The organism is Bradyrhizobium sp. CCBAU 11357, assembly GCF_028128865.1.
Taxonomy (GTDB): domain Bacteria; phylum Pseudomonadota; class Alphaproteobacteria; order Rhizobiales; family Xanthobacteraceae; genus Bradyrhizobium.
Genome location: NZ_LBJW01000016.1, coordinates 113,332 through 335,836 on the forward strand (window position 1 = coordinate 113,332; position 222,505 = coordinate 335,836).

Genomic DNA, 222,505 nt, shown 5'->3' on the forward strand with positions numbered 1-222,505 from the left:
GCCTCGCCGACGCCGTCGGGAAAGGCGGTCGGCACATAGATCGTGAAGGGCACGGCGTGACGCGCCAGCACCGGATAGGCGTAGGTGATGAGATCCTTGCTGGCGCCATCGAAGGTCAGCGCCACGAAGCGCCGCTTGTCCGGCAGCGTCACCGCGCGCCGGCAGACCTCGTCCATGCCGAGGAAATCGTACTTCCACCGCTTCAGCGCGCGGATGGCGCGATCGAGGAATTGCGGCGTGATCTCGTGCTCGCGCAGCGGCTGAAATCCGCGCCGCTGCGGCCGCACGTGCTGGAAGCGCAGGATGGCGCCGGCACCGCGACTGCGCAGCATGGCCTGGCCGGTGAACCAGGCCAGCTCGAGGCGCAGCCGTTCCAGCCATCTGTCGTCGGAAGCCAAAATCCCACCTTTCGCGCGCGCCGGCGGTCCGTTCCCTCTGCCATCGTCATTACCCTTTGTTGACCTTTGTTTGCAAAGGTCGGCCACAGGCCGAAATACGTATTTTCGATTTCTCGACAGGTTTCGCGAATGACCATGGCTGCGGCGATGCAAAGCCGGACGGCAGAAGCGCCAGCGCGGTCGAAAGCGAGCCGTATTGCGCAGGTCGATATCGTCACCGATCTCGCCGAGGCCGAGGCGGTCTGGCGTGCCTTCGAGGAACACGGCCATCTCTTCACGCCCTACCAGCGCTTCGACCTGCTCGGCCCGTGGCAGCGACTGGTCGGCGAGCATGAAGGTGCGCGGCCGTTCATCGTGATCGCCCGCGACGCCGAGCGCCGGCCGCTCCTGCTGCTGCCGCTCTCGCTGCGCGAGCGCCACGGCATGCGCACCGCCTGCTTCATCGGCGGCAAGCACACGACCTTCAATATGGGCCTGTGGAACGCCGAGTTCGCGGCAGAGGCCGTCAGCGCCGATCTCGATGCACTGCTTGCGCCGCTCGGTGAGCACGTCGACGTGCTCGCGCTGACGCAGCAGCCCGAGCGCTGGCACGACCAACAGAACCCGTTTGCAGCCCTGCCGCGGCAGCGCGCGATCAACGCCTGTCCGCGGCTGCTGATGGAGCCGGGCGGCCCGCCGGCATCGCGGATCAGCAATTCCCTCCGCCGCCGTCTCAAGAGCAAGGAAAAGAAGCTTCAGTCCCTCGCCGGCTATCGCTATCACCTGGCCACGTCAGACGCAGACATCACCCGCCTGCTCGACTGGTTCTTCCGCGTCAAGCCGGCGCGGATGGCGGAGCAGAAGCTCCCGAACGTCTTCGCCGAACCCGGCGTCGAGCAATTCGTCCGCAGCGCCTGCCTTGCGCCGCGCGGTGAAGGTCATGTCATCGACATCCATGCGCTGGAATGCGACGAGGAGGTGATCGCGATCTTCGCCGGCGTCGCCGACGGCCAGCGCTTCTCGATGATGTTCAACACCTACACGATGACCGAGCACGCCCGCTACAGCCCCGGCCTGATCCTGATGCGCTACATCATCGACCGCTATGGCGAGCGCGGCTACCGCTCGCTCGACCTCGGCATCGGTTCGGACGATTACAAGCGGATGTTCTGCAAGGACGACGATGCGATCTTCGACAGCTTCGTCCCGCTGACCTCGCGCGGCAAGCTCGCGGCGATGGCGATGTCCTCGCTCAGCCACGGCAAGCGGCTGGTGAAGCAGAACCAGATGCTGTTCGACATGGCTCGCCGGCTGCGGCAGGCGTTCGGGTAAGATCTCTCCACAAACGCCAATATCGTAGGGTGGGCAAAGCGACTTGTCCGCCGTAGCGCGAAGGCGGAAGCGTGCCCACGTCTTCCGTTACTGCATTGGACAGGCGGTGGGCACGGCGCAAGGGCGCCTTTGCCCACCCTACGAATTCGAGCGCGCGGCAAGAAGGCCTACGCCGCTACCACGCGCGGCGTCTCGGCGGCATCGGACGGCTGCACCGGCTTGCTCAGCATCGTCACCGCGCTGAAGCCGACGGCTCGCAGCTGCTCGCACATCTGCGTGCGCGCATCCGGGGCCATCGCGGCATCAGGCACCACGACGGCGCGGGCATGCGCTGTCAACAGCTCGGCTGGAAGGTCGGAGGCGCTGCCGGCGTCGATCAACACGTGATCGTAGGCCCGCAGCAGCGCGTCGATCGCGAGCGCCACGCGCGGCGATTGCAGCAGGCTGCGGTCGAAGCCGGGACGGCCGGCCATGACCAGATGCAGCCGCGACAGCTTGTCCCGGGTGATGACTTGCGCGAACGAGGCCTCGCCCTGCATCAGCTCGGCAAGGCCCGGCGACTGCGCATCGACGGAGACTGCGGCAATCGTCGGCGAGGATGCGGCGAGATCGACTACGACGACGCGGGCATCGCGCGCCAGGTTCCGCGCCAGCGTCAGCGTCGACAGCGTGATGGCTTCGCCAGTCGCGGTGCCGAGCACCGTCACCTTCTTGGCCGCGGCGCCCGCGGCACGCAGATCGTCGGCCAGACGTTCGATCTCGGTGAATTCGCCGGTGTCCAAATCGGCCGTCATCTCCGGCTGCAGCGGCGCGGGCTCCGCCAACACCGGATCCAATATTGGTTCGCCGGCCCTGTCGACCGCGGGCTCGATGGCCCGTTGAACGACCCGCCGCTCCTCATGCACCGGCGCCCGCACCGGGCCCATCGCCGCGCGCGGCGCTGTCTGGCGCAGCAGCTCGCCGGTGACGACGACACCGGACGAGAGCAGCAGCGTCGCGATCGTCGCGATCAGCACGATCGGCAGCTTCTTCGGATAGGCCGGCGTGTTCGAGACGATGGCGCGCGAGATGATGCGGCCATCGGTCGGCGCAGTGTCGATAGTCTCGCGGGTGTTGGCCTCGCGGTACTTGGCAAGATAAGTCTCGAGCAGATCGCGCTGCGCCTTGGCTTCGCGCTCGAGCGCGCGGAGCTGGACGTCCTGGCCGTTGGTGGAGGCCGCCTGCTTCTTGAGCTGCTCGAGGCTCACCGTCAGGCCATCGACCCGGCCGCTGGCGATCCGGGCGTCGCTATCGAGCGAGCGCGAGATCTTGGCCGCTTCGTCGCGAATCTGATTGTCGAGGTCGCCGAGCTGCGCCTTCAGCTCCTTGATCCGGGGATGATTGCCGAGCAGCGTCGACGATTGTTCGGCGAGCTGCGCCCGCAGCGTCACCCTCTGCTCCGACAGCCGGCGCATCAATTCGGAATTCACAACCTCGGATGCCTCGATCGGCTTGCCGCTTTGGAGCATCTCCTTGATCAGCCGTGCCTTGGATTCCGCATCCGCCTTCATCGAGCGCGCATTGTTGAGCTGGGTGTTGACCTCGCCCATCTGCTGGTTCGACAGTGTGGTGTTGTTGGTGCCGACGAACAGGCTGGACTTGGAACGGAAGTCCTCGACCCTGGCCTCGGCCTCCGAGACCTTCTTGCGCAAATTCTCGATCTCGCCGGCAAGCCATTGGCTGGCGTTCTTGGCCTGCTCCTGTCGCGCCGCCTGCTGCAGCACGAGATAGCCGTCGGCGATCGAGTTGGCGACGCGCGCGGCAAGCTCGGGATCGGCGGACTGGAATTCGACCACGATCACGCGCGACTTGTCGACGGCGTAGGCCTGAAGGCGCTCGTAATAGGAATCGAGCACGCGCTCTTCCGGCGTCATCGCGAACGGATCGCGGCCGATGCCGATGAGCGCGGCAAGCGACTTCAACGGCGAGATGCCCTGCAGGACGGGATCGAATTCGGGGCGCTCGGCGAGCTTGTTCTTCTTGATGATCTCGCGCGCGAGATCGCGCGACAGCACCAGCTGCACCTGGCTGGTAACGGCCTCGGCATCGAGCGCCTGCCGCTCCTCGGTGCGGTCGCTGTTCGGGCGCAGGAACACGTTCTCGCGGCCGTCGATCAGGATGCGGGTTTCGGACTTGTAGCGCGGCGTGACGAGGTTGACGATGGCGAGCGACGCAACGAGCGCCAGCACCGTCGGCACGATGACCCAACCGCGCTTGCGCGCCAGGGCGGCACCGAGCGCGTGCAGGTCGATATCGCCGGATTCGACTTGCTCCGGCTTCGCGCTGACGGACGCAGGCTTCGATTCGATCTTGGCGTCGATCTTTTCGATGGTGGCTTCGATCTTGGGCGCAGCCTCGCTCTTGGACTTCGCGACAGCCCGCTCGATCACAGCCCTGTCCTTGCCGGCACGCCAGAACGCTAAACGCATCGAACACTCCCGCAGGGCAACGCTGCGACTCTACCTCAACCGGGGCGATTACACTCCATTAAGGTTGCCGCTGGGTTAATCGCGACAGCACGCGCCCGACGCGCGCGCGTCCGTCACCGTTTGTTAACCACGAGACCCCTTAATCCATCGCGATTATTTCGCGACAATTGTTCGGCATTCGCCGTCGAGCTGGTTTTGATCATGCCCCCCTCTCCCGACCGGCCGCTTCGCATCCTTCACGCCGTGCGCGCTCCGGTCGGCGGCATCTTCCGCCATATCCTGGACGTCGCCAACGGCCAGGTCGACCGCGGCCATCATGTCGGCATCCTCGCCGACAGCCTCACCGGCGGCGAGCGCGCCGACAAGGCGCTGACCGAGCTCGCGCCGCGCTTGAAGCTCGGCGTGCACCGTATGGCGATCCGCCGCGAACCGTCGCCGGACGACGTCCTGGTATGGCTCCGCATGCGGCGGCTCATCGCCGCACTCAAGCCCGACGTGATGCACGGCCACGGTGCCAAGGCAGGCGCCTTCATCCGCATGCGGCGACGCTCGGACAAGACGATTCGCATCTACACCCCGCACGGCGGCTCGCTGCACTACCCGCTCAACACCTTCAAGGGCGAGTTCTACGCGCGGCTCGAGCGCGCGTTGATGGATTCGACGGACCTGTTCCTGTTCGAGAGTGCCTTTGCGCGCGACACCTATCAGCGCATCGTCGGTACGCCCAAGGGCGTGGTGCATTGCGTCTTCAACGGCGTGACGCCGGAGGAATTCGAGCCGGTCATCACCGCCGAGGATGCGACCGACCTCTGCTATGTCGGCGAGTTCAGGCACATCAAAGGCGCCGACCTGCTGGTCGACGCCGTGGCGCGCCTGCACGAGGGCGGCAAGAAGGTCACGCTCACGCTCGGCGGCGACGGCGAGGAAACGGCCGCGCTGAAGGCACAGGTCGAGCGGCTCGGCCTCGCGAGCGCCATCCGCTTCATCGGTCACGTCAAGGCGCGCTACGGCTTCTCCAAGGGGCGGCTGCTGGTCGTCCCCTCGCGCGGCGATTCCATGCCTTACGTGGTGATCGAGGCCGGCGCCGCGGGCATTCCGATGATCGCATCCAAGATCGGCGGCATCCCCGAGATCCTGGGCGCCGACAGCCCGGCGCTGTTCGCGCCCAGCGATCCCGAAGCCATGGCGGAGGCGATCGCCGCAGCACTCGATGATCCGCACACCACGGCGCAACGCGCGGTCTCCTTGCGCGAGCGCATCTCGGCGCATTTCTCGCAGGCCGCGATGGTCGAGGGCGTGCTCGCCGGCTATCGCGACGCATTTGCCAATCATTAACCATCCTTAAGTCCAGCTTTAGAGAATCTTCCGATTTGTCCGATAATCGAAGCGCCAGGGGATGCTTGCCCGGGCGCGCAAGGCCGTGCCGCGGGTTTTGGAATGGACGTGGACGCCCGTGGAACCGCTCAACGCACGCTCGATGTTCGATGCCGCGGCCAGCGCTGCGGCAAAGCCTGCTGACCAGCCCTTCGTGGAGCGCCGCCGCCGGCTCTCGCCTGCGGCGCTCGACGTCGTCAACCAGAAGGTCGCGCGTGCCTATTCGCCGATCGTAATTGCCGGTTTCGTGCGCCTTGCCGATTTCACGCTGCTGAGCCTCGTCGGCATCGCAGTCTATCTTGGCTATGTCATGCCGCTCGCGGGGGCGTTCAGCTGGATCTATCCAGCCGAGGTCATCGCCGTCGCTCTCGCCGCCGTGGTCTGCTTCCAGGCCGCCGACATCTACCAGGTGCAGCTGTTCCGTGGTCAGCTCCGGCAGATGACGCGGATGATCTCGTCCTGGTCGTTCGTCTTCCTGCTCTTCATCGGCATCTCCTTCTTCGCCAAGTTCGGCAGCGAAATGTCGCGGCTGTGGCTCGCCGCCTTCTACTTCCTCGGGCTCGCAGCCCTGATGGCCGAGCGCCTGGTGCTGCGCGCACTGGTCCGCGCCTGGGCACGACAGGGCCGGCTCGACCGCCGCACCATCATCGTCGGCTCCGACAGCAACGGCGAGCAGCTGGTCGAGGCGCTGAATGCGCAGGAGGATTCCGACATCCACGTGCTCGGCGTGTTCGACGACCGCAACGACAGCCGCGCGCTCGACACCTGCGCCGGCGCGCGCAAGCTCGGCAAGGTCGACGACATCGTCGAGTTTGCCCGCCGCACCCGCGTCGACCTCGTGCTGTTCGCGCTGCCGATCTCGGCGGAGACGCGCATCCTGGAGATGCTGAAGAAGCTCTGGGTGCTGCCGGTCGACATCCGCCTCTCCGCCCACACCAACAAGCTGCGCTTCCGGCCCCGCTCCTATTCCTATCTCGGCGAGGTGCCGACGCTCGACGTGTTCGAGGCGCCGATCACCGACTGGGACCTGGTGATGAAATGGCTGTTCGACCGTATCGTCGGCAGCCTCGCGCTGCTTGCAGCCCTGCCGGTGATGGGATTGGTCGCGCTGGCCATCAAGCTCGACAGCCCCGGCCCGGTGCTGTTCCGACAGAAGCGCTTCGGCTTCAACAACGAGCGCATCGACGTCTACAAGTTCCGTTCGATGTACCACCACCAGGCCGACCCGACCGCCTCGAAGGTCGTGACCAAGAACGATCCGCGCGTCACCCGCGTCGGCCGCTTCATCCGCAAGACCAGCCTGGACGAGCTGCCGCAGCTCTTCAACGTGGTGTTTTCAGGCAATCTCTCGCTGGTCGGCCCGCGCCCGCATGCGGTGCAGGGCAAGCTCCAGAGCCGCCTGTTCGACGAAGCCGTGGACGGCTATTTCGCCCGCCACCGCGTCAAGCCGGGCATCACCGGCTGGGCCCAGATCAACGGCTGGCGCGGCGAGATCGACAACGAAGAGAAGATCCAGAAGCGCGTCGAGTTCGACCTCTATTACATCGAGAACTGGTCGGTGCTGTTCGACCTCGTCATTCTCCTGAAGACGCCGGTCTCGCTGCTGACCAAGAACGAGAACGCGTATTGAGTTTCCGTCATGCCCCGGCTCGACCGGGCATGACAGCGGTGTTTGTGGCGTACCGGTTGCGTAAGCGTATGAGCGTGTGATGGCGTATGCGGCGACAGCCGGTGGAGTGAACGTAGCCGCGCCCGGCGTGCTTGCGCTCCAGCGCGCGCTGGTGTGGCTGGTCGGCGCCTGTGGCGCCATCGTCTTCATCGAGCCGAGCCCCTACGAGATCGCGACGCTGCTCGCGACCGTCACCTTTTTCGCCACCGGCCTGCGCCTGCGGCTCGTGCTGATGCCGCTGCTGTTGATGCTGATCCTGCTCAACGTCGGCTACACCATCAGCGCGATCCCGCTGTTCGAGCAGACGGAGGTGGTGAGCTGGATCGCGACCTCCTGGTATATGGCTGTGACCGTATTGTTCTTCGCCATGGTCACCTCGGAAGACACGGCGGCCCGGCTCGACATGCTCCGCCGCGGCCTCGTGGTCGGCGCGATGATTGCCTCGCTGCTGGCGATAGCCGGCTACTTCCACCTGATTCCCGGCGGCAACGACCTCTTGACGCTCTACGGCCGCGCGCGCGGCACGTTCAAGGACCCGAACGTGCTCGGCGCCTTCCTGATCCTGCCGGCGCTGTTCGCGCTCCAGAGCGTGGTCTCCGACAAATTGGCCAAGGCCTTCCGCAACGTCATCGCCTTCGGCATCATGTCGCTGGCGATCCTGCTCGCCTTCTCGCGCGCCGCCTGGGGCGGCCTGGTGCTGACCTCCGCCTTCATGCTGGCGCTGATGGTGCTGACCAGCCGCACCAATGCGCAACGCTCGCGCATCGTCATCATGGCGATCGTCGCCGCGGTGCTCGGCCTCGCGCTGATTGCCGTGCTGCTGTCGCTTGATGCCACCGCGGAGATGTTCAAGCAGCGCGCGAGCTTCGACCAGAGCTATGACGAAGGCCGCTTCGGACGCTTCGGCCGCCACATCCTCGGCGCAGAAATGGCGCTCGACCTGCCGTTCGGCATCGGCCCATTGCAATTCCACCGCTACTTCCCCGAAGACACCCACAACTCCTACCTCAACGCCTTCATGTCCGGCGGCTGGCTGTCCGGCGTGTGCTATCCCGCGCTGGTCTTCACCACCGTCATCATGGGCTTCCGCCACGTCTTCATCCGCGTGCCGTGGCAGCGCGCCTACCTCGCGGTGTTTTCCGCCTTCCTCGGCACCGTCGGCGAAAGCTTCGTGATCGACACCGACCACTGGCGGCACTTCTGGATGATGCTGGGCGCGGTGTGGGGCATGATCGCGGCCGCGCAGGCCTACAAGACTAGGACCGGCGAGGACGCTTCTTCAGCTTGAGCTCGGGCCGCTTCTCCGGCGGCGTGTCGAGCAGCCCCTTCAGCGCCTCGGTTGCCGCCAGCACACCCTTGTAAGCCTCATTGGCAAAGCGCAGCAACAAGCGCAGCTCCTCCTCGGAATAGGCGCCAAAGACCTTCTCCATCGCCTGCTGCATCGGCACGTAGAATTGGCCGAGCTTCGCGATCGCCTCGGGCACGACCGCGATGAAAACCTTGCGGCGGTCCTTCTCGTCGCGCTCGCGGCGCACGAGGCCAGCCTTCTCGAGCCGGTCGACCACCCCGGTGATCGCACCGGTCGTCAGACCCGTGACCTCGGCGAGCCGGCCCGCGGTGACGCGGCCCTCGAGATAGAGGATGTCCATGCATTCGAGGTCGGAATTGGCAATTCCGGCAACGTTGGCGACGGTCTGGCCGTAGAGCACGCCTTGCGCCGACGACCTGCGCATCGCCTCTTCGAGCTCCAGCAACAGCGCCGCGCGCACCTTCGTCCTTGACAAGACCGGCCTCTTATCTTAGTTGATATATATCTTAGTCGCTAAGATATTTAGCGACCGTATTTTCTCCTAGCACCACGCAAACGTCGGGAGCAAGCCATGGCCCACCGTCCCCGCAAGGCGCTGATCATCGGCGCCGGCATCGCTGGACCCGTCGCCGCGATCCTGCTGCGCCGCGCCGGCATCGAATCCGCGATCTACGAGGCGTGGCCCTATTCGAAAGGTATCGGCGGCGGCCTGCAGATCGCACCGAACGGCATGCATGTCCTGGACGAGATCGGGCTTGCGAAGGAGCTGATCAGTCGCGGCTCGGTCGCGGAAGCCTTCGACTTCTACTCGCAGCGCGGCGAGAAGCTCGGCTCGATCAACCGCGACATGGCGCGGCGCTTCGGCCAGCCGGCCGTCAACATCGCCCGCGCCGCGTTGAACGAGATCCTGATCGACAAGGCCTGGTGCGCCTGCGTCTCGCTCTATTTCGAGAAGCGCCTGATCAAGATCGAGGACCGCGGCGACCAGCCGATCATCGCCTACTTCGCCGACGGCACCACCGCCGAAGGCGACTTCCTGATCGGCGCCGACGGCGTTCACTCGGTCGTGCGCCGCCAGGTCGTACCGGATGGCCCGCAGCCGTTCGACACCGGCCTGATCGGCTTCGGCGGCTTCGTGCCGCACGCCGTGCTCGACGGCAGATCCATTGGCCATCACGTCGAAACGACGTTCGGCCAGAGCGGCTTCTTCGGCTACGGCTATTGCGGCCCCGATCCGATGGACGGCGTGATGTGGTGGAGCACGCAGCCGGCACACGGCATGGACGCGGCGATGTTCCGCGCGCTTGACCCTGCGACGCTGAAGCAGCATCTGCGCGGCTTTCATCACGGCTGGCATGATCCGATTCCCGCCATCATCGAAGCGGCCGAGACCATCGTCGTCACCGACACGCTCGATGTCGCGACCCTGCCGACCTGGTCGCGCAAGCGTTCGCTCTTGATCGGCGATGCCGCGCACGCAACCAGCCCCCATGCCGGCCAAGGCGCCTCGCTCGCGCTGGAGGACGCGATGCGCTTCGCGCGGCTGATGCAGGAGGGCCAGGAGCTCGGCGCCACCTTTAGGGCATTCGAGGCCGAGCGCCGCCCGCGCACCGAGAAGATCGTTGCCATGGCCCGGCGCAACGGCAACAGCAAGCGCGAGTTCAGCGCCACCGGCGCCTGGGTCCGCAATCAGATGCTGAAATGGCTGCTGCCGCTGGGCGCCAAAGGCATGGACTTCATGTACGCCTATGACGCGCGGGCGGCGTAGGACTCCGCTGCTGTAGGGTGGGCAAAGGCGCACTTGCGCCGTGCCCACCATCTCTCCGCAATCGCAATAGAAGCGGTGGGCACGCTCCGCTTTGCCCACCCTACGATACCGAACTAGCTCTCCACCCTGAACGTCAGCCCCGCGTTGTCCTGCAGCCGCTTGATCAGCTTGTGCTGCATCGCCGCGCCCGGCGTCCAGAAGCCGGCGGGAACGTCGCTCGCATCACGCAGCAGGCAGATCGCGCATTCGGAGATCATCTTGGAGGTCGAGCCGTAGCCGGGATCGCGATCACCGGTGACGCCGGCGCGGACCATGCGGCCGTCTGGGGCGATCGCGACATAGAGCAGGTTGAACAGGCCGTTCTCCCGCTCCTCCTTCGACGGCCCCTCGCCCGGCTTCGGCGCGTTCGGCCCGGTCTTCTCGGCATTGGCCGCCATGACGCGCTTGGCGTTGGCTTCGCCCTTCTCGCCGGCGCCGGTCAGGACCATCTCGTCGTAGACGAAGTCCTGGCCGTAGGGAAAGCCCATCAGCATGTTGGAGCGGTGGACGTTGCGCGTGTTGATCAGCGCCATCATGAACGGCGCGGCCCAGGATTGCAGGTCCTCCTCGAAGACGGCCCTGTTGCCCTTGGGCTGCTTCGGACCGGTGAAACCCGGCGTCAGCGCGAAATGATCGTTGAGGATGGCGACGAGGCTGAGGTCCTTGGCGACGGCATCGAAGGTCGCCTTCGCGCTCGCCGCGGTGCCGCCTGACAGCGTGCCGCGCATGTCGCGCACGCGGCCCTTCACGCGCGGCGCCGGCGCGCCGAGCACGCGCTTTGCCTCTTCCTGCACGAAGAAGGTACCGAGCTCGAACGGCACGGAATCATAGCCGCAGGAGAACACGATGCGCGCGCCGCTCGCCTTGGCGGCCGCGTCGTACTTGTCGATCATCTGCCGCATCCACACCGGCTCGCCGCAGAGATCGAAATAATCCGCACCCGCAGCGACGCAGGCAGCTAGCAGATCCTCGCCATAGAATTGATACGGACCGACCGTCGTGATCACCGACTTGGTCTGCGCCACCATCGCCTTCAGCGACGCCGCATCCGACGCATCCGCGACGATCAGCGGCGTGTCGGCCGGTGCGCCGATCGCATCACGGACCGATTTCAGCTTGTCGAGGCTGCGGCCCGCCATCGCCCATTTGAGCGCCTTGTCGTCTTGGTAATGCGCCGCCAGATATTCGGCGACGAGTTGGCCGGTGAAACCGGTCGCGCCGTAGACGACGATGTCGAATTTCGCAGAGCTCATGATCGGCCTTTACTTCTTCGCGTAGCTCACGCCCATGCCGGCACGGACGTCGCTTTGAATGCCATAGGGCGGGATCGGATAGCGCAGGCCGTTCTTCGCCAGCGCCTTCATGCCAACAATTGCCTTGGCGAGATGCGAGGGCTTCAACGCCATCAGCATCTCCTCGTCCGGCACGCCGCCATAGCGCCGTTCGGCATAGCATGGCAAGGACAGGCTGGGCTCCCCGGTCTTGAGCGCCCGCCCCCAGGAATCCGCACAGGCGGTCTCGCCGACCACGCCCCATTCGAATTTCTTGTAGCCGGTATATTGCAGCCCGTTGATCAGGATAATCATCTGGCCGGGCGTTGCATAGACGAGGCAGATGTCGGGCGGATCGAGCCGGCCGCTCGCCAGCGGACTGACGACGAGCGCCTGATAGTGTCCGAACGGAACCACGTCCAGCGCCTCCTGGCGCTTGCGCGCGTCTTCCGCGGTGCCGTGCCAGACCCCGACATAGTTTTCGCCGGCGAGCCATTTCTCGTCCTGCGGGCTGAGACCGATCACGGCGCGGCATTGCGCGCCTACGAGATCGTCGGCGGTGATACCGACGGTCCAGCCCAGGCGCGCGGCCATGCTGACGATCTGGTCGGTGGTGTGAATTGCGTTCGGGCGGCGGATCTTCGGGATCGCCTCCATCTCCGCGACGCTCGCGAACAGCTTCATGCCGATCACATTCGTCTTCAGCCGCAAAAGGCTGTTGAGATCGGCGACGAGGCCGGCGAGATCGATCCTGTCCGCACTCTGCTGTTGCATGGCTTCCTCCGCGGCGGCGATCGCGCGCCGTGTTCTTGTCTTGTGGCCTCGTTCTAGTCCTTGCCTGGCCCCGGAAGCAACTCGCCGGTCCTGCCCATCAGGCGGTAGGCCACGAGACCAATCCACTCGCGGATGGCGACTTCCGTTCGGCCGAGCCCGTCCGCGCCCATATTGGTGAAGGAGAACAGATCGTCGCGTCCTCCCATCCGCCAGTCCACCGGATAGGCCTCGACGTCAAATCCGGCCTTGCGGAAGATTCCCATCGAGCGCGGCATGTGGAAGGCCGACGTCACCAGGAGCCAGCGCTCGCCCGGCTTTGGCGAGACCAATTGCTTGGTGAAAATCGCATTCTCCCAGGTGTTGCGGGAGTGACGTTCGAGGATCAGGCGGTCCTTCGCGATGCCGAGATTCTCCAGGATCGGCGCGGAATAGTCGGCTTCCCTGGCCTCGGTCGACATCAGGTTCGCGGTGCCTCCGGTGAAGACGATGCGCGCATGGGGATAACGGCGCGCAAGCTCGGCGGGCGCAAACAGGCGATCGGCCGCGCGCGCGACGACCGGCGTGCGATGCGCCGCCGATAGATCGGTGTCGACCGAGCCGCCGAGCACGATGATGCCGTCGGGCGCGCCGCGCGCGGCGTCCCAGGGCGGGAAGCGCGACTCCAGCGGATAGAGCAGGAGATTGCCGAGCGGCGAGAACGCCGCGAGCGCCAGCAGCACCAGCGTCGTTATCGCAAGCCTGCGGCCAAATGCGGCAAAGCGTGTCCCCATCAACACCACAGCCACAATTCCGAGCTCGACCAGGAGATTGATCGGCAGCAGCGCGGTGCCCAAGGTCTTGGAAAGAACGAAAAACAGGGGAGCCTCGCTGAAAATCACCTGGCCTGAATTACCGGCCTGAACGACCTGGACGGTCTGTGCGGGGCTTGACCGGCCCCGCCATCTTCAGAAATCTTCTTGAAAGAGGATCGATCGCCGGGTCAAGCCCGCGCTGATGAAACGAAAGCGGACGCGGCACATGACCCATCATCACCTGCATTCCAGCCCCCAAACCTGCCATTGGGGCTTCTTCGAAGCCGCACTCAAGCCCGTCCTCACCGTGGCCAGCGGCGACGAGGTGACGGTCGACACCATCAGCGGCGGGCCTGATGTGCTGCCTGATCGGAACAAATTTCACATTCCGCCCGAAATGCACGACGTTCATGCCACAAGCGAGCGCATGCTGCCGGGCCACATCCTCACCGGTCCGATCGCGGTCGAAGGGGCCGAGCCCGGCGACGTGCTTGCGGTCGAGATCCTCGACGTGCAGCTCCGGCAGGATTGGGGCTGGAACTTGATCAAGCCGCTGTCCGGCACCCTGCCCGACGATTTTCACGAGACGCGAATCCTGAACATCCCGCTCGACCGGACGCGGATGGTCGGCCGCATGCCGTGGGGCCTCGACCTGCCGCTCAAGCCGTTCTTCGGCGTGATGGGCGTGTCGCCGCCGCCGGCCTGGGGCCGCATCTCATCGCTGATCCCGCGCGCGATGGGCGGCAATCTCGACAACAAGGAGCTGGGCGCCGGTGCGACGCTGTACCTGCCGGTATTCGTGCCGGGGGCGATGTTCTCCTGCGGCGACGGCCATGGCGTTCAGGGCGACGGCGAGGTCTGCGTCACCGCGATCGAAACCGCGCTCAAGGGCCGCTTCCGCCTGACGCTGCGCAAGGACCTGAAGCTCGACTACCCGCGCGCCGAGACACCGACGCACTACATGACCATGGCGATGGACCCCGATCTCGACCAATGCGTGGTGCGCGCGCTGCGCGACATGATCGCGCTGCTCGGCGAGACGCGAAATCTGTCCCGCGAGGACGCCTACACGCTGTGCAGCCTCGCCGCCGATCTCCGGGTGACCCAGACCGTCAACGGCGCCAAAGGCATCCATTGCATGATCGAAAAGGCGATCGTGCACGGCTGAGCCGGGCCACCCCTCCCCGGCCGATTGACGCCCCCCGCCGCCGGTCTGCCGCGCGGTGCGCTGAGCCGTGGGTCATTTCCCGTGCGATTCCAACATGCTGAGCGTCACGCACAGCCCGCATTTGACTTCCACCCCCGAACCTAAATAGAGTCTTAATCGATACTTTTATGTACCTGAGTAAGAGGCTAGCGTTCGGGCCATGGCCACCGAAAAAGCCGAGACTGACCGCATTCCCGTAACCTTGGCGCTCTCGACCATCACCTACCTGGAGAAGCTGGTGAGACAGGGCACCCACGGCACCAGCGTTCCCGGCGTCGCACGGACATTGATCGAGGAAGGCATCCGTCTCGCCATCAAGGACGGTCTGCTGTCGATCCGCGACAATGGCAGGACGTGAGCGCGCTTGGGGCGTGAGGCGGACGGATCTCGAGAAGCGGATGGCCGACATCTGCAACCTGGGATCGTCGACAAATGCCTGTTCTCTCACCCACCTGGACCGACGAACGAATTGAACTCCTGAAGCAGCACTTCGAGGCCGGCCTCTCCTGCCGCGAGATCGCCGCCGACATCGGCGTCAGCCGCAACGCGGTGATCGGCAAATTGTCGCGGCTGAATCTGACGCGCGGCCGGACGGTCGACGACCGCAAGGTGCAGGACAGAGGCCAGGCGCCGGCGCGGCTGCGCAAGGCCGTGCCGCGGCTCCAATACGAGATGCTCGCCACGATCTATGGCGAGACCGATGCGCCGGTACTTGCAGGCCCGATCGACGAGGCCAACCGCTGCTCGCTGCTGGAGCTGTCCGAGAATCGCTGCCGCTGGCCGATCTCGACGCCGGGCGCGGACGATTTCTGCTTCTGCGGCAATGCGGCGCCGGACGGCCAGCCCTATTGCGCCGGCCACAGCCGCCTCGCCTACCGCCCGCCTGTGCGCGGGCGCGCGATACGCGGCTGACGTTGCGCGCATCTCGGCAACAAAAAACCTCCGGCGGGGCATCGCCGGAGGTTTCTGGAGGCTTAGCATGAAGCTAAGAGCCGCAACTTTCGTATCTGGCTGAGAGCTATATAGCTTAGTAGCTCAAGTAAGTAAATAAATTTGAGGCGATCGAATCGCATGGCTCGCCTTCGTGTTCCGCAACGCCATTCGATTTTTCAGAAGACGAAATGCCCATAAAAAACCCCGGCGGTTTCCCGCCGGGGTTGTCCGATCGATTTGCGCGGTCGATGATCAGAAGTTGCGCTGAGCGCGCAGCATCATGCTGACCGAGTTCTGGTCCTTCAGCTCGTACACGGCCGCCGGCTTCGCAGCCGAGGCAATGCCCGGGCTCGCGATGGACCCAGAGTACTTCTGGTCCAGACGCGACCAGCTCAAGTCGGCCGTGAACGCCAGGTTCTTGACGGGGGTCCACACGGTGTTGACACCGACCACCGCGAAGTTGAAGTCCGGATTACAGGTCGCACCGGCCACGGCGATCGCAGCGAAGTTGGTGCAGATCAGGCCTTTGCCCGTCGTGCCGTACCTCAGCTGGGCATAACCACCGTACACTGCGCTCGCCCAGTTCGGGCTCCAGTTGTGGGTGTAGCCACCACGGACGCCCCAGGTCTTGACGGTATCGATGCCGGTAGCCGTTCCGAACACGCCGTCAGCCAGACCGGCGAACCCGGTGCTCTGATACGCGCCATTGCTGCTGCCGCTGAACATGAAGAAGCTCTGCGGGAACAGGCTCTGGAAGTTGTAGCGCGTCGCACCGTCCGTGTAGACCGCCTGCAGGTTGATCACGTCACCCGCGCCGGTCGGGATGTTCTTGATCGACAAAGCGCCCTGCACGGCCCAGCCCCACTTGTCGGAGGGATGACCGGAGACTTCAGTCGCGCCGTAATAGGCTGCATGGAGCTCATGCGCGACAACCGACAGCTGAGCCAAACCCCAGGCCTGGTCGACACGAACCTGACCGATGATGTCGGGCGAACGCGTGCCGCCCCAGGCGCTGGCGCCGTAAACGCCGGTCACGAACTGGGCCGCCGTGCCCGACGACACGTTCCAGAGGTTCGACTGACCATTGTTCGCCGAAGTCTCGTCCTGCAGCGCAAACGAAGCAGTGATGCCCTGGCCGAAGTCAGCCGTGTAGGCAACCTGGTTCACGCCGTTGGTGTGGTTGGAGCCGCCCGGAATGGTATCGGGGCCGCCAGCCGGATAGCTCTGCCAAGGAGCGTCGAAGATCGAGACCGTGCGGCCGAAGGTGAAACCAGCGAACTGAATGAACGCATGGTAGAGGCCGAGCGAGGCCGAACCGGTCGAGAACGCCGACGGGTTGCTGCCGGTGACGTTGGTAGAGTCATAGCTGAAGACCGCGTCGGCGTAGGTGCGAACGACGCCGTATTCGGTCGCCGTGCGCGTGTCGACGTTGAAGTCGAAACGAGCGCGGCTGAAATAGTAGTTGGTCAGACGGTTGTTGGACCCGCCGTTCACAGTGCTCGAGCTGTTCCTGAAGCCATAGTCGCCGCCGCCGCCGAGAAGCATGTCAGCGCGGACGTAACCACCCAGCTTGATGCAGGTGTCGGTGCCCGGGATGTAGTAGAAACCTGCGCCGTACAGCGAGCAGATCTTCACGTATTCGACCGCCTTGGCCTTGACCGGAAGATCAGCCGCCTGAGCTCCACCGACGGCGATCAGGGTCGCCGCAGTGCCGAGCAAAAGGCTCTTCACCACTTTCATTTAAAACCTCCAAGTTGCTCATTTGACGGAGACCGGACCGTGCGGCCCCCCAGATCCCCGTCTCTTCATCAAATCCGCTCGGCCGCTTCGCGTTTTCGGACGTACCCGCATTCGCGAGGGACGTGAGCGAACCACCTGCAACGGGACGATCGAGAACCCCCTACCGTCACGGATCAATATGCCCGCACAGTTCCGTTAATCAAAATAGTTTATTAGATCAGCTTTGTGGTTTCACTAACCCTGTGTCTGTGGCGCAACACCGGTGCTGAGCGAAAAAGGCTGACTGGGTCATATTTGTAGTTTTCGTGACACGATTACCCTGCTCTGCACTTGCATCAGAGCAGAGTTGCGTGGACTATGCCCACCCCATATGAGCCGTGGGAAAGAGAATCAGCTTGCGGGAGTGACGCTGTGTCCGCGACGAGGAAGGAAGGCGCGCGCCTGCGCACCATCGGCAACCTGGATATCATCAGGCGCTTCACCTGGGAGATATCGTCGATCAACATGTATCTTGAGGAGCTGCGTCAGTTCTGGGCGAGGACGCTCGGCATCAGCGGGCCGCAATGGCTGATCCTGATGGCCATCTCCGACCTCGACAAGGACGACGGCATTCCGGTCAACGTCGTGTCCAAGCTCCTCCACGTCGATCCGTCCTTCGTCACCACCCAGTCCAAGCTGCTGGAAAAGAAGGGCCTGTTGCGCCGCCGCCCCTCGCCGACCGACGCGCGCGTGGTCCGGCTGTCCCTGACCGAGAAGACGCAGAAGCACCTGGCGAGCCTCAACGAGCAGTACAAGACCATCAAGGAATTCGTCTTCCAGGAGTTCGACGAGGCCGAGCTCACCGAATTCACCACCAAGCTCGCGACGTTGAAGACCCGCCTGGAAAAGGCCTGCGTCCGCCTCACCCTGGACTTCTGACGGTCGCGCCGCCGCTAGATTCGCAGGCCGCCGCCGAGCCGCGATTCCAGCCAGTCGAAGATGTATTCGTTGGCAAGACTCGGATTGTCAGCATGGGCCTGCGCCGCGCCGGTCTCCGCCGCGGTGAACACTTTCAGCATCACATCCGAGGTGCCGAGCCGGGAGTCCCGGACGAGCTGACGCGCCCGGTCCGCCTTGAGCCAGCCGTCCTCGCCGAGCGTGATCAGCACCGGACAGTCGGCGCTGGAGGCCATCAGCGGGGCATGCGGCACCGGGACGATGCTGACGTCGCTCATCGCGAATCGGCTGGCGAAGAAGGCCCGCTCGTGCAGGTCCCACAGGCCGCCGTCGCAGACGGCGGCGGCAAGCCGCGGCTCCTGCAGCACCGCACGTGCGACGAAGGACGAGCCCCAGCCATCGGCGATGATCCCGACGCGGGCGAAGTCGACGTCCTGCCGCGTCTCCAGATAGTCCATGACGCCGGGAATCGCGCTCTCGAGATCCTGGCGCCGCAGCAGCGCATCGAGAAAATCGTCGCGCTGGTCGCCGAACAGGTCGAGCGCCAGCATCGAGAAGCCGCGCTCGCGCGCATGCGGCACGAGCTTGAACAGAAATTCTTCCTTGCGGTGGCCGGGCTCACCGATGCAGATCACGGTCGGGGCCGACTCCTTCCCCGATGACGCAGGAAGGAAATAACCCTGCAGCGAATGCCCGTCGAGCCAGGGTATCGTCACCACCTCTCCGGCGGGGCTGCGCGCGGCGAGATAGCGGCGCGCGCATTCCTGCATCGCCAGCACCGCGACCCAGCGGCGCTCATCGGAGGGGTCGAGCGGCATCGCCGCGGCACCGTAATAATTCATCGCGCGCAGCCAATTGCGCTGCGCGCTGGCCAGGTGTCCTTCCGCGAACGCGGTCTCCGCGCGCTGCCGATTGGTCTGCGCCAGCTTCTTCCACTCGCGATACCAGGAAAGGTCGTCGGCGCCTTTCAGCCGCCGCGCGATCATCAGGCATTCCGCGATCGTGGCGCCGCCTTCCTGGGCTGCGGTGAGGAGCCGCGTGAACTCAGCCGAGATGTCCTCTCGTTCCGGGCAAAGGGTCCAGTCGTCGGAGAGGCATGCGGGGATCATCGGGAGCTACGTTCTATGTCGCCTTACACAAGACTGACTAAACCATTTCAGATCGCCGACCAAGCCGCCGCGCGCGCCATTACAGGCATTTGAGATCAACATCGCTTGAACATCGTCATGATGCATGCGTGACCTCCCCCACAGCTCATGGAGTGGGGCGAACGTTGGCAGGAGCTGGCACACAAAATTGTTCGAGCCTCTCTTGCCATGACGATCATCATACCCATATTCGCGCGCCCCCCAAGGGCGGCCTCAACCAAGCCGCCAGCCGACCTCCTGCGTCAAACTTTCGTAGAAGGCACGGTCGTAAGCCTGCTCCGGCGTGGCGCGCACGCGCTCGTCGAGGCGCTTGGCATCCTCGCCGACGAGGATGCGCCACCGCTCCGCCTTGACGCCGTCGAGAATGATCTTCGCCGCCTGCGCCGCCGTGGTCGGCGCGTCCTCCAGGAAGCTGCGGGCGCGCTCGGCGAACGCCGCCTGGATGTCCTCGTCCGACATCTTATCGGCATCCGGCACACCGGCCGCGGCCATGCGCTTGCGGGTCAGCGCCACCTCGTCGGCATTGAGCTTCTCCGAACCGTCGCCGCTCTGCACCTTGCGCGAATTGGAGACGATCGACGTGCCGATGTGGCCGGGCATCACCACCGAGCATTTGACGTGCGGGGCATGCAGGCGAAGATCGTTGATCAGCGCTTCGGTAAATCCCTTCACCGCGAACTTGGCGGCGCTGTAGGCGGTGTGCGCCTGGTTCATGCCGATCGAGGCCCAGAAGCCATTGACGCTCGCGGTGTTGACGATGTGGGCCTCGTCCGCGGCGACCAGCATCGGCAGGAACGTGCGCACCCCGAGATAGACGCCGCCCCAGCAGATGTTGAAGGTGCGCTCCCATTGCTCGCGGGTGTTGGTGAACAGGCTGCCGCCCCCGCCGATGCCGGCATTGTTGAACAACAGATGGATCCTGTCCGTCTTCTGCTGCTCGGCGAGCTCGTCGCGAAAGCGCTTCAGGTGATCCTCGATCGCGACATCGGCGACGTGCGTCGTGACGCGCAGGCCCTGCGGCAGCTTCTCGACTTCGCAGAGCCGCTTGGTCTCGGCCATGGCCGCTTCCGAGACGTCGCACATCGCGACGTTGCAGCCTTCGGCGACGAGCTGCCGCGCGAGCTCGCGCCCCATTCCCGTGCCGCCGCCGGTGATGACTGCGATCTTTCCAGCAAAATCCTTCATGGGACTTCGGTCCCTCCCCTTGTCGGTGTGTTTCTTGGTCACGGCGCCACTGACCGCGGCCCGCGCAAAACTGTAGCAGCGCGACATCCACGGGTAAAAGCGTGCGCTGCCATCCTCGCCTTCGGTTATTTCGGCAGGCGGACTACGGGCGACGCTGTGCGGGCCTTGTGAAGTGGCTCATAGGCAACGCGGCCCGGACAATCGATCATTCCCGGGTATTTTCCTGCAGGTTCCCCGTATTTGTCCGGCTTCGGGTTAATGGCATTTTTTTACAATCCGAATCGTCCAATGGGGGTGGACGCTGGGTTGAGTCGACTGGGCCAGCGTGTTGTTTGCGTGTCACAGGCTCTGGCACTCCGCTTGCATCCTCTTCGTGGTCAGAAACAACCGACGAGGTGATAGGAATGTTCGTGACCGTCGTTGCCGTGCTTTGCCGGCTTGGCGCAGCCAGCTCAGGCAGTTGCGTCGAGGAAATCGTGACCGACAGCAACATGACGCCCGAGATTTCGCTGATGCAGTGCGCGATCGGCGCACAAGCGCCGCTTGCGAAGTGGATGGGCGAGCATCCGATCTATCACGCGAACTGGCGCCTCGAGCGCTACAAATGCGTGCCGGGTCACTATGAGATCAAGGGCCACGCCTAAGGCCCCGCAAAACTACTGGTACCAAGACCACGGATACCAGGACGACCGAGCCAAGAGGAAACGCCCCGGGGGCCGCTTATCCCTCCGTGCGGACAGTGACAGCGCCAGACCGATCGTGGCAAGCGCTCTGTGACAATGATCACGCCCTCCTTCTAAGCCACCTCACGCAAGATGATCGCACGCGCCCGCCGTCCTTCCGGCGTCGGCATCAGCGCGAAGTTGTGCGGTTGCTCGCGCAGGAGATGCAGTTCGACCGGCACGCCCACCGCCCTCGCCCTTGCGGCAAGATCGACGCTGTCGGGATACAGAAGATCGCGCGTGCCCGAAAAGATCGTCATCGGCGCGAGCGCGCGGAAGCCGCCGTTGAGCGGGCTGACGAAGGGATGGCCGACATCGAGCTCGCCGGCATAAAGACGTGCCGCCTCGACGATGCCCGGAATGTCCTGGATCGGATCGAGCGCCGCGATCGCAACCTGCTCCGGACGGCTGATAGAGGCATCGGCCGCAGGCGAGATCAGCAGCATCCGGCTCGGCTGCCGATGACCGCGATCGCGCAGCCATTGGCAGGCGGCGAGCGCAAGGCCAGCGCCCGCCGAATTGCCTACGACTGTCACCTTCGCCTCGCCCGCGTCTTCCAGCAGCATGCGCAGCAGCTCGGCCGTCGCCGGCACGACGTCCTTGGCGGTCGCCCGCGGCGCCAGCGGATAGATCGGCACGACGCAGCAGACGCGCGCCTTGCGCGTCATCTCACCGACGAAGCGCCAATGCGCCGGCACGATCTCGTTGATGTAGCCGCCGCCATGCAGGAACATGACGTAGTTGCAGCCCTCGTGGCCCGACGACGGCGCGGTGTAATAGACCGGCCAGCCGCCCATCTTGGTCAGGGTCACCTCGACGCCACCGCCAAGTCCCGTCGGCTCGAACGAGGCCGGATCCAATGCGAGCTTCTGCACGTGTGCCTGCACGACCTCGGCTGATGCCAGCTGCTTCTTGAATGGAAGCAGCCGCAGCAGCAGGTTGAAGGCCCGGCTTTGCAGGCTTGGTGCTGGATCGCGCGGCGCCCGCGCGCCGAATACGCAGCCGCCCGGACAGAATTGAAGGGCCGATACAAGTCTCGCAACGCTCATCGCCACATCCCCATCCGGCTGTTTCGACCCGGCGACGAAGAGGGTTGCCGACCCGCCGCCACTTGCCGATATAATGCGAGCATTCACTCGCTTTTCCTACTCGCATTCAGATCACAAGGCCGTGGCCCGCAAACCGCCCACAAAACCCCGGAAAAACGCCTCGCAGGAGCGATCCCGCGCCACCGTCGACGCGCTGGTCGAGGCAACTGCTCGCATTCTGATCAAGGAAGGCTTTGAGAAGGCCAGCACCAACCGCATCGCCGAGATCGCCGGCGTCAGCGTCGGCTCGCTCTACCAGTATTTTCCAAGCAAGGAAGCCCTCGTCGCCGCCGTGATCGACCGCCACAACGATGCGATCATGACGGTCGTCCGCGCCGCCTTCGCGGAGGTCGCCGACCTGCCGATCGAGAAAGCCGTGCGCCGCCTCGTCACGGTCGCGATCGAGGCCCATCACATCGATCCGAACCTGCACCGCGTCCTCGCCGAGCAGATCCCCCGCTCCGGCCACCTCGCGGAGGTCGAAGCCTACAGCCACGAGATCCACGCCCTCGTGCGCGCCTATCTCGAACGCCACCGCAAGGAGATACGCAAGATCGACCCCGCGCTCGCAGCGTTCATGTGCGTGAGCACGATCGAAGCCATCGCGCACAACACGGTGCTGAACGGCGCCGAGATGCTGTCGGAAAAGATGGTGAAGGTGCTGGTGGACGAGACGACGCGGATGGTGGTGGGGTATTTGAGGTAGGTGGGCGCCAAGCCAGGGCACTTGCGATCTAGCTACGCACGACGCTTCTAGCTTCGCACCTAGCCTGATGAAGATCGCTCTCCCTGCGTCCGAAGCTGATCGTATCGCGCGACCCACCTCCGCCCGGCCGCGACCACCTCTATCGTAGGCCGGCAGCTCACCTCGCTGATTTAAATATTTAAATTTATTTAATTCCGGAAAATAAATACCATATTATTTGAGGTCTGGAGAGCGGGACCGCGGTCAATCTCAGTCAGGTGCTCCGCGGTGTCGGTATGCCATCACCGTTCTGCGCTTGTTAGGAACGCGACCTCGGGAGCTTGCATTGTCGGCTTGATCTTCAATCGTTCATGAGGTCGACAATGCATCTTCTCATCAGAATGGCGGCGATTGCGACATTCCCTGTTTGGATCGGATTGAACGCGAACGGCGCTCAGGCACAGGATTTCAAGGACCGATGGTCCATCATTCCGAGCGCACAGGCAGAGCCGGCGCCTGCTGGAGTCGAACAGACGAAGAAGGATCTGATTGAGGCGCCACCTCCAACCGCACAAGAGCCATCGGCTGATCGCTCGGGCATGCGATCTTTCAATCGAGTCTTTTCGGGAAAGGCCTCCTACTATTCGTATTCCAAAGGCAAGACAGCGAGCGGTTCGTCATTCAATCGGAATCACCTCACGGCAGCGCATCGCAGCCTGCCGTTCGGCACCAAGGTCCGCGTGACCCATGGCGAAAGCAGCGTCATCGTCACCATCAATGACAGAGGCCCGTTCATTCGTGGCCGCGTCCTCGATCTCTCGCTCGCTGCCGCGCGCAGCTTGGGGATTACGAATCGCGGCGTCGCTCAGGTTCGTGCCGAGGTGTTGTAGCGGATGACTTTTGAAGCGCCCTGACATTAAATAACCCGACGCGCTTGTGGATATGCCCCCTCGAGTACTCGCCGCCTTCACGGCGTCAGCGCGATAAAGGCGGTCGCGCACACTACCGTGCTGGCGTGATGGCCACGGAGATGGTCCGGACGCTGGTGGACGAGACGACGCGGGTATTTGAGGTAGGTGGCGCTTACAGATAGAACGATGTGGTGACTGGAAAACATTCCGGCGAGGCTTGCGCGACCGATTGCCGGGGGTCCCTATCATTCCGAGGGCAAGATCTGATGAGGCTCAAAAGTGATAGTTCACGCCCACTCGCGCCACGTGGAAATCCGCGCGGCCGAAATTCGCAGTGTATCTGGACAGGTTCGGACCAATACCCGTTGCGAGTGCGTTGGCCGTCACTGACGATTTGCCGAGGTCAACGTAAAGATACTCGGCCTTGAAGCTCCAACGAGGCGCGAAGCGCCATTCGCCGCCTCCACCCAACGTCCAGCCGGTCTGAATGCGGGAATTGCTCCCCGTAAAGCACGTCAATCCCGTTGTACAAGCAAATGAAGTGCCGCTGACGGAGATACTGAAGCCTGCCGGCGGTCCGTTGACGATGTAGTCGTCAAATGTCGCCACCCGACCAAAAGCGAAGCCGCCGGTCCCATACAGAAGCACGCTAGGCGAAACCAGCGCCCCAAAGCGCCCACGAATACTCCCCCACCAATCAATCTTTTGCTCGGCCGAGATGGTCTGTGTGAAAGCTGGGGCCAGGAGCGGTACCGTTTCGCGACCGCTTCCGCGCAAGCTGGATGCGCTCAAGTCACCTTCAACGCCGACGAGCCATTGGCCGCCCAGCTGCCAATTGTAGCCCGCTTGCAAACCTCCCGTTACACCACTCATCGAAAAATCGTGAGGGCTGGGAGCAACCTGCCCCGCAAACGGAGGTTGAAGCGGAACTCCGGGATTGAAAATGAAAGCTGAAGCGGCGTCACTCGTAAAACCCACGGACCGGTCTGCCCATGCGCCGCCAACGTTGCCGCCAGCATAAAATCCCGTCCAGCTTGGGTTGGAGTCAGCCGGGCGCGCCTTCGTGAAAAGTGCAGGGCTTTGGTCAGCAGCTTCCGCCCCGGCGACACTCGCCAAGACTGCTATAGCAGCCAGTCCTCTTCTCACGGGACGCCCCCTTCGCGATTCCAAAGTGCCCGAAATTCTTAAATCATGTTGACGCTGGACGCTGTGACGTGGGGGCAACACCTGCGGGACGTTGCAAAATCAACCGCAAACGGCCGGCCCGCGGTAGACCGACGGCCGGAAAGGAATTCGATTCTTGAAGAATTTGGTCGGAGCGAGAGGATTTGAACCTCCGACCCCTAGTCTCCCAGACTAGTGCGCTAACCGGGCTGCGCCACGCTCCGAATGTCGTTCCATTAGCTAGGATCGCCGCTTTGCGCAAGGCGACGTCACACCATTTTGGTGTATCCGCCCAAAGCGGGCCGGAACTGCCCGCCGAGCCGGCCGAAAGCTGCCCCTACTACCCGTCCTTCAGCGCCTGATCCAGCATCTCCTTAGCTGCAACGAGGTCGGCGAGCGCCCGGCTGAGCCGCTCCCGGTCGAGCGCGCTGGGGCCGGCGGGCGCGGCGGCCCCGCCTTTGCGGAAGGTGGTGAGGATCTCTTCGTCGTCGATCTCGGTGAAGCGGAAGTCGATGCCTTCCTCCTCATCGCCCTGATAGTCGTCATCGTCGGTGTCGGTGACGCCCTTGATGGGCGCTTCCTCGTCCTCGGGCTCCATCAGGCTCGCGCCGATGGCGTCCTCGATGGCGCCGAACGAGACCGCGGCCGCGCTGTCGGCGAGGCCCTGCACCGATTTGACGCCGTGCTCTTTGAGGATCCGCTGCACCCCGCGGATGGTGTAGCCCTCGCCGTAGAGCAGCCGGCGGATGCCCTTGAGCAGGTCGACGTCGTCGGGGCGATAATAGCGGCGGCCGCCGCTGCGCTTCATCGGCTTGATCTGGGAGAAGCGGGTCTCCCAGAACCGCAGCACGTGCTGCGGAATGTCGAGTTCCTGCGCTACTTCGCTGATGGTTCGGAACGCATCCGGCGCCTTGTCCAAATGCCAGTCCTTTCCGAAAGGCGGTTACGCCTCTTCCTGAGCCTGGGTGGCGTCGCCGTTGGTGCGGTGCTGGGCGTTGATCCGCTGCTTCAGGATCGCCGAGGGCTTGAACACCATGACGCGGCGCGGCGAGATCGGCACCTCGGTGCCGGTCTTCGGGTTGCGGCCGATGCGCTGGCCCTTCTTGCGCACCATAAAGGAGCCGAACGAGGACAATTTCACCGTCTCGCCCTTCTCCAGGCAGTCGGTGATCTCCTTCAGCACGAGTTCCACGAAGGCGGACGATTCCGTGCGCGACAGGCCCACCTTCTGGTAGACGGCTTCGCACAGATCGACACGCGTTACGGTTTTGCTGGTCTCGCTCATCGCCCTGCCCCACCTCACGGCGAACAATTCTTGTCTGAAATTATGAGCTTACGATACGGCGGTCAACACCGCACATCAATGCAGACCTAGCGATAATCGGCGCGGATTCCGGCAAAATTTTATCGGTGTGGCCTACCAGCGCACCAGCGCGGAGCCCCAGGTGAAGCCGCCGCCCATGGCCTCCAGAAGGACCATGTCGCCCTTCTTGATGCGGCCGTCCCTGCGCGCCACGGAGAGCGCCAGCGGGATCGAGGCCGCGGAGGTGTTGCCGTGGCGGTCCACCGTCAGCACCACCTTCTCGGGCGCGATGTGCAGCTTGTGCGCGGAAGCGTCGATGATTCGCTTGTTGGCCTGGTGCGGCACGAACCAGTCGATGCCGTCGGCATTGAGCCCGGTCGCCTTGAAGGCATCGACGATCACGTCGGTGATCATGCCGACCGCATGCTTGAAGACCTCGCGGCCCTCCATGCGCAGATGACCGACGGTCTGGGTCGAGGACGGCCCGCCGTCGACGAACAGCTTTGCCTTGTGGCGGCCATCGGAGCGCAGATGCGTGGTCACGATGCCGCGGTCGGTCGCGGCATTGCCGGGCTGCTCCTGCGCCTCCAGCACCACGGCGCCGGCGCCGTCGCCGAACAGCACGCAGGTGCCGCGATCATTCCAATCGAGGATGCGCGAGAAGGTCTCCGCGCCGATCACCAGCGCGCGCTTGTAGGCGCCGGTGCGCAGGAAATTGTCGGCGGTGGCCAGCGCAAACACGAAGCCCGAGCACACCGCCTGGAGATCGAAGGCCGCGCCATGATTGATGCCGAGCCCGTGCTGCACGGCAACCGCGGTTGCAGGGAAGGTGTTGTCGGGCGTCGAAGTCGCCAGCACGATCAGCTCGATCGACTGCGCGTCCACGCCGGCGTCGCGGAGCGCCGCCTGTGCCGCCTTAATGGCGAGGTGCGAGGTGAACTCGCCCTCGGCCGCGATGTGCCGCTCGCGAATGCCGGTGCGCTGCACGATCCACTCGTCGGAGGTGTCGATGCGCGCCGCCAATTGGGCGTTGGTCACCACCTGCTCCGGCAGATAAGAGCCGCAGCCGAGCACGACCGAACGAATCTGAGTCACGAAACATCCTCCGGCGCGGGCTGCACGGATTTGAGTGCACCACCCTCGCGGTTGAGCATCTGATTGATCTTGTTCAGGAGATCGTAGTGAGCCATCTCATAGCCAACATCGATCGCATAGGCAAAGCCTTCGGCGTTGGTTCCGCCGTGGCTCTTGACCACCACCCCGTTCAGTCCCAGCAGCACGCCACCATTGGACTTGTTGGGGTCCATCTTGTTGCGCAGGGCCTGAAAGGCGCTGCGGGCGAAGAGATAGCCGAGCTTGGACGTCCAGCTCCGCTGCATCTCGTTACGGAGCAATTCCGCCATCTGCCGTGCGGTTCCCTCGGCCGCCTTCAGCGCGATGTTGCCGCTGAAGCCTTCGGTGACGATCACGTCGGCCAGGCCCTTGCCGATGCCGTCGCCCTCGACGAAGCCGATATAGTCGAGCTCCGGCAGGTTCCGCGCCCGCAGGATCTCGCTGGCCTCGCGGATCTCCTCGTGGCCCTTGATCTCCTCGGCGCCGATATTGAGCAGCCCGACGGTGGGCCGGGTCTTGTTGAACAGCACGCTCGCCTTGGCCGCGCCCATCACCGCCATCGAGACCAGGTGGTGGGCATCGCCGCCAAGGGTGGCGCCGAGGTCGAGCACGACGGACTCCCCGCGCAGGGTCGGCCAGATCGCCGAGATCGCGGGGCGGTCGATGCCCGGCAGGGTGCGCAGGTGGAAGCGGGCCATCGCCATCAGCGCACCGGTATTGCCGGCGGAGATCGCGACATCCGCCTCGCCCTTCTTGACCGCATCGATCGCTAGCCACATCGAGGAGGTCTTGCGGCCGCGCCGCAGGGCCTGGCTCGGCTTGTCCTCCATGCTGACGGCGACGTCGGTATGGACGATTCTGGAGGTGGCTTTCAGCTTCGGGTGCTTGTCGAGCTCGGGCCCGATCCGGGCGCGGTCGCCGACCAGCAGGAACTCGGTGTCGCGATGCCGGCCAAGCGAGATGGCGGCGCCCGGAATGACCACGGCGGGGCCGACATCGCCCCCCATGGCGTCCAGCGCGATGCGAACCTTGCTTGGCATGAAAGTCCTGGAAACCTGGTCTGGTGCGGTCTGAGCTAGCGGGGCCGCAAAATTGGGTTTGCCACCGAGATGGCGGCCGGCCAAGCGCCACGCCGCACCCGAACCGGGGCGCGACAATAGCGTTTTGTGCCCCCGAAACAACCTCTTGCCCCCAGCCTTTTGCATCCGGGGCGATCCGGCTGCCGGCCGCGGGTTTCGCAGGAAACACATTGAAATCAGACGGATAAACGGCTGTCTCAAACCACCGAGGCAAATGGCTCGCGTGCCCTGGCAAGGCGGCCGCGAGCGGAAAATGCCCCTCACTGTTCCTTCTTCTTGTCCTGCAATGCCTTCAGCACGGCGAAGGGATGGTCCTCGGGGTCGGGAGCGGTGACCTCCGCCTCGAACACGGCCCCCTCCTTGCGCGGATAGGGATCGATCGCCAGGAACAGAACGTCGGTGGCGAGCCGGCCGAGATCGATGATGCCGCCCGTGATCGGCTCGGGCGGGTCGTCGACCTCGGGCGGCGCCTCATCATCCTGCCCCTCCTCGATCAGATCGGCCAGGCGGCGCGCCTCGGCCTCGGGGGCGAACATCAGGTCCACCTCTTCCTCAATCTCGGTCTCGATCGGGTCGAGCGTGACGACGCAGGTCTGGCCGATGCGGCCGCGAACGAGGCCCGTGACCTGGACCCGCCCGCCGCTTTTCGGCACGACATCGAAGCTGGCATGAGCGGACAGGATCTCGCGCAGGCCCGCGACCTCCGCCATCGCCTGCCGCTCGGCCACTGATGCTTCGAGCTCGCGATGCAGCCCGGCGTCCGGGATCTGGGCAACGATGACGGGCGCCCGCCACGGATCGGGTGCGGTATCTGGTCGGCTCATGGCGTGACACCCTCTGGCAACGCCGGGGGAAACGTGAAGGACGCGCGCAGCAGCGCGGCCTCTTCGGCCCGGCCGAGATCGGCCTCGCTGGCCCGCGCATAGGCCTCGAGCCGCTTGGCCTGGTCGAAACCGGTCCCATTCAAGATATTCTTGCAGATCGCCGATGCCAGAGCCTCGCCGCCGGCTTCCATCGCCTGGTCATAGGCCTGGACGCGGCCGTAGAAGGCCTCGCCGAAGGCCCGCATCCGCTTCGGCACGGTCTGGTCGCCCACCCCCATCTCGCGCAGATTGTCGTCCATGTCCTCGCAGAAGCGATCGAACAGCGCCTGGGACAGCTCCGTGGCGCCCCGAACCGCGCGCAGGCGACGCAGCAGCAGCCACAGATGCAGCAGCAACAGGTCGAAACGCCCGTTAACCGTGTCGGGTACGCCCAAGTCCCGGTAAAATATGGGTTCTCGCGCCTGCGTCACGATCATGCCATAGATGGCCTCAATGGTGCCTGGCGGGGTTCGCCGGGGTTTCCTGAAGTGATTGAACGGCCAAAGCATTGTGGTTTCCGCAAGCGGGCGCGCGCGAGTTGCATTCAGACGCCCAGCCCGGTACTTCAGCGCCTCGCGCGACGCAAGGGGACGGAATCAGTTCCGCTATGACGACAACGAACCAGATCAGCCCGCGCGCGGACGTGCGGCGCGGCCTTCATGCCTGCTGGCGCGGCTTGCGCATGCTCGCGGCGACCGCAATGGTCGGCGTGGCCCTTGCGGCCTGCACCGGCGAGCAGTTCCAGAAGGGCTACATCCTGCCGCCCGGCGCGCTCGAGCAGATTCCGATCGGCGCGAGCCAGGACCAGGTGCTGATCGTGATGGGTACGCCCTCGACGGTCGCGACCCTCGACGGTGAAGTGTTCTACTACATCTCGCAGCGCTCGGAGCGCCCGGTCGCCTTCATGAACCAGAAGGTGGTCGATCAGCGCGTCATCGCGGTCTATTTCGACAAGAACCGGCGCGTGCGCCGGCTGGCGAATTACGGTCTCCAGGATGGCAAGATCTTCGACTTCATCAGCCGCACCACGCCGACGTCGGGTCAGGAGATGAGCTACCTCACACCGCTGTTCAAGCTGCTGAGCTTCAACTGAAGCCGCCGAAGGTTTCGATCGAAGCGCCTGTTGCTTCGCGTCGAACCAGCTTTCAGAGCCGGCTAATTCCATCGGAAGGTAAATGGCTTCGCGCCTGCGTCGTCGTGCCGCCCTCTGCGTGGCACTTGTCGTCGCGCGCGACTTGCGGCCGCACGTAGCGTTCCCTACGCTTCCTGCAAAGCAAGAAGCAGGAGTGGATTCGTGCCCAAGAAATTTCAGAACACTTTATTGTCGCGCCGTCGCGTGCTCGCCGGTGCTGCCGGCCTTTCGGCCGCAGCTTTTCTGCCGCGATCGAGCCTTGCCGACTGGAAGCCCACAGAAAACGTTCGGCTCATCGTGCCGGCCGCGGCCGGCGGTTCGACCGACGTGATGGGCCGGCTCCTGGCTGCGCATCTGCAAACCGCTTGGGGCCAGTCGGCCGTGGTGGAGAACCGCTCCGGCGGCGGCGGCACCATCGGCACCGCCGAGGCCGTGCGCGCCAAGCCCGATGGTCACACCATCCTGGTCGGCAATCCGGGCCCGAACGCGATCGCCTACAGCATCTTCAAGAACCTCAGCTACAAGCCGGAGCAGCTTCAGCCGGTCTCGAACATGATCCGGATTCCGAACATCGTCTCGGCGCATCCGAAGACCGGCATCAAGTCGATTCCCGAGCTGATCGCGTTCCTGAAGGCCAATCCGGACAAGCTCAGCTACGCCTCTTCAGGCGTCGGCCAGAGCCCTCACCTCACCGGCGCCTGGTTCCTCCAGCTCACCGGCCTGAAGATGACGCACATCCCGTTCCGTGGGGCCGGACCCGCGTTGCAGGCGGCGCTAGCCGGCGACATCCAGATCCTGTTCGACAACCTCTATCCGAGCCTGCCGCAGGTGCAGAACGGCACGCTCAACGGCCTGTGCGTCACCACGCCCGAGCGCAGCGAGCTCGCGAAAGACCTGCCGACCATGCGCGAGAGCGCACCGGAGCTCGCGAACTTCGACATTTCCTCCTGGTTCTCCGTGTTCCTGCCGAAGGGCGTCTCGCCCGAGGTACTCAATGCGCTCAATCTCCAGGTCAAGGCGATGCTGGAGCGCGACGACGTCAAGAAGCAGATCGCCGCCATGGGCGCCCGCGCCGACTACGGCACGCCGGAGCAGTTCGCCGCCTTCGTGGACGCCGAGACGAAGAAGTTCGCCGGCATCATTCAGAAGGAAGGCCTGCAGATGGACGTGCAGTAGGTCTCTCCCTCGTCATTGCGAGCGAAGCGAAGCAATCCAGAATCTCTCCGCGGAGAGACCCTGGATTGCTTCGTCGCAAAGAGCTCTTCGCAATGACGTGGTGAGTGTGGCGGATCAATAAAACAAAAACCCCGCGGTTTGCACCGCGGGGTTTTGTCTTTCACCAGCGCCGCTCAGTGCGCCAGGATCGCCAGCAGCAGCAGGGCCACGATGTTGGTGATCTTGATCATCGGGTTCACCGCAGGTCCCGCCGTGTCCTTGTAGGGATCGCCGACGGTGTCGCCGGTCACCGCGGATTTGTGGGCATCAGAGCCCTTGCCGCCGAAATGACCGTCCTCGATGTACTTCTTGGCGTTGTCCCAGGCGCCGCCTCCCGAGGTCATCGAGATCGCGACGAACAGACCCGTCACGATCACTCCGAGCAGCATCGCGCCGACGGCCGAGAACGCCGCCGACTTGCCGGCCGCGCCACCGCCCGCGATCGCATAGATCAGGAAGTAGACGACGATCGGCGAGAGCACCGGCAGCAGCGAGGGGATGATCATCTCCTTGATTGCCGCGCGGGTCAGCAGGTCGACCGCCTTGCCATAGTCAGGCTTGTCGGTGCCCTGCATGATGCCCGGCTTCTCGCGGAACTGGCGACGCACCTCCTCGACGATCGCGCCGGCCGCACGGCCGACCGCGGTCATGCCCATCGCGCCGAACAGATACGGCAGGAGGCCGCCGAACAGCAGGCCCACCACCACGTAGGGATTGTTCAGTGAGAAGTCCGGATTGACGCCGGCAAAGTAGGGATGCTGCGCGGAGCGGGCCACGAAGAACTTGAGGTCCTCGTTGTAGGCCGCGAATAGCACCAGTGCACCCAGACCGGCCGAGCCGATCGCGTAGCCTTTGGTGACCGCCTTGGTGGTGTTGCCGACCGCATCGAGCGCGTCGGTCGACTTGCGCACCTCCTTCGGCAGCCCCGCCATTTCGGCAATGCCGCCGGCATTGTCAGTGACGGGGCCGAAGGCGTCGAGGGCGACGATCATGCCGGCCAGCGCCAGCATGGTGGCGGTCGCGATCGCGATGCCGAACAGCCCGGCGAGGCTGTAGGTGACCAGGATGCCGGCGATGATCACGATCGCAGGCAACGCGGTCGCTTCCATCGAGATGGCGAGCCCCTGGATCACGTTGGTGCCGTGGCCGGTGACCGAGGACTGGGCGATCGACTTCACCGGACGATAGTCGGTGCCGGTGTAGTATTCGGTGATCCAGATGATCAGCGCGGTGACGACGAGACCAACCACGCCGCACTCGAACAGCGCCATGCCGGTGTAATTGACGCCGTCGAGCTTGCCGAAGCCGATCAGGTAGTAGATCACCAGGGCGATGCCGATCAGCGACAGGATGCCGGTCGCGATCAGGCCCTTGTAGAGCGCGCCCATGATCGACTGGCTCGGCCCGAGCTTGACGAAGAAGGTGCCGATGATCGAGGTGATGATGCAGATGCCGCCGATCGCGAGCGGCAGCGTCATCATGTTGGCGAGGATCGGCGTCTTGGCGAAGAAGATCGCCGCCAGGACCATGGTGGCGACCGCGGTCACCGCATAGGTCTCGAACAGGTCGGCGGCCATGCCGGCGCAGTCGCCCACGTTGTCACCAACGTTGTCGGCGATGGTCGCGGGGTTGCGCGGATCGTCCTCGGGAATGCCGGCCTCGACCTTGCCGACGAGGTCGCCGCCGACGTCCGCACCCTTGGTGAAGATGCCGCCGCCGAGACGGGCGAAGATCGAGATCAGCGAGGCGCCAAAGCCGAGCGCCACCAGGGCGTCGACGACGACACGGCTATCGGGCGCGAGCTTCAGCGAGTGGACCAGGAAGCCGAAATAGAGGGTCACACCCAGCAGCGCGAGACCGGCCACCAGAAGTCCGGTGATGGCGCCCGCCTTGAAGGCGAGCTCCAGGCCGCCGGCGAGCGACGTCGTCGCAGCCTGGGCGGTGCGCACATTGGCGCGCACCGAGACGTTCATACCGATGAAGCCCGCAGCGCCGGACAGGATCGCGCCGATGGCGAAACCAATCGCGACATATAGCCCGAGGAAATAGGCAAGCAGCACGAAGATGACGATGCCGACGATACCGATCGTGGTGTACTGGCGCCGGAGATACGCCTGTGCGCCTTCGCGCACGGCCCCTGCGATCTCCTGCATGCGCGGCGACCCCGCATCCGCGCCCAACACCGAAGACGTCGCCCAAATTGCGTAGGCGACGGAAAGCGCTCCGCAGAGCACTATCAACCATAATGCTGTCATGTGATTTTTGCCTCAGATTCCTTGATGTACCCCCGGCGCCTTTTGTGTTCCGTCGTGCGGTGCGGCGCCTTGATTTTGAACAAAGCCGCCCCCTTGCCCTCAAGGGGCGGCTCCAGTCGGCCGCGAGCTTGCCAAAATCAAATTGAGGGTGCAACGCCGGATAGGGCCGAAAAGGCCGATCTCGGCAGGTATTTAGGACCAAGTGCTGAGAACTAAGATGCCGGGTTGGAGCAATTCCTAGAAGTGGCTGTAGGACAGCCGCGTCAAAAGCAGGTCCTGGCCCTGACCATCCAGGAAGCGCGGCGGCTTCTGCCCTTCCGTGATCGTACCGATCTCGGTCACGGCAACGCCCAGAGCCCGCCCCGCGGCAATCAGCGCGTCGCATTGTGCCGGCGGAGTGGTGCACAGCACCTCGTAGTCATCGCCTCCGGCAAGCAGCGTCTCGACAGACCCGACCTTGTGGGCGCGCAGGCCGGCCGCCGCGGCCGAGAGTGGCACGCTCGTCACGTCGACCGAGGCCGAGACCCCGGACGCGGCGCAGAGCTTGGTCAGATCGCCGGCGAGGCCATCCGAGACGTCCATCGCTGCGGTGGCATGGTCGCGCACCGCCCGCGCCAGCACGTTGCGCGGCTGCGGCACCCGATAGCGCGAGACCAGAAAATCCCGTGCCGCGGGATCGGATGCCAGCGCGGCGGCCGCGGCGCCGCCTTTGAGCACGTCGAGGCCGAGCGCGGCATCGCCGATCGTCCCCGTCACCAGGATGCGGTCGCCCGGCGTTGCGCCGGTCCGGCCGACCATCCGCCCCCGAGGCACACGGCCAAAGGCGGTGATCGAGATCATCTGCGGGCCCGGCGTCGACACCGTGTCGCCGCCGAGCAGAGGACAAGCGAAGGTCTTGGCGTCCTCGCCCAGCGCGTCCGCAAAGGGACGCAGCCAGGCATCCTCCTTGCTGCGCAACGCCAGCGTCAGCACGAAGCCTGCTGGCGTCGCTCCCTTTGCCGCGAGATCGGACAGGTTCACCCGCAGCGCCTTGCGCGCGATGGTGTCAGGCGGATCACCGGCAAGATAATGCACGCCCTCGACGATAGCGTCGGTGGTGACGACGACGTCCTCGCCGGACGAGGACAGGACCGCAGCGTCGTCGACCAGCCCGAACGCGCCGGGATCGGTCGCAAGCGGCTTGAAATAGCGCGCGATGAGGGAGTCTTCGCCGGAGGGATCGTGTGAGGTAGCCATGGATGTCAGCCTCACCCCTCGCTGTCATCGCCCGGCTTGACCGGGCGATCCAGTATTCCAGAGACGGTTACGTAGAATCGACCGGCCGCGGCGTACTGGATCACCCGCCTTCGCGGGTGATGACAGCGGAATATGGGGCAGCCGTCTCGCATCACTTCACCGCCCTCGTGGGAAACTACCCCCGCCCGAACTCGTCGCCGCGAAACTGCCGGCCGATCTGGTCGAGCACGGCGTTCACCATGCCGGTCTCCTCGCGATCGACGAAGGCGTTGGCGACGTCGACATATTCGGAGACCACCACCCGGCCGGGCACGTCCTTGCGGTGCTGGAGCTCATAGGCCCCGGCCCGCAGCACCGCCCGCAGGATCGCCTCGATCCGCTTGAGCGGCCAGCCCTTCGACAGCGCCTCGTCGATCAGGGGATCGAGCTTCTTCTGGTCGCGTACGACGCCGGAGACGACGTCGCGGAAAAAGGCGGCTTCCGCCGGCAGATACGTGTCGCCCTCGACCTCGTTGCCGAGCCAATGGCTTTCGAACTCGGCAAAGATATCGTTAATGCCCGCACCGGCGATGTCCATCTGGTAGAGCGCCTGGACGGCCGCGAGCCGCGCCGCACCGCGCCGGTTCGCCTTCTTCTCCGGAACGCCCGCCGGTTTCTTGATCTCAGCCATGGCTTCAGGCCTGCGCCAGGCGGCGTTTGATGCGCAGCATCGCAAGCGCGGCGCGCGCGGCATCGCCGCCCTTGTTGAGCTCGCTGGCGCGCGCCCGCGCCCAGGCCTGCGCCTCGGTGTTGACGGTGAGGATGCCGTTGCCGAGCGGCAGCTTCCGCGCCACGGCGAGGTCCATCAGCGCGCGCGAGGATTCCTGCGAGACGATCTCGAAATGGATGGTGTCGCCGCGGATCACGCAACCGAGCGCGATCACCGCGTCATACGGCTTGCCGTTCGCCGCCGCGGCATCGACCGCGATGGCCACTGCCGCTGGGATCTCCAGCGCACCGGGAACCGTGATGACGTCATGCGTCAGGCCGGCTGCCTTCAACTCGGCGACTGCGCCGTCCAGCAGCGCGTCCTGGAGATCGTCATAGAACCTTGCCTCGACGACAAGCGCGCGCGCGCCGGAAATGTCGGTCTGGTCCTTCAGGGGTGCGCGCCGCGCGTCTGCCATCGTTCAATCCGTTTCGAAAGGGGTCGGCGCTATGTAGGCGCCGGAAGCATGTAAGCCAAGTTCTAAGAGACCGTCATTTCCGTCAGCCGCGCCGCATAACGGGCCATCAGATCGACCTCGATATTGACCTCGGAGCCCGCCTTCCAGCTGCCGATCGTCGTGACATCAAGCGTGTGCGGAATGATGAGCACCGAAAAGGTCACGTCTGCAACCGTATTGATCGTCAGCGAGACGCCGTCGAGCGTGATCGAGCCCTTGGTGGCGATGAATCGTGCCAGCTCCCGCGTCGTCGAGAGCACGAACCGCGCCATATCCGGCAAGTCCTCGCGGCTGACGATGGTTGCAATGCCGTCGGCGTGGCCGGCGACGATATGGCCGCCGAGCTCATCGCCGATCTTCAGCGCGCGCTCGAGGTTGAGCTTCGTCCCGACCTTCCAGTGCTTGGCCGTCGTCAGCGCCAGCGTCTCGGCCGCGGTATCGACCTCGAACCAGGTCCTTTGCTTAGAGTCCCTGCCGTCCGCAACGCCCGAGGCGACCACGGTCAGGCAGACGCCGTTGCAGGCGATCGAGGCGCCGTCCGCAATGGTGCTCTGATCGTAGCCGCAGGCGATGCGTAGCCGGTGCAGCTGGCCCTGCGCCGTTGGCGTGAAGCTGACGATCTCGCCGATATCGGTGACAATGCCGGTGAACATTACGCGCGCTCGTAGATGGTGAGAGTATCCTTGCCGTAGGCCTCGCTAGCATGAACCTTGTAGGCCGGCGACTGCGTGATTTTCGACAGGGGCAATGCATCGAGCGCATCGACGCCGCCGTCGCCGACCGCTTCCGCGCCGCGGAACAGCCAAATCTCGTCGACGAGATCGGCCGCGACGAACGAAGCCGCAATGCGGCTGCCGCCCTCGACCATCAGCCGCGTGATGCCCTTCTCCCCCAGCACATGCAGCACGGCAGAAAGATCGAGCCCGGATGCACTCCCCGCAGGCATGCGCATGATTTGCGCACCGGCCGCGCCAAGGCGTGTCGCGGCGGCCGCTTCCGCAAGCTCGGAAGCGATCACCCAAAGCGGCGTCTCGCGCGCGGATCGAACCAGCTGGCTCGATGCGGGTATGCGCAGGCTGCGGTCGAGCACCACACGCACCGGCGAGCGCTCCGCCATGCCCGGCAGGCGGCAGTTGAGCTGCGGATCATCCGCCAGCACCGTGCCGATCCCGACCAGGATGGCGTCGCTCTGCGCGCGCAGAAGATGCACGCGATTGCGCACCGCCTCGCCGGTGATCGCGAGCGGTTTACCGCCGGCCGCGCCGATCTTGCCGTCGGGCGAGACCGCGAGCTTCAGGATCACATGCGGACGCTTGTCCCGGATGCGGCGGAAATGGCCGGCATGGTCGAACGCGGCCTCCGCCGCGCAAAGACCGACATCCACCGTGATGCCGGCAGCGCGCAGGCGCGCATGGCCCTGCCCCGCCACTTCCGGATTGGGGTCCTCGATCGCGGCCACCACCCGATTGATGCCGGCGGCGATCACCGCATCGGCGCAAGGCGGCGACTTGCCGAAATGCGAGCACGGCTCCAGCGTGACATAGAGCGTGGCGCCCCGCGCAGCCTCGCCGGCGCGCCGCAACGCTTCGGGCTCGCCATGCGGCCGTCCGCCCGGCTGCGTCCAGCCGCGGCCGACGATGACGCCATCCTTGGCGATGACGGCGCCCACGGCCGGATTGGGCCAGGTCCGCCCCTGCCCGCGCCTGCCCAGCACGAGCGCCAGCTCCATGAAACGGCGATCAGCATCCTTGGCCTCGCGGGCCTTCTGCGCGAACTGGTCTTCCAGGATGCGGAAGATCATTTGCGGATCGCGGCGAGCCGCGCTTCCTCCTCACCGGAGAGCTCGCCGAGTACGTCGGCGAAATCCTTGGCCTCGCGGAAATTGCGGTAGACCGAGGCAAAGCGCACATAGGCGACGTCGTCGAGCGTGCGCAGATGCTCCATCACGGTCTCGCCGATCACCTCCGAGGAGATCTCGGCCTCACCTCCGGTCTCGAGCTCGCGCACGATGGTGGAGACCATCTTCTCGACCCGCTCCGGCTCGACCTGCCGCTTGCGAAGCGAGATCTGGACCGAGCGCATCAGCTTGTCGCGGTCGAACGGCACGCGGCGGCCGTTGCGCTTGATCACCGTGAGCTCGCGCAGCTGCACGCGCTCGAAGGTGGTGAAGCGAAAATTGCAGGCGACGCACACGCGCCGCCTGCGGATCACGGACGAGTCCTCGGTCGGACGCGAGTCCTTTACCTGCGTATCGAGACTGTTGCAGTTCGGGCAGCGCATCCGTGTACCTTGAAAGGTTTTCTTGGACCTTACTGATAGATCGGAAACCGGTCGGTGAGCGCCTTGACCCGTTCCTTGATCGCAGCCTCCACCAGCGGCGCCTTGCCGTCGGAGGATTGCGCGATCGCGTTGAGGACCTCGGCGATCATGCCGCCGACCTGCTGGAATTCGGCGACGCCGAAGCCGCGGCTGGTCGCAGCCGGCGTGCCGAGCCGAATGCCCGAGGTGACGAAGGGCGATTCCGGATCGAACGGAATGCCGTTCTTGTTGCAGGTGATGGCGGCGCGGACCAGCGCCTTCTCCGAGACGTTGCCCTTCAGGCCCTTCGGCCTGAGATCGACCAGCATCAGATGATTGTCGGTGCCGCCGGAGACGATGTCGAGACCATGACCCTTCAGGGTCTCGGCCAAGGCCTTGGCGTTCTCGACGATGTTCTTGGCGTAGACCTTGAAGTCCGGACGCAGCGCCTCGCCGAAGGCGACCGCCTTCGCCGCAATCACGTGCATCAGGGGACCGCCCTGCAGTCCCGGGAAGATCGCCGAGTTGAGCTTCTTGGTCAGCGTCTCGTCATTCCACAGCATGAGGCCGCCGCGCGGACCGCGCAGCGACTTGTGCGTCGTGGTGGTGGTGACGTGCGCGTACGGCACGGGCGAAGCATGCACGCCGCCGGCGACGAGCCCGGCGAAATGCGCCATGTCGACCAGGAGATAGGCGCCGACGCTGTCGGCGATCTCGCGGAAGCGCTTGAAATCCCAGGCGCGCGAATAGGCGGAGCCGCCGGCGATGATCAGCTTCGGCTTGACCTGCTCGGCCTGCTTGGCGACCGCATCCATGTCGATGATCTGGTCCTCGCGGCGCACCGTGTAGTGCGCGGCCTTGAACCACTTGCCGCTCATGTTGACGGGCGAGCCATGGGTGAGATGGCCGCCGGCGGCGAGATCGAGACCCATGAAGGTGTCGCCGGGCTGCAGCAGCGCCAGGAACACCGCCTGGTTCATCTGGCTGCCGGAGTTCGGCTGCACGTTGGCGAAATTGGCGCCGAACAGCTTCTTGGCGCGATCGATCGCAAGGTTCTCGGCGACGTCGACCCACTCACAACCGCCATAGTAGCGCGCGCCCGGATAACCTTCCGCGTATTTGTTGGTCATGACCGAACCCTGCGCTTCCAGCACGGCCCGGCTGACGATGTTCTCGGAGGCGATCAACTCGACCTCGTGGCGCTGCCGGCCGAGCTCGCCCTTGATGGCGGCGGCGATTTCCGGATCGGCCTGCTCGAGCGAGGCGGTGAAAAACGAATCGGGCGCGGAGGCGGTTTTTGCGAGGGTCATCTTGCGAATATCTCCACCGCCGCAGCCTTTTGGCGGGCTACGGGCGGGTCTGGTGTGGCGGTCGGAAGCACGCGCGATCTACCACATCGGCCGCAACAGGCCAAGCATTTGCGGGTCGGGCCTGATATTTATGCAAGATATGGTGGGATTGAGGGTTTCAGCCTGGGAGCGGTTTTGCAAGACCCTGCCCATCAATATCCGGGTGGGGCCGCTTTGGGCCTCATCTTTTGCCAGCTGCCATCGGGCGCAGCCGGCGCCCCTCCTCACAGCCCCGTATACCCCGCTTTCACCGGGTCGACGCTGCCGTCGAGCTGGCGCAGATAGGTCAGGCCGCAGACGGTCAACCTGTGGGTGTCGGTCTCGCCGGCTTCCATCAGGATATTGAGGTAGTTCGTGACCTTTTCACGCGCCTCGGCGCTGGCCGCCGCGGTGCGGTTGGCGAGCAGGTCATAGGTCTGCATGATGCGGTCGATGGCGGCTTCCATGGCATCCTCTGGTTCGTCGGGATCTTGGGGGTTTTGATCAGGCAACCGCTCCGGCCTCGGTCTGCGCCTGGAACCGGGCGATGGCCTTGTTGGCCAGCCTGATCTTGTTGAATTCGCCCTGTTGAAGCAGCTTGACGATCAGGCCGAGCAGGCGTTCATCGGTGACGAGAGTGTCCGGGATCGCCCCGGAGCGGCGAAGGTAGTTTGCGGCGATGGCATAGGCCTCGCTGACGAGTTCCACGTTCATCACCTGAAGCCCGCGCTCGACCAGCATCGACGTTTCTCCGATCCGAAGGAGATAAGTGCCGAGCCGGGAACTGGTTCCTGGCAGCCAGGGATTTTTTCGCAGGTGCAAAAACATCAACGCACCGGTCCGGGGGCAACTCCGGACCGGCGCGCTTGGGGAAGTCAGGCACGTTCGGGAGGGCTGCCGGTCTTGTTGCGGGCCGGCTTCGCCCTGATCCCATTAAAACTCAGAGGCGATAGAGGATCTGGTCGGTCCAGAACCGCTCGAGACGGTGCAGCGACTTGTTGAGGGTCGCGAACTCGTCGCCGGAGATGCCGCCGACCTGCTCCACCGTCTTGACGTGCTTCTGGTAGAGCGTGTCGACGATGCGACGGACTTCCTGGCCCTGCGGGGTCAGGCGGATGCGCACCGAGCGGCGATCGACGCGCGAGCGCTGATGATCGAGGAAGCCGAGCTCGACGAGCTTCTTCAGATTGTAGGAGACGTTGGAGCCGAGATAGTAACCGCGCGTGCGCAATTCGCCCGCGGTCAGCTCCTTGTCGCCGATGTTGTAGAGCAAGAGCGCCTGGACCGAGTTGATGTCCGCACGGCCGCGGCGATCGAATTCATCCTTGATCACGTCGAGGAGACGGCGATGCAGCCGCTCCACCAGAGTCAAAGCTTCCAGATAGAGCGACTGCACCGAACCCTGCTGGCCGGAGACGCGCTCTGCGGTATCTGCCGCAGTTGCGACGGCTTTCATCATGACACTTCCCCTGTTGTCGTTTTTATCGACACTTATTCGACGAAACTTGTGTCCCGTCTGATAGCTGCAACTTAAGGGGCGCGTTTGAAGATCGGCTTAAATAAGAGAATAAAGAGATCATGAATTTAAGACAGTGAATTGCGCATTAAGCCTGTGCCACAAGCACTTTTCGAAAGCCTCTGTTGACCTTCGCAAGGTCCTGTTCACCCTCCGTCCGCCCCTGTTGTCGCATTCCAGAACAGCCCCGCCCTGTTTCGAAACGCATGCGTAAGAGCTGTGGCGGAACCGGCTGGTCAATGAAAACTTACCGCGAATTTTAGGCAACCAGCGGTCAACCAAACGCGCACAACTCCGCTCGTGTCCCGGAAGAGCGAAGCGAAGATCCGGGAAGCCCCAAACGAGATGTCGAAGAGATGGGCCCCGGCTCTGCAACGCGTCACGTCGCAAGCGCGGCGCGCTGCCCTGCGCCGGGGCACGAGAGCATCTATCTAAGCCGTTGCTGCGCTACGGCGGCCGCTCGCGCGCGGCCATCCAGGCGAGCGCGAGATATGCGGCGAGCATGAAGACCTCGACGCCGACCACGACGAGGCTGCCGCCGTAGATCCCCGGGAACATCAGCTCGATGACGGCCATCGACACCACGGTCGTCAGCCACACCACCGCGCCCCATGGCGTCGCGAGCCAGAGGCCGACGGCGGCGACGAGTTCGATCACGGCGAAGTAGACGGTCGCGGCCTGCCAGGCCATCGACTGGTTCTCGAACGCCTCGTCCTCGCCGCCGACGAAGCCCGTGACCTGCGCCCAGTGATAGAGACCTTTCAGGATCGAGAGCAGCGCCATCACCCGCAGGAAAAGCACCAGCCGGCGGGTCCAGACATTATCGTCGGACTCCGAGCGCTCCGAGGAGATCGCCGCCACCGAGAGCGCGCTCTCTCGGGCAGTGTCTCGGGCGGCGTCCCTGGCACTGGCGCCGCCCTGGGCCGCATCGCGGGTGGAGATCTCGGACATGGCCCCTTCTGGCTGCTTCGGCCCGCAAAATCAATCGGCTCCCATCCCTTGCGGCAGGTCAAGCCGCGGTGACGGGAACCGTGCGAGCTGGTATAAGAATAATTCCAGCCGGAGGAAGAGTAATGGCGATCAAATACGGACGTCCGATCGAATTGCGCGACGTTTCGCGCCGGGACAGCACGGCAGTGCCGCATGCCCTCGATCTGACCGTCCGCCCGCGCCGCAACCGCAAGGCCGAGTGGGCCCGGCGCATGGTGCGCGAGAACGTCCTCACCACCGACGATCTGATCTGGCCGCTGTTCCTGATCGACGGCACCAACCAGCGCGAGCAGGTCGCCTCGATGCCCGGCGTCGACCGCCTCAGCGTCGACCAGGCCGTGCGCGAGGCCGAGCGCGCCATGAAGCTGACCATCCCCTGCATCGCGCTGTTTCCCTACACCGATCCCGCCTTGCGCGATGAGGAAGGCTCCGAAGCCACCAACCCGAACAACCTGGTCTGCCAGGCCGTGCGCGCGATCAAGAAGGAGTTTCCGGAGATCGGAATCCTCTGCGACGTCGCGCTCGATCCCTTCACCAGCCACGGCCATGACGGCCTGATCTCCGACGGCAAGATTTTGAACGACGAGACGGTCGCCGTGCTGGTGCGCCAGGCCTTGGTGCAGGCCGAAGCCGGCTGCGACATCATCGCGCCCTCCGACATGATGGACGGCCGCGTCGCCGCGATCCGCGAGGGGATGGATCGCGCCGGCCTGCTCGACGTGCAGATCATGGCCTATGCGGCCAAATACGCCTCCGCCTTTTATGGCCCGTTCCGTGACGCCATCGGCTCGGCCAAGACGCTCACCGGCGACAAGCGCACCTATCAGATGGACAGCGCCAACACCGATGAAGCGCTGCGCGAGGTCGAGCTCGACATCGCCGAGGGCGCCGACATGGTGATGGTGAAGCCCGGCATGCCCTATCTCGACGTGGTCCGCCGCGTGAAGGACACCTTTGCGATGCCGACCTTCGCCTATCAAGTCTCCGGCGAATACGCGATGATCGCCGCGGCCGCGAACAACGGCTGGCTCGACGGCGACCGCGCCATGATGGAAAGCCTGCTCGCCTTCAAGCGCGCCGGCGCCGACGGCGTGCTGAGCTATTTTGCGCCGAAGGCGGCGGAGAAGCTGCGCAGCCAAGGGTAAGGTCTCGTAGGGTGGGCAAAGCGAAAGCGTGCCTACCAATTCATCCATCGCGTACCACGGCGGACAATCGTGGGCACGGCGCTGCGCGCCTTTGCCCACCCTACAGCATCCGCGCTTGTGACCTCCCCCGCCCCCGAATCGCCGGAATATTTCGGCTTGCTGCCGCCCGCGCGCCCTTGGCACGGGCATGGCCTGTTCCCATGTCCTGCGACGGGGGCTTCGCTGGGAGAACGGACTATGTCGTACGACTCGGGCAATTCAGGCGCCTGGCGCAGTGACGGCGCCATGCAACCGCACGCCTACGACCCCGACCTGCATCCGGAGCTGTTCCGGGGTGTTGCGACGCGGCGGGTGTTCGCCTTCCTGATCGACCTCGTCATCGTCTCGGTGCCGGTGATCCTCGGCTATATCTTCATCTTCGTGTTCGGCGTGGTCACGCTCGGCTTCGGTTTCCTCCTTTATGGGATCGCCTGGCCGGCCTCCGTGATCTGGGCCATCGTCTATTACGGCGCCAGCATCGGCGGTGCGTCCTCCGCCACGGTCGGCATGCGCCTGATGGATCTGGAGCTGCGCACCTGGTACGGCGCGCCCGGCTATTTCGTGCTCGGCGCCACCCATGCCGTGCTGTTCTGGGTAACGGTCTCGTTCCTGTCGCCGTTCGTGGTTCTGGTCGGCCTGTTCAACGGCCGCCGTCGCCTGCTGCACGACTTCGTGCTGGGAACGGTGGTGATCAACAATTCGGTTCGCATCCCCGCACCCCAGGCGGCGCGAACGTGGTGAGCTAATCGATTGACCGGGGGCTTCTGGAGCGCGATGCTGATGCCTGTTTTGGAGGCCCACGACGTCCCTTGACCCAGCACTCGCGCGACACCCCACAATTTTACCTCACGGCGCCCTCCCCCTGCCCGTATTTGCCGGGTCGGCATGAGCGCAAGGTGTTCACGCATCTGGTTGGGGACCGCGCCGGTGACCTCAACGATCTCTTGACCCATGGCGGCTTCCGCCGCAGCCAGTCGATCGCCTACCGGCCGGCCTGCGACCAGTGCCGTGCCTGCGTCTCGGTCCGGGTCATCGCCAACGAGTTCCGCCCCTCGCGCAACTTCCGCAAGGTGATGGCCCGCAACGCCGACATCATCGGCGAGCAGCGCAGTGCGGTGCCGACCTCCGAGCAGTATTCGGTGTTCCGCGCCTATCTCGACGCCCGCCACCGCCACGGCGGCATGGCCGACATGACCGTGCTCGACTACGCCATGATGGTCGAGGACAGCCATGTCGAGACCCGCATCATCGAATACCGCAAGCGCGGCCCCGACAGCGGCCTCACCGGTCGCGGCGAGGAACTGATCGCGGTGGCGCTCACGGACGTCCTCAGCGACGGCCTGTCGATGGTCTATTCGTTCTTCGATCCTGGCCAGGTCAGCCGCTCGATGGGCACCTTCATGATCCTCGACCACATCGCCCGCGCGCGACGTCAGGGGCTGCCTTACGTCTATCTCGGCTACTGGATCGAGGGCTCCAAGAAGATGGACTACAAAGCCCGCTTCCTGCCGCAGCAGCGCCTTGCCCCGTCAGGCTGGCTGCGCATCGACGCGCAGGGCGACACGGCATCCGAGCCACAGGATTAGCTCAGCTAACGCGCACTCGCTCTCTGTCATGCCCCGCGAAGGCGGGGCATCCAGTACGCCGCAGCTTCTCGGTCCTATCGCAGGCCTCACCGAGTACTGGATCGCCCGCCTTCGCGGGCGATGACAGCAACGTGGCGGCGCCACTCACCCGAACAGCGTATCGGCCAGCAGCTTCACGTTCAAAATCACGATAACGCCGGCGACGATCCAGGCGACCGCGGCGACCGATGTCGGTATCGCAAACTGGCCCATCTTGCGGCGGTCGGAGACGAAGCGGACCAGCGGGATCACCGCGAAAGGCAGCTGCATTGACAGCACGACCTGGCTGAACACCAGCAAATCCGCCGTGCCGCGCTCGCCATAGATCGCCGTGACGATGATCACGGGGACAATGGCAATGCCGCGCGTGAGCAGGCGGCGCGCCCAGCTGGGCAGGCGCAGGTTGAGAAAGCCCTCCATCACGATCTGGCCGGCGAGCGTCGCGGTGACCGTCGAATTGAGGCCCGAGGCGAGCAGCGCCACCGCGAACAGCGTCGAGGCGATGCCGAGACCGAGCAACGGCGACAACAGCTCGAAGGCCTGTCCGATCTCGGCGACGTCGGAATGACCGCTCTTGTGGAAGGTCGCAGCGGCCACGACGAGGATCGCTGCGTTGATGAACAGCGCCAGCATCAGCGCGATGGTCGAGTCCGTCGTCGCCCATTTGATCGCTTCGCGGCGGCCGGTGTCGTTACGCTCATAGGCGCGCGTCTGCACGATCGAGGAGTGCAGGTAGAGGTTATGCGGCATCACGGTGGCGCCGATGATGCCGATCGCGATGTAGAGCATGTCGGAATTGGTGAAGATCTCGCTCTTCGGCACGAAGCCGCGCAAGACCTCCGCCACCGGCGGAGCCGCCGCCGCGATCTGAACCACGAAGCAGACCGCGATCACCGCCAGCAGCGCGATGACGAAAGCCTCCAGGAAGCGGAAACCACGGTTCATCAGGATCAGAAGCAGGAACGCATCGAGCGCGGCGAGCAATGCGCCGCCGATCAGGGGAATGCCGAACAGAAGTTTCAATGCGATCGCCGTGCCGATCACCTCGGCGAGATCGCAGGCGATGATCGCCGCCTCACAGGCGAGCCAGAGCAGGAAGTTCACCGCCGGCGAATAGGTGGCGCGGCAGGCCTGGGCGAGATCGCGGTCGGTGACAATGCCGAGCCGCGCGGCCAGCGACTGGAGCAGAATCGCCATCAAATTCGAGAGCAGGATGACGGAGAGCAGCGTGTAGCCGAACTTCGACCCGCCGGCGAGGTCGGTCGCCCAATTGCCGGGGTCCATGTAGCCGACCGAGACGAGGTAGCCCGGCCCGACGAAGGCCAGCAGCCGCCGCCACCACCGCCCCGCGGCGGGAATGGCAACCGTGGAATTGACCTCAGCGAGGCTCTTGGTGGTGGGCGCATCAGTGCGCCAGCCGGCGACGTCAGGCGTCATGTGGGGTGATCGGGCATCCATATCGGCAGAATACCCAACTTCGTTCTTATTGCAACTCATTTGCAACTGCATCTAGCGGCAAACGTTACCGCCTCGGACTCGTGGGAAATCGCCTCTTGTCGGGAAGCGGGTGGGTTTGGTGGTCGTCGGGGGCCAACATTGGCGCAAATTCGCCCTAGCAGGATATGCGCCATGTCAACGCCCCCTCGCCTCCCTGGCACTTTCAACCGCCTCGCCTGGTCGAATCTCGCCGCGCAGTCGGCCGAGCAGATTGCGCTCGCGGCAGCGCCCATCGTCGCCGTGCTGACGCTGGGCGTTGCCGAAGGGCAGACCGGCCTGCTGCAGACCGCGCTCACCCTGCCTTTCGTCCTGTTCGCCATCCCCGCCGGCGTGCTCGCCGACCGCATCTCCCGCCGCAGGCTGATGGCGAGCGCCGAGGCGCTGCGGGCGGTGGCGCTGGCGGCCATCGTGCTCCTGCTCGCGCTGGAAGGCCTCAACTTGCCGCTGCTGGCCCTGCTCGGCTTCGCCGCGGTGTGCGGCACCGTGGTCTACAGCGTGGCGGCGCCGGCGCTGGTGCCCTCGCTGGTGAGCTCCGACCTGCTGCCGGCGGCGAATGCGCGCATCGAGCTGGCGCGCACCATCGCCTTCGCCAGCGGCCCTGCACTCGGCGGTGCGCTGGTGGGATGGTGGGGAGCGAGCCCGGCGTTCGGCTTTGCCGCGGCGCTATCGGCAATTGCCGTCGTGCTGCTGTCCGGCATCTACGAGCCCGCGCGCGCGCCTGCGCCGCGACGGCATCCGCTCCAGGACGTCCGCGAGGGCGCGGCCTTCGTGTTCCACCATCCGCTGCTGCGGCCGGTGTTCATCACCCAGTTCATCTTCAACACCGGCTGGTTCCTGCAGATCGCGGTGTTCGTGCCCTACGCCGTGCGCCATCTCGGCCTCAGCGCCGCCGGTATCGGCACGGTGCTGACGATGTACGGCGTCGGCATGGTGATCGGCGCGCTCCTCGCCACCCGCGTGATGCAGCGCATCGCCTTTGGCACCGTGGTGGGGCTCGGCCCCGTCACCGGCTTCGTCGCCGCCCTGATGATGGCATCGACGGTGCTGGTCCCCTCGCCCTGGCTTGCCGGCTTGAGCTTCTTCCTGCTCGGCGTCGGCCCGATCCTGTGGGTGATCTCGACCACGACGCTGCGCCAGTCCGTGACGCCGCCGCGCCTGCTCGGCCGCGTCTCCGCCATCAACATCATGAGCTACGGCGCCCGCCCGCTCGGCTCGGCGCTGGGCGCGATCGTCGGCGGCTTCTGGAGCGCGGAAGCGTGCCTCTATCTCGCCGCCGCCGTGTTCGGCGTGCAGGCGCTGGTGATCCTGCTGTCACCGGCGGTGGGACTGGACCGGCAGCCGGACATGGTGGGAGATGAAGCGGCGGCGCGGTGTTAGCCACAGCCGTCATTGCGAGCGCAGCGAAGCAATCCAGAATCCTTCCGCAGAGACAGACTGGATTGCTTCGTCGCAAGGGCTCCTCGCAATGACGTATGTTGAGACCGCGGAGACTAACCCGCCAGGTAACGCTCGTAACTTCCCCTCACCGGCTCGCTCGCATCGACTTCCGGATCGAGCGTATAGAGATCCTGCGCGCGGCCGATTCCCCGCAGCGCATAGCGGCCAGTGGAGACGAGGTAGCGGCGGCCGGCGGCGTCGAGGCCCTTGTAAAACTCGGACGAGGCCAGCAGCTCGCGATCGACCGAGCGGCTCATCGAAGCGATGCGGCTGACCTCGTTGACGGTCGGGCCGACCACGGTGAAATCAAGCCGGTCCTCGCTGCCGATATTGCCGTAGAAGACCTCGCCGACATGCAGGCCGATATAGGCCGACGTGGTCGGACGGCCCTCCGCCGCGCGCCGCTCGTTCAGCGCGGCGACGTTCTTGCGGAACAGGTGCTCGGCGCGGAGCGCCGCACGCCGCGCATCCGCCATGTCCTCGCCCCAGAACATCGCGAGCACGCCGTCGCCGATCAGCTTCAGCACGTCGCCGCCGGCTTCGTGGATCGGATCGATCACGGCCTGCGCGTAGTCGTTGAGGAATGGAATGATCTCGTCGGGACCGATGCTCTCGCTGATCCCCGTCGAGCCGCGCAAATCCGAATACCACAGCACGGCGTTGATGCGCTCGGTGACGCCGCGCGAGATGCGCCCGCGCAGCACCTGCTCGGAGGCGTCACGGCCGAGATAGACCCGGCCGAGCGTGCGCGCGATGTCGACCTGCTGCGCCGACTTGATCGCAAGCCCCAGCACCGGAACCAGATCGCGCAGCGCTTCCAGCTCCAGTCCTGAGAAACCGCTCTCGCGGCGGGTGGTCCAGCAGGAATAGAGGCAATCCATCAGGCCGAGCGCGCCGTTCTCGCCGAAGCGGTGGACGAAGGCGAGATAGTGCTTGTGGCCCTTCTCGGCGAGCTCGCCGATCTGCGAGAAATCCATCGACGGCGCATCGGCGAGATCGATCACCATCTCGTCGTCGCCATTCTCGAGCATGTGGAAGAACACCGAGCGGCGCCAGCTCTTGGCGGCGTCGCCGTCTGCGGTCGAGCCGTATTCGAAGGCATCGCTCTCGTTGCTGGGACGATCGCTCCAGCGGAAGCCGCGGCCCTCATAGATCGGATGCAGCGTGTCGATGACGACGAGGCCACGCGACAGTTCCAGCCCCTCGGCGCAACAGCGCTCGCAGAAGCCGCGGAGCAGTTCATTTTCAGGCAGGCCCGTGAGCCCCTGGCCGGTCAGCCAGTTCATCAGCGAAAGGCGCGAGGTGACTTGCATACTCCATTATGGCGTGCATTCGTGACGAGCGGAAGGCGGATGTCCGTATACAACCAAAAGGCTCCCCGTCGGCAGCAGGTCGAATATGCCGCAGACGCTGTTGACGCGCTCTCGCCGCGAGTTGCAAATGCGCCGATGACACGGCCGATCAGAAATACGAGGACATGACCCAGCGCCAGCTTCCGATCATCCTGGCGCTCGGCACCACGCAGACCCTGGCCTGGGCCTCCAGCTATTATCTGCCGGCGCTGCTCGCCGACCCCATGGGGCGCGATCTCGGTGTCTCCTCCAACTGGATCTTCGGCGCGTTCTCGGCCGCGCTGGTGATCTCCGCGATGCTCGGCCCGCGCATCGGACGGCAGATCGATCTCGTCGGCGGCCGTCAGGTGCTGTCGGCCTCCAACCTGACCATTGCCGCCGGGCTCGTGCTGCTCGGCCTCTCGCAGTCCGTGACGGTGATGGCGATCGCCTGGCTGGTGCTCGGCATCGGCATGGCGATGGGACTCTACGATGCCGCCTTCGCCGCTTTGGGGCGCATCTACGGCACCGAGGCGCGCCGGTCGATCACCGGCATCACGCTGATGGCGGGCTTCGCCTCCACCGTCGGCTGGCCGCTCACCGCATGGGGCCTCGCCCATATCGGCTGGCGCGAGACCTGTTTTGCCTGGGCCGCTGCCAACATCCTGATCGGCCTGCCGCTCAACTTCTTCATGCTGCCGGCGATCAAGGGCGCCAAGCAGGCGGCGGCCACGGCCGAGAAGCCGCATGTGCCGCTCGACCGCACCATGATCTTGCTTGCCTTCATCTTCGCGGCGGTCTGGACCGTCACCGGCGCGATGGCCGCGCATTTCCCGCGCATCCTGGAGACGACGGGGGCTACGCCCACCGAAGCGATCGCGGCCGGCGCATTGATCGGCCCGGCGCAAGTCGGTGCCCGCATGCTGGAGGCCGGCTTCCTCAGCCGCTTCCATCCGCTGTGGTCGACACGGCTCGCCTGCCTCACCCACCCGGTCGGCGCCGTGATCGTCGCGATCTTCGGCGGCGCTGCGGCGAGCGCGTTCGCGTTGTTCCACGGCTCCGGCAACGGCATTCTGACCATCGCGCGCGGCACGCTGCCGCTGTCGATCTTCGGTCCGAAGGATTTCGGCTATCGCCTCGGCATCATCGGCGCACCGGCACGGATGGCGCAGGCGGTGGCGCCGCTCGCCTTCGGCCTGCTCATCGACCTCATGGGCGCCAAGGTGCTGATCGTCTCATCCGCACTCAGCCTCTCGGCACTGGCAGCGCTGTTCCTGATCCGCGCCGGCCGGCGGCCGGATTGACCGCACCAATGGTTTCGCGCACAAGCGTTCCATGAGCAACGACAACAGCCCGCCACGCACCTTCAAGGGCCTCTTGCGCTGGGCGACCACGCCGCCACAGGCCTGGGGCGTCTATCTGCTCGCCGTCCTGCTGGTCTGGCTGCTCTCGTTCTACGCCGGCACGCTGAAGCCGAAGAAGACGCCGGAGACGAGCCCGCCGACGACGACCGCGCCGAAGAGTTAAGCCGCCTTCGCCTCGCTGGTCGCAATCCCGATGCCGGCGAATACTGCGACGAGCCCGGCCAGAAGATTGGCCGTGATCGGCTCGTCGATCAGCAGCGCCGCCAACAGAGCGGCGGCGATCGGATTGACCGTCATCGTATTGGCGACCCGGGTCGGCGTCGCCCGCGCCAGCGCCATGACCCAGAGGATGAAGGCGAGCGCGCCGCCGCCGATGCCGAGATAAACGCCGGCAATCCATTGTGCCGCCGTGAAGTGCTCGAGCGCTGCAAAGCTGCCCTTCGCCAAACCCGCCAGCACCAGCACGACGGCGCCCGCGCCCATGCCGACGGTGAGAAAACCGAGCGCGCTCGAGCGCTGCATCAACGGTCGCGACAGCACGTTGTAAAACGCCATGCAGAACACCGCGCCGGTCATGATCAGCTCGCCGCGCCACGCGCCCGGCGGGCTTTGCGCGAGGCCCGCCGCCAGCGCCGCCGACACGCCGAGCACGGCGATACCCACACCCATCATCTTGCGTGCCGTCAATTGTTCCACGCCGAGAATTGCGCCGACCATCATGGTGTGCAGCGGCAGCGTCGCCAGCGCGAGACTGGCGCGCGCCGCCGTCGTGTAGGAGACCGCGATGTTGTAGCGAATGAAGAACAAGCCGAAGAAGCAGATGCCGAGCAGCATCACTGCTGGCCAGTCTGGCCGCTGCGGCCAGCGCGCGCCGAGCAGAAGCGCGCAAGGCAACAGGCAGAGAAAACCGATCCCCCAACGCAGGGCCGCGAGCAGGATGGGATCGGCGCCGCCGACGAGGTAGCGGGTGATGGCCGCGGCAGTCCCGCCGAAGCTGCTCGACGCCAGCGCTATCGCAACCCCGCCCCATTCGCCCACTGCCATCTCCTGTCACGGAGTTCCTTTGGGCTTAGCACGTTCATGCTGCCAGCACTGTGGCAGCAGCATTTCTTGAAAAGCGCGTCCGTTCGTGCGGATGCCTCAATGCGGACAGGTCTCGACCTCGACCGTGACGTGGCTGAGGCCCTTCAGCCCCGCGAGCCGCCGCTTGTAGATGGCCGGCTGCTTCGGCTTGTCCGACACGACCGAGAGCAGCACGGCGCAGTGGCCGGGTCCGACCTGCCAGAGATGCAGGTCGGTGACGCGATCCTCGCCGACCTCCATGCGGGCGCGGATCACCCGCTCCAGCTTCTCGTCGGCGCGCACGTCGAGCAGCACCGCACCGGATGACTTGATCAGGCCGAATGCCCAGCTTCCGATCACAACGCTGCCGATCAGGCCCACCGCCGGATCGGCCCAGACCCAGCCGGAATACATGGCGACGGCAAGGGCCGCGATCGCCAGCACGGACGTTGCGGCATCGGTCATGACATGGACATAGGCCGCGCAAAGGTTGTTGTCGCGGTGATGGTGATGATGGCCGTGATGATCGTGGTCGTGGCCATGATCGTCGTGGTCATCATGCGCATGGCCATGACCGTGATGGTGATGATCATGGCTGTCGCGCAGCAGCCAAACGCTGGCGAGGTTGACGCACAGCCCGAGAGCGGCCACCGCGATCGCCTCGCCATAGACGATCGGCACCGGGTTGATCAGCCGCAGCACGCTCTCATAGGCGATCTCGACCGCGATCAGGCCGAGGATGATCGCGCTGGCGAAGGCGGCAAGATCGCCGAACTTGCCGGTGCCGAAGGTGAAATGCGCGTTGCCCAGATGCCGCCGCGCGAAGCGATAGGCGAAGGCGGCAATGCCGAGCGCCGCCGCATGCGTGCCCATGTGCCAGCCGTCGGCGAGCAGCGCCATCGAACCGAACAGCGAGCCGGCGACGATCTCGCCGACCATCATGACCAACGTCAGCACCACCACGAACCAGGTGCGCCGCTCGTTCTCGTCGTGCTTCTCGCCCAGGAAGGCGTGGTCATGGGTCCATTGTTCGATGGAATGGGAATGCATCGAATTCTCCAGAAAATTCAGGTCCGTTGGCCTGCAATATAGACGGCAGGCAGCAATTTTCTAAGGTCCAATCGTCCCGCGGATTGACAGTGCTTCTTAGTTTCGCTGTAATCTGCGCCATGGGGATTTGAGCGATCTCCCCACGAGGCGACAGGCCCAAGCATCGCGTCCCGTTTAGTTCTTGCGAGGACGCATCATGTCTACATTCACGACCATATCATCCGACAAAATGGCACGCCTGATCGGCACGGCGAACGCGCCTGTTCTGATCGATGTGCGCACCGAGCAGGATTTTGCCGCCGACCGGCGGCTGATTCCCGGCTCGCTCAAGCTCAGCCACGACAACGTGACGGACTGGGCCGGCGCCTTCGCCGGCCGCCGCGCCGTCGTCTCCTGCCTTCGCGGCGAGAAGCTCGCGCAAGGCACCGCGGCCTGGTTGCGCCAGCTCGGCGCGCAGGCCGAGACGCTGGAGGGCGGCTTCGAGGGCTGGAAGGCAGCCAAGCTGCCGCTGGTCGACGCCCGCAAGCTGCCGCCGCGCGATGCCAAGGGACGCACCGTCTGGGTGACGCGGGCACGGCCGAAGGTCGACCGCATCGCCTGCCCGTGGCTGATCCGCCGCTTCGTCGATCCCAATGCGGTGTTCCTCTATGTCGCGCCGTCCGAGGTGGTCGCCGTCGGCGAGCGCTTTGGCGCAGCGCCCTTCGACATCGAGAACGTGTTCTGGAGCCACCGCGGCGAGCTCTGCACCTTCGACGTGATGATCGAGGAGTTCGGCATCGCGACGGCGCCCCTGCTGCGCCTCGCGACGCTGGTGCGCGGCGCCGACACCGCGCGACCCGACCTGGCGCCGGAGGCGCCCGGCCTGCTCGCAGCCTCGCTCGGGCTGTCGCGCATGTATGACGACGACCTCGAGCAGCTCGAGGCCGGCATGCTGCTCTACGATGCCTTCTACCGCTGGTGCCGCGACGCCACCACCGAGACGCACAACTGGCCGACCAACAAGGTGAAGGCGTGATGGACGTTCGCGCCGATCAAACGGGAGCTGATGCCGGTCACGGCATCAGCTTCAACGAAGCGTTTCGCGTCTGGCTCCGTGTCGCCTGCTTGAGCTTTGGCGGGCCCGCGGGCCAGATCGCGGTGATGCACCGCATCCTGGTCGAGGAGAAGAAATGGATCTCCGAGGGCAGGTTCCTGCACGCGCTGAACTACTGCATGCTGCTGCCGGGACCTGAGGCGCAGCAGCTCGCGACCTATGTCGGCTGGCTGATGCATCGTACCGCCGGCGGGCTGATGGCGGGCGGGCTGTTCATCCTGCCCGGCATCATCGCCATCATGGGCCTCAGCTACATCTATGCCGCCTTCGGCAATGTCAGCTTCGTCGAGGCGCTGTTCTTCGGCCTCAAGGCCGCGGTGCTCGCCATCGTTGTCGAGGCCGTGGTGCGCGTCGGCAAGCGCGCGCTGAAGAACCGAATCATGATCGCGCTCGCCGCAATCGCCTTCGTTGCGATCTTCTTCTTCGCGGTGCCCTTCCCGATCATCATTATCGCCGCCGGCCTCATCGGCTATGCCGGCGCCCGAAGCGGCCGTCCGGAATTCGCTCCGGCCGGCCACGGTCATGGCGGCAGCGGCGCCGTGATCGACAGCATGCTCGGCGAGGCGATGCCGGATCACCTCCGCCCCAATGTGGCGCGCGCGATCCGCGTTGGTGCAGTATGGCTGGCGCTTTGGCTGGTGCCGGTGATCGCGCTGCTGATGGCCTTCGGCCAGGCCAATGTCTTCAGCCAGATCGCGCTGTTCTTCTCGAAAATGGCGCTGGTGACGTTCGGCGGCGCCTACGCGGTGCTGGCCTATGTCGCCCAGCAGGCGGTCGAGCATTATCATTGGCTGAAGCCGCACGAGATGCTCGACGGTCTCGGCATGGCCGAGACCACCCCTGGGCCGCTGATCATGGTGCTGCAGTTCGTGGGCTTCATGGCGGCCTATCGCGACCCGGGCGGACTGTCGCCGATGCTGGCGGCAACCTACGGCGGCCTGCTCGCGACCTGGGTCACCTTCACGCCCTGCTTCCTCTGGATCTTCGTCGGCGCGCCCTATATCGAGCGCCTGCGTGGCAACACCGGCCTTGCCGGCGCGCTCAGCGCGATCACCGCTGCCGTGGTCGGCGTGATCCTCAACCTCTCGATCTGGTTCGCGCTGCACACCCTGTTCCGGGTGACCGTGCCGGTGCATGCGTTTCCGCTGAACTTCGACATGCCGGTGCTGAGAAGCGTCGATGTGCCGGCGCTGGTGCTGGCGATTGCGGCGGCCACCGCGATCTTCCGGTTCAAGCTCGGCATGCTGACGGTGCTCGCGGGTAGCTGCGCGGCGGGCGTGGCACTGCGGCTGGCGGGGGTCATCTGATGCCAGGGATGTGACCAATCGTGAGGCCAGGATGTGTTGGAACGCCGCGGCCGAACGCCAACTAAGCAGCCGGGGCGTTTGGAGACACAGCGATGCGTTTCATTCTGGCTTTGAGTTTTCTGATCACCTTTGTCGGCGTTGCCGAGGCGGCACAGGTGCGTCATGCGCACCGGCGGCACGCGATTATTCAATCCAATCAGGGCATGATCTCGTCAGGTTCCGCTTCAGGTTTCGCCTACGCGCCGCCTCCGTCGGCGCCCCACGGCGCCACTGAGCCGTATTTTGGCGCCTCTCAAGGTTACGCGCCCGGCGAAAAGGAGCGGTTTCTCCACAGCGTGTTCAGTCCATAGAGAGGCCGTACCACCTTGGGCGGGCCCGTTGTGCGGCGGACGCCGTGGGAAAGCTGCTGAGTTGAACCCGCAGCTTCCCGTTCTTGAAGTCACACGGCGAGGATGTTGTTACCGTCGGGTTGGATCGTTGGAGCCGCCGGGACGGATGGTCTGAGGGCCGCCCTGGCCGGTACCCGCGCCATTGCCACTGCTGGTACCTGCGCCGGATCCCGTCCCAGTGCCGGCGCCAACACTGCCCGCCCCTGTTCCACCCGCCGCGCCGCTCGTGCCGCTCCCCGAGCCGCCGCTGGTTCCTCCAGCTCCAGCGCTGGCGCCCGCACCTGCGCCGCCCGCTCCACCTGCGCCTCCCGCGCCTCCTCCTGCCTGCGCATGAGCGAACCCGATCGATGCGCCAGCAAGCAGCGCACACATGGCCACTGAGAAGATTGTCTTTCGCATTGTTCAAACTCCGATTGACGATGACATGCCAATCAAAGCGGCGCGCAAACGTTCCTGATGACCTTCGTCGCAAGCTTTCGACATTCGTAGGAACGATGTTGCGCAACGTTGAATTAATTCCAGTCCCGCGGCCACTCCACGCACCCTTCCGCGAAGCGCGCGTGACTCATCCCAATGCGGCTTGAATTCTGACCGCCGACTACCGCATCATCATCCGCGAGATCGCTTCCCCGATCACCACCGTGGTGAAGTGCGTGTTGGCGCGGCAATCGGACGGCATGATCGAGGCATCGGCGACGCGCAGGCCGCTGATGCCTTTCACGTTGCCGTCGGGGTTGACCACGCCATCCGCGTCGCCCACGCCGCTCATGCGGCAGCTGCCGGCAGCATGCTGGATGTCGCCGGTCTCACGGCGTAGCACGGCGTCGAGCTCGTGATCGGGCAGGCTGGCGGCCTGCGGCAGCGTCAAATCCGTGTCGGCGAGCCTGATCCAGTCGGCAATCCCTGACAGCGCCGGCTGCGAGGTGATGACGGCGAGGCGTTTCACCGCATCCATCATGCGCAGCATGTCGCGGGGATCGGCCAGCATGTTCTCCTCGACGACGGGATCGATTGCAGGATCGGTCGAGGCCAGCTTGAGCGTTCCACGCGAACAGGCGTTGAACAGCCCGGCGCCGATCGCGCCGGGCACGCCGATGCCGCGATGGTTGAACGCAATCAGAATCATGTCGCGCTTGCCGCCATTGGCGAGGCCCGAGGAATAGGTCACGCAGCAATTGGTGTGGCGCGTATCGGGATCGACGGGACGAATCTCCTCCCGCAGTTGGATCGTGGCACGAAACAGCGGATGGTCGAAGAAATGGCGGCCGACCGGCAGATCGCGTTCGACCTTAATCCCCATCGCCTTCAATTCCTCGGCCGGGCCGATGCCCGAGCGCAGCAGGATCGCCGGACTGTGGATGGCGCCGGCGCACAGCACGATCTGGCGTGCGCTGATCTCGTGGGTGCCCTGCCCCTCGATATGAACGCGGACGCCGGTCGCCCGTCCGTCGCTGATCAGCACGCGATCGACCAGCGCATGCCCGCGGATCTCCAGATTGGCGCGCCCGCGCGCGGGCTCGAGATAGCCCTCGTTGGTGGTGATGCGGCGCAAGTTGCGGCTGTTGATGGGGTAGCAGGCAACGCCCTCGCCGTCCGGACCATTGACGTCGGCGCACCAGGGATAGCCGCTCGCCAGCGCCGCATCGCGCAAGCCCCGGTCGATCGGGCCCCATGTCTCCGGCGGCGCGCGATAGACCGGCAGCGGCCCGCCGCGTCCGTGTCCCTCGGCGCCACCGAACTGCAGATCGTCCTCGATCACCGAGAACAGCGGCATCACCTCTTTCGCCGACCAGCCGGTGCAGCCATTGGCCGCCCATTCGTCGAAGGCATCGGCAACACCGCGGATCGCGATCTGGCCGTTCATCATCGACGAGCCGCCGAGCCCCTTGCCGCGCCAGTAGAAGCGCGGCTCCTGCCCCGCGACGCGGCGCGTCAGCAGATCGGGCCACTGCCATTTCTCCTGGTACTCGCGCTTGTGGATGATCGGGATCGGATTCGGCGTCCTCACCTCCCAGGGCGCCTCGTCAGCGCGCCAGTCGCGCCCCGCCTCTAGCAGCAGCACGCGCCGTGCCGGATCCTCGGAGAGCCGCGCGGCAACGGCGGCGCCAGCGGAGCCGCCGCCGACAACAATGACATCGTACATCGCGTTACTTCTCAACGTTCCAGAACACCGGGATGGCGGACGGTATCAGACCCCGCAAAGTCGCGCGATAGGCGGCCGGCTGGGCGAACTGCCCCCACGGGATTCCGGGCGCCTGGTCGTACATGACGGCCTGGATCTCGCCCGCGATCTTCTTCCGGTCCTCCTCGGCCGGCGCCTTGGCGAAGGCTTCCATCAGCGGGGTGATGCGTGCATCGCATTGCCAGCCGGTGAAGTCGGCGCAGTTGAAGGCGACCATGACATTGGTCAGCGGCGAGCCCAGATCGAAGCCGCCGGCGTGGACGCCATAGACGCTCCAGCCCTCCTTCTTGGCGCGGCGCGCCAGTACGCTCGCCCAGTCCATCACCTGCAGATCGACGTTGAAGCCGGCAGCCTTCAGCCGCTCGGCGAGCACCTGCGCCGAGACGCGCGGGGCTTCGAGGTCGTTGGCCTGCATCACGACGACGGGCTCGCCGGCATATTTGGTCGCCTTCAGCGCAGCCTTCGCCGCTTCGATCGAGGGCTTGGCCGCCGCTTCCGTGCCGGCCTTGCTCTCGTAGGTGGTGCCGCAGGTGAAGTAGGTCGCGCAAGGCGTGGCGTACTTGGCGTCGAGCCCGAGCGCATCCAGCACTTCCCGCTGGTCGACCAGCTTCCACAGCACGCGGCGGATTTCCGGATCATCGAACGGCTTCGAGGCGGCGTTGAGACGATAGGCACCGGCGAACATGTTGCCGCCGGTGAAGTTGACGAGCTTGACGCGCGTGTTCTTCTCCAGCTGCGGCAACAGATCGAACGGCGCGTACTGCATGAAATCGACTTCGCCGGCCTGCAGCGCAGAGGCGGCGGTCGCACCATCGGGAATGACGCGGATCTCGAGCGTGTCGACATTGACGCGCTTGCCGCCGGCGAGGAAGTCCGCGGGCTCGGCACGCGGCACATAATCGGCGAACTTCTTCAGGATCATGCGGTCGCCGGTGCGGTGGTCGGCCTTGCTGTAGACGAACGGTCCGGAGCCGACGATCTCGGCGATGCGCTGGTCGCCCGGCGTCTTCGCGATGCGCTCGGGCATCATGAAAGCGACCGGACTGACGGGATTGGCGAGCGCGTCGATGACGAGCCCGGACGGCTCCTTCAGCGTCAGCACGAAGGTTTTCGCATCGGCCGGCTCGAGCGAAGCCGTGATCGCAAAAATGCGGCGGCCGAGCGCGCTGCGCGTGCCCCAGCGGCGCAGCGAGGCCACGCAATCGGCTGATGTGACCGGCAGGCCGTCATGCCATTTCAAGCCGTCGCGCAGCGTGAACGTATAGGTCAACCCGTCAGGCGAGACCTTCCAGTCCTGCACCATTTGCGGCTTGATATCGCCCTTGGAATCCTTCGCGAACAGCGTGTCGAATACCATGTAGCCGAACGTGCGCGTAATATAGGCCGTGGAGAAATGCGGATCGAGCGTGACGATCTCCGCCTCGAGCACCGCGACGAGATTGCCCGCCGCATGCGCAGGCGCCGCCACCAGCGCGAGGCCGAACAGCGCCGGAATGAAAGCCTTCAGTTTGAGCATTGGGATGTTTTTGCCTTTCGACCAGCCGTTTGCAGTCGCCAGGAAAAAGCAATGTTCGTGCCCGCACGTATGCGCTCGCGGCTAGCTGCCACGCGTTTGCGGGGTACTCAATGTCAGTTGGAGAGCAGCGCTATCGCCTCTCGTCATTGCGAGCGCAGCGAAGCAATCCAGAGTCTTTCCGCGGTGGGATTCTGGATTGCTTCGCTGCGCTCGCAATGACGATGTGGGGACAGATGCGCGCCACACCCTGGTGCCCCGGACGCAGCGCAGCGTCACTTCGACGGTGCGCTGCTGAGCCGGGCCCATGTCTCCCAGCAATCCGTGCAGCATGGGTCCCGGCTCTGCGCAGCAACGCAAGATGCGTTGCTGCGCGTCCGGGACACCAGATCGTCCTATCCGATCACCCGGCCGAACTTGTTCGACTTCGGAAAACCCTTGGGCGGCAGGCGGCCGGCGTCGGCGCGGGTGCCTTGCCACTCCGCGAGCTCCTTCATGGTCGCGGAGAATTCGCGTCCTGCGGAGTCCTTCCAGGTCAGGCCCGCCTTGGCGTCGAATACCGCAACGTCGGACAGACCGCCGTCCTTGTACTTCTGCAGCCGCACGCCGCGGCCGCGCGCCATTTCCGGCACCTGGTCGAGCGGGAAGACCAGCATCTTGCGGTTCTCGCCGATGACGGCGACGGTGTCGCCCGTCACCTCGGTGATCGCGCGCGCCTCGTTCGGCATGTCGACGTTGAGGACCTGCTTGCCCTTCTTGGTGGTGCCGACGCAATCGTCCTCGTTGACCACAAAGCCCTGGCCCTCGTGGCTCGCGAGCAGGAATTTGCGGCCACCCTTGTTGACGAACAGCGCGACGGGCGCGGCCTCCTGCTCCAGATCGATGAACAGTCGGATCGGCTCGCCATGGCCGCGGCCGCCCGGCAGCTTCGCAACGTCGAGCGAGTAGAACTTGCCGTTGGTGGCGAACAGCAGCAGCTTCGAGGTCGTCTCGGCGAAGAAGGCGAAGCCGAGCTTGTCATCCTGCTTGAAGGCGAGGCCCGAGAGATCCTCGACATGGCCCTTCATGGTGCGGATCCAGCCCTTGTCGGAGACGACGACGGTGACCGGCTCGCGCTCGACGAAGGCCTCCTCGATCGCGGCGAGGTCGTGCTCGGGCGCATCCGCAAAGGTGGTGCGGCGCTTGCCGAGCGGCGTCTTCGGCCCGAACATGTCGCGGACCTTGCCGACCTGCTCGCCGACCTTCTTCCACTGCTCGGTCTCGGAGGCCAGCAGGGCCTGGATGCCCTTCAGCTCCTTCCGCAGATCCTTGTCCTCGGTGCGGATCTCCATTTCCTCGAGCTTGCGCAAATTGCGCAGCCGCATGTTGAGAATGGAGTCGGCCTGCAGCTCGGTGAGCTTGAACGCCTTCATCAAGGCCGGCTTCGGCTCGTCCTCGTTGCGGATGATCCGGATCACCTCGTCGATGTTGAGATAGGCGATCAGCAGACCGCCGAGGATTTCGAGCCGGTGCTCGATCTCGCCCTTGCGGTAATTGGTGCGACGGATCAGGACGTCGCGCAGGTGGTCGAGCCATTCGCGCAAGCACTCCGCGAGCCCCACGACCTTGGGGATGCGGCCCTTGATCAGCACGTTGAGGTTCAGCGGAATCTTGTTTTCGAGCTCGGTGAGCCGGAACAGCGATTCCATCATCAGCGCCGGATCGACGTTCTTCGACTTCGGCTCAATCACGATGCGGACGTCTTCGGCCGATTCGTCCCTGATGTCGCCGACCAGCGGCAGCTTCTTCTGGTCCAGCAGCTCGGCGACCTTCTCGATCAGGCGCGACTTCTGCACCAGGAACGGAATCTCGGTGACGACGACGACCCAGGTCCCGCGCGCACCCTCCTCCTGCGTCCACCGCGCACGGACGCGGAACGAGCCGCGGCCGGTGGTGTAGGCTTCGGCGATGGCCTGCTTGGAATCGACAATGATGCCGCCGGTCGGAAAATCCGGGCCCTTCACCCACTTCAAGAGCGCCTTCGACTTCGCGTCGGGCTTCTCGATCAGATGCAGCGCGGCATCGCACAGCTCGGCGGCATTGTGCGGCGGGATCGAGGTCGCCATGCCGACGGCGATGCCTTGTGCGCCGTTGGCGAGCAGGTTCGGGAAACCGCCCGGCAGCACGACGGGTTCTTTCGACTGGCCGTCGTAATTGGCACGGAACTCGACGCCGTCCTCGTCGATGCCCTCGAGGAGAAGCCGCGCGACGTCGGTCATGCGCGCTTCGGTGTAGCGGTAGGCGGCGGGGTTATCGCCGTCGATATTGCCGAAATTACCCTGGCCGTCGACCAGCGGATAGCGCGAGGAGAAATCCTGCGCGAGACGGACCATGGCGTCGTAGATCGCCTGGTCGCCATGCGGATGGAACGAGCCCATCACGTCGCCGACGATCTTGGCGGACTTCTTGAAGGCCGTGCCGGGGTCGAGCCGAAGCAGGCGCATGCCGTAGAGGATGCGCCGGTGCACCGGCTTCAGGCCGTCGCGCGCGTCCGGCAGCGCACGGTGCATGATGGTGGAGAGGGCATAAGCGAGATAGCGCTCTTCCAGCGCCTCACGCAGCGGCACCTCGTGGATTTCAGCCGGTTCTTCCGGCGGAACGATTCGTTTTCCCATGCCGCCCGGTTAAACCGTGGAAGCGAATCGGGCAAGGATCGAATGGTTCCCTGTGGGCGGCCTACTGGCCCGCCCAGCCGGCGGTGACCGTCTGGGTTTTGGCCGCACCCGGCGCTTGAGCGGGCGCCGGCACATTGGCCAGGCAACGGCGGGCGGCCTCGATCTCGGCCTCGGTGGCGCCATGGGACCGCGCCCATGTCTCTGCCGCGGCAGCGGAATATTTTGCGACGTAGTATCGCACCACCGTGCACGAGGCCCGGCGAAATACCCCGGGCTGCGGCTCGCCGGCCATGGCGTCGGGCGCGAAGGCAAGCAGCGTCGCGGACAAGGCGAATCCCTTGATCAACATTTGGGCTGTCCCCCGATGTGGAACCTCAGGCCAATTCAGCTCGGGCCGATTTGGTTCCCGGGAACTTCATGCCCCAGCGCAAAGCTGGGCATCCGTTAGGTCATGGCGCCGGGATCGCTGCCCTTGCCTGCTGCCGCATCAAGGCGTTGATGAAGCCGGCCCGCGCGTCGGAATGGCCTTGGCCGCGCGGCTCCAGCACGTGGCGGAGCAGAAACAGGCCCGTGAGCCGAAAGCCGTCCTGGAGATCCTGCTCGGTAAGATCGCTCGCGGTTTCGCCCTGGCGCAGGAACGGCGGCAACCGCAACAGCCGGTCGCGCCACGGCTCGCCCGCGCCGCGCGATACCGCGCCGCCGGATTTCGGCGAGACATAGATCAGGTCCGTGGTCTCGCCGGTCACCGTACAATTGTCCAGCGCCAGACCGAAACCCAGCTCGGCGAGCATCGCCAGCTCGAAATGGATCAGGTGCACGGCCGCGCTGCCGATGTCGTCGAAATCGTCGAGCGAATGTTCGAGCAGCGCAAAGATGTCTTCATGCGGATCGCGCTCCGGCAAGAGCCGCGCGATCGAGGCGAGATGGGTGACGCCATAGACACCGTGGGATGACCCCAGCAGCGTCGCCGCCCGCAGCTTCAATCCCTCGATGGTATAAGTGCCCAGATGCTCGTCGAGCCGCGCCCGCCACACCGCACTGACGCTATTCCCCGGCTGCAGCAGCGGCCGCATCCGCGAGCCGGCGCCGCCGCGGACCAGCCCCAGATGCCGACCATGCGCGCGCGTCAAGAGCTCGACGATGGCGCTGGACTCGCCATGCCGCCGCACGCCCAGCACGATGCCTTCATCCGACCATTCCATGGGGGAATCTTATCGCATTTCGAGCTGTCGTAGGGTGGGCAAAGCGAAGCGTGCCCACGCATTTTTTGCGACCAGGGTGAGATGGTGGGCACGGCGCGCAAGGGCGCGCCTTTGCCCACCCTACGGCAGCGTGCCAAACCTCACGCGTTGAACCAGCCCTGCGCGTCGCCGCTGAAAGAGAAATAGAGGCCGATCGCCGTCAGCGCGCAGGAGACGATCTCGATGGCGCTGTCGAGCTCCAGGCCCTTCGCGCCGATGATCTGGCCGAGCGAGATCACCGACAGCACGAGGGCCGCCGCCAGCACCCAGCGCGGCCAGTTCTTGCGATGATGCGCAGCCAGCCGGACGAAATAGAGCAGCAGGAGGATCATGCCCCCGGCGAGCAACGTCCCGGTCATGATCATCTGCTCGGTCACCTCGGCACTAGGCGTGCGGTCCTGCACGGCCACCGAGACGGCATCCAGCATCAACGATGCATAGAGCAGCGCTTCGAAGCGCTGGACGTTGGCGGGTAGGCTCATCGAATGCCGATCTTTTCTTGGTTATTCTTTTGGGAAGTCCAGACCCATCTCGCGGTAGCGATCGGGATCGTCGCCCCAGTTCTCGCGCACCTTGACGAACAGGAACAGGTGCACCGGCACGTCCAGGATCTGCATCAGCTCCTTGCGCGAGTCGGCGCCGATCGACTTGATGGTGGCGCCGCCCTTGCCGAGCACGATCTTGCGCTGGCTTTCGCGCTCGACATAGATCGTCTGCTCGATCCGCACCGATTTGTCCTTGCGCTCCTCCCACTTGTCGGTCTCGACCGTGGACTGGTACGGCAATTCCTGGTGCAGCTTCTGATAGATCTTCTCGCGGGTGATCTCGGCCGCCAGCTGCCGCATCGGCGCGTCCGACATCTGGTCCTCAGGGTAGAGGAACGGGCCCGGCGGCACCATGTCCGCGAGCGTCTTGCGGATGTCGTCGACGCCGTCGCCCGAGATCGCCGAGATCATGAACGTCCGCACGAAGGTCATGCGCTCGTTGGCGGCCTGCGCCAGGGCCAACAGCTTCTCGCGCTGGACCAGATCGACCTTGTTGATGACGAGGATCTTGTCGTGATTGACGCTGGCCGCCTTGGCGAGGATCGCCTCCGCCTCCTCGTCGATCCCGGTCTTGGCATCGAGCAGCACGCAGACGAGATCGGCATCGTGGGCCCCGCTCCAGGCGGTCGAGACCATGGCGCGGTCGAGCCGGCGCTTGGGCGAGAAGATGCCGGGCGTGTCGACCAGGATGATTTGCGCGTTGTTCTCGATGACGATGCCGCGGATCAGCGCGCGCGTGGTCTGCACCTTGCGCGAGACGATCGTGACCTTGGCGCCGACCAGCGCGTTGACGAGCGTGGACTTGCCGACATTCGGCGCGCCGATCAGCGCGACGAAACCGCAGCGCGTCGCGCTGGGTGCCTCGCCGCTTGCTTCAACCATCATTGCCGCCGCCGACGCCTTCGCGTTCGATCATCACTGAGGCTGCCACCTTCTCTGCCGCGCGCTTGCTGCCGCCGATGCCCTCGGCCGGCGCCAGACCCGGCAGATCGACGGCGACGCGGAACTGCGGATCGTGATGCGGGCCGGTACGCTCGACTTCGCGATAAACCGGCGTCGGCAGCCCCTTGCCTTGCGCCCATTCCTGCAGCACGGTCTTGGGATCGCGCAACGGACGGCGCGGCTTGTGCATACGCTCGGTCCAGTTGCGCTTGACGAATTCGGCCGCCGCCGCATGGCCGCCGTCGAGATAGACGGCGCCGATCACGGCCTCGCAGATGTCGCCGAGAATGGATTTGCGCAGGCGGGCATCGGCACTGGAGCCGACCGAACCCAGCTTGATGTCGTCGACGAGACCGAGCGACTTGGCGACGTCCGCGCAGCTCTCCTTGCGCACGAGCTCGGCAAGACGCTTCGACAATTCGCCTTCGTCGGCGTTGGGGAAGGCGTGATAGAGCATGTCGGAGACAACGAGGCCGAGCACGTGGTCGCCGAGGAATTCCAGCCGCTGATAACTGTCGCCGCGCTTGCGCCCGGACTTCAGGGCCGAGACATGCGTGATCGCCTGCATCAAGAGGTTCGGGTCAGTGAAGCTGTGGCCGATGCGCGCTTCGACCGCCGCATTCGCATCCGTGCCCTTGGCCTTGCTGCTCCGCGCCCGCTTCTTCTTTGCAGGCGCCTTGTCTGCAGATGCCTTGTCGGCCGATGTTTTGTTTGCGGGCGACTTGGTCGCGGCTTCCCCTTCGGGGCCCGCCTGCGCCTCGATTGGTTGGGTCGCGATGTCCTTTGCTTCGTCTTTCATCGGACGATTTTGAAGAAGCGATTCCAGCGCACCGCCCACGGCCAGCGCCAGAACATCCAGGCATGCTCGCCTTCAGCGATCGAGAAGAAGATCATCTGGGCTCGGCCGATCAAGTTCTCCTGCGGAACATAGCCGACCTGGCCGAGAAAGCGGCTATCGGTGGAATTGTCGCGGTTGTCACCCATCATGAAGAAGCGGCCGGCCGGCACGGTGTAGACGTTGGTGTTGTCCATGTAGCCGTTGTCGGCGCAGTCCAGCGTCTCATAGGACACGCCGTTCGGCAGCGTCTCCTTCCAGCGCTTCACCCGGGAGATGCCGCCGCCCTCCGAGCCGCAAGGGTCCTCGCCGACATATTCGCTCATGCGCTGCCGCTCGACAGGCACATCGTTGATGTAGAGCAGCCCGTCCCGCATCTGGATGCGATCGCCGGGAAGCCCGATCACGCGCTTGATGTAGTCGGTGGAATCGTCCTTCGGCAGGCGGAACACGACGATGTCGCCGCGGGCCGGGTCCGAGCCCCAGATCCGTCCCGAGAACAGCGGCGGCGAGAACGGAATCGAAAAATGGCTGTAGCCGTAGGAATATTTCGAGACGAACAGATAGTCGCCGACCAGCAACGTCGCCTTCATCGAGCCGGACGGGATGTTGAAGGGCTGAAACAGGAAGGTGCGGATCACGAGCGCGATCAGGAGAGCATGAATGACGACCCGGATCGTTTCGCCGACGCCGCTCTCAGTTTTCGTTCCTGAAGTCACGCTCATTGCTCTCTCAATTCCGGCCGGCGGTCACAGAGCGCCCTCCTGGCGCGAACAGCCCATCGCTTCGCGGCCCATGGAGATTGTCCTGATTCTGATAGTGGGGGCCAATTCCGGCGTAAAGCCGAATTCGCCCAAGCTGGTTTGCGTCGGCGGACTTTTAGACGGTTGTCGGAGGCCACGCAATCAAGGATCGCATCAAAACTGAATAAGACATTGATTCCAAATACGAATTATAAAATCGACCGGATCGCGTCAGGGCCTCGCCTGCGGCACGGCCGAAATGATGACGAAGGCCTGCGCCAGCGGCCAGTCGTCGGTGATCGAAAGGTCGATCCGCGCCTCGAATCCCTCCGGCGTCAGGGCCTGGAGCCGGGCCAGGGCGCCGCCGGTCAGCTGCATGGTCGGCCGCCCGCTGGGCAGGTTGACCACCCCCATGTCGCGCCACCAGACGCCGCGCCTGATCCCGGTGCCGAGCGCCTTGGAGCAGGCCTCCTTGGCGGCGAAGCGCTTGGCGTAGGTCGCCACCACCATCTTCTCGTTCTTGGCCCGCCGCTCCGCCTTGGCCCGCTCGGCAGCGGTGAAAATGCGGTCGAGGAACCGCTCGCCATGGCGCTCGATCACCTTGGCCACGCGGGTGATGTCGATCAGGTCGGAGCCGATGCCGATGATCATGCCCGGCTCCGGCCACGGTCCATCGCCGCGCGCATGCTGCGCACGGTCTCGGCCAGCCCCACGAACAGCGCCTCGCCGATCATGTAGTAGCCGATGTTCAGCTCCATGATTTCCGGCAAGCCCGCGATCTTCTCCGCCGTCGCATAGTCCAGCCCGTGACCGGCGTGAACCTCCAGCCCCGCGTCCTTGGCCAGCTTCGCTCCCGCTACGATCCGCCGCCATTCGGCCTCGGCCTTGTCGCTGTGACCGTCGGTGACGGCATCGCACCAGGCGCCGGTGTGGATCTCGATCACGGGCGCGCGCAGCCGTGCCGCCATCTCGATCTGGGCGGGGTCGGCCGCAATGAACAGCGACACGCGGATGCCGGCATCGCTCAGCCGTGCAATATAGGGCGCGAGCGCGTCGCGCTGGCCGACCACATCCAATCCGCCTTCGGTCGTCACCTCCTGGCGCCGCTCCGGCACGAGGCACACCGCGTGCGGCTTGGTGGCGAGCGAGATCCGCATCATGTCGTCCGTTGCGGCCATCTCGAAATTGAGCGGCTTGGAGATCTCCGCCTTCAGGCGCGCCATGTCCTCGTCGCGGATGTGCCGGCGGTCCTCGCGCAAATGTGCGGTGATGCCGTCGGCTCCGGCCTCGATCGCGAGCAGCGCCGCGCGCACCGGATCGGGATGGCGGCCGCCGCGCGCGTTGCGCACGGTTGCAACGTGATCGATGTTGACGCCGAGGCGGAGCTTCGAAGCGGGCATTTCAGGACTCGCGAAATCAGAGGGAACGGCGCATGCGAGATGCGCCTATCCATTAACACGTTCGACTTTGGCGACCACCGCCTTCGCGCGCAGCTGGGCCAGGATAGCGCTCAGATGCTTCAAATCGTAGACTTCGAGATCGATCGTCGTCTCCGTGAAATCGGGCGAGCGGCGCTGCATGCTGATGTTGTCGATGTTGCCGTCGTGCTCGGCGATCACGGTCGCGATCTGCGCCAGCGCGCCGGGCTCGTTGACGTTCTCGACCTTGATGCGGGCGGGGAAGCGCTGCGGCGCGGAGTCCTCGATGTCCCAGCGGACGTCGAGCCAGCGCTCCGGCTCCTCCTCGAAATCCTTCAGGGCCGGTGCCTGGATCGGATAGATCGTGATGCCCTCGCCCGGCGTGACGATGCCGACGATGCGATCGCCGGGGACCGCGCCGCCGTTCGGCGCGAACTTCACCGGAAGGTCGGAATTGATGCCGCGGATGGGGATCGCAACCGGGCTGCGCGCCGGTTCGGAGACCCCCTTCTCCTTGAGCTTGGCGGCAAGCCCCTTCTTGACGCCGTAGCGCGCGATGCGCTCCTCCTTGTAATCGGGGTACATCGCGCGTGCGACATGGGAGGCCTTGATCTCCCCTCGCCCCACCGCCGCCATGACGTCCTCGATCGAAGTGCGCGCGAGCCGCGGCAGCGCGCCCTTGAGCTTGTCGTCGGCGTATTCGATCTTGGCGCGCTCGAACAGGCGCTCGACGATGCGCCGGCCGAGCCCGACATATTGATCGCGCACCGCGGTGCGCGTGGCGCGGCGGATCGCGGCGCGCGCCTTGCCGGTGACGGCCAGCGTCTCCCAGGCCGAGGGCGGCGCCGACTGCGCTTCCGAAGTCAGCACCTCGACCTCGTCGCCGTTCTGAAGCTCCGAGGACAGCGGCGCGAACTTGCCGTTGATCTTGCAGCCGACCGCGCTGTTGCCGACGTCGGTATGCACGGCATAGGCAAAGTCGATCACGTTGGCATGGCGCGGCAGCGCGATCAGCTTGCCCTTGGGGGTGAAGCAGAACACCTGGTCGTGGAACAGCTCGAGCTTGGTGTGCTCGAGGAATTCCTCCGGGTTCGCGCTTTCCGAGAGGATGCCGATGGTGTGGCGCAGCCAGGCGAAGGCGTTGGACTCGCGCTTGAGGAATTCGGTCGGCGAACCCACGCCCTCCTTGTAGAAGACGTGCGCGGCGATGCCGCGCTCGGCGATCTGGTCCATCGCCTCGGTGCGGATCTGGAGCTCGACGCGCTGATTGCCGGGGCCGATCACGGTGGTGTGGATCGAGCGGTAGTCGTTCTGCTTCGGCGTCGAGATGTAGTCCTTGAAGCGCCCCGGCACGACCGGCCAGGTGGTGTGGACGATCCCGAGCGCGCGATAGCAAGCCTCGATGTCGCTGACGACGAGACGGAAGCCGAAGATGTCGGACAATTGCTCGAAGCCGACGGACTTGCGCTCCATCTTGGTCCAGATCGAGAACGGCTTCTTGCGCCGGCCATAGACCCGCGCCCCCAGACCCCGATGGCGCAGATTGTTGGAGAGCTGGTCCTCGATCTCGCCGATCAGGTTGCGGTTGCGCTCGGCGAGCGCATCGAGCCGCTGCATCACCACCGAATAGGCTTCGGGATCGAGGGTGCGGAAGGACAGGTCCTCCAGCTCCTCGCGCATCTCCTGCATGCCCATGCGGCCCGCCAGCGGCGCGTAGATGTCGAGCGTCTCCTCGGCGATGCGCCGGCGCGATTCCGTGGGCACGAAATCCAGCGTGCGCATGTTGTGCAGGCGGTCGGCGAGCTTGACCAGAAGCACGCGGACATCGTCGGCAATGGCCAGCAACAATTTGCGCAGGTTCTCGGCCTGCTTGGCTTCGCGCGAGACCAGTTCGAGCCGCTTCAGCTTGGTCAGCCCCTCGACCAGCGCCCCGATTTCGGACCCGAAGATCTGGTCGATCTCGGCCCGCGTCGCCTCGGTGTCCTCGATCGTGTCGTGCAGCAGCGCGGCCACGATGGTGGCGTCGTCGAGCTTGAGGTCGGTGAGAATCGCCGCCACTTCGAGCGGGTGCGAGAAATACGGATCGCCCGAGGCGCGGGTCTGCGAGCCGTGCGCCTTCATGGCGTAGACGTAGGCCCGGTTCAGCAGGTCTTCGTTGGTGTTGGGATTGTAGGACCTGACGCGCTCGACGAGGTCATATTGACGCATCATGCGGGCGCGGGGCCTGGCCGGGCGCGCGACCGGCGCAGTCGGGGCCACGGCAACCGATTCGGTTGCGGCCTGCATCTGCGTGGATCTGCGGCGCCGATATACCATGCCGTCCTGCCTTCAAACGGGCTCGCACCGGCCCGCTGCATACATCCTAACTCCGATCGCGCTCGTGTCCGATCAATTCAGTGACAGGGCAAAGCGCCAACCGCAGCGCTATGGTAACCACGAAAAGGTCAACAAAAGCAAAGGCCCGAACAGCGGTTCGGGCCTTTGATATGATCACAAGAAGAAGATGATCGCGATGGAGGAATTACTCGTCTTCCTCGGGCTGCTCCTCGGGGGGCGCGAGGCCTTCCAGGCCCTTCAGCAGCTCCTCTTCGGTCATGCGCTCCACCGCGACCTCGGTGTCGTCGGCATCGACGCTTGCGCCCGCGGAACCGATCAGCGGCACCGTATCCGGCTCGGGCTCATCCACCTCGACGAACTTCTGGAGCGAGTGGACCAGCTCCTCGCGGAGGTCCTCCGGCGAGATCGTCGTCTCGGCAATTTCACGTAAAGACACAACAGGGTTCTTGTCGTTATCGCGGTCAACCGTTAGTTGTGAACCGGACGAGATCATGCGGGCACGGTGGGCAGCCAGCAGGACCAAGTCAAACCGGTTGTCGACCTTGTCGATACAATCTTCTACGGTGACGCGAGCCATGGACTGTCGCTCCGTTGTGGGTGGGACGAAATATGTGGATGATTGGGGCTAGTTATAGGGGCCGGGACGGTTTCGCAAGGCCAATTTGTGATTTGGCCTCGCCAAACGGCTCTGCTACCCCCACATTGGGGCTGGGATGGGTGGTTTTCCGGGCTGCCGTTGGGGGCGGCGCCGGGTGTATGCAAGTCCGCCATAACTATACCTTGATTGCCCCGACTTCTCCGGATTTGCGGTTTCGACGGATTTCTGCGGCACTCTAGAACTGCGCGGCCCACTGTCGCCGCGCCAACAAAAAACGATCAATCACGAACACTACGCGAGCAAACTGAATGTCACCTTCTCCTACCAACAAGATCGCGCTCTTCATCGACGGGGCCAATCTCTACGCGACGGCGAAAACCCTCGGCTTCGACATCGACTACAAGCGCCTGCTGAAGGAGTTTCAGAGCCGCGGTACGTTGTTGCGGGCGTTCTATTACACCGCCATCATCGAAGACCAGGAATACTCCTCGATCCGCCCGCTGATCGACTGGCTGGACTATAACGGCTACACCGTCGTCACCAAGGCGACCAAGGAATTCATCGACGCCTCTGGCCGCCGCAAGGTGAAGGGCAACATGGACATCGAGCTCGCCGTGGACGCCATGGAGCTCGCCGAGCACATCGACCAGATGGTGCTGTTCTCGGGTGACGGCGACTTCCGCTCGCTGGTCGAGGCCGTCCAGCGCCGCGGCGTGCGGGTCACGGTGGTTTCCACCATTGCCAGCCAGCCGCCGATGATCGCCGACGAGCTGCGCCGCCAAGCCGACGTCTTCACCGATCTCGTCGAGCTGCAATCCAAGCTCGGCCGCGATCCGTCCGAGCGCCCCGCCCCGCGTGACCGCGGCGAGCGTGGCGAACGTCATCACGCCCCGCAATTCCTCCAGCGCGCGACCACGATGGCGCCGAGGGGCGATGACGACTTCGAGGAGTGAGGCGGCACGGTCCAGCCGCCAGCCTCTCACCGTCGTTCCCGACCGTGACTGCCCGCTCTGTCCGCGCCTGGTCGCCTTTCGCGAGGCGAACCGCGCACGCGAGCCATCGTGGCACAATGCGCCCGTTGCGCCCTTCGGCGACATCAAGGCCCGCCTCCTGATCGTGGGCCTCGCGCCGGGAATGCAGGGCGCCAACCGCACGGGGCGGCCGTTCACCGGCGACTATGCCGGCGACCTGCTCTACGCCACGCTGATCGAATACGGCTTTGCCAGGGGCACCTATCAGGCGCGCCCGGACGACGGCCTGAAACTCATCGATTGCCGGATCGCCAATGCCGTGCATTGCGTGCCGCCGCAGAACAAGCCGCTGCCGGTCGAGATCAACACCTGCCGCCAGTTCCTCGTGGCCAATCTGGCGACGATGCCGAACCTGCGCGCGATCGTCGCGCTCGGGCGGATTGCGCACGACAGCGTGCTCAAGCCGCTGAACCTGAAGGCCTCACAAGCCCCCTTCGGCCACGGCGCGGTGCATCAGGCCGGTGCGTTCAGGCTCTACGACAGCTATCACTGCTCCCGCTACAACACGAACACCGGCGTGCTGACCCCGGACATGTTCAGATCGGTGTTCGCGAAGGTGAAGGCGGATCTCGACTAGCTATTGACGGGATTCGCCTTGAGCCAGGCCAGCACGTCGCCGGCGTTCCGATCGGGCGGAAACACGGGATAGAACACGTGTGTGATCCTGGCGTCGTCGATAACAAGCGCGAGGCGCTTGATCAGCGTCAGGCCCGCGACCTCCATGGTCGGCAAGTTCAAGGCGCGCGTCAGCGCCAGCTTCTCGTCCGAGAGCACCGGGAACGGCAGATGCAGGCGCGAAGCCATCTCGATCTGATAGTCGTTGCTCTGGGTCGAGAGGCCGAACACGTGCGAGGCGCCGGCGGCTTTCAGCTCGGCGTAGAGATCGCGGAATGCGCAAGTCTGGGGCGTGCAGCCGCGCGCTCCCGGGATCATGTCCCAATCGTCGACCAGCGCGATCTTGCCGGGCTCTCCGGTTCGGGGATAGGCGAACACCACGGTGCGGCCGCGTAGCGCCCTCAGCGTGACCGATGTATCGTCGGTCGCGAGCAGGCCGATCGGCGGCAACGTCATGCCTTCGAGATGCGCAGCGGCGCCGTCGTCGGAAGGCGCGGGAATCTGGCTCCAGTCGACCTCGAGCAGGTTCCGTTGATTCATCTCGTCATCCCCTCGCGCGCAGCAGCCGGCCCTTCTCCCGGCTCCAGTCGCGCTTCTTCTCGGATTCGCGCTTGTCGTGCAGCTTCTTGCCCTTCGCAACCGCCAGCTGCAGCTTGGCCCGGCCGCGCTCGTTGAAGTAAAGCTTGAGCGGGATCAGCGTCATGCCCTCGCGGTCGACCGCCCCGATCAGCTTGTTGATCTGGCGGCGGTGGAGCAGCAGCTTTCGCGGCCGCTTCGGCTCGTGGTTGAAACGGTTGCCTTGCAGATATTCGGGAATGGTGGCGTTGATCAGCCAGATCTCGCCGTTCTTGGAATCGGCATAGGATTCCGCGATCGTGCTCTTGCCGTTGCGGATCGACTTCACCTCCGTGCCGGTCAGCGCAATGCCTGCCTCGATCGTGTCCTCGATGGCGTAGTTGAAACGCGCCTTGCGATTTTCCGCCATCACCTTGATCGGACGTTCGTTCTTATCGGCCATGACGGGCAAACCTGATCGAGATGCGCTCGGATTCTAACAGTTCGGATGAAGTGGGCGCGTCACTTCTTGAGGAGATCGCGGATCTCGGTCAGCAGTTCGACCTCGGCCGTCGGCTTCGGCGGAGCGGTGGGCGCCGCCTCCTCCTTGCGCTTCAAGGTGTTCATGGCGCGGATCACCAGGAACAGCACGAAGGCGACGATGATGAAGTTGATCGTCAGCGTCAGGAAGCTGCCGTAAGCAAGGACGGCGCCTTGCTTTTTCGCATCCGCTAAGTTGGTGGCGGTGACCGCCTTCGACAAGGGGATGAAGTAGTTCGAGAAGTCGAGGCCGCCTGTCGCAGCGCCGACGATCGGCATGATGACGTCACCGACCAGCGACGTGACGATGGCGCCGAAGGCCGCGCCGATGATGACGCCGACCGCGAGGTCGACGACGTTGCCCTTCATGGCGAACTCACGGAACTCCTTGAGCATCCGCATGCCCTTTTCATCGACCCCCATGAAAAGCTCCCCGGGTTCGGTTAGCGCCTCAGTTGATCAGGCCGGCGTGAACCATTGCGCTGCGCACGGCAACGCGGGTCGGCTCGGACACCGGAACCATCGGCAGCCGCAACGTCTCGTCCAGCTTGCCGAGCAGCGACATCGCGTACTTGATCGGCGCCGGGTTGCTCTCGATGAAGAGGTTGTTGTGCAGCGGCATCAGCTTGTCGTGGATCGCCAGCGCCGCCTTGGTGTCGCCCTTCTGCCAGGCGGCGTGGAACTCCGAGCACAGGCGCGGCGCGACGTTCGAGGTCACCGAGATGCAGCCATGGCCGCCATGGGCCATGTAGCCGAGGATGGTGGCGTCCTCGCCCGAGAGCTGGTTGAAATCCTCGCCCATCGCGGCGCGCTGCTGCGACACACGGACCATGCTGGCGGTGGCATCCTTGACGCCGGCGATGTTCTTCAGCTCCCACAGCCGCTTCATGGTGTCGACCGACATGTCGATCACCGAGCGCGGCGGGATGTTGTAGATGATGATCGGAATCCCGATCGCATCGTTGATCGCCTTGAAGTGCTGGTACATCCCTTCCTGGGTCGGCTTGTTGTAATAGGGCGTGACGATCAGCACGGCGTCCGCGCCCGCCTTTTCGGCGTGCTGCGAGAGCTCGATCGCCTCCTTAGTCGAGTTGGAGCCGGCCCCCGCGATGACGGGCACGCGGCCCTTGGCTTCAGCGATGCACCATTCCACAACCTTCTTGTGCTCGTCGTGGCTGAGCGTCGGGCTCTCGCCGGTGGTCCCGACCGGAACGAGGCCATTGGTGCCCTCGGAGATCTGCCAGTTGACCAGCGACCGAAAAGCCGCCTCGTCCAGCGAGCCGTTCTTGAACGGGGTGACCAAGGCGGTGAACGACCCTCGGAATTTCGTCTTGGCTGCCATGGACTTCCTCCGTACGCGGCTTTCTTGAGCAAGCCCCCTTCATATCGGGTCTATCCGGCCGGTAAAAGGCCCGCGGTCTGTGCGAGGCTGGGTTTAGGCCGCGATTTTGCCGCGGTGCTGGTGCAAATCGGCCCGAGGTAAGCGGCTGTTGGTATTTTCTCCGCATATTCAAGCAAATTCAGCTAGGTCTTGAGCCACTTCACTGATTCGGGGCGACGAAACGCCGTGACCTCCTTTGCTCCTGCCGCATGGCGATCCCTGGGTATGGCCGTGTGCCTGATGGCAGGGCTATCGATGGGCTGCGCCGCCCTCGCCAAGTCCAACGAGACGGCCGCGGAGACCAAGGATCCCGCCAAGCCGGCCGCCAAGGACGCGGCGAAGGGCGCGACCAAGGGATCGACCAAGGAAACAGCGAAGGACACAGCCAAGGGAACCGGCAAGGACGCCGCGAAAGCCGCGAGCAAGGGTGCGCCTGGCACCCCCGCCAAGGACGCCGCGAAGAAGCCCGACGCTGGCAAGAACGCCAGCAAGGAACCGGCGAAGGACAAGCCCAACGACAAACCCAAGCCTGCGGCCGCAGCCCCTGCAGCCGCGCCAAAAGCAGCGCCGACTGTGAGTGGCGCGCCGCCCAAGGCAGCCCCCGCCCCGGCCGTGACGGCCACGATCAAACCGACTGCGCCAGCCCCCGCCAGACCGGCCGCAGCTCCCATGCTGGCGCCTGCAACCCGCCAGCATGCAACGCCGCGCAAGCCGGTCATCCCGGCTGCCGTCGCGGCAACATCGTCGACGTCGCAGGCCGACAAGGACACGCTGGAGAGCGTCATCGAGCTCGTGCGCAAGCGCAAGGCCGGCGACGCCACCAATGCCGCGGCCGGCATCTCCGATCCGGTCGCGCGAAAGCTCGCCGAATGGATCATCCTGCGCAGCGACGACAATGGCGCGACGGTGGAACGCTATCGCGCCTTCCTCTCCGCCAATCCGAGCTGGCCGTCGCAGACCTTCCTGCGCCGGCGCCTCGAGGCCGCGATGTGGGACGACAGGCGCGACGAGACGGTCGCGTGGTCGTGGTTCGAGAACGAATCGCCGATTTCCGCCAAGGGCCGCTTCACGCTCGCCAAAGCGATGCTCGCCCGCGGCGACCGCGCCAATGCCGAGCGGCTGGTGCGCGAGGCCTGGCGCGGCGATCCGATGTCGGAGGATACCGAGAACAACGCGCTGGACCAGTTCGGCGCCCTGCTCACGCCGGGCGACCAGAAGGCGCGGATGGACAACCTGCTCTACGGCAGCGAGAACGAGGCGGCGCTGCGCGCCGCCAAGCGCCTCGGCGCCGGCTATGTCGCGCTCGCCAAGGCCCGCATCGCCGCGGTCAAGAAGGCGCCGAACGCGCGGGCACTGCTCGATGCGGTGCCGCGCGAGCTGCACAGCGATCCCGGCTTCGTCTTCAGCAAGATCCAGCTCCTGCGTCGCGAGGAGAAGTTCACTGAAGCCGCCCAGCTGATGCTGTCCGCGCCGAAGGATCCGGGTCGCCTCCACAATCTCGACGAATGGTGGATCGAGCGGCGCCTCTTGGCGCGCAAGATGATCGACACCGAGGAATTCCGCAGCGCCTATCTGATCGCGCGCGACGCCGCCCTGCCCTCGCGCGACATCTACAAGACCGAGCAGGAGTTCACCGCGGGGTGGATCGCGCTGCGCTTCCTCAACGACCCCACGACCGCCGCCCAGCACTTCGCCCGCATCGGCGTCGGCAGCGTCAATCCGACCACGCTGGCGCGTGCCGGCTATTGGCAGGGCCGCGCTGCCGAGGCGATGGGCCGCCAGCAGGAGGCGCGCAACGCCTATGCGCGGGCGGCCGAGCAATCGACCAGCTATTACGGCCAGCTCGCGCGCGCAAAGCTCGGCCTGCCGCAGATCGAGCTCAACAACCAGCCGCGCGGGCGCGGCGCCGAGCGGCTCGAGATCGTGCGCGCTGCGCAACTGCTCTACGAGCTCGACGAACGCGAGATGGCGATTCCGCTGCTCGCCGACATGGGCGAGAACGGCGATCCCGAGGCGCTTGCCGGCCTCGGCGAGCTGACGCAGCGCTATAGCGATGCGCGCGGCATGCTGCTGCTCGGCAAGGCCGCGCTCAACCGCGGCCTGCCGTTCGATTTCTACGCCTACCCCGTCAACGGCATTCCGCAGTTCACGCCGATCGGCCCCGAGGTCGAGCGCAGCATCGTCTATGCGATCGCGCGGCAGGAAAGCGCATTCAACCCGTCGGTGGTGTCGCCGGCGCAGGCCTACGGACTGATGCAGGTGACGCCGGATGCTGCCCGCTACGTCTGCAAGCGCCATGGCGCAACCTACGACCTCGGGCGGCTGAAGAACGATTCGGTCTACAACGCCACACTCGGCTCGGCCGAGCTCGGCGGCCTGCTCGAGGATTATCGCGGCTCCTACATCATGACCTTCGCCGCCTACAATGCCGGCCGCGGCAGCGTGAAGAAATGGGTCGAACGTTACGGCGATCCGCGCGACCCCAAGGTCGACGCCGTCGACTGGGTCGAGCTGATTCCGTTCTCCGAGACGCGCAACTACGTGCAGCGAATCATGGAGAACCTTCAGGTCTACCGCGCCCGCTTCGGCGGCGGCACCCGCCTGCAGATCGAAGCCGATCTGCGCCGCGGCGCCGGAAGCGTGGAATAGCCGCGCTTCCTGCGGCTTGAACCCAACCTACACCTTCCAGGAGTGGAAGGGTCCGAGATGGTAGTCTCGCCCGTTCTCGTGCGGTTATCTCTGCTGCCGGAAGATCCGAAGCCGGCCCCGGGCACACGCTGGCAACGCTTTTCACCACGTCCTGGTCATCGGGGCGGAGCGGCCGTGCGGGGCGCCGGAGGGACCGGATTGGCCCGGCTGCGACCAATATGGATTAGCCAGGCACATCGCAGATAGTCCCATAGCCGCGGCCCTGCAGTCCTCCCAAGACAGGAAGCTACAGTAAGTCCTGCTGCTGCCACCCCACTCCCATTTCTGGAGGCAGACCGGGTAACGGGGATCGAGGGGTTCGGCAGCTGCAGGCGCAACAAGTGCGATGACCGTCGCAATCATCGATGGCGCTGTCATGGCCAACACGCGTCCGGTCAAAACCTTCACCGCTGAAGCTCCAATACGATGCACCCCACCCGCACCTTCTAGATCACGCTAGTCTAGAACCCACGCAAAGAAAAACCCCGGCAGTTTCCTGCCGGGGTTCGCTGATCAATTCGAAGATCGATCTTAGAAGGTGCGCTGAGCGCGAAGCAGAAGCTGCAGGTTGCCCTGATCCTTCAGCTCGTAGGTGGCTGCCGGCTTCGCAACCGCGGCGTTCGCCGTGGCAGCGCCCGCGATCGTGCCCGAGTACTTCTGGTCGAGCCAGACATAGCTCAGGTCCGCCGTGAAGGCGAGGTTCTTGACCGGGGTCCAGACCACGTTGCCGCCGATAACCGCGAGGTTGAAGTCGGGGTTACACGTGGCAGTGGCGGCGCCGTAGGCTGCGACGAAGTTCGCGCAGATCAGAGCCTTGCCCGTGTTGCCGTAGCGAAGCGACGCATAGGCACCGTAGATGGCCGACACCCAGTTCGGCGACCAGTTGTGGGTGTAACCACCGCGGAAGCCCCAGGTCTTGACCGTGTCGATCCCGGTACCGGTGCCGAACACGCCATCAGCAATACCAGCGAAGCCGAGGCTCTGGTAGGCACCGATGCCACTGCCGCCGTAGATGTAGATGTTCTGCGGGAACAGGCTCTGGAAGTTGTAGCGCGATGCACCATCGGTGTAGACCGCCTGCAAGTTGATCGAGTCACCCGCACCGGTCGGGATGTTCTTGATCGACAAGGCGCCCTGCACGGCCCAGCCCCACTTGTCGTCGGGATGGCCAGTGGGCTCCGTCGTGCCGTAGTAGGCCGTGTGGAGTTCGTGCGCCGCTACCGAGAACTGGGCGAGACCCCAAGCCTGGTCGACACGAACCGCACCGACGATGTCGGGCATACGCGTGCCACCCCAATCGTTGGTGCCGTAGATGCCCTGGATGAAGGCAGCGCCGGCGGCCGAAGCCGAGGTGAAGCCACTGAGACCACCAGCAGTGATGCTGGCGTTATAGAGGTTGGTCTGGCCACCCGCGGCGGTCGTCAGGTCCTGCAACGCCACCGAAGCGGTGATGCCCTGGCCGAAATCAGCCGTGTAAGCGATCTGGTTCACACCCGTGACGTTGTTGGAGCCGCCGGGAAGGAAGTCGGGACCGCCAGCCGGATAGCTCTGCCACGGCGTGTCGAAGATCGAGACCGTGCGGCCGAAGGTGAAACCAGCGAACTGAATGAACGCATGGTAGAGGCCGAGCGAAGCCGAACCGGTCGAGAACGCCGACGGGTTGCTGCCGGTGACCGCGGTCGAATCCCAGGAGAAAATCGTATCGGCGTAGGTGCGGACCACGCCATACTCGGTCGCCGTGCGGGTATCGACGTTGAAGTCGAAACGAGCGCGGGTCTGATAGTAGTTGTCCAGACGGTTGTTAGCGCCGCCGGGAGCACCCTGACCGATGCCGTAGTCGCTGTTCGTGTTGGCCAGCACGTCGGCGCGCACATAGCCGCCGAGCTTGATGCAGGTGTCGGTACCCGGAATATAGTAGAATCCGGCACCATACAGGGAGCAGATCTTCACGTATTCGACCGCTTTGGCCTTCACGGGAAGATCGGCTGCCTGAGCTCCGCCAACGGCGAGCAGACCCGCCGCCGAACCGAGCAAAAGGCTCTTAAACTTCATGTTAAACCTCCAAGTTTGCTCTATAGGGAAGGTTCCGGATCCGCTGGGTGACGACACCCTAAGGTTGGTTCCCTTGTCCCTTGTAACCACCGCTTAGCCGCTTCGCGTTTTCGGACACACCCGCTTAAACGCGAGGGACTTAAGCGAACCACCTAGAACGGGACGACCTCGGGATGCCCCCCTCCGTCGCTCAGTCACAATTACTGAAGGTCCTTGCACACACAACAAAAGAACGCTTCGGACCGGGCCTCAAACGCGTGTTTTCCGATGGGTGTTGCACAAATAACACGCAGTTGTGATCAAAGCGACCGAGTAAACAATTGAAAACTCAGGAGAATTTTTTGGGGTTCCGTTTGCCTTGAAAAATCCCCGGTTCGAACAACGAAGTCCCTCGGCGTCCCGGAAAGCCTCGACTCGCTCCGAACCGGGCGCGCGAATCTTTCGAATCTGGTGCGCCCTCAGGGGAATGGGGCAATCGGCTGGTCAGTCCGGCCGCTGACTTATTCGCTGATAAAGAGCGCGGAACCTGCCGCGGGAACTTCTATGTGACCCGGCGCCAAACCGGCGCGGTACCGCCGGACCATGGCTTCGAAAGCTTCTTCGAGGCTTCGGGCAAGCAAAGGCGTATTGAAGAGCGGCGACGTGAGACGACGCTCTTCCAGAGTTTCTCGAATGCCGCGGAGCCGCTCATGATCGCGAGCCAGTTCGATCGCGCGCTCCTCATATTCATCAGGAGAATGCGTGATCAGCTCGGGAAGGTCGAGGGCATGCAGCAAGCTGGCCGCGACCCGTCCCGCGAAGGCGTCTCCGGCCAGCGTCAGCAGCGGCAGTCCGGCCCAGAGCGCGTCGCTTGCGGTGGTATGGGCGTTATAGGGCAGCGTGTCCAAAAACAGATCCGCCAGGCGGTGTCTCGCCAGATGGTCCGCCGTGGAGGCGACGCGCGTTGCAAAGACCAGGCGCTGGGGATCGACACCGCTCGCCTCGGCCTCTCTTCGCAAATTGGATTTTGCGACATCCTGGAGATCGGAAAGCCAGACCACAGAGCCATCCACCTCCTTCAGGATTCGCATCCAGCTCTGAAACGTCGGCGGATTCAATTTGTAGGCGTTGTTGAAGCCGCAGAAGACGAAGCCCTCGGCCGGCAATCCCTGCTCTCGCCTGTCGAGCCCGACGCGCGAGATTTCACGCCCCTTGGCATCGTGGGGCATGAAGCAATGCGGCAGCCAGACGACCTTCTCCGAAAAGTGCTTGCGATGCTCGGCAGGGATGCTGCTCTCGTCGGCGATCACATAGTCCAGTAACGCCCCGCCGACGGTGCCGGCGAAGCCGAGATAGCCCGCAAGAACGGGGGCGGGCCGCTGCGCGAGAACACCGAGCCGCGCTCCGAGCGTATGCCCCATCAGATCCACGAGGATGTCGATGTTGGCCGCCTTGATGCAGCCGACAATGTCATCATCGTTCCGCCCGTGGAGATCGACGAATTGATCGAAACTTCGCTCCAATCTTGCGCGCAGATCGCTGTCCTCGGCCGGGCCGATCGAGAAAGCGTGCGTTTCAAACCTGGTGCGATCGTGGGCCTCGAAAAGACCTGCGGCCAGATAGCTCACCGGGTGGGTCCGAAAATCCGCTGACAAGTAACCGACGCGGATCTTGTCAGCCTGCGCCGGGACGCTGTCGATGGCCTTGCGCCCGGCAAGGTTAAGCAGCCTTTCGACCCAGAAATCGGCGCTTCGTCGCTGGTCCTCGGCCAATGCCGCAATCGACAGCAGCGCGAACGGCTGGCAGCCCCCCTTTCCCGCACGAATGGATTCGATAAGGCGCCTTGTCTCAGCCCCTATTTCTGTCCAGTCGCAGCAATTCAGCTTGGAATAGAGCCTCGCGCCCTCTACTCCGGGCAGGTCGCGATCGAGCGTGAGCGCTCTGTCGAACGCCGCGAACGCCTCGTCATGGCGCCGAAGGTCGGCGAAGATATTCCCTCGCCCGAACCAGGCCTCCGCCAGGTCGGACCTGATGGATAGCGCCGTGTCGTAGGCCTCGAGCGCTTCCGCGTGGCGCTTGACGTCTCCGAACACATTCCCCCGACCGAGCCAAGCTTCGGCGAGGTCCGGCGCGATGGAGAGCGCCTTGTCGAAGGCGGCGAGCGCCTCGTCGCGACGCCGCAGATCCAGAAAGACACTGCCGCGGCCGAGCCAGGCTTCGGCCGAATTGGGCTTGATCGAAAGCGCCGCGTCATAAAGCGCCAGCGCATCATCGCGGCGCTTGAGGCCGGCGAAGACGTTGCCGCGACCAATCATGGCTTCAATCGAATCCGGCTTGATCGTGAGTGCCTTGTCATAGGCTGCAAGCGCTTCGTCATAGCGCTCGAGATCAGCGTACGCATTGCCCCTGCCAAGCCAGGCGGCCGCGGCTTGCGGCGCGATATCGAGCGCGCGGTCGTAGGATGCGAAGGCATCCGCGTGACGCCTCAGTCCGTACAGGACATTGCCCCGGCCTATCCAGGCCTCCGCCTGATCTGCCCTGATGGAGAGCGCCTTGTCATAGGCATCAAGAGCCTCAACGCGGCGGCTGGATCGAGCCAGTGCCGTGCCGCGGCCGAGCCAGGCTTCCGCCAGGTCGGGCCTGACCGACAGTGCCCGGTCGTAGGAGGTCAACGCCTCGGCGTGCCGTCCGATCTCGAGCAGCGACTTGCCCTTGTTCGCATGGGCGTCGGCGTAGTTCGGGTCCAGGGCAATCGCTCTGTCGAAGTCGGATATCGCCGCCTCGTATTGCTCGAGCACGTTGCAAACCGCGCCGCGGTTGTTCCAGCTCTCTCTCACATTGGGATTGAGGCGCAGGGCTCTGGTGAATTGCTCGTGCGCCAGCGCTGGCTTGCCGAGCTGCTTGGCGATCAGCCCGTAATTATAGAAGGAGACATCTGATCCTTGATTGAGCTTGACGGCGCGCGCGATGAACGGCTCGGCCTCGGCAAACCGGTTTGTGTTCATGAGAACGATGGTCAGCAAGTTGAGCGCCGGAACATGCGACGGCTCAAACTTGATGACGCGTCTGAAGCCCTCTTCGGCCTTCCTGAGATCGCGCCCATTCAGGGCCGCGAGAGCCTCATTGAAGATTGCTGCGATGTTCCTCATCGACGGAATAGACCCTTTCGCGACGCCCCTCACATCGATGGACCGGCGCCGCGTTCAGCATCGAACCGTGCACATTGCCAATCCTGCGGAAGGACGGTGTGACGTACTCCACGCCGGCCGGGTTGAACATATGCTCGGCAGCATGATTTCAGCGGGAGGACTCGGATAGGCCCCTCTTCCGGGGTTTGCCACAATCGAGAACAGCGGATTCGAGCGTCTGAGGAGGCTTCCTTGTGTCGATTCGCCAGGCTGCGGACCGGTTGCCATGGGCCATTGTGTAGCGGCGCGATGATCGGCCTGCTTTCGGCGACCCTCCGACCCCGAAGCGAGCGCCTCACACTGGAAAATACCTGCTATTTCAATGGGATATACCTGGCGGAGACGGAGGGATTCGAACCCTCGATAGGCCTTTACAAGCCTATAACGGTTTAGCAAACCGCCGCCTTCAGCCACTCGGCCACGTCTCCAATACGCCGGGTATGCCCGACACGGAGGCGGGCCGCAAGCGGCAGAATTGGGGCGAGCGGGTTTCTTTGCACATGAAACGCTTTGTGAGCGACAGATGTAAGGGACGGATCGGGAATGCGACGTCCGAGGCGCGTCACGCCATCGTCCCGCCTGCGCTGTATTTCCACCAGCTGGCCTGCATCGTCGCACGCCAATCTGGCAACAAGCTGATCGTCACCTGCCCTGAAACAGCGAGCCGTTGTTCTCTCCGACAAAGGCGATTAGTGTTTTTTGCACCTCTTCGCCAGAGCACGGACCCGACATCGGGGTCGAGATACCCAATCACATGTCACAACAAGGCCGCAACAAGGGAGCTTCGGCCCCCTCCTCGCTCCATCCGTCCACTATTCTGGACCAGGCAATTGCAGCGCACCGCTCCGGCAATCTGGCGGATGCAGAACGGGCCTACACGACTATCCTGAAGGCGAGCAGAACGCATGTCGTCGCGCTCCACATGCTGGGGCTGTTGCACGCCCAGCGCGGCCATTTTGCGGACGCCGAGCCTTTGCTGAAGAAGGCTGCACGCGTCGACCCCGGCAATCCCGACGTTCTTTTCAACTATGCCAACGTGCTGCGTGCGCTGAACAAGCCGGATGATGCGCTCGCCTGGTTTGCGAAAGTGATCGCCCTGTCCCCTAACTTCGCGGAGGCGCATCTCAATCGCGGAGCGATTCTCATTGCACGGCAGCAGCTTCGCGACGCCATAGCCGAGTTTGATCGCGCCATTGTGATCGCACCGTCGAGCGCCGCGTTCGCCAACCGAGGCAGCGCGTTGCAGCAGCTTGGTCGACTCGAGGAAGCGCGTGACAGCTACGGCCGCGCCGTCGAGCTTGCACCGGCCGACCCACAGAACCATTTCGCGTTGTCCGAGGTTCTTGGCCAGCTGGGGCAAGACGACGAAGCGATCGCGGCGCTGGAACGAACGGTCGCACTTGATAAGACGTTCCCGTTTGCGCTGAGCAACCTCGTTGCTTGCAGGCGCAAGCGCGCTGATTGGAGCAGTTCCGGACGTGAACAGGCCGCCATGGACGAGGCTGTCGAGGCGGGCGTGCCGATCGACCCCTTCACCTTCTTTCATGTCTCCTCATCGCCTGCACGCCAATTGACCTGCGCGAAGACCTATGTCGCCAAGGTGGCCCCCGACGGAGGTGCCGCCAGGCCCGGAACGCCGAGCCCGGCGTCCCGGCTCCGGGTCGCATACATGTCGGCCGATTTTCGCAATCATGCCACCGCGTATTTGATGGCCGGAGTCTTCGAGGCGCACGACCGCGAGCGCTTCGACATCACCGCCATCTCCTACGGGCCCGACGACGATAGCCAGATGCGCAACCGCCTGAGGGCCGCATTCGAACGCTTTGAAGATGTCAGCCATCTCGCCGACGAGGACGTCGTCAAGCTGATCCGCCAGCTCGAGATCGAGGTTCTCGTCGATCTCGGCGGCTTCACCGCCGGTGCGCGTCCGAACATCATTGCGCGCCGGCCGGCTCCTATCCAGGTCAGCTATCTCGGCTTTCCCGGCACGATGGGTGCCCCCTATGTCGACTACCTCATGGCCGACCGGATCGTCATCCCCGAAACAGAGCAGCTTTATTACGCCGAGAAGGTGATCTATCTTCCGAATAGCTACCAGGCGACCGACGCGAAGCGAGCGCTCCCGTCAAATCCACCAAGCCGCACCGAGCTCGGATTGGCGGACGATGCGTTGGTCTACTGCGCGTTCAACAGAAACCCCAAGATCACGCCGCCGCTGTTCGGCGTCTGGATGCGGCTGCTCGACAGGACCCCCGGAAGCGTCCTTTGGCTGCTGGATGGAGACCCGGTCGCCACGGAGAATCTGAAGCGCGAAGCCGTTGCGCGGGGGATTGCCGCCGAGAGAATCGTGTTCGCTCCGCGCGTCCCTGCTGACGAGCATCTGGCGCGCCACCAGGTCGCCGATCTGTTCCTGGACACATTGCCTTACAACGCCCACACCGGGGCCAGCGACGCCCTCTGGGCTGGCTTGCCGGTCCTGACGTGCCTTGGGACCACCTTTGCCGGACGCGTTGCAGCCAGTCTCCTGAATGCCGTCGGCCTTCCCGAGCTGGTGACGCGATCGCTGGACGAATACGAGGCCTTGGCACTGCGGATCGCCCACGATCCCGAGCTTCGGGTCGCGCTCAGGAGCAAGCTGGCGACGCGCCGGACCACTTGGCCGCTTTTCGATACCGTCCGCATGACGCGACATATCGAAGAGGCGTTGAGCGAAATCTGGCGCAGGCATTGCGCCGGCGAAGCGCCGGCCTCGTTTGCCGTGCAAACCTTACCATGAGGCCCGCCTCGGCGCGATGATGCCGGCCGGTCGAGGTCGGTTCCCAAGCGAAGTGAACCGCTCAGTGCGCACAGACCCAGGCCCTCGCCTCGCGCTGCGCGACGGAGATCTCGGCGTCCGACATCTGCCCGGCGACTTCCTGGCGCAGCGCCACGGCGTCCTTGCGGCCCTTCAGTGCGGCGAGATTGAACCATTTGTGCGCGGCGACGAGATCGACGATCCCGGAGCGGCCGCTCGCCCAATAGATCCCGCGCTCGAACAGCACGTCCGACAGCGCGCTCGCGTCGACCGGCGTTGCCGTCTCCAGATCGAATGTACCCTGAAACATCACGCATCCCCTTTGTTCTTATGCCGCCTCGTCCCCCGAGCGCGGCTCCCGTCCAACTTTGCGCATGACCCTTCCCGGGATCGTGCACTGTTCAACTCTTCCCCATTGCCGTTTGCCGGCTTGTTGGAGGCGATGATGGCGGGCAAATTTGAATGGCAGTTTAAGTATCGCGATGAAGCAGACGTAAACGGGCGCGCGCGGCGCGTGCGCGGAGGATTCAAGAAGTCCCTGATTTGCAGGCACTTCTGCCAATCGTCAGATTTGGTTTACCCTGGGATTTCAGGACATCGATAACCATCGCGCGCGGTGGCGCGGGTCGTGTGGTTGGAATGTGAAGGGCGGATCACTGTCGTGGCCGCACACCGTGCCGTCATTCCCCGCGCAGGCGGGGAATCCAATACGCCGCGGCTTATCGATTCAATCGCTGCCGTCTCGGAGTACTGGATCGCCCGGTCCCGGCTCCGCCAAGGCTACGCCGAGGCTTACACGGGTGCTCGGCGCGCCGAAGCTTCAGCGAAGGCGGCAAGCCGGGCGATGACACCGCGAACGGAGAAGCGGCGTGCGAACAGCGTGCATCAGGCCGGAGCCCGGGCGTGCCCCAAGGCAGTTCGAGCAAGGGCGCGATGACGTCGCGCGTTTCAGATCAGCAATGTCGGGGGAAAGGATGCCGGCAATGCCCCGGCTTCAAGGGAACGAGGGCGTCGGCGAACACGTCAGGACCAGATTCCACTTTGGCCCGAAGGCCTGTCGTGAAATTGCGGAGCCCGTTTGAGGAGAACCGCACCGAACGAAGAAAACTCGTTTCTTCTGCCGGACCGCGAAAGAGAACGGTCCGACCGTTGACCTGATGTCTCGCCGACACCCTCTATCGTCGACCAGAACCTCTAGGAGGCGCTGATGACGTGCCGGCTATCTGGAGCCGGCAACTTCAGAAGCGAAGTTACTTCTTCTTCTTCGCGACCTTGCGGGTCTTCTTCGCAGTCTTCTTCACTGCGCTCTTCGCCTTCTTCGCCTTCTTCGCTTTCTTGGCCATGTTGCCCTCCGATGTGTGAGATGGCTTTAATCGCTGCGTGCACTCGGGGATCGAATGCACTCACCCCGAATACACCAACACGAAGAAAAAAACAGCTTCTCGCTTAAAGAAGTGTTGACGCAGCAAGGCGCGTGCGCTTGGCGGGCGCGACGCAGGCGCTTCGTTCGACGTGCACTTGCGATCATGCAGAGCGCTCGCATCATCGACGTTCGCGAACGATGCGATTGCACGAAAACACTATGCAGCAAGTATTTTTTCGCACGCGTGCATCGCGCGCGATCAACGCCACGATGCGCATCGGCAATCGCGCGATCGCCTCGCGAAGGCGTTTCGCGGACTCTGAGTCGCGATTTTTGGCAACGAAAATATTTTCATGCTTAACGGCGCGGGCGCTCGCCGGAGCGCGTTCAAGCCGCCGTTTCGGGCGAATCGCGCGGCGGCGATTCGGCCGCCGCATCGCCGTCGATCGGGATGGAGTTTGCCGTTCGCGGATGCGCGCGAGCGTCGCAGCGAGAACCGAAAGCGAGGTGACGACGCGTCTCCGTCACCTCGTTCGAACGTGAGGCTCAGACGCCGAGCTTGGACTTGAGCAGGTCGTTGACGCTCTGCGGGTTGGCCTTGCCGCCGGACGCCTTCATCACTTGGCCGACGAACCAGCCGAGCGATTGCGGCTTGTCCTTCACCTGCGCCGCCTTGTCGGGATTGGCCGCGATGATGTCGTCGACCACCTTTTCGATCGCGGAAAGATCCGTGACCTGCTTCATGCCGCGGCTTTCGACCAGCGCGCGGGGATCGCCGCCCTCCTGCCAGACGATCTCGAACAGATCCTTGGCGATCTTGCCCGAGATCGTGCCGTCGCCGATCAGGTCGATGATCGCAGCCAGCTGCGCGGCATTGACGGGCGAGGCCGTAATATCCCGGCCTTCCTTGTTGAGACGGCCGAACAGCTCGTTGATCACCCAGTTCGCCGCCATCTTGCCGTCGCGGGCACGGCTGGCGAGCTTGTCGAGCACCGTCTCGTAGAACACCGCGCTCTCGCGCTCGGCGACCAGCACGCTCGCATCATAGGCCGACAGGCCGAAATCGGCGACGAAGCGCGCCTTCTTCTGGTCCGGCAGCTCCGGCAGCTTCGCCTTCAGCTCATCGACGAATTCCTGGCTGAACTCCAGAGGCAACAGGTCGGGGTCGGGGAAGTAGCGATAGTCGTGCGCCTCTTCCTTCGACCGCATCGAGCGCGTCTCGCCCCTGTTGGGGTCGAACCGGCGCGTCTCCTGCTCGATCTCGCCCCCGTCCTCGAGGATCTCGATCTGGCGCCGCGCTTCATACTCGATCGCCTGGCCGATGAAGGCGATGGAGTTCATGTTCTTGATCTCGCAGCGGGTGCCGAGCGGCGCGCCGGGCCTGCGCACGGAGACGTTGACGTCGGCGCGCAAGGATCCCTTCTCCATGTCGCCGTCACAGGTGCCGAGATAGCGCATGATCGAGCGCAGCTTGGTCACATAGGCCTTGGCCTGCTCGGCGTCGCGGATATCCGGCTTCGAGACGATCTCCATCAGCGCCACGCCAGAACGATTGAAATCGATGTAGGAGAGCGACGGCGACCGGTCGTGCAGCATCTTGCCGGGATCCTGCTCCAGATGCAGCCGCTCGATACCGATGGTGGCCGTCTGGCCGCCGTCGAGATCGATGATCACCTCGCCCTCGCCGACGACGGGCGATTTGTACTGGCTGATCTGGTAGCCCTGCGCCAGGTCCGGATAGAAATAGTTCTTGCGGTCGAACACCGAGCGCAGGTTGATCTGCGCATTGAGGCCGAGCCCGGTCCGGACAGCCTGCCTGACGCATTCCTCGTTGATCACGGGCAGCATGCCCGGCATGGCGACATCGACCAGCGAGACGTGGCTGTTCGGCTCGCCACCGAACGCGGTGGACGCGCCCGAGAATAATTTCGCGTTTGAGGTCACCTGGGCATGGATCTCCATGCCGATGACCATCTCCCAGTCGCCGGTTGAACCCTTGAGAAGCTTGTGAGGTGTCGCGTCAGCGTTCATGGAGAAGATGTCGTTCTGCGTTGGAGGACAAGCTCCGATCAGGCTGCGATCGTGCGAGGGAGCTACTGCGATCGACTAATTAAGCCGATGCAGGAGGCGATGCAACCTCGCCACCCTCTCTTGCTCCGGCGGAATTGGGCGTGAAATCGCACCCGAACCGTGTCATGACAAGGCGCAAGGGATCAAATGCCAGAGGGAAGATGGGCGAGCTCACGCTTCGGATGGTCGATGGGACGCAGATCGTCGTGACGGCCTCCCTCGGGGCCATCACCACCTACGTCATCCTCGAGCAGGAGACGTGGTTCGAGAAGGAGACGGCGTTCCTCGCAAGCTGGCTGAAGCCGGGCATGTCCGCGCTCGACATCGGGGCCAATCTCGGCGTCTACAGCCTGCCAATGGCGCGGCGGCTCGCCCCTCATGGGCAGGTGTTCGCCTATGAACCGGCCAGCGAGCCACGACGGCTGCTCGCGCTCGGCAAGGCGAAGAACGAGGCCGCCAACCTGCACATCATCGCCGCGGCGCTGTCGGATGGCGAGCGCGAGGGCCGTCTGGTGCTGGGCGCCTCGAGCGAGCTCAACTCGCTGCAAGGCAGCGGTCCCACCGAAAGCATTCAGATCACCTCGCTCGATGCCGAACAGAGATCCAGGCATTGGGGGCCGATCGACTTCGTCAAGATGGACGCGGAAGGCGAGGAGGAGCGAATCCTGGCCGGTGCGAAGGGCTTTCTCTCCGAACGCTCCCCACTGGTCATGTTCGAGATAAAAGCCGGTGACAAACAGAACGATCGTCTGCCGGCCGCTTTCGCCAGCATGGGCTTCGACATCTATCGGCTGATCGGCGGAGCGCCGGTTCTGGTGCCGGTGAAGCTCGGCGAGCCGCTCGATCCCTACGAGCTGAACCTGTTCGCAGCCAAGCGCGATCGCGCCAGAGCGCTCGCCCAAGAGGGCTTCTTGATCGAGACCATCCCGTCATGGGAGCCTGACGACACGGTGCGGGACTGGGCACTCACCCAGTTCGAAGCCCAACCCTTCGCGCACATTTTTGCGGCCATGTCGGGCGGCGCCGCGGCGCAGGACCCGGTTTACCGCGACGCCCTCGCCGCCTATGCGACCTGGCGCTCCGAGGAATTCGCCTTGCCGAGGCGTTATGCGGCGCTGAAATTCGCCTGCGATACACTCGGCTCGCTGTGTCAGAACCAGGCCTCGCTGTCGCGCCTTTCAACGCTCGCCCGCATCGCCGCGGATATCGGCAGCCGCGCCATCGCCGTCAACGCATTGCGGTACGTGGCGGATGTACTCAAGGGCGGCAAAGGCCGAATCCTGGAGCCATTCTGGCCCGCAAGCCCGAGATTCGACCATCTCGAGCCCGGGGCCAATCCCGTCGGCTGGTTCGTGGTCGCAGCACTCGAGCGGCTAGAGCAGATGGCATCGTTCTCCTCCTGCTTTGCTCCCTCCCTCGTCGATCTCGACTGGCTTGCCGGCCAGCCGCTGGTTGGCGCCGAGATCGAACGCCGGCGCATTCTTCAGCGGGCGCGCGCGGGCCAACGGGTCGAGGTCCCACCGCGCCTGCGCGTGACGGCACCCGACCACGTTAATGACGCGATTTGGCGTGCCGGCGCAGTTCCCAACACGCGCGTGTGAGCGGGCCGGCCCCGTCAAGCCCCGAGCAGCGTGGCAGCGATCCGCTCCCACTCCGCTTCCAATGAATCCTTTGCCGCCGGCTGGCCGGCCTGGCGATACCAATAGCCGGCATTGCCGAGATCGCCCTCAACGCGGTGCAAATAGGCATGCACCCAGGCCGCTTCACGGCTGCTCTCGTCCTGAACGATCGTGTGCGCGCGGTCCCAGTCGCCCTTCGCCGCCCACCAGAGGCCGGCGAGCGGCGCGTTCAAGTCCGGCGCGGGCGCCGCGCCGCCGAGGCTCGCGATGAAATCGGCGACATTCACCACCACCTCGCGGGCGTGAAGCGGCCGGCGGTCTGCTCGATCACCTCGCCGAGCGAGAACAGCGTCTCCTCATCGAACGGACGGCCGATCAGTTGCAGGCCGAGCGGCAGCCCCTGCGCATCCTTGCCGGCTGGCACCGCGATTCCGGGCAGGCCCGCCATGTTCACGGTCACCGTGAAGATGTCGTTGAGATACATCTCGACCGGGTCGGCGCCGCCCTTCTCGCCGATGCCGAAGGCCGCCGACGGCGTCGCAGGCGTCAGGATCGCGTCGACGCCCCTCGCGAAGCAATCCTCGAAGTCCTTCTTGATCAGCGTGCGCACCTTCTGCGCGCGCAAATAATAAGCGTCGTAATAGCCGGCCGAGAGCACGTAGGTGCCGATCATGACGCGGCGGCGCACCTCCGCGCCAAATCCTGCCGCGCGGGTGTTCTCGTAGAGCTCGATGATGTTCTTGCCCTGCTCGCGCAGGCCGTAGCGCACGCCGTCATAGCGCGCGAGGTTGGACGAGGCCTCCGCTGGCGCCACGATGTAATAGGCCGGTAGCGCGTATTTGGTGTGCGGCAGCGACACCTCGACGAGCTCGGCGCCGGCGCTCCTGAGCCACGCCGCGCCCTCGCTCCAGAGCTTCTCGATCTCGGCCGGCATGCCGTCGAGACGATACTCCTTGGGGACGCCGATCTTCATGCCCTTCACGGACTTGCCGATCGCCGCCTCGTAATCCGGCACAGGAAGATCGACCGACGTCGTGTCCTTGGGATCGTGTCCGGCCATCGAGCGCAGCAGCATCGCGGCGTCGCGTACGCTGCGCGCGATCGGACCTGCCTGGTCGAGCGAGGAGGCAAAGGCGACGATGCCCCAGCGCGAGCAGCGGCCATAGGTCGGCTTGATGCCGACGGTCGCGGTGAACGCGGCCGGCTGGCGGATCGAGCCGCCGGTGTCGGTCGCGGTCGCGCCCATGCAGAGCAGCGCCGCCACCGCCGAGGCCGAGCCGCCGGACGAGCCGCCCGGCACCAGCGTCGTGTTGCTGCCCTCGCGCCGCCAGGGATTGCCGACGGGGCCAAAGCACGAGGTCTCGTTGGCCGAGCCCATCGCGAACTCGTCATTGTTGAGCTTGCCGAGCATCACCGCGCCGTCGCGCCAGAGCTGCGAGGTCACGGTGGACTCGTACGTCGGCACGAAATTGCCGAGGATCTTCGAGCACGCCGTGGTGCGCACGCCCTTGGTCGCGAACAGGTCCTTGATGCCGAGCGGGATGCCCGCGAGCGGGCCGCCTTCACCCTTGGCGATCTTCGCGTCCACGGCCTTCGCCATGTCGCGCGCGCGATCGGGCGTCTCCATCACGAAGGCGTTGAGCACGCGCGCGGCTTCGATCGCATTCAGATGTGCGTCGGTCAGCTCGAGCGACGTGAAAGTCTTGTCGGCGAGACCCTTCCGGGCCTCGGCGAGCGTCAGCGATGTCAAATCGGTCATTTATTGATCGGGCTGCAGAAGAACGGAGACAGGGTCTTGTCGTTGGCCGGGTCGTCTTTTCTGGCCGCGGCTTTCGCGGCCGCCTCGATCTCGTCGAGCACGGCGTTGACGGCGACGTTGGGATCGGCAGCCTTGCCCTGCCGCTCCATCTTGTCGAGGTAATTCATGTAGGCCTGATAGGCCTTCTCATCGTCGCAAAGCAGGCACATCGGACCTAACCTGTTTATTCAACGACCTTCGGCACCAGGAAGAAGTGACCTTCAGTCGCGGGCGCGTTGGCAACGATATCGTCGGCGATCTCGCCGTCATCGACCACGTCCTGCCGCTTCTTCATCTGCATCGGGGTGACCGAGGTCATCGGCTCCACGCCCTCGACATTGACCTCCGAGAGCTGCTCGACGAAGGCGAGCATGGCGTTGAGCTCGCCCTGCAGATGCGGAACCTCGTCCTCGGAAACCGCAATGCGCGCCAGATGCGCGATGCGGCGGACGGTAGCAGCGTCGACGGACATTATATAAGGCCTCTCACGGCAAAACCTATGTGCCGTATAGCAGAGGCCGCTTTTGCGCCGCAACCGGCGCTTCCCTCTATCCGGCGAGGGCCTTCATGCGCCCGAGCGCCGATTTGGCGAGATCCCGGGTCAATTCGGCGGCGGGGACCTCGCGGCCCAGCGCAACGGCCTGCCCCGCCCAGAGATTGGTGAAATCGACCCTGCCCTGCTTTTCGGCAGCCGCCTTCAGCGGCCCCAGCGCGGTCGCGGCGTGGGGAAACGGCGGCGCATCCGGCGAGATCGGGCCGGCCTCGCGCATCAGCCGGTTCTGCACCCCGCGCGCCGGCCGGCCGGTCATGACGTTGGTGATGACGGTGGACTCGTCCCGCGCCTCGGAAAGCGCCTTGCGGCCGCCCGCGCTGAGCTTGGATTCCGGGCAGCGCAGATAGGCGCTGCCGATCTGCACGCCCGAGGCGCCGAGCGCGAAGGCTGCGGCAATGCCGCGTCCGTCCGCGATGCCGCCCGCCGCGATCACCGGCACCTTCACGGCGTCGACGACCTGCGGCACCAGCGCGAAGGTCCCGGGCTGCTCGGCGACCTTGTCGGTCAGGAACATGCCGCGATGGCCGCCCGCCTCGGCACCTTGCGCGATCACGGCATCGACGCCGCGTTCTTCCAGCCAGACCGCCTCCTTCACCGTCGTCGCGGACGAGATGACGAGGCAGCCCGCCGCCTTGACGCGCTTCAGCAGCGCTTGCTCCGGCAGGCCGAAATGGAAGCTGACGACCTCCGGCTTCAGCTCCTCGACCACCTCGCAGAACGCCGCATCGAACGGCGCGCGGTTCGCAGCCGCGATCGGCGCGGCCGGATCGAGACCATGCTCGGTGTAATAGCCCGTCAGCCGCTGCTTCCAGCGCGCATCGGCCTCGCTCGTGAGCTCAACCGGGGTATGGCAGAAGAAGTTTATGTTGACCGGCGCCTTCACGCGTTGGCGGATCAGGCCGACCTGCTCGCGCGCCTTCTCCGGCGAGATCATCGCGCAGGGCAGCGACCCCAGCGCCCCGGCCTGCGCGGCCGCGATCACCAGCTCCGCATCCATCACACCCGCCATCGGCGCCAGCACGATCGGGAATTCGGTCTTGAACAGGTCGATCAGTCGACGGTCAGGCCACATGGCTGCTCTCTCTCGTTCTTTCTTACGCTCCCCTGGAGGGTCCCTGGAGGGGGAGGGTCGGTTCGCATGTAGCGAAGCGAAATGCGAAGCGGGGTGGGGTGATCTCTCAACACGGGCACCGCCTCAATGGAGAGACTGTCACCCCACCCCGCTCGCGCTTCGCGCGATCGACCCTCCCCCTCCAGGGGAGGGTAAGACCTCTACGCCGCTGTCACCGAATTTCCGCGCCCGGCGATCAGCTGCTCCGCTTCGATCGCAATCCGCTCGACGATCTCGGCCGCCGGTGGGATATCATGAATCAACCCGACCGCCTCTCCCGCAATCACGGCCGCGACATCGAAATTGCCCGCCGCCCTTGCTGCCGCATACTCGGCCGCGACTGCGGCGACATTCTGCATCAGTTCGACCTCGCGGCCGATCCAGCGCTTGGCATGTTCGTTGACCAGGCACCGCCCGGTAAACGGCGCCGGCCAGACATTGTTGCGGGAGAGATCGAAGATGATGCCGCGCACGGTCGAACCGGAGCTCGCCGCGCAGATGCGGCGCTTGGCCTCCTCCGCACCGTCGGCCTCCTGGCTGGCATAGAAGCGCGTGCCGAGCAGCACGCCGCTCGCGCCGAGCATCACCATGGCAGCGAGGCCGCGCCCATCCGCGATGCCGCCGGCCGCCACCACGGGAACGCGCCCCGCGGCGAGATCGACGACAGCAGGCACGAGATCGACGGTGCTGCGCGACGCGCCATGACCGCCCGCCTCCGTTCCCTGCGCAATCAGGATGTCGGCACCGGCATCGAGCGCCTGCTGTGCCATCGCTTCATCCTGCACCTGGCAGATCAGGCGCGCGTCGGTGGATTTGATCTTGGACGCGAACGGCGCGGGATCGCCGAACGACAACATGATCGCAGCTGGTCTTGCAGCAAGCGCGACATCGAGAAGCTCGGGCCGCTTGGCAAGGCTCCAGGTGATGAAGCCGATCCCGAACGGTGCACTGAGGTCGGCGAGCTTCGCCGTCTCCTGCTCCAGCCACACCCGCTCGCCATAGCCGCCGCCGAGAATGCCAAAGCCCCCGGCGCGGCTCACAGCCGTCACCAGCCGGCTGCCGGCGATTAAATCCATCGGCGCCAGCAGGATGGGATGCTTGATCCTAAGCAGCGTGGTCAGCGGCGTCGTCATCGGCATGGCTCCTCCCCCGGTCTGGACAGCGAGACTAGGCGCGACTAGCATTCTCGAAAAATGAATTGTTGCGAACGCTGCAATCTCAAAAGCGAAACGACACCATGGAACTCAGCGATATCAAGACCTTCGCCGCGGTTGCCCGCACCGGCGGCATCACCCGGGCCGCCGAAGAGCTCAACACCGTGCAGTCGAACGTCACCCAGCGCGTGAAGGCGCTGGAGGCGGAGATCGGCACGCCGCTGTTCGAGCGGCACTCGCGCGGCATGACGCTGACAGGTGCCGGCAAGCGCCTTCTCCCCTACGCGCAAAAGATGGCGGCGCTCTCGCGCGAAGCCTTGCTCGCCGCGCGCGACGATGGCGAGCCGAAGGGTCCGCTCGCGATCGGCTCGATGGAAACCACGGCCGCGGTGCGGCTGCCGCCGCTGCTCGCCGATTTCCACCGCCGCTTCCCGGCTGTGCGCCTTTCCTTGCGCACCGCGCCGACCGCCGACCTCGTCGCCAGCGTGCTCGACGGCACGCTCGACGGCGCCTTCGTCGCAGGGCCCATCACCCATGACGATCTCGCCGCGACGAGCGCGTTCCGCGAAGAGCTGGTGCTGGTCAGCGCGCGGCGCTGGGCTTCGCTCGCCGAGCTGCGCGCCGGTACGGCGGAGTCGGGCCCGACCGCGCTGGTGTTCCGCACCGGCTGCACCTATCGCCAGCGGCTCGAACAGATCTTCGTCGAATTCGGCTGGCCGTCGGCGGCGCGCTTCGAGCTCGGCACGCTCGACGGCATGATCGGCTGCGTTGCCGCCGACATGGGTGTGACGCTGCTGCCACGCGCCGTCGTGGAACGCAGCGCGATGAATGGCGCGGTCGCCATCCACACGCTGAGCCCGTCACACGCACGTGTCGAGACACTCTTCATCCAGCGCCGCGCAGGACATCAGTACAGCGCGCTGCAAGGTTTCATCGCCTGCCTGACCAAGAATGACGACGTCATCGCGGCCTGATCGACCACCGTCGCAGCGCTACGACGGCCCAGATGGCTTCGACGAGACCGAACGGCCAGGCGCCCTGAAGGAAGCCGTAGGCCGAGCCGAGCGCGCAGGACACCGCAAACAGCAGCACGAACCAATGGCTGCGGGCTTCCAAGGCGTAAGTGACCAGCATCGCCGTGACGGCGAACAGGCCGAATAATGTCAGTGCATCCACGTTCCGGGTTCACTCTGCAGCGCGACGCATGATATGCGCTAAATCCATGCCGGCTCTTATCCTCACCTTGGTCGATGCTGCAACCCACTGGCCCGAACGCGGCGCGCTGGTCGGGCTCGACTTGGGCACCAAGACCATTGGCGTTGCCGTGTCCGACCCCGACCGCCGCTTGGCCACTGGCGTCGAAACGATCCAGCGCAAGCAGTTCAAGCCGGACGCCGCCAGGCTGCTTGCCATCGCCGCCGAGCGCAGGGCGGTCGGCTTCGTGCTCGGCCTGCCCATCAACATGGACGGCAGCGAGGGACCGCGCGCGCAATCGACCCGCGCCTTCGCGCGCAATCTGGCCGGACTGACCGCCCTGCCTATCGGTCTCTGGGACGAGCGCCTCTCGACCGCGGCAGTCGAACGCGAGCTGATCGGGATGGACGTGAGCCGCGCCAAGCGCGCCGAGGTCATCGACGAGCACGCCGCGATCTTCATCCTGCAAGGCGCGCTCGATCGCCTGGCAAACCTGCGCAAGGGACCCGGCTGATCCCATGGCGGTCGTCGTCGTGGCGCTGCTGCCGGTCTTCATCCTCATCGTGCTCGGCGTCGTGCTGAAGTGCAGCCTGATGCGGCTGGACACGCAATGGCACGGGCTGGAGCGGCTGACCTATTTCGTGTTGTTTCCGATGCTGCTGATCCAGACGCTGGTGAAGGCGGACCTCACGAAGGTTCCGGTCGCCGGCGTCGGCGGCGCGCTGCTGCTGTCGGCGCTGGCGATGTCGCTGCTCTGCCTCGCATTGCGCCCGGCCCTGTCCCGGCTCGACATCGACGGCCCCGCCTTCACGTCGATCTTCCAGGGCGCGACGCGCTGGCAGACCTATGTCGCCCTCTCCGTCTCCGCCAACATGTTCGGCGATGTCGGGCTGGCGCTGGCGTCCGTGGCGATGGTCGCGATCATTCCGCTGGTCAACGTGTTCAGCGTCGCGGTGCTCGCGCACTATGCTTCGCCCGAAAGGCAGTCGCTGCGCGCCATCGTCACGACGGTGGTCCGCAATCCACTGATCTGGGCCTGCGCCATCGGCCTCGTCATAAATGTCCTCCATTTGCCGCTGCCAAAAATCTGGCACGAGGTGGCGGACGCGCTCGGCCGCTCCTCGCTCGCCATCGGCCTGCTCGTGACCGGCGCGGGATTGCAGCTCGAGGGCCTGCTGCGCCCGAGCCTGGGCGCCGGCCTCGGCGTGGCGTTCAAGCTCGTCCTGATGCCCGTGCTCGCGCTGATGCTGGCCGCCTGGTTCGGGCTGTCCGGCAACAGCCTTGCGATCGTCGCGATCTGCGCGGCGGTGCCGACCTCGCCCAGCGCCTATGTGCTGGCCCGCCAGATGGGCGGCGACGCACCGCTGCTCGCACAGATCATCACGCTGCAGACGATCCTGGCCGCAATCACGATGCCGATCGCGATCGCGCTGGTGGCTTAGCATGCGTCATTAAGAGCGCAACTCTCTCCGCCGTCATTGCGAGCGCAGCGAAGCAATCCAGAATCCCTCCGCGGAGACACTCTGGATTGCTTCGTCGCAAGGGCTCCTCGCAATGACGGAGTATGAAGCCTCAGCTCCCCAGCCACATCGTCAGCACCACCGCCGTCAGATTGTTGAGCGCGTGCAGCGCGATGGTGAGCCACAGCGAGTCGGAGCGGTAGCGCATGTAGCCGAACCACAGGCCGATGCAGAAAACCTCGGCGAGGAAATAGAAATCGTATTGCAGGTGGACCACGGTCCAGACCAGCGACGACAGCAGGATCGCACCGGGGACACGCAAAAAGCTCGCCGACCAGCCGCGGTAGAGGAAGCCGCGCGCCAGAACCTCTTCCGACATCGGCGCCGCCACCGCGAATGCGGCCAGCAGCAGCAGCGCCGCGCCCTTGTCGCGGCCCGATTTCAACAGATCGGTCATGAAGCCAGGCGTCGCCTCGCGGCCGAGCGCGCGCGACATCGTCTCCCAGAGCAGCACGATCAGGATGAGGCCAACCGCGCCGAACAGCAGCTGCTTCCATGACGGCCAATGCAGCGCCAGATAGTCGACGAAGGAGGCCTTCTTGATGCGAATGGCGAGCCAGACCGCAAGCAGCGTCGCCGGCAGCCCCATGATCACCGAGAGCGCGAGAGTCTGGGGCTCATGGCCGACAAGCTGAAGCGAAGAAAGGTCCATGGGAAGACCACGCAGCGCCGCCAGCACAACGACGGCACCGATCTGCCCGACGAACATCGCGACGAAGATGAAGAGGCCCCACAGCGCCGTGCCCCAGAACTTCCAGACACGCGGCGTCGCCGGCGTCTCGGTCAGCGGCGGATGATCGGGATTGAGGGAGTCCATCAGGAGGCTTTCGTTAGAGAGCGCAAACAAACTATCGAGCGATCGTCATGCCCGGGCCTTGTCCCGGGCATCCACGTTCTTCTTGCCGCGCAGCAGACGTGGATGGCCTGGTCAGGCCTGGTCGGGCCCGGCCATGACGCCGTGGAGAGACCGTGCCCACTCACGGCAGCGCCCGCTCCAGCAGCGCGCGCACGTCGGTGCTGTCGAGTTCGACCGCGCCATACATGCCGGCATGGTTCGTCGCGAGGCGCGTCGCGGCGAACAATTCGGCCTGGCGCGGTGATACGCCATTGAGCGCCGCGGCCGCAGCCAGCAGCGCCAGCTTCTCGACCGCAAGCCGCGCGACGCGCTCGCCGTCGGCGCGCCGAAACGTCTTGCCGATGAAGGTGACGGCCTCGCCTGCCCCAGGCAGGCCCTTGGTCTCGGCCGCCAGCGCTTGCAGCACCGCCGTCGCCGCCTCGCCCTCGCGCGAGAGCGCGCGGAGCACGTCGAGGCACATCACGTTGCCCGAACCTTCCCAGATCGCGTTGACCGGCGACTCGCGATAATGGCGCGCCAAAATGCCGTCCTCGACATAGCCGTTGCCGCCGAGGCACTCCATCGCCTCAAAGAGGAACGGCGGCGCGCTCTTGCAGGTCCAGTATTTGATCGCCGGCGTGAGCAGCCGCATATAGGCCGCCTCCGCCGCATCGTGCGGCGTGCGGTCGAAGGCGCGGCAGAGCCGCATCACCAGCGCCGTGCTCGCTTCCACATGCAGCGCCATGTCCGACAGCACGGCCTGCATCAAGGGCTGATCGGCCAGATGCTTCTGGAACACGCTGCGGTGACGGGCGTGATGCAGCGCATGCGCAAGCCCCGAGCGCATCAGGCCGACGGAGGCAATCGCGCAATCCTGTCGCGTCAGCTGCACCATCTGGATGATGGTGCGGATGCCCTTGCCCTCCTCGCCGACCCTTTCGGCGTAGGCGCCGACGAACTCGACCTCGGACGAGGCATTGGAGCGGTTGCCAAGCTTGTCCTTCAGCCGCTGGAACTGGATGGCGTTGACCGAACCATCCGGCGCGAAGCGCGGCATGAAGAAACAGGTCAGCCCGCCCTCGGCCTGCGCCAGCACGAGGAACGCATCGCACATCGGCGCCGACATGAACCATTTGTGTCCGGTAATGCGATAGCCGTCCCCATCGCGCACCGCGCGCGTCATGTTGGCGCGTACGTCCGTGCCGCCCTGCTTCTCGGTCATGCCCATGCCGAGCGTCATGCCGCGCTTCTGCCACCACGGTGCAAAGCCCGGGTCGTAGCTCTTCGTCGACAGCACGGGCATTACCCCCGCGAGCAAGTCGGGCTGCATCGCCAGGGCACCGACGGAAGCGCGCGTCATCGTGATCGGGCAGAGGTGGCCGGTCTCGACCTGGGCTGCCATGTAGAACTTTGCGGCGCGAATGACCTCGGCGCCAGCGCCCGCCGGCTTGCCATCCGCGGTCCAGGTGGAATTGTGCACGCCGGCATGCGCACTTTGCGCCATCAGCTCGTGATAGGCGGGATGAAACTCGACCTGGTCGCGGCGATTGCCCTTGGCATCGAAGCTGCGCAGCTTCGGCGTGTTCTCGTTCGCAAGCCGCCCGCGCTCGGCCATCGCTGCCGAGCCCCAATGCCGGCCGAACTCCGAGAGCTCGCGCTCCGCCGCCGCGCCGCCATTGGCCCCGACCGCCTCGACCAGCGGCCGGTCCACGGCGAAAAGATCAACGTCCTCGAATGGCGGCGACTGGTTGAAGACCTCATGGGTCGCAAATGCGGGCTGGGTCATCTTGGGTCCTCGGCGCGGAATCAGTTCCGCCGCGGCTGGATCGGGAAATCATAGGCCGCCCCGCCCGCCCCAGGCAGGGAAAAATGCCACCACTCCTTCGAATAGTTCACAAAGCCTTGCCTGGCCATCGCAGCCACCAGCCGCTTGCGCCAGGCACGCTGCTCGGGATTGATCGAGGTCGCGGCGGTATGGCCCTTCGCGTCGGTACAGTCGTAGCCTGTGCCCATGTCGACGCTGCCCTCCGGCGCCCGCGCCTCGACCGGCGCGGTGCAATCGGCATAGGCCTTTGCTGGATCATATTTGGCGGAATTGTCCGCCTTGAGATCGACCAGCGTGAGATCGAGCGCCGCACCGGTCGAATGCTGCGAACGGCTCGCAATGTAGCCGAGGCGGAACAGCTCGGTCTTCGCAATCTTCGGGTTGTAGCGCCGCTCCGCGGCGGTCTCGTGGCCGTTCTGCGACCACTTGACCATGTCGAGCGAGGCCCGCGCCGGCCGATAGCAGTCGAACATCTTGAGCGAGAGATTTTGCGCCGCCAGCTCTTGCTGCACCGCCTTCAGCCGCATCCCCACCTCGCGCTTCACCACGCATTCGCCGGCATTGTAGCCGGCAAGCGGACGCCCGACGAAATTGTTCGACGTGGCGTAGCGGATGTCCTGGATGATGCTGGGGTCGATGTCGCGCAGATAAGCGAAATCGCCGGGCAAGGTCTGCGCCCGCACGGGGGCGAGAAACAATGCAAGCAGCGCGACAAGCACGGCGCGCGCCACGGTTCCGGTCCTTGCGATCATTGCACCGGATCCGAGTTGACCAGAAGCTTCGTGATCGCCGTGTCCGTATATTTGTTGCCGGCCCAGACGTCGTCGATGATGAATTGCATCCAATAGGCTGTAATCGGCGTCCGCAATGTCAGCAATTGCGCCGACAGCTCATCGTTGAGGATGAATATCCGCGACTCGCCGCCCGAGAACAGCACGCGGAGCTGGCGGACCTTGTTGTTCTTGGCGAAGATGTCGGGGCTTTTCTGGTAGCCGTTCTGCACGTGGATCGACTTGACCCGCCGCACGGTTTCGAACTCGATGGTGATCCATTCGCCGATGCCGTTGCCCGAGGCGCCCTCGACCCAGGCCGTCCCTGTCGAGGCGTCGAACAAATTCGCTGCGCCGTATGAATTGCCGAATTGCGGCTTCAGCATCGAGCTGACGCAATAGGTCTCGAAGCCGCTGCGGGCGCAGCTTTCGCCTGCCGCGGAGGGACGCGGCGGACGCATGGTGGCGCGCTCCGCGACCGCAGGCTTTGCCGGCGGCTTCACCAGCATGCCCGCCACTTTCGGCGTCCCGTTCGACGCTCCCCCATTCCAGAGAAAGATGCGCCCGCCGAGCGTCTGGTCGTAATAGGCAGGCGTCTGCTCGTGCGGTGCCGGCTGTCCTCCGGCATCCGTCGCGGTCAGGGCCAGCGCCGCCACGCGCTCGCGCACCTCGACCGCGAGATCGCCGAGATGCAGCTCCGGCCGCTTGAGCTGCTCGACGAAGATCCGCGTGAACACCGAGTTGTGCGCGGTATCGTTTCTGCTGAGCTGGTCGAGCGCGGTCTGGCCGATGCCTGCGGAATAGAGCGTGAAGATCCCGCGCGCGGGCCGGGCGTCGGCGAGCCCGCGCGTGTTCCCGATCGAACGCCCTGCGGCGCGCGGAAACGGATTGTCGCGGCAGGCATCGATGACGACGAAGGCGACCCGCACCGCCCTCGCCTGAAGCTCCGCAATCACGTCGGGCTCGGCGATCGAGGCCCCGCGCACCCGCGCTTCGGCGCCCTCATTGACGGTGGGAACGTCGCTCGGCACGAGGTAGTTCACCCCCGCGATCGCAACGCCATGTCCGGCATAGAACACGGCGGCGGTATCGCCCGGCTCGAGACGCGCCGTGAAGTCCGCGAGCCGGTCGATCATGCCCTGGCGGCCGAGATTGGTCCCGAGCACGATGTCGAACCCCAGCGACCTCAGCGCGTCGGCCACGGTCGTCGCGTCATTGCCGGCCTTCTTCAATTGCCGGTCGGCCGGCAGGTTCGGATAGAGATCGTTGCCGATCACGAGTGCGACGCGTTTTTCGGCCCAAGCCGGTGTCGCGAGGCCTGCCATGCACGCGGTCGCGAGCGCAGCAACATTGCGCGCCAGTCGATTAAAATACCGCATGCTCGTCATGATCCAGCCCGTGACGCAACGAACGGCACGAGTCTAGCGCAAAGCGGCTGCCCCGAACACAGGCGGGGCGGCGCCCGTCCCGGCGGCAAAGCGCCGTGGATAAGTCCGGCGGCGGGATTTGAAGCTTGCTCCCCCCGCCGTCCGCCCCTATAGCTCTGCTTTTAATGACATCGAAATCGACCTTCGTCCTCGGCCACCGGCATTTGCTGGGCATCGAGGGCCTTTCCGCGGCCGACATCAGCGGCCTCCTCGACCTGTCCGAAGAATATGTCGAGCTCAACCGCCAGGTTGACAAGAAGCGCACCGTCCTGCGCGGACGGACGCAGGTGAACCTCTTCTTCGAGGCCTCCACCCGCACCCAATCCTCGTTCGAGCTCGCCGGCAAGCGGCTGGGCGCCGACGTCATGAACATGTCGGTTGCCTCCTCGTCCATCAAGAAGGGCGAGACGCTGATCGACACCGCGATGACGCTCAACGCGATGCACCCGGATATCCTCGTGATGCGCCATCACGCCTCCGGCGCGGTGGAACTGCTGGCCCGCAAGGTCGACGGTTCCGTGATCAATGCCGGCGACGGCGCGCATGAGCATCCGACCCAGGCGCTGCTCGACGCGCTCACCATCCGTCGTAACAAGGGCCGTATCGAGGGCCTCGTCGTCGCGATCTGCGGCGATGTGCTGCATTCGCGCGTCGCCCGGTCCAACATCATCCTGCTCAACACGATGGGCGCGCGCGTTCGCGTCGTCGGTCCGTCCACGCTCTTGCCGCCCGGCATCGAACGGATGGGCGTCGAGGTCGCGCGCGACATGCGCGAGGGTCTCAACGGCGCCGACATCGTCATGATGCTGCGGCTGCAGCGCGAGCGCATGAATGGCTCCTTCGTGCCCTCGTCGAGCGAATACTTCCACTATTTCGGGCTCGACCAGAAGAAGCTCGCCTACGCCAAGCCGGACGCGCTCGTGATGCATCCCGGCCCCATGAACCGCGGCGTCGAAATCGACACCGCGGTCGCCGACGGTGCGCAATCCCTGATCCGCGAGCAGGTGGAGATGGGCGTCGCCGTGCGCATGGCGGTGCTGGAAGCGCTCGCCCGTAACCTGCCGAACGCGTGATGCCGATGCTGACCGATCGCCGCCCCATCCTGCTGGCCAATGCTCGTGTCGTCGATCCCTCCAGGGATTTCGACGGGGTCGGCGACGTCCTGATTGCCGACGGCACCATCCGCGAGACCCGCCGCGGCATTGGTGCTGCCGGCGTCCCCGAGGGCACCGACATCGTCAACTGCGCCGGGAAGATCGTCGCACCCGGCCTGATCGACATGCGCGCCTTCGTCGGCGAGCCCGGCTTCAGCCACCGCGAGACCTTCGCCTCGGCGAGCCAGGCGGCCGCAACCGGCGGCATCACCACCATCATCTGCCAGCCCGACACCTCGCCGGTGATCGACAATTCGGCGACGGTCGATTTCGTGATGCGCCGCGCCCGCGACACCGCGATCGTCAACATCCAGCCGATGGCCGCCCTCACCAAGGGCATGCACGGCCAGGAGATGACCGAGTTCGGCCTGCTCAAGGCCGCGGGCGCCGTCGCCTTCAGCGATGGCGCCAGAAGCGTGACCAATGCGCAGGTGATGCGCCGCGCGCTGACCTATGCGCGCGATTTCGACGCGCTGATCGTGCATTACACCGAGGACCCCGATCTCGTCGGCGAGGGCGTGATGAACGAGGGCGAGTTCGCCTCGCGGCTCGGCCTGGTGGGCATCCCGAACGCCGCCGAAGCCGTGATGCTGGAGCGCGATCTGCGCCTCGTCGCCCTCACCGGCGGCCGCTACCACGCGGCGTCGTTGACCTGCATCGATTCCCTCGACATCCTCCAGCGCGCCCGCGACGCCGGGCTCGCCGTCAGCGCCTCGGTCTCGATCAACCATCTGGCTCTGAACGAGAACGACATCGGTCCTTACCGTTCGTTCCTGAAGCTGTCGCCGCCGCTGCGCACCGAGGATGACCGCCGCGCGCTGGTGGCGGCGATCGGCTCCGGCCTGCTCGACGTCATCATGTCCGACCACAATCCGCAGGACGTCGAGGTCAAGCGCCTGCCGTTCGCGGAAGCCGCGCCCGGCGCCGTCGGGCTCGAGACCATGCTGCCGGCCGGCCTGCGGCTGGTGCATAATGGCGAGATCGAGCTGAAGACGCTGATCCGCGCGATGTCGACCCGGCCGGCCGAGCTGCTCGGCCTGTCGGGCGGAACCCTGCGCGCCGGCAGCCCGGCCGACGTCATCGTGATCGACCCCGACGTGCCATGGGTGGTCGATCCCGCCGACCTCAAGTCGCCCTGCAAGAACACCCCGTTCGACGAGGCCCGCTTTACAGGCCGGGTGGTGCGCACCATTGTCGGCGGACGAACGGTGTATGAGCATGTCTGAGCAGTGGATTCGTTCGACGTGGATGGGCCTTTGGAGATGCCGCCATGGCGCTTGAACCGATTCTGCCGGTGGCTTTCGTCATCGGCTATCTCCTCGGCTCGATTCCGTTCGGGCTGATCCTGACCAGGCTCGCGGGCACCCAGGACATCCGCTCGATCGGCTCCGGCAGCATCGGCGCCACCAATGTGCTGCGCACCGGACGCAAGAGCCTCGCTGCGGGCACCCTGCTGTTCGACGCGCTCAAGGGCACCGTGGCGGTGGTGATCGCCGGCTACATCGCAGGCCCCAATGCCGCGATGGTGGCGGGGCTCGGCGCGTTCCTCGGCCATCTCTTCCCGGTCTGGCTCAAGTTCAAAGGCGGCAAGGGCGTGGCGGTCTATATCGGCATCCTGCTCGGGCTGTTCTGGCCGGGCGCCGTGGTGTTCTGTCTGCTCTGGCTCGCGACCGCCTTCACCACCCGCTATTCCTCGCTGTCGGCGCTGGTGGCGGCGTTCATCACGCCGATGTTCCTGTGGTGGTTCGGTCATCTCGCATTGTCGGCGCTGGCAGCCGTGCTGACGCTGCTGTTGTTCTACGCGCATCGCGAGAACATCAAGCGGTTGCAAGCCGGCAGGGAAAGCCGGATCGGCGAGAAGGCCTAGGGCGTTTTCGAGCGAAGTGGATGCCGGTTCGCGTCAAGAAAACGCGTCAAACAAGAATCTGAAGTCGGAAAAAGTACGGATACCGCCGCACCCCTTCCGCATTATATGCGAAATCCTGTTCGCAATTGTCCTGCGAGTCACGGCAGGCTGTAGCGGACGGGTTCCATGCCTGTCATCCTGACACGGGAAACGGCGTTAGGCGGTTGCTCAGAATGAGCGAGAAGATTGTCGGCGCAAATGACGGGATCGGTTCGCTCGGTGCTTCCGGCTCCGCAGCAAGCCGGCTGCTCTCGGCGACCAAAATCTGGTCCGACGCGCCGCCGCCCGCGCCCGCCCCTGTTTCACGGCCAGCGCCACAACCCGAGCCCGCCTTCAAATCTGACGCTCCGCTCGAGATCGTCATCACCAAGGCTGCGCCGGTCGCGCCCGCGCGGGCGCGTTCCGACCAATGGCCGCCGCGAAAACTCTCGCTGGCGCTGCAGGGCGGCGGCACCTTTGCCGCCTTCACCTGGGGCGTGCTCGAGCGGCTGCTGGAAGAGACGTCCATCGAGATCGACACCATCAGCGGCGCCAGCGCCGGGGCCATCAATGCGCTGCTGCTCGCTTGCGGCCTGGCCGAAGGCGGCCGCGAAGGCGCCCGGTCGCGACTGAGCCGGTTCTGGGTCCGGCTGATGCACGAGGCCTCGTTCCGCTCGCTGATGCTAATCGGCGGCTTCTCGCCGGCGGGGAGCTCGGTCGCGTTCGGCCCGACCCTGCGCTCCGGCCAGTTCGATCCGTTCGATCTCGATCCGCTGCGGCAGGCGGTCTCCCGCGACATCAACTTTTCCGTCCTGCGCGATGCGCGCTGCCCGAAGCTGCTGATCGCGGCGACGCGAATCCGCGACGGGCAGCAGCAGATCTTTGGCAATGAGGCCATCACCGCCGATATCGCGCTGGCCTCGACCTGCCCGCCGCTGGTCCATTGTGCGGTCGAGATCGACGGCGAAGCCTATTGGGACGGCGGCTTTGGCGGCAATCCGCCGCTGCTGCGGCTGGTGCAGGACACGGCGGCAACGGATCTGCTGCTGGTCCAGGTCACGCCGACACGCGACAGCTATGTGCCGATCACGCTCGCCGCGATCGACCGCCGGCTCGACCAGATCGCGGCCAACGCCGCGCTCAATGCCGAGATCGCCGCGATCGCCTGGGCGCAGTCGCACATGGCCTCTCCGCTCCGGCTCTCCAGGATCGCGGCTGAAGACAATGTTGACGGCCTGGCGCAGCGCTCATCCACCGATCTCGGCCGCGGCTTCATTCGCCTCTTGCACCGAAGCGGCCGCGAAGCCGCCGAGCGCTGGCTCGGGCAAGGTGCAAGAGCCGGCGCAGCGCCCGCTCAGGCCCCTGCTCGTTCCGAACCCGCGCTAGCCTGATTTCGCCAACGCGTCCTCCAGGAACCAGGCAGATGTCAACGCGACAGGATCATTGCCGAACCGCGCGATCACCTGCACGCCAACAGGCAGGCCGCCAACCTTCAGCACCGGCACATTGACGCAAGGATTGCCCATCAGCGTCCACAGCCGGTTGTAACGGGGCGAGCCGGTCGAGGCGAGCTCCTTGGCCGGCGCCGTGCCCGGCGCCGAATAGGTCAGCAGCACGTCGAACCCTTCGAACAGCTCGCTGAGCTCGCGGCGGCCACGGCGGGCGATGCGGCGCGCATCGTCGTATTCCTTCGGTGTCAGTCCGACCGTCTCATCGAGACTGGCGCGCAGCAGCGGCGCGATCTGGTCGTGGCGCTCGGAAAACTCCCAGGCCAGCGCGCGATGCGCCTCGAAGTTCTGGATGATGGGATGGATGCGCCAGGCTTCCTTCACCGCCTCGGGCAGATCGATGGTCTGCACGCGGGCGCCGGCCCTCTCGGCCGCCTTGATCGCGGCCTGCAAGCCCTCCTCTGCCGCCGGCTCCACGGCTTCGGCAAACTCCTGCCTGACTACGCCGATGCGCGGTGCCTTGGCTGGACCGATGCCGTCGAATTCAGTGCGGCCGGTGATCGCCAGCAATCCGCGCGCGAGATCTTCCGCGCGGCTGCCGAACAGGCCGACCGTGTCGAGCGCCCACGAATAGCACTTCACGCCGATGGTCGGCAGCATCCGGAACGACGGTTTGATCGCGGCAGCGCCGCAATAGGCCGCCGGCCGGATCACCGAGCCGCCGGTCTGGGTGCCCAGGGCCAGCGGGATCATGCCGGCGCCGACGGCCGCCGCCGAACCCGAGGACGAGCCGCCGGGCGTGTGACCGGGATTGTGCGGATTGAGCGTCGGGGTCGGATCGCTCGAGGCGAACGCAGTCGTGGTGGTCTTGCCGATGATGGTGGCCCCCGCCCGCTTCAGCATCATCACCACCGGCGCATCAGCGCGCGGCTGCCAGCCGCGATAGATCTCCGAGCCCATCTCGGTCGGCATATCAGTGGTGTCGATGATGTCCTTGATGCCGACGGCGATGCCGCGCAGCGGGCCCGAGGCTTGCGCCCTCGCGGATTTGTCATGCCGGACGAAGGCGCGGACGTTCTTCTCCCTGGCCTCGATCGCCGCGTGCGACTGGGCGATGGCGTCATCGGGCGAAAGCTCCCCCGCTTCGATGCGGCGCTGGAGGTCGGCAAGTGAGATCATGGCAACATCCTTCTTATTGGGATCGCTTTTAACATCGCGGCGAGGTCGTGCAAGCGCACGTCACTGTTGCGCAACGCCCTCAGGTTGTTCCATGCTGCGCCCACAAGGAGACGCCGTGGACGCCATCAATCCGAGCATAGAGCTGACCGAGGCTGAACGGATCGACCGCCTGCGGCTGATCCGTTCCGACAATGTCGGGCCGCGCACCTTCCGCTCGCTGGTCGATCATTTCGGCAGCCCGCGCGCCGCGCTGGAACGGCTGCCTGATCTCGCCCGCCGCGGCGGCGCGGCGCGATCGGCGCGGATCTGCAGTGCGGATGAAGCGAAGGCCGAGCTCGCCGCGAGCCGCAAGTTCGGCATCGCCTGGCGTGCGCCCGGCGAGGACGGCTATCCGGCGCGGCTGGCGATGATCGACGATGCGCCGCCACTGCTCGCGGTGCGCGGCGACATCAAAACCCTGATGCGGCCGATGATCGCGATCGTCGGCTCGCGCAACGCTTCCGGCGCCGGCCTCAAATTCGCCGGCCAGCTCGCGCGCGAGCTCGGCGAAGCCGGCTTCGTCGTCATCTCTGGGCTCGCCCGCGGCGTCGACCAGGCCGCGCATCGCACCAGCGTCGAGAGCGGCACGATCGCCGTGCTCGCCGGCGGCCATGATTGCATCTATCCACCCGAGCATGGCGACCTGCTCGCCGCGATCCTCGACCATTCGGGCGCGGCGATCTCCGAGATGCCGCTCGGCCACGAGCCGCGCGCCCGCGACTTTCCCCGTCGCAACCGGCTGATCTCGGGCGCTCCGCTCGGCGTCGTCGTGGTAGAGGCGGCGCACCGTTCGGGCTCGCTGATCACAGCACGCATGGCGGCCGAACAGGGACGCGAGGTGTTCGCCGTCCCGGGCTCGCCGCTCGATCCGCGCGCCGCCGGCACCAACGACCTGATCAAGCAGGGCGCAACGCTCGTCACCGAGGCCGCCGACATCGTCAACGCGGTTCAGCCGATCATGGAGCGGCCGCTGATGCATCCCGCGGGCGAGCCCGACAGCGAGCCGTTCGAAAGCGATCCGCAAAGCCATGATCGCGACCAGATCACGGGCCTGCTCGGCCCGGCCCCTGTTACGATCGACGACCTCGTCCGGATGTCCGGCGCCTCGCCCGCGATCGTGCGCACCGTGCTGCTCGAGCTCGAGCTCGCCGGAAAGCTCGAGCGCCACGGCGGCGGATTGGTGTCGCTGCTGTAAAATATGAAGCTTGGTTCGTGCAGCAGTCCGGGGTCACCTCTCCCCAGCGGGGAGAGGTCGGATTGCGTAGCAATCCGGGTGAGGGGCCGCAGCGCACAGTGAGACTGTAACCTCTCACCCGGATCGCATCTTACGATGCGATCCGACCTCTCCCTTCGGGAGAGGTGTTCAGAGCTCGCCGCTCGCATCTTCAATCAAAGCTCACTCTGCAATCAAAGCTCACTCTGCTCAGCCGTCGTTGCGCTGGTCGAACTTCGTGCGCGCGGCCTCGATCCGATCCAGATGGTCCTTCGCCCATTTGCCGAGCGCCTCGACGGGGCGCGACAGGCCGTGGCCAAGCTCGGTCAGCTCATAGTCCACCCGCGGCGGGATGGTCGGAAAGATCGTGCGCGTGACGAGGCCGTCGCGCTCGAGGCCGCGCAGCGTCAGGGTCAACATCCGCTGCGAGATGCCGTTGATCATGCGCTTGAGCTCGTTGAAGCGCTTTGGCCCGTCGCTCAGCATCATGATGACAAACACGCTCCATTTGTCGCCGACGCGCGACAGCACGGAGGCGACCCCGCGGCAGTCCGCATGGTTGGGATCCGGCATGGGCCTTGGATCCGGCCTTGGATCCGGCCTCGGATTTGGCCGCGGCGGAGCAGGCATTTCGATGTTCGCAGGTTTCAATGATGTGCCCATGGCTCAAAAAAGTGCGTTCTTGCGGAGATTTCGACAGTCACTCATGTAGCGCTGGTTACAAACTTATACCAGGGTGACCCCACATGAAACTCCTTCACATCGACTCCAGCGTGCTCGGCCCCCACTCCGTCAGCCGGCAGGTTTCCGCCGCCATCGTCGACCGTCTCCGGCAGGCCACGCCCTCGCTCGAGGTCGTCTATCGCGACCTGACCGAGACCCCGCTCGCCCACCTCTCCGGCTCGCATCTCGCCGCCGCGCAAGGCGCGCCTGCGCCGGCGGAACTCGGACCGGACCTTGCCGCAAGCGCGGCCGCGCTGGACGAGTTCCTGGCTGCCGACATCGTCGTGATCGGCGCGCCCATGTACAATTTCACCATCCCCAGCCAGCTCAAGGCCTGGATCGACCGCATCCTTGTAGCGGGGAAGACCTTTAAGTATGGCGCGGCCGGGCCGGAGGGGCTCGCCGGCGGCAAGCGCGTGATCGTCGCGATCTCGCGCGGCGGCTATTACGGCGCGGGCTCACCCGCCGCAGCGCTGGAGCACCTCGAAAGCTATCTGCGCGGTGTGTTCGGCTTCATGGGCATCCACAATGCCGAGTTCATCATCGCCGACGGCATCCAGGTCGGACCGGATCACCGCGAGAAAGCACTTGCGGGCGCGCTTCAGGCAGCCACCAGCCTGCAGGCGGCCTGACGACGTGCCGAAATCGGCCGCCGCCGGATTGCGCGGCGGCTGACGGCGGCACGATCCGCAACGCTAAGACCAGACGCCCTGCATGCCCAAGATCACGGCAACGAGCGAAACGAACAGGCCGATCCCGGAGAACAACGTGATGGCCACGAACTCGGCCGTGTCGGAACGCTTGGCCGGAACGGCGGGTCTTTCGGTGAAGACGCGCGGTGATGAAATCGACGCGAAAATGCGGGCCGCTTTTGTCATGACCGACCCTCCTTAGATAGCGAGTCTGTCCCCTGCCCGTAAAAAGTCTTTGCAGCTTGCGCGAAGGTTCAACGCCTCGTCAATGCATCTCAAGACGTAGGAACCGGCAGGCGCAGCCGCACTGCGCCGGCCGATTCAATTTGCGCTTGGTTTGATCAGCCGCGATAGATCGGCGCGCCGCTCGGCGAGGCCACCGCGCCGCCGTCGACGAAGATTTCCTGGCCCTGCACATGCGCGGCATCATCGGAGGCGAGGAACAGCACCGTCTTCGCAACGTGATCGGTTTCACCGATGCGGCCGAGCGGCGTCGACAGCGCAATCCGCTTCTCGAACGCCTTCTCGGCTTCCGGCGTCGCGGTCGCGGGTCCCCAGATCGGCGTGCGGATCGCACCCGGCGCGACGACGTTGACGCGGATGCCGCGCGGCGACAGTTCCGAAGCCATGATCCGCGCCATCGCGCGCACGCCGGCCTTCGCCGCGCCATAGGCCGAGTAGCCGGGAATGCCGAGCACTGAGATCACCGAGCCGTTGAGGATGATCGAGGCGTTGTTGTTGAGATGGGGCAGCGCGGACTGAACGGTGAAGAACACGCCGGTGAGGTTGGTGCTGATGACCTTTTCGAAAACGTCCAGAGTCGCCGATCCCAGCGGCGTTCCGCCGGCAATGCCGGCATTGGCGAACACGATGTCGAACTTGCCGAATTTCTCTGCGCCCTGCTTGATCGCAGCTTCCGTCGCCGCGATGTCCGTCGCGTCGGCTGGCAGCGCAAGCGCGTTCGGCCCGAGCTCCTTCGCGGCCGCCGCCAGCGTCTCCTTGTTGCGCCCGGTGATCACCACCTTGGCGCCCTCGGCCACGAACAGTTTTGCCGTTGCCAGCCCGATGCCGCTATTGCCGCCGGTGATCAGGGCCGTCTTGTCCTTCAGTCTCACGCTCGCCTCCAGTAGTTGCATGATGAAACTACATTGCCATCTAGGCCATTTGGTTTTATAATGCAACCACACAAGCGCGTGATCCGCGCTGGCGCCGTGCGAACGCGACAGGACGGAACGAGGATGGTGAAACGGACGAGCTTTGCCGGCGATGCCTGCCCGATCGCGCGGTCGCTGGATGCGCTCGGCGACTGGTGGTCGCTCTTGATCATCCGCGAGGCGCTGTTCGGCGTCCGCCGCTTCGGCGAGTTTCAGAACAAGCTCGGCATGGCCAAGAACATCCTGGCGGCGCGGCTGCGATCGCTGGTCGATCACGGCATTCTGGAAACCGCCCCCGCCTCCGACGGCAGCGCCTATCAGGAATATGTGCTGACGCCGAAGGGCCGCGGCACCTTCCCGATCCTGGTCGCGCTGCGGCAATGGAGCGAGGAGTTCGATGACCGCCCCGAGGAGATCGCGACCATCCTGGTCGACCGCGAGAAGGGCCGTCCGGTGAAGAAGCTCGAAATGCACGCCGAAGACGGCCGCCTGCTCAACCCTGCCGACACCACGCTGAAGCCGCGGCCGGCGCCGCGACGCTGGTCAGCGTAGGCCCACGTGGTCCCCCGTCATTGCGAGCGTAGCGAAGCAATCCAGAATCTTTCCGCGGCGGCAGTCTGGATTGCTTCGCTACGCTCGCAATGACGGGGTTAGAGCAGCGAACCCAACTGCCTCTGCATCACGACAGCTTGCGCCTGGTCCGTAGCCGCAGATGCTCGTCGGCCTCGAGCTGAGTCATGCCCAAGAGATAATGCAACACGTCCAGCTTGTGGCGCTCGGCCAACTTGCGCAGGGCGCCGGTCTGCTCGGCGATGAAGGCCACGGCTTCGTCCGCGCCGCCCTCCCCCGGTTCCTCGTTGCGCGAGCCCCCCGGCGCGCCTGATCCAGCGCGCGCCCGTTTCTTTCCTGGCCTAGTCACCAGACCCCACCCGAATCCATGCCCGACAGGACATTACGCCCACATCAACCGCAACTCCAAGGTGGTATTTTACAACTTTCTCGATATGAAACTTTTCCCATGCGGCGGCTTTCAACACCCCACGATTTGACAGCGACCGCCTCACCACCCATGTTCGGGTCGAAACGGCCGACCCGAATCCTTTCGTTCTCGGCCCAAGATTTTCACGTAAGTTACTGGAACTACATGAATATCGTTATCGTGGAGTCGCCGGCGAAAGCCAAGACCATCAACAAATATTTGGGCTCGTCCTACGAGGTTCTGGCCTCGTTCGGCCATGTCCGCGATCTCCCGGCGAAGAACGGTTCCGTCGATCCCGACGCCAATTTCAAGATGATCTGGGAGGTCGACCCCAAGGCGGCCGGCCGGCTCAACGATATCGCCAAGTCGCTGAAGGGCGCCGACCGCCTGATTCTCGCGACCGACCCCGATCGCGAGGGCGAAGCCATCTCCTGGCACGTGCTGGAGGTGATGAAGGAGAAGCGCGCGCTGAAGGATCAGAAGATCGAGCGCGTCGTGTTCAACGCCATCACTAAGCAGGCCGTCTCGGAGGCCATGAAGCATCCGCGCGAGATCGACGGCGCGCTGGTCGACGCCTATATGGCGCGCCGCGCCCTCGACTATCTGGTCGGCTTCACCCTCTCCCCCGTGCTGTGGCGCAAGCTGCCCGGCGCCCGCTCGGCTGGCCGCGTGCAGTCGGTGGCGCTGCGTCTCGTCTGCGACCGCGAGCTCGAGATCGAGAAGTTCGTGCCGCGCGAATATTGGTCGCTGATCGCGACCCTGCTCACCCCGCGGGGCGATGCCTTCGAGGCACGCCTCGTCGGCGCCGACGGCAAGAAGATCCAGCGCCTCGACATCGGCACCGGCGCGGAAGCCGAAGACTTCAAGAAGGCGTTGGAAGCAGCGACTTACGCGGTCACCGCGGTCGACGCCAAGCCGGCCCGGCGCAATCCGCAGGCGCCCTTCACCACCTCGACGCTGCAGCAGGAAGCCAGCCGGAAATACGGCTTTGCGCCGGCGCACACCATGCGCATCGCCCAGCGTCTTTATGAGGGCATCGACATCGGCGGCGAGACCACCGGACTCATTACTTATATGCGTACCGACGGCGTGCAGATCGCCCCCGAAGCGATCACCCAGGCGCGCAAGGTGATCGGCGAGGATTACGGCAACGCCTATGTGCCGGACGCTCCCCGCCAGTACCAGGCCAAGGCCAAGAACGCCCAGGAAGCGCACGAAGCGATCCGCCCGACCGACCTCTCCCGCCGCCCCGACAGCATGAGCCGCAAGCTCGATGCCGATCAGGCGAAGCTCTATGAATTGATCTGGAAGCGCACCATCGCGAGCCAGATGGAATCCGCCGAGCTCGAGCGCACCACCGTCGACATCACGGCGAAGGCAGGTGGCCGCACGCTGGAGCTGCGTGCCACCGGCCAGGTCGTGAAGTTCGACGGCTTCCTCGCGCTCTACCAGGAAGGCCGCGACGACGAAGAGGACGAGGATTCCCGCCGCCTGCCCGCGATGAGCCAGGGCGAGGCCGTGAAGCGGCAGAGCCTGTCGGTCACCCAACACTTCACCGAGCCGCCGCCGCGCTTCTCCGAGGCTTCGCTGGTCAAGCGCATGGAAGAGCTCGGCATCGGCCGTCCCTCGACCTACGCCTCGATCCTGCAGGTCCTGAAGGACCGCGGCTACGTCAAGCTGGAGAAGAAGCGCCTGCACGGCGAGGACAAGGGCCGCGTCGTGGTCGCGTTCCTCGAAAGCTTCTTTGCCCGCTACGTCGAATACGATTTCACGGCCAGCCTCGAAGAGCAGCTCGACCGCATCTCAAACAACGAGATCTCCTGGCAGCAGGTGCTGAAGGATTTCTGGACCGGCTTCATCGGCGCCGTCGACGACATCAAGGATCTGCGCGTCGCGCAGGTGCTCGACGTACTCGACGACATGCTGGGCCAGCACATCTATCCGCCTCGCGCCGATGGCGGCGATATCAGGCAATGCCCGAATTGCGGCACCGGCCGGCTGAACCTGAAGGCCGGCAAGTTCGGCGCCTTCGTCGGCTGCTCGAACTATCCGGAATGCCGCTACACCCGTCAGCTCGCCGCCGACGGCGAAACGACCGCGGACCGCTCGCTCGGTCAGGATCCCGAAACGGGTCGCGATGTCTGGGTCAAGGCCGGCCGCTTCGGCCCCTATATCCAGCTCGGCGAGCAGAAGGATTACGAGGAAGGCGAGAAGCCCAAGCGCGCGGGCATCCCCAAGGGCACCTCGCCCAGCGACGTCGATCTCGAGCTTGCGCTGAAACTCTTGTCGCTGCCGCGCGAGATCGGCAAGCATCCGGAAACCGGCCAGCCGATCATCGCCGGCCTCGGCCGCTTCGGACCGTTCGTGAAGCACGAGAAGACCTATGCGAGCTTAGAGGCCGGCGACGAGGTGTTCGACATCGGCCTCAACCGCGCGGTGACGTTGATCGCGGAGAAGGTCGCCAAGGGCCCGAGCCGCCGCTTCGGCGCCGATCCCGGCAAGGCCATTGGCGATCATCCGACGCTCGGCACCGTCACCGTGAAGAGCGGCCGCTACGGCGCCTATGTCACGGCCGGCGGCGTCAACGCGACGATCCCCGCCGAGTTCGAGAAGGACGCCATCACGCTGCCGCAGGCGATCGCGCTGATCGACGAACGCGCGGCCAAGGGCGGCGGCAAGGCCAAGAAGGCTGCAAAGCCCGCCAAGACCAAGAAAGCTGCGGACGGCGAGGACGCTGCACCGAAGCCGAAGAAGCCGGCTGCGAAAAAAGCCGCGGCCAAATCCAAATCCGAATCCACCAGCAAGGCGCGCGCTCCCGTGCCGTCGACCGCCAAGACTTCTGCTACAAAGACGTCGCCGACCAAGGCAGCCGCCACCAAGGCTCCGGCCAAGAAGAGTGCCGGCAAGAATTAGAGGTTAAGTGAAACCAAAGAAAGACCGTGGCTTTCCCGACAGGCAAGCCATCGTCGCCTTCATCAAGGCAAATCCAGGAAAGGTCGGGACTCGCGAAATTGCGCGCGAGTTCGGCCTGAAGAACGCCGATCGCGCCGAGCTCAGGCGCATGCTGCGCGAGCTCGCCGACGACGGCATCATCAAGAAGAAGCGCCACAAGGTCTCCGAGCCGGACGCGCTGCCGCCGACGCTGCTGGCCGACATCACCGGCCGCGATTCCGATGGCGAGCTGATCGCCTCCCCCGCCGAATGGGACGAGGTCGAGAACGGCGAGCCGCCAAAGATCCTCATCGAGATGCCGCGCCGGCCCAAGCCCGGCACCGCCGCCGGTGTCGGCGACCGCGCGCTGCTGCGCGTCGAGCGCAGCGATGATGACGAAGGTCCCGCCTATCGCGGCCGCATCATCAAGGTGATCGACAAGGCCAAGAGCCGCATCCTCGGCGTGTTCCGCAGCCTGCCCGAGGGTGGCGGGCGGCTGGTCCCGGTCGACAAGAAGTTCGCCGACCGCGAGCTGAACATCGCGAAGACCGATACGGGCGGCGCCGAGGATGGCGACCTCGTCAGTGTCGACATCGTCCGCACCCGCGGCTTCGGCCTCGCCTCCGGCCGGGTCAAAGAGAAGCTCGGCTCGGTCAAGTCCGAGAAGGCGATCAGCCTGATCGCTATCTACGCCCACGACATTCCCTTGCCGTTCTCCTCCGCTGCGGAGCGCGAGGCGGAAGCTGCAGAGCCCGCCAACCTGAAGGGCCGCGAAGATTGGCGCGACGTCCCGCTCGTCACCATCGATCCGCCCGACGCCAAGGATCATGACGACGCGGTGCATGCCGAGCCGGATCCTGATCCCAACAACAAGGGCGGCTTCATCGTCAACGTCGCCATCGCCGATGTCAGCTTCTACGTGCGCCCTGGCACGGCGCTCGACCGCGATGCGCTCGACCGCGGCAACTCGGTTTATTTCCCCGACCGCGTCGTGCCGATGCTGCCCGAGCGCATCTCCAACAATCTCTGCTCGCTGGTGCCGGGCGAGCCGCGCGGCGCGCTGGCGGTGCGCATGGTGCTCGGCCCCGACGGTCGCAAGCGCTCGCACAGTTTTCATCGCATCCTGATGCGCTCGGCGGCCAAGCTCGCTTACGCGCAGGCGCAGGCCGCGATCGACGGCCGGCCTGATGACACCACCGGGCCCCTGCTCGATCCGATCCTGAGGCCGCTCTATGCGGCTTACGCCTGCGCCAAGCGCGCGCGCGACGAGCGCGATCCGCTCAACCTCGATCTGCCCGAGCGCAAGATCCTCTTGAAGAGCGACGGCACGGTCGATCGCGTCGTGGTCCCCGAGCGTCTCGATGCGCACAAGCTGATCGAGGAGTTCATGATCCTCGCCAATGTCGCCGCGGCGGAGACATTGGAGAAGAAATCGCTCCCGCTGATCTACCGCGTGCACGACGAGCCGACATTGGAAAAGGTCCACGCGCTCGCGGAATTCCTGGAGACGCTGGACGTCCCCTTCGCCAAATCGGGCGCGCTCCGCCCCACCACGTTCAACCGCGTGCTGGCTCAGCTCGAAGGCCATGATTACTACCCGCTGGTGAGCGAAGTCGTGCTGCGCGCCCAGGCGCAGGCCGAGTACTCATCCGAGAACTACGGTCATTTCGGCCTGAACCTGCGCCGCTATGCGCATTTCACCTCGCCGATCCGCCGCTATGCCGACCTCGTCGTCCACCGCGCGCTGGTCCGTGCGCTCGGCCTCGGCGAAGGCGCCCTGCCCGACAGCGAGACGCCGGAAAGCTTGAGCGAAGTCGCCGCGCATATCTCGCTGACCGAGCGGCGCGCGATGAAGGCGGAGCGCGAGACCGTCGACCGCCTGATCGCCCATCACCTCGCCGACCGCATCGGGGCCAGCTTCCAGGGCCGCGTCTCCGGAGTCACCCGCGCCGGCCTGTTCGTGAAACTCACTGATACCGGCGCCGACGGCTTGATCCCGATCCGATCCCTCGGCACGGAATATTTCAACTATGACGAGGGCCGCCATGCGCTGGTCGGCACACGCAGCGGTACCATGTACCAGCTCGGCGACGTCGTCGACGTCCGCCTGATCGAGGCCGCTCCGATCGCGGGCGCGCTGCGCTTCGAGCTGCTGTCGTCGGAGAGCGGCAGCGGTCCGCGCCAGCGCAGGCCGTTGCGTCCGCAGCGCAAATCGTCCACGGCGCATCCCGGACGTAGCCCGGAGAGAAAACGCAAGCCGGAGAAGCAAAAGTCCGGCAAGGGAAAGAAGGTCAAAGCAAAGAACAAGGGTAAGGGCAAGAAGGGCAAGGCGTGGTGACGATGAGGACGGCCCCAAATATCTGGACGCGCGAGAGCGGGCTCGTCGAGAAGCGCGATGTCATGACGGCAATGAAACGCGGCTTTCGCGGTCGCTGCCCGCGCTGCGGCGAAGGCAAGCTGTTCCGCGCCTTCCTGAAGACCGCCGATCATTGCGGCAAATGCGGCCTCGACTTCACCCCGCATCGCGCCGACGATCTGCCCGCTTATCTCGTCATCGTCATTGTCGGCCACGTCGTGGTGCCGGCCGTTTTGTGGATCGAGACCAATTACACGACGCCGGTCTGGATCAGCTTCGCGGCCTATCTGCCCTTCACATTCTTTGCCTCGCTCGCGCTGCTGCAGCCCGTGAAGGGAGCTGTGGTCGGCTTGCAATGGGCTCTGCGCATGCACGGGTTTGACGACAACCCTCCGGATGGTATTCCGCCGGTATAGGCAAAATAATCAAGAAGAGTTCGGGTGAGGACATGACGGATATTGCGCAGGTAGCGGAAAAGGCCAAGGTCCACGAGGAAAAGGAAGCCGACCACCATCCCTATTTCCGTCCCCGGGATGCGGCGACCTTGATCCTGGTCGACCGCAGCGGCGCCGTTCCGAAAGTGCTGGTCGGCAAGCGCCATGACAAGGTGGTGTTCATGCCCGGGAAATTCGTCTTCCCCGGCGGGCGCGTCGACAAGGCCGATTATCGCGTGCCGTGCGCTGCGCCCATCACTGCGGAGCTGGAAGCCAATCTCGCCAAGGGCAGCCCGAAGACGCCGGCCTCGCGCGCGAAATCGCTCGCCATTGCCGCGATCCGCGAAGCCTGCGAGGAGACCGGCCTCTGCCTCGGCCGCAAGGCGGAAGGCAAGGTGCCGAAGCTCGACGGCCCCTGGAAGCCGTTCGCGGATGCCGGCCTGCTGCCCGATCCCTCCGGCCTGTTCCTGATCGCACGCGCGATCACCCCGCCCGGCCGCGTCAAGCGCTTCGACACGCGCTTTTTCACCGCCGATGCCTCCGCGATCACCCACCGCGTCGAGGGCGTGATCCATGCCGATGCGGAGCTGGTCGAGCTGGTCTGGGTCGAGCTCGGCTCGAAGCCGCTCGCCGATCTGCATCCGATGACGCGTAACGTGCTCAACGAGCTCGACACCCGTCTTGCCACCGGCCCGCTCCGCCACGACGCGCCGGTGCCGTTTTTCCATTTCTACGGCGGCAAGATGCAAAAGGATGTCTTGAGCTAGTTGGCGCGCTGCGGCGTCGTTCGAAGTCCGAGTTCTATCCTCCGTCATTCCGGGGCGCGCGCAGCGCGAACCCGGAATCCATCGCTCGGAAGTCTCTGCGGCCCAATGGATTCCGGGCCCGCCGCTAACGCGGCGCCCCGGAATGACGGAAACGTGCTGAGCTCAGCGCAAAAAACAAAAAATTCTTCCCGCCTCCCCCAATGGCGGAGTTCCCGCCCGCACCTATGTCTTTCCGAACGACAATGAAGAAGGACACCGGGCGATGGCACAACGGCAACTCAAGCTTGGCGCGTTCATGCGCCCGATCAGCATCCACACCGGCGCCTGGCGCTATCCGGGGGCCTGGCCCGACGCCAATTTCAACTTCTCGCACATCAAGACGCTGATCCAAAAGCTCGAGGCCGGCAAGTTCGACGCCTTCTTCATGGCCGATCACCTCGCCGTGCTGAACATGCCGATCAACGCGCTCAAGCGCAGCCACACCGTGACCTCGTTCGAGCCGTTCACGCTGCTGTCGGCGCTCTCGGCGGTGACCGAGCGCATCGGCCTGATCGCGACCGGCTCGACCACGTTCGACGAGCCCTATCACGTCGCGCGCCGCTTCGCCTCGCTCGACCATCTCAGCGGCGGCCGCGCCGGCTGGAATATCGTCACGACCTCGAACCCGGACGCGGCGCTGAATTTCGGCCTCGATGACCACATGGAGCACGCCGAGCGCTACAAGCGTGCCCGCGAATTCTACGATGTCGTCACCGGCCTCTGGGATTCCTTCGCCGACGATGCATTCGTGCGCAACGTCGAGAGCGGTCTGTTCTTCGATCCTGCGAGGATGCACACGCTCGACCACAAGGGCAAATACTTCAAAGTGCGCGGGCCCCTCAACATCGCGCGCCCCGTGCAGGGCTGGCCGGTGATCGTGCAGGCCGGCGCCTCCGAAGACGGCAAGCAGCTCGCCGCCGAGACCGCGGAAGCCGTGTTCACCGGCGGCGGCAGCCTCGCCGACGGTCAAAAACTCTATGCCGACATCAAGGGCCGCATGGAGAAGATCGGCCGCGACCCCGAGCACCTGAAGATCCTCCCCGGCGCCTTCGTCGTCGTGGGCGACAGCGTCGATGAAGCCAAGGAGAAGCGCGCTCTGCTCGACAGCCGCGTGCATTACGACAGCGCCATCGCCTCGCTCTCCGTCATCCTCGGCACCGACGCTTCCGGCTTCGATCCCGATGGCCCCCTGCCCGAGATCCCCGAGACCAATGCCAGCAAGAGCGGCCGGCAGCGCCTGGTCGACCTCGCCGCCCGCGAGAAGCTCACCGTGCGCCAGCTCGCCCAGCGCGTCGGCGGCTATGGCGGCCTGTCCTTCGTCGGCACGGCCAAGACCATCGCCGACCAGATGGAGGAATGGCTGGTCGGGCGCGGCTCGGACGGCTTCAACATCATGTTCCCGTTCCTGCCCGCCGGCCTCGACGATTTCGTCGACAAGGTGGTCCCGGAGCTGCAGCGGCGCGGGATTTTCCGCAAAGACTATGAAGGGCCCACCTTGAGGGAGAATCTGGGCCTGCCGCGGCCGAAAAACCGGTTCTTTGAGGCCTGATGGGCCCGATTTGAGCGGTTTCTGCCCCCTGAAACCTTGACTTCCCGCCGTTTCTGGCTAGGTTGCCGGCCAACGCGGGCCGTTTGGCCGGCTCCAGATTCCCCCTGATATTCTGAGGTTCAGAACATGGCCAAAGCGGTCACCATCAAGGTCAAGCTCGTGTCCTCGGCCGACACCGGCTTCTACTACGTCGCCAAGAAGAATTCGCGCACCATGACCGACAAACTGGTCAAGAAGAAGTACGACCCGGTCGCGCGCAAGCACGTCGAATTCCGCGAAGCCAAGATCAAGTAAGATCGGCGCAGCGCCAAGGATTTTTACGGGGCCCTTGCGGGCCCCGTTGCTGTTTTGGCGCGCGTGTTCGCGTGTCCCTGGGCCAGCTACCAAGCCCTGCGGACGTTCCTAAGCACCGGCGACAAGCCGTCGAAAGTTGACAGGAACGATGCAGTGCGACACTGAATTGTTGCCTGCGCCTCTAACCAGCTTAGGCCGTTATTCTTGAGCCACGATCATCAAGCGGCTATTTTTCGAAGGCGAACCTCTTGCGTTGCCGCTCAGTTGACATGATGGAGATCGCATGCGCATCGCTCTACTGATTGTCCTCATGGTCATCGGATTTTCTCCCGCAGCAAACGCTGAGCGCGACTATCCCTGGTGCGTCGTCGGCGGACACCTCGGTTTTCCCGGCGAATGCATGTATTCGACGCGAGAACAATGCCTGGCGTCGGCGTCCGGGCGATGGAACACCTATTGCGATGTGAACCCGCGCGTGAGGTTCAAGCAGCCGCCTCCGCCCCGGCCGCGCTGATCATGATGCGTGCGCTTGCCTGTCTCCTCTTGGTCTTGATCACCATGTCCGCGCCCAGCCCAGCCGCAGCACAGCGGTTCGGCGGCAACTATCCGGTATGCATGCAGAGATGGGAATGGGGCGGCGTCACCTGGATTTCCTGCCAGTATCGTTCATGGGACGAGTGTAGAGCGAGCGCTGCGGGCCTTTCGGCCATGTGCATGGATAACCCTTATGCGCAACGGCCGGTCCATCCAGAGCGCAGCCCGCGTTCCCGATAAGGCTAGAGCGTGCCCCGGCCCGGAACGAGCGCCGATCCAGCCATCATTCCGTGCCTTCCTGCCTGCCCCGCGACGCCAACCTTCTCGGTTGAATCCTCTACATGAAACCCGGATTGCGCGGGAGGTAGCTGCCCCAATCTCCGAACGGTCTGTTCGACATCAGCAGCATCGGGAACGTCAGACGCATCCCGTGGTCGGTCGCGGCCTTGAGCGCTGGCTCGCTCGCGCCCGGCACAAAGGCCGAAATGGTCGGACAATCGGTCTGTGCCGCGAACGACAACGCAGTGGCAAAAGCGGCGTCAACGAGATCTGGCCTGCGGACTGCAAGCGGACCAATGTGTCCACCCGAAATATAGACATACCCGACGCACTCATTGCCGGCGTGGATGGTGAATCCGCGAATCGTGCTGTCGGCCAGGAGAAATCGATGGTGCTTCTCCCTGGAAACGCCGACAGCACAGACATCGATCGCCGCCAGCTCGTCGTATGCGGTTGCGTCGGCCGTGAGAGATTCAAGACGGAGCCGCGGCGCAGCCAACCTTGCCGCCAGGTGGTCGCGAGGGACGCTGACCATGTAGATCGGAAAGCGCGGGAACAGTCCGTGGCGGATGTAGAGGCCTTGAGATACGTTGTTGAACGTGAAGGTGATCAGTGCCCGGATGGGTGCTCCGCGCATGTCTGCATGCGCGAACGCCTTGTTGATGAGTTGATTGCCAATGCCATCGCCCTGACGATCAGGCGCGACGAACAATTGAGCCAGGAACCAAAGCTCGCCACAGACCCAACTCCACGCGAAGCCGACAATTTCTCCGTCGTCATCGGCCACCCATAAGCCTTCGGGATCATCCGCCAGCGAGAAGGCCTGAAAATTCGGCGGACGAGAGGATGCCATCTTCCCGAAGCCCCGCCGTTCAGTGAGCTCGTTGATGCTGGCGACGACGAGGTCATCGGCCTGCTTCAAGTCGTCGATGCGAGCGGGCCTGCACACGACCGCCATTCTCGAGTCCTCCCGGGCATCAGATCGCCCCACCCACTTTGGATCAGGTCGCGGCTTGGTTTCTACTCACATCCTGATGAGAGCGAGGAATCGTCTGCCGGTAATCAAGCGAGCGGCCGGATGTTCTGGTTCATCCGGAAGAAGTTCGTAGGGTCGTATTTCGCTTTGATCTGCTGCAGGCGGCGGTAATTCCGCCCATAGGCAGCGGCAACGGGATCGCCTGTCTCGTCATCATCGAGATAATTGACATAGCGTCCGGACGCAAAGAAGGGCCGCATCTTTTCATAGGTTGCGCGTGCCCACGAGATGCAGCGGCTGCTATCGCTGGCCTGCGTCCATTGCGCGAGGATCAGGAAATTGTAGCCCTCCTGCCGATGCACGAACGCCGTATCCCCGGCATCCACGCGGGCCGCGGCACCGTGGATATGCTCGAGCAGCAGCTGCCCCATGGGAGTCGGGCAGCGGGCGAAACATTCGATCATCGTCGCAATCGCACCATCGCTCAGCTCCACGAGGAAGTTCGACTTCCAATAGTTGAAGGCGCCTTTCGGATAGTTGGCGTCGAGCATCCGGTTGAGGTCGCAATAGGTCATCGGTCCGACTGCATCCAGAATCGGAGTTCCGAACTGCTTCAGCGGCTGTATCGCTCGTTCGGCCTCGGCAACTTCACCGCAGTGGCTGGTGACCAGGGCCGCGACCTCCCTGCCGGACCCGTCCGGCGCATGGGTCAAGGATGCGAACAGCATGTGCTCGTCCGTGAGCGATCGCGTGCTGGTCCGGAAAAATTCCAGCACGTCGCGGGAGCGCTCGATTGGGTGGACGATCGGGCCGCCGGTGATGACCGGCCCTACCTTATGGAGGTCGTATTCGAGGCTGGTGGCAATCCCGAAGTTTCCGCCGCCGCCGCGCACCGCCCAAAACAGATCGGGCTGCTCTTGCTTGCTGGCCCGCAGAACCTTGCCATCGGCCGTGACGAGTTCGACAGCCCGCAGATTATCCAACGCGAGGCCGTACTTGCCCATCAGCCAGCCCAGCCCTCCGCCGAGCGTCAGGCCCGCGATGCCGGTGGTCGAGACCACGCCGCCGGTCACCGCAAGTCCGTGAAGCTGCGCTTCGCGATTGAGCTCGCCCCAGGTGACCCCGCCCTGCGCCCATACGGCCTTGCCGACAGCGTCGACCCGGACCCCTTTCATGGGTGAGAGGTCGATCATGATCCCGCCGTCGATCGTTGCGCGCCCGGCCACATTGTGGCCGCCGCCGCGAACCGCGACCTCGAGGCCGAGCTTGGTCGCAAGTGTCACCGCGTCCACGACATCGGCCGCACTGCGGCACCTGGCAATCAATGCTGGCCGTTTGTCGACCAGCCCGTTGTGGACCTTGCGCGCCTCGTCGTAGCCCTCGTCTCCCGGCTTGAGCAGTTCTCCTCCGAAGGAGGCGCCAAGTTCGGCGGCAGCGCTGGCGACAGATGCGATGGACATGACATGGGCTCCTCAGCTTCACGCCATATCCTCGATCCTGGGCTGTCTCAGAGCAAATCCGAAGAATTCAGGTGACGATGAACTGATTTCACCTAGACTGACCGCGCATGCACAAGCTGCCTCCCCTGATCGAGCTCCGCGCTTTCGAAGCTGCCGCCCGTCATCTGAGCTTCAAGAAGGCCGCGGCAGAACTCGGCGTCACGCCAACCGCGATCAGCCACCAGATCGGCTTGCTCGAGCAGTATTGCGGCCGCGCCTTGTTCCGGCGCAGACCACGTCCGCTTTCGTTGACCGAGGCCGGCGCGCGGCTGTTTCCGGCCATTCGCGGCGGGCTCGAGGCGTTTGCCGCTGCCATTGCGTCCGTCAAGCAGGAAGGTGACCAGCAGCCGCTCCGGGTGACGACGACCAATGCGTTCGCCAGCCGCTGGCTCGTGCCCCGCCTGCCCCTATGGCGGAAGTTGCATCCCGACGTGCCGCTCGAAGTGATCGGCACTGACACGGTGCTCGATCTGCAGGCCGGAGATAGTGACGTTGCCATTCGCTATGCGACCAGCGGCGTACCGCCGACAGACGGGATCGTCGATGAACTCTTCAGCGATACGTTCTGGCCGGTCTGCAGTCCGGATTTGCTTTCAACGGGACGCCTGAAGAGACCAGTCGACCTCGCAAAGCATGTTCTGATCCACTCCTATTGGTCGCCGGCCGATCGTGAGCCACCGACGTGGCAGAGATGGCTTGGTGCAGCCCAGCGCCGGTGGCGCGAGGTGCCCCCATACAAGGACCTGCAGCACCTGAGTTTCCGGGAAGAACTGCACGCCATCGAGGCGGTGATCAGCGGACAGGGCATCGGGATCTTCAGTGATGTGCTCGTGGCACACGACCTCGCCACCGGCACGCTCGTGAAGGCATTCTCGTTGAGCCTGCCCGGCTATGGCTTCTATGTGGTCAGCAGGCCAAACCATCCGCGCGCGCGGACCATTCGGGTCTTTTCGCAGTGGTTGCGGTCGAGTACCTGATCCGGGTTCGGAAGGGGTCAGCACAAACGGCGAAGCCGTCATGTGCAGACTTTTCCTGAAGCCCGTGAACCAGCAGAACGAACATGCGCCCTCCGCCCACAGAGAATGAACATTTGGCCGCTTCGGCGCGACCAAAAGCTGATCTCTTGGAAACGACACCATGCCGAGCCCGATGTCTGCCGTCGCGAGAGCTTGCCCTGCCATCCGCATCCTGCAGGGCTTGATCGCCGTCGCCCTCATTGCCATGGCCTCACCGAGCACGGCCGGCCAATGGCGCTACGGTTGCCGAGGCGTGCTACCGAGTGACGATGCACCGGTGGTGGTCTTTAGCCGGTCATCGCTTGTGATATTGCCGAAGGCGTGGCTGAACGGGCCGTTGCTCACGGCTGTCAACGATGATCTCCAGATCGCGAAATTCGAGGCGATCGACATCAATTCGGGCCTCGACAAGAAGATGGAGTTCAAGCGCGAAGGGGAACCCGAGGAGAAGCTGACACTGACCGAGATATCGTCCAAGACGACGTCGGATGTTTACCGTCCACCCGGACGTCTGCCGCGCTCTGAGGAGACGACCCAGTACCGGAAGGTGTTTCGGTGGGTCGGCAACGGCGCCTTTGCGGGTCCATACGAGATCAAGATGGACTGCATCAATTACGAACTCTCAGCGCCGCAACGGTGACAACTCCAGCTGCGAATCCGGAGTGACGGGGCCGCCCCGAGAATTGACGGCGCCGAGCAGGTCACCGTTGCCCTCACGTGTCTTTCGGGTGCAGCGGAGTCGCCCAACCCGAGAACGCTACGGAGCTCCAATGGAGCGCGCTTCAGAGTTCTTCCAGCAGCGCCCTGCTTTCCTTCAAGTCGCGGGTATCGAAGCCCTCGTCGAACCAACCGTAGACCGGCGCGAGAAGACCGCGTGCTTCATCACCCCTGTCCTGATCACGCCAGAGCCGGGCGAGACTGACGGCGGAGCGAAGTTCCCAGAGTTTCGCCTCCTGCTGGTGAGCAATCGCAATGGCGTGGCGAAACTCGGTCTCGGCATCGGCCTCGGCGCCTGGCCGAGCCCTCAGCATCAACTCCCCTCGGCGCCGATGCAGCTCGGCCTCGAACCACCGCACCCCCAATTTCTGGGTTAGTGCCAAGGCGTCGGAGAGTTGGCCGAGCCCAGTTTCATATCGTGCTCTCCTTGCCTCGGCTGCTGCGAGCTGCGCAAGGTAGAACGGAAGAGTCCATGCTGCGCCGGACGCCTGGAATCCCTCGATGCCGCGCCGCAGTAAGTCCACCCCGGCCTCGGGGTCGCCGGCTTCGGCCAGCGTCCAGCCGCGATATGCCGTCCCCATCGCGAGAAAGAAGGCAAAGCGCTGCTCGGTGGTGAGCGCAACCAGCTCGTCCGCCCGTTGCCCAACCATGCCCGCGTCTTCGAGCACGAAATGCAACCGGCAGGCAACGCTCAGCGCGAATGCGAGGCTGATCGGGTGCGACGAATCGCGGGCCTCTGCCAGGGCGTCACTGCTCTGCACGCGCGCCTGATCGGCGAAGCCAAGAAGGCCACACGTCAGCGAGAGGAACGAAAGCATCGCCACGCGGGCGTTTTCTGCGAACAGGGCCGTCAGGGAGCGCTGCTGCGCCGGATCGTAAAGGGCGAGCCCCCGCTCGAGATGGCTGCGCGCCAAGGCCAATTGTCCGCGATGAAGCCAGCTATCGCCGACTGCCCGATGACCGGCGACAAGAATGGCCGCATCGTTCTGTCGTCCGGCCAAATCGAGCAGATTCTCGGCGATGCGATGCGATCGGTCCGTTTCACCACGGACGTGATAATGCACGAACTCGCCCCAGAGTGCCTTGAGCAGGTTCGGCGTGTCGTTGAGTGCCTCGCAGAGGCAACGCGCCCGGGCGTAGGCTCTGCCGGTCTCTTCGGCCGCGTGGCCCTTCGCGGCAATCAGTGCACCGCCGAGCGCGAGTTGAAGGTCGGTTTCGGTGCGCTGGCGCGCGGGAGTATCCGGCAGTTGGGATAGCAGATCGAGCGCCTTTCGCATCTGCGCGATTGCTTCTGTCATTGCCGATCGAGCCTTTGAACGCTCACCAGCCTCCTGCCAATAGGAAACCGCCTTTTCGGCCAGGCCCGCATGTCCGCAGTGGTGGGCGAGGATTTCCGGCTGCTCTTGGATGCCCCTAGCAAGCCTCTCCTCGAGTGCGCCAGCGATCCGCGCGTGCAGCTCGCGGCGTTGGCCGCGCAACATTGTGCCGTATGCCGCATCCTGGACCAGTGCATGTTTGAACAAGAAATTGGCGTCGGGCGGCTCGACACTCCCAAACACGAGGCCGGTGTTGATCAGCCGGTCGAGCGCCGCCCGCAACTCGTTGTCGCACCGCTGTGCGACCGAGGCCAGCAGATCGTAGGAGAACTCGCGGCCAATAGCCGCGCCGATTTGTGCCACCTCCTTGGCGATCGGACCAATCCGGTCGAGCCGCGCCATCAACGAAGCATGTAGCGTGGCCGGTACGGCAAGTCCGGGCAGCGGCGCGAAGGAGATCGCTCGCGCGATACCCTCGGGGCTCGTTTCGAGCACCGCTTTGGTCAACTCCTCAACGAACAGCGGCACGCCATCCGTTCGTTCAGCAATTTCATTGACGATTTCGGTCGGCAGCGTCTGGCCACCTGCCACGCTCCGGATCAGGGCAGCGCCCGCTTTCTGGTCAAGCCGGTTCAGCACGAGCAAGCTGACATGCGGCTTTCCGGTCCATACCAACTGGAACTCGGGGCGGTAGGTGATCAAGACCAAAACCGGTAGGCCTGCTACGCGATCGACGGTTCGGTCCAGCAGCTCGCGCGAGCTTGGATCGATCCATTGCATGTCCTCGAACACGATCATGATCGGACATCTTTGCGCGAGAGCTTCAAGCTGGCGAACCAGAGCGGCGAAGCTTCTCTCCTTCTTTTGTTGCGGCGTACTCGTAACCGGCAAGTATAGATTATCGTTGGGGATCGACAGCAACTCGGCCAGGATCGCCACGTCCTCGTCGGGCGGCAATGCAGGCGATAGGAGCGCTCGAAGTTTGTCGAGCTTGGTCGTCGGTGTGTCCTCACGATCGAAGCCAGCCGCTCGCTGCAATTGTGCGGTGAAGGGGTAAAGCGCGCTTTCCTGATGGTGAGGCGAGCAGAAGTAGCGCAGGCAGATGTGCGGCTCGCGCTCGATACGCTCCTGAAGAGCCGCAACGAGGCGCGACTTGCCGATCCCCGCCTCGCCGACGAGCAGCATGACTTGACCGGTACCCGCCCGCGCATGGCTCCAGCTCCGCTCCAACCGCGCGAGCTCTTCCTCACGCCCAACCAGCGGGGCGAGGACCGAAGGGTGCAACGCCTCGAAGCGGCTTTCCGCTGTTCCCTCACGAAGCACCCGCCAGGCTTGCACCGGTGCGGCGAAACCCTTCAGCGTCACGGCGCCGAGATTCTCGTAGTCAAAGAGCCCGCCGATGAGCCGCCGCGTGTCCTCAGCGATGACTACCCCATCCGGTTCGGCGAGCGCTTGCAGTCGAGCGGCAAGGTTCGGCGTCTCGCCAAGGACTGCCTGCGCCTCCGCCGCTTCGCTGCCGATAAGGTCACCTACGACGACGAGGCCAGTCGCGAGCCCAAGACGAACGCGCAGCTCGAGCTCGGGTGGGGCTCCCGGCGCGTGCCTGGTCGCGGCGATCTCAAGCGCAGCGCGCACTGCGCGTTCGGCATCGTCCTCATGCGCTGAAGGATGACCGAACAGGATGAGCATGCCATCGCCGATGTAACGGCTGACGGTGCCACCGTACTTGCGGACGACCGCCGCTACGCTATCGCGGTACTCAGCAATGATGTCCCGTAGATCTTCCGGATCGAGCTTTGTCGCCAGTGCAGTCGAGCCGACGAGATCGCAGAACATCACTGTGAGCTGACGACGCTCGGCGGAAGAACTTGGTGCGGCTAACAAGCCTGCGCGCTCCGTGACAGGTGCCACGATGGACGTCGATGCGCCGGCCCCTGTCGTCACGTGCGGCGATACGGTCGGCGTGAGCGCGGCACCGCAGTCGCCACAGAAGTTCTTGCCCGTCGGATTGTCGCCCCCGCACGAAGGGCAGCGAAAGAACAGCGGCGCGCCGCAATCGCCGCAGACCTTCGTTCCCTCCGGGTTGACTCTGCCGCAATTCGCGCAAACCATGGCCGCACCCGATCGAATTCCGACCGACATGAGTTCGCGTCGGTCTATGGGCGAATCTTCAGAGCGCGCTCTTTCAAGATTCTCTTCGTCAGCCGCCTACCAAGCGCCAAGCATGATCAAACTCACAATGGCCAGGAAGCAGACACAGGCGATAGTCGCAGGGAAAATGAGCCAGCCGGGTGTCATCGTTGCCTCCCGAGCGGTTGTCTCGAAAAGCTTAAGCTGGCCGGCGCGATTAGCATTATGAACTGGCTAACACTCTGCAACTCAAGCCCATTTTCAATCTGAGAAGGCTGACCACAGCCTGACACGACCCAAACGCGAAAGTAGGCAGCCCACTAACGACCGCCTGCCGAGTCGACGAAAGGTTCTCTCGCGCGTCCGCAACCGAGCGCTTTGGGGCAAATGCGAATTTGTGAGAACGGCAGCTCTTGGGTGCAAAGCCAAGGAAAGCGACCACACGCCCGCCCTACTCCGTCCGCCAGTACAAGACTTCACACCGTCATTTGACGCCGGGTTGGTGCGATCAGGGCCTGGCTCGATCGGAACCAGCGCGGCGCCCGGTCGGCATGGTCGTCTACCGGGGGCGACACCATTGAGCTAGATCAAGACTCCCCGGTCTGAGCTGTCCAGCCTTTCAGAAATCTCAGGGAGGACGTGCTCGGACAAGTCGCGTTTGAAGCAGCCGCAGGCTTCAGCCGTGTCTTCGCGCATCGCGCTTCAGTACGACACATGCGGCAATTGGATCTGCCCGCAGCAGATTCCCTCCTATCCTCATTGACTGGCATGGACGCAAAGCGAGGTCGGTTATGGCCGGAACGGACAAGCTCTCGGTCGAGAAAGCTCTCGAAAAGCTGCGCCAGGACGATCAGCCCAAATCGAGCAGCGAACGGCGCGACGAGAAGAGTGAAGATCTCAGTCGAGAGATCAAGCGAATGAAGGCGCAGCGATTGCGGCTCGACCGCAAGCCCTAGCGTCCGCTCTGCCTGCTACAGCAGCCCGATGGGGCTTCCCGAACCTCTCCTCGCCTTCGGGGCCACGAGCGGAATTGCCCGGCACGGGTCGGTACTCGCCTTGGGATCGATCGCGACCTGGTCGATCGAAAGGGCGACGACGTTGCTGCTAACGGGCAAGCGTATCTTTGTAGATGATTCCATCCTTCATGATGATCTTGAAATTGTTGGCGGGGTCGGCAAGAAGGCCGATATTGTCCAGGGGATTTCCGTCGACGAGCAGCAAATCCGCGAGTGCGCCCTGTTCCACGACGCCAAGTTTGCCGGGATAAGGATTCCGCTTGCCCGATAGCGCCAGCAGTTCGGCGTTCGTCGATGTCGCCATGGTCAGCGCTTCGGCGGGCGTGTACCAGCGAGCGAGTGAGGCCAGGATGGCCCCCTGTTGGCGCGCGAGCGCTGCAGAGAACAGGACGTCGGTGCCCCACGCCGTCTTGATCTTGTACTTCCTCGCCAATTCGTAGGATCTGGCTATGCCGGGCCAGACCTCATCCGCCTTGGCTCGCTGGATGGAGCCTACAGGAAAGCCCAGCCTCAAATCCTCGGGGAGAGGCTGTATACTCAGCCAAACACCCTTCTCTGCCATCAGCTTCGCTGTTGCGTCGTCCATCAGGAAGCCGTGTTCGATACACTTCACCCCAGCCGAGATGGCTCCCCGAATTGCAGCAGCCGTGAAGGCATGCGCAGCAACGTACGTGCCCCAATTCTCAGCCGCTTCGACGGCCGCGCGTATTTCGGGTTCGGTGAACGTGGTCACGTCGATTGGACTGAAAGGCGACGACACTCCGCCGCCAGCCGTCAACTTGACTTGGGAGGCGCCTTGCATGAGCTGTTCGCGGACACGGACGCGGACCTCGTCGGGACTGTCCGCAACCATTGCCCCGCCGGTTTGCTCCATGCGGGTGAGCATGCCGCCGATCGTCCGCGGCAGGTCGGTAAGCTGGCGGAAGTCCCCATGCCCACTCGTGACAGTAATGACCGCGCCGGACGGATAAATGCGCGGACCCTTGATGATACCTTCGTCGATGGCGCTTTTGAGCCCGAACACCGGCCCGCCCACATCTCGAACGCTGGTAAAACCGCGCATCAGAGTGTGCGTGGCCTCGTCGCCAGCGACAAGATTGACGTAGCCGACGTCGCCGAGCGACTGTGCCGGCGTGACTCGGATCAGCATCGCATGCCAATGGTTGTCGATGAGGCCGGGCATCAATGTGCGTCCGCCGCCTTCGATAATGCGAATCTCCGCCGGGCTATCCACCGCTATCGGCTGTAGCGAGATCGATTCTATCTTGTTGCCGCGCACCAAGACGTTGGAGGAGGCAGACAGCGTGGCGCTCTTGCCATCGAAGATGCGGACGTTCTGAAAGAGCGTGGCCGCGCCACCTGTCTGAAGCGCTTGCTGCGCCAGGCTCGCTCCACCGGGCCCGGCCGAGAGCACCACCGCGATCGACAGCGAACGAAATGTTACGCTCATCGACGGTCGGATCTGCCGCGCGCTGTACAACGCATTCAACAGAGTTCCTGTCATCACTGCGCACGGCCCTTCTCGTTGCGTGTCAGCTGCATCCGGTTGAAGCGGCCGGACCTTTTCGATTACGATGCTGTGCATGGCTCTCGCAGCGACGATCTTGCGACTTCGGTCATAGCGGACCGCCCTGGTTGCGCCTGATGATCTTGAGAGCCAGAAAGATCGCGCCAGCAACAAGGAAGGCAACACCGATCGCGGTGAATCCGCTGGACTCGTTACTCAAGCCGAGCGCCGTGAATAGCAAACCGAAAAGCAGGAGAAGCATACCCGCGAACTTCTTGATCAGGAGGATTGGTCTTTCAACTGCGATCGCCATCAGCGCACTCCCTATTCACTATTTATCGATTCATTCCGTTATGCGGTTCTCGCCGCCGGCCGCCACGCATAGCCAGCCAGGCTATGCCGCGAGAGATCAGATCGACGCCGAGCACAAATCCGAGCAAAGGACCTGTCATCGCCAATCCCGCGAGCATAGCGAGGCCATGGAGAATTCCGAATGCGCCGGACGGCAGCATCACCCAGCCCGCATCCTTCCAGCGGCGCAGGCCCGGAAAGAGTCGAACCGACGGACATCGGCAGCAACACGCGCGCTACGAAGGTGATGTCGCGCAGCCCCCTGAACGCGCTGTAAAAACGAGGCCATCGCTTCTCGTTCGCGAAGAGCTACTGTAGCGTGTAGCCGCTCACAATGAAACGACAGGTGATCTGACACAACGCAGCTGTCGAAGGCCATGGCCGCAGCTTCGCGGCAGGAGCAGCCAGGTGACTTCAGTGCGCAAATTCGTATCAATGTTGGTCATGTGGCCGAGAAAGCCGATTGGCCTTCTCATTCGGGTCCTGCTCGTCACATGGGCCGTACTGGCCATCTACTACTCGAACTTGCCTTGGTCCTGGCTGCGTACGATTGCGGCCGGAGCGTTTGCGGGCTTTGCGATTTGGGCGCTCTGGCGTTCGCGCCAACCGCGCATGTCCGTTCTCTTCCTCGTCATGTTTTTCGGTGTCGTCGCATGGTGGATCTCAATCCCTCCATCACACGATCGGCATTGGCGACCGGAAGTCGCGGTGATGCCGCGGGCGGTCATCGACGGCGACCGCGTGCGCCTGACCGGTGTCCGTAACTTCGACTACCGAAGTCGAAGCGACTTCACGGTGCGCTACGAGGAGCGCGAGCTGTCGCTGTCGCACTTGATAGCCCTCGATTTCTACGTTTCCTATTTCACCGAGGGGCTAGTCGGGCACACGTTTGTGAGTTTTGTCTTCGACAATGCGCCACCACTGGCCATCTCCATCGAGACGCGTCCTGAGGTCGGCGAAGGCTTTGCGCCCGTCGCCTCCCTGTTCAAGCAATTCGAGCTCATCTACGTGGTCGGTGAAGAGCGTGATGTTGTGGGCGTGCGCACCAACCATCGCCACGAGCCGGTGTACCTGTATCGCCTCAATACATCGGTTGACGACGCGCGCCGGCTGCTGATGATCTATTTGACGCGCATCAACGAGCTAGCCGATCGGCCGGAGTTCTACCATCTGTTGACCAACAGCTGTACGATCAACATCGTGCGCTATGCAAATGCGGCGGGCCGACGGGGGCGCTTCGACATTCGACATCTGTTCAACGGACTGATCGATAGCTATCTCTACCACTCCGGCCGGATAGAGGCGACGCTGCCGTTTGATGAACTGAGGCGGGGGTCCTTGATCAACGAAGCCGCACAGGCGGCCGATGGCGCAGCCGATTTCTCACAGCGGATCCGCTTGTCCTTGCCGACAATGGTGCGACCCTGACCCTATTGGGCTCACAAGGCCCGTGAGGAGCCGCCGCCGATCCGCCGGGCTCTCCTCTCCTGCCCATGTCCATCTCAGGTCCTGCTTGTCTACGGCAGTTGGCCATGATCGGAGGCGGCAAGCTGTCTCTGCCCGGCTTGAACGGAGTTGTAGTCTGCGCTGGTTTACAATCGGCCCATGACGGCTAAACAGCGCGGCGTCCGCGGTAAGCTCCCAAGCTGACGAAAGCGACCAGTTGCCCCTGCTAGGCCGTCCGCACCACCGGCGCTGGCGGCTGCGATGGCCTGACAAGCGCGAACGCCACCTGCACGATGCCGCCGGCAAGGCCGAGCGCGACGCCGATGCGCCAGGCCATGGTGTAGGAGCCGAGCGCGTCGTAGAGCAGCCCTCCTCCATAGGCACCGAGGAAGCTGCCGATCTGGTGGCTCATGAAGGCGAGGCCCTGGATCATCGCCTGCCAGCGCAGGCCGAACATCTCGGCGACCGCGCCTGCGACCAGCGGGCCGACGCCCATCCACAAAAAGCCCATGATCGCGCCGAACAGCAGCGTGGAGAACGATGTGGCCGGCAGCATGAAGTACCAGGCGAGCGCCAGCGAGCGCAGGATGTAGATCCCGCCCAAGAGCGCCAGCTTGTTCCAGCGCTGGCCGGCCCAGCCGAAGAACAGCGAGCCCAGCACGTTGAAGCCGCCGATCATGCCGAGCGTCTGCGCGCTCAGCATCGGATCGAGGCCGCAGATTGCAAGGTACGACGGCAGGTGCGTGGTGAGGAACACGAGCTGCATGCCGCAGACGAGATAGGCGCAGGTCATCACCACGAAGGACGCATTGCCGAACGCGGTCCTCGCAGCCGTCGCGGCCGTGGCATCGTCGATGTCGTCGGCGGCGGGCTTGGGCAGCGGGATCTTGTCGACGCGCCCGGCATACCAGGCCGCCGGGATCATCAGCACCGACATGATGACGAAGCCGGCAAGCCCGATGCGCCAGCCAAAGCCCTCGTTGAGCATCTGGCCGATCGGCGCCGACAGCAGCGCCCCGAGCGAGCCCGCGCCGGAGACGATGCCGAGCACCGTCGAGCGCACCGTTTCGGGCACCGCGCGCGCCGCCACCGACATCGCGATCGCCGCCGCGGTGCAGGCGAGCGAGGTCCCGATCAGCACGCCGGCGCCGATCATGATGCTGAGAAGCCCGTTCGCCGTCGCCATCAGCGCGAGGCCCGCGATGTACATCAGCGCGCCCGCGATCATGATCGGGCGGAAGCCGTAGCGCACGGTCAGAGCGCCGGCGGGCGGCTGCAGAAAACCCCAGGCTAGGTTTTGCACGGCCAGCGCCAGCGTGAAATCCGAGATCGAGATGTGGATGTCGTGCGTCAGCGGCTGCATGAAGATACCGAGGGATTGCCGCAGCCCCATGCTCAGCGTCAGCATGATCGAGGCGCCGATCAGGATCGGCAACGTCGGACGCAGGATCTGCAGCAGGGGCATTCTTCTTCTCCCTTTTGGGCGCGGCACGCGTGCCGTCGTCTGCTTTTGCCGATGTTTTTAGGTACACAGACCTGTGTACTTAGGCTATAGATATCCGCTGCTGTCAAGCGAACAGGACGCTTAGCTCCGCATGGCTCCCCCGCCTGTCCCACAGACGATGAAAGAGCGGATCCTTCAGACCGCCGACAAGCTGTTTTATCTGCAAGGCATTCGCGCCATCGGCGTCGACACCATCGCGGCCGAGGTCGGCATCAGTAAGCGCACGCTCTACAACCACTTCCCGTCCAAGGACGCGCTGATCGCGGCCTATCTCGAGCGCCGCTTCGTCAGCGCACGCCCCTCCGACGAGCCGCCCGCCGAACAGATCCTCGCTACCTTCGATTCGCTGGAGCGGCGCTTTGCGGCCAAGGATTTTCGCGGCTGCCCGTTCGTCAACGCGGTCGCCGAGCTCGGCCCCGCCGACCGCGCCGTGAAGAAGATCGCCATCGCCTTCAAGGAAAGCCGCCGCCTCTGGTTTCGCGACCGCCTGACCGAGCTCGGCGTTGCGGACGCGGACGCGCTGGCGACGCAGCTCGTGCTGCTGGTCGACGGCTGCATCGCGCAGGACTTGGTGCGCGACGATCCGGCGATGGCAAGGGCCGCGAAGGAAGCGGCGACGGTGCTGCTACGGAATGCGGGCGTGGATGTGGGTGGTGATGCGCAGAAGAGACGCAAGCGCGCGAAATAGCGGCTGTCGTCGTATCGTCAGGTGTCATCACCCGCGAAGGCGGGTGATCCAGTATTCCAGAGGCGGTTGTGGTTGAACCGAGAGGCCGCGGCGCACTGGATTCCCCGCCTTCGCGGGGAATGACAGCGGAGTTTCGAGGACCGCCGCGACCCTACCAACATGCTCCTGTTTTGCCCGACAAGTCAAACGACGCTGCCGCCGGCGCAAGCCATCGCTCCACCCGCGTAACCCATTGATCCGGCTCGCGCCGGCTACTGTGCATGGGGTTGTTTTCGCAACTTTGTGCGGGCGGTCCTCACGCCGCGTGCGACACCACGCGATTGCGGCCGTCGTGCTTCGCCCGATATAGCGCAGTGTCGGCGCGCTTGAGGACGTCGGCGACGGCCTCGCCCTTGTGCTCCAGCGTGGTGAGGCCGATCGAGATCGTGACCTCGATGCGCTTCGCCCCCTTGTGGATCGCGAACGGCTCGCCCGCGATCGAGCGGCGCAGCCGCTCGGCGACCATGCCGGCGACGTGCAGATCGGTCTCGGGCATCACGATGACGAATTCCTCGCCGCCGTAGCGGCAGGCGAGATCAATGCCGCGGATCGATTTGCGCACCCGCACCGCGAACTCGCGCAGCACGTCGTCGCCGGCATCGTGGCCGTAATTGTCGTTGATCGACTTGAAGTAGTCGATGTCCAGGATCATCAGCGCCAGCGGCTTGCCGCGGGTCGCGGCCTGCTCGGCGAGCGTCGCCAGATGGCTCTCCATGTAGCGGCGATTGTGCAGGCCGGTGAGCGCGTCGGTGATCGCCATCTCGATCGAGTTCTGCACGTTGTCGCGCAAATGGTCGGTGTAGCGGCGGCGGCGGATCTGGGTGCGGGCGCGCGCCAAGAGCTCGGTCTTGTCGATGGGGCGCAGCAGGTAGTCGTTGACGCCGATCTCGAGGCCGCGCAGCAGCCGCGTCGAGTTCTCGGGGTCGGCGATCGCCAGGATCGGCACATGGCGCGTGCGCTCCAGCGAGCGCGCCTGGCTGCACAGGCGCAAGCCGTCGAAATTGTTGAGGTCGAGCGAGACGATCAGCAGGTCGTAATTGCCCTCGGCGGCGTGGAACAGCGCCTCCGTCGGGTTCGGCTCGACGTCGATGGTGTGCTCGGCGGCGAGGATCGTCGCCAGCCGCTCGTAGGAGGACTGGCGGTCGTCGACCAGGAGGATGCGGCCGCCCCTGCCGGTGTCGGCGATTGCACTGCGCTCGGGCGCCTGCATGCCGATCTCGAGCGAGGTGATGGCGCGCATGCGCAGCTCATCCGTCATCATCTTCAGCCGCGTCAGCGAGCGCACCCGCGCGATCAGCACGACATCGGAGACGGGTTTGGTCAGGAAGTCGTCGGCACCGGCCTCGAGCCCGCGATTGCGGTCGGCGGGGCTGTCTAGGGCGGTGACCATCACCACCGGGATGTGATGCGTTGCCGGATCGGTCTTGAGGCGGCGGCAGACCTCGAAGCCGTCCATGTCGGGCATCATCACGTCGAGCAGGATGATGTCGCACTCGGCACGCCTTGAGATCGCGAGCGCCTCGGCGCCGTTCGCGGCGGTCATCACGTCGAAATATTCGGCGGACAGGCGGGCTTCGAGCAGCTTGACGTTGGCAGGAACGTCATCGACGACCAGGATACGCGCGGACACTGTGAACTCACTTCCTATCCGATAAAACGCCGGACCGTCTCAATGAATTTGCCGACCGAGATCGGCTTGGACAAATAGGCTTCGCAGCCGCCCTCGCGGATGCGCTCTTCGTCGCCCTTCATCGCGAACGCCGTGACCGCGACGACGGGAATGGCACGCAGCTCCGGATCGTCCTTGATCCAGCGCGTCACCTCGAGGCCGGAGACCTGCGGCAGTTGGATGTCCATCAGCACGAGGTCGGGCCGCATCTTGCGCACGAGGTCGAGCGCCTCGTAGCCGTTGCTGGTGCCGGAGGTCTGGTATCCGTGCGCCTCCAACAGGTCGCGGAAGAGCTTCATGTTGAGCTCGTTGTCTTCCACGATCAGGACGGTTTTAGCCATCCCGCCCTCCTGATTGGTCCGAAGGACCGGTCCATGTGACGCCTCAGACGCCGCTTCCCGGCGTTTCGAAAACTGGATTCAAACTAGCCGCAGATTCGCTTGAGTTTCGTTAAACCCGACGGCCCACTTTCTGCGATGTGGTTTCCAGTTGCTTGTCGGGGCCGGAAGACTTGAGGACGAGACTCGGGCATGATGATTCCAAATTAGAGACCGAAAGTTAACGGAAAGGCAAACCGTCCCCGTGAAAAAGCCTGTTCACAACCCTCGCGAAGTCGCTGAAATCGTTGCGATTCAGGCCCTATCCTTTGTCGCGGGCGAGCCTGAGCGGCTGGGCCTGTTCCTGGCCGAGACGGGGGTCGGTCCGGAGACCCTGCGCAATGCCGCCGCAGACCCGAATTTCCTCCTCAGCGTGCTCGATTTCGTGATGCGGGACGATGCCACGGTGAAGGCCTTTGCCGAGGCCGCGGAACTGCATCCGACCAACGTTGCCGCAGCGCGGCAGGTCCTCGGCGATGCGCTCGGCGACCCCTCCTGGGAGCGCGACGTGCCGTGAGCGTTCCAGAGGCGGCCGGGCCCCGCTGCTTCTGCCGGGATTGTCTGGCCGGCCTCGACATGGGCGTACAGAACTTGGGCGTGCGGCGCTGCTCGGCCTGCGGTTCCCCTCGCCTCGTCCGCCACCGCGCGCTCGCCAGCCTGACCATCGCCCATATCGACTGCGACGCCTTCTACGCGACGGTCGAGAAGCGCGACAATCCTGAGATCGCCGACAAGCCGGTCATCATCGGCGGCGGCAAGCGCGGCGTGGTGTCGGCCGCCTGCTACATCGCGCGCACCTATGGTGTTCGCTCGGCGATGCCGATGTTCAAGGCTTTGGAAGCCTGCCCGCATGCGACCGTGATCCGCCCCGACATGGCGAAGTATGTCCGGGTCGGCCGCGAGGTCCGCCAGGCCATGCAGGCGCTGACGCCGCTGGTCGAGCCGCTCTCGATCGACGAGGCCTTCCTCGATCTCTCCGGCACCGAGCGCGTGCACGGCATGATCCCAGCCAAGGTGCTGGCGCGCTTTGCCCGTGACGTCGAGCGCGACATCGGCATCACTGTCTCGGTCGGCCTGTCCTGCAACAAGTTCCTGGCCAAGATCGCCTCCGACCTCGACAAGCCCAGAGGCTTTGCCGCGCTCGATCAGGAGGAAGCGCGCGCGATGCTGGCGGAAAAGCCGGTCGGCTTTATCTTCGGCGTCGGCCCCGCCACGCAGGAGCGCCTGGTGCAGCGCGGCTTCCGCATCATCGCCGACCTGCAGAAGGCCGACGAGATCGAGATGATGCGGCAGTTTCCGAGCGACGGCCGCCGGCTGTGGCGGCTCGCGCGCGGCATCGACGACCGCCGCGTCGAGCCCGACCGCGGCGCCAAGACCATTTCCAGCGAGACCACGTTCGAGACCGACATCCGCGATTTCGCGACGCTGGAAAGAATCCTGTGGCGGCTCTGCGAAAAGACGTCGACGCGCCTGAAGAGCAGCGAGCTCGCCGGCTCCACCGTGACGCTGAAGCTGAAGACGGCCGATTTCCGCCAGCGCACGCGCTCGCAGTCGATCGCCGCGCCGACGCAGCTCGCGGCGAAGATCTTCTCGATCTGCCGGGAGATGCTGGCCAAGGAAATCGACGGCACCGCCTTTCGCCTGATGGGCGCCGGCGTCAGCGCGCTGCGCGAGGGCTCGGCGATCGACGACACCGACATGCTCGACCGCCGCGCCGCCCATGCCGAACGCGCGGTGGACAGCCTGCGCAAGAAGTTCGGCAGCGCCGCAGTGATCCGCGGCATCGCCTATGAGGGGCCGGAGAAGGCGCAGGAGTGATCTATTCCTGCTCAACTCAGTCGCGTTCGAAGATTCGTGCACCCGGATAGGCACGCCTGGCATATTGAACGACCAACTGCCGGTCCTGAGTTTCCAGGAACGGCGTTCGGATCTGACAAGACCCGACGATGAGGTGCCACAAGCCGTTGAGCTTTCGAATGACGACGTTCATTTGAGCCTCTTCGCAGTGACCCGAGTGGACTCAAATTGTAGGAATCTCCCGCCGTCGCTCAATTGTACCAGTGTAAGGTCAGCGCATGAGAAGGATTGGAGGAGATATACAAAGGTATGTTGACCCTGACCTCAACAGCGCTGGCGCCGGTTAAACGATCTGACCGGTTTGGGGAGTTGCACGGTGACAGGCGAACGCGATCTCGATGCGCTGCTGAGTAACATGAAGCCGGAGATCCTGGACGGCATCTTCGCGTTTTGCACCCTTGCACCAAGCGCGAGCATTCCAGCCACCATCAGCCCTGTCCTGACGTTCCGCGAACGCGAAGGGACTACGCTGGTGGTACTGCAGGAGGAGGCCGAACGTGCCGGACTACGCCATGAATGTCCCTCGCGCCTCATCACCTTGACGGTTCATTCCGCACTCGATGCGGTGGGCTTTCTGGCGGCCATCACGGCGCGTCTGGCCGAAGCCGGCATCAGCGTGAATGCCGTTTCGGCGTTCCACCACGACCATCTCTTCGTGCCCGTTGACCGTGCGGATGAGGCGATAGCCGTTCTGCGCGAGATGTCCGCAGCCAAGTAGGATGGGTAGAGCGCAGCGAAACCCTCATGCTCCTTCCCCGTAGCAATGGCGATGGGTTTCGCTGCGCTCTAACCATCCTACGGTCACGTCAATCCGCGACCGCGACGGCCTCGATTTCGATCAGCCATTCCGGCGCGGCGAGCGCGGAGACACCGACGAGCGTCGACGCCGGCGGCTCCATGCCCTCGAAGAAGGCGGACCGAGCCTTACCGATGATCGGGCGCAGCTCCGGCTTGTAGTTCACCACGAAGGTCGTGATCTTGACGATGTTGGAATAGCTCGCGCCGGCTGCCTTCAACGCGAGGCCGAGATTCTGCATCACCTGTGTCGTCTGCGCGGCAATATCGCCCTCGCCGACGATCCGCCCTTCCTCGTCGGTCGAAACCTGGCCGGAGATGTAGATCGTGCGCGCGCCTGTCGCGGTGACGACGTGGGAATAAGCGGGATTGTGATGCAGGCCGCTGGGACGGAGATGGTCGAGCTTGGGCATGGAGGCGCTCCCGGAGTTTGTGGTTGGGAGGCAGCGTAGCTGGAGAGTATGACGAGAGCTAGCCCGTCATCGCGAGGAGCAGCGCGGCGAAGAGAGATCTCGTAGGGTGGGCAAAGGCGCACTTGCGCCGTGCCCACCATCTATCAATGATTATCGAGAGAACGCGTGGGCACGCTCCGCTTTGCCCACCCTACGGTGCTGCTCGCGAGGAGAGAGCATGGCCCTCAATTACAGGGCTTGCTGTCCTTGACGTCGAACTTGCCCATGGCGCCGGAGATGACGAAATCGTTGTAGTCGAGCACGAGCTGGCGCGAGACGCCGTTCTCGTAGAGCTCGAACGCCATCGCGTAGACCGGCGTCTGCTCGCCCTCCTTCTGCTGGGCGTCGCGGTCGAAATAGCTGACGGTGACCGGCCAGCGCCTCAGCGACTTCATGTGCTCGTCCGCGGTCGACGGATCGGACGAGGTGGCACGGTCGGCGGGGATCGGCTGACCGATCACGGTCAGCGTGTTGTAGACCTTCTGGCCATCATCGGAGCCGTCATAGACCGAGAGCTCCAGCAGCGACTTGCCGTCCTTGGCGGCGGCGATGATGCGCTGGATCTGCTCGGTCGGGAACACGATCTTGCCGTCGAGCGTGAATGTCTTCGGCGCCGGCAGCTTCAGCTTGACGTTGATGTGGTCGCCATCGCGCTCGGCTGAGCCGTCGACCCGGCCGGCATCCGTCTGGTTCATGCGCGTCTCGATCTTGAAACGGTAGCTCTTGCCGGAGGCGTCCTCCCACGAATTGGAGCGGAGGTCGCTGAGCGTGACCTTGCCCTCGCCGCTGTCGAGCTCGGAGACCTGGCGGAATTCCGAGGTATAGCCCTCGCAGGCGTTCCCCGTGAAATTGTAGAGGATCCGGCCGCGGGCGCTGTTCACCGAATTGCTGCGCGATTTGACCAGGCTGAGGTCATAGAGCGCCTGATGCGCGAGAAACGGACCGTTGGCGGCCTGAGCCTCGCCGCCAAGGCCGACACTGGCCGCGGCGAGCGCCATCACACCGAGCGAAGTCCGGAAAAGGTGCACCATGTCTGTTCCCTGAGGAAAGCGCAGATTCGACATTTTAATGACCGTTCCATTGCGCCGCAACTGAGGCCGTTTCACTAAAAGTTTGCCCCTCACGTTGAACCTGCTGGCCTGCCTCAACAAAATGCAGCCCCTCCGGTTGCTTGCATGTGGCGGCACGATGGGCGAAACAGGGCGCGCCCGGCCGGCAGTCGCGCCGGAGCGAAGGATTTTTGGACAACGAGGTCGGACATGGCGGGCACGGTCGAGCAGAAACTGGCGGAGCAGGGTATCAAGCTGCACGAGGCCCCCACCCCCGTCGCCAATTACGTGCCCTTCGTGCGCACTGGCAACCTCCTGTTCGTCTCCGGCCAGGTCTGCTTCGACCCCGCCGGCAAGCTGATTGCCAAGGGCAAGCTGGGCGCCGGCGTCTCGATCGAGGACGGCGCCGCAGCCGCGTGCGGCTGCGCGGTCAACCTGCTGGCCCAGGTCAAGGCGGCGCTCGGCGATCTCGACAAGGTCGTACGCGTGGTGCGGCTCGGCGGCTTCATCAACTCGGCCCCGGATTTCCTGGACGGGCCCAAGGTGCTGAATGGCGCCTCCGACCTGATGGTCGCCGCCTTCGGCGACAAGGGCCGCCACGCCCGTACCACCGTCGGCGTCGCCTCGCTGCCCGCGGATGCGGCGGTCGAGGTCGAAGGCGTGTTCGAGGTCGCCTGACGCCAAATGCGCGCTCCGGATTGGCTGACAGCCCGGCCGGTCGCCCATCGCGGCCTGCACGACATTTCGCGCGGCATCGTCGAGAACATGCCGGGCGCGGTGCAGGCTGCAATTGCCGGCAATTTCGCGATCGAGGTCGATATCCAGCTCTCGGCCGACGGCGAGGCCATGGTCCATCACGACCATGCCCTGGGCCGACTCACCGAGGCCACCGGCGATGTGGTCGCAAAGACCGCGGCCGAGCTCAAGGCCGTCAGGTTCAAGGACACCGATGAGCGGATGATGTCGCTCGCAGACCTCTGCGCCATAGTCGCCGGACGTGTGCCCCTGGTGATCGAGGTGAAGAGCCATTTCGGCGGCGACCGCAAGCTGGTGAAGCGGATGGCCGAGGTGCTGGCGTCCTATGATGGCCCCGCCGTCGGCATGTCCTTCGATCCCGACCAGGTTCTGGCGCTACGTGAATTGCTCCCCTCTCGCCCCCGCGGCATCGTCGCGCAGCGGAGCTATGAGGACGAGTACTGGGCCAAGCTCACCCAAGAGCAGCGCGACAGCATGCTGTACCTGCGCCATGGCTTCCAGACCCAGCCGCATTTCGTTGCCTTCAAGGTCGACCACCTCCCGGCCCCCGCCCCCTGGATCGCCCGCAACCTGTTCGGCTGCGCCCTGCTCGGCTGGACCGTCCGCACGGCGGAGCAGCGGACGCGGGTCGGGCGCTATGCGGATCAGATGATCTTCGAGGGGTTCGTGCCGTAGGGGCACGCACCGCTCTCTCCGCCGTCATTGCGAGGAGTTCTTGCGACGAAGCAATCCAGAATCCCTCCGCGGTGACAGTCTGGATTGCTTCGCTGCGCTCGCAATGACGGCGGTGGCAGCCGCTGGACCTGTGTTCCCGCCCCTTGAAGTCGCTGCTGCAATGCACGATCTTGGGCGCGATGGCATCATCCGACATTACGCTCGAGGCCGTACCGTCCATTGGCGAAGTCTCGCCCGAGGATTGGGACGCCTGCGCCAGCCCCGGCAAGGCTCTTAACGAGAGGGCTTGCAATGGGGCTGGCCCGGGAACCTCATCCGTCCTTCCAGGCGATTCCCTCGGCCTCTCAAGACCTGCCTATAACCCGTTCGTCTCCCACGCCTTTCTCTCAGCAGCCGAGAAATCGGGTTCGGCCACGATCCGCACCGGCTGGGCGCCGCGGCACCTGGTCGCCAAGCTCGATGGCCGCGTTGCCGGAATCGTGCCCTGCTATCTGAAATCGCACAGCCAGGGCGAATACGTCTTCGACCGCGGCTGGGCGGATGCCTATGAGCGCGCCGGCGGGCGGTATTACCCGAAGCTCCAGGTCTCGATTCCCTTCACGCCGGCGACCGGACCGCGGCTGCTGGTGCGCGACGGCGTCGATCGCGAGCGCATCACCGAGGCGCTGGCGAGTGGCCTCATAGCGCTGTGCGGCGTCAGCAAGGCCTCCTCCGTCCACGTCACCTTCGCGCGGGAGTCAGAATGGAAGCTGCTCGCCGAGCACGGCTTTCTCCAGCGCACCGACCAGCAGTTCCACTGGCACAATGAGGGCTTTGCGAGCTTCGACGACTTCCTGGCGACGCTGAACTCACGCCACCGCAAATCGATCAAGCGCGAGCGGCGCGATGCGCTGGCGTCCGGGATCACGATCCATTGGCTCACCGGCAAGGACATCAACGAGGATGCGTGGGACGCCTTCTTCACATTCTACATGGAGACCGGCTCGCGCAAATGGGGGCGGCCGTATCTGACGCGCGAGTTCTTCTCGCTGATCGGCGAGACCATGAGCGAGGACGTGCTGCTGGTGATGGCCCGCCGCAACAATCGCTGGATTGCGGGCGCGATCAACTTCATCGGCTCGGACACGCTGTTCGGCCGCAACTGGGGCGCGATCGAGCATCACCCCTTCCTGCACTTCGAGGTCTGCTACTACCAGGCGATCGATTTCGCGATCAAGCGCGGCCTCACCCATGTCGAGGCCGGCGCGCAGGGCGAGCACAAGATCGCGCGCGGCTATCTGCCGCGCACGACCCATTCCGCTCACTTCATCGCCGATCCCGGCCTGCGCCGCGCCATCGACGATTACCTCAAGCGCGAGCGCGCCTATGTTGCGGAAGCGGGACGAGAGCTCGCCGAGCTCGGCCCGTTCCGCAAAGGGGCTGACGAGGCGCCTTGACGCCTCGCAATTGCTGGTGACAGTAAGCGCAAATCGTTCGAGGAGCCGCCGCCATGACCGCCTACGACAGCAACAACATCTTCGCAAAAATCCTGCGCGGCGAGCTGCCCTGCTACAAAGTGTACGAGGACGAGCACGTCTTCGCCTTCCTCGACATCATGCCGCGCGTGCCTGGTCACACGCTGGTGATCCCGAAGGTCCCTGCCCGCAACATCCTCGATATCAAGCCCGACGACTACGCCCATGTCGCCCGCGGCGCGCACAAGATCGCAGCCGCCGCAATGAAGGCGTTTGACGCAGATGGCATCACCGTGCAGCAATTCAACGAGCCTGCCGGCGGACAAGTGGTGTTTCACCTGCACATGCACGTGATGCCGCGCCACGACGGCGTCGCCATGCTGCCGCCGGCAAGCCGCAAGGAGGACGACAAGGTGCTGGAAGAGCACGCGGCGAAACTGATGGCGGCATTGAAGGCGGTGTAGCTCTATCAACTCGTCATTCCGGGGCGCGCCTCTTGGCGCGAACCCGGAATCCATTTCACCACCGTCATTGCTGCCCGATGGATTCCGGGCTCGACGCTTCGCGTCGCCCCGGAATGACGAATCACTCCGCCTCGAAATCGCCCTTCTGCGGCGCGGCCAGCGGCGTGAACTCGCAGCGGTCGGGCTTGATGTCGATCAGCGGCGTGTTGTCGATGCAGTCGAGGCCGCGCACCAGGATGGCATTGCCCTCGATCCCGACCAGCTTCACGATCGAGGTGCCGATTGGATTGGGCCGCACTGGCGAGCGCAGCGAGAAGGTGCCGCGGGTCTTCTCATTGTTCTTCGGGCTCTGCAGGATGATGTCGCGGCGCGACCGGTCGAGCCAATAGAGCACCTCGAGATTGCTGTAGAAGTCGACTCCTTTGATCGCCGGCACGAAGGGCTCGAAGATCTCGAGGCGGCAGATCGGGCCGTCCTGACGTCCCTGCCGCGGCGTCTCCAGCCGGGATGACCAGGGTGTGCGGATGCGTCCGATGAAGACGAGGCCGGCATCTTGCGTCGGCGGCAGCTCGATGGCGACCTCGCCCTCGCGGAGCTCCTGTTCGCGAACCATTTTCCTATTCCCTGGCTGTTCGCCGGCGGTTTTAGCCCAACCACCACTTGCCGGCCAGCATGAAGACTTCGCCCGCGACCACGCCCGCGAAGATCGAACGGCGGGTCAGCAGGAAGGCGACGAGCCCGGCGCCGACCGCGCCATAGCGCAGCACATCGGGCACGCTGGCCAGCGCGCCCGGTGGCTGGACCACGATCTGGGCGATGACGCCGGCCAGGATCGCGGTGGCGACCGCCCTCACCCAGACCAGCAGCTCCGAGCCCTCGTCGATGCCGCCGCCGAACCACAGGCCCAGCATGCGCCAGATCTGGTTGGGAACGACCCCGGCAATGAACAGCACCGCCAGCGCGTGCCAGTCGCCGATCGCTTGCGCAAAGCTCATGCGCGCACCTCCCGCCACCAATGCACGCCATAAGCGATCGTCCCGGCGACCACGCCGCTGACGAGGATATCGAGACCGGAGTTCATCTTCGCCGCCAGCGGATAGAGCACGATGCCCAGCACGAGCGCGACGACGTCGGCAACCTCGCGGCTGTTGCGTGCCGTCGAGAACAGGAACGACAGCGGCGTCAGCAGCAGGATCGCCGCGCCAAGCGTCTGCGTCAGGTTGGCGGCGAGGAAATAGCCGACCGTGTTGGCGACGAGGCACACCGAGACGAGGCCGCAGCCAAGCCCGTGGACGAAGGCGATCCGCCGTTCGCGCGGCACCTGCGGCAGGAAGCGGTGGCATTCGACCCACAGCGTCACTGCGGTAAGATGCGCGGCGAAAATCAGCTCGCGCCGCTTGGTCTTCGGTGTGCGCATCAGCGGCAGTACCGAGACCACCATCGGAAACAGGCGGATGGCGCTGACGGTCACCGCGATCGCCGACTGGATGATAGTGGCGCCCGAGCCGAGCGTGGTGATCAGGATGATCTGCGCCGGACCTGCCCAGACGAACAGCGTCGAGCACAGCGCCCAGAGCAGGCTGAAATGGGTGTCGTGGGCGAGCGCACCGATGCCGAGATAGGTCACGAACAGCACGATGGTGAGGATCGTCTGCGTGATCGAGCGCAGTCCCCACGCGAAGGCGCACCAGGGACTTTGCCATTGTGGTGAATCGAGCGGAGGAAGCGCCACGGGAGCTTTGGCTGGTGAGGAATCGTGGCTGCATAACGGGCGATCGAGTACCTTGCGTCAAGGAAGCCGGCGGCGGGGCTGGCATGCGTGACACACCCACCGCGGTCATTCCGGGGCGCGACGAAGTCGCGAGCCCGGAATCCATTGGGCCACAGAGACTGCCGTGCGATGGATTCCGGGCTCGCGCCGAAGAGGGCGCGCCCCGGAATGACCAGCAGAGAGAGAGACACCCCTACCCCGCCACACCCCTGTTCTTCAGGACGAAGCAGGCGCCGCCCGCCTTGCGGATGCGGTTGCACAGATCATCGGCCTCGGCGCGCGTGTCCGCGCCGACGCGGACCTGGTAGAACGCGCGTGTGCCGCGGCTGCGCATCACCGAGCTTAGCAGGCTCGGGTCACGCTCGCCGATCAGGGAGCTTAGTTTCGTGACGGCCCGGGAATACATCGCCAGCGCCTTGTTGCGGTCGAAGCCGGCCGCGAGCTGGACGCCCCAGATCTTTGCCGCGGCAAGCTCGACATGCTGCTCGAGCTCGGCGACGAACGGGTTGGGAGCACGCTTGAGCAACGCCATCAGGTCACGGCAGCTCGTCGGCGGCGAGCTCGGCGGCCCCTTGCCGGTGCTCCCCGCCTTGGCCCAGGCATCGACGCTGGTGCCGGTGATCGCATAGACGTAGTTGCGGGTCTGCTCCGGCATTGGCCCGGTGCCGGCGAGCCATTCCTGCACGCGCCGGGGGCCGGCATTGTAGGCGGCCGCGGCAAGGCCGAGATTGCCGAACTGGTTGCGCAGCTCGTTGAGGAATTCGGCCGACTTCGGCAAGGCCTGCACCGGATTGAAGGGATCGAGCAGTCCGCGCTCGCTGGCGGTGCCCGGCATGAACTGCGCGATCCCCTGCGCATGATCGCCGCTGCGCGTCATGGGCCCGACCGCATTGGCCTGGAAGCGGCTCTCCTGCCAGATCACCCGCGCGAAGAATTCCAGCGGCAGGTCATTGTCGCGCGCGGCCGCCTCCACAATCAGGCAGATCGACTCCCGCGTGTCGCTCTCGCGGGCCTCTTTCGCCTTCTCCGCGGGCCGCTCGGGTTCCTCGGCCTTCGCAGGCGCGTCGGCGGGCGGCGCCTCCTCCGCGAGCGCCGGCCACAGCAGGAGGGCCTGGCACAGGACAGCGATGACCCGAGCTATTCGCATGATATGACGCTATCGGACAAATCGGACCTTGACTTGGAACCAGAGCCAACTAGCAACGGACGGCATTATCAACACGGGTCGAGCCTGATGGTGACAATCTTTTTTGATCTCGACGGCACGCTGACAAACCCGAAGCCCGGGATCACCCGCTCGATCCAATATGCGCTGGAACGGCTCGGCGTTCCGGTGCCGAGCGAGGACGAGCTGACCTGGTGCATCGGCCCACCGCTGCTTGCCAGTCTTCGAAAGCTCACCGGAGCCGATGAGCTCGCCGACCGCGCACTGCTGCTCTATCGCGAGCGCTTCAGCGATATCGGCCTGTTCGAGAACGAGGCTTACAGCGGAATTGCGAACACATTGTCGTCGCTCGCAGCGACACGTCAGCGCATGTTCGTGGCGACCAGCAAGCCCGCCGTCTACGCCACCCGGATCGTCGATCATTTCGGCCTGAACCCGTATTTCGAACGCGTGTTCGGCTCCGAGCTCGACGGCACGCACGTCGACAAGCGCGACCTGCTCCGCTATGCGCTCGACGAGGCCAAGGTCGATGCGAGCAGCGCGATCATGATCGGCGACCGCAGCCACGACGTGGTCGGCGCCCGCACCAACGGCATGACCGCCATCGGCGTGCTCTACGGCTATGGCAGCGAAGCCGAGCTACGCGATGCCGGCGCGCACCACATCTGCGCGGCGCATCCCGAGTTGCTCGGCCATTGCACGACCTAGTCGATCAGGCTCCGACGGTCTCCACCGCTGCCAGCATGCCCGTCTTTGGATGACAGTTCAGATATTCGAAGAACTGCTCGTCGGCGGCTGCCACCGTCACCTCGTGATAGAGCCGCAGCTTGGCTGACGGCCCGAGCGTCGAGAGATATTGCATAGCCGCGCCGAAGATCTTGACGTGGGTCGGATGCGACTCCGCCCAGCGTTCGAGCGAGGCGAGGCTCTTCCACCAGCTCTGGCCGTAGGACTTCTCGCTGACGCTGCCGTCGGCCGCAAGCACCTGCATGTACCGGTTGGCGTAGCAGCCGATGGTAAGGCCGTCATCGCGCAGAAAGTCCATGCCCTCGCGCAGCACCGGTTCGACGTCGTCGAGATAGAGCTTGCGCTCGGACGCTGCGGTATCGCTCCAGTCCTGCCCGGAGCGGATCAGGCAGAGATTGTCATGAGCCACGACGCGCAGCCGCGCGCCGTCGTGGATCAGCTCAGGCGCGCCACCAGGCACCATCGCATCCGTCTGTGACAGCGGGAGACGATCGCGCATGCCGCCCCAGTAAGCGTGCTCCTGCACCTCGCCGCTCATGCCTTCCGCGGCGACGGCGATACCTTCGGGCCGATCGGGTGATGAGAACAGCGTCTCGTGACGGGCGACACTGGGACGCAGCACCTCGATGAAGGTACCGACGCCTTCGCGCTTCCGGCCGGTCCACATCTCGCGCGCCCGAGCGAACCAGGCATCAAAGCGTGCGAGATCGTCCCAATAAGCGACCGTGACAACATTTTCGCAGGCGCACTGATCGACATAGCGCGCCCGGTCCCAATGCGACGGACCGCCATCCATTGCGAACAGCCCTGCGATTTCCTTCAACGCGTCCATTGCTGCCGCCGGTGCCGCACCGCCATACTGGACACCGAAATAAGCCATCACGACGCGGCTGACCGCAGGCTTGTAGCGTGCGACGAAGGATGGATAGGGCGGCTGATAATCGTCGGGCACGCGCTTGTGGCGCGTGCGTGGAGTTTCGAGATGCGCAGGGACTGCGGATTCCATGAAGCCCTCCCCTCGTAGCGATCAGCTGGCCGCCGCCGCAATGTCCATGGGCTCGACAGCATCGACCGGCAGCGCGAACTGCTCGACCCGCTGGTACCGCTTCTTGTTGAGCAGCAGCCGTGTGACGTCAGGCCGCGAATAATGTCCGGCGGGATCGGCGGCATTCTTGGCAACGCCAATGGCGCCGAGATCGATCTCTGCGATCAGCAGGCCCTCCTGATCGGGCGCCAGCTTCTCCCCGATCTGACTGCCGTCGGGGCCGTAGATGGCCGCAAAGCCGCCACCCACATGCAGCAGCGCATTCTTGTCCGGTCGGTCGCAGAGCTCGTCGATCATGGCCTGCGAGACGGTGGCGCAAGGGGCGAGCACGAAGCAGGAGCCTTCCACCGCATAGACGCGCGACGCCGCGTTGTTGACCTCCGCCCCTAACGCCGGCGCGAAGGGATCGTAGAGCGAGAAGCTCGGCCAGGCCGCGACATGGACCTGCTCGTTCTGGGCGTACATCGCGTATTTCGACAGCGGCTGAAGATGCTCCCAGCAGCACAGCGCGCCGAGCCGGCCGATGTCGGGCCGCGCATGCACGGCGAGATCGCTGCCGTCGCCCTCGCCGTAGACCGTGCGCTCGGCATGGGTCGGCCGCAGCTTGCGGCGCTTTGCGATGGTCTCGCCATCGGGGCCAATCAACCATTGCGCGAGGTAAAGGCTGCCGCCGTCGCGCTCGGACAGGCCGACCACGGCGGTGAGCTTTGCCTTGCGAACGGCCTCGCGCAGGCGCTCGGCCTGCGGGCTGTCATAGGATAGCGAATTGTCGAAATAGCGCTGCACGAAGCCCCGCCCGATCGCCCAGGCAGGGGAGTCCAGCCAGATATGCCAGGGGTAACCGGGGATGAAAGCTTCCGGAAAGGCGATCAGCTTGGCGCCCTTTTCCGCGGCCTCCCCGATCAGCGCGATCGACTTGTCGATCGAGGCGTCGAGGTCGAGCCAGGCCGGCGCCGCCTGAACGACCGCAACCTTGTATTTCGGATGCTCGATGCCCATTCCTGCCTCCATTGCCGGTTGATCCCAAGCCACGTCCGATGCAGTCTATTTGCCCAAGCCGGGCAGCCGGCCGCTCGACCGCGGCGGAACAAAAACTCGACTGGACGCGCTACCGACCGGTACGGGATTTGCCTTCGGTCAGACTGGCTCCCCAGGGCGATTTTGCAGGATGTGAAAGGGAGGCTGTTCAGATGCCAATCCAGTTCACGACGGACGGCAGTCCCGCCTATCGGCGGCTCGCTCTCTGGCAGGACATCGTCTGCGACGTCTTCGTCGGGCTCGACTGCAAGTCGGACCTCGGCAGCGCCTTTCGCGGGTCGGTCACCCAGGCTTCGCTCGGCAAAGCGGTTTGCTCCGAAGTCTGCTCCGACCGCCAGCACGTATTCCGCACGCCGTCGCGCATCGCGCGTTCACACCAGGATTTCGTTCTCGTAGCCCTCGGAAATCGCGGCAACGGTGGCGTCGTACAGGACGGCCGCGAGACCGTGATCCACCCCGGCGAGTTCGCGCTCTACGACACCACGCGCCCGTACGAGCTGAAGTTCAACGACAGTTTCACGCAGACCATTTTCAAGGTACCGCGCGAGATGCTGCAGCGGCGGCTCGGCGGCACCGAGACGCTGACCGCAATGTCATTTGGCGCCGCCGCTCCGCTCGAGCGGCTCGCCTATGATTTCATTGTCCCGCTCTGCCAGAACGCGGATGGTTTGGCTCCGGATACCGCCACAGCGCTGTCGGAGCAGGCAGTTGATCTGCTTGCGATGGCCTTGAGCGAGCGGCTCGGCAAGTCATCGCTGCCGTCCTCGACCCACCGCTCGGCCCTGCTCTACCGATTGAAGGCGCATATCCGCGCGCACCTCGCCGATCCCGATCTCTCGCTCGCTGAAACCGCGGCCGCGCTCGGCATCTCGCCGCGCTATGTCAACGATCTTCTCGCGGACGAGGACACCTCCTTCCAGCGCCATGTCCTCGCCGAGCGCCTCGCCCGATGCCGGCGGGATCTCGCCTCGCCACTGCTCGCCCATCGCCACATCAGCGAGATCGCCTTCGCCTGGGGCTTCAACGACCTCTCGCATTTCGGCCGCGTCTTCCGCGAGCATTTTGGCGCGTCGCCCCGCGACTTCCGGCACAGCCAGTTGCGGCATTGACGCCCCTACGGCGCGAGCGCATCGCTCGGCGATGCGACACGGGCCTTCATCGCCTCGCTCATGGGAAGCCGAAGGTTCTGCCCCTTCGGCGGGATCGGTGCCTCGAACCATTTCGCATAGAGCCGGTCGAACGCGCCTGATGCCATCTGCTCCCTGATCGCGGCATCGACCAGCGCCTTGAACTCCGGATCCTCACGGCGGGTCATCAGCCCGTAATAGGACGGCGCATAGGTCGCCGCCAACATCCTGAATGCCTTGGGGTCGGTCGCGTTCGCGACGAGCCCGGCGATCAGAATGTCGTCCTCGAACCAGGCGGCGGCGCGGCCCGTTCCCAGCATCAGCAACGACTCGGCATGGTCCTTGGCCTGGACGATCGTCACGTTCAGCTTCTGCTCGTCGAGGAGCTGCTTTGCGACCGCAAAATTCAGCGAGCCCTGTGTGATGACGACCGTGCGTCCATCGAGCCCCTTCGGCTCCGTCACCCCTGAGGCGACGGACACGAGCCAGCGCGGCGACGCCACATAGGTCGCGACGGAGAACGAAACCTGCTTCTGACGTTCCGCGGTGTTGGTCGTGCTGCCGCACTCGACGTCGATGGTGCCGTTCTGGAGCAGCGGAATGCGATTGGACGCATTCACCGGGACGTAGTCGATCCCCAGCTCCGGCCGTCGCAGCACGATCCTGATCTTGTCGGCCACCGCGGAGCAGAGATCGAGCGAAAGTCCGGTCGGCTTCTGATCCGATCCAAGATAGGCGAATGGGATCGAAGCCTCCCGATAGCCGAGGGTGATCTTGCCGACCTCTCTGATCTTCTCGAGGGTCGGGCTGGCCGCTTGCGCTGTTGGAACGTCCAACAGCGCAAGCGAAAGTGCGGCAATGGCAAGCGTCGGCGCGTGTCTGCGGATCATGTCGGCCTCCGGACTGTTGATCAAGCGGCGGGATTTCGCGACAATTCGTCGAGGCTCTCCCTCAAGGAGCGGTCCAGGATCTCGACGGCGCGGTCGATCTCCTCGGTCGACACGGTGAGCGGCGGCGCGATGCGCCACACCGATCCGCGCTCGGGGCGACGGCGGATGTTCATGCTCAGCCCATGTTCAAAGCACTTCTTCGTCGTCAGGCCGCCGAGCTGGTGGGCCGCGCGCCGACTGTTGCGGTCGGTGACCAGCTCGACGCCGAGCAGAAGCCCCATGCCCCTGATGTCGCCGATCTGCTCGTATTTCTGCTGAAGTCCCTCGAGCCGGCCGCGCAGATAGGCGCCCATGACATTGGCGCGCTCGACCAGCTTCTCCTGCGAGATCACACGCAGCACCGCGAGCCCGACCTCGGCCAGCAGCGGATCGGAGACGTGGCTGGTGTAATAGGTGAAGTGATCCTCGTGCAGCTTGCTCTCGATCGCTTCGGTGGTCGAGACCGCTGCGAGCGGAAGGCCCCCACCGAGCGTCTTCGACATGGTCATGATGTCGGGGACGACGCCGAAATATTCCGATCCCGTCTTCTTGCCGACGCGCCCGAACGCCGTCTGGGCCTCGTCGAAGATCAGCAGCATACCGCGCTCGTCGGCGGCCTTGCGCAGCGCCTCCATGAAGGCCTTCGGCGGCACCAGCACGCCGCCGGCGCTGATCACGGGCTCGGCGATGATCGCCGCGCCCCGCCCGCTCGACTGCATGTCGAACATTTTCAGCGCCAGCTCGAGATTGGCGAGCGCGGATGCTTCCTCACTCCCCTTGTCGATGTAGGGACGATAGGCATTCGGCTCGGGGATGACGAACACTCCGGGCGGCGGCACGCCATAGCCCTTGCGGTCGCTCGCCATCGAGACCGAGGCGGCGCCGCCGGTGATGCCGTGCCAGGAGCCGCCGAGGACAAGCACCTCATAGCCGCCGGTGTACATCTTGGCCATCCGGAGCGCGACTTCCGTCGCCTCCGAGCCGGTGTTGATGAAGATCGAGCGTTTGAGATCGCCGGGCAGCCAATCCGTCGCCAGCACCTGGGCGAGCTCGGCCACGACTTCGGGGATCATCCCGCTGAAGAGATGAAACGCCTTCTTCCCGGCCCGCTCCACCGCCGCGACAATGGCAGGGTGGTTGTGGCCGATCGTCGCGCACATCTGCCCCGAGGTGAAATCGAGATAGTCGCGCCCGTCGCTGTCGGTGACGATGGTCCCCTTCGCGGTCGTGAAAAGGTTCGGGAACACGTCTCCGCCGTACCGCACCAGAAATTCGTCGGCGGCTCGTTTCAGCGCTGAAGTCATGGCGTCTCCTTAAGCAAGCGGCATCTGCCGCGCGGGCACGGAGCGGCGATGCGGAGTCCGCTCACCGGTCTCGGGTCAGGTTGTGGGCACGAAGCTGTTGCGTCGGGGCGTTCGCGGTACGAAACTTGCCAGTGCAACGGAGAAATTCGTAACCGGGCAGACATGATGGGCGCCAGTTCAAAAAACTCAGCAGCCGATGAAGCAAGCTCAACGGGGCGGCCGCGCATGCCGCCGCTGAAGGCGCTGTCGGCGTTCGAAGCCGCTTCCCGCCACGGCAGCTTCAGCCGCGCTGCCGAGGAGCTCGGGGTCACGCCTTCCGCGATCAGCCATCACATCCAGAACCTCGAGGATTTTCTCGGCGTGCGCGTTTTCTCGCGGCACGCCGGCCGTGCTGTGCTCACCAATGCCGGCCGCCTCTATGCCGGCGAGATCGAGCGCGCGTTCGGCACGATCATGGGTGCGACGCGGCTGGTGGCGCCGCAATCGCAGCGCGATCATTTGTTCATCGCCAGCGGACCGAGCTTTGCCGCCAAATGGCTACAACCGCGGATCGGCAATTTCATCGGCCAGCATCCGGAGATCGGGATCAGGCTGTCGACCATCGCCGATTTGCGCGATCTCGAGACCATCCGCTTCGACCTCGCGATCGCCTATGGGCGCCCACCGGTCGTGAACGACAGGCAGATTGAGCCGCTCCTCGCCGAGCGCCTGCGCCCGCTTTGCAGCCCGCGGCTGATCGAGCAGCTCGACCTGCGCGAGCCCGGCGATCTCGCCCGCGCCACGCTGATCCATTCCTCGAACGCGCTGACCTGGACCGATTATCTGCGCAAGGTCACAGGCGCGAGCATCAAGGCGCGTCACGAATTGTGGTTCGACCGCTCCACCATGGCGATCGATGCAGCCGTCGAGGGTCTTGGCGTCGTGCTGGAGAGCGAAATCCTCGCCGCCGAGGAGCTGGACAAGGGCACGCTCGTCGTACCGTTCCGCCAACCCGAATTCGAAGTGGAGGCGGTCTCCTACTATCTGGTGCGCTCGGCTGAGGCGAAAGGACGTAGCCATGTCAGCGCATTCGAGGCTTGGCTGCGCGCGAAGATCTCGGCTGCAAACTTGCAGACCACGAGCGTGGCCTAGCAAAATGCGGACTACCCGAGCAGAGCCGCCATGTGAGCGCGTGATAGGACAAGGCACCCGCTTGCGCTAAACTCGGCACCAAGGCCGCACCGATCAACGAGCGGCCAGCCGAGGAGCAGATCGATGGAATACCGACGCTTGGGCCGGTCCGGCCTCATGGTGCCTGCTTTGAGCCTGGGAACGGGCACGTTCGGCGGCGTCGGCCGCCTCGCCGCATGGGGCACGACGGATGCGACTGAAGCGCGGCGTCTTCTGGACATCTGCCTCGACGCCGGCGTGTCGATGTTGGACACCGCGAATGTCTATTCGCTCGGCGAATCCGAGCGGGTGCTCGGGCAAGCCATCAAGGGGCGCCGCGACAAGGTCCTGATCTCGACCAAGGCGACGTTCCGCTTCGGCGACGGCCCGAACGACATCGGCTCATCGCGCCAAAATCTGCTTGAGGCGATCGACGGTTCGCTGAGCCGGCTCGGCACCGATTATATCGACCTGTTCCAGCTCCACGGCTTCGACGCCTTCACTCCGCCCGAAGAGGTGCTATCGACTCTCGACGTGCTCGTGCGCGCGGGCAAGATCCGCTACGTCGGCGTCTCGAATTTCTCGGGCTGGCACCTGATGAAGTCGCTCGGCGTAGCCGACAAGCACGGCTTTCCGCGTTACGTCGCCAACCAGACCTACTATTCACTGATCGGGCGCGACTACGAATGGGAGTTGATGCCGCTCGGCCTCGACCAGGGGCTGGGCGCCGTGGTCTGGTCTCCACTCGGATGGGGGCGCCTCACCGGAAAGATCCGCCGCGGTCAGCCGAAACCGGAAGTCAGCCGCCTGCCCAAGACGGCCGAGTTCGGACCGCCCGTGTCGGACGAGCATGTCTACCGCGTCGTCGATGCCATCGACGAGATCGCGAAGGAGACCGGCAAGAGCGTCTCGCAGATCGCGCTGAACTGGCTGCTGCAGCGTCCGACGGTCTCGACGCTGATCATCGGCGCACGCAACGAGACCCAGCTGCGCGAGAATCTCGGCGCGGTCGGCTGGTCCTTGACCAAGGACCAGGTCGCAAAGCTCGATGCCGCGAGCACGGTGACGCTGCCCTACCCCTATTGGCACCAGCGCGTGACCTTCAGCGACCGCAATCCGCCGGCGGTGTAGGACAGTCGCATCAAGCACGCTTGGTAAGGCGACGGCGCGCTGGCAGTGCGGTTCCGGAACTATCGCGGCCCTGCCCTGTTGGCGCAAGACTCGGCCCGTGGCCGAGTCCGATTCGCCAACGATACGCCGCTCACGATGTCGACAGTCACCATCGAGCATGCCGACGGCCTGCCGCAGCCGCAACGCAACCAGGCGGTGCTGACCATTGCGCTCGGCATCGTCATGGCGGTGGTCGACAGCGCCATCGCCAATGTGGCGCTGCCGACGATCGCAGCCGACCTCGACGCGAGCCCGGCCTTCTCGATCTGGATCGTCAACGGCTACCAGCTCGCGATCACGATCTCGCTGCTGCCGCTGGCTTCGCTCGGCGAGATCGTCGGCTATCGCCGCGTCTACCTGGTCGGGCTGGCGCTGTTCACGGTGGCCTCCGCTTTCTGCGCGCTGGCCCACACGCTGCCGCAGCTGACGATCGCGCGCATCCTCCAGGGCTTTGGCGCGGCCGGCATCATGAGCGTCAACGCGGCGCTGGTACGTTTCACCTATCCGCGCAGCCTGCTCGGCCGCGGCATCGGCCTCAACGCTCTCGTCGTCGCCTTCTCGGCCGCGATCGGCCCGACGCTCGCCGCCGGCATCCTCGCGGTCGGAAGCTGGCCCTGGCTGTTCGCGATCAACGTGCCGCTCGGCGCGGTGACGCTGGTGCTGGGCCTGCGCAGCCTGCCGCACACCAAGCCTGCGAGCCGCTCGTTCGACTGGCAAAGTGCAGGTCTGTCGGCGATCACCTTCGGCGTCGGCATCGCTGCGGTGGACAGTGTCGGTCATGGCGGGGCCGCGATCACCTGCCTCGTGCAGTTCGCCGTCGCGATCGTTGCCGGTGCGCTGCTGATCTATCGCGAGACTCACATGACCTCGCCGCTCTTGCCGATCGACCTGCTGCGCATCCCCGTGTTCGCGCTGTCGATTGCGACCTCGATCGCATCGTTCTGCGGGCAGATGCTGGCCTTCGTCGCGATCCCCTTCTATCTCCAGAGCCGCTTCGGCTATTCCGCCGTGCATATGGGCCTGTTGATCACGCCATGGCCGATCGCGCTGGCGTTTGCAGCCCCCCTCGCAGGCCGCCTGGTCGAGCATTATCCGGCCGGCCTGCTCGGCGGTATTGGGCTCACGCTGTTCGCCTGCGGCCTTGCCGCGCTGGCCTTCCTGCCGGCGACGCCAACGCCGCTCGACGTGATCTGGCGGATGGCGCTCGCCGGCGCCGGCTTCGGCCTGTTCCAGCCCCCCAATAACCGCACCATGATCGCAGCCGCGCCGCGCGAGCGCGCCGGCGGCGCCAGCGGCATGCTGGGGACGGCGCGCCTCCTCGGCCAGACCACCGGAGCGGCGCTGGTGGCGCTGTTGCTCGGCCGCTATCCACTCGACGGAACCAGGCTGGCACTGCTCGCGGGCGTCGGTTTTGCGCTCTGCGGTGCGATGCTGAGCATGCTGCGGCTTTCCCCGGCCGGCGCGCGCGGTGCCGAGCAGGTCCGCGTGCAGGACGATCAGCGCCTGCGCGGGGATTAGCACCCGGGTTCGCGCATTGTCGTGCACAACCTTTGCGTGGCTTAACTATTCAGCGCAATAGCCTATTGCCCTCCCGCTCCGGTTGCGCATAGTGGCGGTGGGACAAGGGGCATTTCATGCGTTCATTGGGAATTGTGGCGCTCAGCGTCATGCTGGGCGGCTGCGCGTCGGTCACGCGCGGCACGACGGAGAATATCAGCATTTCATCAACACCTTCAGGCGTGGAAGCCGTCGTCAGCGGAATGGACGTTCCGACCACCTGCACGACGCCTTGCTCGGTGGTCGTCAAGCGGAACGCCGACATCTCGATCACCTTCCAGAAGGAAGGCTATGAGCCGCAAATCGTTCCGCTCAGCCGGGACGTCCAAACGGGCGGCGCCGCGGGTTTCGCCGGCAATCTCCTGCTGGGCGGTGTCATCGGCATGGGCGTCGACGCAGCGACCGGAGCCGCGACCGATCACAAGCCGAACCCGGTCATCGTGACGATGCAGCCGGCGGCCCCTCCCCGCAGCGCACGGCCGCCCACGCCCCGGAAGCCGCGAGCACCTGCGCCGCCTCCGCCCGACACCGGCACCTAAAGTTAAAGTGCGATGCGATTGGGATCAATCGTCATCGCGCTTCAGGTTATTGTTCGAGCATGATCTTTTCGGAAAACCGCTACACACTTTTCTGGATCATGCTCTAACCCGGTAACTACCAAGCAGCAAAAAGGCCGGCTTCGCAGCCGGCCTTTTCGATTTCATCCGATCAGACCTTGACCAGCGGGCCCTTCGAGGTCGGCCCCTTCGAGCCGCCGGGGCCGCCCGGCTTGGACTTGCCCGGCGGACGCTTGCGGGCGCCGGGCAGCTTCTCCTGCTTCGGCGTGACCGGACCCTCGACGAACTCGAAGCCGATCTTCTCCTTGGTCTCGTCGGTCTCGTCTTTGACGAGCACGACGCGAACGTGGCCGCCGCCCTTCAGCTTGCCGAACAGCACTTCGTCGGCCAGCGGCTTCTTGATGTGCTCCTGGATCACGCGAGCCATGGGACGCGCGCCCATCTGCTCGTCGTAGCCATGCTGGACCAGCCAGGCCTTGGCCGGCTCGGACAGCTCGATGGTGACGTCGCGGTCGCCGAGCTGCGCCTCGAGCTGAAGCACGAACTTCTCGACCACGGTGCCGATCACCTCGACGCTGAGATGGCCGAACGAGACGATGGCATCGAGACGGTTGCGGAATTCCGGCGCGAATTGGCGGTTGATCGCCTCGTGGTCGTCGCCTTCCCGCTTCGAGCGCGTGAAGCCGAACGCCTGCTTGGCGAGATCCGAAGCGCCCGCGTTCGTGGTCATGATCAGGATCACGTTACGGAAGTTGACCTGCTTGCCGTTGTGGTCGGTGAGCCGGCCGTGGTCCATGATCTGGAGCAGCACGTTGTAGAGGTCGGGATGCGCCTTCTCGATTTCGTCGAGCAGCACCACGCAATGCGGATGCTGGTCGACGCCGTCGGTGAGCAGGCCGCCCTGGTCGAAGCCGACATAGCCGGGAGGCGCGCCGATCAGACGCGACACGGTGTGCCGCTCCATGTATTCGGACATGTCGAAGCGCAACAGCTCGACGCCGAGCGACGCCGCGAGCTGCTTGGCAACTTCGGTCTTGCCGACGCCGGTCGGCCCCGAGAACAGGTAGCAGCCGATCGGCTTCTCCGGCTCGCGCAGGCCCGCACGTGCGAGCTTGATCGAGGCGGCAAGCGATTCAATCGCCTTGTCCTGGCCGAACACCGTGCGCTTCAGGGTCTGCTCGAGATGCTTGAGCACCTCGGCGTCGTCCTTCGACACGCTCTTCGGCGGGATCCGCGCCATCGAGGCGATCGTGGTCTCGATCTCCTTGATGCCGATGGTCTTCTTGCGCTTGTTCTCGGCGACCAGCATCTGCGCCGCGCCGGACTCGTCGATCACGTCGATTGCCTTGTCCGGCAGCTTGCGGTCGTGGATGTAGCGCGAGGAGAGCTGCACCGCAGCCTCGATCGCCTCATTGGTGTACTTCAGCCGGTGATAGTCCTCGAAATACGGCTTGAGGCCCTTGAGGATCGCGATGGCGTCCTCGACCGTCGGCTCGTTGATGTCGATCTTCTGGAAGCGCCGCACCAGCGCGCGGTCCTTCTCGAAGTGCTGACGGTATTCCTTGTAGGTGGTCGAGCCCATGCAGCGGATCGTGCCCGAGGCGAGCGCCGGCTTGAGCAGGTTCGAGGCATCCATCGCCCCGCCCGACGTCGCGCCCGCACCGATCACGGTGTGGATCTCGTCGATGAACAGGATCGCGTTGGGATGCGCCTCGAGCTCCTTGAGCACCTGCTTCAGGCGCTCCTCGAAGTCGCCACGATAGCGCGTGCCGGCAAGCAGCGTGCCCATGTCCAGCGAGAACACGGTCGCGGCCGCCAGCACCTCCGGCACCTCGCTGTCGACGATGCGCTTGGCGAGGCCTTCGGCGATCGCGGTCTTGCCGACGCCGGCTTCACCGACGAACAGCGGATTGTTCTTCTGCCGGCGGCACAGCACCTGGATCGCGCGGTTGATTTCGGAATTGCGTCCGATCACCGGGTCGATCTTGCCGTCGCGCGCCTTCTTGTTGAGGTTGACGCAATAGGTCTCGAGGGCCTCGCCCTTCTTCTTGGCGTCCTCGTTGCCCTTGGTCTCGGTCTCCTCGTCGACGCCGCGCACGGGCCGCGCCTCCGAGACGCCCGGCCGCTTGGCAATGCCGTGGCTGATGTAGTTGACCGCGTCGTAGCGCGTCATGTCCTGCTCCTGCAGGAAATAGGCGGCATGACTCTCGCGTTCGGCGAAGATCGCGATCAGCACGTTGGCACCGGTCACCTCTTCGCGACCGGACGACTGAACGTGGATCACCGCGCGCTGAATCACGCGCTGGAAACCGGCGGTCGGCTTGGCATCGTCGGCGCCATCCGTCACCAGGTTTTCGAATTCGGTCTCAAGGTAGTTGACGAGGCTCGTACGGAGCTTGTCGAGATCGACGCTACAGGCGCGCATGACGGCGGCTGCATCGGAGTCGTCGATCAAGGAGAGCAAGAGATGCTCGAGCGTCGCGTATTGGTGATGACGCTCGTTTGCGATCGCCAGCGCACGATGCAGGGATTGTTCAAGGCTTTGGGAAAAAGTCGGCATTCGCGTCCTCTATGGCCCCCACCATCATGATCGCCATCGCCCGGTCAGGCAACAACAACCTTTGTCACATATAGTTATACAAGATCGCGGCGAAAGACCGGTTCCGCGACTCGGCAGCTAGCCACCTGGGCTATTTTCAATGCAAAACCCGTTCCGATTTGGGCGGGATCGGCGCCAGCGCAGAATTCCGTAGTTTTGCCGGCTGCGACCGCCATCGCGCGCAGCCGTCACGCGACAATCACACCGCGGCTTGCACGAGCGCCGCCTTCAAACGCACCGCTGGCCGGCTTACTTCTTTTCCATCACGCATTGCAGCGGGTGCTGGTGCTTGCGGGCGAAATCCATCACCTGCGTCACCTTGGTCTCGGCGATCTCGTAGGTGAACACGCCGCACTCCCCGATGCCATGATGATGGACGTGCAGCATGATCTTGGTTGCGGCCTCGACGTCCTTGTTGAAGAACTTCTCCAGCACGTGAACGACGAACTCCATCGGCGTGTAGTCGTCGTTCAGGATCAGCACACGGTACAGGTTCGGCCGCTTGGTCTTCGGCTTGACCTTGGTGATGACCGACGTGCTCGGACCCGAGGGAGTGCCCGGACGGTTGTCGTCATTGCTCATACGAGGCGCGTCGGCGGCGGCTGGCGCGGACAGATCAAGGCTGGAAGTCAATTGCAGCATGGCACAGGCGTTCAAATTCCCCACGGAAGCGAATGGCGGTCACCGCGCGACCCCGCCCTTCGGAGCCTGGCGCAGGCGCGCAGCCTTGGATCGCCGCTCCCGACAAATCCGGTTCAGGCCGGATCGCTCGCCAGCAATATGGCCCTGCCCCCGGCCGGCCGCAAGCACGCGGGGGTCCGGCCCATGCGGTCGCAGCAGTCCCGATTCCCGGTCCGGGCGATCCTGTTCAGGTTAATCAATCCGGAGCGATTTGACAAAAATTTCCGCCGGGCACGTTTAGAAGGTGTTGACCAGGAACCCGGCCGTTCCCCGGCTGCGACGGTTTTCCGCAAAACGCTCCGTTTTTCTACGGTCCAATTTACCTGCCATTCAATGGCATGGCGCGAAATCGGGCAAAACACAGATTTCGGGGATCGTCATGTCTGGTCTGCCCCTCGTCAGCCGCCTTGGTCGACAACTCGCCCGTTTTACAGCGGCCGAGCAAGGCAATATCGCCGTGATCTTCGCGATTGCGCTCGTTCCGGTGCTGAGCTTTGTTGGCGCGGCGATCGACTACAGCCGCGCCGCCCAGGCGCGCACCGCGATGCAGTCAGCCCTCGATTCCACTGCGCTGATGCTTTCCAGGGACCTGTCGGCCGGCACCATCTCGACGTCACAGATCTCCACCAAAGCGCAAACCTATTTCAACGCCCTGTTCACGGACACCAAGACCCTGCCGTCGGTTAGCGTCGGCGCCACCTATAACTCGAGCACCAACATCGGCTCGACGATCCAGCTGACCGGAACCGGCACCTACACGACCAGCTTCATGAAGATCGCCGGCTTCCCGACGCTCGACGTCGGCACCTCATCCACCAGCGCCTGGGGCCTGACGCGCATGCGCGTGGCCTTGGTGCTCGACGTCACGGGATCGATGGCAGCCGACGGCAAGATGCCGGCCATGCAGACGGCTGCGAAGAACCTGGTCGATCAACTCAGCGCGCTCGCGAAGACCAACGGCGACGTCTACATCTCGATCGTGCCGTTTTCCAAGGACGTCAACGTGGGCAGCAGCAACTATGACAAGTCCTGGATCGACTGGAGCGACTGGGAAGCGGTGAATGGCAGCTGCAGCGACAATTCGTACAAACAACAGTCAAGCTGCGTGAGTGCCGGCAAGACCTGGACGCCGAAGAACCACAACAAATGGACCGGCTGCATCACTGATCGCGACCAGGACTACGATACCAAGAACACGACTCCGGTGAGCAGCAATTCCGCGACGCTTTTCCCGGCCGAGCAATATTCCTACTGCAACTCCAGCAATTCGGCATACATCCAGCCGATCATGCCGCTCAGCTACGATTGGACCGCGCTCAAGTCTCTGATCGACGATCTGGTTCCGACCGGCAACACCAACCAGGGCATCGGCCTTGCCTGGGGCTGGATGACGCTGTCGATGGGCGAGCCCATGAATGCCCCGGCCAAGGACACGAACTACACCTACAAGGACGCGATCGTCCTGCTCTCCGACGGTCTCAATACGCAGAACCGCTGGTACAGCGGTGCTTCTCAGATCGACGCCCGACAGAAAATCCTTTGCGACAACGCCAAGGCCCAGCCCAACAACATTACGATCTATACGGTGCAGGTGAACACCGGCAGCGATCCGACCTCGAGCGTGCTGCAATACTGTGCCAGCGGCAGCGACAAGTTCTATCTGGTCACCTCGGCAAGCCAGACCGTATCGGTGTTCAAGGATATCGGCACGTCACTGTCGAAGCTGCGCGTCGCACGCTGACGGGTCCCATCGCTCACAACAAAAAGCCCGGCTGTTGAGCCGGGCTTTTCGATTCCAGGATGTCTCGAGACGTTACTGAGCGGCCGGGGTGAACTTCGACACGATGGTCTCGACCGGCTTGAACGCCTGCTTGGCGAGGTCGCTGTAGAGGCCGGCGATCTTCTGCGATTCCGCAACGAAGGTTTCGTAGGCGGAACGGGCAAAATCGGTCTGCGCTTCCATCGCCTTGTCCAGCGACTTCACGCCGGAAAGCTTCTCGACGAAGGACTTGGTGTCTTCGAACGACTTCTTCGTGTAGTCGCCATAGGCGCTGGCGATCGCCTGGATGCCATGCTGCACCGAGGTCGCGGAGGCAACGCACTGCTCGAACTGCTCTTTCCCGTAGTTCTGGAAGTCTTCAACCTTGAACATTTCGGAATCCTTTTCCCTGGCTCGCGTCGGGAAGCCCCGGCTCCCTGACTCCGCCCAAAATTAGTGCAACGCACAAAAAAGTCAAGAATCTTGTGCGTCGCACAAAACCCGGCGCAAATTGCAGAGATTCCCGGGGTTTCCCGCAAGGGTTCCTTAAGCTTTTGGAAACCGGCCCACCCTACCTTGATTCCCTGGACGTGTTCACTTCCGCGAGCGGCCAAAAGCCGTTTGAGAACATCACCTTAGCCAGAACAGCGGCTCGGGTCCAACGTCCCCCGCGGCGAACACCAGCGGAGGGACAGCCTGAGCAGGTAATGATCCCGGGTCCGTTGGGCACAATTTCGCCTCACGAGCCGGTGATCAAGTCAGAAACGGGGACGGGGTTCCATGCTTCGTAAAAACTTGTCTTCCTCGCGCTTGGCGCGGGTTGGCGTTTTCGGGCTTCTTACGGTCACCACCGCAGTCATCTTCACCACCGACGCAGCCGAGGCGCGGCGCCATCGTCGACACTATGCGCACCACCGGGTGCAGCGCGATGTGTCCGAGAGCTCCAGCCCGAAATTCGCGTCCATCATCGTCGACGGCAATTCCGGCGCGGTGCTCCAGGCGACAAGCCCTGACGGAATCCGCCATCCGGCCTCGTTGACCAAGATCATGACGCTCTATCTGCTGTTCGAGCGTCTCGAATCCGGCAGGATGAAGCTCGACACCGAGATGCCGGTGTCCAAGCACGCCGCCGACCAGGATCCGACCAAGCTTAATCTGCGCGCCGGCCAGACCATTCGCGTCGAGGACGCAATCAAAGGCCTCGTCACCCGCTCTGCCAACGACGCAGCCGTGGTGATCGCAGAAGCGATCGCCGGCAACGAGGACGACTTCGCCCAGATGATGACGCGCAAGGCGCGCTCGCTCGGCATGTCCAAGACGGTCTACCGCAACGCCAACGGCCTCCCCAACGACGAGCAGGTCACGACCGCGCGCGACCAGGCCACGCTGGGTCGCGCCATTCAGGAGCGCTTCCCCCGCTACTATCGCTATTTCGCGACCTCGACGTTCAATTGGCGCGGACAGTCGATCCGCAACCACAATCACCTGCTCGGCAGCGTCGAGGGCGTGGACGGCATCAAGACCGGCTACACCCGCGCCTCCGGCTTCAACCTCGTCAGCTCGATGCGGCGCGGCAACCGCCACCTGATCGGCGTCGTGCTCGGCGGCCGCAGCGGCGGCTCGCGCGACGCCATCATGCGCAACCTGCTCGCGGAGAACCTCGAAAAGGGCGCGACCGTCCGCACCGTCGTCGCAGTCACGGAGCGCAACGGCGCTGAAGCCAACACCGATGTCGCCGATGCCTCGGACACCCCGGCGCGTCCCGCCCCGCAGGTCCAGGCCGCTGCGGCCCCTGCTCCCGAACCTGCCCCCTCGCGCCTCGCCGCGCGCCTGTCGACGCTGGCCGCAGCGACTGCGGCGATGCCGCCCGCTCAGCCCAAACCCGAAGTTCGGCCGACGGAGTCCAAGGTGGAGCCGGCGCCGCTCACCAATGGCGTGATCTCGAGCCAGCCGCTCTCCATCATCCCCGGCTCGTCCGAGCCGATGAAGCCGGTTCGGGTCAAGACGGTTCAGGTCAAGGCCGGCGCCGTGAAGGTCGCCTCCGCGGCTCCGGCTCAGGTCGTTGCGCCGCCGGTCACCAGCACCGTTCCGCCTCGTTCCGACGTCGCGGAAACCTCCGGCGCCGTCGTCGCCAGGGCAGATCTCATCAACAAGCCGGAGGCGGTGAGCCAGCCGGAAGCGCCGAAGGCCGAGATGGCCCGCACCGAACTGCCGCGTCAGCCGGCCGGCTTCGGCACCGGTAACGGCATTCTCGGCGTGCTCCCGGCCGCAACCGCTGCCGCGCCCGCTCCCGCCGCTCCGAAGCTCGCGTCCGCCGACCCGGCGCCGCAGCCGATGCAGATGAGCGCGACCACGAAGCCCGCCGTCACCCACAGCGGCTGGATCGTCCAGGTCGGCGCGCTCGAGAGCGAGAACGAAGCTCAGCAGCGCATCGACGCGGCCCGCAACTCGGCCCGCGGCCTGCTCAGCAAGGCTGACCCGTTCACCGAGCCCGTCGTCGCCAAGGACAATCGCAAGCTCTACCGCGCCCGCTTCGCCGGGCTCGAGCGCGACCAGGCCGAAGCCGTCTGCCGCACCTTGAAGCGCGCCGAGATCTCCTGCATCACCGTTCGCAACTGATCTCCTTCTCCGCTCCAAATCAAAATGCCCGCGCCTCGCGCGGGCATTTTCGTTTTTGGCGAGGCGGTAACGCCGAGGCTGTTCAGGATAAGGCTGTTCCACGACAACCTCTCGTCAAGGATTTACGGTTAAAACTTTGCTCAAGGGATCGACCACGCCGACAATGGCGGGCGACGGCAGACAGAGCAAACGGAGCTCACGCGGTACGGGCGTTTGTAGCGTAGTGCCGGAGTTAGCCGTTATGCGTGCGAAGCAGAATATCCTTGGCCTCGTTTACCCGGGCAGCGAGATACGTCGAGCCCCCCTGGTCGGGATGGAGTTTCTTCATCAGGGACTTGTGGGCCCGGCTGATGTCGTCGCGCCCCGCTCCCGGCTGCAAGCCAAGGATCTGATAGGCTTCCTCCGCCGTCATTTTGCCGCTCGCCGCCGTGCGGCGCTGCCGCCCTGCCGCATCGCCCTGCGCGTTCTGACGCCAAGCGGGAAACCGGCGGTCCAGATAGCTTTCAAGTAAGGCCACGCTCTCGGCGTCGAACGTCGGGACCATCGCGAGCAAGCCGGTGAGATCGAACTCGTCGAGACTGCGCCCGGCGTGAGGTCCCGCGACGATCTGGCCGGAAAGCTGGCCGGAATCGTGGTCCAGCCGCATGTCCAGGAATTGCGAGCGCACGCGCGAGGCCTGCCCGGAGGGGCGCGTCGCACCGCCGCCGAACAGCCCGCCGATATTGCCGAAGCCGGCATTCGCGAGTGGCGTCCAGCCGAGCAGCCCGGCGCCGAAAATTCCGAGCGGGATCGCAACCGCCAGCTCGCCCCGCAAGCCGGTGAAGGCCGCAACCGCCAGCGCCAGCACGCCGCCGCCGAACTTGATGGTGCGCGCCAGCACCGCCGGATTGGCGGAGCGGAACGTCTGGAGCAGCAGGTAAAGCGTGATAACGGCGACAGCGCCGGCGATCAGGGTCATGGCCGGAATATAGTCGTCCTCTTGCCAAAAAGCATGGCATCCACCGCCGCAAGCCGCGCCGGTCTGGTCGCTATTTCATCTGGCTGATCAGCTTCGCCGCGCCACTCACGCTTCCAGCCAGCTTCAGCAGCGCCTCGCGTCCGCCGGCGGCATAGGCCGCAGCTGCCCGCAGCAGCTCGCGCAGCTGCGCCGCCGCACCAGGATCGAACCGGCACCAGGCACCGCCAGTCAGGCGCGCGATCTCGCGGAAGGCCTGTTCGGCGACCGCGTCATGGCCCTCCTGAAACACGAATACGGGCACCTTGAGCAAGCCGAGCTCGCCGGCCTTGGCGGAGAGCTCGTCGATGTCTTCCTCCATGGCATCGCCGACGAAGACCATGGCCCGCACGCCGGATGCGACTGCCTCGCGCCTGGCCTCGCTCAGCACCTTGCCGATCTGGGTATCGCCGCCGCGGCAATCGATTTTGCTCATCAGTGCCGCCAGCCTGGCGCTGTCGGAGATCCAACCCGTGGCACGGCACTCGTTGAAGCCGCGATAATAGACCAGCCGGATGTCGAGACTGCCGAGCGCCGCGGTTTCGCGGAACATGTCGGCCTGGAGCGCGCACGCCATATCCCAGGTCGGTTGCCGGCTCATCGTCGCATCTAACGCGAAGATCAGCCGTCCCCTCGCGCCCGGCGCATGCGGCGAGAGGGCCCGCGCCCTGGCGACGAACGCGGCGATGTCTTCCGAGGTTGAGGTTTCCGCTTGCGGCAGCGCGCCGTCTGCTCGCGCCGATACGGCATCGCGGCCGCGCGGTTTGGTGGGTTCGCCCGACATCGCAGCTTCACCTTGCGTCAGCAGCTAATGTGGTCAGCGCATGCAGCCCGGTCAATGCGCAAAGCCTCCGCGGGCGGGCGCGCCGGCGGAGGCTTCGACGATTGGTGCGGCCGAGCGGTTTGCTGCCGTCGGTCAGCTTTTGGCGGGTGCCATCAGAGCGACCGGGCCCGGCTCGAGGATCTTGGGCGGGGCCGATTGCGTGTCGACCGGCGCGATCTCGCTGTCGGTCGTGCTCAGGAACTTGTCGAGCATGCTCTGGATCGAGCTTTTCGCCACATCCGGACCGGTGTCGCGCATGTCGTTGTGCTGGAATTCGGTCTTCACGACCTGAATGCCCGCCTTCTCACATTCCTCGTCGGTCGGAATCACGCCGGCGTCGGCCTTGAACTGCGGATCCTGGGAGCGGAACGACAGGATCTTGAACTTGCCGGCAGTCACGAAGGGCACGCGCAGATTGTCGAGCGTGACGACCTTCTTGACCTCGTCCGGATATTGCTTGGCGAAGTACATGGTGATGTCGCCGCCCATGGAATGGCCGACCATCGTCACCCTGTCGTAGTCGGCGTTGGGCTGAACCTTCTTCATCTCCTGCATGGCGAGATGGATGTTGGCGACGCCACGCAGAATTTGCGGCAGCCGGCCGACATAGAGCTCGCCGGGCTTGGTCACCATCGGAGGATCGGTCGGCAGGTCATGCTGCGGGCTCACGACCATGTAGCCGCGCGCAGCGAAGGCGTTGGCGAGGAAGCCGTACTCGGTGTTCTTGACGGTATTGCCGTGATTGATCACTGCGACGGGCAGCTTGATCATGCCGGCATTGGCCTGCATTTCCTTGTCGCGCCGCACCGCGATGGAGACGGGTACCGGACGGTTGTCGCGAGAGGCGTCGTAGAATGTGATGGTCTCGTGCTTGATCGCCCACTTGCTCGCCGTGAAATAGGCGATGCCGCAGAGGGCACTGACCGAAACCAGAACGGCAATTCCACGCTTCATTTTCGTCCTCAGCCTCAGGCCTAAGCGGCCTGAATCCCTGTTGAAAATCGTGTTCTTCCGGGGCTCTTCGTCCCCTTGTCGCCTATTCCCTAATATATGTCACAGCAGCGTGACAGGAAGGCTAAATGTTGTGAACCGGCAGCCCTTTCATTGTGCGTCGCACTCGTTTCGTAAGCACCCCATTCTCATACCGCTAAGTCAGGGTGCAGGTCCCTTTTCGACGCAACCGGTCTCGATCGGGTTCGACTTCGCAGTAAATGCAGTGTGAAAACGCGCGCGGCGCCGCCCGGGTTCCCGCGCCAGCCGACAGACTCGGATCGGTCGGGAGTAACGATATACCGCGACGTCAGGCGCCGAGGATATCGTGGACCTCGAGGGGCTTGTCGACCTGGCTGAACCACTCGGCCCGGTTGGCCGCGCGGCGGCGGCCGCGCTCGTCGAGCGGGAGCTTGAGCTGCCGGAGCAGGCTCGTCACCTCCTCCCGCGCTGTGAGATGGCCGAGATTGGGCCGCATGCCGAGCGTGGCCTCGTCGATCTCGTCCAGGGCGGTCAGGCCGCGCGGGAAGAATTCGCGGTACACGACGCGCTCGGCGAAGCCGTCGACGTAGCGGAAGCCGAGCCGCAGCGACAGATCCTTCAGGCCCTCGGCCACGAGTTGCTTGTTGCGCGAGCCGAGCATGGACAGGCGGTTGCGCACGACGATCCAGTCGGTGGTGGCGCCGTCGAGCTGGCGTCGCTTGCGCCTGACATCGCGCACCATCTCGGCATAGTGGCTCTCGCCCGTCACCGCGTAAGTCGCGGGATCGACCGTGCCGAGCACGTCGAAATCGAGGAAGCTGTCGTTGATCGGCGTGACCAGGGTATCGGCCATCGAATGCGCGAGCCGCATCAGATAGCTGTCGGTGCCGGGCGTATCGATGACGATGAAGTCGAAGCTGCTCTCGACCGCCGAGACGGCTTCCATGAACTGCTGGAACTCGGAATTCTCATTCTCGGCAATCTGCATGGTCTCGCCGAGCTTGATGCAGCGATGCACCGGAAGCTCGAGGTCGAGCTTGGTACGCTGGGCCCAGGCAGACCGGTTGCCGATGTAGCGCGTGAAGCTCTGCTGGCGGCAGTCGAGGTCGATGGTGGCGACGCGCTGACCAGTCTTCAGGAGTGCAACGGCGATGTGCAAGGCGGTGGTCGATTTGCCGGAGCCGCCCTTCTCGTTGCCGAGCACGACCACATGCGCCGAGCCGGATTGGCCTTGGCTAGCCTGCACAAGCATGGTGATCCTCAACGCCCCTGGCGAATATCTTCGAGTTGACCGCGTCAGCGGTCAAGTGAAATGCGTGACAGGTAATGCAAATTGCAATGCGCCGTTCTCACGATGTATCGCGGCGCCGTCTTTCGTCTGTGATCCAGCCCACAACGTCGCGACGTTTTGCGCGGCCTTGCGCGGGATGCTGTGCCGCATCCGGATGCATGGCGTCCACGATCTCCGCTTGTTAAGGTTAGCTGGCCGGGCGCGAGGCCCGCACCTGCGCCGCTTTCCAATCCATCGAGTCCCGATGTCAGCACGCCCATTGATCGCTCGCACGGTCCCTGCCCTGCGACGCGCCGTCGACGATCTCCGCAAGCGAAAGGCCACGATCGCGCTGGTCCCGACCATGGGGGCGCTCCATGACGGGCATGTGTCGCTGGTTCGCCTCGCCAGGCGGCGCGCCAGCCGCGTCGTGGTGTCGATCTTCGTCAACCCGACCCAGTTCGCCCCGACCGAGGATTTCGGCGCCTATCCGCGCACCTGGAAGGCCGACGTCGCCAAGCTCGCGGCCGAGGACGTCGATATCGTCTGGCATCCCGGCGTCGCGGCCATGTATCCGGAGGGCTTTGCCACCCGCATCGTGCCGGAGGGGCCGGCGCTGGCCGGTCTCGAGGATCGCTTCCGTCCGCACTTCTTCGGCGGGGTCGCTACCGTGGTCGGCAAGCTGTTCACGCAAGTCCGGCCGGATGTCGCGATCTTCGGCGAAAAGGATTTCCAGCAATTGCGGGTGGTGACGCAGATGGCGCGCGACCTCGACCTCGGCGTCAAGGTGATCGGCTCCCGCACCGTGCGCGAGCGCGACGGACTCGCGATGTCCTCGCGCAACGTCTACCTCTCGCCCGAGGAGCGCCAGACCGCCACCGTCCTCTACCGCGCCATGAAAGAGAGCGCCGGGCGCATCCGTGCCGGCGATGCGATTGCGCCGGCGATGGCGGGCGGCGCCGCGATGATCAAGTCGGCCGGCCTTGCGCTCGACTATTTCGAGCTGCGCCACGCCGAGACGTTGGCAAAGGTTACCTCGCGCAAGGACGGCCCGTTGCGGATCCTGGTCGCGGCCAAGCTCGGCACCACCCGGCTGATCGACAATATCGCGGTCTAAAGCGCGATGACGCCATCGCGCTTTCGTTTATTGTTTGAGCATGATCTTTCCGGAAAACCGCTGCACACTTTTCCGGATCATGCTCATAGCAGCCCGAGGTCACGCAGCTCGCGCCGCATCGGCTCCGGCATCGCCGCAATCGAGCCGGCCGCGGACTTGCCGAGATCGGACGGTACCGAATCATCAGCCAGATAACGCCAGCCCTGGAACGGGCGCATCGGCCGCGGCGACACCGAGATCACCTTCGGCTGCATCACGATGCGGCAGCGCCCGATGCCATCCTTGTCGCGGAACGGCTCGATGGCGATGATTTTTTCGCGCGCGGCGATCTCGCCCTTGATCACCCAGTACAGCGAACCGCCGGCGAGGATCTCGGCGTCGCGCTTGGGGACCATGCGGGTGATGTGGATGTGATGTTGCGGCAGACCCTTCTTCTTGGCGGTCTGCATCCGTTCGGCCACCCACTCCTTCAATTCCTTGACGGAGTCGCAGCCGACGGCGAGCTTGATCAGATGGAGTGGCATGCCCAAGCATTAGCCGGGCAGCCGCGCATTTGGAATGCCGATCTACTCGTTATCCGCAGGCGCGGGAGCAGCCGTCGAGGCCGGCGGCGGCGCGAGCGGAACCGGCGTGGCAGGCGCACGTGCAGCCTTTTGGGCCGGCGGTTTTTTCGCAGCCGGCGGGCTTGATGCCGCAGGCGCTGCGGCCTGTGCGGAGGCTGCGGCCGGCGCACGCGGTGCCGCCGCCGCATTCGCGGCCGGCGCGGCCTGACGCGTCGCCGCCGTGGGCTCCGGATTCATGATGCTCACCGGCGGCGTCGAGGACGCGCTCGGGAACTCGGCATTGGTCGGCTTGCCCGTCGGCATCGATGGCGGCAGTCCGGCGAGTGTCGCGGCGTTGGCCGCCATCGCCGGCGCTGCAGCGGGCGCGTTCCAGGTCGGCGCATAGCGCGCCACCAGCGTGTCGTAGAGATGGGAGTCCATGTTGGCGGCGACCTGCTGCTGGTCGGTCAGCGAGCGGAACGCGGCACAATCGAACTGCGTGCAGCCGTCGCGTGCCGCCAGCACATGCGCAACGAAGCCGTAGCGATCGCGCTCGAGTGACCTGCGCAGCGCCTTCATGTCGAGTGTCAGGCTCTTCTCGGCCGTGGCGGCGTCGCCGTGCGCGGTCAGCCGGTCGATCCTGGCCGCCGTGGAGGAGACCGCCGCAGCCGCAGCATCAGGCGCGCCGAACAGCGCCTTCTCGCAGCCGGCGGCGACGACATCGCCAGCGAGATCGTCGAGACAGGACAGCGCAGGCATGCTCGCCGTCACCACAGCTTGCGCGCGCGCCTCGGCCGGAGCGGACGGCGCCTCCGGTCCATAGAGACGCATCGTGGCTGCACCGGCGATCACGATGGATAGCAGGGTGATGACGGTCAGCGCCCCGTTGGCGACGGATCTGTCGGCGCGCAGCAGCGTGATCAGGAGGATCAATCCGAAGAATCCGGCAGCCGTCAGCGTCATCCACATCGGGAAGGCCGGCGAACGCCAGATTTGGTCGAGCGAAGTGGCCCATGCCCAGTTCATGCGCGACGTCCCCTCACGCGATCAAAGAGCGGATGGTCAAGCGAGCACCGCAAGTCGGCAACTGCCCCCGGCTCACCTTGTGAAGGCGAAGCGGGCCTTTTGACGGCGGCAGAATACAATCCCCGGGAGGCACCTATGCGCTGACGGCGTCGGCGTTCAGGAGAGCGCGAGCTGGCTTTCCTTGGCAACGCGCTCGAAGGCTTCGGTCGAGCTTTTGATCCGGTACTGGCAGTCGTCGCCCTCGGTCGGAAGCAGACGGATGACCTCATACGCGCCGCTCGCAGCCGGACGCGCGACATTGCTGGCCGTGAACAGGACGCGCGTTCCCACGGGGAATTTGTGCTTCAACACCCTCTCCATCACTCAAACAGCGCCGCCTCGCCCAGTGTCCCACTGCGATGGCGGCCGGAAACCCGGGCCGCTGTATAGCACGCGTCGCGCCGTTTTGGCCAGCGCCATGCCGGCATGGCACGCGCTCGGATTTTGCAGTCATTTCAGAATGATAGGAGACAGCCGGCGGGCCGGTGGTACCGCCGGAGCGGCTCATTCCCCCCGGCATGTCGCAGGCGGTGTCGCAGCCCCCCGATCCCACGGCCCCCGCCCATTGCAGCCCCCGAGGGGCCGCCCGGCCGGCACCGGCCGGCCGCGACCGTCAGACCTTCCGGTCAGGCGTCCTCGAACTTGGCGATGACCAGCGTTTCGGCCAGCCCGTCGCGCGTCCATTCCTGGAACGCCGGCAGCGCCATCATCGTCTCCATGTAGGCCTTGGTGTCCGGCGCCACCTCGATCGCATAGGTGCGGAAGCGATGCACGATCGGGGCGTACATGGCGTCCGCGGCACCGAAGCGGCCGAACAGGAACGGCCCCTTCGCGCCATAGCGGGTACGGCACTCGCGCCAGAGCTCCTCGATGCGCGCGATGTTGGCCTTGGCGTCCGCCGACAGCGCCACGGGACGGATCGGCCGATGCAGGTTCATGCCGCATTCGTTGCGCAGCGGCACGAATCCGGAATGCATCTCGGCGCACACCGAACGGGCATGCGCGCGCGCCGCGACATCGTCGGGCCACAGCTTCTTCTCCGGGTAACGCTCGGCGATGTATTCGATGATGGCGAGCGAATCCCACACCGTGACGTCGCCGTCGACCAGCACCGGCACCTTGCCGGCGCGGCTGAAGGACAGGATCTGCTCCTTGTCGGCGGGATCGTCGGTGTAGAGCGGGATCAGCGTCTCCACGAACGGGATGTCGTTGGCGCGGAGCGCGAGCCAGGGCCGCATCGACCATGACGAGTAGTTCTTGTTGCCGATCGCGAGCTTTAGCGCAGCCATGTCACTGGTCCTTCATTAGTCCTGCGGTTGCAGCCGCTTTTAACGCCATCGCCTGCCGCCAATCAATCGTTGCTGCGTCCCGTCATGCGTGGCAATCGTTGCGATCCTTGCCAGGAGACGGACATGAGCAGGCATTGGGTCGACATTACCGCCGTCGGCTTCTTCATCATCGAATGGCTGGCCTATGCCCTGACGCTGGAGCACTCGGCCTATGCCCGCAACAGCCTGTCGGCGCGCATGAACCGCTATCGCGAGGTCTGGGTGCGCCGGCTGCTCGACCGCGACACGCGGATGGTCGACATGCAGATCATGGCCTCGCTGCAGAACGGCACCGCCTTCTTCGCCTCCACCAGCCTGTTCGCGCTCGGCGGCGCGCTGGCGCTGCTGCACGCCACCAACGACGCCATCACGATCCTGAGCAAGCTGCCGATGGACCTCAGCACCTCGCCGGCGATGTGGGAGCTGAAATGCGTCGGCCTCGTGCTGATCTGCGTCTACGCCTTCTTCAAATTCGCCTGGGCCTATCGCCTGTTCAACTATGTCGCGATTCTGTTCGGCGGCATGCCGCCGGCCTCGCAGCGCGACACGCCTGAGGCCGAAGCCCACGTCATCCGCACCTCGCGCCTGTTCGAATCCGCCGGCCGGCATTTCAACCGCGGCCAGCGCGCCTTCTTCTTCGCGCTCGGCTATCTCGGCTGGTTCGTCAGTCCCTGGGTGCTGTTCGTGACCACGGCAGCTGTGGTGGTCGTGACCTGGCGACGGCAGTTCGCGTCCAGCGCCTGGGCCGCGATGGCACCGGAGGTGGTGAATGGTGACGAGGGAATGAAGCGCGGGCATTGATCTCTCTTGTCCCGGACGCGATGCAGCGCGAAGCGCTGCTTCGCAGAGCCGGGACCCAGCGCCACACGGATTGCTCGGAGGCAACTACGAGACTACGAGCTACCCGCCAAAATCCCGCGGGCTGAACGGCAGGTCCAGCACCTTCCATTCCTCGTACAAATTGGCCGGCAGCATCTTGTAGGGCTGGCAGTTCTGCAGCGCGCTCGTCGCGGACTTGACGATGGCCACGCCCTTCGCGGACGGCGGCGCCGCGATCAGGATGGGCTCGCGCGCCAGCGTGCCGTCGGTGGCGAACACGGTGCGCAGCTTGACACGGACGTTGTCGGTCGGTGCGACCCCGGCCGGCAGCTTGGCGCAGGTACGTAAATGACGGCGAAGCTCCGCGATGACCTCGGATGGAAGCTTTGCAGCGATTGAATCGTTGGCATCGCCGCCGTCGTCCCTGGCGCCTTTCGGCTCGACCGGCAATTCGGGCGGCAGGCCCAGCATGACCCCGTACTTGATGGTGACGTCCGGCTGCGGGGCCTGATAGGCCGGCTGCGGCGCCGTCTGCGGCGGCGGCGCGTTGGCCTCACGCTGCTTCGCGGCCTGCGAGGGTTGCGGCTGATTCTGCTGCGGCTCGGGCGAGGCCTGCTGTGATGGTGCTGCCGCCTGCGGCTTGGCCGCGGGCTTCGATGCCTCGGCCTTGTCGGTGACGTCCGGCTTCGGCAGCTTCAGATCGGGAAGCGGCTCCGGCGGCTTCGCCTCTTCCTTCTTCTCCTCGGCCTTGGCTTCCTCATGCTTCACCTGCTCCGGCGTGACGATGTCGACCGTGACAGTCTCGGGCGGCCGGCTGTGAAACGGACGGACCTCGCTGATCACGATGATCAGCGCCACCAGCGTCAGATGGGCGATTGCCGACGCCGCAATGTCCGTCCGTATGATCTTCCGCAGTTCCATCGACCGATCTGGGGTTGCCGCCGTGGTCCTAGCATACCCCGGGTCCCTCTCAATCCCATTTCGGGGCAAAGCCAAAGTCGGTCAGGCGTCCCCTCGGATGGGCGAGCGCGGCGATCCGGCTCATCTCATCTTCCGACAGCTCGAGATCGAAGATCTCGAGGTTTTCCGACAGGCGCTCGATGCGCGAGGTGCGCGGGATCGCAGCGACATTCTGTTGCACCAGCCAGCGCAGGCAGACCTGCGCCGGCGTCTTGCGGTGGACGCGACCGATCTCGGCCAGCGTCTGATCGGACTTGATGCGGCCCTTGGCGATCGGGCTGTAGGCGACGAGGGCAAGGCCATGCCGGCCGCAGGCCGCCCTCACCTTCGCCTGGTCGAGATAGGGGTGATATTCGACCTGGTTGCAGACCAGCGGCTCCGCCGACAGCGCGACCGCCTGCTCGATCAACGCCACGGTGAAATTGGAGACGCCGATGTGGCGGGTCAGGCCCATCGTCTTCGCATGCGACAGCGCGCCCAGCGTCTCCGCCAGCGGCACGTGGGGATTGGGCCAGTGCAACAGCAACAGATCGACCGAGGGAAGCCGCAGGCGGGCGAGGCTCTCCTTGACCGAGCGCTCGAGATCATAGGGCGCGAAATGGTTGGTCCAGACCTTGGTCGTGAGGAAGACGTCGTCGCGGCGCACGCCGGAGGCTCGCAAGCCGTCGCCGACCTCGCGCTCATTCTCGTACACCTGGGCGGTGTCGATATGGCGATAGCCGAGCCGTAGCGCCTGCTCGACCACGCGCGCGCAGGTGCGCCCTTCCAGCTCCCAGGTCCCGAGCCCGATCGCCGGAATCCTTGCGCCATTGGCCTCGACGAACAGCATGAGGAATCCTCTTCCGTTGCGGCAGCCCCGGTCGACATTATGGACCTCGTCCGTGTTGGTTGCCAACGGACGTCAGTGCTATCGGGACGGATATTCAGGGCAATGCTAACAGGAGGTTCGCACGAGGCTTCACGCCTTGATGTCACGCCTTGATGTCACGCCTTGGCGAGCGCCTGGAACACGGTGTCGGGCGCATGCGCGATCACCGCGAGCAGCGCGCGGGCCGGGCCGCGCGGGGCGCGCTTGCCCTGCTCCCAGTTGCGGATGGTCTCGACGGGAACGCCGAGCTTGGCGGCGAACTCCATCTGGGTCAGGCAGGCGCGCCGGCGCAGATCGCGCACTGCGAGTGGGCCGGTATCGCCGGGCGCCGCATGGGCCTTCGGCTCAACCGAACGCGGCTGGACCGGAAATTCCTGCCCATCCCGCAATTCGACGATCCGTCCGTCCGCCTTAAGCCGCAACCGCATGCCCATTCCCCCAAGCAGAGGCGATGATGCGGCAGGTCGCTTAAAGTCGGATTAAAAACGCAGCGCACTCGGGGCACGAGGGTTAGGGGTGCCCCCCGCCGCCTCCCCCCGTCATTGCGAGGAGCTCTTGCGACGAAGCAATCCAGGATCTTTCCGCGGAGGGAATCTGGATTGCTTCGCTACGCTCGCAATGACGTGGAGAGAACGTGCGCCGTCGCTACTTCAACCCGAACCAGAGCGTCGCAATTCCGAGGAAGGAGAAGAAGCCGACGACGTCGGTCACAGTGGTGACGAAGGTGCCCGACGCCACCGCCGGGTCGGCCCGCACGCGATCCAGCGCCATCGGGATCAAGATGCCACCGAGCGCGCCGGCGACGAGGTTGCAGATGATGGCGAGCCCGATGACGATGCCGAGGCCCGGGATCTTGAACCAGGCCACCGCCGCGATGCCCGTGATCACGGCGAAGGCGAGGCCGTTGACGAGGCCGACCAGGGCCTCGCGCATCACCACGCGCCAGGCGTTGGAGGAGCCGAGCTCGCGCGTCGCCAGCGCCCGCACCGCCACCGTCATGGTCTGGGTGGCGGCATTGCCGCCCTGGCTCGCCACGATCGGCGCCAGCACCGCGAGCGCGACCATCTTCTCCAGCTGCCCCTCGAACAGGCCGAGCACGGAGGACGCCAGAAACGCGGTGGCGAGGTTCACCAGCAGCCAGTTGAAACGGCCGCGGGCGATGGTGAGGAAGGTATCCGACAGCTCTTCGTCGCTGGTGACGCCACCGAGCGCCTTGAGGTCCTCGTCGGCCTCTTCCTCGATGACGTCGACGACGTCGTCGACGGTGATGACACCGACGAGGCGGTCCTGGGTGTCGAGCACGGGTGCGGCGACGAGATTGTACTTGCCGAACATGCGCGCCACCTCCTCCTGGTCCTCCAGGACGGAGACGCGGCGGCGGTCCTCGTCGGTGAGCTCGGTCAGCGCCACCGGCCGGCGCGTGCGCAGGAGCACGTCGAGCGGCACCGCGCCCTGCCAGTGCTGCTCCTTGTCGACGACGTAGATCTCGTAGAAGCGGTCGGGCAGATCCGGCGTCTCGCGCATGTAGTCGATCGCCTGGCCCACCGTGAAATCCTGGGGCACGGCGATGAACTCCGTTTGCATGCGGCGGCCGGCGGAGTTTTCCGGATACAGCAGGCTGCGCTCGAGCGCGACGCGCTCCTTGAGCGGCAGCTTCTCCAGGATCTCCTCCTGCTCCTCGGCGTCGAGGGTTTCCAAGAGCTCGACCGCATCGTCGGATTCGAGCTCGCGGACGCCCTCGGCAACCGTCTCCGGCGGCAGCTCCTCGAGGATCTCCTCGCGCACGGTCTCATCGACCTCGTTCAGCGCCGAGAAGTCGAAATCACGGCCGGTGAGCTCGACCAGGCGGACGCGGTCGTCGGGCTCGAGGGCGCCGATCAGATCGCCGAGATCGGCCTCGTGCAGCTCCGCGACGCAGGCACGCAGCGCAGCACTGTCCCCGGCCTCGATCGCATGGGCAATTTCCTCGACGAATTCGTGACGAATTTCGCCGTCTTCATTGCGCATCGGCACGTGGTCGAGTACCGAATCCGCAGCGGATGGGGCAACGTCCATATGTTCATCCATGGCGCGCCTCGCCGTTTGACAGGTTGGAACGGGTGGTATGAGCTGAGGGTTCAGGCAATACCCACAACGCAAAGCCGAGCGCAATGACAAAGATGCTGCGACTGAGGTGGACCTCGACCATGACGGGCGCGCTCGCCGCGACCGTCATCGGCACTGCCGCGACCGTCATCGGCACCGCCGAGACGGAGGCCGCCGAATGCCCGCGCAAGGACGCACTCGGCACCTCGCGCGTCCTCAGGGTCGATCCCAAGACCTACCCGCGCGTTGGCGTGAAGAGCTTTCCGCAGACGCTGCCGCTGGCCGATCGCGAGGTCGTGCTGACCTTCGACGACGGGCCGAACCCGCCGACCACGTCGAAGGTGCTGGCGGCGCTGGAACGGGAATGCGTGCGCGCGACCTTTTTCCTGATCGGCCAGCACGCCTCCGAGCATCCCGACATGGTCAAGCGCATCGCCCGCGAGGGCCACACCGTCGGCCATCACTCCTTCTCGCATCCGTTCATGGGGCACATTCCGTTCGAGAAGGCCATGGCCGACATCGACCGGGGCATTGCCGCGGACGAAATGGCGCTGCACGGAACCTCGACGACGACACCTTCGACGCCGTTCTTCCGCTTCCCCTATTTCGAGTCGACACAAGCACAGCTCGACCTGCTCCAGTCGCGGGGCATCATTGTGTTCGGGGCCGATCTATGGGCCAGCGACTGGGAGGAGATGACGCCGGAGCAGCAATTGAAGCTCGTCACCGATCGCCTCGCCGCGAGCGGCAAGGGCATCATCCTCTTCCACGACAACAAGGCGCGCACGGCCGCAATGATGCCGGCGTTTCTGCGGTATCTGAGGGAGAACGGCTATCGGGTGGTCCACATCGTACCGGCTGGCACATCACAGAAAAGCGCCGAAACGCGCTGATGCCGGAATGTCACGCCGGGGCAAAATGGGGTGATTTGGGGGCAATTAACACTCTGTTCATGCTACGGCGTGCAAAGATGAGGGCGGCTACGGCTGAACCGTTTTGAGCCATCTCCGACCTATCTAGGCGCCAATTGCATGGGGGCAGACGAGGTTCATGATCGGAAGTAGCGTTGTTTTGCGGACGCGATCGTGGATCGTCCTTTGTCTGGGAATACTCACCGTCGGTTCGCCGGCTGCGCTTGCGGCCGACTGTCCCGGCCACCCCGACGCCCTCGGCACCTCCCGCACCCTCGTTGTCGATCCGCGCGAGCATCCGCTGATCGGCACCATGCAGTACCGCGAGACGCTGCCGCTGAAGGACCATGAGGTCGTCCTGACCTTCGACGACGGTCCGATCCCGAAATATTCCAACCAGGTGCTCAAGATCCTCGCCGACGAATGCATCAAGGCGACCTTCTTCATCGTCGGCAACCAGGCCAAGGCCAATCCGGACGGCGTGCGCAAGCTGGTGGCGGCGGGCCACACCGTCGGCACGCACAGCATGGACCATCCCCTGACCTTCGACCGGATGCCGATCGAGAAGGCCGAGGCGGAGATCAATGGCGGCATCGAATGGACCGCGGCCGCGATGACCGATCCCTCGCAGCTCGCCCCGTTCTTCCGCATTCCCGGCCTGATGCGCGCCGAGGGCGTCGAGAACCATCTGATCTCGCGCGGCATCCAGGTCTGGAGCGCCGACTTCCCGGCGGATGACTGGCGGCACGTGTCGTCCGACCGCGTCTACCAGCTCGCCATCCAGCGGCTGGAGGCCAAGGGTAAGGGCATCCTGCTGCTGCATGACATTCAGGCCCGCACGGTGGCGGCGCTGCCCAAGATCATCCGCGACCTCAAGGCGCGCGGCTATCGCATCGTGCATGTGGTGCCCGCCACCGCCGAGCGGCCGGCGACGCCGACCACGCAGGTCGAATGGCTGCTGCATCCGCCATCGGAGACGACGCCGATCGCGCGCTGGCCGCGCGTGCCGCATTTCGTGTTCACGCAGACCAAGACGCTGCCGGCACCCGCGCTCGCCGACCTCAATGCGCAGGCCGAGCACCAGTCGCTGCTGCCGCGCCGGAGCAAGGGCCAGATGGACCTCGCATCCACCCTGCCCGTGCCCGGCCGCGATCTGTTCGCGATTCCGGAAGGCTCGGTCGAGGTGCTGCTGTCGACGACGTTGTCGCGGCGCGCCGCGACCCGGCTTGCCATGGCGGCGGAGAGGCCCCATCCGGCCAAGGACAAGGCTGCACAGGGCAGAGCTGCGAAGGGCAAGACGGCCAAGTTGCAGGGGCGGCGGACCGCCCAAGCGGCGCCGGCGGCAGCGGATCATGCCGCGCAGCCCGTCGACATCGTACCCAAGAACACCGCATCCAAGGGCGCCGCTTCCAAGAGCGCAGCGCCCCGTCCGACCCGCGTCGCCAGCCTGAAAAAGCGCGCTTAGCGCTATTGCCGCATGATCGCGGCGACGCAGAGCAGCACGATCAGCGCCAGGAAGAACAGGTCCATGTAGGACTTGAGCTCGCCGTCCCGCCTTAGCCGCGCGACGTCGGCGATCACCTGCTTGCGCGCGCTGGTGCCGCCCGAACCGTCGTTGATCGGAGCCTGAAGGCGCTTGGTCTCGGCCTCGAGCTTCTCGATCTTCTGGAAGAAGTAGAACGCCCGCAGCGTCGAGGCCGCGCGCATGGCGGCATAGACCAGCACCAGGATCGCCAGGATCGCCCGGTTCGGATACTTCTCCATGAAGTTCAGGCTGAAATAGACCACAGCCATGAAGGCGAAATTGGTGAGGAAGCGATAGACGAAGCTGAGGAAGACCATGCTGGCTCGAACCTTGAGGGGGGCGCAACTCTACGATGTTGCGAAGTGCGGGATCGGGACCCAGACCGGAACGGCGAGCCTGGACACGGCCCGTCTACGCCAAGTTTGTTTCAACAAAGATACTGCCGCCCCCGCAACCAGCCGCCTTTTAGCCTGAGGCGGCCATAAGGCAAGCCGGGGCTTGGCCCCTGGCCTCGCGCGCGCGAAGGGCCCGCAACGGCTCAATGGCGATTTGGCCGAAGGCGCGGTAAGCTGCGACCGCCGCCAGATGTGGGGTTCTTCCGATGCCGAAGAAGGGAATCACGGGCCACGACGACTGGGTTCTGACCGAGGCACTCGCGACCGCCCTGGTCGCGCTGGAGCAGCTCGAGCCGAAGCACCAGCCGAACGCGCATATGGACGACATCCGCAAGCTGCTCGCGAACGGCAAGGAGCCGGCAGCGGTGAGCCTGCACCTTGCCCAGGCCAAATGCCGCCTGTTTCCCGAGCTCGACCCGTTGGAGATCTACCGGGAATACGGCATCGGCGATGAGTATGGCTGAGGCGGCGCGTCAGGGCAGCACAAGGCCTGCGCGGCGCAGTGGGTTAGTTTTGCGAGGTCTTCAGCAGCGGGCATTCGCTTTGGCTCAGCGGAAGATACGCTTCCTCGGCAGGGATCGTCTCGACCACGCTGTAGTAGTCCCAGGGGGCTTTCACGTCCGCAGGCTTCTTGACCTCGACGAGATAGAAATCATGCACCAGCTTGTTGTCGGCGCGCAGCCGCGCGCCCGGTGCATAGAAATCGTCTACGGGCATTGACCGCATCTTCTCCAGGACGGCATTGGTTTCATCTGTGCCCGCGGCAGCCGCGGCCCTCAGATATTGCAGGACGGCCGAATAGACGGCGGCTTGTGGTGCGGTCGGCATGGCGTTGTGAAGCTTGTAGAACCTCCGGGCGAATGCCCGTGTCGCTTCGTTGAGAGCCCAGTACCAAGCGGTGACCGTGGTAAGGCCCTTGGCGGTTTCAGGACCCATGGCGTGAACATCGGTCAGGAACATGAGTTCGGCGACCGCCTTCTGGGGCCCCGTATTCATACCGAACTCATTCCATTGCTTCATCGAGGTCACGAGCTGTTCGCCGGCATTGGCGAACGCGATCACCTTGGCCTTTGAGGCCTGGGCCTGGAGCAAGAACGAGCTGTAATCGGCATTTCCCAGCGGATGAAAGACTGCGCCGAGCGACTTGGCGCCGCTCGCCGCGAGCACGCGCTGTGACACTTCGACCATGTTGCGTCCGAACGCGTAGTCGGACGCGATGAAGAACCAGCTGTCATATCCTTGCGATACCAGCCTGCGGACCGAGCCGGCGACCAGATTGTAATTGTCGTGCAACCACATCAGACCGGCGGGCGAACATTGCCTGCCGCCGATTTCGGTGGTTCCGACCGCAGAGTAGATAACGATCCTGTTCTTGTCGCGTGCGATCGACTGGATGGCGAGCGCGACGGCAGAATTTCCGACATCGGCCACCATGTCGATGCCGTCGACGTCGAACCATTTGCGGACGATCTGGGCACCGATGTCCGGCTTGTTCTGATGATCGGCGACGACAATGTCGACCTTGAGCCCAGGCGTGGCCTTCTGAAAATCCTCGACCGCCATCTTCGCGGCGACAACAGAGCCTGGTCCGGCAAGGTCCGACAAGGGTCCCGCCTGGTCGTTGATGATGCCGATGCGGATCACATCGCCGGAAAAATCGCCGGCCTGACTCCGTTCGGCGTAAGCGACCGCCCCGAGCGTCAGGATGAGGCCAAAGGCCGACCGGCGAACCCGGATAGACCATGACTTCGACGCGCCTGCGCGATCCACCATCTTCCCCTCCACTCTGCCCGCGAGGACTGCCGGCGATGACTGCCCTGAAATCGCCGGGCTATCCTTCCCGGTGAACAACTTTCCTGACGAGTTCCAGTCGACGCGCCTGCGCCGGCGCAACCCGCTCCTTCATGGCGGCCAGGATCGCCGCCGGTGCCGTGTCCGGCGAGCCGGCATTGAATGGGGGCGCGGGATTGTATTCCATGCGGAGCTGGACCATTTCCGCTGCCGTGCGGCCTCTCAACATAGAGACCAGCGTGAGTGCAAAGTCGATGCCGGCGGTTATGCCGCCGCCGGTGATGCGGTTGCGGTCGATGCACACCCTCTCCCGCGACACCTCAGCTCCGAAAAACGGCAAGGCATCGGTCGCCGTCCAATGCGTGGCCGCGCGATAGCCTTTCAGCAGACCGGCTGCGCCGAGTACGAGCGAACCGGTGCAGACCGACGTGACGTATTTCGCGCCGCGCGCCTGCCGACGCAGAAAGGCAAGCACCTCCTCATCCAGCATCAGCTCGTCGGTGCCATAGCCGCCGGGGACGCAGATCACGTCGAGTTGCGGGCAATCAGCGAATGTGATGGTCGGCGTCAACGCGATCACGGAATCGCTCGGTACGGGCTCGATGCATTTCCAGATCAGATGCACCATGACGTCAGGCAGGCTGGAGAAGACCTGGGCAGGACCGGTGAGATCGAGCTGTGTAACGCGGGGAAACACCAGAAGGCCGATCTGCAACGGACCCGACATATCCAACCTCGACATCGCGCTTGACGACGTCAGCCTGCCATGTTGGCCTTGTGGTCGGAAACGGCGTAATTCCCTCATTTTTGGACGCGTCCATGATCGGCTTCCTGATCTTTCCCGAATTCCAGCTGCTGGATGCGGCCGGGCCGATCTCGGTGTTCGAGATCGCAAGACGTCACACGCAGAATGCACCGCGGGTGATCAACGTTGCGGCGAAGGCCGGGGCGGTGCGCAGTTCGTCTGGCACCGAGATGCTGGCGCGCAGCCTGCGATCGGCGAGCTCCGTTACGACTCTTTTCGTGGCTGGTGGAGAGGGCGTCGAAGCTGCCGCGCGTTGCAACACCACGATCTCCTTCATTCAGAGACTGGCGCGCCGCGGCGTGCGCATGGCCAGCGTTTGCTCCGGCGCCTATCTGCTCGCCGAGGCCGGCGTCCTCGATGGTCGCTGCGCAACCACGCATTGGTCCTGTACCCGCGACTTCATCGGGCGCTATCCGAAGGTCAGGCTCGAACCGGACCAGATCTTCACGCGCGATGGCGGCGTATGGACTTCGGCAGGAATCACGGCCGGGATCGATCTGGCGCTCGCCATGATCGCGGAGGACCATGGCGAGGAGATTTCGCAGGCAACCGCCCGCCAGCTCGTGCTCTACCATCGCCGCAGCGGCGGCCAATCGCAGTTCTCGAGTCTTCTCGAGCTGAAGACGCCGAACGGGCGCTTCGGCAGCCTGTTGTCGTGGGTGCGCGAGAATCTGGATGCGTCTCTCACGGTCGAGGCGCTCGCCGAGCGGGCAGGGCTGAGCTCAAGGCATTTCGTCCGCTCCTTCACTGCCGAAACAGGATCCACGCCGACAAAGGCGGTCGAACGCTTGCGCGTCGAGGTGGCGCGGGAGCGGGTGCAGTCCTCCGGCGAGACGATCGAGCGCGTCGCGCGAACCACCGGCTTTCGCGACCCCGAGCGGATGCGAAGGGCCTTCATCCGGGCCTTCGGTCAGCCGCCACAATCGGTGCGACGCTCCGCCCGGATCGCGAGAGCTCCGGAAGACCGGGTTTAAGGCCCGCCCGCGACCGATCCCGCGATCACCATGACCAGCGCGCCAAGGTCGATCTTGCCATTCACGGTCAGCTCCTCCGAGCCCTTCGCGTCTGCCGCGCCCTGGACCTTCAGCGATTGCGGCCGGTCGGCGGCCTGGCGCTGCAACTCGCCGATGATCGCTTCCTTGAGCTTCTCTTCCAGCATGGGCTCTTCCTTCGCGGGTCCGTCCAGTCAAGACGGCAGCCCGCGCTTCGTTCCCGTCACGCAAACCGCGGCGGCAGGCTGTTGTGGATCGTGCAGGCGGCGATGGCGGCATGGCCGAACGCGACCGATATCTGGTGCAGGTCGGTGACGACGTCGCCGATGCCGTAGAGTCCGGTGATCGACGTGCGCTGATGATCGTCGACCTCTAGATAACCCTCCCCGGTATGGTCGGCGCCAAGCGCCATCGCGAGCTGCGAGCGCACCTGCGCACCCATCGCGGGATAGACCATCTCGAACTGCGCCGTATGGCCGTCGGCGAAGACGGCTTCGACGCCCTCGCCTGTTCGCCGCAAACGCAGATCGGGCGCGAAGACGACCTCGACGCCGGCCTCGGCCAGCCGTGACGTTGCCGACCGATCGTCATCCGGTCCGGTCGCGAGCAGCGTCACGTCGCGCGAATAGCCGCGCAGGAACAGCGCCTTGCCCTCAGCGCGTGCGAGCGGGCCGATGACGCCGATGCGGCGGCCGGTCGCCTCGAAGGCGTCGCAGACCGGGCAGTAGCGCAACAGGCCATCGGCGACGGCGGCGCGCCAATGGTCGAACGGCGGATGCGTGTCGACGATCCCGCAGGCGAGAATGACGGTGGCGGCCGCATGCGTGCGGCCATTCCAGCTCGCTTCAAAGCCATGTTCGTGACGCTGCAACGCGTTGACCTCGGCCTCCACGCGTGTGACGGCGAGCTCGTTCAGCTGGGCTGACATGCGCTCGATCAGCTCGGTGCCGGACAGGCCGTGGACGAAGCCCGGGACATTGTGGCTGCGCGGGATCAGCGCCGCCCGGCTCGCGCCGGCGTCCACGACGCAGACGCGGCGGCGAAAGCGCGCCAGATAGATCGCGGCCATCAGTCCGGCCGGGCCGCCTCCGACGATCAGGCATTCAAGCTGCGCGCCGGTCATTTCGGGTTCGGGTCCGCAAGAGCGGCGCCGGGCTCCTCGAGGTGCCCGCTCCGCGCCAGCCGGACCGCGTTGCCGAGCGCGCGCGCCGCATTCTGCACCCCCTGCTGGAATTCGTGGTCCTCGTCGAGCTCGCGATGCGATGTGGCGTATGGCTCCCCGTAGCCGACATAGCCGTCGAGTTCGGCGTAGCGGCCCGCCGAGATCAGCTGCATGTCGGTCAGCCAGTCGGACAAGGTCCGGCGCACGCCCTCGGCGCCGACCGCATCGCCGTGAACGACGACGCCGAAATGGCGGCCGGCGAGATGGCGCGGATACGGCCAGCCCTTCAGCTCGATGGCCTTGGCTTCCGCGGCGTTCTTGCCGTGGGTCGAGGTCGGGTCGGGATTGCCGCCGTCGGCGCAGACCATGCGGTCCATCATCGCCTTGAGCCCGGCGGGCACGTGATACCAGTTCACGGGGGTCAAGATCAGAATGCCGTGCGCCGCAACCCAGAACGGATAGATCTCGTTCATCCAGTCCTGAGTCTGGCCCAGGGAATAGTTCGGATAGCAGCTGCACGGCCAGTGGCACAGCGGCATGGCGGTGCCGACGCAGGACTTGCAGGGATGAATGGTCTTGCCGAATTCGGAGGCGAGGCGCGACAGATCGAGGATGTCGACGGCAAATCCCATCTCGATGAAGACGAGCTCGGCCAGCTCGACCAGCCGCCAGGTCTTGGACATCTCGCCGGGACAGGTGTGCTCGCTGCGGGCCGAGCCGTTGATGATCAGGATGCGAGGCGTCGCGTCGGCATCATCGTGGCGCCGCTGCGCCTCCAGGATTTTTGCGCGGGCATCGAGCCAGTCGACGGCGAGATCGTAGTCGGGGTCGGCGAAGCCTGCGCCGGCCTTCCGCGTCAATGGTGCCTTGCGCGAATGGCTGTAGGCGTCCCAGGCCGCCGCGATGATGGCATCGAGCTCACGGCCGAGCGGAGCAAAGGCGGGATCGACGAACTGACGCCTGTAGCGTCGCTCGAACTCCTCGCGCGACAGCTTGACGGGCGGCATCCCCTTGCGAATGTCGGCATCCGTCATGCTGGCTCCTGGCGAAGTCGGTGTCCTCCGACCAACCCGGCGCCCAGCGTGCGGTTCCCAACACTTTACCGGCGAGCAAGCTCCTGCGGCGCATCGAATTTGGCGATCCGTTGATCGAGCCGCCACAGCTCGATGCGATGCACCAGGACGAGCGAGGCGGCTTCGCGCTTGGCCTGCTCGTCGTCGTCGCAGACCAGGTTGATGCATCCGAACACGTGCCCGTCCGGATCGATCTGGAACGCGCGGTAATGCTTGATGCTTGCCACTATGATTGTCCTCGCCTTGGAGCGACGGGTGCGCTCAGCCAATCCGTGAGGTTCAAGGTCACTTCGTTCTGCTTGGCGCGGCGCAGCAGCATCTCGCGTTCCCTGCCCGGCGGCATGCTGAGCGCGCGCTCGCGGGCGCTTTCTGCAAAGGCGGCCAGCCGCTCCTGAAGCGTTTGGGTCTGTTTCCTGCGGTTACGTTTGGCGGTCATTTCACTTTCGCGGAAAATACGGTTGTAGGGAAATAGGCCCCGGCGGGGGATCGGGCGCCGGGGCCCGAGTTCTCTTGTCACTCAAGTCGCTTGCCGGTTGAGGCGGCTCAGCCCGGCAACGATTGTAGCTTCCGTCGCAACGGCCGGTTCCAGCATTTCAATAAGTTAACGCTGCGCGATTTTGCGCAAAGCACAACGCAGGACCGATCGATCCGGACTGCGCCGGAACCGAAATGCTGATTCGTATGTTCAAGGACGACTTGAAGGAGGATCATCATGGCAAAAGCAGCATGGAAACGACCGGGCTCGCCGATCGGCCGCAAAGGCCCGCGCAAGGCAAATCCCGCCTACAAGCGCCGCGCGCGCGAGCTGTGGACAGCGTCGGATGTGAGCAAGCTGAAGCAGCTCGCGAAAGGCAACACGCCGACCGGCGTGATGAGCATCAAGCTGCAGCGCCCTGTCGCGGCCATCCGCAGCAAGGCGCAACGCGAAGGGATTTCGCTGCGGCCTGCCAACCGCTCGCCCTACAACCGGCGAAGCAAAGCCGCGAAGCGGCGCTGACGACAGGCACCGCCGGGCGCCGTCGACCTAGCTCGGCGGCTGCAGGCCCGGCGACCTCAGCCACTCGCTCATCTGAGACCCCGTTTCCGCCTGGCGCGCCTTGCGCAAGATCTCGTCGCGCACCGCGCCGGGCGGAAGCAAGCTCGCCTGTTCGCGCAGCCGCTCCGCCTCGGCGGCGAGCCGCGCTTCCAGTGTGTCGACAGGCTTGCGGCGATGTCGCGTCGTCATCAGGCGTCTCCCTGGTGCTGAGCCGAGCGCGCCGTTGCGTTCTGACGTGGTGGATCGATGCCTGGCCTCGTTGCCTGGCAAACGATTCAACGTTCCGGAGAGGGAACGGTTGCCTGCTTCTGCGAAAAGACCGGAGTTACGATTCCTCGTTATCCCGGCGCGCCTTGATCTCGGAGCGCAGCATGGCACTCTCCATGATGGCCACCCGCAAATCCTTGACGGTTTCATTGTAGTGACCGATGACATGCCTGTGCCGCTCTCGGAGAGCGCGGCTTTCTTCGATGGCGCGTGTCGCGCGGGCAAGCAGGTCGGGCATGCGTCATGATGCGCCCAACCTGCCGAGCGTGCACTTGCATAGGTTACTCAAATCCAGCCAGTGGCTCAAAAAGCTTTCGTGAGTTAACCTGGATCAAGCGACCGCAACCTTTGCGGAGCGCTCTTTCAACCGTCAGCCGTGGCCGTAACTGGAATCGACGTGGCTTTCCGCGCCGCAAACGCTCCCTCATCGCGCCGATTCAGTCCCTCGATACAGGCGCAGATAGCTCGGCGAATACAGCGCCGCGTTCTTGAGCGCATCGAGGTCCGGAATGGTCAGCGTCCGCTCGCGCAGCACGATCAGCCCCGCCGCGCGCAGCTCCTGGAGCGTCCGATTGAGGTGAACGACGGAAAGACCCGTGGCATCGGCGAGATCCATTTGCGTCGCGGGCATGAGGCAGGAATTGCCGTCGACCATTCCCACCGGGCGCAGCCGCTCGACGATTTCGCAGAACAGATGTGCCACGCGCTCCAATGCGACGCGGCGGCCGAGATTGATCGCCCATTCGCGCTGGATTGCGCTGTTGAGCAGCGTCTCGCACCAGAACGCTTCCGACAGCGTGGGGCTGTTGGCGAGCAGTTTCTCGAAGCGGGCGCGCTTGATCTCGGCATAGGCCACGGGCGTCAGCGCCACGATCGAATGGTCCATCTCGGCAAGCAGATAGGCATGCGCATCGCAGCTTTCGCCCGGGAAGATGAAGTTGACGATCTGTCGCCTTCCGTCCTCCAGCGTCTTGTAGCGGCCGAGCCAGCCCGACAACAGGATTCGGACGGCGTCGACGGAATCGCCCTCGACGATCAGATCCTCACCCGACCCGGCACGCTGCAGGCCCTCGAGCATGGCGTATTCCAGCGACGCGCGGGCCTCGGTCGACAACGGCCGCAGCGCGCTCAGCCGGCGAATGGCCGGCTCCAGCAGGCTGCGATCGGCTGTCGACAACGGCATCAGGCGGCCACCACCGGTGTGTGGAAGGCACGCTTGGTCAGGGGGATGGTGATGGTGCATTGCAACCCGGCCGGGTTGAACGTCATCGTGGTCTGCCCCTTCAGCTCGAACGCCAGCGTGCGCTCCAGAAGCTCGGTCCCGAATCCTTTTCGCGGCCTTGCCGCCACGGGCGGCCCGCCGCGCTCGCGCCATTCGAACACCAGCTCCGCCGGATCGGTGCTCTCGTCGACGCGCCAGGCCACCTCGATGCGCCCGCTCGGCTGACTCAAGGCGCCGTATTTGAGCGCATTGGTCGCGAGCTCGTGGATCGAGAGTGCGAAGGTTTCGGCGGCCTTTGGCTGGAAGCGGATTTTGGGGCCCGAGACCCGCATCTGCTCGCCTTCCCTGGCATTGTAGGCGAGCAGCTCCTCGACCACGAGATACTCCAGATCGACGCCGCCTTCGGGATCGCGCGTCACCAGCGCCTGGGTGCGGGCGAAGGCATTGAGACGTCCGTCGAGATGGGAGGCGTATTCCTCCACGGTCGAGCTCGTTTCCGCCGAGCGGCGCGCAATCGAGCGCACCACGCCGAGGGTGTTGCGAACCCGGTGCTGGAGCTCGGCCAGCAGCAGGCGCTGCCGCTCCTCGGCACGGGTGATTGCAGTGACGTCGATGAAGGTGATGACGACGCCCGCGATGAAATTGTCGATGCTGCGATATGGCAGGATGCGCACGATATAACGCGTGCCGCTGTCCGGCGCGCTCAGCTCGCGCTCGACGCTGGCGAGCGTGCGCAGGACCCGGCGGACGTCATCGTAGAGCTCCTCGATCGGGATACGCGCCTTGATATGGCTGATCGGCCGGCCCGTATCGGTCTCGATCAGATGCAGGAGCTGGGTGATCGCGGGGGTGAAGTTCATCACGCGCAGCTCGTTATCGAGGAAGACCGTAGCAATCTGCGTGCTCTCGAGGAAATTCTTCAGGTCGCTGGTGGCGCGCGTCAGCTCCTGAACACGGTGCGCCAGCTCGCCGTTCACGGTGGTCAGTTCCTCGTTGACCGACTGCAGCTCCTCGCGCGAGGTCTCGAGCTCTTCGTTGGCCGACTGCAACTCCTCGTTCAGCGATTGATATTCCTCGTTCGAGGACTTCAGCTCCTCGTTGGTGCTCTCGAGCTCCTCGATCGTCGCCTGAAGGCGCTCGCGCGTGGCCCGCAGATCGTTCTCGAGGCGCTCGACGTGCTCCGTGCGCACCAGCGCGTTCGGATCGCCCTGGTCGGATTCGACGGTTCGCGCCGGGCCGTCCTTGAACAGAGCGACGAAATTGCGGTGGCCACCGACGCCGTCCTGGATCGGCTCGACGGTGATGTCGACGAGGACGCGGTGACCGTTCACGCCGAGCTGGACCTGCTCGGCATGAGCGGTCTCATTGGTGTCGGCGGCGCGGCTAAGCGTGGTGCGCAATTCCAGCCGGAGATCGCGGTGCACGAGCTGCAGCAGGTCGAGCGTGGCGGCCCCTGCCGTCGGCTCGATGTAGCGGCCGGTGCGCCCGGAGAAATGCAGGACCTGGAAATTCTCGTCGGTGATGACATAGGCCGGCGCATAGCGCTCCGCGATGCGCTGCGCGCGCCGCTCCAGGCCGACATCGGGGCCGAACGAGCGCAACGCCGGGACCTCGACTGGCACCCTGCCGGTTGCGGTCGCGATCGGAAATTCCGGCGGCAGCCGCGTTCCCGTCTCGAGCTTCTTGAAGATCCGGGCGCGGCGGTCGACCGGGGCGAACAGCTTCGGATGCCGGGTCACGTTCTCGGAATTGCCGAGGAACAGATATCGCTCCGGCAGCAGCGCGAAATGGAACAGCGGAATGACGCGGTTCTGCAATTCGGCATTGATGTAGATGAGAAGGTTGCGGCAGGAGACGAGGTCGAGCTTCGAGAACGGCGCATCCTTGATGACGTTGTGCTGCGAGAAGATGCACATCTCGCGCAGCTCCTTCACCACGCAATAGGTATCGCCCTCGCGCACGAACCAGCGCGCCAGCCGCTCGCTGGTCATGTCCGTCTCGATGTTGGTGCGATAGCGGCCGACGCGGGCGGTCGCAAGCGCCCGTCCATCGATGTCGGTGGCGAAGATCTGGACCTGCGGCACGGAATCCGTCCGCGCCATGTGCTCGCGCAACAGGATGCCGATCGAGTAGGCCTCTTCGCCGGTGGCGCAGCCGAGCACCCAGACGCGGACCTGCTGGCCCACCCCCTTGCCCTCGAAAATCTTCGGAACGATCTGCGTCTCCAGCACCTCGAACTCGCGCTTGTCGCGGAAGAATTCGGTGACGCCGATCAGGAGGTCGTTGAAGAGGTACTGCGCCTCGTCCTTGTCGTTACGAAGGAAGTCCACATAGGCGGCAATGTCGTCGATCCGGACCACCTGCATGCGCCGCTGCACCCGGCGCAAGAAGGTATTCTGCTTGTAGCCGTGGAAATCGTTGCCGGTCTTGTTTCGCAGGATGTCGGCAATGCGCGACAGCGAGCTGGCGGCCGCGGCCAGGACCTCGTCGAAGCCCTGCTTCTCCTCCAGACGCCTGAGATGACGGGCATAGACCTGGATGTGCTCGGGGATATCCTCGGGCGGCAGCACATAGTCGGCAATCGCGGCGGGCGTGTTGCCGTCGAGATGCCTGGCCTCCTCCGCGTTTGCGATCTTCTCGGCGATGGCGAGGCCGCCGTGATCCTTCAGCGTCGCCGTGCCCAGCGTGCCGTCGCCCCCAGTGCCGACAAGGATGACACCGATCGACTGCTCGGCGCGCTCCTCGGCCAGCGAGACCAGGAAGCTGTCGATCGTGGCGCGTTCGCCGGGCGCCTGCTCGGCCTTGCGGATTGCGAATCGATCGCCCTGGATGGTGGTGATCATGGCCGGTGGACACAGATAGATCGTGCCGCCTTCGATCGGGCGGCCGTCGGCGATCTCGGCGATCTTGTTGCCGTTGGATTTTTGCACGATGTCGCGCAGCCGCGGCTCGTCGAACGCCTCGTGGTGCTGCAGCGCCAGCACGATGGCCTGATCGGCCCCGACCGACATCTTGGCGAAGAAGCGCTCGATGCTGTCCAGCGCGCCGGGCGAGGCGCCGACCCCTATGATCAGCGGGGTCTTGCTCTGACGGTTTGCATCGACCGGCTGGTCGCCGTTTTCGGTCATGGCTCTGGTGGCTCACTGGCTGGCGGGAACCCGTTGGGCGCCCCGCCCTGCAAATAGCAGAATTCAATATTATCCCAACACATCAAAGCCAAAAATGTCTCGGGCGTCTCTTTGACCCAGCTGGTCCGATTCAGGGACAAGCGCGAGAGAGCGCTGCTGCGCTGCGTCGAGCGGACCCGGTCCCCCTAAGCTTCCGGATTGACCTCGCGCTGGAGAAAGGCCACGCGCTGCGCGATCAGGACGCGGTGACGCTCCCATTCGATCAGGGTTTGCTTAAGCTGGCTGACCAGCCGCTCCACCTGGCACGTGTCGCGCCCGCCGGCCATCAGCTCGCGCACCCGATCCTCCTGGTTGCGGATGCGCTGCCATCCCTCCTCGATGTCCTGATCGGCCTTGACCAGCAGGCGTTGCTCGGCATCGAGCTGTGCGGTCCGTTCGGCAAGGGAGACGGCCATGGCAGCGCCTTCACGCCTCCCGCTTGGCGACGGAAGGATCGAGCGACTTTAGCACGACGCGCCGGATCATGTCGGCATATTCGCGGTATTCGAGCGCGCGAGCCTCGTACATCTCGGCGACGGCAGCCCGGCCGCTGCGCTGGCCGTCGGCCGCCATGCGCTGCATCAGCTCCGCCCGCTCCTCGATGATCCGCAATGCCACGCGCATGGCTTCATCGACGCGTCCCTCCTGCTCCTTGGCGAGCGCATCGGCGGTGAAGCCGTGGCCGACCTGGCAACGGAAACGCATCGGGCGGGCGCCTTTCACCTCGGAAAGTACCCCGCCGCAGGCGGGACAGGTCACGGCGACAGGGTCAGCCATCGAGACCAGATTGTCGCTTCCAATCCGCTCACCGGCCGCGATCTCGACCTCGAGCCGGATCTCGGGCGGTATCGGCAGCACGACGCCGGCCTGCTCCCTGACGAGCTCGGACAGCACGTCGCCCATGGTGGCGCCGGGAACGCAGAGGTCGACCGTGGTCGCCTCCATGGCGCGCCGCGGCATCTCGTCGGAGATCGCGTCTGCGGGGTCCTGCACCACGGCCAAGCCGCCGCAGCGTTTGATGGCGTTGAGGCCGGACGCACCGTCGGACAACAGGCCGCTCAGGAGCACGCCGATGACGCGCGGCCCGTAAGAGAGCGCGGCCGAGCGGAACAGCGCATCGATCGCCGGCCGCACCATGTTCTCCCGCGGGCCGCGACCGAGGAAGATGCGGTCCTCCGTGACGAGAAGATGATGATCCGGCGCACCCAAATAGATCTGACCGGGCTCGATTTTCATGCCGTTTTCGGCCTGCCGCACCGGGAGCGGCCCGGCACTGCCGGCCACGGTGGAGAGGATGCCGATGCCCTGCGCCGGAATGTGCAACACGATGAAGACGGCGGCCGGCAGGTCCGCGGGCAGACGGCTCAGAATCTGCTTCAATGGAGCGGTCGCCCCGGCTGAGCCCCCGATGACAATAATGTCGCGGTTAGCCATGGAACCCGGCTCCAATTGCGTCGTTGCAGTTTGCACCAAGGCGGATTGCCGGCTTATGTTCCTGTGCGTTTGGAGGCCTAGACAGCATGGCGGCATTGTCGCATCAGCGCGCAGAGCTTAGGGGGCGCCGCATCTTCGTGGTGGAGGACGAGTATTTTCTCGCCGATGACATCGGCAAGACCTTCCGCGCGCTGGGTGCGGAGATCGCCGGTCCCGTCGGCCATCTCGAAGACGCGCACAAGATCCTGCACGACGGCAGCGTCCTGGACGGAGCCGTGCTCGACGTCAACATCCGCAGCGAGATGATCTTTCCGATCGCCCGCGAGCTGAGAGCGCGGAACGTGCCGTTCGTGTTCACGACCGGATACGACAAGATCACGCTCGGTCCGGAGTTTCAGGACGTGCCGCTACTGGAAAAGCCGATCGATCTTCAGGCGATGGCGCGGAAGCTCGCCGGGCTCATCGCCGAGCAGCCGATCTCGTAGATAACGGTTGAAAGGTCGCAACCGAGCGACCATCAAAATAGATGAGCGATGGCAAGCCAGGCGGTCACCACCAGGCAAAGCACGACTGCGGCGTAAGGTAGCGCGATGCGCAAGGCGGCAACCTCCCCCACCTTCAGCTCAACATCATCCAGACGATTGCAACCAACATCACGAGAAAACCCGTAACGGCAGTCGCGATAAAGGCGTGTTCGATGCGATCCATCGCCACAGCCGCCCCCTTTGTTCAGCCCGTACAATTTGACGGTTTGAGGGCCACGCCGCATTAGGCTATGTGAATCAGACTATGTGAATCGAAAGTCTCTTTTCTCCGCCGCAAAGCGGTTCGCGCCGCTCCGTTAGATTGCGTGCGCGTCGCTCTACGACCTTGCGGTCCCCGGCTCCGCCATCTTGCGATGCTGCTTGGCCAGCATTTCGTTCGGCGTGACGTTCGCGACCGTCGTCTGGATCTTGTTCTTCAGCCCGGTGACGATATCGGCCTCCCCGCGCAGCATCGCATCGAAGCCGGCCCTGGCGACGTCGTAGGCGCCGTCCTTTTTCTCGGTGCCGACCTTGGTGTCCATCATGTCGGCGCGGCGGAAGAACTCGGTCTCGGTCGCACCCGGCATCAGGCAGGTCACGGTCACGCCGCTGTCGCGCAGCTCCTCGCGCAGCGCAAAGGAGAATGAATCGAGGAACGCCTTGCTGGCGTTGTAGGCGGCCTGGAAACTGCCCGGCATGAAGCCGGCGATCGAGCCGGTGATCAGGATGCGGCCGGCCCTGCGGCGGAGCATCTCGTTGCCGACGCGGTGGATCAGATGCAGCGTGCCGGTGATGTTGGTGTCGATGAGGTGCTTCACCCTGGCAAAGTCCTGTTCGAGGAACGCCTTGCCGAGGCCGATGCCGGCATTGGCCAGCAACGCGTCGATCGGCCGGTCGCCGACCGCCGCGCACAGCTTGTCGACGCCCTCGGTGGTGGCAAGATCGGCCTCGACCGGCTCCACGCTGCCGCCGAGCCGGCGCAGATCGACGGCCACGCGCTCGATCTGCGGCTCGTCCGCGGCGATGACGAGGTTGAACCCGGCCTGCGCGCAGCACCTGGCGAGTTCCAGACCGATGCCAGTTGAGGCGCCGGTGACGACGGCGAGTTGATTGGCGGGCATGCGGCAATCCTTGAGCTCTTGCGGTTGAGGCGATCACGCTTAATCGCTGCCCTGCTCTCTCGTTCCTATTTGCGCAGCGTGCAGAATTTGCGCGCGGCGATAGCAACCATCGTTTGTGCCTGGACTTAGATGCCACGTGGCTCAACCGGGAGGACGGACGATGAAGGCGCTGGTCTGGCACGGCAAGGAGGACATCAGGTGCGATACCGTCACCGACCCTGAGATCCAGGATCCGCGTGACGCCATCATCAAGGTCACCAGTTGCGCCATCTGCGGCTCCGACCTGCACCTCTTCCACAATTTCATTCCGGGCATGCTGCCCGGCGACATCATGGGCCACGAGACCATGGGCGAAGTGGTCGAGGTCGGCTCGGGCGTCGACGGCAAGCTGAAGAAGGGCGACCGCATCGTCGTGCCGTTCACGATCATTTGCGGTGAATGCGACCAGTGCAAGCGCGGCAATTTCTCGGTGTGTGAGACCACCAACCGCAAGCGTCATTTGGCCGACAAGGTGTTCGGGCACGCCACGGCGGGCCTGTTCGGCTACACCCATCTGACCGGCGGCTATCCGGGCGGCCAGGCCGAATATCTCCGAGTGCCCTTTGCCGACGCCACCCACATCAAGGTGCCCGCGGGCATTCCCGACGAGCAATTGCTGTTCCTCAGCGACATCTTCCCGACCGGCTGGCAGGCCGCCGCGCAATGCGACATCGAGCCGACCGACACGGTCGCGATCTGGGGCTGTGGCCCGGTCGGACAGATGGCGATCCGCAGCGCCATCCTGCTCGGCGCCAATCAGGTGATCGCGATCGACTGCCTGCCGGAGCGGCTCAGCATGGCCGAGGCCGGCGGCGCCACCACGATCAACTTCGAGACCGAGAGCGTGGTGGAGCGGCTCCAGGAGCTGACCGACGGCAAGGGTCCGGAAAAATGCATCGATTGCGTCGGCATGGAGGCGCATGTGATGCCATCTCTCCCCGACACCCTGCTCGACCGCGCCAAGCAGATGGTGATGGCCGAGAGTGACAGGCCCCACGTGCTGCGCGAGATGATCTATGTCTGCCGTCCCGGCGGCATCATCTCGGTGCCAGGCGTGTACAGCGGCCTGTCCGACATGCTCCCGATGGGCGCCTTCATGAACAAGGGCCTGACCATGCGAACCGGCCAGACCCACGTCAACCGTTGGACCGACGATCTGCTCCGCCGCATCGAAGAAGGCGAGATCGATCCGTCCTTCGTCATCACCCACACCGTCCCGCTCGCCCAGGGACCGGAGATGTACCAGGTGTTTCGCGACAAGCGCGATTCCTGCGTCAAGGTCGTGCTGAAGCCCTGAAGGAGCAAGCCATGTTTCACTTCTCCAACATCGTGCGTACCAAGGGCGACCCCAAGATCGTCGCGGGCGGACCGACCCTGAAGCAGCCGGCGGACCAGCTCGCGCGCGCACTCGGCTGGTTCAGCATCGGCCTCGGCGTCGTCGAGCTCTTCGCACCGAGGCGCGTCACGCACACGCTGGGCATGGAAGGCCGTGAGACGCTGGTCCGCGCCTTCGGCGTGCGCGAGATCCTTGCCGGGATCATGTCGCTCTCGGTCGACAAGAACGCCGGCCTATGGGCCCGTGTCGGCGGCGACGGCCTCGATGCCGCCGCGCTGATGTCCGGGCTGACGTCGGACAACCCCAAGAAGGGCAACATCGCCCTGGCTCTGCTGATGGTCGGCGGCATCGCCGTGCTCGACTACCGCGCTGCGCAGGACACCAAGCCGCGCCGCCCGCCGCGCGATGCACGGCGCAAGCTCTATCCGAACCGCAGCGGTTTTCCCAAGGGCATCGAGAGCGTCCGAACGGCGGCAAGGCAGATCGCGGCACATCCCAAGACCAACGAGGTGAAGCAAGGTGATGAGCGTCGAGTCCCGTGACGAAGCTGCGTGGTGGGAATCCGCGGTCATCTACGAGATCGCGCTGATCTCATTTCAGGACTCCAACGGTGACGGCAAGGGCGACCTTGCCGGACTGTTGTCGCGCATCGACTATTTGAAATGGCTCGGCGTCGATGCGGTGTGGCTGACGCCGATCCACAAGAGCCCCTTCCGCGACCTCGGCTACGACATCTCCGACTATTGTTCGATCGATCCCGCCTTCGGCAGCCTCGAGGAGTTCGATCGCCTGCTCGAGGCGCTGCACGGTGCGGGCATCCGGCTCATTCTCGACCTCGTCCCCAATCACACCGCGCACGATCATGCATGGTTCGTCGAGAGCGCGAGCTCGCGCAACAGCGCGAAAGCGGATTGGTACATCTGGGCCGAGCCCGCCGAGAACGGCGGACCGCCCAACAACTGGCTGAGCCGGTTCGGCGGCAGCGGCTGGGAATGGTGCGAGGCGCGCCGGCAATATTACTATCATTCCTTCCTGGTCGAGCAGCCCGACCTCAACTGGCGCAACCCACAAGTGCGCGCCGCGATCGCCGAGACCATGCGGTTCTGGCTCGACCGCGGCGTCGACGGCTTTCGCGTCGACGCCAGCGCGGTCCTGATCAAGGACCGGCTCTTGCGCGACAACCCGCCGAACCCCGAGGCCGAGGGCAAGCCGCCGCCGCAGCGGAACACGACGGTGTTTACCGACGACCGGCCCGAGACGATGGATTGCATCGAGTTCATCCGGGAGGTGATCGATGGCTATCCCGGGCGGATGCTGTGCGGCGAGGTCCAGGGCAAGACCGACCGCATCGGCCACTTCTACGGCAACGACCGGCCGCGCCTGCATCTTCCGCTCAACTTCGCCCTGCACGATTCCAAATGGGACGCCCTCTCGCTGCAGGCCACGATCGACGCCTATCTCAACGCCATCCCGGACGATGGCTGGCCGGTCTGGGTCATCGGCGGCCACGACAAGCAGCGGATCGCGAGCAAGATCGGCGAGGCGCAGATGCGCGTGCTGGCGATGCTGCTGATAACGCTGCGGGGAACGCCGTTCTTCTTCATGGGCGACGAGATCGGCCGCAAGCGCGTGCCGATCCCGCCGGGCCGCGTTCACGATCCCTTCGAGAAGCTCGTGCCTGGCTATGGCCTGTGCCGCGATCCCGAACGCGCACCGATGCGATGGGACGACAGTCCCGACGGCGGCTTCACCACGGGCCGTCCATGGCTGCCGCTCGAGTCGCCCGATGGTGCAGCCAACGTCGCCGGGCAGCAGCGCGACGCGCGCTCGATCCTGGCGCTGTTTCGCGCGCTGATGGCGCTGCGGCGCGAGCATATTGGTTTGCAACGGGGCGAATACGAACCGCTGCGGTCGCAGAACGATGTCCTCGCCTACAAGCGGCTGGATGGCCGTAACGAGCTTCTGGTCGCGCTCAATATCGCGGCCGAACCGCGGAAATTCCACTGGCAAGGCCGCGGCCGTCTCTTGATGTCGACGCATCTGGATCGACAGGCCGAGTCGGTGCCGGATGCGTCCATCCTGCTCCGCGGCAACGAAGGCGTGATCATCGCGCTCGAACCTCGGTGATATCAGCAGGAACCATCCGCGTTTCGAAGAGTCTCATCAATGCTTTCCGGCGTCTCCCCCCGCCGCCGGAGGCAGTTTGCAAGACCGCAGCCCCGGCGCCCACGCCCCCTTCAGGCGCCGGGGTAGCGGCGTGAGCCCGTCGGCAGGACATATCGGAGGCAGCTCATGGGCAAGACCAAAGGTCTGCAGCAACGAATCGCCGGCAAGGCCAAGCAGGCCGTCGGCGAGATCATCGGCGACCAGGATCTGCACGATGACGGCAAGGCGCAAGCCGAGCGCGGGCGCGCCGAACAAGACAAGCCGAGCGAGCTCAATCCGCTGAAGAAGCTCAAGCAGCTGACGTGAACGCAGAGCCGCGACCAGCGCTCGCGAGTGGGGCGCGGCGCAGCATCGGCGAGCGGCGGCGTTCGCGCTGGATTGCCGCGGCCGCCCTCGGCCTGATCAGCAGCACGTTCTCGACCATAGTCAGCCAGCTCTTCGCCGCCCGCATCGGCCGCGATGCCGCGGTCGACTGGATGACGGTTGCCGCAATTCCAGCGCGCGATTGGGCGATCAGCTCCGAGCCATCCTGGGGCGCAATCCTGACCGGGATCGCCTTTCACCAATGGGCCGATTTTTCCTGGGCGTTGGTTTTCTTTGGCGTGCTCGGACGCTGGACGGCCGACTTGCGGCCGATGACGATCCTGCTGCTGGCGCTGCCCTGGGCCGTGTTCTCTTCAGGCATGGAATGGTTCGTGCTGGTGCCGCTGTTTCCGTTCTGGCAGCCGCTGTTCACGCTGCAACAACCCTACTGGATCGGCCTGCTGGTCCACGGCTCCTCGGCCGTGATGTATCCTCTGTTCGCGCGCCTGCGCTGGAAGCGCGGGACTGCGCCTGACAGCGACGTGCGGTTCACCAACATGTGGATGACCGGCGCGCTGGCCGTGATTGCGGTGCTCGGTGCGGTCGCGATGTTCGGCGGTCACGGTTACGAGCCGCCGTGGATGGGCCGCGACAGGGATCACGACCAGGCCTACATCCGTCACATGACCACGCATCATGCCCAGGGCATCGAGCTGGCTCGGACGGCGGCCGAGCGCGCGCAGGATCCACATCTACGGAAGCTCGCGATGCTGATGGTCGCGAGCCAGACCGGAGAGAACCAGATCTTCGAGAATTGGTGGCTGAGCTGGTTCGATACGGAGATGCCCGATTGCAGCACCGAGGAGCGTGCGGCGATGCCGGGCTTCCTGACACCGGCCGAGATGCGCCAGGTCAAGACCGCGCCGCCGGACCAGTTCGACACGCTGTTCGTCGAGGCGATGAGCAGGCATCACCGCGGTGCGGTCAGGATGGCCGACCAGATGTGGCACAGCCGCGGCGACGCTCGCCTGCGCATCATGGCGCACGCCATCCGCCACGCGCAGCAGGGCGAGATTGCGCTGATGCACGGCACGAGCGGCGTCGCCGCCGTGACCACAGGCGTCCGCAACATGCTCGGCGACAACGTCAATTGAGTGCGAGGAACCTTGGATCGGCGAGCGGCTTGCTGCCTCCCCGATACCCCAAGCGAACGTATCAAACGTTAATGCTTTCCGCCGTCGTTCTCGGCCACACTCGGAGCCGATGGGGGATCGGAGATCAAATGCAGGCAGGATTTGCATTCTCGAAACTCGCCGACCGCCTGACGAGCCTCGTCGAACTGACCCCGGACCATCTCGATCTGCTTGCGGACATGCCGAGCAGCATCGCGCATTTCGGCGCGCATCAGACCATCCTGCGCCACGGCGATGAGGCAACGCAATGCTGCCTGGTGCTCCAGGGATATCTGTCCTGGCAAAATGACGAAAGCGCAGATGGCCAGATCACCGCGATCTGCGTGCCCGGCGACATCGCCAACCTGCAAAGCCTGTATCGCCCGCGCATCGAGGGCAACCTGACCGCACTCGGCCCCGCAATCGTCGCGCTCGTGCCGCACCGTTTCTTTCGCGAGCTCGCGGTGCGTTCTCCGGCGATGTCGCATGCCCTGCTGTTGATTCTGCTTGCCGATCACGCCATCCAGCGCAACTGGACGGTGAACCTCGGCAGCCGGGACGCATTGACGCGCGTGGCGCATCTGCTCTGCGAGATCACCGTTCGGCTGCAAGCCGTCGGGCTCGCCAGAGACTTCAGATTGTCCTCGCCCTTCACCCAGTCCGACCTCGCCGCGGCCTGCAGCATCTCCCCGGTCCATGCCAACCGCACCATCCAGGAGCTGCGCCGCTGCAATCTGCTGCAATGGCAGGGCAAGACCTTGACCATCACGGACTGGCCAGGCCTGGTCCGGCTTGCCGGTTTCGACCCGGCCTATCTGAACATGCGATCCGGCGCAGACCACGCGCAGCCGCCGCATGCGAGACCGGTGACCGCCGACGTCGCAGTCGCTTGATCTGCCTCGATGGCGGCGAGGAAGCTTGTGCAGCCCGATGAGGTCGGATCGTAGCTCCCTACTCCCGCCAGATCTCGCCCAGCTCTTCTGCCGTCACCAAGTCGACCTGGCCGTGGAAGCGGGTGCGATACATCGTCATGAGCGCATCGTGGCCGACATCGGACGAGCTGCACAGCGCGTCCTCGATGATGACGATCCTGAAGCCGAGATCGACGGCGCTCAGGACCGTCGAGAGCACGCAGACGTCCGTTTCCGCGCCCGATATCACGACGGTGCCGACGTTCTTCTCGACCAGCAGGCTCGCAAGACCGGGATTGCTGAACGCGGAATAAGCCGGCTTGTCGATCACAGCGGCCGGCGGAACGAACCGAGCCAAGGCCGGCACGACCTGCAGAGCCGATGATGGCAGATGCCTGCGCGTCGCCTGGCGCCAGCGGCGGAAATAGCTCTGCCATTGCCCCGGTCGATCCTCCGGATCCTCAGGGGTGATGAAACGCGTGAAGATCGTTCTCTCCGCATGGCGCGAAACGACCGAGACGACCGTCGGCAGGACGCGCTCCATCCACGGCGTCGCCCAAAGGCCGTCGGGGGCGAAAATGTTCTGCATGTCGATGCACAAGTGAACGGCGCCGCTGATGTCGGCGACATCGGACGTGCTGTCCCTCATCGTTCTCGCCCCCCGGTCATGTGGCACTCATTCATGACGAGAGATCGGAGCCTCTCGCACGTCCACCCAAAACCCGAAATGCCATCGCAAGTTCCTGCGCGTCCGGAACCTTGCTGAGATGGTGCAGAAAACCGCAGCGATCGGCGCCGGGATCGTCGTCGGCATGTCAGCGCCGATAGCGCGTGCAATCCCAACGGCGGAGGCCCGTGGCATCGCCCTGATCGGTATTGCGCGAGGAAACGCGTTCGAGATCTTCAGTCATCCGGCGCGGGTCGCGATGGCGACGGACGCGGAGCGGCCCCTGGCGGCACCACGTCGCGGCGGGCGCGATGCGACCCGACCGGAATTGATCGCCGGTCCCGAAAATCTGAGTGATTTCAGAAACAAGGACTTATGGTGCGCTCGGAGGGACTCGAACCCCCACGGTGTTACCCACTGCCACCTCAAGGCAGCGCGTCTACCAGTTCCGCCACGAGCGCAAGGAGATGCCGGCCTGAGGCTTGAAGGCTGGCCGGATCAGCGGCCGCCGATCTAACAAATCCATCAGGGGGATACAAGCCTGCAATAGCCCCGAATTTCACAAGCCTGGCAGGAAAAACGCCACGCTCCCCAGGAGATCGGCCTTATCGGATATCCAGGGCGCCAGCCCGTTCCCGTGTGGCCCGGGGCCTACCGGGTCCCTGGCGAGCGCGGCAACATCTGCTTGACCTCGACCGCGATTCGGTTGCGGTCGACCAGCACGACGCCGGAGGCGACCGGCAGATTATTGGCGAGCACCTTGACCTCGTCGGCCTCGGTTGCATCCAGCTCGATGATGGCGCCGCGGGAAAGACGTAATACCTGATGGATTGGCATGGTGGTCGTCCCGAGGACGACCATGAGATCCACGGTGACTTTGTCGAGAGTGGGCACTGTCAGGACCGCCGCAACTTGAGACTTGCGCCAAAGGACTTGGCATTTGCTCCTGATCATCACCACGTTATGGTTAGCCAATGGTTAATTCGCCCTACACCCCCCGCCAGGATCAGCGTCAAGACCTCGATTTGACGTCGTTTTCCGCCGCAGGCGGCGAAGCCGTCGAGTGGCGGATTTCGGACGCTCCAGTGCCCTATCCGGACGCGGTGGCCGCCATGGAGACGCGCGTTGCGGCGATTGCCGCGGGCGAGGCGCCGGAATTGGTCTGGCTGCTCGAGCATCCCCCGCTCTACACCTCAGGCACATCGGGCAAGGAAAGCGACCTGCTCGATGCCCGATTCCCGACCTTCGCGACGGGCCGCGGCGGGCAGCTCACCTATCACGGGCCCGGCCAGCGCGTGGCCTACATCATGCTCGACCTCAAGCGCCGCCGGCCGGACGTGCGGGCCTATGTCGCGAGCCTGGAGGAGCTGATCCTGAAGACGCTCGCCGCCTTCAACGTCCGCGGCGAACGGCGCGAGGACCGGGTCGGTGTCTGGGTGAAGCGGTCCGACAAGGGACCTGAGCACGAAGACAAGATCGCGGCGATCGGCGTCCGCCTGAAGCGCTGGGTCTCGTTTCACGGCATCGCCATCAATGTCGAGCCGGAGCTGTCGCATTTCGCCGGCATCGTGCCCTGCGGCGTCGTCGACCCCCGCTACGGCGTCACCTCGCTTGTCGATCTCGGCCGGCTCGTGACCATGGCCGATGTCGACATCGCGCTCAGGCAGGCGTTCGAAGAGCTGTTCGGACCGACCCGCGCGCTGCTGCCCGAAGCGGCCGCCTAGGCGCGTTCACCGTGCGCAGCCGGCCGCGGGTGAGATCGTTCACCCGCGGCCTCCCGCATCACGCCGCCTGCAGCGAAACCTCGAGCTTGCCGGCGATGTAGCGCCGTTCCTGGGTCAGGCCGCCAAAGCCGTAGGCATCGCCCTTGACCTCGTCGACATGCAGGTAGGTCTCGGGATGCAGCGGGCCCAGGATCTCGGCCATGCGCTTGAACATGGCGGCGAGATACGCCGCCTTCTCGTCCTTGGTGTTGGTGCCCTCGGTGACGTGGATGTCGATCCAGTAGCTGGCGAGCTTCTGCTCGGCGAGCGACTTGCCGCCGGCGAACCAGTCGCCGGCATCGACCGACTTCACGATGATGGCGGTGACCTTCGGGTCCTTGTGCAGGATTTTTGCGGTGAGCTCGGACACGGCATTGGCGATGTCGGCCTTCAGCGACGGCGACTGGCGGGACGAGGTGTAGGACACGGTGATCAGCGGCATGGTGGTTCTCCGTAAGATGCCACGCGACCTGCGCGGCGTTGGTGAGAAGCTAGACCTGCAGGCGTCATTTTGGTATCTTATCCCTGTTGATATCAATGATAACGATCGCTAATGACAGCCGCACTCGACATCGCCACCGTTCAGGCCTTCCTGCTGGTCGCCGACCTCCAGAGCTTTACCCGCGCCGCCGAGGCGCTCGGCACGACGCAGGCGGCCGTCAGCCTGAAGCTGCAGCGGCTGGAGACGCTGCTGGCAAAGCGGCTCGTCGAGCGCTCGCCGCGTGCGGTCCGGCTCACCGCCGATGGTGCGGCCTTCCTCGATCGCGCCCGCGCGCTGATGGCGGCGCATGATCGCGCGCTGTCGGGCGACGCGTCGCCTGCCCAGTCGCTCACACTCGGCATCTCCGATCACGCCGCGGGACCCGAACTGGTGCCGCTGCTCGAACGGTTGCATGCGATGTCGTCGAACCTCACCCTCGCCGTCGCCATCGGCTTCTCGCGCGAGATGCAGGATGCCTATGATGCGGGCGAGCTCGATGCAGTGATCGTGCGCCAGGAAGGCAGCCGCCGCGGCGGCGAGAAGCTGGCCGAGGACGAGTTTGGCTGGTTCGCGTCACGGCGTCTCACCCTGCCGAAGGGCGAACCATTGCCGCTTGCGACACTCGCCCCGCCCTGCGGCGTCCGCGCCGTCGCCGTGCGCGCGCTCGACAAGGCCCGCATCCCCTGGCGCGAACGCTTCGTCGGCGGCGGCGTCACCGCGGTGGTCGCTGCCGTGCTCGCCGGTCTCGCGATCGCGCCGCTGGCGCGGCGGATCGCACCTCCCGGCCTGATCGATGTCGGGGCGGCGCTCAGGCTGCCGAAACTCGGCAGCTCGAAGGTGATGCTGCATTCGAAGATCAGCGATCCGGCCAAGCTCGCGGCGCTGCGTGCGGTGGCGGCGACGTTCAAGAGCGCCACAGCTTGACGCCGCGAGCGCCTACAAGATCGCCTCGAACGCACTGCGCAGCGTCTCGTGCCGAAAGACAAAACCGCGGCTCAGCGCCTTGTTGGGCAGCACGCGCTGGCCGCCGAGCAGGAGCTCGTCGGCGAAGCCGCCGCCGATCCGGCGGAGCAGGCCGCCGGGGATACGGAACACCGCAGGCCGGTGCAGGCGGCGGCCGAGTTCTTCCGTGAATTTTGCATTGGTGACGGGGATCGGCGCGGTGGCATTGACGGGACCCGCCAGATCCGGCGTCGCGATCACATAGGCGATCAGGCGGATCAGATCGTCGCGTTCGATCCAGGACATCCACTGCCGCCCGGTGCCGAGCGGACCGCCGAGGCCGAACTCGAACGGCGTCAGCGTGCGCGTGATGAAGCCGCCTTCGGTGCCGAGCACGAGGCCGATGCGCAAATACACCACGCGCACGCCGAGCTGCTCCGCCGGCCGCGCCGCTGTCTCCCAGGCCGCGCAGAGCTCGTGGCTGAAGCAGGCATGAGATTTGGCCGATTCGGTCAGCACCTGGTCGGCCCAAAGGCCGTACCAGCCGATCGCCGAACCGCTGATCAGCACCTCTGGCTTGCGCGCGAGCCGCGCGATCAGCCTGACGACCTCGCCAGTCGTGTCGACGCGCGAGCCGATGATCTTGGCGCGCTTCGCCTCGGTCCACAGGCCGTTGCCGATCGGCTCACCGGCGAGGTTGACGATGGCATCGATCTGCGCGTCCGAGCCGAGCTGATCGAGGCTGGTGATCAGCGTCACCGGCGGCGGCAGCATCTCGGCTTTCGCGGGATTGCGGATCAGCGCGATGACGTGGTGCCCTGCCCCGCTGAGGCTTGCGGCGAGCCGGCTGCCGATGAAGCCGGTGGCGCCCGATATCAGCACGGTCTTGCGGCCGGGTAGCTTTTCGACAAGTCCGGCCGCCGGCACGCTTCGCATGCGGGCGAGCCGCCGCATCGCCGCAAAATCCCTGACGCCGCACAGCGCAGCGCCGATTGCGCAGGCGGTCGCGGCGATGCTGAGCAGGCCCTGATAGACGACGGTCACGCCGACGGGCTGCATCGCCCAGGCGATCAGCGCGGGCAGCAGCAGCACCAGGATGGCGCCGTAATTGATCGCAAGCAGCGTGTGATTGATGCGCTCGCTCGGCGGCAGCTTGCGGCTCAGATCCTCCTCGACGAAATCCATCAGCGTGATGACGATCTCGGCAACGAGCACGGCGATGATCAAGACCGCCAGAACACCATAGACCTCGAGCCAGCCGAGCACCAGGAACAGCAGCGCATAGAGCATGTTGCGGATGCCGTGCAGCTTCAGCTCGAAGCGCTGCGACGGCCGCCAGGCCAGGCGCTCGGTGAATTCGTGGTGATAGAAGGTGTCGAACACACCCATCACGATCTGGATGGCGATGAGTGTCCACAACAGCGGCGTCATGATACGGCCTCCCTGAACAGGACGGACTGATGGATCAGCGCGCCGCGACGCGGGTGAGTGACGTCGAGGGTGAAGCGGAAAGCGCCCTCGTCGAGATCTCGATGCGTCACGATCAGCTCGCCCGGCGTCAGCCAGCGCGGCAGCGGAAGCCACAGGCGTCCAAGCTGGAGCCCGTAGCCGGCGCTGCGAAAGATCAGCACCTGATCCTCGACCGCGATGCGCAACGCCATCGATACGCCGAAGCCGACATATTCCTCGAGCCCCGTCGGACCGGCAAAACGCTTGGCGGAATGGATCACCTGCGGAAAGCCGCGCTTGCGCGCGCAGATGCGCGTCCAGGTCTGGCCGCCGGTCGCGCCGTCCTCGGTGACGGTGACGATCATGGGCACACCGATGTCGCGGCCGGTGGGCAATGGTCCGCCGATCAGGCGCGCGGCCTGCGCGAACCACCAGCCGAAATCGCTGAAGGCGATCTCGTCGACCACGCCGACATAGACGACACTGTCGCCGTCGGCGACGCGCTTCGAGAAGCGCCGCCAGGTCGCGAGCGGCAACCGGCCCCAATCCTCGTCCGACAGCAGCGCGCGGAAGCGGCGGTCGTCGAGCAGTCTCGTGTGAGCGGAGGTCGATGCGTTGGAGCCTGATAGTCTTGCCGACGTCATCGCACCCTCCTCGACACTATTTGACCTTGCCCAGCGGCAGCAGGTTGGCGATCTTCTCGCCAAGCCGCATCAAGGCGACCAGCCGCGGCCGCGGCACTTTCAGCATCTGCATGAACCAGTGGTCGGCGAGCTCGGTGAACGCGAGCATCTCCTTCAGGCGCTTGGCCGCGACGGGACTGATGCCGGGATCGTCGGTGGCATCGGACACGCAGGCGCGAAGCGCTGCGATCGCCGGGTCGATCTCCCGCTCCTTGCGCCGAGCCGCGATCCTCGCAGCGATCTCCCAGATGTCAGTCTCGGCCTCGTAATGGTCGCGGCGGTCGCCCAGGATCGGCACCCGCCGGATCAGGTTCCAGGCGAGCAGCTCTTTCAGCGAGTTGGAGACGTTGGAGCGTGCCATGCCGAGCGTGTCGGCAATGTCCTCGGCGGTCATCGGCGCCTCGGCGAGATAAAGCAGCCCATGAATCTGGCTCACCGAGCGATTCACTCCCCACTCGTCGCCCATATCGCCCCAATGCAGGATGAAGCGCTCGACGGCGGCGGGAAGTTTCTTCTTTCCGGTTATTTCTGTCATGACAGAAATATCTGACGAACCCGATTTCTTGTCAAGAAGAAGCCTTGCATACGGCCCCCAAGGCCTGCCTAAAAATGTCCCAGAGGGCGGGAACCATCCCGACCTCTTCGGCGTTTGTTCCCGTCGAGGCGGGGTCCGGAATGGCCGAAAAGTTCAGTCAACAGAGAGACCTGTTCGAGAGCGAGCGCAGTTTTCGGCTGTTGGTTGAGGGTGTCGCCGACTACGCCCTCTACATGCTTGACCCAAACGGGACAATCACCAGCTGGAACATCGGCGGCGAACGCATCAAGGGTTACTCCCCCGAAGAAATCCTCGGCCAGCATTTTTCCCGTTTCTACACCGAGACCGACCGGGCCAATGGCAAGCCGGCGCGGGCGCTCGGAATCGCGCGCGAAAAGGGCCGATACGAGGAGGAAGGCTGGCGCGTCCGCAAGGACGGCACGTTCTTCTGGGCGAGCGTCGTGATCGACCCGATCTACGAGGACGGCAGGCTGATCGGCTTCGCCAAGATCACACGCGACATCACAGAGCGCCGCAATGCCCAGCTCAAGCTCGAGGCGATGCAGAAGCAGCTGGCCGAGTCGCAGAAATTCGATGCGCTCGGACAGCTCACCGGCGGGGTGGCCCACGACTTCAACAATCTCCTGATGATCATCAGCGGCAGCCTTCACATCCTGAAGAAGAGCGCCGCCGACGACTCCAAGCTCGAGCGCGCCATTTCGGCGATCGACACCGCGACCAAGCGCGGCGCAGCGCTGACCAACCAGCTTCTCACCTTCGCCCGGCGGCAGAGCGTCAACCCGCAGGCGATCGATTTTTCCGAACGCGTCGCGGCCATCCGCGAGGTGCTCGAAGCGGGCGTCGGCAGCTCCGTGCGTCTCGCCTTCGACATCCACTCCGACACCTGGCCGATCAAGGCCGACGCCTCCGAGCTCGAGACCGCGCTGCTCAACCTCGTCATCAATGCCCGCGACGCGATGCCGGACGGCGGCACGGTGACGATCGCGGCACGCAACGTCGTGCTGAACGAGGCGCCCCTCGTCGGCGATTTCATCGCGATCGACGTCCGCGATACCGGGCTTGGAATTCCCTCCGACGTCCTCGACAAGATCTTCGAGCCGTTTTTCACGACCAAGGCGATCGGAAAAGGCACGGGCCTCGGCCTTTCGCAGGTCCACGGCTTCGCCCACCAGGCCGGCGGCACGGTGAAGGTCGCAAGCGAGCTCGGCAAGGGTACGACCTTCACCATCGTCCTGCCGCGCGGCACGGATGTGCCGTCGCGGGAGGCATCGGGAACGGCGTTCCGCGGCAGCGGCACGGTGCTGCTGGTCGAGGACAATCCCGATGTCGCGCTGGTCAGTATCGGTCTTCTGGAGCAGCTCGGCTATCAGGTGCGCCGCGTCGCCGATGCCGAAGCGGCATTGCGCGAGATCGAGAGCGACGGCGTCGATTTCGTGTTCTCGGACATCGTCATGCCCGGCAAGATGGACGGCCTCAGCCTCGCCCATCACCTCCGCCAGATCCGTCCCGGCCTGCCGATCCTGCTCGCCACCGGTTACAGCGAGGTCGCCGCCGGCGTGCGCGGCGATTTCCCGATCCTGCGCAAGCCCTACGAGATCCACGAGCTGAGCGAAGCGATCGCGAAACTGCCGAGGTGACGGCTTGTCCCGCCTCTCCCCCGCAAGCGAGGCGAGGAGTCGACACACCTACACCGTCGGCAGTACGGAAAACGCTTCCCCTGCCCTGCGCAAATTCAGCTCATCCACGCTTGCGGTTTCACTGGTGACACTGTCGACGCGCGAGAGCGGCGGGCCGTGGCGGCACAGCGCGACCATGTCGGCAACGTGCGTCGGCGCACCCGCGAACAGCGCTTCCACGCTGCCGTCACGGCGGTTGCGGACCCAGCCTTCGAGGCCACACGCGGCGGCCTGGGACTCCACCCAGGCCCGATAACCGACGCCCTGCACGCGGCCGCGGATCATGACCTGGAGAATCACCCGGCTCATGGCTTCGATCCGAGCCAATCGGCGCTACGCGCCTTGACCGCGGCCTCGCGCGCAACGCGGGCCATCAGCTCCGACGATGCCAGGCCCTTGAGGCTCTTTGGCGCCGTGCCCTCGCGCAACGCCTTCTGCGTCTCGTACACGGCTTGCGTCGCCGCGGCGATCGGCGCATGGCCCTGCAGCGCGATCCGGACGCGCTGGCCCGCAAGATAATCGAGCCCGCTCAATTCCTCCGACGCGCCGCCGAGCACGATCGACAGGCGCGTGGCGGCGGCAATCGCCTCGAGCTCGGCGCGCGACTTGATGCCGGTGAAAAACAGCGCATCGACGCCGGCCGCCTCATAAGCCTTGGCGCGGCGCACCGCATCCTCGATCGAGGTGATCGCGGCTGCGCCCGTGCGGCCCATGATGACCAGCGAGGGATCGCTGCGGCCGGTGAGCGCCGCCTTCATCTTGCCGACGCCCTCTTCGAGGGAGATCAGCTGCGCCTTCGTCTCACCGAATGCCGCGGGCAGCAGCGTGTCCTCGATGGTGAGGCCGGCCGCGCCGGCCGTCTCCAGCTCCTGCACCGTGCGGCGCACGTTGAGCGCATTGCCGTAGCCGTGATCGGCATCGACGAGCACCGGCAGCGCGGAGGCGCGGGACATCCGCCGCATCTGCTCGGCGAGCTCGGTGAGCGTGATCAGCGTGACATCGGGGTCGCCGAGCACGGCCAGCGAGGCCACCGATCCGCCGAACATGCCGAGCGGAAAGCCGAGATCCTCGGCAATTCGGATCGAGATCGCGTCATAGACCGAGCCGGGATGGACGCAAATTGTGCCCGACAGGGTGGAGCGCAGTATCTCGCGGCGGGATCGAAAGGCCATGGTGCCCTCCCAATTGTTGCGACGCAGCCGCAACATACTCCGTTGCAAGCGTAGCGAAGCAATCCAGAGTCTTTCCGCAGAGGCAGTCTGGATTGCTTCGCTGCGCTCGCAATGACGGTGTTCGTGGGGCCCGGCGAGAGACCCACTCACACGCTTTACGCAAACTCCAGGATCAGCGCGTCGACCGCAAGTGTCGCGCCGGCGCTGGCGTGGATCTTCTTCACCGTGCCGTCCTGCTCGGCGCGCAGCACGTTCTGCATCTTCATGGCTTCGACCACGGCGAGCGTCTCGCCGGCCTTGACCTCCTGCCCCTCGTTCACCGCGATCGAGACGACGAGGCCCGGCATCGGGCAGAGCAGCTTCTTGCCGCTGTCGGAGGCCGTCGTCACCGGCATCAGCCGCGCCGAGGTCGCTTCCGCTTCGGTCCAGACGTAGACCGGCACCTCGACGCCCTGATGCGCGAGGCGGATGCCGTTCGGAATCGGTCGGGCCTGCACGGCGACGAACTGCCCGTCGATGGTGCCCTGCCAGACCGGATCGCCCGGCTTCCACGGCGACTGCAACAGATGCGCAGTGCCGGCCTTGCCGTTGGCATCGATGAAGCGGATCGCGATCGCCTCGCCTTCGCGCGCGACCTCGAGCAGGATCTCCTGGCGGTCGAGCCAGACTGCGCGACGGCGCTCGCGCTGCACGACGCGGCCGCCCATCTGGCCGGAGATCTGCCGCTTGCGCGCCCCCAGTACATGATCGATCGCGGCGCCGACCGCGGCGATGCGCCGCGCGACCTCGCCTTCGGGCACCCGCACCGCAAAGCCCTTGGGGAATTCCTCGGCGATGAAGCCGGTCGAGAGCCGGCCCTCGCGCCAGCGCGGATGATGCATCAAGGCCGACAGGAACGGGATGTTGTGCCTGATGCCGTCGACATAGAACGAGTCCAGCGCGGTCGCCTGCGCCTCGATCGCGGCCGCGCGCGAGGGCGCATGGGTGACGAGCTTGGCGATCATCGGATCGTAATGGATCGAGATCTCACCGCCCTCCTGCACGCCGGTATCGTTGCGGATGGTGATGCCGTCCTTGCTGGCCTCCGCCGGCGGGCGATATTTCACGAGCCGGCCGATCGAGGGCAGGAAGTTGCGGAACGGATCTTCCGCATAGAGGCGGGACTCGACGGCCCACCCGGTCAGCGTGACGTCCTTCTGCGCGATGGCGAGCTTCTCGCCGGCGGCGACGCGGATCATCTGCTCGACGAGGTCGACGCCGGTGACGAGCTCGGTGACGGGATGCTCGACCTGGAGGCGCGTGTTCATCTCCAGGAAGTAGAAGCTCTTGTCCTGGCCTGCGACGAACTCGACCGTGCCGGCGGAATCATAGTTCACGGCCTTGGCGAGCGCGACCGCCTGCTCACCCATCTTTCGGCGGGTCGCCTCGTCCAGCAGCGGCGACGGCGCTTCCTCGATGACCTTCTGGTTGCGGCGCTGAATCGAGCATTCGCGCTCGCCCAGATAGATCACGTTGCCATGCTTGTCGCCCAGCACCTGGATCTCGATGTGGCGGGGATCGACGATGAACTTCTCGACGAAGACGCGGTCGTCGCCGAACGAGGCCTTCGCCTCCGCCTTGGCGAGGTTGAAGCCCTCGGCGACCTCGGCCTTGGAATGGGCGATGCGCATGCCCTTGCCGCCGCCGCCGGCGGAGGCCTTGATCATGACGGGGTAGCCGATCTCGTCGGCGATGCGGACCGCGTGCTTGTCATCCTCGATGACGCCGAGATGGCCCGGCACGGTCGAGACTTTTGCTTTTGCGGCGGCCTTCTTGGACTCGATCTTATCGCCCATCGCGGCGATCGCGCCTGGGTTCGGGCCGATGAAGACGATGCCGGCGGCTTCCAGCGCGCGCGGAAACGCCTCGCGCTCGGACAGGAAGCCGTAGCCGGGATGCACGGCCTCGGCGCCGGTCTTCTTGCAGGCCTCGACGATCTTCTCGATCACCAGATAGCTCTCGGCCGCGGCCGGCGGGCCGATCAGCACCGCCTCATCGGCCATCTCGACATGAAGGGCATCGCGGTCGGCCTCGGAATAGACCGCAACCGTCCGAATTCCCATCTTGCGGGCAGTCTTGATGACCCGGCAGGCGATTTCGCCGCGATTGGCGATCAGAATGCGTTTGAACATGCTTTTCTTGAGTCTCGACCTTGGGCGGGACCCCTTCCCTGGCCGTTCGAGCCTATGGGAGGGGCCGTGTGGCTCCCGTGGTACATCAAAATGGGCCGGAGGCAACGGTCTAAATCCGGGGACTCTGGCGTACCAGCACAAGACCGAAATGGGCCGCCCGGCGCGCCCTGGGCACGCCGTGCGGCATCCCTAGGGCTTCCCAGGCTTGGCCACGTCCCGGACCAGGTCATGGATGAAGCCCAGCTTGCCGACCACCGCGGACGACAGGATAAAGGGATAGAGGTCGCGCAGGCCCATGGCGCGGTTGACGCTGTTCATGGCGAAGGTGAAGGGCAGCCATGCGTTCACCAGCGCCTCGACATCCCTCGCTTCGTAGGGGTTGAAGCGGATGCGCGCGGTCAACTCCCCGCCGCGGTCGATCTTGGGACGCACCTCCATGCCGAACTCGGCGGCCATTTCCAGGGTGTCGACGATGTGGAGGTAATGCGCCCAGGTCTCGGCAAAATCCTCCCAAGGGTGGGTCGTGGCATAGGCCGAGACGTAGTTCTGCTGCCAGTCCGGCGGCGGCCCTTCGGCGTAGTGACGCTGCAACGCCTGGCCGTAATCGACGGAATCATCGCCGAAGACGGCGCGGCACTGGTCGAGCTTGCCGCCATCGCGCACCAGCACGTCCCAGAAATAGTGCCCGACCTCGTGGCGGAAATGCCCGAGCAGCGTCCGGTACGGCTCGCCCATCTCGAGCCGGCGCCGCTCGCGCTCGATGTCGTCGGCCTCGGTCAGTGCGATCGTGATCAGGCCGTTGTCGTGGCCGGTCATGACCTTCTCGCCGCTGTGCGGATCATCGGCGAGAAAATTGAAGATCAGGCCATGCTCGGGATTGTCCTGGCGGGTCTGGAGCGGCAGCTTCCAGCGGATCAGGGAATAGAATAGACGGTGTTTTGCCACCTCCAGCTCGCGCCAGCCGGCGAGCTGCGCTGGATCCGAGAGGTTTGGCACCGTCCCATTGTGACGGCAGGCGCGGCAATAGCCAGTGGTATCGGCGGCGTCGGTCAGCCAGTTGCAGGCGTCGTACTCGGCATTCCGGCACAGCATCCGGCTTTCGCCCTTGTCGGCGAGGATTCTCCATGCCGCCCCGTCGGCCTCGATCGCCGACATCGTCTCCTTCTCCGGCAGGAAGCCGATCCGATGGCCGCAGCGTTCGCAGGCGCGGTTCTCGAAATAGAGGACGTTGCCGCAGGCCTGGCAGACAAAGAGCTTCAAGATTTAGCCTCGTGGGCAAGGAAAGCTTGTAAGAGAGCTGACGCCTCGCGACGACGCCTCAATCAGCCGATCGTTCCAGTATTCGGAACAAATTGCCAGACCGGACGTTGCCACCGCGTACTTCTCCACGTTCAGGCTCGCGCCACCATTTCCGGGCACCAACCTGCCCTCTAAACAATGGCCATCACGCCCCGTCTGTGTGAATATCGGTCCGGCACGCGCGCACCTAGATGACAACGGCCGATGCCTTGAACGATCCCTTGCCCGAAACCATCGCCGCCGAACGGCTGCGCCAGCACCTCGAAGACGTCGCGCGCGAGCGCGACAACGCCTATCGCGCGCTGCAGGAGCGCGAGGCCGAGCTGGCGCGCATCCAGCGCATCGGCAAGGTCGGCGGCGTCGAGGTCGATTTCCGCGAAGGCTTCAAGAACCGTCGCTCGCCCGAATATCTCATGATCCACGGCCTTCCGCCGGAAGCCGCCGAGGAGTCGCACGAGGATTGGGTCAACCGTATCCATCCCGACGACCGCGACGCTACCGTCAAGCATTTCTTCGAAGCTCTCGCCGGAGCGAGCGAAGACTATAGCGCCGAATACCGCATCATCCGCCCCAGCGATGGCGAGACCCGCTGGATCCGGGTGGTCGCCAAGATCGAGCGCGACAAGGACGGCCGCGCCATCCGGCTCGTCGGCGCCCATATCGATATGACCGACCAGGCGCTGGCGCGCGAGACACTGCGCGAAAGCGAGGAGCGCTTCCGCCTGATCGCCGACAGCGCGCCGGTGCCGATCTGGGTCACCAAGCTCGACCGCAAGCGGTCCTTCGCCAACCAGGCCTATGTCGATTTCGTCGGCCTGCCCTACGATCAGGCCATCGATTTCGACTGGCGCAAGGTGCTGCATCCCGACGACCTGCCGCACGTGCTGCAGCAATCCGTCCAGGGTGAAGCGTCCCTCAAGCCCTTCGTGCTGGAAGCGCGTTACAAGAACGCCAGCGGCGAATGGCGCTGGCTGCGCTCGGAATCGCAGCCGCGCTGGGATGCGACCGGCAAGCATATCGGCTTCATCGGCGTCGCCCACGACGTCACCGTCGCCAAGCAGGCCGAGATCGAGCTCAGGCGGCTGAACGAGACGCTGGAAGAGCGCATCGCCGAGCGCACAGCCGAGCTCGAAGCCAACCAGGCGCGGCTGCGCGCGATCCTGGAGACCAGCAATCAGTATCAGGGCCTGGTCAATCTCGAGGGCGAACTGGTCTACGCCAACAAGACCGCGCTCGCCGGCATCAAGGCGAATTCCGCCGACGTGATCGGAAAGCCGTTCTGGGACACGCCCTGGTTCACCGGCACCGACGGTATGAGTGCCGCCGTGCGCGAGGCCTTCGAGACGGTGCTCAAAGGCGAACCCGTGCGGCTGGAGATGCGCCTGCGCCTTCCCGTCGGCGAGCGCGATTTCGACTTCGGCATGCGTCCCGTGCTCGACCGCCACGGCGCCATCACCGGCGCCGTGCCCGAGGCGGTCGACATCACCGAGCGACGTCGCGGCGAGGAAGCGCTGCGGCAGTCGCAAAAGATGGAGGCGATCGGTCAGCTCACCGGCGGCGTCGCGCACGACTTCAACAATCTCCTCACCATCATCCGCTCGGCGACCGATTTCCTGCGCCGGCGCGAGCTGCCGGAGGAGCGCCGCCGCCGCTACGTCGATGCCATCTCCGAGACGGTCGAGCGCGCCTCCAAGCTGACCGCGCAGCTTCTGGCCTTTGCGCGCCGCCAGCCGCTCAAGCCGCAGATCTTCAACGTCGGCAGTCAGGTCGAGGGCGTGGCGCAGCTGGTCCGGCCGCTGGTCGGCGGCCGCATCGAGATCGCCGTGGAGATTCAGGACGCCGATTGCTTCACGGTGGCCGACATCGCCCAGTTCGAGGCTGCGCTGATCAACCTCGCCATCAACGCCCGTGATGCCATGGACGGCGAAGGCCGCCTCACCATCGCCGTGCGCAAAGTCTCGGGAATCCCGAGCCTGCGCGCACAATCGTCGCGCGGCGGCGACTATGTCGCGATCTCCGTCGGCGACACCGGCAGCGGCATCGCGCCGGAACATCTCGACTCGATCTTCGAGCCGTTCTTCACCACCAAGGAGGTCGGCAAGGGCACCGGCCTCGGCCTCAGCCAGGCCTTCGGCTTCGCGAAGCAGTCCGAGGGTGACATTGCGGTGACCAGCACGCCGGGCAAGGGCGCGACCTTCACCATCTATCTGCCGCGGGCGCAAAGCCCGGCGACGGACAAGGAAGCCGCGGCGCTGAGCCACGAGGCGGCCACGACGGGGCGTGGCTATCGCGTGCTCGTGGTCGAGGACGATGACGAGGTCGGCCGCTTCTCCACCGAGCTCTTGGAGGATCTCGGCTATGTCGTCCGCCGCGCTGCCAATGCGAACGCGGCGCTGGCGATCCTCGGCGAAAACGAATTTGCCGTCGACCTCGTGTTCTCCGACGTCATCATGCCCGGAATGAACGGCGTCGAGCTCGCCGGCATCATCCGTGAGCGCTATCCAGGCCTGCCCGTGGTGCTCACCTCCGGCTACAGCAACGTGCTCGCCGAGAACGCCCACCGCGGTTTCGAGCTGATCCAGAAGCCGTATTCGGTGGAATCGCTCTCGCGCATCCTGCGCAAGGCGATCACGGAGAAGCTATCGGTGGCTAGGTGAGCCTGACATTCGCTGGAAGCAGCCACAATTTCCGTCATTGCGAGCGCAGCGAAGCAATCCAGACTGTTCCTGCGGCAAGACTCTGGGGGAAGACAGCCGTTCTGACATCGGTTATCGATGCCGAATGACTGACCGAACCTCAAGGACTGACCGTGCCGTCTAACGCCATCTGGGCCTGGAGCATCACCGCCGTCGCGACCGCAGGCGTCATCATCCGGCCCCTATCCCTGCCCGAGGCGATCTGGGCCGTGATCGGCGCGAGCGCCCTGGTGCTGCTCGGCTTGCTGCCGTGGCAGGACGCCCTTGTCGGCATCGAGAAAGGTGTCGACGTCTATCTCTTCCTGATCGGCATGATGCTGATCGCCGAACTGGCGCGGCTTGAAGGCCTCTTCGATTATCTCGCCGCACTTGCGGTGGAATATGCGCGTGGCTCGCCGCAGCGGCTGTTCCTGCTGATCTACCTCGTCGGCACGCTGGTGACGATGCTGCTCTCCAACGATGCCACCGCGATCGTGCTGACGCCGGCCGTCTATGCCGCGACGCGCGCGGCCGGCGCGAAGCCGCTGCCCTATCTGTTCGTCTGCGCCTTCATCGCCAACGCCGCGAGTTTCGTGCTGCCGATCTCCAACCCCGCCAACCTCGTCGTGTTCGGCGCGCACATGCCGCACCTGACGGAATGGCTGCGCCTGTTCGCCCTGCCCTCGGCGGCGTCGATCCTGCTGACCTACATCGTGCTGCGCCTGACCCAGCACCGCGCGCTGAAGGAAGAGACGATCGCGCGCAGCGTACCGCATCCCAAGCTCGGACGCGGCGGCAAGCTCACCGCAATAGGCATCGTCGCGATCGGCATCGTGCTGGTCACGGCGTCGGCGCTGGACAGGCAACTGGGTCTGCCGACCTTCGTCTGCGGCGTGGCGACGGCCGCCATCGTGCTGCTGATCAACCGGCAATCGCCCTTGCCCGTGCTGCGCGGCGTGTCCTGGAGCGTGCTGCCGCTGGTCGGCGGGCTCTTTGTCATGGTCGAAGCGCTGGTGAAGACCGGCGTGATCGCGCAGCTCAGCGCGCTGCTGCACCAGGCCGTGGCGCAGTCCGTGACGAAAGCCGCCTGGAGTGTCGGTATTGCCACCGCGCTCGCCGACAACATCGCCAACAACCTCCCGGTCGGCCTCGTCGCCGGCTCGGTCGCCGCCAGCGATCATCTGCCCGCGCCGGTGGTCAGCGCCATTCTGATCGGCGTCGATCTCGGCCCCAATCTGTCGGTCACCGGCTCGCTCGCCACGATCCTCTGGCTTGTCGCGCTCCGGCGCGAGAAGATCGAGGTCGGCGCCTGGCCATTCCTCAAGCTCGGCCTCTTGGTGACGCCGCCGGCCCTGATCGCGGCGTTAGCCGCCGCGATCAGATAGCACTCATCTTCAGTCGTTCTCGTAGCCGTAGACTTCCGGCAGGATGAAGATCGCCGCGAGCAATCCGATCAGCGGGAAGATCGCGACCATCAGCGTGGCATTCGCCTGCCCGATCGCGGCAAACACCGTCGGGAACAGGAAGATCGCCAGGAACGACGGCAGCTTCACGAACATGTAGGCGAAGCCGCTGGCCGTGCCGCGATATTGCGGACGGGCGACCATGGTCGGGATGGTCATGCAGTTCGAGGCGTCCCAATAGTGGCCCCACAGCATGCCGGCCGCGGCGAACGGCAGCAGCATCTTGTTGTCGGTGTAGAGCGCGAACGCGGCGACCAGCAGCGATACCAGCACGATGGAGAAGCCCGCGATGGAGATGCCGCGATGGCCGATTTTCGGCGTCAGCAGCGGCCCGACCCATCCCGATAGCGCAGCGAAGGAAAACAGCGCCATTGTCACCAGGTTGATGCCGAGCACACTCGACACGCCGACCATCACGAACAGCACCGGCAGGTAGAACGCGAAGGTCGAGAACTCGCTGGCCTGCGCGAAACAGGCGATCCAGCCATACAACGTGGCGCGCCAGCGAATCGGATCCTTCTTGAGGTCGGCGAGGAACGCGCGGGTGCTGGTTTTGGAAACCACGACGTCCCGATCCGGCAGCATGTCGAGATTGTCGTTGAACATCTCGCGTGCGACCTGCTTGGCCTCGCGGTAGCGGCCCTTTTGCACCAGCCACACCGCCGTCTCCGGTACGTCGTGACGCATGATGAGGATGATCAGCGCCGGCACCGCACCGAGGCCGAGCGTCACGCGCCACAGCATCTCGTGGTTCATGTCGACCAGAAGGAAGATCACGATGACGCCGATGGTGAGAACCTCACCGACGGCGAACATGAACTGCCAGCGGTTGCCCATGACCTCGCGCTCGCCCTTGGCCATGGATTCCATGATGTAGGTGTAGCCGGTCGAGATGTCGGAGCCGAGCGGAATGCCGAGCAGGAAGCGGATCACGACGAGCCAGCCGACGCTGGGCACGAAGGCTTGCGCCAGCGCCAGCACGATGAACAGCACCATCGTGACCAGGAACATCACGCGGCGGCCGATCTTGTCGGACAGCCAGCCGCCGAGCAGCGCACCGATCAGCGCCCCACCTTGCGTGCCCGCGGCGGCAAGGCCGAGCATCAGCGGATCGGGATTGTACTGCTCCTTGATAAAGATCAGCACGAAGGCGATCGAATAGAGGTCCCAGGCCTCGACCAGGATGGAGGCCATCATCAGCCAGCCGACCTTGTTGCCCTTGGGACTGTAGTTCGTGATGAGGTAGCGGACCGCGGCTTCGCTCGCGGTCGCTTGTGGCATCGCCATCGTTGACATTCTTCTTCCTTTCTTCAGAACTCTCTAAAGCGCGATGAGATCAGGATCTCATCGCGCTTTAGCGTGTTGTCTTGTGCATGATCTCTTCGGAAAACCGCTGCATACTTTGCGCGAACGCGGCCCTTCGGGTCCGGACCATGCTCTACGCGCCGAGCAGCGGCTCGATGCTGCAATCGAGCAGGCGCGGATCGATCCCGGCCTCCATGCCTGAGAACATCTCGCCCATGTAGTCGATTAATGCATCGCTCGCCTTCACCGCGTCCTCGACGCGGCGGTTGGCGACGGCTGCAAGAATGGCGAGATGATGATCGATCGTGCCCGACAGATCCGCCTGCCCCGGCATGAAGCGATGGTGGATGTAGCCGATGCGGCGATACAGCGTGTGCAGCGGCCGCAGCGTGTGCACCAGGAACGGCTCGCCAGCGGCCTCGAGCACCAGCGCGTCGATGCGGCGGTCGAGGCTGTTGAACTCGTCGAGTGTCAAAGTGGCGCGACGTTCGCGCAGCAAACGCTCGATGTGCAAGGCCTGATTGCGGTGGGAAAGACTGGCGCGATCCGCCGCGAG

Annotated in this window: 217 protein-coding genes, 3 tRNA genes and 1 pseudogene (2 of these 221 running past the window's edge); 86 read left to right on the plus strand and 135 right to left on the minus strand. The window is 64.9% G+C overall.

Annotated elements, in window-relative coordinates; all coding sequences use genetic code 11:
- Positions 1-398, minus strand: the beginning of a protein-coding gene (locus tag XI05_RS03880) for a polysaccharide deacetylase family protein (protein ID WP_271498770.1). Its footprint begins 649 nt before the window's first position; only the first 398 of its 1,047 coding nucleotides appear in the window; its start codon is at positions 396-398; its stop codon lies off the left edge, out of view.
- 129 nt (positions 399-527) lie between these two features.
- On the opposite strand from XI05_RS03880, the gene XI05_RS03885 reads away from it, so the two are divergent.
- Complete coding sequence (locus tag XI05_RS03885; RefSeq protein ID WP_271498773.1) at positions 528-1,709, plus strand: GNAT family N-acetyltransferase; 1,182 nt, start codon at positions 528-530, stop codon at positions 1,707-1,709.
- A gap of 167 nt (positions 1,710-1,876) precedes the next feature.
- Here the strand turns inward: XI05_RS03885 and XI05_RS03890 are convergent, their stop codons facing one another.
- The gene (locus XI05_RS03890; protein ID WP_271498775.1) at positions 1,877-4,177 is read right to left on the minus strand and encodes a GumC family protein; all 2,301 of its coding nucleotides are present in this window, start codon (positions 4,175-4,177) and stop codon (positions 1,877-1,879) included.
- A gap of 201 nt (positions 4,178-4,378) precedes the next feature.
- Here XI05_RS03890 and XI05_RS03895 point away from each other — a divergent pair, with 201 nt between their 5' ends.
- The 3 genes from XI05_RS03895 (at position 4,379) to XI05_RS03905 (ending at position 8,508) form a co-directional block, all read left to right on the plus strand.
- Positions 4,379-5,512 (plus strand): glycosyltransferase family 4 protein, encoded by a 1,134-nt coding sequence (locus XI05_RS03895; protein WP_271498777.1) that lies wholly within the window; start codon positions 4,379-4,381, stop codon positions 5,510-5,512.
- Between the two features lie 118 nt (positions 5,513-5,630).
- Positions 5,631-7,181, plus strand: a complete 1,551-nt coding sequence (locus XI05_RS03900) for an undecaprenyl-phosphate glucose phosphotransferase (protein ID WP_271498780.1) — start codon at positions 5,631-5,633, stop codon at positions 7,179-7,181.
- 79 nt (positions 7,182-7,260) lie between these two features.
- Complete coding sequence (locus XI05_RS03905) at positions 7,261-8,508, plus strand: O-antigen ligase family protein (RefSeq protein ID WP_271498783.1); 1,248 nt, start codon at positions 7,261-7,263, stop codon at positions 8,506-8,508.
- On the opposite strand, the gene XI05_RS03910 is transcribed toward XI05_RS03905, so the two are convergent.
- Positions 8,477-8,953 carry a MarR family winged helix-turn-helix transcriptional regulator gene (locus XI05_RS03910; protein WP_271499220.1) on the minus strand — a complete coding sequence of 159 codons (477 nt, stop codon included), beginning with the start codon at positions 8,951-8,953 and terminating at the stop codon, positions 8,477-8,479. The two genes, XI05_RS03905 and XI05_RS03910, sit on opposite strands and share 32 nt — an antisense overlap.
- Before the next feature lie 147 nt (positions 8,954-9,100).
- Between XI05_RS03910 and XI05_RS03915 the strand changes: the two genes are divergently transcribed.
- The gene (locus XI05_RS03915) at positions 9,101-10,297 is read left to right on the plus strand and encodes an FAD-dependent monooxygenase (RefSeq protein ID WP_271498787.1); all 1,197 of its coding nucleotides are present in this window, start codon (positions 9,101-9,103) and stop codon (positions 10,295-10,297) included.
- Between the two features lie 113 nt (positions 10,298-10,410).
- Here the strand turns inward: XI05_RS03915 and XI05_RS03920 are convergent, their stop codons facing one another.
- From XI05_RS03920 to XI05_RS03930, 3 genes are read right to left on the minus strand one after another with little or no spacing between them, the layout of a single operon-like run.
- Positions 10,411-11,589: a saccharopine dehydrogenase family protein gene (locus XI05_RS03920; protein ID WP_271498790.1), complete on the minus strand. Its 1,179-nt coding sequence runs from the start codon at positions 11,587-11,589 to the stop codon at positions 10,411-10,413.
- Between the two features lie 9 nt (positions 11,590-11,598).
- Entirely contained in the window at positions 11,599-12,381 is a 783-nt protein-coding gene (locus XI05_RS03925) for a DUF169 domain-containing protein (protein WP_271498793.1), read from the minus strand.
- A 53-nt stretch (positions 12,382-12,434) separates the two neighbouring features.
- A complete protein-coding gene (locus tag XI05_RS03930) occupies positions 12,435-13,202 on the minus strand; it encodes a YdcF family protein (RefSeq protein WP_212255511.1) in 768 nt (255 codons plus the stop codon).
- Between the two features lie 196 nt (positions 13,203-13,398).
- On the opposite strand from XI05_RS03930, the gene XI05_RS03935 reads away from it, so the two are divergent.
- The 3 genes from XI05_RS03935 (at position 13,399) to XI05_RS03945 (ending at position 15,291) form a co-directional block, all read left to right on the plus strand.
- A complete protein-coding gene (locus XI05_RS03935; RefSeq protein WP_271498795.1) occupies positions 13,399-14,340 on the plus strand; it encodes an acetamidase/formamidase family protein in 942 nt (313 codons plus the stop codon).
- A gap of 199 nt (positions 14,341-14,539) precedes the next feature.
- Entirely contained in the window at positions 14,540-14,737 is a 198-nt protein-coding gene (locus XI05_RS03940; protein ID WP_007603456.1) for a hypothetical protein, read from the plus strand.
- A gap of 74 nt (positions 14,738-14,811) precedes the next feature.
- Positions 14,812-15,291, plus strand: a complete 480-nt coding sequence (locus XI05_RS03945) for a GcrA family cell cycle regulator (RefSeq protein ID WP_271498798.1) — start codon at positions 14,812-14,814, stop codon at positions 15,289-15,291.
- A gap of 273 nt (positions 15,292-15,564) precedes the next feature.
- Here the strand turns inward: XI05_RS03945 and XI05_RS03950 are convergent, their stop codons facing one another.
- Positions 15,565-17,052, minus strand: a complete 1,488-nt coding sequence (locus XI05_RS03950) for a porin (protein WP_271498801.1) — start codon at positions 17,050-17,052, stop codon at positions 15,565-15,567.
- 411 nt (positions 17,053-17,463) lie between these two features.
- Here XI05_RS03950 and XI05_RS03955 point away from each other — a divergent pair, with 411 nt between their 5' ends.
- The gene (locus XI05_RS03955; RefSeq protein WP_035712871.1) at positions 17,464-17,970 is read left to right on the plus strand and encodes a MarR family winged helix-turn-helix transcriptional regulator; all 507 of its coding nucleotides are present in this window, start codon (positions 17,464-17,466) and stop codon (positions 17,968-17,970) included.
- A 14-nt stretch (positions 17,971-17,984) separates the two neighbouring features.
- On the opposite strand, the gene XI05_RS03960 is transcribed toward XI05_RS03955, so the two are convergent.
- Together XI05_RS03960 and XI05_RS03965 are read right to left on the minus strand one after the other, a co-directional pair.
- Positions 17,985-19,097, minus strand: a complete 1,113-nt coding sequence (locus XI05_RS03960) for an alpha/beta hydrolase family protein (RefSeq protein ID WP_271498804.1) — start codon at positions 19,095-19,097, stop codon at positions 17,985-17,987.
- A 252-nt stretch (positions 19,098-19,349) separates the two neighbouring features.
- Positions 19,350-20,321, minus strand: a complete 972-nt coding sequence (locus tag XI05_RS03965) for an SDR family NAD(P)-dependent oxidoreductase (protein ID WP_271498806.1) — start codon at positions 20,319-20,321, stop codon at positions 19,350-19,352.
- 404 nt (positions 20,322-20,725) lie between these two features.
- On the opposite strand from XI05_RS03965, the gene XI05_RS03970 reads away from it, so the two are divergent.
- Complete coding sequence (locus tag XI05_RS03970; protein ID WP_025036674.1) at positions 20,726-20,965, plus strand: hypothetical protein; 240 nt, start codon at positions 20,726-20,728, stop codon at positions 20,963-20,965.
- A gap of 152 nt (positions 20,966-21,117) precedes the next feature.
- Here the strand turns inward: XI05_RS03970 and XI05_RS03975 are convergent, their stop codons facing one another.
- Entirely contained in the window at positions 21,118-22,092 is a 975-nt protein-coding gene (locus tag XI05_RS03975; protein WP_271498810.1) for an alpha/beta fold hydrolase, read from the minus strand.
- 121 nt (positions 22,093-22,213) lie between these two features.
- On the opposite strand from XI05_RS03975, the gene XI05_RS03980 reads away from it, so the two are divergent.
- Both XI05_RS03980 and XI05_RS03985 read left to right on the plus strand, forming a co-directional pair.
- On the plus strand, positions 22,214-22,837 hold the full coding sequence (locus tag XI05_RS03980) for a TetR/AcrR family transcriptional regulator (protein ID WP_271498813.1): 624 nt from the start codon (positions 22,214-22,216) through the stop codon (positions 22,835-22,837).
- 362 nt (positions 22,838-23,199) lie between these two features.
- Positions 23,200-23,706, plus strand: coding sequence for a septal ring lytic transglycosylase RlpA family protein (locus XI05_RS03985; protein ID WP_271498816.1), 507 nt, complete (start codon positions 23,200-23,202; stop codon positions 23,704-23,706).
- 294 nt (positions 23,707-24,000) lie between these two features.
- On the opposite strand, the gene XI05_RS03990 is transcribed toward XI05_RS03985, so the two are convergent.
- From XI05_RS03990 to XI05_RS04025, 8 genes are all read right to left on the minus strand, one after another.
- A complete protein-coding gene (locus tag XI05_RS03990; protein WP_333939815.1) occupies positions 24,001-24,954 on the minus strand; it encodes an outer membrane protein in 954 nt (317 codons plus the stop codon).
- Between the two features lie 83 nt (positions 24,955-25,037).
- Positions 25,038-25,115 (minus strand) — tRNA-Pro (locus tag XI05_RS03995).
- Positions 25,116-25,231: 116 nt separating this feature from the next.
- Positions 25,232-25,810: a MerR family transcriptional regulator gene (locus XI05_RS04000; RefSeq protein ID WP_271498823.1), complete on the minus strand. Its 579-nt coding sequence runs from the start codon at positions 25,808-25,810 to the stop codon at positions 25,232-25,234.
- Between the two features lie 24 nt (positions 25,811-25,834).
- A complete protein-coding gene (locus XI05_RS04005) occupies positions 25,835-26,176 on the minus strand; it encodes an integration host factor subunit alpha (protein ID WP_036010431.1) in 342 nt (113 codons plus the stop codon).
- Positions 26,177-26,308: 132 nt separating this feature from the next.
- Positions 26,309-27,289, minus strand: a complete 981-nt coding sequence (locus XI05_RS04010; RefSeq protein ID WP_172783466.1) for a beta-ketoacyl-ACP synthase III — start codon at positions 27,287-27,289, stop codon at positions 26,309-26,311.
- A complete protein-coding gene (gene plsX, locus XI05_RS04015) occupies positions 27,286-28,347 on the minus strand; it encodes a phosphate acyltransferase PlsX (protein ID WP_271498827.1) in 1,062 nt (353 codons plus the stop codon). The genes XI05_RS04010 and plsX overlap by 4 nt, the downstream gene beginning before the upstream one ends.
- 299 nt (positions 28,348-28,646) lie before the next feature.
- Positions 28,647-29,210 (minus strand): YceD family protein, encoded by a 564-nt coding sequence (locus XI05_RS04020; RefSeq protein WP_271498830.1) that lies wholly within the window; start codon positions 29,208-29,210, stop codon positions 28,647-28,649.
- Complete coding sequence (locus XI05_RS04025; protein ID WP_271498832.1) at positions 29,207-29,758, minus strand: ubiquinol-cytochrome C chaperone family protein; 552 nt, start codon at positions 29,756-29,758, stop codon at positions 29,207-29,209. Before XI05_RS04025 ends, XI05_RS04020 begins: the two co-directional genes overlap by 4 nt.
- Positions 29,759-29,856: 98 nt before the next feature.
- Here XI05_RS04025 and XI05_RS04030 point away from each other — a divergent pair, with 98 nt between their 5' ends.
- A complete protein-coding gene (locus XI05_RS04030) occupies positions 29,857-30,342 on the plus strand; it encodes an outer membrane protein assembly factor BamE (RefSeq protein ID WP_172783462.1) in 486 nt (161 codons plus the stop codon).
- 201 nt (positions 30,343-30,543) lie between these two features.
- Positions 30,544-31,557, plus strand: a complete 1,014-nt coding sequence (locus tag XI05_RS04035; protein WP_271498834.1) for a Bug family tripartite tricarboxylate transporter substrate binding protein — start codon at positions 30,544-30,546, stop codon at positions 31,555-31,557.
- A gap of 173 nt (positions 31,558-31,730) precedes the next feature.
- Here the strand turns inward: XI05_RS04035 and XI05_RS04040 are convergent, their stop codons facing one another.
- The 12 genes from XI05_RS04040 to XI05_RS04095 form a co-directional block, all read right to left on the minus strand.
- Complete coding sequence (locus XI05_RS04040) at positions 31,731-33,851, minus strand: sodium-translocating pyrophosphatase (protein ID WP_172783460.1); 2,121 nt, start codon at positions 33,849-33,851, stop codon at positions 31,731-31,733.
- A 237-nt stretch (positions 33,852-34,088) separates the two neighbouring features.
- Positions 34,089-35,087 (minus strand): thiamine-phosphate kinase, encoded by a 999-nt coding sequence (gene thiL / locus XI05_RS04045; protein WP_271498836.1) that lies wholly within the window; start codon positions 35,085-35,087, stop codon positions 34,089-34,091.
- Positions 35,088-35,262: 175 nt separating this feature from the next.
- Positions 35,263-35,757 carry a transcription antitermination factor NusB gene (gene nusB / locus XI05_RS04050; RefSeq protein WP_172783458.1) on the minus strand — a complete coding sequence of 165 codons (495 nt, stop codon included), beginning with the start codon at positions 35,755-35,757 and terminating at the stop codon, positions 35,263-35,265.
- 4 nt (positions 35,758-35,761) lie between these two features.
- The gene (ribH, locus tag XI05_RS04055) at positions 35,762-36,253 is read right to left on the minus strand and encodes a 6,7-dimethyl-8-ribityllumazine synthase (RefSeq protein WP_172783457.1); all 492 of its coding nucleotides are present in this window, start codon (positions 36,251-36,253) and stop codon (positions 35,762-35,764) included.
- Positions 36,254-36,315: 62 nt separating this feature from the next.
- Positions 36,316-36,945, minus strand: coding sequence for a riboflavin synthase (locus tag XI05_RS04060; protein WP_271498838.1), 630 nt, complete (start codon positions 36,943-36,945; stop codon positions 36,316-36,318).
- Positions 36,945-38,093: a bifunctional diaminohydroxyphosphoribosylaminopyrimidine deaminase/5-amino-6-(5-phosphoribosylamino)uracil reductase RibD gene (gene ribD, locus XI05_RS04065; RefSeq protein WP_271498840.1), complete on the minus strand. Its 1,149-nt coding sequence runs from the start codon at positions 38,091-38,093 to the stop codon at positions 36,945-36,947. Before ribD ends, XI05_RS04060 begins: the two co-directional genes overlap by 1 nt.
- Positions 38,090-38,572 carry a transcriptional regulator NrdR gene (gene nrdR, locus XI05_RS04070; protein ID WP_011087793.1) on the minus strand — a complete coding sequence of 161 codons (483 nt, stop codon included), beginning with the start codon at positions 38,570-38,572 and terminating at the stop codon, positions 38,090-38,092. The genes ribD and nrdR overlap by 4 nt, the downstream gene beginning before the upstream one ends.
- A 29-nt stretch (positions 38,573-38,601) precedes the next feature.
- Positions 38,602-39,900 carry a serine hydroxymethyltransferase gene (gene glyA / locus XI05_RS04075; RefSeq protein WP_212255127.1) on the minus strand — a complete coding sequence of 433 codons (1,299 nt, stop codon included), beginning with the start codon at positions 39,898-39,900 and terminating at the stop codon, positions 38,602-38,604.
- Positions 39,901-40,163: 263 nt separating this feature from the next.
- Positions 40,164-40,385 carry a hypothetical protein gene (locus XI05_RS04080; RefSeq protein ID WP_025036694.1) on the minus strand — a complete coding sequence of 74 codons (222 nt, stop codon included), beginning with the start codon at positions 40,383-40,385 and terminating at the stop codon, positions 40,164-40,166.
- Between the two features lie 37 nt (positions 40,386-40,422).
- Positions 40,423-40,659 carry a hypothetical protein gene (locus tag XI05_RS04085; protein ID WP_271498842.1) on the minus strand — a complete coding sequence of 79 codons (237 nt, stop codon included), beginning with the start codon at positions 40,657-40,659 and terminating at the stop codon, positions 40,423-40,425.
- Between the two features lie 199 nt (positions 40,660-40,858).
- On the minus strand, positions 40,859-41,377 hold the full coding sequence (gene ldtR, locus XI05_RS04090) for a transcriptional regulator LdtR (protein ID WP_271498844.1): 519 nt from the start codon (positions 41,375-41,377) through the stop codon (positions 40,859-40,861).
- Positions 41,378-41,881: 504 nt separating this feature from the next.
- Positions 41,882-42,385 carry a DUF6163 family protein gene (locus XI05_RS04095; RefSeq protein WP_197952868.1) on the minus strand — a complete coding sequence of 168 codons (504 nt, stop codon included), beginning with the start codon at positions 42,383-42,385 and terminating at the stop codon, positions 41,882-41,884.
- Between the two features lie 122 nt (positions 42,386-42,507).
- Here XI05_RS04095 and hemB point away from each other — a divergent pair, with 122 nt between their 5' ends.
- The 3 genes from hemB (at position 42,508) to XI05_RS04110 (ending at position 45,194) form a co-directional block, all read left to right on the plus strand.
- Positions 42,508-43,569 carry a porphobilinogen synthase gene (gene hemB, locus XI05_RS04100; RefSeq protein ID WP_271498847.1) on the plus strand — a complete coding sequence of 354 codons (1,062 nt, stop codon included), beginning with the start codon at positions 42,508-42,510 and terminating at the stop codon, positions 43,567-43,569.
- Between the two features lie 237 nt (positions 43,570-43,806).
- Positions 43,807-44,349, plus strand: a complete 543-nt coding sequence (locus tag XI05_RS04105; RefSeq protein WP_271498850.1) for an RDD family protein — start codon at positions 43,807-43,809, stop codon at positions 44,347-44,349.
- Between the two features lie 68 nt (positions 44,350-44,417).
- The gene (locus XI05_RS04110) at positions 44,418-45,194 is read left to right on the plus strand and encodes an arginyltransferase (RefSeq protein WP_260370869.1); all 777 of its coding nucleotides are present in this window, start codon (positions 44,418-44,420) and stop codon (positions 45,192-45,194) included.
- A gap of 144 nt (positions 45,195-45,338) precedes the next feature.
- On the opposite strand, the gene XI05_RS04115 is transcribed toward XI05_RS04110, so the two are convergent.
- Positions 45,339-46,691 carry an Nramp family divalent metal transporter gene (locus XI05_RS04115; RefSeq protein WP_271498852.1) on the minus strand — a complete coding sequence of 451 codons (1,353 nt, stop codon included), beginning with the start codon at positions 46,689-46,691 and terminating at the stop codon, positions 45,339-45,341.
- A gap of 171 nt (positions 46,692-46,862) precedes the next feature.
- Between XI05_RS04115 and XI05_RS04120 the strand changes: the two genes are divergently transcribed.
- Positions 46,863-48,107 (plus strand): MFS transporter, encoded by a 1,245-nt coding sequence (locus XI05_RS04120; RefSeq protein WP_271498855.1) that lies wholly within the window; start codon positions 46,863-46,865, stop codon positions 48,105-48,107.
- 113 nt (positions 48,108-48,220) lie between these two features.
- Here the strand turns inward: XI05_RS04120 and XI05_RS04125 are convergent, their stop codons facing one another.
- On the minus strand, positions 48,221-49,480 hold the full coding sequence (locus XI05_RS04125; RefSeq protein WP_271498858.1) for an adenylate/guanylate cyclase domain-containing protein: 1,260 nt from the start codon (positions 49,478-49,480) through the stop codon (positions 48,221-48,223).
- Positions 49,481-49,644: 164 nt separating this feature from the next.
- Here XI05_RS04125 and XI05_RS04130 point away from each other — a divergent pair, with 164 nt between their 5' ends.
- A complete protein-coding gene (locus XI05_RS04130) occupies positions 49,645-50,802 on the plus strand; it encodes an MFS transporter (protein WP_271498861.1) in 1,158 nt (385 codons plus the stop codon).
- 31 nt (positions 50,803-50,833) lie between these two features.
- Positions 50,834-51,025 carry a hypothetical protein gene (locus XI05_RS04135; protein WP_271498864.1) on the plus strand — a complete coding sequence of 64 codons (192 nt, stop codon included), beginning with the start codon at positions 50,834-50,836 and terminating at the stop codon, positions 51,023-51,025.
- Here the strand turns inward: XI05_RS04135 and XI05_RS04140 are convergent.
- Complete coding sequence (locus XI05_RS04140) at positions 51,022-51,900, minus strand: DMT family transporter (RefSeq protein WP_271498866.1); 879 nt, start codon at positions 51,898-51,900, stop codon at positions 51,022-51,024. The genes XI05_RS04135 and XI05_RS04140 overlap by 4 nt on opposite strands.
- A 102-nt stretch (positions 51,901-52,002) precedes the next feature.
- On the minus strand, positions 52,003-52,974 hold the full coding sequence (gene dmeF / locus XI05_RS04145; protein ID WP_271498869.1) for a CDF family Co(II)/Ni(II) efflux transporter DmeF: 972 nt from the start codon (positions 52,972-52,974) through the stop codon (positions 52,003-52,005).
- A 196-nt stretch (positions 52,975-53,170) separates the two neighbouring features.
- Here dmeF and XI05_RS04150 point away from each other — a divergent pair, with 196 nt between their 5' ends.
- From XI05_RS04150 to XI05_RS04160, 3 genes are all read left to right on the plus strand, one after another.
- Positions 53,171-53,989 (plus strand): chromate resistance protein ChrB domain-containing protein, encoded by an 819-nt coding sequence (locus tag XI05_RS04150; protein ID WP_271498872.1) that lies wholly within the window; start codon positions 53,171-53,173, stop codon positions 53,987-53,989.
- Positions 53,989-55,374: a chromate efflux transporter gene (chrA, locus tag XI05_RS04155; RefSeq protein ID WP_271498874.1), complete on the plus strand. Its 1,386-nt coding sequence runs from the start codon at positions 53,989-53,991 to the stop codon at positions 55,372-55,374. Before XI05_RS04150 ends, chrA begins: the two co-directional genes overlap by 1 nt.
- 92 nt (positions 55,375-55,466) lie before the next feature.
- Entirely contained in the window at positions 55,467-55,724 is a 258-nt protein-coding gene (locus XI05_RS04160) for a hypothetical protein (RefSeq protein ID WP_271498876.1), read from the plus strand.
- A 637-nt stretch (positions 55,725-56,361) separates the two neighbouring features.
- Here the strand turns inward: XI05_RS04160 and XI05_RS04165 are convergent.
- From XI05_RS04165 to rpoZ, 13 genes are all read right to left on the minus strand, one after another.
- The gene (locus XI05_RS04165) at positions 56,362-57,906 is read right to left on the minus strand and encodes a GMC family oxidoreductase (protein WP_271498879.1); all 1,545 of its coding nucleotides are present in this window, start codon (positions 57,904-57,906) and stop codon (positions 56,362-56,364) included.
- A gap of 4 nt (positions 57,907-57,910) precedes the next feature.
- Positions 57,911-59,461: an ABC transporter substrate-binding protein gene (locus tag XI05_RS04170; protein WP_271498883.1), complete on the minus strand. Its 1,551-nt coding sequence runs from the start codon at positions 59,459-59,461 to the stop codon at positions 57,911-57,913.
- A gap of 392 nt (positions 59,462-59,853) precedes the next feature.
- Positions 59,854-62,112, minus strand: a complete 2,259-nt coding sequence (parC, locus tag XI05_RS04175) for a DNA topoisomerase IV subunit A (protein WP_271498886.1) — start codon at positions 62,110-62,112, stop codon at positions 59,854-59,856.
- Between the two features lie 61 nt (positions 62,113-62,173).
- Positions 62,174-62,461, minus strand: a complete 288-nt coding sequence (locus XI05_RS04180; RefSeq protein WP_271498888.1) for a hypothetical protein — start codon at positions 62,459-62,461, stop codon at positions 62,174-62,176.
- A gap of 100 nt (positions 62,462-62,561) precedes the next feature.
- On the minus strand, positions 62,562-63,314 hold the full coding sequence (recO, locus tag XI05_RS04185) for a DNA repair protein RecO (protein ID WP_271498890.1): 753 nt from the start codon (positions 63,312-63,314) through the stop codon (positions 62,562-62,564).
- 140 nt (positions 63,315-63,454) lie between these two features.
- Entirely contained in the window at positions 63,455-63,835 is a 381-nt protein-coding gene (locus XI05_RS04190) for a hypothetical protein (RefSeq protein WP_271498892.1), read from the minus strand.
- 21 nt (positions 63,836-63,856) lie between these two features.
- Positions 63,857-64,783 carry a GTPase Era gene (gene era, locus XI05_RS04195; RefSeq protein ID WP_271498895.1) on the minus strand — a complete coding sequence of 309 codons (927 nt, stop codon included), beginning with the start codon at positions 64,781-64,783 and terminating at the stop codon, positions 63,857-63,859.
- Positions 64,773-65,639 (minus strand): ribonuclease III, encoded by an 867-nt coding sequence (gene rnc / locus XI05_RS04200; RefSeq protein WP_271498898.1) that lies wholly within the window; start codon positions 65,637-65,639, stop codon positions 64,773-64,775. The genes era and rnc overlap by 11 nt, the downstream gene beginning before the upstream one ends.
- Positions 65,636-66,400, minus strand: coding sequence for a signal peptidase I (lepB, locus tag XI05_RS04205; protein ID WP_172783427.1), 765 nt, complete (start codon positions 66,398-66,400; stop codon positions 65,636-65,638). The genes rnc and lepB overlap by 4 nt, the downstream gene beginning before the upstream one ends.
- Before the next feature lie 249 nt (positions 66,401-66,649).
- Positions 66,650-67,069: a holo-ACP synthase gene (gene acpS / locus XI05_RS04210; RefSeq protein ID WP_271498899.1), complete on the minus strand. Its 420-nt coding sequence runs from the start codon at positions 67,067-67,069 to the stop codon at positions 66,650-66,652.
- A complete protein-coding gene (locus tag XI05_RS04215) occupies positions 67,066-67,818 on the minus strand; it encodes a pyridoxine 5'-phosphate synthase (protein ID WP_271498901.1) in 753 nt (250 codons plus the stop codon). Before XI05_RS04215 ends, acpS begins: the two co-directional genes overlap by 4 nt.
- A gap of 45 nt (positions 67,819-67,863) precedes the next feature.
- Entirely contained in the window at positions 67,864-70,152 is a 2,289-nt protein-coding gene (locus XI05_RS04220; RefSeq protein WP_172783424.1) for a RelA/SpoT family protein, read from the minus strand.
- 205 nt (positions 70,153-70,357) lie between these two features.
- Complete coding sequence (rpoZ, locus tag XI05_RS04225) at positions 70,358-70,750, minus strand: DNA-directed RNA polymerase subunit omega (protein WP_007603391.1); 393 nt, start codon at positions 70,748-70,750, stop codon at positions 70,358-70,360.
- 329 nt (positions 70,751-71,079) lie between these two features.
- Between rpoZ and XI05_RS04230 the strand changes: the two genes are divergently transcribed.
- Entirely contained in the window at positions 71,080-71,724 is a 645-nt protein-coding gene (locus tag XI05_RS04230; RefSeq protein WP_025036724.1) for a LabA-like NYN domain-containing protein, read from the plus strand.
- Positions 71,705-72,379 carry a uracil-DNA glycosylase gene (locus XI05_RS04235; protein WP_271498904.1) on the plus strand — a complete coding sequence of 225 codons (675 nt, stop codon included), beginning with the start codon at positions 71,705-71,707 and terminating at the stop codon, positions 72,377-72,379. The genes XI05_RS04230 and XI05_RS04235 overlap by 20 nt, the downstream gene beginning before the upstream one ends.
- On the opposite strand, the gene XI05_RS04240 is transcribed toward XI05_RS04235, so the two are convergent.
- The 4 genes from XI05_RS04240 to dapA are packed head-to-tail and all read right to left on the minus strand — an operon-like array spanning position 72,376 to position 74,854.
- Positions 72,376-72,957 carry a peroxiredoxin gene (locus XI05_RS04240; protein ID WP_271498906.1) on the minus strand — a complete coding sequence of 194 codons (582 nt, stop codon included), beginning with the start codon at positions 72,955-72,957 and terminating at the stop codon, positions 72,376-72,378. The genes XI05_RS04235 and XI05_RS04240 overlap by 4 nt on opposite strands.
- Before the next feature lie 4 nt (positions 72,958-72,961).
- Entirely contained in the window at positions 72,962-73,435 is a 474-nt protein-coding gene (gene smpB / locus XI05_RS04245) for an SsrA-binding protein SmpB (protein WP_025036727.1), read from the minus strand.
- A gap of 59 nt (positions 73,436-73,494) precedes the next feature.
- Entirely contained in the window at positions 73,495-73,908 is a 414-nt protein-coding gene (mscL, locus tag XI05_RS04250) for a large conductance mechanosensitive channel protein MscL (RefSeq protein WP_271499222.1), read from the minus strand.
- A 55-nt stretch (positions 73,909-73,963) separates the two neighbouring features.
- Positions 73,964-74,854 carry a 4-hydroxy-tetrahydrodipicolinate synthase gene (gene dapA / locus XI05_RS04255; protein WP_271498908.1) on the minus strand — a complete coding sequence of 297 codons (891 nt, stop codon included), beginning with the start codon at positions 74,852-74,854 and terminating at the stop codon, positions 73,964-73,966.
- A gap of 279 nt (positions 74,855-75,133) precedes the next feature.
- Between dapA and XI05_RS04260 the strand changes: the two genes are divergently transcribed.
- A complete protein-coding gene (locus tag XI05_RS04260; protein WP_271498910.1) occupies positions 75,134-77,542 on the plus strand; it encodes a lytic transglycosylase domain-containing protein in 2,409 nt (802 codons plus the stop codon).
- A gap of 141 nt (positions 77,543-77,683) precedes the next feature.
- Here XI05_RS04260 and XI05_RS04265 read toward each other — a convergent pair whose 3' ends face one another.
- The 4 genes from XI05_RS04265 to XI05_RS04280 form a co-directional block, all read right to left on the minus strand.
- Entirely contained in the window at positions 77,684-77,959 is a 276-nt protein-coding gene (locus XI05_RS04265; protein WP_271498912.1) for a DUF3551 domain-containing protein, read from the minus strand.
- A 153-nt stretch (positions 77,960-78,112) separates the two neighbouring features.
- Positions 78,113-79,633 carry a porin gene (locus tag XI05_RS04270; RefSeq protein ID WP_271498914.1) on the minus strand — a complete coding sequence of 507 codons (1,521 nt, stop codon included), beginning with the start codon at positions 79,631-79,633 and terminating at the stop codon, positions 78,113-78,115.
- A 500-nt stretch (positions 79,634-80,133) separates the two neighbouring features.
- Entirely contained in the window at positions 80,134-82,761 is a 2,628-nt protein-coding gene (locus XI05_RS04275) for an O-linked N-acetylglucosamine transferase family protein (RefSeq protein ID WP_271498915.1), read from the minus strand.
- A gap of 373 nt (positions 82,762-83,134) precedes the next feature.
- Positions 83,135-83,228, minus strand: a tRNA-Ser gene (locus XI05_RS04280).
- Between the two features lie 326 nt (positions 83,229-83,554).
- On the opposite strand from XI05_RS04280, the gene XI05_RS04285 reads away from it, so the two are divergent.
- Positions 83,555-85,576, plus strand: a complete 2,022-nt coding sequence (locus tag XI05_RS04285) for an O-linked N-acetylglucosamine transferase, SPINDLY family protein (RefSeq protein WP_271498917.1) — start codon at positions 83,555-83,557, stop codon at positions 85,574-85,576.
- A gap of 61 nt (positions 85,577-85,637) precedes the next feature.
- Here XI05_RS04285 and XI05_RS04290 read toward each other — a convergent pair whose 3' ends face one another.
- Positions 85,638-85,904, minus strand: a complete 267-nt coding sequence (locus tag XI05_RS04290; protein ID WP_122402900.1) for a hypothetical protein — start codon at positions 85,902-85,904, stop codon at positions 85,638-85,640.
- A 1,599-nt stretch (positions 85,905-87,503) separates the two neighbouring features.
- Positions 87,504-88,988 (minus strand): Asp-tRNA(Asn)/Glu-tRNA(Gln) amidotransferase subunit GatB, encoded by a 1,485-nt coding sequence (gene gatB, locus XI05_RS04295; RefSeq protein WP_271498920.1) that lies wholly within the window; start codon positions 88,986-88,988, stop codon positions 87,504-87,506.
- 200 nt (positions 88,989-89,188) lie between these two features.
- Between gatB and XI05_RS04300 the strand changes: the two genes are divergently transcribed.
- The gene (locus XI05_RS04300; protein WP_271498923.1) at positions 89,189-90,628 is read left to right on the plus strand and encodes an FkbM family methyltransferase; all 1,440 of its coding nucleotides are present in this window, start codon (positions 89,189-89,191) and stop codon (positions 90,626-90,628) included.
- A gap of 14 nt (positions 90,629-90,642) precedes the next feature.
- On the opposite strand, the gene XI05_RS04305 is transcribed toward XI05_RS04300, so the two are convergent.
- The 6 genes from XI05_RS04305 to XI05_RS04330 all read right to left on the minus strand — a co-directional run bounded on the left by XI05_RS04305 (position 90,643) and on the right by XI05_RS04330 (position 95,247).
- Complete coding sequence (locus XI05_RS04305) at positions 90,643-90,939, minus strand: hypothetical protein (protein ID WP_271498926.1); 297 nt, start codon at positions 90,937-90,939, stop codon at positions 90,643-90,645.
- Positions 90,930-92,405: an Asp-tRNA(Asn)/Glu-tRNA(Gln) amidotransferase subunit GatA gene (gatA, locus tag XI05_RS04310; RefSeq protein WP_271498929.1), complete on the minus strand. Its 1,476-nt coding sequence runs from the start codon at positions 92,403-92,405 to the stop codon at positions 90,930-90,932. Before gatA ends, XI05_RS04305 begins: the two co-directional genes overlap by 10 nt.
- A complete protein-coding gene (locus XI05_RS04315; protein WP_074119612.1) occupies positions 92,402-92,614 on the minus strand; it encodes a hypothetical protein in 213 nt (70 codons plus the stop codon). The genes gatA and XI05_RS04315 overlap by 4 nt, the downstream gene beginning before the upstream one ends.
- Positions 92,615-92,628: 14 nt before the next feature.
- Complete coding sequence (gatC, locus tag XI05_RS04320) at positions 92,629-92,916, minus strand: Asp-tRNA(Asn)/Glu-tRNA(Gln) amidotransferase subunit GatC (RefSeq protein WP_128265297.1); 288 nt, start codon at positions 92,914-92,916, stop codon at positions 92,629-92,631.
- Between the two features lie 76 nt (positions 92,917-92,992).
- A complete protein-coding gene (locus tag XI05_RS04325) occupies positions 92,993-94,069 on the minus strand; it encodes an NAD(P)H-dependent flavin oxidoreductase (protein ID WP_271498932.1) in 1,077 nt (358 codons plus the stop codon).
- Positions 94,070-94,269: 200 nt separating this feature from the next.
- On the minus strand, positions 94,270-95,247 hold the full coding sequence (locus tag XI05_RS04330; RefSeq protein WP_442869229.1) for an NAD(P)H-dependent flavin oxidoreductase: 978 nt from the start codon (positions 95,245-95,247) through the stop codon (positions 94,270-94,272).
- A gap of 98 nt (positions 95,248-95,345) precedes the next feature.
- Here XI05_RS04330 and XI05_RS04335 point away from each other — a divergent pair, with 98 nt between their 5' ends.
- On the plus strand, positions 95,346-96,236 hold the full coding sequence (locus XI05_RS04335; protein WP_271498938.1) for a LysR family transcriptional regulator: 891 nt from the start codon (positions 95,346-95,348) through the stop codon (positions 96,234-96,236).
- Here the strand turns inward: XI05_RS04335 and XI05_RS04340 are convergent.
- Entirely contained in the window at positions 96,223-96,438 is a 216-nt protein-coding gene (locus tag XI05_RS04340) for a hypothetical protein (protein ID WP_172783408.1), read from the minus strand. The genes XI05_RS04335 and XI05_RS04340 overlap by 14 nt on opposite strands.
- Positions 96,439-96,484: 46 nt before the next feature.
- Between XI05_RS04340 and ruvX the strand changes: the two genes are divergently transcribed.
- Positions 96,485-96,970, plus strand: coding sequence for a Holliday junction resolvase RuvX (ruvX, locus tag XI05_RS04345; protein ID WP_271498942.1), 486 nt, complete (start codon positions 96,485-96,487; stop codon positions 96,968-96,970).
- A 4-nt stretch (positions 96,971-96,974) separates the two neighbouring features.
- The gene (locus XI05_RS04350) at positions 96,975-97,898 is read left to right on the plus strand and encodes an AEC family transporter (protein ID WP_271498945.1); all 924 of its coding nucleotides are present in this window, start codon (positions 96,975-96,977) and stop codon (positions 97,896-97,898) included.
- A gap of 130 nt (positions 97,899-98,028) precedes the next feature.
- Here the strand turns inward: XI05_RS04350 and XI05_RS04355 are convergent, their stop codons facing one another.
- From XI05_RS04355 to XI05_RS04370, 4 genes are all read right to left on the minus strand, one after another.
- Positions 98,029-98,793, minus strand: a complete 765-nt coding sequence (locus tag XI05_RS04355) for a CPBP family intramembrane glutamic endopeptidase (RefSeq protein ID WP_271498948.1) — start codon at positions 98,791-98,793, stop codon at positions 98,029-98,031.
- Positions 98,794-98,953: 160 nt separating this feature from the next.
- A complete protein-coding gene (locus tag XI05_RS04360; protein WP_271498952.1) occupies positions 98,954-100,597 on the minus strand; it encodes an isovaleryl-CoA dehydrogenase in 1,644 nt (547 codons plus the stop codon).
- 20 nt (positions 100,598-100,617) lie between these two features.
- Positions 100,618-101,388 carry a M15 family metallopeptidase gene (locus tag XI05_RS04365; protein WP_271498953.1) on the minus strand — a complete coding sequence of 257 codons (771 nt, stop codon included), beginning with the start codon at positions 101,386-101,388 and terminating at the stop codon, positions 100,618-100,620.
- Positions 101,385-102,731: an NADase-type glycan-binding domain-containing protein gene (locus XI05_RS04370; RefSeq protein WP_271498957.1), complete on the minus strand. Its 1,347-nt coding sequence runs from the start codon at positions 102,729-102,731 to the stop codon at positions 101,385-101,387. The genes XI05_RS04365 and XI05_RS04370 overlap by 4 nt, the downstream gene beginning before the upstream one ends.
- A gap of 227 nt (positions 102,732-102,958) precedes the next feature.
- Between XI05_RS04370 and XI05_RS04375 the strand changes: the two genes are divergently transcribed.
- The 4 genes from XI05_RS04375 to XI05_RS04390 all read left to right on the plus strand — a co-directional run bounded on the left by XI05_RS04375 (position 102,959) and on the right by XI05_RS04390 (position 107,263).
- The gene (locus XI05_RS04375; protein WP_197952821.1) at positions 102,959-103,906 is read left to right on the plus strand and encodes an aspartate carbamoyltransferase catalytic subunit; all 948 of its coding nucleotides are present in this window, start codon (positions 102,959-102,961) and stop codon (positions 103,904-103,906) included.
- A gap of 5 nt (positions 103,907-103,911) precedes the next feature.
- The gene (locus tag XI05_RS04380; protein WP_271499224.1) at positions 103,912-105,213 is read left to right on the plus strand and encodes a dihydroorotase; all 1,302 of its coding nucleotides are present in this window, start codon (positions 103,912-103,914) and stop codon (positions 105,211-105,213) included.
- Between the two features lie 44 nt (positions 105,214-105,257).
- Positions 105,258-105,854, plus strand: coding sequence for a glycerol-3-phosphate 1-O-acyltransferase PlsY (gene plsY / locus XI05_RS04385; protein WP_271498960.1), 597 nt, complete (start codon positions 105,258-105,260; stop codon positions 105,852-105,854).
- Between the two features lie 212 nt (positions 105,855-106,066).
- Complete coding sequence (locus XI05_RS04390; RefSeq protein WP_271498963.1) at positions 106,067-107,263, plus strand: patatin-like phospholipase family protein; 1,197 nt, start codon at positions 106,067-106,069, stop codon at positions 107,261-107,263.
- On the opposite strand, the gene XI05_RS04395 is transcribed toward XI05_RS04390, so the two are convergent.
- Positions 107,255-108,499 (minus strand): amidase, encoded by a 1,245-nt coding sequence (locus XI05_RS04395; protein WP_271498965.1) that lies wholly within the window; start codon positions 108,497-108,499, stop codon positions 107,255-107,257. The genes XI05_RS04390 and XI05_RS04395 overlap by 9 nt on opposite strands.
- Positions 108,500-108,590: 91 nt before the next feature.
- Between XI05_RS04395 and dprA the strand changes: the two genes are divergently transcribed.
- On the plus strand, positions 108,591-109,733 hold the full coding sequence (dprA, locus tag XI05_RS04400) for a DNA-processing protein DprA (protein ID WP_271498969.1): 1,143 nt from the start codon (positions 108,591-108,593) through the stop codon (positions 109,731-109,733).
- Positions 109,734-109,961: 228 nt separating this feature from the next.
- Here dprA and XI05_RS04405 read toward each other — a convergent pair whose 3' ends face one another.
- Positions 109,962-110,414 (minus strand): winged helix-turn-helix transcriptional regulator, encoded by a 453-nt coding sequence (locus XI05_RS04405; protein ID WP_271498972.1) that lies wholly within the window; start codon positions 110,412-110,414, stop codon positions 109,962-109,964.
- Positions 110,415-110,497: 83 nt separating this feature from the next.
- Here XI05_RS04405 and XI05_RS04410 point away from each other — a divergent pair, with 83 nt between their 5' ends.
- Entirely contained in the window at positions 110,498-111,106 is a 609-nt protein-coding gene (locus XI05_RS04410) for an FMN-dependent NADH-azoreductase (RefSeq protein ID WP_271498975.1), read from the plus strand.
- A 63-nt stretch (positions 111,107-111,169) separates the two neighbouring features.
- On the opposite strand, the gene XI05_RS04415 is transcribed toward XI05_RS04410, so the two are convergent.
- Together XI05_RS04415 and XI05_RS04420 are read right to left on the minus strand one after the other, a co-directional pair.
- The gene (locus XI05_RS04415; RefSeq protein WP_271498978.1) at positions 111,170-111,352 is read right to left on the minus strand and encodes a hypothetical protein; all 183 of its coding nucleotides are present in this window, start codon (positions 111,350-111,352) and stop codon (positions 111,170-111,172) included.
- A 155-nt stretch (positions 111,353-111,507) separates the two neighbouring features.
- On the minus strand, positions 111,508-112,281 hold the full coding sequence (locus XI05_RS04420; RefSeq protein WP_271498981.1) for an SDR family oxidoreductase: 774 nt from the start codon (positions 112,279-112,281) through the stop codon (positions 111,508-111,510).
- 123 nt (positions 112,282-112,404) lie between these two features.
- Here XI05_RS04420 and XI05_RS04425 point away from each other — a divergent pair, with 123 nt between their 5' ends.
- Positions 112,405-112,872 (plus strand): winged helix-turn-helix transcriptional regulator, encoded by a 468-nt coding sequence (locus tag XI05_RS04425; RefSeq protein ID WP_271498984.1) that lies wholly within the window; start codon positions 112,405-112,407, stop codon positions 112,870-112,872.
- Between the two features lie 127 nt (positions 112,873-112,999).
- On the opposite strand, the gene XI05_RS04430 is transcribed toward XI05_RS04425, so the two are convergent.
- On the minus strand, positions 113,000-113,143 hold the full coding sequence (locus XI05_RS04430) for a hypothetical protein (protein WP_257187439.1): 144 nt from the start codon (positions 113,141-113,143) through the stop codon (positions 113,000-113,002).
- Between the two features lie 321 nt (positions 113,144-113,464).
- Between XI05_RS04430 and topA the strand changes: the two genes are divergently transcribed.
- The 8 genes from topA (at position 113,465) to XI05_RS04470 (ending at position 122,443) form a co-directional block, all read left to right on the plus strand.
- Positions 113,465-116,212 carry a type I DNA topoisomerase gene (topA, locus tag XI05_RS04435; RefSeq protein WP_271498986.1) on the plus strand — a complete coding sequence of 916 codons (2,748 nt, stop codon included), beginning with the start codon at positions 113,465-113,467 and terminating at the stop codon, positions 116,210-116,212.
- Between the two features lie 7 nt (positions 116,213-116,219).
- Positions 116,220-118,568 carry a ribonuclease R gene (gene rnr / locus XI05_RS04440; protein ID WP_271498988.1) on the plus strand — a complete coding sequence of 783 codons (2,349 nt, stop codon included), beginning with the start codon at positions 116,220-116,222 and terminating at the stop codon, positions 118,566-118,568.
- Positions 118,562-119,002 carry a DUF983 domain-containing protein gene (locus XI05_RS04445; protein WP_271498991.1) on the plus strand — a complete coding sequence of 147 codons (441 nt, stop codon included), beginning with the start codon at positions 118,562-118,564 and terminating at the stop codon, positions 119,000-119,002. The genes rnr and XI05_RS04445 overlap by 7 nt, the downstream gene beginning before the upstream one ends.
- Before the next feature lie 32 nt (positions 119,003-119,034).
- Positions 119,035-119,787, plus strand: a complete 753-nt coding sequence (locus XI05_RS04450) for an NUDIX hydrolase (RefSeq protein ID WP_271498994.1) — start codon at positions 119,035-119,037, stop codon at positions 119,785-119,787.
- 262 nt (positions 119,788-120,049) lie between these two features.
- Positions 120,050-121,375, plus strand: coding sequence for an LLM class flavin-dependent oxidoreductase (locus XI05_RS04455; protein WP_271498997.1), 1,326 nt, complete (start codon positions 120,050-120,052; stop codon positions 121,373-121,375).
- A 126-nt stretch (positions 121,376-121,501) separates the two neighbouring features.
- Entirely contained in the window at positions 121,502-121,669 is a 168-nt protein-coding gene (gene rpmG / locus XI05_RS04460) for a 50S ribosomal protein L33 (RefSeq protein WP_007603295.1), read from the plus strand.
- A 283-nt stretch (positions 121,670-121,952) separates the two neighbouring features.
- The gene (locus tag XI05_RS04465; RefSeq protein ID WP_172783385.1) at positions 121,953-122,183 is read left to right on the plus strand and encodes a DUF3551 domain-containing protein; all 231 of its coding nucleotides are present in this window, start codon (positions 121,953-121,955) and stop codon (positions 122,181-122,183) included.
- 5 nt (positions 122,184-122,188) lie between these two features.
- Positions 122,189-122,443 (plus strand): DUF3551 domain-containing protein, encoded by a 255-nt coding sequence (locus XI05_RS04470; protein WP_271499226.1) that lies wholly within the window; start codon positions 122,189-122,191, stop codon positions 122,441-122,443.
- Between the two features lie 97 nt (positions 122,444-122,540).
- Here the strand turns inward: XI05_RS04470 and XI05_RS04475 are convergent, their stop codons facing one another.
- Both XI05_RS04475 and XI05_RS04480 read right to left on the minus strand, forming a co-directional pair.
- Positions 122,541-123,440 carry a GNAT family N-acetyltransferase gene (locus tag XI05_RS04475; RefSeq protein ID WP_271499000.1) on the minus strand — a complete coding sequence of 300 codons (900 nt, stop codon included), beginning with the start codon at positions 123,438-123,440 and terminating at the stop codon, positions 122,541-122,543.
- 104 nt (positions 123,441-123,544) lie between these two features.
- Entirely contained in the window at positions 123,545-124,918 is a 1,374-nt protein-coding gene (locus tag XI05_RS04480) for an FAD-binding oxidoreductase (RefSeq protein ID WP_271499003.1), read from the minus strand.
- A 107-nt stretch (positions 124,919-125,025) separates the two neighbouring features.
- Between XI05_RS04480 and XI05_RS04485 the strand changes: the two genes are divergently transcribed.
- Together XI05_RS04485 and XI05_RS04490 are read left to right on the plus strand one after the other, a co-directional pair.
- Positions 125,026-125,934, plus strand: a complete 909-nt coding sequence (locus XI05_RS04485; RefSeq protein ID WP_271499006.1) for a LysR substrate-binding domain-containing protein — start codon at positions 125,026-125,028, stop codon at positions 125,932-125,934.
- A 160-nt stretch (positions 125,935-126,094) separates the two neighbouring features.
- Positions 126,095-126,613, plus strand: coding sequence for a hypothetical protein (locus XI05_RS04490; RefSeq protein ID WP_271499009.1), 519 nt, complete (start codon positions 126,095-126,097; stop codon positions 126,611-126,613).
- A gap of 142 nt (positions 126,614-126,755) precedes the next feature.
- Here XI05_RS04490 and XI05_RS04495 read toward each other — a convergent pair whose 3' ends face one another.
- Entirely contained in the window at positions 126,756-130,148 is a 3,393-nt protein-coding gene (locus tag XI05_RS04495; RefSeq protein WP_271499012.1) for an adenylate/guanylate cyclase domain-containing protein, read from the minus strand.
- Positions 130,149-130,927: 779 nt separating this feature from the next.
- Between XI05_RS04495 and XI05_RS04500 the strand changes: the two genes are divergently transcribed.
- Positions 130,928-131,092: a hypothetical protein gene (locus XI05_RS04500; RefSeq protein WP_172783380.1), complete on the plus strand. Its 165-nt coding sequence runs from the start codon at positions 130,928-130,930 to the stop codon at positions 131,090-131,092.
- A gap of 148 nt (positions 131,093-131,240) precedes the next feature.
- Here the strand turns inward: XI05_RS04500 and XI05_RS04505 are convergent, their stop codons facing one another.
- Entirely contained in the window at positions 131,241-132,602 is a 1,362-nt protein-coding gene (locus XI05_RS04505) for an amidohydrolase family protein (protein ID WP_442869230.1), read from the minus strand.
- 166 nt (positions 132,603-132,768) lie between these two features.
- Complete coding sequence (locus tag XI05_RS04510; protein WP_172783378.1) at positions 132,769-132,972, minus strand: hypothetical protein; 204 nt, start codon at positions 132,970-132,972, stop codon at positions 132,769-132,771.
- Positions 132,973-133,427: 455 nt separating this feature from the next.
- On the opposite strand from XI05_RS04510, the gene XI05_RS04515 reads away from it, so the two are divergent.
- Complete coding sequence (locus XI05_RS04515) at positions 133,428-134,438, plus strand: lipoprotein N-acyltransferase Lnb domain-containing protein (RefSeq protein ID WP_271499017.1); 1,011 nt, start codon at positions 133,428-133,430, stop codon at positions 134,436-134,438.
- Between the two features lie 244 nt (positions 134,439-134,682).
- On the opposite strand, the gene XI05_RS04520 is transcribed toward XI05_RS04515, so the two are convergent.
- Positions 134,683-135,921, minus strand: a complete 1,239-nt coding sequence (locus XI05_RS04520; protein WP_271499019.1) for an MFS transporter — start codon at positions 135,919-135,921, stop codon at positions 134,683-134,685.
- 130 nt (positions 135,922-136,051) lie between these two features.
- On the opposite strand from XI05_RS04520, the gene XI05_RS04525 reads away from it, so the two are divergent.
- Entirely contained in the window at positions 136,052-136,648 is a 597-nt protein-coding gene (locus XI05_RS04525; protein ID WP_333939816.1) for a TetR/AcrR family transcriptional regulator, read from the plus strand.
- A 295-nt stretch (positions 136,649-136,943) separates the two neighbouring features.
- Here the strand turns inward: XI05_RS04525 and XI05_RS04530 are convergent, their stop codons facing one another.
- Together XI05_RS04530 and XI05_RS04535 are read right to left on the minus strand one after the other, a co-directional pair.
- Positions 136,944-138,317: a PleD family two-component system response regulator gene (locus XI05_RS04530; RefSeq protein WP_271499023.1), complete on the minus strand. Its 1,374-nt coding sequence runs from the start codon at positions 138,315-138,317 to the stop codon at positions 136,944-136,946.
- Positions 138,318-138,331: 14 nt separating this feature from the next.
- The gene (locus XI05_RS04535) at positions 138,332-138,697 is read right to left on the minus strand and encodes a response regulator (RefSeq protein WP_008566616.1); all 366 of its coding nucleotides are present in this window, start codon (positions 138,695-138,697) and stop codon (positions 138,332-138,334) included.
- A 241-nt stretch (positions 138,698-138,938) separates the two neighbouring features.
- Here XI05_RS04535 and XI05_RS04540 point away from each other — a divergent pair, with 241 nt between their 5' ends.
- Positions 138,939-139,250, plus strand: a complete 312-nt coding sequence (locus XI05_RS04540) for a DUF3572 domain-containing protein (protein ID WP_172783374.1) — start codon at positions 138,939-138,941, stop codon at positions 139,248-139,250.
- A complete protein-coding gene (locus XI05_RS04545) occupies positions 139,247-140,551 on the plus strand; it encodes a DNA polymerase IV (protein ID WP_271499025.1) in 1,305 nt (434 codons plus the stop codon). The genes XI05_RS04540 and XI05_RS04545 overlap by 4 nt, the downstream gene beginning before the upstream one ends.
- Positions 140,552-140,567: 16 nt before the next feature.
- Here XI05_RS04545 and XI05_RS04550 read toward each other — a convergent pair whose 3' ends face one another.
- A complete protein-coding gene (locus tag XI05_RS04550; protein ID WP_008548553.1) occupies positions 140,568-140,723 on the minus strand; it encodes a hypothetical protein in 156 nt (51 codons plus the stop codon).
- A gap of 183 nt (positions 140,724-140,906) precedes the next feature.
- Here XI05_RS04550 and XI05_RS04555 point away from each other — a divergent pair, with 183 nt between their 5' ends.
- Complete coding sequence (locus XI05_RS04555; RefSeq protein WP_271499026.1) at positions 140,907-141,308, plus strand: ACT domain-containing protein; 402 nt, start codon at positions 140,907-140,909, stop codon at positions 141,306-141,308.
- Between the two features lie 88 nt (positions 141,309-141,396).
- On the opposite strand, the gene XI05_RS04560 is transcribed toward XI05_RS04555, so the two are convergent.
- Together XI05_RS04560 and XI05_RS04565 are read right to left on the minus strand one after the other, a co-directional pair.
- The gene (locus XI05_RS04560; protein ID WP_018646938.1) at positions 141,397-141,798 is read right to left on the minus strand and encodes a RidA family protein; all 402 of its coding nucleotides are present in this window, start codon (positions 141,796-141,798) and stop codon (positions 141,397-141,399) included.
- Positions 141,799-142,022: 224 nt separating this feature from the next.
- Positions 142,023-142,868, minus strand: coding sequence for a cell envelope integrity EipB family protein (locus XI05_RS04565; protein WP_271499028.1), 846 nt, complete (start codon positions 142,866-142,868; stop codon positions 142,023-142,025).
- Positions 142,869-143,096: 228 nt separating this feature from the next.
- Between XI05_RS04565 and XI05_RS04570 the strand changes: the two genes are divergently transcribed.
- From XI05_RS04570 to XI05_RS04585, 4 genes are all read left to right on the plus strand, one after another.
- Entirely contained in the window at positions 143,097-143,564 is a 468-nt protein-coding gene (locus tag XI05_RS04570; protein WP_271499031.1) for a RidA family protein, read from the plus strand.
- Positions 143,565-143,570: 6 nt separating this feature from the next.
- Entirely contained in the window at positions 143,571-144,317 is a 747-nt protein-coding gene (locus XI05_RS04575) for a glycerophosphodiester phosphodiesterase (protein ID WP_271499034.1), read from the plus strand.
- Between the two features lie 179 nt (positions 144,318-144,496).
- The gene (locus tag XI05_RS04580) at positions 144,497-145,753 is read left to right on the plus strand and encodes a GNAT family N-acetyltransferase (protein WP_271499038.1); all 1,257 of its coding nucleotides are present in this window, start codon (positions 144,497-144,499) and stop codon (positions 145,751-145,753) included.
- 53 nt (positions 145,754-145,806) lie between these two features.
- Positions 145,807-146,235 (plus strand): HIT family protein, encoded by a 429-nt coding sequence (locus tag XI05_RS04585; protein WP_271499043.1) that lies wholly within the window; start codon positions 145,807-145,809, stop codon positions 146,233-146,235.
- Positions 146,236-146,356: 121 nt separating this feature from the next.
- Here the strand turns inward: XI05_RS04585 and tsaA are convergent, their stop codons facing one another.
- The 4 genes from tsaA to XI05_RS04605 all read right to left on the minus strand — a co-directional run bounded on the left by tsaA (position 146,357) and on the right by XI05_RS04605 (position 149,153).
- Positions 146,357-146,848: a tRNA (N6-threonylcarbamoyladenosine(37)-N6)-methyltransferase TrmO gene (gene tsaA / locus XI05_RS04590; protein ID WP_271499045.1), complete on the minus strand. Its 492-nt coding sequence runs from the start codon at positions 146,846-146,848 to the stop codon at positions 146,357-146,359.
- Positions 146,849-146,879: 31 nt separating this feature from the next.
- Positions 146,880-147,230: an AzlD domain-containing protein gene (locus tag XI05_RS04595; protein ID WP_271499047.1), complete on the minus strand. Its 351-nt coding sequence runs from the start codon at positions 147,228-147,230 to the stop codon at positions 146,880-146,882.
- On the minus strand, positions 147,227-147,967 hold the full coding sequence (locus XI05_RS04600) for an AzlC family ABC transporter permease (RefSeq protein ID WP_271499048.1): 741 nt from the start codon (positions 147,965-147,967) through the stop codon (positions 147,227-147,229). The genes XI05_RS04595 and XI05_RS04600 overlap by 4 nt, the downstream gene beginning before the upstream one ends.
- Before the next feature lie 232 nt (positions 147,968-148,199).
- Positions 148,200-149,153 (minus strand): lytic transglycosylase domain-containing protein, encoded by a 954-nt coding sequence (locus tag XI05_RS04605; protein ID WP_271499049.1) that lies wholly within the window; start codon positions 149,151-149,153, stop codon positions 148,200-148,202.
- Positions 149,154-149,240: 87 nt separating this feature from the next.
- Between XI05_RS04605 and XI05_RS04610 the strand changes: the two genes are divergently transcribed.
- Positions 149,241-149,879 carry an HAD family hydrolase gene (locus XI05_RS04610; RefSeq protein ID WP_271499050.1) on the plus strand — a complete coding sequence of 213 codons (639 nt, stop codon included), beginning with the start codon at positions 149,241-149,243 and terminating at the stop codon, positions 149,877-149,879.
- A gap of 4 nt (positions 149,880-149,883) precedes the next feature.
- On the opposite strand, the gene XI05_RS04615 is transcribed toward XI05_RS04610, so the two are convergent.
- Both XI05_RS04615 and XI05_RS04620 read right to left on the minus strand, forming a co-directional pair.
- On the minus strand, positions 149,884-150,924 hold the full coding sequence (locus XI05_RS04615; RefSeq protein WP_271499053.1) for a phenylacetaldoxime dehydratase family protein: 1,041 nt from the start codon (positions 150,922-150,924) through the stop codon (positions 149,884-149,886).
- Positions 150,925-150,945: 21 nt separating this feature from the next.
- Positions 150,946-151,962 (minus strand): carbon-nitrogen hydrolase family protein, encoded by a 1,017-nt coding sequence (locus XI05_RS04620; protein WP_271499055.1) that lies wholly within the window; start codon positions 151,960-151,962, stop codon positions 150,946-150,948.
- Positions 151,963-152,153: 191 nt separating this feature from the next.
- On the opposite strand from XI05_RS04620, the gene XI05_RS04625 reads away from it, so the two are divergent.
- On the plus strand, positions 152,154-153,110 hold the full coding sequence (locus XI05_RS04625; protein WP_271499057.1) for a helix-turn-helix domain-containing protein: 957 nt from the start codon (positions 152,154-152,156) through the stop codon (positions 153,108-153,110).
- A 5-nt stretch (positions 153,111-153,115) separates the two neighbouring features.
- Here XI05_RS04625 and XI05_RS04630 read toward each other — a convergent pair whose 3' ends face one another.
- Both XI05_RS04630 and XI05_RS04635 read right to left on the minus strand, forming a co-directional pair.
- Positions 153,116-154,018: an amino acid ABC transporter substrate-binding protein gene (locus XI05_RS04630; RefSeq protein WP_271499059.1), complete on the minus strand. Its 903-nt coding sequence runs from the start codon at positions 154,016-154,018 to the stop codon at positions 153,116-153,118.
- Between the two features lie 20 nt (positions 154,019-154,038).
- Entirely contained in the window at positions 154,039-155,361 is a 1,323-nt protein-coding gene (locus XI05_RS04635; protein WP_271499062.1) for an aspartate aminotransferase family protein, read from the minus strand.
- Between the two features lie 225 nt (positions 155,362-155,586).
- Here XI05_RS04635 and XI05_RS04640 point away from each other — a divergent pair, with 225 nt between their 5' ends.
- From XI05_RS04640 to XI05_RS04655, 4 genes are all read left to right on the plus strand, one after another.
- Positions 155,587-156,492: a LysR substrate-binding domain-containing protein gene (locus XI05_RS04640; protein ID WP_271499065.1), complete on the plus strand. Its 906-nt coding sequence runs from the start codon at positions 155,587-155,589 to the stop codon at positions 156,490-156,492.
- Between the two features lie 123 nt (positions 156,493-156,615).
- Entirely contained in the window at positions 156,616-157,641 is a 1,026-nt protein-coding gene (locus tag XI05_RS04645) for an aldo/keto reductase (protein ID WP_271499067.1), read from the plus strand.
- 135 nt (positions 157,642-157,776) lie between these two features.
- Positions 157,777-159,198: an MFS transporter gene (locus tag XI05_RS04650; protein WP_271499070.1), complete on the plus strand. Its 1,422-nt coding sequence runs from the start codon at positions 157,777-157,779 to the stop codon at positions 159,196-159,198.
- Between the two features lie 116 nt (positions 159,199-159,314).
- Entirely contained in the window at positions 159,315-159,776 is a 462-nt protein-coding gene (locus tag XI05_RS04655) for a PEGA domain-containing protein (protein ID WP_271499073.1), read from the plus strand.
- Positions 159,777-159,945: 169 nt separating this feature from the next.
- Here the strand turns inward: XI05_RS04655 and clpA are convergent, their stop codons facing one another.
- On the minus strand, positions 159,946-162,354 hold the full coding sequence (gene clpA, locus XI05_RS04660; RefSeq protein WP_172783350.1) for an ATP-dependent Clp protease ATP-binding subunit ClpA: 2,409 nt from the start codon (positions 162,352-162,354) through the stop codon (positions 159,946-159,948).
- Between the two features lie 288 nt (positions 162,355-162,642).
- Positions 162,643-162,975, minus strand: a complete 333-nt coding sequence (clpS, locus tag XI05_RS04665; RefSeq protein WP_172783349.1) for an ATP-dependent Clp protease adapter ClpS — start codon at positions 162,973-162,975, stop codon at positions 162,643-162,645.
- A gap of 478 nt (positions 162,976-163,453) precedes the next feature.
- On the opposite strand from clpS, the gene XI05_RS04670 reads away from it, so the two are divergent.
- Complete coding sequence (locus XI05_RS04670) at positions 163,454-164,815, plus strand: vWA domain-containing protein (RefSeq protein WP_271499075.1); 1,362 nt, start codon at positions 163,454-163,456, stop codon at positions 164,813-164,815.
- A gap of 72 nt (positions 164,816-164,887) precedes the next feature.
- Here the strand turns inward: XI05_RS04670 and XI05_RS04675 are convergent, their stop codons facing one another.
- The gene (locus XI05_RS04675; RefSeq protein ID WP_271499076.1) at positions 164,888-165,226 is read right to left on the minus strand and encodes a phasin family protein; all 339 of its coding nucleotides are present in this window, start codon (positions 165,224-165,226) and stop codon (positions 164,888-164,890) included.
- Between the two features lie 387 nt (positions 165,227-165,613).
- Here XI05_RS04675 and XI05_RS04680 point away from each other — a divergent pair, with 387 nt between their 5' ends.
- Complete coding sequence (locus tag XI05_RS04680) at positions 165,614-167,452, plus strand: D-alanyl-D-alanine carboxypeptidase (RefSeq protein WP_271499077.1); 1,839 nt, start codon at positions 165,614-165,616, stop codon at positions 167,450-167,452.
- 232 nt (positions 167,453-167,684) lie between these two features.
- On the opposite strand, the gene XI05_RS04685 is transcribed toward XI05_RS04680, so the two are convergent.
- The 4 genes from XI05_RS04685 to XI05_RS04700 all read right to left on the minus strand — a co-directional run bounded on the left by XI05_RS04685 (position 167,685) and on the right by XI05_RS04700 (position 171,493).
- Positions 167,685-168,410 (minus strand): DnaJ domain-containing protein, encoded by a 726-nt coding sequence (locus tag XI05_RS04685; protein ID WP_271499079.1) that lies wholly within the window; start codon positions 168,408-168,410, stop codon positions 167,685-167,687.
- Between the two features lie 70 nt (positions 168,411-168,480).
- Positions 168,481-169,230, minus strand: a complete 750-nt coding sequence (locus XI05_RS04690) for a VWA domain-containing protein (protein WP_271499082.1) — start codon at positions 169,228-169,230, stop codon at positions 168,481-168,483.
- Positions 169,231-169,362: 132 nt separating this feature from the next.
- Entirely contained in the window at positions 169,363-170,223 is an 861-nt protein-coding gene (locus XI05_RS04695) for an alpha/beta fold hydrolase (RefSeq protein ID WP_271499085.1), read from the minus strand.
- Between the two features lie 346 nt (positions 170,224-170,569).
- On the minus strand, positions 170,570-171,493 hold the full coding sequence (locus XI05_RS04700; protein WP_271499088.1) for a division plane positioning ATPase MipZ: 924 nt from the start codon (positions 171,491-171,493) through the stop codon (positions 170,570-170,572).
- A gap of 283 nt (positions 171,494-171,776) precedes the next feature.
- Here XI05_RS04700 and panC point away from each other — a divergent pair, with 283 nt between their 5' ends.
- Positions 171,777-172,628 carry a pantoate--beta-alanine ligase gene (panC, locus tag XI05_RS04705; RefSeq protein WP_271499090.1) on the plus strand — a complete coding sequence of 284 codons (852 nt, stop codon included), beginning with the start codon at positions 171,777-171,779 and terminating at the stop codon, positions 172,626-172,628.
- A gap of 83 nt (positions 172,629-172,711) precedes the next feature.
- Here the strand turns inward: panC and XI05_RS04710 are convergent, their stop codons facing one another.
- The 4 genes from XI05_RS04710 to XI05_RS04725 all read right to left on the minus strand — a co-directional run bounded on the left by XI05_RS04710 (position 172,712) and on the right by XI05_RS04725 (position 175,524).
- Complete coding sequence (locus tag XI05_RS04710) at positions 172,712-173,152, minus strand: DUF1489 family protein (RefSeq protein WP_271499092.1); 441 nt, start codon at positions 173,150-173,152, stop codon at positions 172,712-172,714.
- 42 nt (positions 173,153-173,194) lie between these two features.
- Complete coding sequence (locus XI05_RS04715) at positions 173,195-174,196, minus strand: hypothetical protein (protein WP_271499094.1); 1,002 nt, start codon at positions 174,194-174,196, stop codon at positions 173,195-173,197.
- A 156-nt stretch (positions 174,197-174,352) separates the two neighbouring features.
- On the minus strand, positions 174,353-174,556 hold the full coding sequence (locus XI05_RS04720; RefSeq protein ID WP_085969273.1) for a hypothetical protein: 204 nt from the start codon (positions 174,554-174,556) through the stop codon (positions 174,353-174,355).
- Positions 174,557-174,861: 305 nt separating this feature from the next.
- Positions 174,862-175,524, minus strand: coding sequence for a glutathione S-transferase family protein (locus XI05_RS04725; protein ID WP_271499096.1), 663 nt, complete (start codon positions 175,522-175,524; stop codon positions 174,862-174,864).
- Between the two features lie 123 nt (positions 175,525-175,647).
- On the opposite strand from XI05_RS04725, the gene XI05_RS04730 reads away from it, so the two are divergent.
- A complete protein-coding gene (locus XI05_RS04730) occupies positions 175,648-176,364 on the plus strand; it encodes a DUF599 domain-containing protein (protein WP_271499098.1) in 717 nt (238 codons plus the stop codon).
- Between the two features lie 99 nt (positions 176,365-176,463).
- Here XI05_RS04730 and XI05_RS04735 read toward each other — a convergent pair whose 3' ends face one another.
- From XI05_RS04735 to mgtE, 4 genes are all read right to left on the minus strand, one after another.
- Positions 176,464-177,303 carry a hypothetical protein gene (locus XI05_RS04735; RefSeq protein ID WP_271499100.1) on the minus strand — a complete coding sequence of 280 codons (840 nt, stop codon included), beginning with the start codon at positions 177,301-177,303 and terminating at the stop codon, positions 176,464-176,466.
- A gap of 49 nt (positions 177,304-177,352) precedes the next feature.
- Positions 177,353-178,171, minus strand: coding sequence for an aldo/keto reductase (locus XI05_RS04740; RefSeq protein WP_271499102.1), 819 nt, complete (start codon positions 178,169-178,171; stop codon positions 177,353-177,355).
- A gap of 155 nt (positions 178,172-178,326) precedes the next feature.
- Complete coding sequence (locus XI05_RS04745) at positions 178,327-178,644, minus strand: helix-turn-helix domain-containing protein (protein ID WP_271499105.1); 318 nt, start codon at positions 178,642-178,644, stop codon at positions 178,327-178,329.
- 211 nt (positions 178,645-178,855) lie between these two features.
- A complete protein-coding gene (gene mgtE / locus XI05_RS04750) occupies positions 178,856-180,277 on the minus strand; it encodes a magnesium transporter (protein ID WP_271499108.1) in 1,422 nt (473 codons plus the stop codon).
- A gap of 83 nt (positions 180,278-180,360) precedes the next feature.
- Between mgtE and XI05_RS04755 the strand changes: the two genes are divergently transcribed.
- Positions 180,361-181,188, plus strand: a complete 828-nt coding sequence (locus XI05_RS04755) for a polysaccharide deacetylase family protein (protein WP_271499111.1) — start codon at positions 180,361-180,363, stop codon at positions 181,186-181,188.
- 157 nt (positions 181,189-181,345) lie between these two features.
- A complete protein-coding gene (locus XI05_RS04760) occupies positions 181,346-182,671 on the plus strand; it encodes a polysaccharide deacetylase family protein (protein ID WP_271499113.1) in 1,326 nt (441 codons plus the stop codon).
- Positions 182,672-182,673: 2 nt separating this feature from the next.
- On the opposite strand, the gene XI05_RS04765 is transcribed toward XI05_RS04760, so the two are convergent.
- Entirely contained in the window at positions 182,674-183,048 is a 375-nt protein-coding gene (locus XI05_RS04765) for a hypothetical protein (protein ID WP_172783330.1), read from the minus strand.
- A gap of 284 nt (positions 183,049-183,332) precedes the next feature.
- Here XI05_RS04765 and XI05_RS04770 point away from each other — a divergent pair, with 284 nt between their 5' ends.
- The gene (locus XI05_RS04770) at positions 183,333-183,590 is read left to right on the plus strand and encodes a hypothetical protein (protein WP_172783329.1); all 258 of its coding nucleotides are present in this window, start codon (positions 183,333-183,335) and stop codon (positions 183,588-183,590) included.
- Between the two features lie 43 nt (positions 183,591-183,633).
- On the opposite strand, the gene XI05_RS04775 is transcribed toward XI05_RS04770, so the two are convergent.
- Both XI05_RS04775 and XI05_RS04780 read right to left on the minus strand, forming a co-directional pair.
- Positions 183,634-184,977 (minus strand): ABC transporter substrate-binding protein, encoded by a 1,344-nt coding sequence (locus tag XI05_RS04775; RefSeq protein ID WP_271499115.1) that lies wholly within the window; start codon positions 184,975-184,977, stop codon positions 183,634-183,636.
- Positions 184,958-185,644, minus strand: coding sequence for a DJ-1/PfpI family protein (locus XI05_RS04780; RefSeq protein ID WP_271499228.1), 687 nt, complete (start codon positions 185,642-185,644; stop codon positions 184,958-184,960). Before XI05_RS04780 ends, XI05_RS04775 begins: the two co-directional genes overlap by 20 nt.
- Before the next feature lie 92 nt (positions 185,645-185,736).
- Between XI05_RS04780 and XI05_RS04785 the strand changes: the two genes are divergently transcribed.
- Complete coding sequence (locus XI05_RS04785; RefSeq protein WP_271499117.1) at positions 185,737-186,696, plus strand: GlxA family transcriptional regulator; 960 nt, start codon at positions 185,737-185,739, stop codon at positions 186,694-186,696.
- Here XI05_RS04785 and XI05_RS04790 read toward each other — a convergent pair.
- The 5 genes from XI05_RS04790 to XI05_RS04810 all read right to left on the minus strand — a co-directional run bounded on the left by XI05_RS04790 (position 186,693) and on the right by XI05_RS04810 (position 189,385).
- Positions 186,693-186,881: a hypothetical protein gene (locus XI05_RS04790; RefSeq protein WP_271499120.1), complete on the minus strand. Its 189-nt coding sequence runs from the start codon at positions 186,879-186,881 to the stop codon at positions 186,693-186,695. The genes XI05_RS04785 and XI05_RS04790 overlap by 4 nt on opposite strands.
- A gap of 56 nt (positions 186,882-186,937) precedes the next feature.
- Complete coding sequence (locus XI05_RS04795; RefSeq protein ID WP_271499124.1) at positions 186,938-187,837, minus strand: NAD(P)/FAD-dependent oxidoreductase; 900 nt, start codon at positions 187,835-187,837, stop codon at positions 186,938-186,940.
- Complete coding sequence (locus tag XI05_RS04800; protein ID WP_271499127.1) at positions 187,834-188,910, minus strand: flavodoxin family protein; 1,077 nt, start codon at positions 188,908-188,910, stop codon at positions 187,834-187,836. The genes XI05_RS04795 and XI05_RS04800 overlap by 4 nt, the downstream gene beginning before the upstream one ends.
- 65 nt (positions 188,911-188,975) lie before the next feature.
- Positions 188,976-189,176 carry a hypothetical protein gene (locus XI05_RS04805; protein ID WP_212255037.1) on the minus strand — a complete coding sequence of 67 codons (201 nt, stop codon included), beginning with the start codon at positions 189,174-189,176 and terminating at the stop codon, positions 188,976-188,978.
- A complete protein-coding gene (locus tag XI05_RS04810) occupies positions 189,176-189,385 on the minus strand; it encodes a hypothetical protein (protein ID WP_271499230.1) in 210 nt (69 codons plus the stop codon). Before XI05_RS04810 ends, XI05_RS04805 begins: the two co-directional genes overlap by 1 nt.
- Before the next feature lie 276 nt (positions 189,386-189,661).
- Here XI05_RS04810 and XI05_RS04815 point away from each other — a divergent pair, with 276 nt between their 5' ends.
- Entirely contained in the window at positions 189,662-189,946 is a 285-nt protein-coding gene (locus XI05_RS04815; protein ID WP_271499130.1) for a hypothetical protein, read from the plus strand.
- A 27-nt stretch (positions 189,947-189,973) separates the two neighbouring features.
- On the opposite strand, the gene XI05_RS04820 is transcribed toward XI05_RS04815, so the two are convergent.
- From XI05_RS04820 to XI05_RS04845, 6 genes are all read right to left on the minus strand, one after another.
- Positions 189,974-190,174: a hypothetical protein gene (locus tag XI05_RS04820; protein ID WP_271499132.1), complete on the minus strand. Its 201-nt coding sequence runs from the start codon at positions 190,172-190,174 to the stop codon at positions 189,974-189,976.
- Positions 190,175-190,310: 136 nt separating this feature from the next.
- Positions 190,311-190,490, minus strand: coding sequence for a hypothetical protein (locus XI05_RS04825; RefSeq protein WP_271499134.1), 180 nt, complete (start codon positions 190,488-190,490; stop codon positions 190,311-190,313).
- A gap of 186 nt (positions 190,491-190,676) precedes the next feature.
- On the minus strand, positions 190,677-191,435 hold the full coding sequence (locus tag XI05_RS04830) for a Crp/Fnr family transcriptional regulator (RefSeq protein WP_271499136.1): 759 nt from the start codon (positions 191,433-191,435) through the stop codon (positions 190,677-190,679).
- The gene (locus XI05_RS04835) at positions 191,435-194,602 is read right to left on the minus strand and encodes a CheR family methyltransferase (protein WP_271499139.1); all 3,168 of its coding nucleotides are present in this window, start codon (positions 194,600-194,602) and stop codon (positions 191,435-191,437) included. Before XI05_RS04835 ends, XI05_RS04830 begins: the two co-directional genes overlap by 1 nt.
- A gap of 185 nt (positions 194,603-194,787) precedes the next feature.
- Entirely contained in the window at positions 194,788-195,057 is a 270-nt protein-coding gene (locus XI05_RS04840; RefSeq protein ID WP_271499141.1) for a hypothetical protein, read from the minus strand.
- Between the two features lie 10 nt (positions 195,058-195,067).
- Positions 195,068-196,075: a chemotaxis protein CheB gene (locus tag XI05_RS04845; protein WP_271499143.1), complete on the minus strand. Its 1,008-nt coding sequence runs from the start codon at positions 196,073-196,075 to the stop codon at positions 195,068-195,070.
- Between the two features lie 86 nt (positions 196,076-196,161).
- On the opposite strand from XI05_RS04845, the gene XI05_RS04850 reads away from it, so the two are divergent.
- A complete protein-coding gene (locus XI05_RS04850) occupies positions 196,162-196,560 on the plus strand; it encodes a response regulator (RefSeq protein ID WP_271499145.1) in 399 nt (132 codons plus the stop codon).
- Between the two features lie 377 nt (positions 196,561-196,937).
- On the opposite strand, the gene XI05_RS04855 is transcribed toward XI05_RS04850, so the two are convergent.
- Positions 196,938-197,720, minus strand: coding sequence for an SDR family NAD(P)-dependent oxidoreductase (locus XI05_RS04855; RefSeq protein ID WP_271499147.1), 783 nt, complete (start codon positions 197,718-197,720; stop codon positions 196,938-196,940).
- A 160-nt stretch (positions 197,721-197,880) separates the two neighbouring features.
- Between XI05_RS04855 and XI05_RS04860 the strand changes: the two genes are divergently transcribed.
- The 6 genes from XI05_RS04860 to XI05_RS04885 all read left to right on the plus strand — a co-directional run bounded on the left by XI05_RS04860 (position 197,881) and on the right by XI05_RS04885 (position 203,629).
- Complete coding sequence (locus XI05_RS04860; RefSeq protein WP_271499149.1) at positions 197,881-199,056, plus strand: zinc-dependent alcohol dehydrogenase; 1,176 nt, start codon at positions 197,881-197,883, stop codon at positions 199,054-199,056.
- Positions 199,057-199,067: 11 nt separating this feature from the next.
- Positions 199,068-199,637 (plus strand): hypothetical protein, encoded by a 570-nt coding sequence (locus XI05_RS04865; protein ID WP_271499150.1) that lies wholly within the window; start codon positions 199,068-199,070, stop codon positions 199,635-199,637.
- Positions 199,618-201,222, plus strand: coding sequence for an alpha-amylase family glycosyl hydrolase (locus XI05_RS04870; RefSeq protein ID WP_271499151.1), 1,605 nt, complete (start codon positions 199,618-199,620; stop codon positions 201,220-201,222). The genes XI05_RS04865 and XI05_RS04870 overlap by 20 nt, the downstream gene beginning before the upstream one ends.
- Positions 201,223-201,387: 165 nt before the next feature.
- Positions 201,388-201,567 (plus strand): CsbD family protein, encoded by a 180-nt coding sequence (locus XI05_RS04875; protein WP_271499153.1) that lies wholly within the window; start codon positions 201,388-201,390, stop codon positions 201,565-201,567.
- Positions 201,564-202,718 carry a DUF305 domain-containing protein gene (locus tag XI05_RS04880; protein WP_271499155.1) on the plus strand — a complete coding sequence of 385 codons (1,155 nt, stop codon included), beginning with the start codon at positions 201,564-201,566 and terminating at the stop codon, positions 202,716-202,718. The genes XI05_RS04875 and XI05_RS04880 overlap by 4 nt, the downstream gene beginning before the upstream one ends.
- Positions 202,719-202,846: 128 nt before the next feature.
- Positions 202,847-203,629 carry a Crp/Fnr family transcriptional regulator gene (locus XI05_RS04885; RefSeq protein WP_271499157.1) on the plus strand — a complete coding sequence of 261 codons (783 nt, stop codon included), beginning with the start codon at positions 202,847-202,849 and terminating at the stop codon, positions 203,627-203,629.
- Between the two features lie 58 nt (positions 203,630-203,687).
- Here XI05_RS04885 and XI05_RS04890 read toward each other — a convergent pair whose 3' ends face one another.
- Positions 203,688-204,296: a cysteine hydrolase family protein gene (locus tag XI05_RS04890; protein ID WP_271499159.1), complete on the minus strand. Its 609-nt coding sequence runs from the start codon at positions 204,294-204,296 to the stop codon at positions 203,688-203,690.
- A 94-nt stretch (positions 204,297-204,390) separates the two neighbouring features.
- Between XI05_RS04890 and XI05_RS04895 the strand changes: the two are divergent.
- Positions 204,391-204,558 (plus strand): annotated as a pseudogene (locus XI05_RS04895) (formate dehydrogenase accessory sulfurtransferase FdhD); the annotation flags it as partial.
- Between the two features lie 132 nt (positions 204,559-204,690).
- Here XI05_RS04895 and XI05_RS04900 read toward each other — a convergent pair.
- Both XI05_RS04900 and XI05_RS04905 read right to left on the minus strand, forming a co-directional pair.
- Positions 204,691-204,775: transfer RNA gene (locus tag XI05_RS04900), tRNA-Leu, on the minus strand.
- Positions 204,776-204,965: 190 nt separating this feature from the next.
- Positions 204,966-205,208 (minus strand): FliM/FliN family flagellar motor switch protein, encoded by a 243-nt coding sequence (locus XI05_RS04905; RefSeq protein ID WP_018647371.1) that lies wholly within the window; start codon positions 205,206-205,208, stop codon positions 204,966-204,968.
- An 80-nt stretch (positions 205,209-205,288) separates the two neighbouring features.
- Between XI05_RS04905 and lipB the strand changes: the two genes are divergently transcribed.
- On the plus strand, positions 205,289-206,038 hold the full coding sequence (gene lipB / locus XI05_RS04910; RefSeq protein ID WP_271499161.1) for a lipoyl(octanoyl) transferase LipB: 750 nt from the start codon (positions 205,289-205,291) through the stop codon (positions 206,036-206,038).
- Positions 206,039-206,096: 58 nt separating this feature from the next.
- Here lipB and XI05_RS04915 read toward each other — a convergent pair whose 3' ends face one another.
- Positions 206,097-206,519, minus strand: a complete 423-nt coding sequence (locus tag XI05_RS04915; RefSeq protein WP_271499163.1) for a tautomerase family protein — start codon at positions 206,517-206,519, stop codon at positions 206,097-206,099.
- 111 nt (positions 206,520-206,630) lie between these two features.
- On the opposite strand from XI05_RS04915, the gene XI05_RS04920 reads away from it, so the two are divergent.
- On the plus strand, positions 206,631-207,482 hold the full coding sequence (locus XI05_RS04920) for a LysR family transcriptional regulator (RefSeq protein WP_271499165.1): 852 nt from the start codon (positions 206,631-206,633) through the stop codon (positions 207,480-207,482).
- A 12-nt stretch (positions 207,483-207,494) separates the two neighbouring features.
- Here the strand turns inward: XI05_RS04920 and XI05_RS04925 are convergent, their stop codons facing one another.
- From XI05_RS04925 to XI05_RS04935, 3 genes are read right to left on the minus strand one after another with little or no spacing between them, the layout of a single operon-like run.
- Positions 207,495-208,931 (minus strand): TIGR01777 family oxidoreductase, encoded by a 1,437-nt coding sequence (locus tag XI05_RS04925; RefSeq protein WP_271499167.1) that lies wholly within the window; start codon positions 208,929-208,931, stop codon positions 207,495-207,497.
- A complete protein-coding gene (locus XI05_RS04930; RefSeq protein WP_271499169.1) occupies positions 208,928-209,593 on the minus strand; it encodes a DUF4166 domain-containing protein in 666 nt (221 codons plus the stop codon). The genes XI05_RS04925 and XI05_RS04930 overlap by 4 nt, the downstream gene beginning before the upstream one ends.
- Before the next feature lie 16 nt (positions 209,594-209,609).
- Complete coding sequence (locus tag XI05_RS04935; RefSeq protein ID WP_172783297.1) at positions 209,610-210,167, minus strand: GbsR/MarR family transcriptional regulator; 558 nt, start codon at positions 210,165-210,167, stop codon at positions 209,610-209,612.
- A 140-nt stretch (positions 210,168-210,307) separates the two neighbouring features.
- Between XI05_RS04935 and XI05_RS04940 the strand changes: the two genes are divergently transcribed.
- Positions 210,308-211,825, plus strand: coding sequence for a PAS domain-containing sensor histidine kinase (locus tag XI05_RS04940; RefSeq protein WP_271499171.1), 1,518 nt, complete (start codon positions 210,308-210,310; stop codon positions 211,823-211,825).
- A 48-nt stretch (positions 211,826-211,873) separates the two neighbouring features.
- Here XI05_RS04940 and XI05_RS04945 read toward each other — a convergent pair whose 3' ends face one another.
- The 4 genes from XI05_RS04945 to XI05_RS04960 all read right to left on the minus strand — a co-directional run bounded on the left by XI05_RS04945 (position 211,874) and on the right by XI05_RS04960 (position 216,467).
- A complete protein-coding gene (locus tag XI05_RS04945) occupies positions 211,874-212,173 on the minus strand; it encodes an acylphosphatase (protein WP_271499173.1) in 300 nt (99 codons plus the stop codon).
- Positions 212,170-213,036: an isocitrate lyase/PEP mutase family protein gene (locus tag XI05_RS04950; protein WP_271499176.1), complete on the minus strand. Its 867-nt coding sequence runs from the start codon at positions 213,034-213,036 to the stop codon at positions 212,170-212,172. Before XI05_RS04950 ends, XI05_RS04945 begins: the two co-directional genes overlap by 4 nt.
- 155 nt (positions 213,037-213,191) lie before the next feature.
- Positions 213,192-215,207, minus strand: a complete 2,016-nt coding sequence (locus XI05_RS04955) for an acetyl-CoA carboxylase biotin carboxylase subunit (RefSeq protein ID WP_271499179.1) — start codon at positions 215,205-215,207, stop codon at positions 213,192-213,194.
- A 189-nt stretch (positions 215,208-215,396) separates the two neighbouring features.
- Positions 215,397-216,467, minus strand: coding sequence for a zinc-binding metallopeptidase family protein (locus XI05_RS04960; RefSeq protein ID WP_271499181.1), 1,071 nt, complete (start codon positions 216,465-216,467; stop codon positions 215,397-215,399).
- 230 nt (positions 216,468-216,697) lie between these two features.
- On the opposite strand from XI05_RS04960, the gene XI05_RS04965 reads away from it, so the two are divergent.
- The gene (locus tag XI05_RS04965; RefSeq protein WP_271499184.1) at positions 216,698-219,163 is read left to right on the plus strand and encodes a hybrid sensor histidine kinase/response regulator; all 2,466 of its coding nucleotides are present in this window, start codon (positions 216,698-216,700) and stop codon (positions 219,161-219,163) included.
- 152 nt (positions 219,164-219,315) lie between these two features.
- Complete coding sequence (locus XI05_RS04970) at positions 219,316-220,566, plus strand: arsenic transporter (RefSeq protein WP_271499186.1); 1,251 nt, start codon at positions 219,316-219,318, stop codon at positions 220,564-220,566.
- 9 nt (positions 220,567-220,575) lie between these two features.
- On the opposite strand, the gene XI05_RS04975 is transcribed toward XI05_RS04970, so the two are convergent.
- A complete protein-coding gene (locus tag XI05_RS04975) occupies positions 220,576-221,940 on the minus strand; it encodes an MFS transporter (RefSeq protein ID WP_333939817.1) in 1,365 nt (454 codons plus the stop codon).
- Positions 221,941-222,082: 142 nt separating this feature from the next.
- Positions 222,083-222,505, minus strand: partial view of a GntR family transcriptional regulator gene (locus XI05_RS04980; RefSeq protein WP_172783288.1) — the 3' portion only. 345 nt of this gene lie beyond the right edge of the window; 423 of the gene's 768 nt are visible here — the last part of the coding sequence; the start codon falls outside the window, past its right edge; it ends in the stop codon at positions 222,083-222,085.

What these genes read in the sequence shown, in the direction of transcription:
- XI05_RS04360 (WP_271498952.1), bottom strand. Translation starts at nt 100,597, where the DNA reads ATGACCCAGCCCGCATTTGCGACCCATGAGGTCTTCAACCAGTCGCCG.
- XI05_RS04290 (WP_122402900.1), bottom strand. Translation starts at nt 85,904, where the DNA reads ATGTTTCAGGGTACATTCGATCTGGAGACGGCAACGCCGGTCGACGCG.
- XI05_RS04475 (WP_271499000.1), bottom strand. Translation starts at nt 123,440, where the DNA reads ATGGCGGTCGTGTGCAGGCCCGCTCGCATCGACGACTTGAAGCAGGCC.
- XI05_RS04940 (WP_271499171.1), top strand. Translation starts at nt 210,308, where the DNA reads ATGGCCGAAAAGTTCAGTCAACAGAGAGACCTGTTCGAGAGCGAGCGC.
- ldtR (WP_271498844.1), bottom strand. Translation starts at nt 41,377, where the DNA reads ATGATGAAAGCCGTCGCAACTGCGGCAGATACCGCAGAGCGCGTCTCC.
- XI05_RS04380 (WP_271499224.1), top strand. Translation starts at nt 103,912, where the DNA reads ATGCTGACCGATCGCCGCCCCATCCTGCTGGCCAATGCTCGTGTCGTC.
- XI05_RS04525 (WP_333939816.1), top strand. Translation starts at nt 136,052, where the DNA reads ATGGCTCCCCCGCCTGTCCCACAGACGATGAAAGAGCGGATCCTTCAG.
- XI05_RS04465 (WP_172783385.1), top strand. Translation starts at nt 121,953, where the DNA reads ATGCGCATCGCTCTACTGATTGTCCTCATGGTCATCGGATTTTCTCCC.
- XI05_RS04945 (WP_271499173.1), bottom strand. Translation starts at nt 212,173, where the DNA reads ATGAGCCGGGTGATTCTCCAGGTCATGATCCGCGGCCGCGTGCAGGGC.
- dapA (WP_271498908.1), bottom strand. Translation starts at nt 74,854, where the DNA reads ATGGCAGCCAAGACGAAATTCCGAGGGTCGTTCACCGCCTTGGTCACC.
- topA (WP_271498986.1), top strand. Translation starts at nt 113,465, where the DNA reads ATGAATATCGTTATCGTGGAGTCGCCGGCGAAAGCCAAGACCATCAAC.
- XI05_RS04450 (WP_271498994.1), top strand. Translation starts at nt 119,035, where the DNA reads ATGACGGATATTGCGCAGGTAGCGGAAAAGGCCAAGGTCCACGAGGAA.
- XI05_RS04690 (WP_271499082.1), bottom strand. Translation starts at nt 169,230, where the DNA reads ATGTCGGGCGAACCCACCAAACCGCGCGGCCGCGATGCCGTATCGGCG.
- glyA (WP_212255127.1), bottom strand. Translation starts at nt 39,900, where the DNA reads ATGACCCTCGCAAAAACCGCCTCCGCGCCCGATTCGTTTTTCACCGCC.
- XI05_RS04955 (WP_271499179.1), bottom strand. Translation starts at nt 215,207, where the DNA reads ATGTTCAAACGCATTCTGATCGCCAATCGCGGCGAAATCGCCTGCCGG.
- era (WP_271498895.1), bottom strand. Translation starts at nt 64,783, where the DNA reads ATGATGGTTGAAGCAAGCGGCGAGGCACCCAGCGCGACGCGCTGCGGT.
- XI05_RS04920 (WP_271499165.1), top strand. Translation starts at nt 206,631, where the DNA reads ATGACAGCCGCACTCGACATCGCCACCGTTCAGGCCTTCCTGCTGGTC.
- XI05_RS04645 (WP_271499067.1), top strand. Translation starts at nt 156,616, where the DNA reads ATGGAATACCGACGCTTGGGCCGGTCCGGCCTCATGGTGCCTGCTTTG.
- XI05_RS04885 (WP_271499157.1), top strand. Translation starts at nt 202,847, where the DNA reads ATGCAGGCAGGATTTGCATTCTCGAAACTCGCCGACCGCCTGACGAGC.
- XI05_RS04915 (WP_271499163.1), bottom strand. Translation starts at nt 206,519, where the DNA reads ATGCCGCTGATCACCGTGTCCTACACCTCGTCCCGCCAGTCGCCGTCG.
- XI05_RS04270 (WP_271498914.1), bottom strand. Translation starts at nt 79,633, where the DNA reads ATGAAGTTTAAGAGCCTTTTGCTCGGTTCGGCGGCGGGTCTGCTCGCC.
- XI05_RS04375 (WP_197952821.1), top strand. Translation starts at nt 102,959, where the DNA reads ATGACATCGAAATCGACCTTCGTCCTCGGCCACCGGCATTTGCTGGGC.
- XI05_RS04620 (WP_271499055.1), bottom strand. Translation starts at nt 151,962, where the DNA reads ATGGGCATCGAGCATCCGAAATACAAGGTTGCGGTCGTTCAGGCGGCG.
- XI05_RS04845 (WP_271499143.1), bottom strand. Translation starts at nt 196,075, where the DNA reads ATGGCTAACCGCGACATTATTGTCATCGGGGGCTCAGCCGGGGCGACC.
- XI05_RS03945 (WP_271498798.1), top strand. Translation starts at nt 14,812, where the DNA reads ATGCCTGTTCTCTCACCCACCTGGACCGACGAACGAATTGAACTCCTG.
- XI05_RS04300 (WP_271498923.1), top strand. Translation starts at nt 89,189, where the DNA reads ATGGGCGAGCTCACGCTTCGGATGGTCGATGGGACGCAGATCGTCGTG.
- XI05_RS04875 (WP_271499153.1), top strand. Translation starts at nt 201,388, where the DNA reads ATGGGCAAGACCAAAGGTCTGCAGCAACGAATCGCCGGCAAGGCCAAG.
- XI05_RS04635 (WP_271499062.1), bottom strand. Translation starts at nt 155,361, where the DNA reads ATGACTTCAGCGCTGAAACGAGCCGCCGACGAATTTCTGGTGCGGTAC.
- XI05_RS04975 (WP_333939817.1), bottom strand. Translation starts at nt 221,940, where the DNA reads ATGTCAACGATGGCGATGCCACAAGCGACCGCGAGCGAAGCCGCGGTC.
- tsaA (WP_271499045.1), bottom strand. Translation starts at nt 146,848, where the DNA reads ATGGTTCGCGAACAGGAGCTCCGCGAGGGCGAGGTCGCCATCGAGCTG.
- XI05_RS04160 (WP_271498876.1), top strand. Translation starts at nt 55,467, where the DNA reads ATGCGTTTCATTCTGGCTTTGAGTTTTCTGATCACCTTTGTCGGCGTT.
- gatA (WP_271498929.1), bottom strand. Translation starts at nt 92,405, where the DNA reads ATGACCGATTTGACATCGCTGACGCTCGCCGAGGCCCGGAAGGGTCTC.
- XI05_RS04030 (WP_172783462.1), top strand. Translation starts at nt 29,857, where the DNA reads ATGACGACAACGAACCAGATCAGCCCGCGCGCGGACGTGCGGCGCGGC.
- XI05_RS04965 (WP_271499184.1), top strand. Translation starts at nt 216,698, where the DNA reads ATGACAACGGCCGATGCCTTGAACGATCCCTTGCCCGAAACCATCGCC.
- nusB (WP_172783458.1), bottom strand. Translation starts at nt 35,757, where the DNA reads ATGGCTGAGATCAAGAAACCGGCGGGCGTTCCGGAGAAGAAGGCGAAC.
- XI05_RS04510 (WP_172783378.1), bottom strand. Translation starts at nt 132,972, where the DNA reads ATGGCGATCGCAGTTGAAAGACCAATCCTCCTGATCAAGAAGTTCGCG.
- XI05_RS04105 (WP_271498850.1), top strand. Translation starts at nt 43,807, where the DNA reads ATGTCGTACGACTCGGGCAATTCAGGCGCCTGGCGCAGTGACGGCGCC.
- XI05_RS04455 (WP_271498997.1), top strand. Translation starts at nt 120,050, where the DNA reads ATGGCACAACGGCAACTCAAGCTTGGCGCGTTCATGCGCCCGATCAGC.
- XI05_RS04265 (WP_271498912.1), bottom strand. Translation starts at nt 77,959, where the DNA reads ATGACAGCGCCATCGATGATTGCGACGGTCATCGCACTTGTTGCGCCT.
- XI05_RS03960 (WP_271498804.1), bottom strand. Translation starts at nt 19,097, where the DNA reads ATGATCCCCGCATGCCTCTCCGACGACTGGACCCTTTGCCCGGAACGA.
- lepB (WP_172783427.1), bottom strand. Translation starts at nt 66,400, where the DNA reads ATGAGCGTGACTTCAGGAACGAAAACTGAGAGCGGCGTCGGCGAAACG.
- XI05_RS04860 (WP_271499149.1), top strand. Translation starts at nt 197,881, where the DNA reads ATGAAGGCGCTGGTCTGGCACGGCAAGGAGGACATCAGGTGCGATACC.
- XI05_RS04930 (WP_271499169.1), bottom strand. Translation starts at nt 209,593, where the DNA reads ATGACGTCGGCAAGACTATCAGGCTCCAACGCATCGACCTCCGCTCAC.
- XI05_RS04220 (WP_172783424.1), bottom strand. Translation starts at nt 70,152, where the DNA reads ATGGTATATCGGCGCCGCAGATCCACGCAGATGCAGGCCGCAACCGAA.
- XI05_RS04235 (WP_271498904.1), top strand. Translation starts at nt 71,705, where the DNA reads ATGACGACTTCGAGGAGTGAGGCGGCACGGTCCAGCCGCCAGCCTCTC.
- XI05_RS04370 (WP_271498957.1), bottom strand. Translation starts at nt 102,731, where the DNA reads ATGGCAGGCCTCGCGACACCGGCTTGGGCCGAAAAACGCGTCGCACTC.
- XI05_RS04735 (WP_271499100.1), bottom strand. Translation starts at nt 177,303, where the DNA reads ATGGAACTGCGGAAGATCATACGGACGGACATTGCGGCGTCGGCAATC.
- XI05_RS04170 (WP_271498883.1), bottom strand. Translation starts at nt 59,461, where the DNA reads ATGCTCAAACTGAAGGCTTTCATTCCGGCGCTGTTCGGCCTCGCGCTG.
- gatC (WP_128265297.1), bottom strand. Translation starts at nt 92,916, where the DNA reads ATGTCCGTCGACGCTGCTACCGTCCGCCGCATCGCGCATCTGGCGCGC.
- plsX (WP_271498827.1), bottom strand. Translation starts at nt 28,347, where the DNA reads ATGCCAAGCAAGGTTCGCATCGCGCTGGACGCCATGGGGGGCGATGTC.
- XI05_RS04630 (WP_271499059.1), bottom strand. Translation starts at nt 154,018, where the DNA reads ATGATCCGCAGACACGCGCCGACGCTTGCCATTGCCGCACTTTCGCTT.
- XI05_RS04120 (WP_271498855.1), top strand. Translation starts at nt 46,863, where the DNA reads ATGTCAACGCCCCCTCGCCTCCCTGGCACTTTCAACCGCCTCGCCTGG.
- XI05_RS04005 (WP_036010431.1), bottom strand. Translation starts at nt 26,176, where the DNA reads ATGAGCGAGACCAGCAAAACCGTAACGCGTGTCGATCTGTGCGAAGCC.
- chrA (WP_271498874.1), top strand. Translation starts at nt 53,989, where the DNA reads ATGGACGTTCGCGCCGATCAAACGGGAGCTGATGCCGGTCACGGCATC.
- XI05_RS03940 (WP_007603456.1), top strand. Translation starts at nt 14,540, where the DNA reads ATGGCCACCGAAAAAGCCGAGACTGACCGCATTCCCGTAACCTTGGCG.
- XI05_RS04755 (WP_271499111.1), top strand. Translation starts at nt 180,361, where the DNA reads ATGACAAAGATGCTGCGACTGAGGTGGACCTCGACCATGACGGGCGCG.
- XI05_RS04850 (WP_271499145.1), top strand. Translation starts at nt 196,162, where the DNA reads ATGGCGGCATTGTCGCATCAGCGCGCAGAGCTTAGGGGGCGCCGCATC.
- XI05_RS04825 (WP_271499134.1), bottom strand. Translation starts at nt 190,490, where the DNA reads ATGCCCGACCTGCTTGCCCGCGCGACACGCGCCATCGAAGAAAGCCGC.
- XI05_RS04495 (WP_271499012.1), bottom strand. Translation starts at nt 130,148, where the DNA reads ATGTCGGTCGGAATTCGATCGGGTGCGGCCATGGTTTGCGCGAATTGC.
- XI05_RS04570 (WP_271499031.1), top strand. Translation starts at nt 143,097, where the DNA reads ATGGCGGGCACGGTCGAGCAGAAACTGGCGGAGCAGGGTATCAAGCTG.
- parC (WP_271498886.1), bottom strand. Translation starts at nt 62,112, where the DNA reads ATGGGAAAACGAATCGTTCCGCCGGAAGAACCGGCTGAAATCCACGAG.
- XI05_RS04715 (WP_271499094.1), bottom strand. Translation starts at nt 174,196, where the DNA reads ATGAACTGGGCATGGGCCACTTCGCTCGACCAAATCTGGCGTTCGCCG.
- XI05_RS04085 (WP_271498842.1), bottom strand. Translation starts at nt 40,659, where the DNA reads ATGCTGGTCGAGCGCGGGCTTCAGGTGATGAACGTGGAACTCGTCAGC.
- XI05_RS04950 (WP_271499176.1), bottom strand. Translation starts at nt 213,036, where the DNA reads ATGGCCTTTCGATCCCGCCGCGAGATACTGCGCTCCACCCTGTCGGGC.
- XI05_RS04655 (WP_271499073.1), top strand. Translation starts at nt 159,315, where the DNA reads ATGCGTTCATTGGGAATTGTGGCGCTCAGCGTCATGCTGGGCGGCTGC.
- XI05_RS04675 (WP_271499076.1), bottom strand. Translation starts at nt 165,226, where the DNA reads ATGTTCAAGGTTGAAGACTTCCAGAACTACGGGAAAGAGCAGTTCGAG.
- XI05_RS04745 (WP_271499105.1), bottom strand. Translation starts at nt 178,644, where the DNA reads ATGGGCATGCGGTTGCGGCTTAAGGCGGACGGACGGATCGTCGAATTG.
- XI05_RS04505 (WP_442869230.1), bottom strand. Translation starts at nt 132,602, where the DNA reads ATGAGCGTAACATTTCGTTCGCTGTCGATCGCGGTGGTGCTCTCGGCC.
- XI05_RS04865 (WP_271499150.1), top strand. Translation starts at nt 199,068, where the DNA reads ATGTTTCACTTCTCCAACATCGTGCGTACCAAGGGCGACCCCAAGATC.
- XI05_RS04025 (WP_271498832.1), bottom strand. Translation starts at nt 29,758, where the DNA reads ATGCTTTGGCCGTTCAATCACTTCAGGAAACCCCGGCGAACCCCGCCA.
- XI05_RS04760 (WP_271499113.1), top strand. Translation starts at nt 181,346, where the DNA reads ATGATCGGAAGTAGCGTTGTTTTGCGGACGCGATCGTGGATCGTCCTT.
- XI05_RS04355 (WP_271498948.1), bottom strand. Translation starts at nt 98,793, where the DNA reads ATGGACTCCCTCAATCCCGATCATCCGCCGCTGACCGAGACGCCGGCG.
- XI05_RS04080 (WP_025036694.1), bottom strand. Translation starts at nt 40,385, where the DNA reads ATGGAAGCCGCCATCGACCGCATCATGCAGACCTATGACCTGCTCGCC.
- dmeF (WP_271498869.1), bottom strand. Translation starts at nt 52,974, where the DNA reads ATGCATTCCCATTCCATCGAACAATGGACCCATGACCACGCCTTCCTG.
- ribH (WP_172783457.1), bottom strand. Translation starts at nt 36,253, where the DNA reads ATGGCAGACGCGCGGCGCGCACCCCTGAAGGACCAGACCGACATTTCC.
- XI05_RS04410 (WP_271498975.1), top strand. Translation starts at nt 110,498, where the DNA reads ATGAAACTCCTTCACATCGACTCCAGCGTGCTCGGCCCCCACTCCGTC.
- XI05_RS04625 (WP_271499057.1), top strand. Translation starts at nt 152,154, where the DNA reads ATGCCAATCCAGTTCACGACGGACGGCAGTCCCGCCTATCGGCGGCTC.
- XI05_RS04335 (WP_271498938.1), top strand. Translation starts at nt 95,346, where the DNA reads ATGGAACTCAGCGATATCAAGACCTTCGCCGCGGTTGCCCGCACCGGC.
- smpB (WP_025036727.1), bottom strand. Translation starts at nt 73,435, where the DNA reads ATGGCCGATAAGAACGAACGTCCGATCAAGGTGATGGCGGAAAATCGC.
- XI05_RS04595 (WP_271499047.1), bottom strand. Translation starts at nt 147,230, where the DNA reads ATGAGCTTTGCGCAAGCGATCGGCGACTGGCACGCGCTGGCGGTGCTG.
- XI05_RS04870 (WP_271499151.1), top strand. Translation starts at nt 199,618, where the DNA reads ATGAGCGTCGAGTCCCGTGACGAAGCTGCGTGGTGGGAATCCGCGGTC.
- XI05_RS04785 (WP_271499117.1), top strand. Translation starts at nt 185,737, where the DNA reads ATGATCGGCTTCCTGATCTTTCCCGAATTCCAGCTGCTGGATGCGGCC.
- XI05_RS03915 (WP_271498787.1), top strand. Translation starts at nt 9,101, where the DNA reads ATGGCCCACCGTCCCCGCAAGGCGCTGATCATCGGCGCCGGCATCGCT.
- XI05_RS04795 (WP_271499124.1), bottom strand. Translation starts at nt 187,837, where the DNA reads ATGACCGGCGCGCAGCTTGAATGCCTGATCGTCGGAGGCGGCCCGGCC.
- XI05_RS03965 (WP_271498806.1), bottom strand. Translation starts at nt 20,321, where the DNA reads ATGAAGGATTTTGCTGGAAAGATCGCAGTCATCACCGGCGGCGGCACG.
- thiL (WP_271498836.1), bottom strand. Translation starts at nt 35,087, where the DNA reads ATGGCTACCTCACACGATCCCTCCGGCGAAGACTCCCTCATCGCGCGC.
- XI05_RS04020 (WP_271498830.1), bottom strand. Translation starts at nt 29,210, where the DNA reads ATGAGCCGACCAGATACCGCACCCGATCCGTGGCGGGCGCCCGTCATC.
- XI05_RS03925 (WP_271498793.1), bottom strand. Translation starts at nt 12,381, where the DNA reads ATGCAACAGCAGAGTGCGGACAGGATCGATCTCGCCGGCCTCGTCGCC.
- XI05_RS04565 (WP_271499028.1), bottom strand. Translation starts at nt 142,868, where the DNA reads ATGGTGCACCTTTTCCGGACTTCGCTCGGTGTGATGGCGCTCGCCGCG.
- XI05_RS04765 (WP_172783330.1), bottom strand. Translation starts at nt 183,048, where the DNA reads ATGGTCTTCCTCAGCTTCGTCTATCGCTTCCTCACCAATTTCGCCTTC.
- XI05_RS04095 (WP_197952868.1), bottom strand. Translation starts at nt 42,385, where the DNA reads ATGTCCGAGATCTCCACCCGCGATGCGGCCCAGGGCGGCGCCAGTGCC.
- XI05_RS04855 (WP_271499147.1), bottom strand. Translation starts at nt 197,720, where the DNA reads ATGCCCGCCAATCAACTCGCCGTCGTCACCGGCGCCTCAACTGGCATC.
- XI05_RS04395 (WP_271498965.1), bottom strand. Translation starts at nt 108,499, where the DNA reads ATGATCTCACTTGCCGACCTCCAGCGCCGCATCGAAGCGGGGGAGCTT.
- XI05_RS04485 (WP_271499006.1), top strand. Translation starts at nt 125,026, where the DNA reads ATGCACAAGCTGCCTCCCCTGATCGAGCTCCGCGCTTTCGAAGCTGCC.
- XI05_RS03970 (WP_025036674.1), top strand. Translation starts at nt 20,726, where the DNA reads ATGTTCGTGACCGTCGTTGCCGTGCTTTGCCGGCTTGGCGCAGCCAGC.
- XI05_RS04800 (WP_271499127.1), bottom strand. Translation starts at nt 188,910, where the DNA reads ATGACGGATGCCGACATTCGCAAGGGGATGCCGCCCGTCAAGCTGTCG.
- XI05_RS04725 (WP_271499096.1), bottom strand. Translation starts at nt 175,524, where the DNA reads ATGGCTGCGCTAAAGCTCGCGATCGGCAACAAGAACTACTCGTCATGG.
- XI05_RS04640 (WP_271499065.1), top strand. Translation starts at nt 155,587, where the DNA reads ATGCCGCCGCTGAAGGCGCTGTCGGCGTTCGAAGCCGCTTCCCGCCAC.
- XI05_RS04275 (WP_271498915.1), bottom strand. Translation starts at nt 82,761, where the DNA reads ATGAGGAACATCGCAGCAATCTTCAATGAGGCTCTCGCGGCCCTGAAT.
- XI05_RS04285 (WP_271498917.1), top strand. Translation starts at nt 83,555, where the DNA reads ATGTCACAACAAGGCCGCAACAAGGGAGCTTCGGCCCCCTCCTCGCTC.
- XI05_RS04710 (WP_271499092.1), bottom strand. Translation starts at nt 173,152, where the DNA reads ATGCCACTCCATCTGATCAAGCTCGCCGTCGGCTGCGACTCCGTCAAG.
- XI05_RS04695 (WP_271499085.1), bottom strand. Translation starts at nt 170,223, where the DNA reads ATGAAGCGTGGAATTGCCGTTCTGGTTTCGGTCAGTGCCCTCTGCGGC.
- XI05_RS04790 (WP_271499120.1), bottom strand. Translation starts at nt 186,881, where the DNA reads ATGCTGGAAGAGAAGCTCAAGGAAGCGATCATCGGCGAGTTGCAGCGC.
- XI05_RS04215 (WP_271498901.1), bottom strand. Translation starts at nt 67,818, where the DNA reads ATGCCCGCTTCGAAGCTCCGCCTCGGCGTCAACATCGATCACGTTGCA.
- XI05_RS03920 (WP_271498790.1), bottom strand. Translation starts at nt 11,589, where the DNA reads ATGAGCTCTGCGAAATTCGACATCGTCGTCTACGGCGCGACCGGTTTC.
- XI05_RS03975 (WP_271498810.1), bottom strand. Translation starts at nt 22,092, where the DNA reads ATGAGCGTTGCGAGACTTGTATCGGCCCTTCAATTCTGTCCGGGCGGC.
- XI05_RS04520 (WP_271499019.1), bottom strand. Translation starts at nt 135,921, where the DNA reads ATGCCCCTGCTGCAGATCCTGCGTCCGACGTTGCCGATCCTGATCGGC.
- XI05_RS04500 (WP_172783380.1), top strand. Translation starts at nt 130,928, where the DNA reads ATGGCCGGAACGGACAAGCTCTCGGTCGAGAAAGCTCTCGAAAAGCTG.
- XI05_RS04325 (WP_271498932.1), bottom strand. Translation starts at nt 94,069, where the DNA reads ATGTGGCCTGACCGTCGACTGATCGACCTGTTCAAGACCGAATTCCCG.
- XI05_RS04810 (WP_271499230.1), bottom strand. Translation starts at nt 189,385, where the DNA reads ATGACCGCCAAACGTAACCGCAGGAAACAGACCCAAACGCTTCAGGAG.
- XI05_RS04575 (WP_271499034.1), top strand. Translation starts at nt 143,571, where the DNA reads ATGCGCGCTCCGGATTGGCTGACAGCCCGGCCGGTCGCCCATCGCGGC.
- XI05_RS04740 (WP_271499102.1), bottom strand. Translation starts at nt 178,171, where the DNA reads ATGCTGTTCGTCGAGGCCAATGGCGCAAGGATTCCGGCGATCGGGCTC.
- XI05_RS04925 (WP_271499167.1), bottom strand. Translation starts at nt 208,931, where the DNA reads ATGACGCCGCTGTTGTGGACACTCATCGCCATCCAGATCGTGATGGGT.
- XI05_RS04425 (WP_271498984.1), top strand. Translation starts at nt 112,405, where the DNA reads ATGGTGAAACGGACGAGCTTTGCCGGCGATGCCTGCCCGATCGCGCGG.
- XI05_RS04470 (WP_271499226.1), top strand. Translation starts at nt 122,189, where the DNA reads ATGCGTGCGCTTGCCTGTCTCCTCTTGGTCTTGATCACCATGTCCGCG.
- XI05_RS04480 (WP_271499003.1), bottom strand. Translation starts at nt 124,918, where the DNA reads ATGTCCATCGCATCTGTCGCCAGCGCTGCCGCCGAACTTGGCGCCTCC.
- XI05_RS04835 (WP_271499139.1), bottom strand. Translation starts at nt 194,602, where the DNA reads ATGACCGAAAACGGCGACCAGCCGGTCGATGCAAACCGTCAGAGCAAG.
- XI05_RS04180 (WP_271498888.1), bottom strand. Translation starts at nt 62,461, where the DNA reads ATGTTGATCAAGGGATTCGCCTTGTCCGCGACGCTGCTTGCCTTCGCG.
- XI05_RS04650 (WP_271499070.1), top strand. Translation starts at nt 157,777, where the DNA reads ATGTCGACAGTCACCATCGAGCATGCCGACGGCCTGCCGCAGCCGCAA.
- XI05_RS03985 (WP_271498816.1), top strand. Translation starts at nt 23,200, where the DNA reads ATGCATCTTCTCATCAGAATGGCGGCGATTGCGACATTCCCTGTTTGG.
- XI05_RS04585 (WP_271499043.1), top strand. Translation starts at nt 145,807, where the DNA reads ATGACCGCCTACGACAGCAACAACATCTTCGCAAAAATCCTGCGCGGC.
- XI05_RS04130 (WP_271498861.1), top strand. Translation starts at nt 49,645, where the DNA reads ATGACCCAGCGCCAGCTTCCGATCATCCTGGCGCTCGGCACCACGCAG.
- XI05_RS04315 (WP_074119612.1), bottom strand. Translation starts at nt 92,614, where the DNA reads ATGTGCCTGCTTTGCGACGATGAGAAGGCCTATCAGGCCTACATGAAT.
- XI05_RS04815 (WP_271499130.1), top strand. Translation starts at nt 189,662, where the DNA reads ATGGCAAAAGCAGCATGGAAACGACCGGGCTCGCCGATCGGCCGCAAA.
- XI05_RS04615 (WP_271499053.1), bottom strand. Translation starts at nt 150,924, where the DNA reads ATGGAATCCGCAGTCCCTGCGCATCTCGAAACTCCACGCACGCGCCAC.
- mgtE (WP_271499108.1), bottom strand. Translation starts at nt 180,277, where the DNA reads ATGGATGAACATATGGACGTTGCCCCATCCGCTGCGGATTCGGTACTC.
- ruvX (WP_271498942.1), top strand. Translation starts at nt 96,485, where the DNA reads ATGCCGGCTCTTATCCTCACCTTGGTCGATGCTGCAACCCACTGGCCC.
- XI05_RS03910 (WP_271499220.1), bottom strand. Translation starts at nt 8,953, where the DNA reads ATGCGCAGGTCGTCGGCGCAAGGCGTGCTCTACGGCCAGACCGTCGCC.
- XI05_RS04415 (WP_271498978.1), bottom strand. Translation starts at nt 111,352, where the DNA reads ATGACAAAAGCGGCCCGCATTTTCGCGTCGATTTCATCACCGCGCGTC.
- XI05_RS04390 (WP_271498963.1), top strand. Translation starts at nt 106,067, where the DNA reads ATGAGCGAGAAGATTGTCGGCGCAAATGACGGGATCGGTTCGCTCGGT.
- XI05_RS03905 (WP_271498783.1), top strand. Translation starts at nt 7,261, where the DNA reads ATGGCGTATGCGGCGACAGCCGGTGGAGTGAACGTAGCCGCGCCCGGC.
- XI05_RS04820 (WP_271499132.1), bottom strand. Translation starts at nt 190,174, where the DNA reads ATGACGACGCGACATCGCCGCAAGCCTGTCGACACACTGGAAGCGCGG.
- XI05_RS04550 (WP_008548553.1), bottom strand. Translation starts at nt 140,723, where the DNA reads ATGAACGTCGTCATTCGAAAGCTCAACGGCTTGTGGCACCTCATCGTC.
- XI05_RS03895 (WP_271498777.1), top strand. Translation starts at nt 4,379, where the DNA reads ATGCCCCCCTCTCCCGACCGGCCGCTTCGCATCCTTCACGCCGTGCGC.
- XI05_RS04780 (WP_271499228.1), bottom strand. Translation starts at nt 185,644, where the DNA reads ATGTCGGGTCCGTTGCAGATCGGCCTTCTGGTGTTTCCCCGCGTTACA.
- XI05_RS04135 (WP_271498864.1), top strand. Translation starts at nt 50,834, where the DNA reads ATGAGCAACGACAACAGCCCGCCACGCACCTTCAAGGGCCTCTTGCGC.
- XI05_RS04680 (WP_271499077.1), top strand. Translation starts at nt 165,614, where the DNA reads ATGCTTCGTAAAAACTTGTCTTCCTCGCGCTTGGCGCGGGTTGGCGTT.
- recO (WP_271498890.1), bottom strand. Translation starts at nt 63,314, where the DNA reads ATGGAATGGTCGGATGAAGGCATCGTGCTGGGCGTGCGGCGGCATGGC.
- XI05_RS04560 (WP_018646938.1), bottom strand. Translation starts at nt 141,798, where the DNA reads ATGCCCAAGCTCGACCATCTCCGTCCCAGCGGCCTGCATCACAATCCC.
- XI05_RS04150 (WP_271498872.1), top strand. Translation starts at nt 53,171, where the DNA reads ATGTCTACATTCACGACCATATCATCCGACAAAATGGCACGCCTGATC.
- XI05_RS04770 (WP_172783329.1), top strand. Translation starts at nt 183,333, where the DNA reads ATGCCGAAGAAGGGAATCACGGGCCACGACGACTGGGTTCTGACCGAG.
- XI05_RS04685 (WP_271499079.1), bottom strand. Translation starts at nt 168,410, where the DNA reads ATGACCCTGATCGCCGGCGCTGTCGCCGTTATCACGCTTTACCTGCTG.
- panC (WP_271499090.1), top strand. Translation starts at nt 171,777, where the DNA reads ATGTCAGCACGCCCATTGATCGCTCGCACGGTCCCTGCCCTGCGACGC.
- clpS (WP_172783349.1), bottom strand. Translation starts at nt 162,975, where the DNA reads ATGAGCAATGACGACAACCGTCCGGGCACTCCCTCGGGTCCGAGCACG.
- XI05_RS04840 (WP_271499141.1), bottom strand. Translation starts at nt 195,057, where the DNA reads ATGGCCGTCTCCCTTGCCGAACGGACCGCACAGCTCGATGCCGAGCAA.
- XI05_RS04165 (WP_271498879.1), bottom strand. Translation starts at nt 57,906, where the DNA reads ATGTACGATGTCATTGTTGTCGGCGGCGGCTCCGCTGGCGCCGCCGTT.
- mscL (WP_271499222.1), bottom strand. Translation starts at nt 73,908, where the DNA reads ATGCTCAAGGAGTTCCGTGAGTTCGCCATGAAGGGCAACGTCGTCGAC.
- XI05_RS03935 (WP_271498795.1), top strand. Translation starts at nt 13,399, where the DNA reads ATGACCCATCATCACCTGCATTCCAGCCCCCAAACCTGCCATTGGGGC.
- nrdR (WP_011087793.1), bottom strand. Translation starts at nt 38,572, where the DNA reads ATGCGCTGCCCGAACTGCAACAGTCTCGATACGCAGGTAAAGGACTCG.
- XI05_RS04230 (WP_025036724.1), top strand. Translation starts at nt 71,080, where the DNA reads ATGTCACCTTCTCCTACCAACAAGATCGCGCTCTTCATCGACGGGGCC.
- clpA (WP_172783350.1), bottom strand. Translation starts at nt 162,354, where the DNA reads ATGCCGACTTTTTCCCAAAGCCTTGAACAATCCCTGCATCGTGCGCTG.
- XI05_RS04830 (WP_271499136.1), bottom strand. Translation starts at nt 191,435, where the DNA reads ATGCCGTTGTCGACAGCCGATCGCAGCCTGCTGGAGCCGGCCATTCGC.
- XI05_RS04610 (WP_271499050.1), top strand. Translation starts at nt 149,241, where the DNA reads ATGGTGACAATCTTTTTTGATCTCGACGGCACGCTGACAAACCCGAAG.
- XI05_RS04730 (WP_271499098.1), top strand. Translation starts at nt 175,648, where the DNA reads ATGAGCAGGCATTGGGTCGACATTACCGCCGTCGGCTTCTTCATCATC.
- rpoZ (WP_007603391.1), bottom strand. Translation starts at nt 70,750, where the DNA reads ATGGCTCGCGTCACCGTAGAAGATTGTATCGACAAGGTCGACAACCGG.
- XI05_RS04405 (WP_271498972.1), bottom strand. Translation starts at nt 110,414, where the DNA reads ATGGGCACATCATTGAAACCTGCGAACATCGAAATGCCTGCTCCGCCG.
- XI05_RS03890 (WP_271498775.1), bottom strand. Translation starts at nt 4,177, where the DNA reads ATGCGTTTAGCGTTCTGGCGTGCCGGCAAGGACAGGGCTGTGATCGAG.
- XI05_RS04240 (WP_271498906.1), bottom strand. Translation starts at nt 72,957, where the DNA reads ATGAATCAACGGAACCTGCTCGAGGTCGACTGGAGCCAGATTCCCGCG.
- XI05_RS04115 (WP_271498852.1), bottom strand. Translation starts at nt 46,691, where the DNA reads ATGGATGCCCGATCACCCCACATGACGCCTGACGTCGCCGGCTGGCGC.
- gatB (WP_271498920.1), bottom strand. Translation starts at nt 88,988, where the DNA reads ATGAACGCTGACGCGACACCTCACAAGCTTCTCAAGGGTTCAACCGGC.
- XI05_RS04720 (WP_085969273.1), bottom strand. Translation starts at nt 174,556, where the DNA reads ATGGAGAGGGTGTTGAAGCACAAATTCCCCGTGGGAACGCGCGTCCTG.
- XI05_RS04350 (WP_271498945.1), top strand. Translation starts at nt 96,975, where the DNA reads ATGGCGGTCGTCGTCGTGGCGCTGCTGCCGGTCTTCATCCTCATCGTG.
- XI05_RS04670 (WP_271499075.1), top strand. Translation starts at nt 163,454, where the DNA reads ATGTCTGGTCTGCCCCTCGTCAGCCGCCTTGGTCGACAACTCGCCCGT.
- XI05_RS04890 (WP_271499159.1), bottom strand. Translation starts at nt 204,296, where the DNA reads ATGAGGGACAGCACGTCCGATGTCGCCGACATCAGCGGCGCCGTTCAC.
- XI05_RS03950 (WP_271498801.1), bottom strand. Translation starts at nt 17,052, where the DNA reads ATGAAAGTGGTGAAGAGCCTTTTGCTCGGCACTGCGGCGACCCTGATC.
- XI05_RS04330 (WP_442869229.1), bottom strand. Translation starts at nt 95,247, where the DNA reads ATGCCGATGACGACGCCGCTGACCACGCTGCTTAGGATCAAGCATCCC.
- XI05_RS04365 (WP_271498953.1), bottom strand. Translation starts at nt 101,388, where the DNA reads ATGATCGCAAGGACCGGAACCGTGGCGCGCGCCGTGCTTGTCGCGCTG.
- XI05_RS04260 (WP_271498910.1), top strand. Translation starts at nt 75,134, where the DNA reads ATGGCAGGGCTATCGATGGGCTGCGCCGCCCTCGCCAAGTCCAACGAG.
- dprA (WP_271498969.1), top strand. Translation starts at nt 108,591, where the DNA reads ATGCTGCGCCCACAAGGAGACGCCGTGGACGCCATCAATCCGAGCATA.
- XI05_RS04490 (WP_271499009.1), top strand. Translation starts at nt 126,095, where the DNA reads ATGCCGAGCCCGATGTCTGCCGTCGCGAGAGCTTGCCCTGCCATCCGC.
- XI05_RS04125 (WP_271498858.1), bottom strand. Translation starts at nt 49,480, where the DNA reads ATGCAAGTCACCTCGCGCCTTTCGCTGATGAACTGGCTGACCGGCCAG.
- XI05_RS04935 (WP_172783297.1), bottom strand. Translation starts at nt 210,167, where the DNA reads ATGACAGAAATAACCGGAAAGAAGAAACTTCCCGCCGCCGTCGAGCGC.
- ribD (WP_271498840.1), bottom strand. Translation starts at nt 38,093, where the DNA reads ATGATCTTCCGCATCCTGGAAGACCAGTTCGCGCAGAAGGCCCGCGAG.
- acpS (WP_271498899.1), bottom strand. Translation starts at nt 67,069, where the DNA reads ATGATCATCGGCATCGGCTCCGACCTGATCGACATCACCCGCGTGGCC.
- hemB (WP_271498847.1), top strand. Translation starts at nt 42,508, where the DNA reads ATGGCGATCAAATACGGACGTCCGATCGAATTGCGCGACGTTTCGCGC.
- XI05_RS04580 (WP_271499038.1), top strand. Translation starts at nt 144,497, where the DNA reads ATGGCATCATCCGACATTACGCTCGAGGCCGTACCGTCCATTGGCGAA.
- XI05_RS04700 (WP_271499088.1), bottom strand. Translation starts at nt 171,493, where the DNA reads ATGCTTGTGCAGGCTAGCCAAGGCCAATCCGGCTCGGCGCATGTGGTC.
- XI05_RS04040 (WP_172783460.1), bottom strand. Translation starts at nt 33,851, where the DNA reads ATGACAGCATTATGGTTGATAGTGCTCTGCGGAGCGCTTTCCGTCGCC.
- XI05_RS04605 (WP_271499049.1), bottom strand. Translation starts at nt 149,153, where the DNA reads ATGCGAATAGCTCGGGTCATCGCTGTCCTGTGCCAGGCCCTCCTGCTG.
- rnc (WP_271498898.1), bottom strand. Translation starts at nt 65,639, where the DNA reads ATGAAAGACGAAGCAAAGGACATCGCGACCCAACCAATCGAGGCGCAG.
- XI05_RS03885 (WP_271498773.1), top strand. Translation starts at nt 528, where the DNA reads ATGACCATGGCTGCGGCGATGCAAAGCCGGACGGCAGAAGCGCCAGCG.
- XI05_RS04535 (WP_008566616.1), bottom strand. Translation starts at nt 138,697, where the DNA reads ATGGCTAAAACCGTCCTGATCGTGGAAGACAACGAGCTCAACATGAAG.
- XI05_RS04190 (WP_271498892.1), bottom strand. Translation starts at nt 63,835, where the DNA reads ATGAGCCTACCCGCCAACGTCCAGCGCTTCGAAGCGCTGCTCTATGCA.
- rpmG (WP_007603295.1), top strand. Translation starts at nt 121,502, where the DNA reads ATGGCCAAAGCGGTCACCATCAAGGTCAAGCTCGTGTCCTCGGCCGAC.
- XI05_RS04060 (WP_271498838.1), bottom strand. Translation starts at nt 36,945, where the DNA reads ATGTTCACCGGCATTGTCACCGATATCGGCGAGATCGTCAGCTTCACG.
- lipB (WP_271499161.1), top strand. Translation starts at nt 205,289, where the DNA reads ATGGTTAATTCGCCCTACACCCCCCGCCAGGATCAGCGTCAAGACCTC.
- plsY (WP_271498960.1), top strand. Translation starts at nt 105,258, where the DNA reads ATGGCGCTTGAACCGATTCTGCCGGTGGCTTTCGTCATCGGCTATCTC.